General features: G+C 41.7%; 215 protein-coding genes and 1 tRNA gene (1 of these 216 only partly in view). 124 read left to right on the forward strand and 92 right to left on the reverse strand.

Features of this window, described 5'->3' with window-relative positions; all coding sequences use genetic code 11:
* Nucleotides 1-36: 36 nt before the first annotated feature.
* Together J1N09_RS00970 and J1N09_RS00975 are read right to left on the reverse strand one after the other, a co-directional pair.
* A complete protein-coding gene (locus J1N09_RS00970; RefSeq protein WP_265197510.1) occupies nucleotides 37-1581 on the reverse strand; it encodes a ribonuclease E/G in 1545 nt (514 codons plus the stop codon).
* A gap of 299 nt (nucleotides 1582-1880) precedes the next feature.
* Nucleotides 1881-2171 carry an HU family DNA-binding protein gene (locus J1N09_RS00975; protein ID WP_265197511.1) on the reverse strand — a complete coding sequence of 97 codons (291 nt, stop codon included), beginning with the start codon at nucleotides 2169-2171 and terminating at the stop codon, nucleotides 1881-1883.
* Nucleotides 2172-2301: 130 nt separating this feature from the next.
* Here J1N09_RS00975 and mutY point away from each other — a divergent pair, with 130 nt between their 5' ends.
* The 7 genes from mutY (at nucleotide 2302) to rpmA (ending at nucleotide 7921) form a co-directional block, all read left to right on the forward strand.
* Nucleotides 2302-3372, forward strand: coding sequence for an A/G-specific adenine glycosylase (gene mutY / locus J1N09_RS00980; protein ID WP_265197512.1), 1071 nt, complete (start codon nucleotides 2302-2304; stop codon nucleotides 3370-3372).
* Nucleotides 3373-3423: 51 nt separating this feature from the next.
* A complete protein-coding gene (locus tag J1N09_RS00985) occupies nucleotides 3424-3879 on the forward strand; it encodes a single-stranded DNA-binding protein (protein ID WP_265197513.1) in 456 nt (151 codons plus the stop codon).
* A gap of 20 nt (nucleotides 3880-3899) precedes the next feature.
* Nucleotides 3900-5231, forward strand: coding sequence for a gliding motility-associated protein GldE (locus tag J1N09_RS00990; protein WP_265197514.1), 1332 nt, complete (start codon nucleotides 3900-3902; stop codon nucleotides 5229-5231).
* Nucleotide 5232: 1 nt separating this feature from the next.
* Nucleotides 5233-5787, forward strand: a complete 555-nt coding sequence (gene gldD, locus J1N09_RS00995) for a gliding motility lipoprotein GldD (protein ID WP_265197515.1) — start codon at nucleotides 5233-5235, stop codon at nucleotides 5785-5787.
* 88 nt (nucleotides 5788-5875) lie between these two features.
* A complete protein-coding gene (locus J1N09_RS01000) occupies nucleotides 5876-6778 on the forward strand; it encodes a DMT family transporter (protein ID WP_265197516.1) in 903 nt (300 codons plus the stop codon).
* Nucleotides 6779-6900: 122 nt separating this feature from the next.
* Complete coding sequence (gene rplU / locus J1N09_RS01005; protein ID WP_265197517.1) at nucleotides 6901-7623, forward strand: 50S ribosomal protein L21; 723 nt, start codon at nucleotides 6901-6903, stop codon at nucleotides 7621-7623.
* 34 nt (nucleotides 7624-7657) lie between these two features.
* The gene (gene rpmA, locus J1N09_RS01010; RefSeq protein WP_265197518.1) at nucleotides 7658-7921 is read left to right on the forward strand and encodes a 50S ribosomal protein L27; all 264 of its coding nucleotides are present in this window, start codon (nucleotides 7658-7660) and stop codon (nucleotides 7919-7921) included.
* A gap of 69 nt (nucleotides 7922-7990) precedes the next feature.
* On the opposite strand, the gene J1N09_RS01015 is transcribed toward rpmA, so the two are convergent.
* Nucleotides 7991-8323 (reverse strand): TM2 domain-containing protein, encoded by a 333-nt coding sequence (locus tag J1N09_RS01015; RefSeq protein ID WP_265197519.1) that lies wholly within the window; start codon nucleotides 8321-8323, stop codon nucleotides 7991-7993.
* A gap of 14 nt (nucleotides 8324-8337) precedes the next feature.
* On the opposite strand from J1N09_RS01015, the gene J1N09_RS01020 reads away from it, so the two are divergent.
* Nucleotides 8338-9252 (forward strand): hypothetical protein, encoded by a 915-nt coding sequence (locus J1N09_RS01020; RefSeq protein ID WP_265197520.1) that lies wholly within the window; start codon nucleotides 8338-8340, stop codon nucleotides 9250-9252.
* A gap of 137 nt (nucleotides 9253-9389) precedes the next feature.
* Here the strand turns inward: J1N09_RS01020 and ahcY are convergent, their stop codons facing one another.
* A complete protein-coding gene (gene ahcY / locus J1N09_RS01025; RefSeq protein ID WP_265197521.1) occupies nucleotides 9390-10700 on the reverse strand; it encodes an adenosylhomocysteinase in 1311 nt (436 codons plus the stop codon).
* A 77-nt stretch (nucleotides 10701-10777) separates the two neighbouring features.
* Between ahcY and J1N09_RS01030 the strand changes: the two genes are divergently transcribed.
* From J1N09_RS01030 to J1N09_RS01065, 8 genes are all read left to right on the forward strand, one after another.
* On the forward strand, nucleotides 10778-11416 hold the full coding sequence (locus J1N09_RS01030; protein ID WP_265197522.1) for a 4'-phosphopantetheinyl transferase family protein: 639 nt from the start codon (nucleotides 10778-10780) through the stop codon (nucleotides 11414-11416).
* Nucleotides 11416-12117, forward strand: a complete 702-nt coding sequence (locus tag J1N09_RS01035) for a geranylgeranylglyceryl/heptaprenylglyceryl phosphate synthase (RefSeq protein WP_265197523.1) — start codon at nucleotides 11416-11418, stop codon at nucleotides 12115-12117. Before J1N09_RS01030 ends, J1N09_RS01035 begins: the two co-directional genes overlap by 1 nt.
* An 11-nt stretch (nucleotides 12118-12128) precedes the next feature.
* Complete coding sequence (locus J1N09_RS01040) at nucleotides 12129-12389, forward strand: hypothetical protein (RefSeq protein ID WP_265197524.1); 261 nt, start codon at nucleotides 12129-12131, stop codon at nucleotides 12387-12389.
* On the forward strand, nucleotides 12373-13005 hold the full coding sequence (gene pnuC, locus J1N09_RS01045; RefSeq protein WP_265197525.1) for a nicotinamide riboside transporter PnuC: 633 nt from the start codon (nucleotides 12373-12375) through the stop codon (nucleotides 13003-13005). Before J1N09_RS01040 ends, pnuC begins: the two co-directional genes overlap by 17 nt.
* Entirely contained in the window at nucleotides 12966-13529 is a 564-nt protein-coding gene (locus tag J1N09_RS01050) for an ATP-binding protein (RefSeq protein WP_265197526.1), read from the forward strand. Before pnuC ends, J1N09_RS01050 begins: the two co-directional genes overlap by 40 nt.
* Nucleotides 13529-15058, forward strand: a complete 1530-nt coding sequence (locus J1N09_RS01055) for a DUF4301 family protein (protein WP_265197527.1) — start codon at nucleotides 13529-13531, stop codon at nucleotides 15056-15058. Before J1N09_RS01050 ends, J1N09_RS01055 begins: the two co-directional genes overlap by 1 nt.
* Entirely contained in the window at nucleotides 15058-15462 is a 405-nt protein-coding gene (gene arfB / locus J1N09_RS01060) for an alternative ribosome rescue aminoacyl-tRNA hydrolase ArfB (protein ID WP_265197528.1), read from the forward strand. Before J1N09_RS01055 ends, arfB begins: the two co-directional genes overlap by 1 nt.
* 287 nt (nucleotides 15463-15749) lie before the next feature.
* Complete coding sequence (locus tag J1N09_RS01065) at nucleotides 15750-17927, forward strand: TonB-dependent receptor (protein ID WP_265197529.1); 2178 nt, start codon at nucleotides 15750-15752, stop codon at nucleotides 17925-17927.
* On the opposite strand, the gene J1N09_RS01070 is transcribed toward J1N09_RS01065, so the two are convergent.
* Complete coding sequence (locus J1N09_RS01070; RefSeq protein ID WP_265197530.1) at nucleotides 17924-18361, reverse strand: hypothetical protein; 438 nt, start codon at nucleotides 18359-18361, stop codon at nucleotides 17924-17926. The genes J1N09_RS01065 and J1N09_RS01070 overlap by 4 nt on opposite strands.
* A 122-nt stretch (nucleotides 18362-18483) precedes the next feature.
* Here J1N09_RS01070 and greA point away from each other — a divergent pair, with 122 nt between their 5' ends.
* Nucleotides 18484-18960 (forward strand): transcription elongation factor GreA, encoded by a 477-nt coding sequence (gene greA / locus J1N09_RS01075; protein WP_265197531.1) that lies wholly within the window; start codon nucleotides 18484-18486, stop codon nucleotides 18958-18960.
* Nucleotides 18960-19349, forward strand: coding sequence for an HIT family protein (locus J1N09_RS01080; RefSeq protein WP_265197532.1), 390 nt, complete (start codon nucleotides 18960-18962; stop codon nucleotides 19347-19349). The genes greA and J1N09_RS01080 overlap by 1 nt, the downstream gene beginning before the upstream one ends.
* Nucleotides 19350-19370: 21 nt before the next feature.
* Here the strand turns inward: J1N09_RS01080 and J1N09_RS01085 are convergent, their stop codons facing one another.
* Nucleotides 19371-20534 (reverse strand): sensor histidine kinase, encoded by a 1164-nt coding sequence (locus J1N09_RS01085; RefSeq protein ID WP_265197533.1) that lies wholly within the window; start codon nucleotides 20532-20534, stop codon nucleotides 19371-19373.
* Between the two features lie 124 nt (nucleotides 20535-20658).
* On the opposite strand from J1N09_RS01085, the gene J1N09_RS01090 reads away from it, so the two are divergent.
* The 6 genes from J1N09_RS01090 to J1N09_RS01115 all read left to right on the forward strand — a co-directional run bounded on the left by J1N09_RS01090 (nucleotide 20659) and on the right by J1N09_RS01115 (nucleotide 26301).
* Nucleotides 20659-21486, forward strand: a complete 828-nt coding sequence (locus J1N09_RS01090) for a flavin reductase family protein (RefSeq protein ID WP_265197534.1) — start codon at nucleotides 20659-20661, stop codon at nucleotides 21484-21486.
* 14 nt (nucleotides 21487-21500) lie between these two features.
* Nucleotides 21501-21875: a DUF3127 domain-containing protein gene (locus tag J1N09_RS01095; RefSeq protein WP_265197535.1), complete on the forward strand. Its 375-nt coding sequence runs from the start codon at nucleotides 21501-21503 to the stop codon at nucleotides 21873-21875.
* A gap of 77 nt (nucleotides 21876-21952) precedes the next feature.
* Complete coding sequence (locus J1N09_RS01100) at nucleotides 21953-23329, forward strand: short-chain fatty acid transporter (protein ID WP_265197536.1); 1377 nt, start codon at nucleotides 21953-21955, stop codon at nucleotides 23327-23329.
* Nucleotide 23330: 1 nt separating this feature from the next.
* Nucleotides 23331-23984 (forward strand): leucyl/phenylalanyl-tRNA--protein transferase, encoded by a 654-nt coding sequence (gene aat / locus J1N09_RS01105; RefSeq protein ID WP_265197537.1) that lies wholly within the window; start codon nucleotides 23331-23333, stop codon nucleotides 23982-23984.
* 53 nt (nucleotides 23985-24037) lie between these two features.
* Complete coding sequence (locus J1N09_RS01110) at nucleotides 24038-25780, forward strand: agmatine deiminase family protein (protein ID WP_265197538.1); 1743 nt, start codon at nucleotides 24038-24040, stop codon at nucleotides 25778-25780.
* 176 nt (nucleotides 25781-25956) lie between these two features.
* The gene (locus tag J1N09_RS01115; RefSeq protein WP_265197539.1) at nucleotides 25957-26301 is read left to right on the forward strand and encodes a hypothetical protein; all 345 of its coding nucleotides are present in this window, start codon (nucleotides 25957-25959) and stop codon (nucleotides 26299-26301) included.
* 1 nt (nucleotide 26302) lies between these two features.
* Here J1N09_RS01115 and J1N09_RS01120 read toward each other — a convergent pair whose 3' ends face one another.
* The 3 genes from J1N09_RS01120 to J1N09_RS01130 are packed head-to-tail and all read right to left on the reverse strand — an operon-like array spanning nucleotide 26303 to nucleotide 28127.
* Nucleotides 26303-26998, reverse strand: a complete 696-nt coding sequence (locus J1N09_RS01120; RefSeq protein ID WP_265197540.1) for a DUF2490 domain-containing protein — start codon at nucleotides 26996-26998, stop codon at nucleotides 26303-26305.
* The gene (locus J1N09_RS01125; RefSeq protein ID WP_265197541.1) at nucleotides 26979-27551 is read right to left on the reverse strand and encodes a hypothetical protein; all 573 of its coding nucleotides are present in this window, start codon (nucleotides 27549-27551) and stop codon (nucleotides 26979-26981) included. The genes J1N09_RS01120 and J1N09_RS01125 overlap by 20 nt, the downstream gene beginning before the upstream one ends.
* Nucleotides 27552-27557: 6 nt before the next feature.
* On the reverse strand, nucleotides 27558-28127 hold the full coding sequence (locus J1N09_RS01130) for a DNA-3-methyladenine glycosylase I (protein ID WP_265197542.1): 570 nt from the start codon (nucleotides 28125-28127) through the stop codon (nucleotides 27558-27560).
* Between the two features lie 62 nt (nucleotides 28128-28189).
* Here J1N09_RS01130 and J1N09_RS01135 point away from each other — a divergent pair, with 62 nt between their 5' ends.
* Nucleotides 28190-28813 (forward strand): thioredoxin family protein, encoded by a 624-nt coding sequence (locus J1N09_RS01135; protein WP_265197543.1) that lies wholly within the window; start codon nucleotides 28190-28192, stop codon nucleotides 28811-28813.
* Here J1N09_RS01135 and J1N09_RS01140 read toward each other — a convergent pair whose 3' ends face one another.
* The 6 genes from J1N09_RS01140 to J1N09_RS01165 form a co-directional block, all read right to left on the reverse strand.
* The gene (locus J1N09_RS01140) at nucleotides 28814-29512 is read right to left on the reverse strand and encodes a hypothetical protein (RefSeq protein ID WP_265197544.1); all 699 of its coding nucleotides are present in this window, start codon (nucleotides 29510-29512) and stop codon (nucleotides 28814-28816) included. It lies immediately after the preceding gene.
* A gap of 69 nt (nucleotides 29513-29581) precedes the next feature.
* Nucleotides 29582-30271: a tRNA pseudouridine(55) synthase TruB gene (gene truB, locus J1N09_RS01145; protein ID WP_265197545.1), complete on the reverse strand. Its 690-nt coding sequence runs from the start codon at nucleotides 30269-30271 to the stop codon at nucleotides 29582-29584.
* Nucleotides 30271-31065 (reverse strand): undecaprenyl-diphosphate phosphatase, encoded by a 795-nt coding sequence (locus tag J1N09_RS01150; protein WP_265197546.1) that lies wholly within the window; start codon nucleotides 31063-31065, stop codon nucleotides 30271-30273. The genes truB and J1N09_RS01150 overlap by 1 nt, the downstream gene beginning before the upstream one ends.
* 3 nt (nucleotides 31066-31068) lie before the next feature.
* Nucleotides 31069-31329, reverse strand: coding sequence for a DUF3098 domain-containing protein (locus J1N09_RS01155; RefSeq protein ID WP_265197547.1), 261 nt, complete (start codon nucleotides 31327-31329; stop codon nucleotides 31069-31071).
* Between the two features lie 2 nt (nucleotides 31330-31331).
* Complete coding sequence (locus J1N09_RS01160) at nucleotides 31332-31673, reverse strand: hypothetical protein (protein ID WP_265197549.1); 342 nt, start codon at nucleotides 31671-31673, stop codon at nucleotides 31332-31334.
* Entirely contained in the window at nucleotides 31657-32535 is an 879-nt protein-coding gene (locus J1N09_RS01165) for a cell division protein FtsX (protein ID WP_265197550.1), read from the reverse strand. The genes J1N09_RS01160 and J1N09_RS01165 overlap by 17 nt, the downstream gene beginning before the upstream one ends.
* Before the next feature lie 162 nt (nucleotides 32536-32697).
* On the opposite strand from J1N09_RS01165, the gene J1N09_RS01170 reads away from it, so the two are divergent.
* The 3 genes from J1N09_RS01170 to J1N09_RS01180 all read left to right on the forward strand — a co-directional run bounded on the left by J1N09_RS01170 (nucleotide 32698) and on the right by J1N09_RS01180 (nucleotide 37493).
* Nucleotides 32698-33525: a UbiA family prenyltransferase gene (locus tag J1N09_RS01170; protein ID WP_265197551.1), complete on the forward strand. Its 828-nt coding sequence runs from the start codon at nucleotides 32698-32700 to the stop codon at nucleotides 33523-33525.
* Nucleotides 33526-33587: 62 nt separating this feature from the next.
* Complete coding sequence (locus tag J1N09_RS01175; RefSeq protein WP_265197552.1) at nucleotides 33588-36737, forward strand: leucine--tRNA ligase; 3150 nt, start codon at nucleotides 33588-33590, stop codon at nucleotides 36735-36737.
* A gap of 63 nt (nucleotides 36738-36800) precedes the next feature.
* Nucleotides 36801-37493 carry a zinc metallopeptidase gene (locus J1N09_RS01180; protein ID WP_265197553.1) on the forward strand — a complete coding sequence of 231 codons (693 nt, stop codon included), beginning with the start codon at nucleotides 36801-36803 and terminating at the stop codon, nucleotides 37491-37493.
* Between the two features lie 176 nt (nucleotides 37494-37669).
* Here J1N09_RS01180 and J1N09_RS01185 read toward each other — a convergent pair whose 3' ends face one another.
* Nucleotides 37670-39040 carry a saccharopine dehydrogenase family protein gene (locus tag J1N09_RS01185; RefSeq protein ID WP_265197555.1) on the reverse strand — a complete coding sequence of 457 codons (1371 nt, stop codon included), beginning with the start codon at nucleotides 39038-39040 and terminating at the stop codon, nucleotides 37670-37672.
* A 69-nt stretch (nucleotides 39041-39109) separates the two neighbouring features.
* On the opposite strand from J1N09_RS01185, the gene J1N09_RS01190 reads away from it, so the two are divergent.
* Together J1N09_RS01190 and pckA are read left to right on the forward strand one after the other, a co-directional pair.
* Nucleotides 39110-39508, forward strand: a complete 399-nt coding sequence (locus tag J1N09_RS01190) for a DUF423 domain-containing protein (RefSeq protein ID WP_265197557.1) — start codon at nucleotides 39110-39112, stop codon at nucleotides 39506-39508.
* 68 nt (nucleotides 39509-39576) lie between these two features.
* Entirely contained in the window at nucleotides 39577-41181 is a 1605-nt protein-coding gene (pckA, locus tag J1N09_RS01195; protein ID WP_265197558.1) for a phosphoenolpyruvate carboxykinase (ATP), read from the forward strand.
* 66 nt (nucleotides 41182-41247) lie between these two features.
* Here pckA and J1N09_RS01200 read toward each other — a convergent pair whose 3' ends face one another.
* Nucleotides 41248-41994, reverse strand: a complete 747-nt coding sequence (locus J1N09_RS01200; RefSeq protein ID WP_265197559.1) for a uroporphyrinogen-III synthase — start codon at nucleotides 41992-41994, stop codon at nucleotides 41248-41250.
* 10 nt (nucleotides 41995-42004) lie between these two features.
* The gene (locus J1N09_RS01205) at nucleotides 42005-42673 is read right to left on the reverse strand and encodes a DUF4271 domain-containing protein (RefSeq protein ID WP_265197560.1); all 669 of its coding nucleotides are present in this window, start codon (nucleotides 42671-42673) and stop codon (nucleotides 42005-42007) included.
* 116 nt (nucleotides 42674-42789) lie between these two features.
* Between J1N09_RS01205 and J1N09_RS01210 the strand changes: the two genes are divergently transcribed.
* Genes J1N09_RS01210 through J1N09_RS01220 form a run of 3 tightly spaced genes read left to right on the forward strand, consistent with a single transcriptional unit; the run spans nucleotide 42790 to nucleotide 45289 of the window.
* Nucleotides 42790-43530 carry a polyprenol monophosphomannose synthase gene (locus J1N09_RS01210; RefSeq protein ID WP_265197561.1) on the forward strand — a complete coding sequence of 247 codons (741 nt, stop codon included), beginning with the start codon at nucleotides 42790-42792 and terminating at the stop codon, nucleotides 43528-43530.
* A complete protein-coding gene (locus tag J1N09_RS01215; RefSeq protein ID WP_265197562.1) occupies nucleotides 43530-44870 on the forward strand; it encodes a dihydroorotase in 1341 nt (446 codons plus the stop codon). Before J1N09_RS01210 ends, J1N09_RS01215 begins: the two co-directional genes overlap by 1 nt.
* Nucleotides 44870-45289, forward strand: a complete 420-nt coding sequence (locus tag J1N09_RS01220) for a DUF4296 domain-containing protein (protein WP_265197563.1) — start codon at nucleotides 44870-44872, stop codon at nucleotides 45287-45289. The genes J1N09_RS01215 and J1N09_RS01220 overlap by 1 nt, the downstream gene beginning before the upstream one ends.
* On the opposite strand, the gene J1N09_RS01225 is transcribed toward J1N09_RS01220, so the two are convergent.
* Complete coding sequence (locus J1N09_RS01225) at nucleotides 45290-46294, reverse strand: NAD-dependent epimerase/dehydratase family protein (RefSeq protein ID WP_265197564.1); 1005 nt, start codon at nucleotides 46292-46294, stop codon at nucleotides 45290-45292.
* Nucleotides 46295-46371: 77 nt separating this feature from the next.
* Here J1N09_RS01225 and tyrS point away from each other — a divergent pair, with 77 nt between their 5' ends.
* A complete protein-coding gene (gene tyrS / locus J1N09_RS01230) occupies nucleotides 46372-47670 on the forward strand; it encodes a tyrosine--tRNA ligase (RefSeq protein ID WP_265197565.1) in 1299 nt (432 codons plus the stop codon).
* A 129-nt stretch (nucleotides 47671-47799) separates the two neighbouring features.
* Here tyrS and J1N09_RS01235 read toward each other — a convergent pair whose 3' ends face one another.
* From J1N09_RS01235 to J1N09_RS01245, 3 genes are read right to left on the reverse strand one after another with little or no spacing between them, the layout of a single operon-like run.
* A complete protein-coding gene (locus J1N09_RS01235; RefSeq protein ID WP_265197566.1) occupies nucleotides 47800-48318 on the reverse strand; it encodes a DUF350 domain-containing protein in 519 nt (172 codons plus the stop codon).
* Nucleotides 48319-48325: 7 nt separating this feature from the next.
* Nucleotides 48326-49360 (reverse strand): hypothetical protein, encoded by a 1035-nt coding sequence (locus tag J1N09_RS01240; protein ID WP_265197567.1) that lies wholly within the window; start codon nucleotides 49358-49360, stop codon nucleotides 48326-48328.
* On the reverse strand, nucleotides 49360-50334 hold the full coding sequence (locus tag J1N09_RS01245) for an acyl transferase (RefSeq protein ID WP_265197568.1): 975 nt from the start codon (nucleotides 50332-50334) through the stop codon (nucleotides 49360-49362). The genes J1N09_RS01240 and J1N09_RS01245 overlap by 1 nt, the downstream gene beginning before the upstream one ends.
* A gap of 177 nt (nucleotides 50335-50511) precedes the next feature.
* Between J1N09_RS01245 and J1N09_RS01250 the strand changes: the two genes are divergently transcribed.
* A complete protein-coding gene (locus J1N09_RS01250; RefSeq protein ID WP_265197569.1) occupies nucleotides 50512-51195 on the forward strand; it encodes a response regulator transcription factor in 684 nt (227 codons plus the stop codon).
* Nucleotides 51195-52238: a sensor histidine kinase gene (locus tag J1N09_RS01255; protein ID WP_265197570.1), complete on the forward strand. Its 1044-nt coding sequence runs from the start codon at nucleotides 51195-51197 to the stop codon at nucleotides 52236-52238. Before J1N09_RS01250 ends, J1N09_RS01255 begins: the two co-directional genes overlap by 1 nt.
* On the opposite strand, the gene J1N09_RS01260 is transcribed toward J1N09_RS01255, so the two are convergent.
* Complete coding sequence (locus tag J1N09_RS01260) at nucleotides 52203-53303, reverse strand: glycosyltransferase (RefSeq protein ID WP_265197571.1); 1101 nt, start codon at nucleotides 53301-53303, stop codon at nucleotides 52203-52205. The genes J1N09_RS01255 and J1N09_RS01260 overlap by 36 nt on opposite strands.
* Nucleotides 53304-53382: 79 nt before the next feature.
* On the opposite strand from J1N09_RS01260, the gene trmB reads away from it, so the two are divergent.
* The 5 genes from trmB to J1N09_RS01285 all read left to right on the forward strand — a co-directional run bounded on the left by trmB (nucleotide 53383) and on the right by J1N09_RS01285 (nucleotide 56559).
* Nucleotides 53383-54057 carry a tRNA (guanosine(46)-N7)-methyltransferase TrmB gene (gene trmB / locus J1N09_RS01265; protein ID WP_265197572.1) on the forward strand — a complete coding sequence of 225 codons (675 nt, stop codon included), beginning with the start codon at nucleotides 53383-53385 and terminating at the stop codon, nucleotides 54055-54057.
* 33 nt (nucleotides 54058-54090) lie between these two features.
* Nucleotides 54091-54717 carry a lysine transporter LysE gene (locus J1N09_RS01270; protein WP_265197573.1) on the forward strand — a complete coding sequence of 209 codons (627 nt, stop codon included), beginning with the start codon at nucleotides 54091-54093 and terminating at the stop codon, nucleotides 54715-54717.
* The gene (locus J1N09_RS01275; protein WP_265197574.1) at nucleotides 54717-55043 is read left to right on the forward strand and encodes an MGMT family protein; all 327 of its coding nucleotides are present in this window, start codon (nucleotides 54717-54719) and stop codon (nucleotides 55041-55043) included. Before J1N09_RS01270 ends, J1N09_RS01275 begins: the two co-directional genes overlap by 1 nt.
* A gap of 137 nt (nucleotides 55044-55180) precedes the next feature.
* Nucleotides 55181-56317, forward strand: coding sequence for an Mrp/NBP35 family ATP-binding protein (locus J1N09_RS01280; protein WP_265197575.1), 1137 nt, complete (start codon nucleotides 55181-55183; stop codon nucleotides 56315-56317).
* Between the two features lie 2 nt (nucleotides 56318-56319).
* Complete coding sequence (locus J1N09_RS01285) at nucleotides 56320-56559, forward strand: NifU family protein (protein WP_265197576.1); 240 nt, start codon at nucleotides 56320-56322, stop codon at nucleotides 56557-56559.
* 98 nt (nucleotides 56560-56657) lie between these two features.
* On the opposite strand, the gene J1N09_RS01290 is transcribed toward J1N09_RS01285, so the two are convergent.
* The 3 genes from J1N09_RS01290 to J1N09_RS01300 form a co-directional block, all read right to left on the reverse strand.
* Nucleotides 56658-57035, reverse strand: coding sequence for a HEPN domain-containing protein (locus tag J1N09_RS01290; protein ID WP_265197577.1), 378 nt, complete (start codon nucleotides 57033-57035; stop codon nucleotides 56658-56660).
* Between the two features lie 22 nt (nucleotides 57036-57057).
* Nucleotides 57058-60588, reverse strand: coding sequence for a pyruvate:ferredoxin (flavodoxin) oxidoreductase (gene nifJ, locus J1N09_RS01295; protein ID WP_265197578.1), 3531 nt, complete (start codon nucleotides 60586-60588; stop codon nucleotides 57058-57060).
* Between the two features lie 209 nt (nucleotides 60589-60797).
* Nucleotides 60798-61148: a 4Fe-4S dicluster domain-containing protein gene (locus J1N09_RS01300; RefSeq protein ID WP_265197579.1), complete on the reverse strand. Its 351-nt coding sequence runs from the start codon at nucleotides 61146-61148 to the stop codon at nucleotides 60798-60800.
* A 160-nt stretch (nucleotides 61149-61308) separates the two neighbouring features.
* On the opposite strand from J1N09_RS01300, the gene J1N09_RS01305 reads away from it, so the two are divergent.
* Both J1N09_RS01305 and J1N09_RS01310 read left to right on the forward strand, forming a co-directional pair.
* On the forward strand, nucleotides 61309-63165 hold the full coding sequence (locus J1N09_RS01305) for a 2-oxoacid:acceptor oxidoreductase subunit alpha (protein ID WP_265197580.1): 1857 nt from the start codon (nucleotides 61309-61311) through the stop codon (nucleotides 63163-63165).
* Nucleotide 63166: 1 nt separating this feature from the next.
* The gene (locus J1N09_RS01310) at nucleotides 63167-64180 is read left to right on the forward strand and encodes a 2-oxoacid:ferredoxin oxidoreductase subunit beta (RefSeq protein WP_265197581.1); all 1014 of its coding nucleotides are present in this window, start codon (nucleotides 63167-63169) and stop codon (nucleotides 64178-64180) included.
* Between the two features lie 4 nt (nucleotides 64181-64184).
* Here the strand turns inward: J1N09_RS01310 and J1N09_RS01315 are convergent, their stop codons facing one another.
* Genes J1N09_RS01315 through J1N09_RS01345 form a run of 7 tightly spaced genes read right to left on the reverse strand, consistent with a single transcriptional unit; the run spans nucleotide 64185 to nucleotide 69626 of the window.
* On the reverse strand, nucleotides 64185-64760 hold the full coding sequence (locus tag J1N09_RS01315; RefSeq protein WP_265197582.1) for an electron transport complex protein RnfA: 576 nt from the start codon (nucleotides 64758-64760) through the stop codon (nucleotides 64185-64187).
* A gap of 3 nt (nucleotides 64761-64763) precedes the next feature.
* The gene (locus J1N09_RS01320; protein ID WP_265197583.1) at nucleotides 64764-65366 is read right to left on the reverse strand and encodes an RnfABCDGE type electron transport complex subunit E; all 603 of its coding nucleotides are present in this window, start codon (nucleotides 65364-65366) and stop codon (nucleotides 64764-64766) included.
* A 4-nt stretch (nucleotides 65367-65370) separates the two neighbouring features.
* Nucleotides 65371-65958 (reverse strand): RnfABCDGE type electron transport complex subunit G, encoded by a 588-nt coding sequence (locus tag J1N09_RS01325; protein WP_265197584.1) that lies wholly within the window; start codon nucleotides 65956-65958, stop codon nucleotides 65371-65373.
* A gap of 2 nt (nucleotides 65959-65960) precedes the next feature.
* Nucleotides 65961-66971: an RnfABCDGE type electron transport complex subunit D gene (locus J1N09_RS01330; protein WP_265197585.1), complete on the reverse strand. Its 1011-nt coding sequence runs from the start codon at nucleotides 66969-66971 to the stop codon at nucleotides 65961-65963.
* A 1-nt stretch (nucleotide 66972) separates the two neighbouring features.
* A complete protein-coding gene (gene rsxC, locus J1N09_RS01335; RefSeq protein WP_265197586.1) occupies nucleotides 66973-68301 on the reverse strand; it encodes an electron transport complex subunit RsxC in 1329 nt (442 codons plus the stop codon).
* Nucleotides 68302-68323: 22 nt separating this feature from the next.
* Entirely contained in the window at nucleotides 68324-69193 is an 870-nt protein-coding gene (locus J1N09_RS01340; protein WP_265197587.1) for a Fe-S cluster domain-containing protein, read from the reverse strand.
* Between the two features lies 1 nt (nucleotide 69194).
* Complete coding sequence (locus J1N09_RS01345; protein WP_265197588.1) at nucleotides 69195-69626, reverse strand: SoxR reducing system RseC family protein; 432 nt, start codon at nucleotides 69624-69626, stop codon at nucleotides 69195-69197.
* Nucleotides 69627-70007: 381 nt separating this feature from the next.
* Here J1N09_RS01345 and J1N09_RS01350 point away from each other — a divergent pair, with 381 nt between their 5' ends.
* From J1N09_RS01350 to J1N09_RS01360, 3 genes are all read left to right on the forward strand, one after another.
* Complete coding sequence (locus J1N09_RS01350) at nucleotides 70008-70988, forward strand: helix-turn-helix domain-containing protein (protein ID WP_265197589.1); 981 nt, start codon at nucleotides 70008-70010, stop codon at nucleotides 70986-70988.
* Between the two features lie 121 nt (nucleotides 70989-71109).
* Nucleotides 71110-71607: a DoxX family protein gene (locus J1N09_RS01355; protein WP_265197590.1), complete on the forward strand. Its 498-nt coding sequence runs from the start codon at nucleotides 71110-71112 to the stop codon at nucleotides 71605-71607.
* 7 nt (nucleotides 71608-71614) lie between these two features.
* Nucleotides 71615-72496: a DUF2807 domain-containing protein gene (locus J1N09_RS01360; RefSeq protein ID WP_265197591.1), complete on the forward strand. Its 882-nt coding sequence runs from the start codon at nucleotides 71615-71617 to the stop codon at nucleotides 72494-72496.
* On the opposite strand, the gene leuB is transcribed toward J1N09_RS01360, so the two are convergent.
* The 6 genes from leuB to J1N09_RS01390 form a co-directional block, all read right to left on the reverse strand.
* Complete coding sequence (gene leuB / locus J1N09_RS01365; protein ID WP_265197592.1) at nucleotides 72489-73604, reverse strand: 3-isopropylmalate dehydrogenase; 1116 nt, start codon at nucleotides 73602-73604, stop codon at nucleotides 72489-72491. The two genes, J1N09_RS01360 and leuB, sit on opposite strands and share 8 nt — an antisense overlap.
* 163 nt (nucleotides 73605-73767) lie before the next feature.
* Nucleotides 73768-74670 carry a serine/threonine protein phosphatase gene (locus J1N09_RS01370; RefSeq protein ID WP_265197593.1) on the reverse strand — a complete coding sequence of 301 codons (903 nt, stop codon included), beginning with the start codon at nucleotides 74668-74670 and terminating at the stop codon, nucleotides 73768-73770.
* A 173-nt stretch (nucleotides 74671-74843) separates the two neighbouring features.
* On the reverse strand, nucleotides 74844-76022 hold the full coding sequence (locus J1N09_RS01375; RefSeq protein WP_265197594.1) for an acyl-CoA dehydrogenase family protein: 1179 nt from the start codon (nucleotides 76020-76022) through the stop codon (nucleotides 74844-74846).
* A gap of 47 nt (nucleotides 76023-76069) precedes the next feature.
* Nucleotides 76070-76786 (reverse strand): tRNA1(Val) (adenine(37)-N6)-methyltransferase, encoded by a 717-nt coding sequence (locus tag J1N09_RS01380; RefSeq protein ID WP_265197595.1) that lies wholly within the window; start codon nucleotides 76784-76786, stop codon nucleotides 76070-76072.
* Nucleotides 76786-77310: a ribosome maturation factor RimM gene (rimM, locus tag J1N09_RS01385; RefSeq protein WP_265197596.1), complete on the reverse strand. Its 525-nt coding sequence runs from the start codon at nucleotides 77308-77310 to the stop codon at nucleotides 76786-76788. The genes J1N09_RS01380 and rimM overlap by 1 nt, the downstream gene beginning before the upstream one ends.
* A gap of 10 nt (nucleotides 77311-77320) precedes the next feature.
* Nucleotides 77321-77863: a 30S ribosomal protein S16 gene (locus tag J1N09_RS01390; protein ID WP_265197597.1), complete on the reverse strand. Its 543-nt coding sequence runs from the start codon at nucleotides 77861-77863 to the stop codon at nucleotides 77321-77323.
* A gap of 130 nt (nucleotides 77864-77993) precedes the next feature.
* Between J1N09_RS01390 and J1N09_RS01395 the strand changes: the two genes are divergently transcribed.
* From J1N09_RS01395 to J1N09_RS01420, 6 genes are all read left to right on the forward strand, one after another.
* Entirely contained in the window at nucleotides 77994-78791 is a 798-nt protein-coding gene (locus J1N09_RS01395) for a DUF6252 family protein (protein ID WP_265197598.1), read from the forward strand.
* Nucleotides 78792-78951: 160 nt separating this feature from the next.
* Nucleotides 78952-83301 (forward strand): DNA polymerase III subunit alpha, encoded by a 4350-nt coding sequence (dnaE, locus tag J1N09_RS01400; protein ID WP_265197599.1) that lies wholly within the window; start codon nucleotides 78952-78954, stop codon nucleotides 83299-83301.
* 290 nt (nucleotides 83302-83591) lie between these two features.
* Nucleotides 83592-83912 carry a thioredoxin gene (trxA, locus tag J1N09_RS01405; RefSeq protein WP_265197600.1) on the forward strand — a complete coding sequence of 107 codons (321 nt, stop codon included), beginning with the start codon at nucleotides 83592-83594 and terminating at the stop codon, nucleotides 83910-83912.
* 141 nt (nucleotides 83913-84053) lie between these two features.
* The gene (locus tag J1N09_RS01410) at nucleotides 84054-84602 is read left to right on the forward strand and encodes a ClpP family protease (RefSeq protein ID WP_265197601.1); all 549 of its coding nucleotides are present in this window, start codon (nucleotides 84054-84056) and stop codon (nucleotides 84600-84602) included.
* Between the two features lie 178 nt (nucleotides 84603-84780).
* On the forward strand, nucleotides 84781-85710 hold the full coding sequence (locus J1N09_RS01415; protein WP_265197602.1) for a DUF58 domain-containing protein: 930 nt from the start codon (nucleotides 84781-84783) through the stop codon (nucleotides 85708-85710).
* A gap of 287 nt (nucleotides 85711-85997) precedes the next feature.
* Nucleotides 85998-86071: transfer RNA gene (locus J1N09_RS01420), tRNA-Asp, on the forward strand.
* Nucleotides 86072-86291: 220 nt separating this feature from the next.
* Here J1N09_RS01420 and J1N09_RS01425 read toward each other — a convergent pair.
* Entirely contained in the window at nucleotides 86292-86699 is a 408-nt protein-coding gene (locus tag J1N09_RS01425) for a hypothetical protein (protein WP_265197603.1), read from the reverse strand.
* A gap of 111 nt (nucleotides 86700-86810) precedes the next feature.
* Here J1N09_RS01425 and J1N09_RS01430 point away from each other — a divergent pair, with 111 nt between their 5' ends.
* The 29 genes from J1N09_RS01430 (at nucleotide 86811) to J1N09_RS01570 (ending at nucleotide 120848) form a co-directional block, all read left to right on the forward strand.
* Nucleotides 86811-88010 carry a site-specific integrase gene (locus J1N09_RS01430; protein WP_265197604.1) on the forward strand — a complete coding sequence of 400 codons (1200 nt, stop codon included), beginning with the start codon at nucleotides 86811-86813 and terminating at the stop codon, nucleotides 88008-88010.
* Nucleotides 88007-88444 (forward strand): JAB domain-containing protein, encoded by a 438-nt coding sequence (locus tag J1N09_RS01435; protein WP_265197605.1) that lies wholly within the window; start codon nucleotides 88007-88009, stop codon nucleotides 88442-88444. Before J1N09_RS01430 ends, J1N09_RS01435 begins: the two co-directional genes overlap by 4 nt.
* 160 nt (nucleotides 88445-88604) lie before the next feature.
* The gene (locus J1N09_RS01440; protein ID WP_265197606.1) at nucleotides 88605-89237 is read left to right on the forward strand and encodes a hypothetical protein; all 633 of its coding nucleotides are present in this window, start codon (nucleotides 88605-88607) and stop codon (nucleotides 89235-89237) included.
* A 265-nt stretch (nucleotides 89238-89502) separates the two neighbouring features.
* Nucleotides 89503-90465 (forward strand): hypothetical protein, encoded by a 963-nt coding sequence (locus J1N09_RS01445; RefSeq protein ID WP_265197607.1) that lies wholly within the window; start codon nucleotides 89503-89505, stop codon nucleotides 90463-90465.
* Nucleotides 90466-90616: 151 nt separating this feature from the next.
* Nucleotides 90617-91399 (forward strand): hypothetical protein, encoded by a 783-nt coding sequence (locus tag J1N09_RS01450; RefSeq protein ID WP_265197608.1) that lies wholly within the window; start codon nucleotides 90617-90619, stop codon nucleotides 91397-91399.
* A gap of 72 nt (nucleotides 91400-91471) precedes the next feature.
* The gene (locus J1N09_RS01455; protein WP_265197609.1) at nucleotides 91472-92167 is read left to right on the forward strand and encodes a hypothetical protein; all 696 of its coding nucleotides are present in this window, start codon (nucleotides 91472-91474) and stop codon (nucleotides 92165-92167) included.
* A gap of 445 nt (nucleotides 92168-92612) precedes the next feature.
* On the forward strand, nucleotides 92613-92981 hold the full coding sequence (locus J1N09_RS01460; protein WP_265197610.1) for a hypothetical protein: 369 nt from the start codon (nucleotides 92613-92615) through the stop codon (nucleotides 92979-92981).
* A gap of 84 nt (nucleotides 92982-93065) precedes the next feature.
* Complete coding sequence (locus J1N09_RS01465; protein WP_265197611.1) at nucleotides 93066-93950, forward strand: ATP-binding protein; 885 nt, start codon at nucleotides 93066-93068, stop codon at nucleotides 93948-93950.
* On the forward strand, nucleotides 93928-94905 hold the full coding sequence (locus J1N09_RS01470; RefSeq protein WP_265197612.1) for a DUF3871 family protein: 978 nt from the start codon (nucleotides 93928-93930) through the stop codon (nucleotides 94903-94905). The genes J1N09_RS01465 and J1N09_RS01470 overlap by 23 nt, the downstream gene beginning before the upstream one ends.
* A 30-nt stretch (nucleotides 94906-94935) precedes the next feature.
* Nucleotides 94936-95187, forward strand: coding sequence for a hypothetical protein (locus tag J1N09_RS01475; protein ID WP_265197613.1), 252 nt, complete (start codon nucleotides 94936-94938; stop codon nucleotides 95185-95187).
* 180 nt (nucleotides 95188-95367) lie between these two features.
* The gene (locus J1N09_RS01480) at nucleotides 95368-96171 is read left to right on the forward strand and encodes a hypothetical protein (protein ID WP_265197614.1); all 804 of its coding nucleotides are present in this window, start codon (nucleotides 95368-95370) and stop codon (nucleotides 96169-96171) included.
* A gap of 156 nt (nucleotides 96172-96327) precedes the next feature.
* The gene (locus J1N09_RS01485; protein WP_265197615.1) at nucleotides 96328-97764 is read left to right on the forward strand and encodes a DUF5906 domain-containing protein; all 1437 of its coding nucleotides are present in this window, start codon (nucleotides 96328-96330) and stop codon (nucleotides 97762-97764) included.
* On the forward strand, nucleotides 97754-98410 hold the full coding sequence (locus J1N09_RS01490) for a GIY-YIG nuclease family protein (RefSeq protein ID WP_265197616.1): 657 nt from the start codon (nucleotides 97754-97756) through the stop codon (nucleotides 98408-98410). The genes J1N09_RS01485 and J1N09_RS01490 overlap by 11 nt, the downstream gene beginning before the upstream one ends.
* Before the next feature lie 236 nt (nucleotides 98411-98646).
* The gene (locus J1N09_RS01495; protein WP_265197617.1) at nucleotides 98647-100380 is read left to right on the forward strand and encodes a type I restriction-modification system subunit M; all 1734 of its coding nucleotides are present in this window, start codon (nucleotides 98647-98649) and stop codon (nucleotides 100378-100380) included.
* A 2-nt stretch (nucleotides 100381-100382) separates the two neighbouring features.
* Nucleotides 100383-102107: a DUF262 domain-containing protein gene (locus J1N09_RS01500; RefSeq protein ID WP_265197618.1), complete on the forward strand. Its 1725-nt coding sequence runs from the start codon at nucleotides 100383-100385 to the stop codon at nucleotides 102105-102107.
* Nucleotides 102108-102110: 3 nt separating this feature from the next.
* Nucleotides 102111-103451, forward strand: coding sequence for a restriction endonuclease subunit S (locus J1N09_RS01505; protein WP_265197619.1), 1341 nt, complete (start codon nucleotides 102111-102113; stop codon nucleotides 103449-103451).
* Nucleotides 103452-103466: 15 nt separating this feature from the next.
* On the forward strand, nucleotides 103467-104294 hold the full coding sequence (locus J1N09_RS01510; RefSeq protein ID WP_265197621.1) for an RES domain-containing protein: 828 nt from the start codon (nucleotides 103467-103469) through the stop codon (nucleotides 104292-104294).
* A gap of 128 nt (nucleotides 104295-104422) precedes the next feature.
* Entirely contained in the window at nucleotides 104423-105334 is a 912-nt protein-coding gene (locus J1N09_RS01515; RefSeq protein WP_265197622.1) for a hypothetical protein, read from the forward strand.
* On the forward strand, nucleotides 105334-108294 hold the full coding sequence (locus J1N09_RS01520) for a type I restriction endonuclease subunit R (RefSeq protein ID WP_265197623.1): 2961 nt from the start codon (nucleotides 105334-105336) through the stop codon (nucleotides 108292-108294). Before J1N09_RS01515 ends, J1N09_RS01520 begins: the two co-directional genes overlap by 1 nt.
* A 12-nt stretch (nucleotides 108295-108306) precedes the next feature.
* Nucleotides 108307-108795, forward strand: a complete 489-nt coding sequence (locus J1N09_RS01525; protein WP_265197625.1) for a hypothetical protein — start codon at nucleotides 108307-108309, stop codon at nucleotides 108793-108795.
* A gap of 391 nt (nucleotides 108796-109186) precedes the next feature.
* Nucleotides 109187-109702, forward strand: a complete 516-nt coding sequence (locus J1N09_RS01530) for a hypothetical protein (protein WP_265197626.1) — start codon at nucleotides 109187-109189, stop codon at nucleotides 109700-109702.
* A gap of 193 nt (nucleotides 109703-109895) precedes the next feature.
* Nucleotides 109896-110672, forward strand: coding sequence for a hypothetical protein (locus tag J1N09_RS01535; RefSeq protein ID WP_265197627.1), 777 nt, complete (start codon nucleotides 109896-109898; stop codon nucleotides 110670-110672).
* A gap of 295 nt (nucleotides 110673-110967) precedes the next feature.
* On the forward strand, nucleotides 110968-111345 hold the full coding sequence (locus J1N09_RS01540; protein ID WP_265197628.1) for a hypothetical protein: 378 nt from the start codon (nucleotides 110968-110970) through the stop codon (nucleotides 111343-111345).
* Nucleotides 111346-111612: 267 nt separating this feature from the next.
* Nucleotides 111613-112374 carry a hypothetical protein gene (locus tag J1N09_RS01545; protein ID WP_265197629.1) on the forward strand — a complete coding sequence of 254 codons (762 nt, stop codon included), beginning with the start codon at nucleotides 111613-111615 and terminating at the stop codon, nucleotides 112372-112374.
* A gap of 320 nt (nucleotides 112375-112694) precedes the next feature.
* Nucleotides 112695-113075, forward strand: a complete 381-nt coding sequence (locus tag J1N09_RS01550) for a hypothetical protein (protein WP_265197630.1) — start codon at nucleotides 112695-112697, stop codon at nucleotides 113073-113075.
* Nucleotides 113076-113493: 418 nt separating this feature from the next.
* A complete protein-coding gene (locus tag J1N09_RS01555; RefSeq protein WP_265197631.1) occupies nucleotides 113494-114108 on the forward strand; it encodes a YceI family protein in 615 nt (204 codons plus the stop codon).
* Nucleotides 114105-115469, forward strand: a complete 1365-nt coding sequence (locus J1N09_RS01560) for an outer membrane protein (RefSeq protein ID WP_265197632.1) — start codon at nucleotides 114105-114107, stop codon at nucleotides 115467-115469. The genes J1N09_RS01555 and J1N09_RS01560 overlap by 4 nt, the downstream gene beginning before the upstream one ends.
* Before the next feature lie 182 nt (nucleotides 115470-115651).
* Complete coding sequence (locus J1N09_RS01565) at nucleotides 115652-117739, forward strand: S46 family peptidase (protein WP_265197633.1); 2088 nt, start codon at nucleotides 115652-115654, stop codon at nucleotides 117737-117739.
* 316 nt (nucleotides 117740-118055) lie between these two features.
* On the forward strand, nucleotides 118056-120848 hold the full coding sequence (locus tag J1N09_RS01570; protein WP_265197634.1) for a triple tyrosine motif-containing protein: 2793 nt from the start codon (nucleotides 118056-118058) through the stop codon (nucleotides 120846-120848).
* A gap of 10 nt (nucleotides 120849-120858) precedes the next feature.
* Here the strand turns inward: J1N09_RS01570 and J1N09_RS01575 are convergent, their stop codons facing one another.
* The 10 genes from J1N09_RS01575 to J1N09_RS01620 form a co-directional block, all read right to left on the reverse strand.
* Nucleotides 120859-121767: a glycosyl hydrolase family 17 protein gene (locus J1N09_RS01575; RefSeq protein ID WP_265197635.1), complete on the reverse strand. Its 909-nt coding sequence runs from the start codon at nucleotides 121765-121767 to the stop codon at nucleotides 120859-120861.
* Nucleotides 121768-121790: 23 nt separating this feature from the next.
* Nucleotides 121791-123224: an MFS transporter gene (locus J1N09_RS01580; protein ID WP_265197636.1), complete on the reverse strand. Its 1434-nt coding sequence runs from the start codon at nucleotides 123222-123224 to the stop codon at nucleotides 121791-121793.
* A gap of 43 nt (nucleotides 123225-123267) precedes the next feature.
* Nucleotides 123268-123906, reverse strand: coding sequence for a hypothetical protein (locus J1N09_RS01585; protein WP_265197637.1), 639 nt, complete (start codon nucleotides 123904-123906; stop codon nucleotides 123268-123270).
* A 25-nt stretch (nucleotides 123907-123931) separates the two neighbouring features.
* Nucleotides 123932-125362, reverse strand: a complete 1431-nt coding sequence (locus tag J1N09_RS01590; RefSeq protein WP_265197638.1) for an MFS transporter — start codon at nucleotides 125360-125362, stop codon at nucleotides 123932-123934.
* 30 nt (nucleotides 125363-125392) lie between these two features.
* Complete coding sequence (locus J1N09_RS01595; protein WP_265197639.1) at nucleotides 125393-126904, reverse strand: glycoside hydrolase family 30 protein; 1512 nt, start codon at nucleotides 126902-126904, stop codon at nucleotides 125393-125395.
* Between the two features lie 2 nt (nucleotides 126905-126906).
* Nucleotides 126907-128193, reverse strand: coding sequence for a glycosyl hydrolase family 17 protein (locus tag J1N09_RS01600; protein WP_265197640.1), 1287 nt, complete (start codon nucleotides 128191-128193; stop codon nucleotides 126907-126909).
* A gap of 82 nt (nucleotides 128194-128275) precedes the next feature.
* Nucleotides 128276-131746: a hypothetical protein gene (locus tag J1N09_RS01605; protein WP_265197641.1), complete on the reverse strand. Its 3471-nt coding sequence runs from the start codon at nucleotides 131744-131746 to the stop codon at nucleotides 128276-128278.
* Between the two features lie 204 nt (nucleotides 131747-131950).
* The gene (locus J1N09_RS01610) at nucleotides 131951-132820 is read right to left on the reverse strand and encodes a glycoside hydrolase family 16 protein (RefSeq protein ID WP_265197642.1); all 870 of its coding nucleotides are present in this window, start codon (nucleotides 132818-132820) and stop codon (nucleotides 131951-131953) included.
* A gap of 26 nt (nucleotides 132821-132846) precedes the next feature.
* The gene (locus J1N09_RS01615; protein WP_265197643.1) at nucleotides 132847-134703 is read right to left on the reverse strand and encodes a carbohydrate binding domain-containing protein; all 1857 of its coding nucleotides are present in this window, start codon (nucleotides 134701-134703) and stop codon (nucleotides 132847-132849) included.
* 6 nt (nucleotides 134704-134709) lie between these two features.
* Entirely contained in the window at nucleotides 134710-137838 is a 3129-nt protein-coding gene (locus tag J1N09_RS01620; protein ID WP_265197644.1) for a glycoside hydrolase family 5 protein, read from the reverse strand.
* Nucleotides 137839-138370: 532 nt separating this feature from the next.
* On the opposite strand from J1N09_RS01620, the gene J1N09_RS01625 reads away from it, so the two are divergent.
* Nucleotides 138371-139648 (forward strand): T9SS type A sorting domain-containing protein, encoded by a 1278-nt coding sequence (locus J1N09_RS01625; RefSeq protein WP_265197645.1) that lies wholly within the window; start codon nucleotides 138371-138373, stop codon nucleotides 139646-139648.
* Nucleotides 139649-139733: 85 nt separating this feature from the next.
* Here J1N09_RS01625 and J1N09_RS01630 read toward each other — a convergent pair whose 3' ends face one another.
* Both J1N09_RS01630 and J1N09_RS01635 read right to left on the reverse strand, forming a co-directional pair.
* Complete coding sequence (locus J1N09_RS01630) at nucleotides 139734-140615, reverse strand: RluA family pseudouridine synthase (RefSeq protein ID WP_265197646.1); 882 nt, start codon at nucleotides 140613-140615, stop codon at nucleotides 139734-139736.
* Nucleotides 140616-140790: 175 nt separating this feature from the next.
* Nucleotides 140791-141246: a DUF4199 domain-containing protein gene (locus tag J1N09_RS01635; protein ID WP_265197647.1), complete on the reverse strand. Its 456-nt coding sequence runs from the start codon at nucleotides 141244-141246 to the stop codon at nucleotides 140791-140793.
* A 166-nt stretch (nucleotides 141247-141412) separates the two neighbouring features.
* Here J1N09_RS01635 and J1N09_RS01640 point away from each other — a divergent pair, with 166 nt between their 5' ends.
* The 3 genes from J1N09_RS01640 to J1N09_RS01650 all read left to right on the forward strand — a co-directional run bounded on the left by J1N09_RS01640 (nucleotide 141413) and on the right by J1N09_RS01650 (nucleotide 143474).
* Complete coding sequence (locus tag J1N09_RS01640; protein ID WP_265197648.1) at nucleotides 141413-141781, forward strand: DoxX family protein; 369 nt, start codon at nucleotides 141413-141415, stop codon at nucleotides 141779-141781.
* A gap of 360 nt (nucleotides 141782-142141) precedes the next feature.
* Entirely contained in the window at nucleotides 142142-142807 is a 666-nt protein-coding gene (locus J1N09_RS01645) for a hypothetical protein (protein ID WP_265197649.1), read from the forward strand.
* A gap of 472 nt (nucleotides 142808-143279) precedes the next feature.
* On the forward strand, nucleotides 143280-143474 hold the full coding sequence (locus tag J1N09_RS01650) for a cold-shock protein (RefSeq protein ID WP_265197650.1): 195 nt from the start codon (nucleotides 143280-143282) through the stop codon (nucleotides 143472-143474).
* A 112-nt stretch (nucleotides 143475-143586) separates the two neighbouring features.
* On the opposite strand, the gene J1N09_RS01655 is transcribed toward J1N09_RS01650, so the two are convergent.
* From J1N09_RS01655 to J1N09_RS01665, 3 genes are read right to left on the reverse strand one after another with little or no spacing between them, the layout of a single operon-like run.
* A complete protein-coding gene (locus J1N09_RS01655; protein WP_265197651.1) occupies nucleotides 143587-145047 on the reverse strand; it encodes a cellulose synthase family protein in 1461 nt (486 codons plus the stop codon).
* A complete protein-coding gene (locus tag J1N09_RS01660; RefSeq protein ID WP_265197652.1) occupies nucleotides 145044-147263 on the reverse strand; it encodes an efflux RND transporter permease subunit in 2220 nt (739 codons plus the stop codon). The genes J1N09_RS01655 and J1N09_RS01660 overlap by 4 nt, the downstream gene beginning before the upstream one ends.
* Nucleotides 147256-148305, reverse strand: coding sequence for an SGNH/GDSL hydrolase family protein (locus tag J1N09_RS01665; RefSeq protein ID WP_265197653.1), 1050 nt, complete (start codon nucleotides 148303-148305; stop codon nucleotides 147256-147258). The genes J1N09_RS01660 and J1N09_RS01665 overlap by 8 nt, the downstream gene beginning before the upstream one ends.
* A 58-nt stretch (nucleotides 148306-148363) precedes the next feature.
* Here J1N09_RS01665 and J1N09_RS01670 point away from each other — a divergent pair, with 58 nt between their 5' ends.
* The 7 genes from J1N09_RS01670 (at nucleotide 148364) to J1N09_RS01700 (ending at nucleotide 158942) form a co-directional block, all read left to right on the forward strand.
* Nucleotides 148364-150229, forward strand: coding sequence for a carbamoyltransferase (locus J1N09_RS01670; RefSeq protein ID WP_265197654.1), 1866 nt, complete (start codon nucleotides 148364-148366; stop codon nucleotides 150227-150229).
* 11 nt (nucleotides 150230-150240) lie between these two features.
* Nucleotides 150241-150390 (forward strand): DUF5989 family protein, encoded by a 150-nt coding sequence (locus J1N09_RS01675; RefSeq protein WP_265197655.1) that lies wholly within the window; start codon nucleotides 150241-150243, stop codon nucleotides 150388-150390.
* A 3-nt stretch (nucleotides 150391-150393) separates the two neighbouring features.
* Nucleotides 150394-150756, forward strand: a complete 363-nt coding sequence (locus J1N09_RS01680) for a hypothetical protein (RefSeq protein WP_265197656.1) — start codon at nucleotides 150394-150396, stop codon at nucleotides 150754-150756.
* Nucleotides 150757-150838: 82 nt separating this feature from the next.
* Entirely contained in the window at nucleotides 150839-151525 is a 687-nt protein-coding gene (locus J1N09_RS01685) for a DUF5995 family protein (RefSeq protein WP_265197657.1), read from the forward strand.
* A gap of 123 nt (nucleotides 151526-151648) precedes the next feature.
* Complete coding sequence (locus J1N09_RS01690; protein ID WP_265197658.1) at nucleotides 151649-154603, forward strand: response regulator; 2955 nt, start codon at nucleotides 151649-151651, stop codon at nucleotides 154601-154603.
* Nucleotides 154604-154748: 145 nt separating this feature from the next.
* Nucleotides 154749-154898 (forward strand): hypothetical protein, encoded by a 150-nt coding sequence (locus J1N09_RS01695; protein WP_265197659.1) that lies wholly within the window; start codon nucleotides 154749-154751, stop codon nucleotides 154896-154898.
* Between the two features lie 15 nt (nucleotides 154899-154913).
* The gene (locus J1N09_RS01700) at nucleotides 154914-158942 is read left to right on the forward strand and encodes a tail fiber domain-containing protein (RefSeq protein ID WP_265197660.1); all 4029 of its coding nucleotides are present in this window, start codon (nucleotides 154914-154916) and stop codon (nucleotides 158940-158942) included.
* Between the two features lie 89 nt (nucleotides 158943-159031).
* Here J1N09_RS01700 and J1N09_RS01705 read toward each other — a convergent pair whose 3' ends face one another.
* The 7 genes from J1N09_RS01705 to J1N09_RS01735 all read right to left on the reverse strand — a co-directional run bounded on the left by J1N09_RS01705 (nucleotide 159032) and on the right by J1N09_RS01735 (nucleotide 167292).
* On the reverse strand, nucleotides 159032-160528 hold the full coding sequence (locus tag J1N09_RS01705; RefSeq protein ID WP_265197661.1) for a hypothetical protein: 1497 nt from the start codon (nucleotides 160526-160528) through the stop codon (nucleotides 159032-159034).
* Nucleotides 160529-160636: 108 nt separating this feature from the next.
* A complete protein-coding gene (locus J1N09_RS01710; RefSeq protein WP_265197662.1) occupies nucleotides 160637-162004 on the reverse strand; it encodes a TlpA family protein disulfide reductase in 1368 nt (455 codons plus the stop codon).
* Nucleotides 162005-162205: 201 nt separating this feature from the next.
* Nucleotides 162206-162709, reverse strand: coding sequence for a type VI secretion system transmembrane protein TssO (locus tag J1N09_RS01715; protein WP_265197663.1), 504 nt, complete (start codon nucleotides 162707-162709; stop codon nucleotides 162206-162208).
* Between the two features lie 50 nt (nucleotides 162710-162759).
* On the reverse strand, nucleotides 162760-163920 hold the full coding sequence (locus tag J1N09_RS01720) for a hypothetical protein (RefSeq protein ID WP_265197664.1): 1161 nt from the start codon (nucleotides 163918-163920) through the stop codon (nucleotides 162760-162762).
* A 13-nt stretch (nucleotides 163921-163933) separates the two neighbouring features.
* Nucleotides 163934-164956, reverse strand: coding sequence for a PKD domain-containing protein (locus tag J1N09_RS01725; RefSeq protein ID WP_265197665.1), 1023 nt, complete (start codon nucleotides 164954-164956; stop codon nucleotides 163934-163936).
* Between the two features lie 64 nt (nucleotides 164957-165020).
* The gene (locus J1N09_RS01730; protein WP_265197666.1) at nucleotides 165021-166859 is read right to left on the reverse strand and encodes a type VI secretion system baseplate subunit TssF; all 1839 of its coding nucleotides are present in this window, start codon (nucleotides 166857-166859) and stop codon (nucleotides 165021-165023) included.
* Between the two features lies 1 nt (nucleotide 166860).
* The gene (locus J1N09_RS01735; RefSeq protein ID WP_265197667.1) at nucleotides 166861-167292 is read right to left on the reverse strand and encodes a GPW/gp25 family protein; all 432 of its coding nucleotides are present in this window, start codon (nucleotides 167290-167292) and stop codon (nucleotides 166861-166863) included.
* 255 nt (nucleotides 167293-167547) lie between these two features.
* Here J1N09_RS01735 and J1N09_RS01740 point away from each other — a divergent pair, with 255 nt between their 5' ends.
* The 8 genes from J1N09_RS01740 (at nucleotide 167548) to J1N09_RS01775 (ending at nucleotide 178891) form a co-directional block, all read left to right on the forward strand.
* Nucleotides 167548-168606 carry an NlpC/P60 family protein gene (locus J1N09_RS01740; RefSeq protein WP_265197668.1) on the forward strand — a complete coding sequence of 353 codons (1059 nt, stop codon included), beginning with the start codon at nucleotides 167548-167550 and terminating at the stop codon, nucleotides 168604-168606.
* Nucleotides 168607-168626: 20 nt separating this feature from the next.
* Nucleotides 168627-169547: a hypothetical protein gene (locus J1N09_RS01745; protein WP_265197669.1), complete on the forward strand. Its 921-nt coding sequence runs from the start codon at nucleotides 168627-168629 to the stop codon at nucleotides 169545-169547.
* Nucleotides 169548-169560: 13 nt separating this feature from the next.
* Entirely contained in the window at nucleotides 169561-170424 is an 864-nt protein-coding gene (locus J1N09_RS01750; RefSeq protein ID WP_265197670.1) for a TssN family type VI secretion system protein, read from the forward strand.
* 388 nt (nucleotides 170425-170812) lie between these two features.
* Complete coding sequence (tssD, locus tag J1N09_RS01755) at nucleotides 170813-171199, forward strand: type VI secretion system tube protein TssD (protein WP_265197671.1); 387 nt, start codon at nucleotides 170813-170815, stop codon at nucleotides 171197-171199.
* A gap of 87 nt (nucleotides 171200-171286) precedes the next feature.
* Nucleotides 171287-171688, forward strand: coding sequence for a type VI secretion system tube protein TssD (gene tssD / locus J1N09_RS01760; RefSeq protein WP_265197672.1), 402 nt, complete (start codon nucleotides 171287-171289; stop codon nucleotides 171686-171688).
* Nucleotides 171689-171694: 6 nt separating this feature from the next.
* Nucleotides 171695-173452 (forward strand): type VI secretion system Vgr family protein, encoded by a 1758-nt coding sequence (locus J1N09_RS01765; RefSeq protein WP_265197673.1) that lies wholly within the window; start codon nucleotides 171695-171697, stop codon nucleotides 173450-173452.
* A gap of 24 nt (nucleotides 173453-173476) precedes the next feature.
* Entirely contained in the window at nucleotides 173477-174838 is a 1362-nt protein-coding gene (locus tag J1N09_RS01770) for a hypothetical protein (RefSeq protein ID WP_265197674.1), read from the forward strand.
* Between the two features lie 24 nt (nucleotides 174839-174862).
* Nucleotides 174863-178891 (forward strand): DUF6531 domain-containing protein, encoded by a 4029-nt coding sequence (locus J1N09_RS01775; protein ID WP_265197675.1) that lies wholly within the window; start codon nucleotides 174863-174865, stop codon nucleotides 178889-178891.
* 550 nt (nucleotides 178892-179441) lie between these two features.
* Here J1N09_RS01775 and J1N09_RS01780 read toward each other — a convergent pair.
* The 6 genes from J1N09_RS01780 to J1N09_RS01805 all read right to left on the reverse strand — a co-directional run bounded on the left by J1N09_RS01780 (nucleotide 179442) and on the right by J1N09_RS01805 (nucleotide 186486).
* On the reverse strand, nucleotides 179442-180260 hold the full coding sequence (locus tag J1N09_RS01780; RefSeq protein WP_265197676.1) for a hypothetical protein: 819 nt from the start codon (nucleotides 180258-180260) through the stop codon (nucleotides 179442-179444).
* Between the two features lie 30 nt (nucleotides 180261-180290).
* Nucleotides 180291-181019, reverse strand: coding sequence for a hypothetical protein (locus J1N09_RS01785; RefSeq protein ID WP_265197677.1), 729 nt, complete (start codon nucleotides 181017-181019; stop codon nucleotides 180291-180293).
* Between the two features lie 54 nt (nucleotides 181020-181073).
* Complete coding sequence (locus J1N09_RS01790; protein ID WP_265197678.1) at nucleotides 181074-182426, reverse strand: DUF5458 family protein; 1353 nt, start codon at nucleotides 182424-182426, stop codon at nucleotides 181074-181076.
* Between the two features lie 2 nt (nucleotides 182427-182428).
* Nucleotides 182429-182878: a hypothetical protein gene (locus J1N09_RS01795; protein ID WP_265197679.1), complete on the reverse strand. Its 450-nt coding sequence runs from the start codon at nucleotides 182876-182878 to the stop codon at nucleotides 182429-182431.
* 47 nt (nucleotides 182879-182925) lie between these two features.
* Nucleotides 182926-185400, reverse strand: coding sequence for an ATP-dependent Clp protease ATP-binding subunit (locus tag J1N09_RS01800; protein WP_265197680.1), 2475 nt, complete (start codon nucleotides 185398-185400; stop codon nucleotides 182926-182928).
* A 315-nt stretch (nucleotides 185401-185715) separates the two neighbouring features.
* The gene (locus J1N09_RS01805; RefSeq protein WP_265197681.1) at nucleotides 185716-186486 is read right to left on the reverse strand and encodes a hypothetical protein; all 771 of its coding nucleotides are present in this window, start codon (nucleotides 186484-186486) and stop codon (nucleotides 185716-185718) included.
* Between the two features lie 316 nt (nucleotides 186487-186802).
* On the opposite strand from J1N09_RS01805, the gene J1N09_RS01810 reads away from it, so the two are divergent.
* The 3 genes from J1N09_RS01810 (at nucleotide 186803) to J1N09_RS01820 (ending at nucleotide 190426) form a co-directional block, all read left to right on the forward strand.
* Complete coding sequence (locus J1N09_RS01810) at nucleotides 186803-189220, forward strand: TonB-dependent receptor (RefSeq protein ID WP_265197682.1); 2418 nt, start codon at nucleotides 186803-186805, stop codon at nucleotides 189218-189220.
* Nucleotides 189221-189275: 55 nt separating this feature from the next.
* Nucleotides 189276-189800 (forward strand): thioredoxin family protein, encoded by a 525-nt coding sequence (locus tag J1N09_RS01815; protein WP_265197683.1) that lies wholly within the window; start codon nucleotides 189276-189278, stop codon nucleotides 189798-189800.
* 125 nt (nucleotides 189801-189925) lie between these two features.
* Complete coding sequence (locus tag J1N09_RS01820; RefSeq protein ID WP_265197684.1) at nucleotides 189926-190426, forward strand: nicotinate-nucleotide adenylyltransferase; 501 nt, start codon at nucleotides 189926-189928, stop codon at nucleotides 190424-190426.
* Nucleotides 190427-190474: 48 nt separating this feature from the next.
* On the opposite strand, the gene J1N09_RS01825 is transcribed toward J1N09_RS01820, so the two are convergent.
* From J1N09_RS01825 to J1N09_RS01845, 5 genes are all read right to left on the reverse strand, one after another.
* Nucleotides 190475-190924 (reverse strand): hypothetical protein, encoded by a 450-nt coding sequence (locus J1N09_RS01825; RefSeq protein ID WP_265197685.1) that lies wholly within the window; start codon nucleotides 190922-190924, stop codon nucleotides 190475-190477.
* A gap of 78 nt (nucleotides 190925-191002) precedes the next feature.
* Nucleotides 191003-192367: a TolC family protein gene (locus J1N09_RS01830; protein ID WP_265197686.1), complete on the reverse strand. Its 1365-nt coding sequence runs from the start codon at nucleotides 192365-192367 to the stop codon at nucleotides 191003-191005.
* 35 nt (nucleotides 192368-192402) lie between these two features.
* Nucleotides 192403-193758, reverse strand: a complete 1356-nt coding sequence (locus J1N09_RS01835; RefSeq protein ID WP_265197687.1) for an HlyD family secretion protein — start codon at nucleotides 193756-193758, stop codon at nucleotides 192403-192405.
* Nucleotides 193759-193768: 10 nt separating this feature from the next.
* Nucleotides 193769-195427 carry a peptidase domain-containing ABC transporter gene (locus J1N09_RS01840; protein ID WP_265197688.1) on the reverse strand — a complete coding sequence of 553 codons (1659 nt, stop codon included), beginning with the start codon at nucleotides 195425-195427 and terminating at the stop codon, nucleotides 193769-193771.
* A 6-nt stretch (nucleotides 195428-195433) separates the two neighbouring features.
* Nucleotides 195434-196108 (reverse strand): TetR/AcrR family transcriptional regulator, encoded by a 675-nt coding sequence (locus tag J1N09_RS01845; protein WP_265197689.1) that lies wholly within the window; start codon nucleotides 196106-196108, stop codon nucleotides 195434-195436.
* 138 nt (nucleotides 196109-196246) lie between these two features.
* Between J1N09_RS01845 and J1N09_RS01850 the strand changes: the two genes are divergently transcribed.
* Nucleotides 196247-196798 carry a nitroreductase gene (locus J1N09_RS01850; protein ID WP_265197690.1) on the forward strand — a complete coding sequence of 184 codons (552 nt, stop codon included), beginning with the start codon at nucleotides 196247-196249 and terminating at the stop codon, nucleotides 196796-196798.
* Nucleotides 196799-196823: 25 nt separating this feature from the next.
* Here the strand turns inward: J1N09_RS01850 and J1N09_RS01855 are convergent, their stop codons facing one another.
* Nucleotides 196824-197993 (reverse strand): hypothetical protein, encoded by a 1170-nt coding sequence (locus tag J1N09_RS01855; RefSeq protein WP_265197691.1) that lies wholly within the window; start codon nucleotides 197991-197993, stop codon nucleotides 196824-196826.
* 138 nt (nucleotides 197994-198131) lie between these two features.
* On the opposite strand from J1N09_RS01855, the gene J1N09_RS01860 reads away from it, so the two are divergent.
* Nucleotides 198132-198755 carry a lipoprotein signal peptidase gene (locus J1N09_RS01860; protein WP_265197692.1) on the forward strand — a complete coding sequence of 208 codons (624 nt, stop codon included), beginning with the start codon at nucleotides 198132-198134 and terminating at the stop codon, nucleotides 198753-198755.
* A 5-nt stretch (nucleotides 198756-198760) separates the two neighbouring features.
* Here the strand turns inward: J1N09_RS01860 and J1N09_RS01865 are convergent, their stop codons facing one another.
* On the reverse strand, nucleotides 198761-199273 hold the full coding sequence (locus J1N09_RS01865) for a DUF456 domain-containing protein (RefSeq protein WP_265197693.1): 513 nt from the start codon (nucleotides 199271-199273) through the stop codon (nucleotides 198761-198763).
* Between the two features lie 105 nt (nucleotides 199274-199378).
* Between J1N09_RS01865 and J1N09_RS01870 the strand changes: the two genes are divergently transcribed.
* From J1N09_RS01870 to J1N09_RS01880, 3 genes are all read left to right on the forward strand, one after another.
* Nucleotides 199379-199744: a BlaI/MecI/CopY family transcriptional regulator gene (locus J1N09_RS01870; RefSeq protein WP_265197694.1), complete on the forward strand. Its 366-nt coding sequence runs from the start codon at nucleotides 199379-199381 to the stop codon at nucleotides 199742-199744.
* Complete coding sequence (locus J1N09_RS01875) at nucleotides 199741-201162, forward strand: M56 family metallopeptidase (protein ID WP_265197695.1); 1422 nt, start codon at nucleotides 199741-199743, stop codon at nucleotides 201160-201162. The genes J1N09_RS01870 and J1N09_RS01875 overlap by 4 nt, the downstream gene beginning before the upstream one ends.
* Nucleotides 201163-201265: 103 nt before the next feature.
* Nucleotides 201266-201745, forward strand: a complete 480-nt coding sequence (locus J1N09_RS01880; protein ID WP_265197696.1) for a hypothetical protein — start codon at nucleotides 201266-201268, stop codon at nucleotides 201743-201745.
* Here J1N09_RS01880 and J1N09_RS01885 read toward each other — a convergent pair whose 3' ends face one another.
* From J1N09_RS01885 to J1N09_RS01895, 3 genes are read right to left on the reverse strand one after another with little or no spacing between them, the layout of a single operon-like run.
* Nucleotides 201746-202630, reverse strand: coding sequence for a hypothetical protein (locus J1N09_RS01885; RefSeq protein ID WP_265197697.1), 885 nt, complete (start codon nucleotides 202628-202630; stop codon nucleotides 201746-201748).
* Between the two features lie 43 nt (nucleotides 202631-202673).
* The gene (locus tag J1N09_RS01890; RefSeq protein WP_265197698.1) at nucleotides 202674-203801 is read right to left on the reverse strand and encodes a glycosyltransferase family 2 protein; all 1128 of its coding nucleotides are present in this window, start codon (nucleotides 203799-203801) and stop codon (nucleotides 202674-202676) included.
* Nucleotides 203798-204709: a flippase-like domain-containing protein gene (locus J1N09_RS01895; RefSeq protein ID WP_265197699.1), complete on the reverse strand. Its 912-nt coding sequence runs from the start codon at nucleotides 204707-204709 to the stop codon at nucleotides 203798-203800. The genes J1N09_RS01890 and J1N09_RS01895 overlap by 4 nt, the downstream gene beginning before the upstream one ends.
* Nucleotides 204710-204759: 50 nt before the next feature.
* Here J1N09_RS01895 and ruvC point away from each other — a divergent pair, with 50 nt between their 5' ends.
* Genes ruvC through J1N09_RS01925 form a run of 6 tightly spaced genes read left to right on the forward strand, consistent with a single transcriptional unit; the run spans nucleotide 204760 to nucleotide 209146 of the window.
* Nucleotides 204760-205311, forward strand: coding sequence for a crossover junction endodeoxyribonuclease RuvC (gene ruvC / locus J1N09_RS01900; RefSeq protein WP_265198105.1), 552 nt, complete (start codon nucleotides 204760-204762; stop codon nucleotides 205309-205311).
* Nucleotides 205312-205320: 9 nt separating this feature from the next.
* Complete coding sequence (hemW, locus tag J1N09_RS01905) at nucleotides 205321-206451, forward strand: radical SAM family heme chaperone HemW (RefSeq protein WP_265197700.1); 1131 nt, start codon at nucleotides 205321-205323, stop codon at nucleotides 206449-206451.
* Between the two features lie 25 nt (nucleotides 206452-206476).
* On the forward strand, nucleotides 206477-207229 hold the full coding sequence (locus J1N09_RS01910; RefSeq protein WP_265197703.1) for a cyclase family protein: 753 nt from the start codon (nucleotides 206477-206479) through the stop codon (nucleotides 207227-207229).
* Between the two features lie 11 nt (nucleotides 207230-207240).
* Nucleotides 207241-207870, forward strand: a complete 630-nt coding sequence (locus J1N09_RS01915) for a DUF4230 domain-containing protein (RefSeq protein WP_265197704.1) — start codon at nucleotides 207241-207243, stop codon at nucleotides 207868-207870.
* Entirely contained in the window at nucleotides 207857-208786 is a 930-nt protein-coding gene (locus J1N09_RS01920) for a transglutaminase domain-containing protein (RefSeq protein WP_265197705.1), read from the forward strand. Before J1N09_RS01915 ends, J1N09_RS01920 begins: the two co-directional genes overlap by 14 nt.
* Nucleotides 208787-209146, forward strand: coding sequence for an MmcQ/YjbR family DNA-binding protein (locus J1N09_RS01925; RefSeq protein WP_265197706.1), 360 nt, complete (start codon nucleotides 208787-208789; stop codon nucleotides 209144-209146). It abuts the gene before it with no gap.
* 154 nt (nucleotides 209147-209300) lie between these two features.
* Here J1N09_RS01925 and J1N09_RS01930 read toward each other — a convergent pair whose 3' ends face one another.
* From J1N09_RS01930 to J1N09_RS01975, 10 genes are all read right to left on the reverse strand, one after another.
* Nucleotides 209301-209726 (reverse strand): YybH family protein, encoded by a 426-nt coding sequence (locus J1N09_RS01930; RefSeq protein WP_265197708.1) that lies wholly within the window; start codon nucleotides 209724-209726, stop codon nucleotides 209301-209303.
* Between the two features lie 46 nt (nucleotides 209727-209772).
* Nucleotides 209773-210555 carry an ABC transporter permease gene (locus tag J1N09_RS01935; protein WP_265197710.1) on the reverse strand — a complete coding sequence of 261 codons (783 nt, stop codon included), beginning with the start codon at nucleotides 210553-210555 and terminating at the stop codon, nucleotides 209773-209775.
* A complete protein-coding gene (locus J1N09_RS01940) occupies nucleotides 210548-211258 on the reverse strand; it encodes an ABC transporter ATP-binding protein (protein ID WP_265197712.1) in 711 nt (236 codons plus the stop codon). The genes J1N09_RS01935 and J1N09_RS01940 overlap by 8 nt, the downstream gene beginning before the upstream one ends.
* A complete protein-coding gene (locus J1N09_RS01945; RefSeq protein ID WP_265197714.1) occupies nucleotides 211245-212444 on the reverse strand; it encodes a nitrous oxide reductase family maturation protein NosD in 1200 nt (399 codons plus the stop codon). Before J1N09_RS01945 ends, J1N09_RS01940 begins: the two co-directional genes overlap by 14 nt.
* Nucleotides 212445-212570: 126 nt before the next feature.
* A complete protein-coding gene (locus J1N09_RS01950; RefSeq protein WP_265197715.1) occupies nucleotides 212571-212864 on the reverse strand; it encodes a cupin domain-containing protein in 294 nt (97 codons plus the stop codon).
* Between the two features lies 1 nt (nucleotide 212865).
* The gene (locus tag J1N09_RS01955; RefSeq protein WP_265197716.1) at nucleotides 212866-213297 is read right to left on the reverse strand and encodes a nitrous oxide reductase accessory protein NosL; all 432 of its coding nucleotides are present in this window, start codon (nucleotides 213295-213297) and stop codon (nucleotides 212866-212868) included.
* Nucleotides 213294-213935 (reverse strand): hypothetical protein, encoded by a 642-nt coding sequence (locus J1N09_RS01960; RefSeq protein WP_265197718.1) that lies wholly within the window; start codon nucleotides 213933-213935, stop codon nucleotides 213294-213296. Before J1N09_RS01960 ends, J1N09_RS01955 begins: the two co-directional genes overlap by 4 nt.
* A 143-nt stretch (nucleotides 213936-214078) precedes the next feature.
* Nucleotides 214079-216037, reverse strand: coding sequence for a Sec-dependent nitrous-oxide reductase (gene nosZ, locus J1N09_RS01965; RefSeq protein ID WP_265197719.1), 1959 nt, complete (start codon nucleotides 216035-216037; stop codon nucleotides 214079-214081).
* Between the two features lie 21 nt (nucleotides 216038-216058).
* A complete protein-coding gene (locus J1N09_RS01970) occupies nucleotides 216059-216634 on the reverse strand; it encodes a fasciclin domain-containing protein (protein WP_265197720.1) in 576 nt (191 codons plus the stop codon).
* An 11-nt stretch (nucleotides 216635-216645) separates the two neighbouring features.
* Nucleotides 216646-217158 carry a cytochrome c gene (locus J1N09_RS01975; protein ID WP_265197722.1) on the reverse strand — a complete coding sequence of 171 codons (513 nt, stop codon included), beginning with the start codon at nucleotides 217156-217158 and terminating at the stop codon, nucleotides 216646-216648.
* Between the two features lie 135 nt (nucleotides 217159-217293).
* Here J1N09_RS01975 and J1N09_RS01980 point away from each other — a divergent pair, with 135 nt between their 5' ends.
* Nucleotides 217294-217692, forward strand: a complete 399-nt coding sequence (locus J1N09_RS01980) for an RrF2 family transcriptional regulator (RefSeq protein WP_265197724.1) — start codon at nucleotides 217294-217296, stop codon at nucleotides 217690-217692.
* Nucleotides 217693-217750: 58 nt separating this feature from the next.
* Nucleotides 217751-218647, forward strand: a complete 897-nt coding sequence (locus tag J1N09_RS01985) for an ATP-grasp domain-containing protein (RefSeq protein ID WP_265197726.1) — start codon at nucleotides 217751-217753, stop codon at nucleotides 218645-218647.
* On the opposite strand, the gene J1N09_RS01990 is transcribed toward J1N09_RS01985, so the two are convergent.
* Nucleotides 218642-219337, reverse strand: coding sequence for a peptidoglycan DD-metalloendopeptidase family protein (locus J1N09_RS01990; RefSeq protein ID WP_265197728.1), 696 nt, complete (start codon nucleotides 219335-219337; stop codon nucleotides 218642-218644). The two genes, J1N09_RS01985 and J1N09_RS01990, sit on opposite strands and share 6 nt — an antisense overlap.
* Before the next feature lie 173 nt (nucleotides 219338-219510).
* Here J1N09_RS01990 and J1N09_RS01995 point away from each other — a divergent pair, with 173 nt between their 5' ends.
* The 5 genes from J1N09_RS01995 to J1N09_RS02015 are packed head-to-tail and all read left to right on the forward strand — an operon-like array spanning nucleotide 219511 to nucleotide 223483.
* Nucleotides 219511-219927: a response regulator gene (locus J1N09_RS01995; protein ID WP_265197729.1), complete on the forward strand. Its 417-nt coding sequence runs from the start codon at nucleotides 219511-219513 to the stop codon at nucleotides 219925-219927.
* Nucleotides 219928-220476: a heme NO-binding domain-containing protein gene (locus J1N09_RS02000; RefSeq protein ID WP_265197731.1), complete on the forward strand. Its 549-nt coding sequence runs from the start codon at nucleotides 219928-219930 to the stop codon at nucleotides 220474-220476.
* The gene (locus tag J1N09_RS02005; protein ID WP_265197733.1) at nucleotides 220463-222445 is read left to right on the forward strand and encodes a PAS domain-containing sensor histidine kinase; all 1983 of its coding nucleotides are present in this window, start codon (nucleotides 220463-220465) and stop codon (nucleotides 222443-222445) included. The genes J1N09_RS02000 and J1N09_RS02005 overlap by 14 nt, the downstream gene beginning before the upstream one ends.
* Nucleotide 222446: 1 nt before the next feature.
* A complete protein-coding gene (locus J1N09_RS02010; protein ID WP_265197734.1) occupies nucleotides 222447-222770 on the forward strand; it encodes an Hpt domain-containing protein in 324 nt (107 codons plus the stop codon).
* Complete coding sequence (locus J1N09_RS02015; RefSeq protein WP_265197735.1) at nucleotides 222767-223483, forward strand: LytR/AlgR family response regulator transcription factor; 717 nt, start codon at nucleotides 222767-222769, stop codon at nucleotides 223481-223483. Before J1N09_RS02010 ends, J1N09_RS02015 begins: the two co-directional genes overlap by 4 nt.
* Here the strand turns inward: J1N09_RS02015 and J1N09_RS02020 are convergent.
* Nucleotides 223470-225509 (reverse strand): tetratricopeptide repeat protein, encoded by a 2040-nt coding sequence (locus J1N09_RS02020; RefSeq protein ID WP_265197737.1) that lies wholly within the window; start codon nucleotides 225507-225509, stop codon nucleotides 223470-223472. The two genes, J1N09_RS02015 and J1N09_RS02020, sit on opposite strands and share 14 nt — an antisense overlap.
* A 448-nt stretch (nucleotides 225510-225957) precedes the next feature.
* Between J1N09_RS02020 and J1N09_RS02025 the strand changes: the two genes are divergently transcribed.
* From J1N09_RS02025 to J1N09_RS02035, 3 genes are all read left to right on the forward strand, one after another.
* Entirely contained in the window at nucleotides 225958-226251 is a 294-nt protein-coding gene (locus tag J1N09_RS02025) for a hypothetical protein (protein ID WP_265197738.1), read from the forward strand.
* Nucleotides 226252-226261: 10 nt separating this feature from the next.
* A complete protein-coding gene (locus J1N09_RS02030) occupies nucleotides 226262-227506 on the forward strand; it encodes a sugar isomerase (protein WP_265197740.1) in 1245 nt (414 codons plus the stop codon).
* Nucleotides 227507-227627: 121 nt separating this feature from the next.
* Nucleotides 227628-228830 (forward strand): glycosyltransferase, encoded by a 1203-nt coding sequence (locus J1N09_RS02035; RefSeq protein ID WP_265197741.1) that lies wholly within the window; start codon nucleotides 227628-227630, stop codon nucleotides 228828-228830.
* Here J1N09_RS02035 and J1N09_RS02040 read toward each other — a convergent pair.
* Both J1N09_RS02040 and J1N09_RS02045 read right to left on the reverse strand, forming a co-directional pair.
* Nucleotides 228827-230350, reverse strand: a complete 1524-nt coding sequence (locus J1N09_RS02040) for a cellulase family glycosylhydrolase (RefSeq protein ID WP_265197744.1) — start codon at nucleotides 230348-230350, stop codon at nucleotides 228827-228829. The two genes, J1N09_RS02035 and J1N09_RS02040, sit on opposite strands and share 4 nt — an antisense overlap.
* Nucleotides 230347-230686, reverse strand: the 3' portion of a protein-coding gene (locus tag J1N09_RS02045; RefSeq protein WP_265197746.1) for a hypothetical protein. 929 nt of this gene lie beyond the right edge of the window; the window shows 340 of its 1269 coding nt (coding positions 930-1269); its start codon lies beyond the right edge, outside the window; it ends in the stop codon at nucleotides 230347-230349. Before J1N09_RS02045 ends, J1N09_RS02040 begins: the two co-directional genes overlap by 4 nt.

The raw sequence follows: 230686 nt of genomic DNA on the forward strand, positions 1-230686 counted from the left end.
TTTATATAGTCCGAATCCGCCACGGGCGGAGAAGGACTATTTAATCTGATTACCATCTTTATCTAAAAAGTGGTATTCGAGGTACGTGTAAGCATCTCTAGGTTGAATATTTACCCATTTTTTGTGCTTCATGAACCATTTGGTTCGCACAGATGGAAAACCTTTTGATAAAAAGGCTGCTATAAAAGGATGCGTGTTTAACGTTAACTTTTTATAGTCTTTTTTGAAAAGCCGTTCAAGGTCTTCGGTAATTTTATCCACTATGAGGATAGGCGCTTCAATCTCACCGGTGTCACCCATATTTGGGTTTTCTTCGGCGGTCTTGATGTTCATTTCCGGCCTTACTCGTTGGCGGGTAATTTGAATTAACCCGAATTTACTTGGTGGAAGGATCTTGTGTTTGGCTCTGTCATCTTTCATTTCATCACGAAGATGATTATAGAGTTTTTTACGGTTCGCGGCATGCCCCATATCAATGAAGTCTATCACGATTATTCCTCCCATATCCCTTAAACGCAATTGTCTCGCAACTTCGGAGGCAGCAATTAAATTAACTTCCAGCGCCGTTTCTTCCTGGTTTTTCGATTTACTACTACGGTTTCCACTATTCACGTCTATGACGTGCATGGCTTCCGTATGTTCGATCACAAGGTAGGCGCCTCTGCTACCGGATACTGTTTTTCCGAAGGAGGTCTTTATTTGTCTTTCAATCCCGAATTTTTCAAATATCGGAACTTTGGAGTCATAAAGCTTAACAATGTTTTCTTTCTTAGGTGCGATTTCCTGCACATAATCTTTTATTTGTAAGTAAAGCGTTTCGTCGTCAATATGTATAGCCGAGAATGAATCATTAAATATATCTCGTAATATTGAGGCTCCGCGATCTAGCTCACTAAGCACCTTACTTGGGTGGTGCGCCCCTCGTAGCTTTTTACACATCGCCATCCAGCGATCAGTAAGATTTTGTAAATCTCTGTCCAGTTCTGCTACTTTTTTGCCTTCCGCTACAGTTCGGATAATAACACCAAATCCTTTTGGCCTGATACTCTTTATGAGTCGGATCAAACGATCTTTTTCTTCTTTCGATTCTATTTTTTGAGAAACAGAAACTCTTTCAGAAAAAGGAACGAGAACAATGTATCGTCCGGCTATTGATAGCTCGGAACTAATACGAGGTCCTTTTGTGGATATGGGTTCTTTTACGATCTGTACCAGAATAGATTGATTCGACTTGAGGGCGTTGTTTATCCCTCCATTCTTATCAATCTCTTTGTCAAATGGGAAATCTTTTAAAGAATACTCTTTAAGTTTACCTGTGCTTACACGTTTTACGAATTTCAGTAAGGAGAGTACTTTTGGTCCCAGGTCATGATAATGCAAAAATGCATCTTTTTCATACCCCACATTAACAAATGCGGCGTTTAGTCCGGGAACAGTTTTACGAATCTTTGCAAGGAAAATATCTCCAACAGCAAATTTCGTGTCCTCCTCTTCTTTGTGAAATTCGATTAGTTTTCCATCTTTCAAAAGGGCAAAATCAACTTCTTGTGAACTGGATCTAATAAATAATTCGTAGCTCACGTTTTATTAATTTTTATCCATCCGCAATGCGCGGACAAATGGATTAAACAATAATTTATCACAGGTGTTAACCCGTAGAAGATGAATGAACTCTCGCGAATTCAAAACAACTTCATTTTCAAAGAACGTTTTCAATACTTCTAAACGAAAAAAGTAGTGCGAAACTACTTTTTCTTGTGGCGGTTGGCGCGTCTGCGCTTTTTACGCTTGTGCGTCGCTACCTTATGTCTTTTTCTTTTTTTACCGCTCGGCATATTAATGTCTTTAGTTCCTGTCCGTTGCGGACATGCTGATTATTATTATTTTACTTCAACATTCGACTTAACACCTTCTACGAAAATTTTCGCAGGCTTAAAGGCCGGAATGTTGTGCGCGGGGATCTTGATCGTAGTGTTCTTAGAAATGTTTCTACCAGTTTTTTCAGCTCTCTTTTTGATGATAAAACTTCCAAATCCTCTAAGGTAAACATTGTCACCACCTTCCAGTGAATTTTTTACTTCTTCCATAAAGGTCTCAACTGTAGCTTGCACATCACCTTTTTCCATTCCTAACTTTTCTGAAATTTTAGCTACGATATCTGCTTTCGTCATTCTCTTGATTTTTTAATTATACTATGTTCGGGGTTCCAAATTTTCAAGGTGGCAAATATAACAATTTTATAATCAATAAATCAAATGGTAATCGTTTAAAAAATAAATAGATAACCGCTATTTTTGTGAAATGCCTGAAATTTCATCGAAATTTTCCAAAACCCTCATAGTCTGGTACTTACAAAATAAAAGGGATTTACCCTGGCGAAATGAAACCGAGCCTTACTTCATTTGGCTTTCGGAAATCATGCTGCAGCAAACTAGGGTAGCACAAGGGCTTCCTTATTATGAGCGTTTTGTTCAAACATTCCCTACGGTCTCGGATCTGGCTAATGCTTCGGAGGAAAGTGTATTAAAACTCTGGCAGGGGCTAGGGTATTATTCAAGAGCGAGAAATTTACACCACACAGCAAAGGTTGTTGCTCACGAATTGGATGGCAGCTTTCCCAATTCCTACAAGGAGCTTCTCAAACTAAAGGGGATAGGAGATTATACCGCCAGCGCTATTGCTTCTATATGTTTTGGTGAGTCTTCAGCGGTAGTTGATGGTAATGTCTACAGGGTACTTAGCCGTGTCTTCGGAATCGATACGCCAATAAACAGCACCGCAGGGCAAAAGGAATTCAAGGCACTGGCCCAGGAATTGATCGATGCGGAGCAGCCGGGTACATTCAACCAGGCGATCATGGAATTTGGAGCGCGCCATTGTGTTCCGCAAAACCCTGATTGCGATAATTGTATTTTTGCTCATCGATGTGAGGCCAAACGCAAGGACCGTGTAAAAGAGTTGCCTGTAAAGACGAAGAAACAGAAGATAAAGCAGCGACATTTCAATTATATCGTATTGCTTTCGGAAAACAACGAAACTACCCTGCTGGAAAAACGAAACGGAAAGGGCATATGGCAAAACCTTTATCAATTTCCCCTAATAGAATCAGAAACCGAGATTACTTCAGAAGGAATCACAGCGAATGCAACCTTTAGAAAACTAATTGAAGAAATTGGTGTAAGGGAACCGATTTTGTACAATGATAACCCTGTCATTCACAAGCTATCACACCAGCATTTACATACTAAATTTTGGGTGGTAAGTGATGCAGAAAATATCAACGGAGCTGTTCCGGTTTCAGAAATAAAAACATATCCTGTACCTGTTTTGATAGAAAATTTTATTTCAGAGTTCCCGCCGTTTCAAAACTGAAAATTTAGCTATCTTTAACTTAAGAATACCTATACTAATAAATCTAATAATATGAGTGGAACATTGAATAAAGTAATGCTGATCGGGCATACGGGTGATGAGATAAAAATGCATTATTTCGAAGGAGGCGGGTGTATCGGAAGATTCCCACTTGCAACAAACGAGACTTATACGAATAGGACAACGGGTGAACGCGTTTCCAACACGGAGTGGCACAATATAGTAATGCGAAACAAAGCGGCCGAGATCTGTGAAAAATATTTAAAAAAAGGGGATAAGATCTATATTGAAGGCCGTCTTAAAACCCGTAAATGGCAGGATGACCAGGGAAGAGACCGTTACAGCACAGAAGTACAGTGCACAGATTTTACATTCCTGACCCCTAAAACTGAAAGCGGTGGAATGCCGGAGCAGACGGCCGCAAATCAGCCGGTACAGCAGTCTGCACCATCACAACCCCAAGTGGAAGAACCTATTGGGAAAGAGGATGACGATCTTCCATTTTAAGTTGAATTAATACCCATGTCTTGGATATAGAGCCTCCTAGTTTATTGCTCGCAGCCTTAGTGAATGTTACTCACATAGTTGGCATCGTATTTTTGGTGCTTTTACTGGTCTGTTCTGCAGTTATTTCCGGAGCTGAAGTGGCTTTCTTTTCCCTATCTACAACCGATTTTGAAACGAATGAGGATAAATCGCCTTCCAAAAGATTGGCAATTGTTAAGCGATTGCTCATGCGTCCAAAGAAATTGCTGGCGACCATATTGATCGCCAACAATTCCATAAACATTGCGATCGTTCTTTTATTCGAATCTTTGAGCACTGTTTGGTTCGCTGGTTGGGAATACACCATTAATCTGTATTTCTTCGATGTAAGTGCAGTGTTCCTTTTAAAAATTGGCCTGGCAACCTTCCTTATTCTTTTATTCGGTGAGATATTACCCAAAGTATACGCCAGCAGGAACAATTTGAATTTCTCTCTGTTTATGGCCTATCCGCTAAATGTCCTGGACAGATTGTTTTCTCCTTTGAGCTTGCCAATGCGTTCGGCTACCATTTATATTGAAAATCGTTTTGGCAGACAAAAATCCGGAATTAGTGTGGACCAGCTTTCCCAGGCTCTCGAGCTTACCGATGACCGGGACACCACCAAGGAGGAGCAAAAGATCCTGCAGGGAATTGTGACCTTCGGAAATACAGATACTAAGCAAGTTATGAAGCCCCGGATGGAAATTTTTGCATTAAATGAGGAATCGAGTTATGAGGAAATCATGCCGGAGATAGTGGAAAACGGCTACTCTCGTATACCCGTGTACAAAGAAAATATAGACAATATCACGGGCATTCTTTATGTAAAAGATCTCATGCCCCATATCGAAAAGAAGACATTCAAGTGGAACAAATTAATACGGGAGGCATATTTTGTGCCGGAAAACAAAAAGCTGGACGATTTACTGAACGAGTTCAAGGACATGAAAATGCACCTGGCGATCGTAGTGGACGAATACGGGGGCACCAGTGGTCTTATCTCCCTGGAAGATATAATTGAAGAGATCGTAGGTGAGATCAGTGATGAATTTGATGATGAGGACCTGGTGTTCTCTAAACTCGACGACAATAATTTTGTGTTTGAAGGAAAAACCCCAATGAAGGATTTTTACCGCGTGATACAGCTGGAAGACAGTTCAATATTTGATGACGTAAAAGGTGAGGCGGAAACCCTGGCAGGTTTCCTGCTTGAAATAACCAAGGGATTCCCGAAAAAAGACGAAGTAATAAACTTTCACAATTATGCGTTCATTATTGAAGCGTTCGAACAACGTCGTATAAAACAAATTAAATTGTCCATTAATCAATAGTATGCGCATAATCCTGGCCCTCTCTGTTTTACTTATACTTGCCTCCTGTAATGATGATGTTGTGGTGAAGCCTGCTGCTATGCTCAGGTTGGAATATCCTGCTTCCGAATACAATAGGGTAGACCCCGATTGTCCCTACGGATTTGAGAAGAACAAACAGGCAGAACTCGTTTTAAAAGATAAATGCTGGATGAACCTAACTTACCCCAAAATGAAGGCTACCATCTATCTTACCTACCAGCAGGTGAAGGACAACAATCTCGATTCCCTCCTCTATGACGCTCAAAAACTTACCTACGATCATACTGTTAAAGCAGAAACCATACTCGAACAACCGCGTGTGGATTCTGTGAACAAGGTTTACGGAATGTTCTACATGATCAACGGAAATGCTGCCACCCAATCGCAATTCTATGTAACGGACAGCCTGAACCATTTCATCACCGGATCCCTCTATTTTGAAAGTAAACCGAAATTCGACTCCCTCTATCCGGCGGTTGTATACCTCAGAGAGGATATTAGGAGGATCATGGAGACAGTCTACTGGCGAAATTGATTTAACGGATACGACTATTTGAAAACTATATTCTGAAAAGATTCGGGATTCTACTTTATTGCCGACTTTTGTTACTTCTTTAGGCGCTATGGGTAACATCAGGCTGAAATGGATCTATCTGATTCTACTTTCCATTATCTGGGGAAGTTCCTTCATACTCATAAAGAAGGGTTTGGTAGGGCTTACGGATTATCAGCTCGGATCCCTCCGCATTGTGCTCACCTCCATTGTACTTTTCTCTGTAGGCTTCCGAAGTATTCGTGAAATCAAAAAGAAACACTGGGTGTGGGTGGCGATCTCAGGATTTGTGAGCTCCTTCTTTCCTCCGTTTCTATTCGCAATGGCGCAGAATCATATCGACAGTGGCGTTACTTCAATCCTGAATTCAATTACCCCGCTAAATACTGTACTCGTTGGTGCTTTACTATTCGCCATTGGGGTAACAAAAAGACAGTTATTGGGTGTAATTATTGGTTTCTTCGGAACCCTGCTGCTTATCTACGGCGGACTCAACCTGGAAAACATGGGAAAGGCCGGAGAATCACTAAGTGGCGAGTTTAATTATTGGTACAGCGGCCTGGTGCTACTCGCAACTATTGGGTATGCCCTGAACGTAAATATTATTAAAAAGTACCTGAACGATATAAGTGCACTTGCTGTTACGACGGGCAATTTTATATTCGTTTTTATTCCGGGTCTGGTAATTCTGTACTTTTCAGGCTTCTTCGAATCCATTCTCTCGTCTATAGAGATGCAGATATCCGCTGGATATGTCCTGATATTATCAGTTATCGGGACAGCCCTGGCCAAGGTTGTATTCAACAGAATGGTACAAATATCAAGTCCGGTGTTTGCCTCCTCCGTCACTTACACTATGCCTATAGTGGCTGTAGCCTGGGGGGTGTTCGATGGGGAAACTTTCAGTTTCCTTCAAGTTATTGCTGCCGGGATAATTTTAGCAGGGGTTTACATGTCTAATAAACGCCAGTAAAACCAAGGGTTTATTTTTAGTAAACAATTTGTAGATTAATTATTTAGAATTATATTTGCACCCCTCTAAAGCAATAGAAAGCTATAGAGAAATTTAAAAACAAATTAATTAATCGATACGCTATGTATGCAATTGTAGAGATAGCAGGGCAGCAATTTAAAGTTGCGAAAGATCAAAAGGTCTTTGTCAATCGATTGTCAACTGAAGAAGGAAAGAAAGTATCTTTCGACAATGTTCTTCTTATTGGCGATGGTGACAAGGTAACCGTTGGCGCCCCGGCTATAAACGGCGCTCAGGTTGGAGCAAAAGTCGTTCGTCACTTTAAAGGTGACAAAGTAATCGTTTTCAAAAAGAAACGTAGAAAAGGATACCGTGTAAAGAACGGACACCGTCAACCACTTTCTGAAATCGTGATTGAAAACATATTAGCTTCGGGTGCAAAGCCAGCAAAAAAGGCTGAACCAAAGAAAGAAGCTCCGAAAGCAAAAGCTGCTACCAAAAAGGCAGAGCCTAAAAAGCCAGCTGTAAAAGCTGCTGCTCCTAAGGCGGAACCTAAGGCAAAAGCACCTGCTAAAGCAGCCCCGAAGAAAGCTGCTTCTAAGAAGGATGACCTCAAAAAGATTGAAGGTATAGGCCCAAAGATCGCTGAGACCCTTACTGCTGCCGGAGTTGGAACTTTTGCGGAGCTAGCAAAGACCAAACCTGCCAAGATTTCAGAGATCATTTCTGGTGTGCGTGGAAACCACGTACCTGATACCTGGCCAGAGCAGGCGAAACTCGCTGCTGATGGTAAGTGGGATGAACTTAAAGAATTACAAGACAAATTAGACGGAGGTAAAAAGTAAGCCTTCAGGAATAACAAAATAAACCCTTTCAATTATGGCACATAAAAAAGGAGTAGGTAGTTCGAAGAACGGACGTGAGTCCGAATCGAAACGACTGGGCGTTAAGATCTTTGGTGGTCAGGCAGCTATTGCCGGTAACATCATCGTGCGCCAACGTGGAATGCAACATCACCCTGCGGAAAATGTCTACGCCGGGAAAGACTTTACCCTTCACGCAAAAGTGGATGGTGTAGTACAGTTCGCTAAGAAAAAGAACAACAAATCTTACGTAAGTGTGGTCCCTCACGCTGAAGCGTAATGATAAATGTATAATTGAAAAACCCCGACCAATTGGTCGGGGTTTTTTGTTTTACACGGGAATAATACATCAATAAGTTCCTGTGATAATCTGGATTCCATCCACAAGCCACCATACTCCAAGACCACCTAGGGTGACTATAAAGAGTATGTTCCAGCCAACAGGGCTTCCCAGGTACCATCGGTGACCTGCTGCCCATCCTAAAAAGAACCACAACAACAAGGATACTAAAAGTTCATCACCCAACGCCGAGGCAGCCGGAGATTCGAGTACCACTTCTGAAGTATCATGCTCTGATACCTGAGCCGAAGATTGTACTGTTCTTTCCACAGGGAACGATGCAAACATCGGACTTGAGCAAAGCACAAAAATGAGGGCCGACAGGACAATTTTTAATTTCATAAATGAACAGATTTATGGTTATACTTGTATACCTTAAAGATAGCTTTTTAATGCGTTTAAATACAAAACTTTTAATTTTAGCGCTGCTTGCATTTATAACTACCTCTGCTCAAGAGGATTATGAGTATATCGGAGCAATTAAGTTAAATGACACTTCGTTTATTTCGTACAAAATTAACTTCAATGAAAACGACGGTTTAATACAAGGATACTCCATTACCGACCTTGGAGGCTCTCATGAAACCATGTCCTATCTTTCGGGATCTTTCGATTCAGAGAAGGATGAAATAGAGTTTTATGAAAGTGGTATTATTTATACCAAGTCATACATCACCCAGAATGATTTCTGTTATGTTCATTTTGCGGGGAGGTTAAAAAGACTGGATGATCGACAGGGTATTCAAGGCTCTTTCAAAGGTTTATATGACAATGGGGAATCCTGTATTAACGGTTCCATTGAAATGCTAAATTTCAGGAAGGTCCTGAGACGAGCGAAACGCCTGGATAAGAAAATCGATCGCACTATTCTGATCAGTAAAGAAAAGCGCGATAAGGTAAACCTCGTAAATGAACTTGAGCGTACAAAAATAAATATGCTCAAGAAGGACGAGGTGTTGAATGTATTTACGAATGATACTGAAATCAAACTTCGCCTTTACGATGCCGGACAGGAAGATGGCGATCGTATATCACTATATATCAATGACAGCTTGTTATTGGATAATTATACTGTGAGCAATACACCTAAGGAGATTAGTGTCACAGTAGAAGAACCGCAAACGACCTTACTCATCCAGGCTTTGAATGCCGGTACCGTTGGTGGAAATACTGTAAAACTGGAGCTCGTACTTGATGAATCTACGGTAGTCGATGCTTTAACCAATCTAAAAGAAGGAGAGAAGGCTACCCTGGTGTTGAGGAAACGATAAGGAAACAAGAAACCCCCATCTTCCCTTCGATAAGCTCAGGGACCAAATGAGGGTCTAATATTTTATGTTCATTTATCAAGTAGATGCTGAATCATGCTTCGACAAGGCTCAGCACATGAGTTCAGCATGACAAGATTCTAGTATCTGTAATACTCCGGCTTGTAGGGCCCTTCAACCTTTACACCAATGTACTCAGCTTGCTCGTCACGAAGTTCGGTAAGCTCAACACCAATTTTCTCGAGGTGTAGCTTAGCCACTTTTTCGTCCAGGTGCTTCGGAAGCATATATACTTTGTTTTCGTATTTATCGCTGTTGTTCCAAAGCTCGAGCTGAGCAAGAGTTTGGTTGGTGAAAGAGTTACTCATTACAAAACTCGGGTGACCTGTGGCGCATCCAAGATTTACCAGTCGTCCTTCAGCAAGAAGAATGATGTCCTTACCATTTACATCGTACTTGTCCACCTGAGGTTTGATCTCCACTTTTGGGTGGTTATTGTTCAACCATGCCACGTCGATCTCGTTGTCGAAGTGCCCGATATTACATACTATAGCTTTGTCCTTCATCGCCTCGAAATGACGACCCTGGATAATGTCCTTATTTCCTGTGGTAGTAATGAAGATGTCGGCTTTTTCAACAACCGATTCCAGTCGCTTCACCTCAAATCCGTCCATGGCTGCCTGAAGCGCACAGATCGGATCGATCTCCGTAACAGTTACAATAGAACCTGCTCCACGGAAAGAGGCAGCTGTTCCTTTTCCAACATCACCGTAACCACACACAACCACTCGTTTACCGGCGAGCATTACGTCTGTAGCGCGACGAATAGCATCTACGGCACTTTCTTTACATCCGTATTTGTTGTCGAATTTCGACTTGGTCACACTGTCGTTAACATTGATAGCAGGCATAACCAGTGTACCATTCTTCATTCTGTCGTACAGTCTGTGTACCCCGGTTGTGGTTTCTTCTGAAAGTCCTTTAATACCTGAAGCAAGTTCAGGGTATTTGTCGAAAACCATATTGGTTAGATCACCACCATCGTCCAGGATCATGTTCAGTGGTTCACGCTCTTCACCAAAGAAAAGTGTTTGCTCGATACACCAGTCGAATTCCTCTTCTGTCATCCCTTTCCAGGCATACACAGGAATACCGGCAGCGGCGATAGCAGCAGCGGCGTGGTCCTGGGTTGAGAAGATATTACAGGAACTCCAGGTAACATCGGCACCGAGTTCAATAAGGGTTTCGATAAGAACCGCGGTCTGGATGGTCATGTGCAGGCATCCGGCGATTCGCGCTCCTTTCAATGGTTTTTGATCCTTGTATTCTTCACGTAGCGACATGAGGCCGGGCATTTCAGCTTCGGCCAATTCGATCTCTTTACGTCCCCAGTCGGCCAGGGAAATATCTTTTACTTTGTAGGCTACGTAAGGCACAGTATTCGTTGACATATTACTATCTTTGATTTATCAATTTTACTTCCGAAATATTTCGGTCTGCAAAAATACGTAATATCCCTTACATATTAATGCCGCTTTACAAAACTATAACAGTGAACGAAGGGACTAAGGTCCTCATTTGGAAGATAGAAGAATCCTTTGAAGCCCTTTCAGAAGGAATTGTTTTAACTGAAAACTGTCGGCAACGGGTTGATGGGATGAAAAGTGACCTGCACCGAAGGGGTTTTATGAGTATTCGTCATTTATTAGCTGCTGAAGGCTATACGGACCATGACCTCTACTACGATGAGAATGGTAAACCTCACCTAACCGATAATAAATTCATTTCCATTACCCATTCATTTATCTTTTCAGCAATAATCATCGGATCCGAGGAAGTAGGTATCGATATTGAAAAGCAACGTCCGAAGATCTTAAGAATAGCCCATAAATTCACACCTATCGAAGAATACCGCCATCTCGAAAATGATGAGCTGATCATGCGTAAACTCACCATGGTATGGGGCGCTAAAGAAAGCCTGTATAAAAGTTTTGCAGCTCCTGGTCTGAGTTTTTTGCAACATATCTACGTAGAGGAATTCGATATGGAAGACCTGTTTACCTCGGCCTTTGTGTCGTTTAATGGAAAAGAACAGGCGTATGATGTAAATATGCTCGAATTCGAAGGATTCACCTGCGCCTACGCCTTACTTTCTGAAGCTAGCTAATGAAGATTCAAAAAACCTACAAAGCCATATTGGATGCCTCTGAGAAAAACCAGAAGTTACTGGCAGTATTGCTGGATCCTGAGAAGTTCGACCTGGAAAAAACTGCAGAATTCTTAAGAAGATTGCCTTCAGAAACCACCCACATCTTCGTTGGAGGAAGCACGGTGCCGGAAGGGCAGACACAGGAACTGGTGAATGCAATTAAACTGCATACATCCCGTCCTGTGGTGCTGTTTCCAGGGGATGTGAGTCAGATATCAAAAAATGCAGATGCCTTGTTGTTTTTGTCACTTTTTTCGGGTGCTAATCCTGAATACCTGGTACATCAGCAAATTAAAGCGGTTCCTTTGCTTCGTTCCATCGACCTTGAAGTGATTCCTACGGGCTATATCCTTGTGGATGGTGGAAATGATTCGGCTGTTTCGGTAGTGACGAAAACCCATCCGATTTCACAAAGTGAACCGGGACGTATTGTAGATACCGCTGTGGCGGCAGAACTTACGGGCAAGAAACTCATCTATCTCGAAGCAGGAAGTGGTGCCTTAACTCCTGTACGGGCAGAGATCATTTCAGCAGTAAAAAAAGAATTGCAAATCCCTTTAATCGTTGGTGGGGGAATCCGGACCAAAGAGCAATTGAAAGCCGCTTATGAAGCAGGAGCCGATATGGTTGTAATGGGAACAGCGTTTGAAACAAATTAATTTATTAATCGATGAAGATATCTGTTGAACTTACCCTTTCACCCTTGCAGGACGACTTCGAACCTGCGATCATTAACTTTATTAAAGCAATGCGATCGAGCGGTTTTAGAGTGCTGGAGAATCCGTTGAGCACCCAGGTATATGGAGACTACGACGAACTTATGGGGTTTCTAACTTCGGAAATGAAAACAGCTTTGAACGCCATCGACAATGGGCTTATCCACATGAAAATCGTTAAAACAGATCGAAGCGATTATGAACCACATTTTTGAGTTTTTCCTTGAACCCTATTACCAGCGTGAGAGCTACTTAATTGTGCTGGAAGCCATTGCGTTTGTTTTTGGTATTGCCAGTGTGGTGTATGCCAAAAGACGAAACATCCAGGTATACCCAACCGGGTTGATCGCTACCACAATTACCGTATACCTGTTTCTGCATGACGAACTCATGGGGGATATGATGATGAATTTTTACTATTCTGTCATGAGTATCTATGGCTGGTGGAATTGGGCGAGAAAGAAAGACGGAAAACTCGTGGTGCCCGTCTCCCGAACCAATCTGAGGGAAAAAATCATTGGTTTTGGACTCTTTTTACTTACTATGGCGGTGACCTACGGGGTGTATACAGCCTACGGAACCGAGATCGGGCCCGGTAATTATATCGACATCTTCACTTCCGGAGTGTTTTTTACCGCCATGTGGTATATGGCGAATAAGAAACTGGAAAACTGGACGCTTTGGATATTCGCAGATATAATTACCGTGCCTTTATATGCATACCGTGGATGGGGAATGTTGTCCCTACAATACCTTATTTTTACAGTCCTGGCTATCCAGGGATATTTAGCATGGAAGAAACACTTAGACAAGCACCCGCAAACTGCCTGAAAATAGTTTTTTTCGGTCCGGAATCTACTGGAAAGACTACCCTGGCAACTGAACTGGCGAGGTATTTCAATACCGAATGGGTCCCTGAGTTTATGCGTGACTACCTTCAGGAAAAGTGGGATGAAAAAGGGGAGAAAATAGGCTGGGAAGATCTCATACCTATCGCCCGGGGCCAGATAGCTTCAGAAAATAACAAAGCTCAAAAAGCGAATAAAGTACTCTTCTGCGATACCGATCTCAGGGAACTACAGGTGTACTCAGAATATTACAATAACGGTAAGTGCCCTTCCGAAATAAGAAAGGCGGTTGAAGCCAATCATTACGACTTGTATTTTCTTACCTTCGTGGATACACCTTGGGTGGCGGACGACTTACGCGATAATCCTGAAGACCGATTGGGCATATTTCGTAATTTTGAGAACGAATTGAAATCGAAAGGACTTCCTTATCACTTACTGCGGGGAAGCAAAGAAGAGCGCATAAAAAGCGCTATTGAATTAACTGAAAAATTAGTAGGGAGATAATGTTAACTGAAAAAGATCTGCAACAATTAAAGGATCACGGAATATCACTTCAAACCATCTATAGACAATTAGAAACCTTCTCCCTGGGTATCCCTCCTGCTGATATTGTGACCGCCGCCTCCGTAGGCAATGGAATTGAGGTTATTCCTGAAGACAAACATCAAAAACTCATTGACCTTTACGAGGAAAGTAGAAACACGCTGGATATCGTAAAATTTGTCCCTGCCTCAGGTGCAGCTACCAGAATGTTCCAGTTCCTTCATAATTTCCTGGAGGAATACGATCCTGCAACTGAAACTCTTAAAGAGTATTTAAATCGTTGTCCTTCTTCAGCGCTGGAAAAATTCATAAAGCACTCGAAAGAATTCGCCTTTATAAACGAAGTGCGAAAAATGATTCGTAAAAACTATCCGGAATACAAGAAGAACAGTAAAGGACAGCGAATGTATTGGTTCGTGAAGATGATGCTCGAGCCCGAGGGTTTGAACTTTTCCAATATGCCTAAGGGTCTTATTCCGTTTCACAAGTATTCGAAATATTATACCACAGCTTTCGAGGAACAATTGTTTGAAGCAGCCCATTATGCATCAGTACATGACGATGCTTATTTGCATTTCACGTTTTCAGAAAAACATGTGCCCTATTTCAAGCAGGCTTTTGAAACGATTCGCAAGCGTGTTGGTAAGAAAACGAAAACCGATTTCCATATTTCTTATTCCTTTCAGAAAAAAGAAACGGATACCCTGGCTGTAACTGAGGACAATATGCCTTTTCGCGATTCGGAAGGGAAATTGGTGTTACGACCCTCAGGTCATGGTGCACTACTGGAAAACCTGAACGATGTTGATACCGACATCATCTTCGTCAAGAATATAGACAATGTCGTAGCTGAAGATTATTTAGAAGACACCATTTATTACAAAAAACTACTGGCTGGTAAGCTGATCTGGATTCAGAAAAAAGTATTTGCTTATCTCAACATCCTGGAGCAGGATGAAGTTGAACATGAAGTTGTAAAGGAGATTCGGTCCTTCCTTTGGAATGAATTGAGCATTAAAGACATTCCTGAAGACCAGGATCGCCTTATGGGTATACTCAATAGACCTATTCGAATCTGCGGCGTTGTGAAAAATACCGGTGCACCCGGCGGAGGACCATTCTGGGTGAAGAGCGAAGATGGAAGGGTGAGCCTTCAAATCGTGGAAAAGTCTCAAATAAATATGGACGATCCCCATATGGAAGCCACAGTGAACGATGCCACACATTTCAACCCGGTAGATATTGTTTGTGGAGTCCGGGACTATAAAGGCGTGAAATTCGATCTTAAATTATTTAGCGACCCCCGAAGCGGTATTATTTCCATGAAATCTGATGGAGGTACACCGGTGAAGGCGCTCGAACTTCCCGGCTTGTGGAATGGTGGAATGGCTAACTGGAATACAGCTTTCGTGGAAGTTCCACTCGAGACCTTCAATCCTGTTAAGACAGTTAACGACCTGCTCCACAGGGAACATCGTCCTAACGCCTGATGAATCGTGAACAACTTCTGAAAGAACTTTCGTTTTCGGCGGCGCGTAGCAGTGGGCCCGGAGGGCAACATGTCAATAAAACATCGAGCAAAATTACCGTTCAGTTTCACGTGGATAATTCCCTCGCCCTTTCAGAAGTAGAGAAAACGCGTATCAATGAACGACTTGCAAATAGAATAAACACCGAAGGAAACCTGGTTTTGCACTGTGGAGAAACCCGCAGCCAGCATCGAAATAAAGCGCTTGTAATACAACGACTCATAAATCTCATCGTTGAAAACCTTCGGGTTCGTAAACCTAGAAAACGATCTAAACCCAGCAGACGCGCAATAGAAAAACGACTGGATAGTAAAAAACGACATGCGCTCAAAAAATCGCGTCGCAAACCTCCCAACATCGATTAATTATTTACCTTTGCGTCACATCTCTAAGGGGTGCTTTTCCAAGTGTTAAGTGAAAAGTGTTAAGTGTTAAATAGGATTGATTAATTTAAAACTTAGAACTTAAAATTTAATACTGGCTTTGGCTGAGATCATACCCGTTGAACCTGAGCAGGTAATGCTGTTTAGGGAACGAACCGAAATGGTTCATCAATGCAACCCCTATTGGACATCGTGCTTCGATAGGTTTTTTTATTTCTGAAATTAACACTGAATAAAAACCCCTTTTATTCGTATAAATATTATTACGAATGAAACTGTTATCATTTTTCTCATTGTTTCTAGCCGGGACCTGCTTACTTTTTGCCCAGGAAACTCCGAAGGATACAACCGAAGTTGAAAACCTGGATGCTGTACTTATCCAGGCCATCCGTGTAAAAGAGGATGCGCCCATAACACATTCGAACGTGGATAAAGAAGAAATCCAGAAACGCAACCTGGGCCAGGATATTCCTATTCTTCTTAACTATCTACCCTCGGTTGTCACTGCCAGTGATGCCGGAGCGGGAGTGGGGTACACTTACATCCGTGTAAGAGGAAGCGATGCATCCCGTGTAAACGTAACCCTCAACGGAATTCCTTTCAACGATGCGGAAAGCCAGGGGACCTTCTGGGTAAATCTTCCGGATTTTGCATCCTCGGTTCAAAGTCTACAGCTCCAAAGGGGAGTAGGTACATCCACTAATGGATCAGGAGCTTTCGGAGCAAGTTTAAATATTCTAACCGATGCTATTTCTGAAGAAGCATTCGCCGAACTGGCTAATTCTGTTGGGTCTTTCAATACCCGGAAACACACACTGCGGTTCAGTACGGGAATACTTAACGATCACTTTGAAGTTTCAGGACGTTTGTCCAACATAGCTTCCGATGGGTACATAGACCGTGCTTCTTCCGATCTGAAGTCGTATTTTCTCCAGGCCGCGTATCGCGATTCCAATACCCAGTTGAAACTCCTTGCGTTCGGCGGAAGGGAAGAGACCTACCAGGCGTATTTCGGGATCGATGCAGAAACCCTGGAAAATGACAGGACCTTTAATCCCGCAGGGTTGTATACCGATGAGAATGGGAATATTCAATTTTACGACAATGAAGTAGATAATTACGCCCAGGATCACTATCAACTGATCTGGAACCAGCGATATAATAACCGCTGGAGTTCTAATGTTTCCCTAAACTATACCTACGGAAGAGGTTACTTTGAGCAATTCAAAGAAGACGGTGATCTGGAATTCCATGGCATCGGCCCAATCGAGATAGGAGGAGAAACCATTACCAATGCCGATCTTATTCGAAGAAGGTGGCTTGATAACGATTTTTATGCCATCAATGCGGATGTGCAGTATAAGGAACAAGGGTTTGATATTACAAGTGGTGCTTTCTACAGCTACTACGATGGGGATCACTTCGGAGAGGTGATCTGGTCACAATTTGCAGGAAATACAAGAATTCGCGACAGGTACTATTTTGGAGTGGGTGAAAAAAGCGAGTTCACCATCTTTTCAAAGGCGAATATAGAAATCGATGATCAGTGGTCGGTGTTCGCAGACTTGCAAGGGAGATTCATCAACTACGATACCTCGGGGAATACAGCGGACCTGATAGATCTGAATTTTTCTGAGAACTACAATTTCTTTAACCCCAAAGGAGGGATCTCTTTTGAATTGAATCAGGCCAATCAATTCTATGCTTCCTACGGAAGAGCCAACCGGGAACCACGCCGTAGCGATTTTGAACAGGGGATTTTTACGCCGGAAAGTCTGAACGATTATGAATTGGGTTGGAGGTATAATTCGGAAAAGGTACAGGTGAATACCAATGCCTATTTCATGGATTACAGGGATCAACTCGTGCTAACCGGGGAGATAGACGATGTTGGAGCTGCATTAAGAGCTACGAGCGGAAAGAGTTACCGACTAGGCCTGGAGGTGGATGCTACTGTAACTCTTTCAGAAAAATTCACACTACGGCCAAACATTGCATTGAGCTCGAATAAGAATGTTGATTTTGTAACGTCAAGGGATGGCCAGTTCGTAAACCTGGGGAATACCAATATTTCATTCTCACCTGAGATCGTGGGAGGAAGTAGTATTGAATACCGTCCTCTGAAAAACCTGCAAATTGCCTGGCTCTCTAAATATGTGGGCGAGCAATATATGGGTAATATAGATAGTGATGTTTCAAAGCTTGATGCCTATTTTATCAACGATCTTAACGTAGTGTATGAGTTGGAGAATGTACGGGTGGCCAAGTCGGTAGTGCTTACGGCTCTGGTAAACAACATTTTCAATGTGGAATATGTAGCAAATGGCTACTTCTTTACTTTTGATGATGATTTCAGCAATCCGGGAACAGTAACCACGGTTGAAGGAGCGGGATTTTATCCACAGGCGACGATTAATTTCCTGTTGGGAGCTTCGATATTGTTCTAGTTTGTAACCCGAATTACATCACCTGTTCGAACAACTCGGTATTGTTGTATGGGATAGACGTTGTTCTTGGTCCTGTGTTGGCCGGTAACAACATCATACTCATTATCGTCACTCTCACAAGGGCAACTTAGTATGATACCGTTTATCTCCATTCTTGAGCAACTATTAGGGATGTGGTTGGGGTCACTCAATTCCGAAGCGGTGTACAGATCATTGTTGACATTATGAATCAAGATACCTTTTATTCCCTGTTGGCTTATAACAATGTTATTGCCGGGAAATTTCAAGGGATCGTATTGTGGAAGGTTTAGATTTAGGGTTAAATTAACGATCGGGTTGGTTAAATATGGGTTGTTATCCTGAACGCCACCATCGTCACTTTTACAGGAAGCCAGTAAAACAAGGCTAACAAGAGTTAATATCTTCAATTTCATAGTTGCAAATTTTGAGAGCGGAAAAGTACGAAAAATCGCAAAAAAGTATTTTTTCGTATCTTTGACGAACAAAATCCCGTCACGTATGGGATTTTTTGTGTTTTAGTTAAAACGATGAAGTTATGAGTAAAGTATCTTATTATACTGCAGAAGGACTAAAAAAATTAAGAGACGAATTAAATCAGCTCAAAGACATAGAACGTCCCAAGGCTTCCCAGGCTATTGCTGAAGCAAGAGACAAAGGTGATTTGAGTGAAAATGCCGAATACGACGCTGCGAAAGAAGCGCAGGGTCTTCTTGAAATGCGAATTTCCAAAATGGAGGAAGTGCTTGCAAATGCACGCCTCATTGATGAATCGGCACTGGATACATCCAAAGTATTAGTGCATTCAACAGTGAAGATCAAGAACCAAAGTAACGGCATGGAGATGAGTTACAAACTCGTGGCCCAGAGTGAAGCCGATCTGAAATCCGGGAAGATTTCCGTAGATTCACCTATCGGTAAGGGATTACTGGGGAAAAAAGTAGGTGATTTTGCCGAAATCCAGGTTCCCAACGGAACGATGAAGTTTGAAATTCTTGAAATAAGCAGAGACTAATGGCAACGATATTCACAAAAATAGTCAATGGAGAAATTCCATGCTACAAAGTGGCAGAGGACGATAATTTCCTGGCTTTTCTGGATATCAGCCCCAATACCAAAGGACATACTTTATGCATTCCTAAGGTTGAGGTGAACAAACTTTTCGATCTGGACGAATCTACCTATGAGGGCCTGATGGGCTTTTGCAGAAAAGTAGCTAAAGCACTCGAAAAAACTGTACCCTGCGATAGGGTAGGGATGGCCGTGATCGGACTCGAAGTTCCACATGTTCATGTACATCTCATCCCAATAAATACAATGAAGGACATGACCTTTCAGCACAAAACTTCTCTCTCGGCAGAAGAAATGAGTGAATTAGCGGAGCAAATTCAGCAGAATCTTTAGTAAGCCTTTGACTTAAAAGAGTTACCTCACGATCCGAAGAAGGATCTCCATGGTAGTTCCTTCACCAATAGAACTTTTCATTACACGAATCTTACCCTTGTGGTATTCCTCGATAATTCTTCGTACCAGTGATAATCCCAGCCCCCAACCCCTGGTTTTGGTTGTGAATCCGGGTGTGAATACTTTTTTAAAGTTTCTCTTCTGAATACCACGCCCCGTGTCACTTATCAGGAAGCGCGCATTCTTTGAAGTAGCCTCGATACTAATAGTAATCTTTCCTTTTCCTTTCATGGCGTCGATAGCATTTTTTACTAGGTTTTCCACGGTCCAGCTGTAAAGTTGAGAGTTAAGATCCACATACACCGGGTGAACAGGCAAATGCAGTTCGAATTCGATGAGCTTGGAAGTCCTGCTCTTAAGATAATCGAAAGTTTTTCGAGTTTCGGCCACGATATCTGACTTCGAAAGCGTAGGCACCGATCCTATTTTGGAAAACCGTTCAGTGATGGTCTTCAGGCGGTCTACGTCCTTCTCAATCTCTTCTATATAGCTCGGATTCACATGTTCCTGTTTCAGGATCTCCGTCCAGCCAACCAATGAAGAAAGTGGAGTGCCGATCTGGTGTGCTGTTTCTTTGGCCATTCCGGCCCACAGTTTATTTTGTTCCGAAGATTTCGAAGTCTGAAAGAAAAAATACAAGGCCGTAAAGAATAGAAAAATGATCAGAATTAGCGCAATTGGGTAGTACTTCAGTTTATTGATGATGGGGGAATTACCGTAGTAGATAGTTTGAAGTAATTCGTCGTTGTAGCGAATAGGGATCGGCTTGTATTCTGTGCTGAATTGCTCTGCCAGCTGCTTTCTGCTCTCCCTGAGTTTTACCGAATCAATTTCCTTCTCCTCGATATTACGCACATCATAACTGTCTTCCTTGTGACTGTAAACTACCATAGGTGTAGATACATTGCTCTGAAGTACTTGCAAAACAATGTTGCTGATATCCTCATCGGATTCCAGGTCGGTTTGAGAGAATTCGTTCTGAGCTGCCGCCCAAACTTGCATTTTGCTACGCTCGTTATCCTTCAACTGGTTGAAGAACGCATAAGTGTTCCACAAGATCAGTGAGATGATAAAGATGGATAAGAAAACGAAGAACCAACGAAGGAGCGCCTTTTTATTCTGCATACATATTCATTTCTTCCCAACCCTCGGTACGGGCTTGAAGTTGGATAAATATAAAGCAAATATGTTAATATTATTCCCACTCCAAATTTTTAGAAGCCTTTGGGTTTGGGTACCTTTGTGGGCGATGATAACGATAGACCCGAAAGAAATACCTACCCCAAAATTGCACGGGTACCTGTTAGGCTCGGTTTCACCCAGACCGATATGCTTTGCCAGTACGGTAGATAAAGACGGAAACGTAAACCTTTCGCCCTATAGTTTTTTCAATGTGTTCAGTGCCAATCCACCGGTAATGATCTTCTCTCCGGCGAGGAGAGTTCGTGACAATACCACTAAACACACGCTGGAAAACGTATTGGAAACCAAAGAGGTAGTTATCAACATCGTTAGCTACGAAATGGTACAACAGATGTCATTGTCTTCCACCGAATATCCAAAAGGTGTGAACGAATTTGTGAAGGCAGGTTTTACCGAAATTCCTTCGGAAGTGGTAAAACCACCTCGAGTGAAAGAAGCACCGGTACAGTTCGAGTGTAAGGTAAACGACGTTATTTCGCTAGGAGAGCACGGTGGAGCCGGTAACCTGGTGATCTGTGAAGTGGTGAAACTGCACCTGGATGAAACTATCCTTGATGAAAATGGTAGAGTTGATCCATTAAAAATTGACACCGTAGCCCGTATGGGTGGAAACTGGTACAGCAGGGCAAAGGCGGGTTTGTTCGAGGTTGAAAAACCATTACGTACCCTAGGTGTAGGTGTAGATGCTTTACCAGAAGCCATACGTTTCAGTAAAGTGCTCACCGGAAACGATCTTGGAATGTTGGCAAACGTGGAAGAATTACCGGAAGGGATCGGACCTGATGTAAACCCTTCAGAAGAAAAACAAAAAAATGCACAACAACTGCTGCTGCAAGGTGATGTAGAGGGTGCATGGAATATATTAACACAATAACTACTTAAACTACAATGGAAGTACAGGGAAAAATCAAATTGATAGATGAAACCAAGACCTATGGGAGCAACGGTTTCAGAAAAAGAGAAATGGTGGTCACTACTGAAGAGCAGTACCCACAACATATCATGATCGAGTTCGTACAGGACAAAACGGAATTGCTTAACAATTTCCAGGTTGGACAAGATGTGAAAGTAAGTATTAACCTTAGAGGGCGCGAATGGGTGAACCCTCAGGGAGAAACAAAATATTTCAATTCGATACAGGGCTGGAGAATCGAGAACATAGACCAGGCTGTTTCTGGGGATATGCCACCATTACCGCCGGAAGATGCTTTTGAGCCGGCAAACGACCTTAACGAGGAAGATCACGACGATCTGCCTTTTTAAGTTTATAATTCGCGATAGGAATCCCACTATTTGCCTTTACAAAAGTTGAGTAGTGGGATTCTTTATATTTTAGCCCTATGAACATCACACGGACGATCGAGACTATCTTCAAAAGGTTTCTGCCTTCTCCTTTTGCCATCGCCGTTATTCTTTCTGTTCTAACAATTATTCTGGCTCTTTTATTTACTGAGGCACCCGAAGAGGAAAACCATTTCCTGGCAATCCTTTCCTGGTGGGAGAACGGAATATGGAACAATGCCCTACTGGTTTTCGCCTACCAAATGATGCTGATCCTTGTTTTGGGTCATATCCTTGTCCTGAGTAAACCGGTGAACTGGCTTATCAAACAACTTACCAACCTCGTGAGTTCCACACAGAGTGCTGTACTTCTGGTTAGTAGTACAACCATGCTGGTCTCATTTTTCAACTGGGGACTCGGACTCATATTCGGAGCGATCATGGCACGAAAGGTAGCCGAAGCAGCCCAGTCTCGCGGTTTCGGTATCAATTATCCCTTGGTTGGCGCTTCCGGTTATGTGGGTTTGATGATCTGGCACGGTGGAATGAGTGGTTCTGCCCCATTAAAAGTGGCGGAAAGCGGTCACCTGGCAAGCCTGATGACAGGAATTGGAGATGCGAGCCTAGTGAGTCAGTTGCCTGATGTTGTATCTTACAGCGAAACCATTTTTAGCGGTTTTAATCTTACACTCTTCGGAATATTGCTCGTGGCGGTACCATTATTCCTTTATATTCTTGGGAAAAAAGCCACCATTACAACTACCAACCTGCCTATTTACACCGGGATTGCTTCTGATGATTCCGACGGTAAAGGAGCCGAGCGCATAGACCGCTCACCAATTTTCGGAATTGCCTTTGGTATCATAATATTAGTGGCATTCTTCTACCAGTATTTCGATGCCCTGACACAGAATATCATTACCCCGAATATGCTCAACTTTTTCATGTTCGGACTGGCGTTGCTGCTTCACGGTAGTTTCAGAAGTTTTTTAAGTGCATTGGAAGAGGCCATCAGGGGAGCAGCCGGAATATTGATTCAGTTTCCGCTTTACTTCGGGATCATGGGAATAATGCGCGATAGCGGGATGATAGTGCAGATATCCGACTTCTTCGTTTCCATAGCCAATGAAACCACCCTGCCTTTGTATACCTTCTTCAGTGCAGGCCTGGTGAACATTTTTGTTCCAAGTGGTGGCGGACAATGGGCTGTTCAGGGTCCGGTGGTGATCGAATCGGCGCTTAAATTGGGTATCCCCTTACCAAAAGCCATTATGGCCTTAGCGTACGGAGACCAGGTGACCAATATGCTTCAACCTTTCTGGGCGCTACCATTATTGGGCATTACGAAATTGAAAGCCAAGGAGATATTGCCTTATACTCTATTGGTAATGATACTTGGTAGTGCTGTATTCCTGGCGGGATTGCTGATAATTTAATATGTATTTCCTAACGCAAGAAATATGGTTCCCGGATGTTTCCGAAGCCTCTGATGAAGGACTTCTCGCAGTGGGAGGTGATCTTTCTCCCGAGCGATTGCAACTTGCCTATAGATCCGGGATATTTCCATGGTACAGTGACGGACAACCTCTACTCTGGTGGAGCCCGGATCCACGAATGGTATTGTTTCCGGATAAGTTATACGTTTCTAAATCCCTTCGGAGGACCATTAAAAAAGGTGAGTTCAACGTTACATTTAACACCTATTTTGAGGATGTCATCCGGCACTGTGCGGCAGTAAAGCGAGAAGATCAGGCCGGCACATGGATCACGAATGAAATGATCGACTCCTATTTAAAGCTCCATGAACGAGGCTGGGCGAAATCGGTTGAGGTATGGAAAGATGAGCAGCTTGTTGGCGGTTTATACGGGATTGATTTGGAGGATCAGGCAATTTTCTGTGGGGAAAGCATGTTTAGCCTGGAGAGCGATGCGTCAAAGGTGGCGCTATACCACCTTGTTGAATATCTTAAGGCCAATAAATACAAACTAATTGATTGCCAGATGTATACGGAACATCTTGCCCGTATGGGTGCTGAAGAAATATCCAGGAAAAAATTTCTTTCCTATCTGCGTGGGACCCCTCCCCATTAACATAAATGTCTCAAAATAGCCGTATATTCGTGAACCAAAATAAAATTGTTGAAATGAAGCGTTATTACCCCCTCTTTTTACTTTCAGTCCTCTTTGGATTGTTTTCTTCACTTTCCTTTGCTCAGGAAACAAACGTGTTACCTGCGAATCTCACAGAAGGTGAGCGTTCCATAATTTCAGAATATAATTTTACTGGGAATAGATTTACACCCCCTCCAACGGGACCTGTGAGGGCAGCTGCTGAATGGGAAGAAGTTGAGTACTTACTCATTACCTGGCAGCCGAATTTTCCGAACATCCTTCGACAAATAGTCGAGGCTGCCATCGAGGAATGTAAAGTGATCATCACTACAGAGGATGAGACTTCAGTAGCCAATTACCTCCAGTCCAACGGGGTTGATCTTACCAATGTGATCTTTATGGATGAACCCTTCAACAGTATCTGGATTCGCGATTATGCCGGGAATACCATCTATTCGGATGATGTGGGTGAACGAGCGTTGACAGACTGGATCTATAACCGACCTCGGCCTTTGGACAATATAATGCCTTCTGCTCATGCGGCCTTGGTAGGAATGCCTATCTATATTACAGACACGGCACCGAACGACCTTGTGAATACAGGTGGTAATTATATGTCGGATGGGCACGGGAATGCATTTGCTTCAGAATTGGTTCTAAATGAGAACGCCGCAGGTAACCCTTACGGAGTTACCGCAAAAACTGAAGCGCAGATAGACGGCATCATGCAACAGTACATGGGTATCGACACCTATATCAAGATGACTCCACTGCCTTTCGATGTTATCAACCATATCGATATGCACATGAAGCTTCTCGATGAAGAAACACTATTAGTGAGTAAGTACCCCGAAGGTGTGGCTGACGGACCACAGATCGAACAGAACATTGATTATGTACTTGCTAATTTTCAATCGGCTTTCGGAACACCTTTTCGTGTGAAGCGAATCGATGCACCACCGAGTTCGGGAGGAGCCTATCCTGATACGGGAGGATACTACCGAAATTATACTAACGCAATATTTATTAATAAAACCATCTTGATCCCGTTGTACCGACCGGAAGTTGACGGTCCGGCTTTGGCTCAGTGGCAGGAAATGATGCCTGGATACAATATTGTTGGGATCGATGTAGATAATCCTGGTGAAAACCTTATCGCTCTTGTGGGTGCCATCCACTGTATTACTCATACCATTGGTGTGGCAGATCCGCTTTGGATAGTGCATCAACCGGTATACCAGGCAAACATCAATACCAATGTAACCCTGGATGCCACGGTGAAGCATATTTCCGGAGTGAGTGATGTGGATGTATTCTGGCGCGAGGTGGGCAGTGCCAACTGGATTGAAACAGCCATGACCAATGTTTCAGGCGACAACTGGACCACAGATTTGTCAATTGGAAACGATGATGTTGAATATTATATCGAGGCAGAGGCAAATTCCGGTAAAGTGCTTGCACGTCCAATTGTTGCTCCCGATGGTTACTGGACGATCAATACTGAGATCCTGGCCACCACTGATCTCGCTGCTAACAATATTTCAGCACCGTTTCCTAATCCAACCGACGGTTCAGTTTCTTTCACTTTGAATAATTTAACAGGACTTATCAATGTCACGGTTCACAATATCATGGGTCAGGAATTGATGCGTGAAGAACTTCAGAATGGCAACGGAACCTTTACCTTAGGTCTTAATCCTCAATGGAAGGGAACGCTATTTGTAACTTTTGAAGGGGACTTTGGTCGAGCTACGAAAAAAGTGATAAAAATATAAGCAGGTGTCATTCTGAATTTAATTCAGAATCTGAATCAAGTTCAGATTGACAAAAAGATGCTTTAGAAACCACATTCTGCATCATCTGAGGATTAGAAAAGGCCCTTAGTCGAAAATATTTGGTTTTTAAGCAGATTATCAGCATCTTAGCTAGCGAATTTTCTTACGCCCCGCAAATGAACCAAATTTTCATCTGTACTTTCATCTTCCTTCTTGGAGCATCCCTAAATGGGTATGCCCAATCATCTACAAACGTCAACAAGGATGTAGACCGAACTGCCGTCTACGAGCAAGTGGTTAAAGAAGGGTATGGTACTCCTACTATATACAAGGAGTTGGGCAACGGGCATTATTTCGAAGGGAATTATGCTGAAGCCAAGAAGTGGTTTGAGAAGCTTTTTGAAACTGAAGGCCTGGACGATCCAATGCTGAAATTCAGGTATAAGCAAACACTTAAAGCGCTGAAACTGGACCCTGAAGGAAATATTTATCTCAACCCCACCCTAGCAGAATCCAACTAGTCTACCACTTGTAGATCAATCCAGTAACTACGAATATTCGCTTATTGTCCGCAGCATAATAATCCTCAATTCTATATTCAGCATCCAACTGTATTTTTACCTTATCCGTGAGCTGGTTCCCTAAGGCAACTGTGAATCTCTGGTCCCATTCCGGTGCCGATTCCGAAGAAAGGCTTAACAAACTTTCTGTGGAAATTACCAGGTACAATTCTCCCTTATCCAATTTGAGTCCGTTCAATGGTAGATCTCCTGAGAAGCGATATCTGGCTCGCCAAATTGTGGAGCTCGCACGAATGCGCTCATCCAATTGCAGCCTGTGAACCACTCGGACCGCGTTAAACCTCTTTCCATAACTGTATTGTTGGGATAAACGCAATTCATTCTCAATTTCGCTACTTTCAATAGTATTAAACCGATACATGACTCCACCGCTTATCTTGCCATAAAATCCAACAATTGTACCGACGTTTGTAGAAAATTGGAGATGTTTGGATTGATAATCGTATGAAGTATTGGTAAGGCCTTCGGAAATCTCATTTCGATATGCGGTGCCGAGGTTTAAGGATATCGTTTCGGATAGCTGAGCGTTGACGTCAATTTCATTTTCCCAAAGTAGTGCTGTATTATCCTGGGCTTTCAGCAATAGACAATAGAACAAAGCACAAAAAAGGAGGAGTTTAGAAAAGGACAAAGTCATAGGATCTTCTAATTACTCTGCGTTCTCCTCTGAATGTGCCTTTTGCATCATACTGCAATTCGAAATAGGATATCTTAGCGCCATTTTTGGTTGCAACAATAATCTCATACCCCGTTTGGGAATCCGGTTTCATTGCGAGGGCGTTTAGCTTGGTCTCCTCAGAATTACCTTTGGAGGTGAATTGTATTTGTGTTTTTTCAATACGCCACTTATTGTAGCGTTTATCCAGGTCATTTTGAATGCTTTCTTTTATACCTTGCTGAAGTTTTCTGAATTTCATTGTTACTTCTACGTCTTCCAACAAACCATCTTTCGAAAACTCTACGCTGTATCTTCTGTTTTCATGTTTGAATTTTACCTCAAAGCTAACATGTTCTCCATCGCGCTCTTTGTAGAACTGAAGCTTTGTCGCTTCCGAAGGAATAAGCTGAAGGATCTGTTCCGCAGCATGGGGGAAGTCAGTCCTCTTAGCACTTTTCTCATATTCATTTTTCTCCTGTGCGTATAGGCAGGAACCAACGAAAAGACAAAAAATGTAGATTGTGATTTTCATAGATAACTATTGTCCTACTTCATGATAACGAAAGCAATCAACTATGTGGTCATTCACCATACCGGTGGCCTGCATGTGGGCATAAACCACCGTGGTTCCAACAAACTTAAAACCACGTTTCTTTAGGTCCTTGCTAATGGTATCGCTAAGTAATGTATTTGCCGGAAGGTCCGTCATTTTCTCAAATGTATTAATAATGGGCTTTCCATCCACAAAATCCCAGATATACTTGCTGAAACTTCCGAATTCATTCTGAATTTTCATAAAAGCTATAGCATTGGTCACAGTTGCTTTCACCTTTAATTTATTCCGAATAATACCGGTATCCTGAAGTAAGGTGTCGATTTTCTCCTGGTCGTAGTTTGCGATTTTCCTGTAGTCGAAATTATCGAATGCTCTTCTGAAATTTTCACGCTTACGCAACACAGTGATCCAGCTAAGTCCGGCCTGGAAGGTCTCAAGTATAAGAAATTCGAACAGTGTTGCATCGTCCATTACAGGCACACCCCACTCCTTGTCGTGATAGTCGATATACAGGGGATCACTACCACACCATGCACATCGAACTTTTGTCATAACCACTGATTTTTGTCATAGGAAAGGTAGTAAGTTTTTCGAATTTTACCGACTCATTACTCATGGAAAAATTAATGGAATTAACAGATCGAAAAAAGCTAGACCTGGTTAAGGAAAAACTAGAGGAAGCTATAGATTACAACACGTATATATCAGAAGTTGCACGTTTGGCTGAAGAAGGATTGAGTACTAGTCCGGAGCAAACGGAATCCAATTCGCAATACACCAAACTGAACAACGCCAGGATGCATCGTTGGGATAAGAAACTAAATATCCCGCAAGATGTAGCGCAAAAATTCAGGAGCTATAAGGGTAAAGTTACCTGGCTCGTAATTACCGAGAGCTGGTGTGGCGATGCCGCTCATGCCTTACCGGTAATGAATAAGCTTGCTGAACTTTCAGAAGGCATTGATCTAAAGATCGTCTACAGGGATACCCACCCAGATCTAATGGATGAATTCCTTACCAATGGAGCGCGTTCTATCCCTAAATTAATTGCGCTGGATGAACAAAAAGATGAGATCATTGGGGAATGGGGATCGAGACCCACTGAAGCTACCAAGATGGTTGCCGATTACAAATCGGAACACGGTATGCTCACAGAACAGTTTAAAAAAGATCTCCAGGTTTGGTACAACAAAGACAAGGGTCAGAATATCATTAAAGATTTAACAGCACTGGTGTAATCACTGCTGTCCCGGGAAGTTATAGGTAATTGTCCCCTTTTGGTTAGACATCTTGGGGGCTGTGGTAAATCTAGCTTGCTTCGCGTAAGTTTCGGCACTTTCAATAAGGCAGCCGTTTTGCGTGGAGGAAGCTTTTTTATTGAAACCTGTCTTGGTTACTTTCCCGAGTGCGTTCACCTGAATATTGATAACAATGACCCCGCCAACATCGCAGGTATAAACGGGATTCGGAATGATCAATGAGCGCCGGTCTTCCAGTTCATAGCTGATGGTTGTGTTCCTATTCCCGGAACCGCCGGTTTGTTCAGTGGCTCTTTTCCGGCGCAGGGCTTTTTCTCGAGCCTCCTTTAATTTTTCTTTGGCTGCTTTTATCTCTTCTTTTGAAGTGAATTCAGTATCGCTTATGGCTGCATCTAATTCGGCGATCTTCTCGTCTATGGTATTTTCTGAAGCTTCCAGTTCGGAAATGAATTTTTCAGCTTCATTATACGCCCTGTTTGTTTCAATATTCAGTTCTTCTGAATTCAATTTGGCAAGTTCGTCTTCCGGAAGAGGGAATTCATCGTTGTATTCTATGTCGTATGAAGATTCGTCAACAGGAAATCCGTCGCCAAGTTTGGCTGAATACAGGATCAGGAACAGGTTTGCAAAGAGCAAACAGGTGATAATGAATGCGCGATATGAATAATCGAATTTCATGGGGCGTTACTATAACAATGATACAAAAATATTGGAAAACTACTTAGTTACCAGAAGATTATGACCTTTTTAACTCGGCAGGCCAGCTTCAAATTCCTCAAGACCCAATGCATCTTCTACCTTGAACGAGCCAATCCGGGTGCGCCTTAGGCTGGATAAGTGGCCACCGGCATTAACTGCCTTACCAAAATCGTGGGCGAGTGAACGAATATAGGTTCCTTTGCTACACACCACCCGAAAATGTACTTCCGGTGTGGCAAAATTGCTTATATCAAATTCTGTGATGTGTACCGTTCGGGTAGGGATATCAACTTCTTTCCCTTCACGAGCATAGTCGTATAGCCTCTTGCCATCCTTCTTCAAAGCTGAAAACACGGGAGGTTGTTGCTGGATTTCTCCTATAAACTTATTCCTGGCCTCTTCCAGGATATCATCGGTTACATGAGAAATGTCGAATTCCTTGTCGATCTCAGTTTCAAGGTCGAAACTGGGAGTAGTACCCCCAAGTGTTATGGTTCCGGTGTATTCCTTTTCCTGTCCTTGATATTCTTCGATCTTCTTGGTGAATCTACCCGTGCAGATGACCAGCAATCCCGTGGCAAGAGGATCCAGGGTTCCGGCATGACCTACCTTTATTTTTTTTATCCCATATCGGTGCTTCAGCAACCATCGAACTTTATTAACCACCTGGAAAGAGGTCCATTTCAGGGGTTTGTCGATAAGGATCACCTGTCCGTTTAAATAATCTTCAGCAGTCATTAATTTAGAAAACTAACAATGATGGCAGTAAGTCCAACCAGCACACAATAGATCGCAAAATAGGATAATTTGCTGTTCCGAACCAATTTGATCATCCAGGTACAGGCGATCAGGCCACAGATAAATGCAGCGATGAAGCCCACACCCAACACACCGAAGTTGGTGCTTTCTGCAGACAGCTCACCACTAAAAATGTCTTTAGCGATCTTGCCAAGGATCAGTGGCACCACCATAAGGAATGAAAACCGGGCGGCTTTGCTTTTGTCATTTCCCAGTAGCACCGAAGTTGAAATAGTAGCTCCACTACGTGAAATACCGGGAAGCATGGCGATGGCTTGTGCGATCCCGATCACAAAAGCGTTGGAATTAGTCACTTTTTTACCGGTATGTTTTGAGCGATCAGCCAGCCAGAGAAGGATGGCAGTTACGATGAGCATGGCTCCTACAAATGCGATGTTCCCTCCAAAGAAAGCCTCCAGTTCTTCTTCAAAAAAGAGTCCAACGAAGGTAGCAGGTAGCATGGAAATAATGATCTTAAGGGAGTATTTTGTTTCCTCGTTCCATTTGAATTGTAAGAGACCCGAAATGATCTCCCAAACATCTTTTCTAAACACAACCAGGGTGCTCAAAGCCGTAGCAAAATGGAGTACAACAGTAAATAGTAGACTTTCTTCGGGAATGGAGGTGTCGCCCAGGATGGCTTTACCTAACTCAAGGTGACCACTGCTGGAAACGGGTAGAAATTCAGTAAAACCCTGAACGATGCCAAGGATCACAGCATCCCAGATGTCCATGGATTATTTGTCTTTGTGCGGATTCAACAGTATGGCGTACACCTCAAAACCAAAGCCAATTAGGACAAGGGCAGGGGCCAGACGAATACGACGCCAGTTATAGATCTCCGGATTGAACACGTTTGGATCGTCACTACCACCACCGGCCATTAGAATAAAGCCAAGTGCGATGAACGCCAAACCAATAAGCATGAATGTGTAGTTCTTCTTTTCGAAAACAAAGCTGTTAACCTTTGCTGCTTCTTTGCGTTTCTTTTCTCCCATGATCAGTCGAATTCAGTAAATAGGACGTTTCCGTCCACCGTTAATTGTGATATATGCTCGGAAGTTCCGAACCAAAACTTATACAAGTGCAAGGTAACTTTTTTATTCAACACTTTCTTCTCCAGGTCGGCCATGGTCAATCCCTGCTCTAATCCGCGATTGATATAGTATCGATCGTCATTATTTTCTTTAAATACAATATCATAGCTGCTTCCCTCCTTTATCTCAGTGACAAGAATTTCTTTGGTTTCACATTCCTCCGGTTGTGCATCCTGAATGATACAACTTGAAAGCAGCAACGGCACAGTGAGGGTAATTAGGATTTTTTTAATAGTACAATTCATCAGTTCGCAGGTTTAAGAAACGTTGAGTCGCGAAATACGTGCTGATCCAGGTGATGATAAGTCCCATCAGGAAAATAAACACAAATAAGCCTGCGATCAATATCGTATCATCCGCCAATCCCAATTCCGGGAAGGTCTTGTTAAGATAATACAGAATCGCGGCCATACCACCCATTGCCAGGACGGAACCTATGATCCCTAGTCGGACGCTTTTCCATATAAAAGGACGCCTGATGAAGCGTTTGGTTGCGCCAACCATTTGCATGGTTTTGATCGTGAATCGTTTAGCGTATACCGATAAGCGTATCGAACTATTAATAAGCAGGATGGCAATTATGAGAAAAATGGCAGCCACCACCAGCACCCAAAAACTGATACGCTGAACGTTTTTGGTGAGCTGTTCGATTAGGGGTTTGTCGTAACCTATGTCGTCCACAAAGGGTTTGCTCTTTAATTCGGTGATGATCTCCTCCACTTTTTCCGGGGTGACATAATCGGCACGCAAACGAACATCAATATTATCCTGGAGAGGATTCTCCCCAAGGTATTCTACATAGTTTTCCCCAATTTCTGCCATATGGGCCTCCGCGGCTTCCTCTTTGGAAACAAAGTTGGCGTAACGGGTATAATCGGCCATTTCCAAACTCTGTTTTAGCTGGTTGATCTCTACCTCCTTGGCGTTTTCCTTAAGGAATATTACAATGGGAACCTGCTCCTTGAAGTGATCGGCCACCCGCTTTGAGTTCAGAACAAGTAAACCAAGAAGCCCTAATAAGAACAGTACCAATCCGATACTGATCACTACCGAGAAGTAAGAAGAAATGAGACGTCGTTTCTGATATTTTTCGAAAGAAGTTGCCATATAGCTGTTAATTCCAGGGTAAAAATACAATGATTTTTACTTCCTCTTCACTCTAACGAAGAAAGTTTCAACAATCTTATAAATAGCTTTATTTTTGATATCAAATTCAAGGAAATCGCTGCTTTCAATTTAGTTAAAGAATTAAAGATTTCACGTCCGGGTTTGTGGTTCCCCACGGTCTGGATCTACCTAGTTCCTTTTAGTTTCGCCATCGAATTCTGGAAACAACCAGTCTTTTGGCTTGGTCTCGTTTTTGTCACCTTCCCTCTCAATTACCTGGTTTACGGGTTGAACGATTATAACGACACCCAGGCAGATGCATTAAACAAGCGAAAAGGTAATTTCCTGTTTGGAGCTAGTTATTCCGGAGAGGAATTGAGAGGTATTCCACTTAAGACCGCCCTTGTAATTTTACCCTTCGTAATCGTTTTCTCCATACTGTCCGGTTACAAAATGGTCTTATTGCTGGCTTTTATGGTAGGGGTGAACATACTGTATAATTTCAGGCCTTTCCGACTCAAAGAGCGTCCGCCCTTCGAGATCATTATACAGGTTGGATATGTGTTTACAGCCTTCTTCAGTGTGCTGCTGAACGGTCTGGACATGATCCCATGGCAGACCGTAGTATACCTTTGCCTCTTTGCTTTCCAGGCACACATGGCCGGGGAGATCATGGATATAGAGCCCGACCTTAAGGCGGGAAAACGAACTACAGCAACCTTGATCGGCAGAATACCTTCCAAGCTTATAATGCTGGGTCTTTTACTTGTTGAGGTCTATATACTGTATTTTTGGTTCGACGACCTTGTTCTGTCAGGATTCCTGGCAATCTTCGTACTATGGCTTCTAATCGACCTGCTGTTTTTGTTCAGAGGGAAACCCTACACCGTCTTCCAAATGAAACTCTTTGGGATCGCCATGAATGTTTCGGCTATTCTGTCCATGCTCTGGATACTGTATTCGGGCTGTCTGCTTCATCCCAATTTTTAAGCAGAAACAAAGCTACATCCGCCTAGAAATCTTAAATTTGCTCCTTCGCAGCAAAACGAATTATGAGTCAGTATCATTTCAACGATATAGAAGCCAAATGGCAAAAATACTGGGCCGAGAACCAAACCTTCAAGGCCAGCAACCAAAGTGATAAACCCAAGTACTATGTGCTGGACATGTTTCCCTATCCCTCCGGAGCCGGACTGCATGTGGGCCACCCACTGGGGTATATTGCCAGTGATGTGTACTCACGATACAAGCGCCACAAAGGTTTTAACGTGTTGCACCCCATGGGTTACGATAGTTTCGGATTGCCGGCAGAGCAGTATGCTATACAGACCGGGCAGCATCCGGCTGAAACCACTAAGGTAAATATTGAAGGTGGAATTGATAAGAGCGGAACGAAGATTAAGGGTTACAGGAAACAACTGGACAAGATCGGGTTTTCGTTTGACTGGAGCCGCGAGGTGCGAACTTCCGATCCGAAATACTACAAATGGACGCAATGGATCTTTATCCAGTTGTTCGAAAGTTGGTACGATCAGGATGCGGATAAGGCAAAGGGGATAGAAGATTTGATCAATATTTTTTCTTCGGAAGGGAATACTAAGGTAAATGCGGCCTGCGACGATGATGTTGAATTGTTTTCTGCTGAAGACTGGAACGCGTTTACTTCCGAAGAACAACAAAGAATATTACTGAAATACAGACTCACCTATCTTGCCGAAACAGAAGTGAACTGGTGCCCTGAGCTTGGGACTGTTCTGGCAAATGATGAGGTAGTTAATGGCGTTTCCGAAAGAGGAGGCTATCCTGTGATACGAAAGAAGATGATGCAGTGGAGCATGCGTATTACGGCATACTCCCAACGGTTATTGGACGGTCTGGATAAGATCGACTGGCCGCAGCCGCTGAAAGATTCCCAAACCAACTGGATAGGCCGCTCCGAAGGAGCTATGGTGGCTTTCGATGTAAAAGCTGATGTCTCTTCGAGCGCAGCGTCGCACAGAGCCGGTCGAAGTGTCGAGAAGTCACACAAAATAGAGGTCTTTACCACTCGTCCCGATACTATCTTCGGGGTAAGTTTTATGACCCTCGCACCCGAACACGACCTGGTAGCAAAGATCACCACCGAAGCTCAGAAAGCGGAGATCCAAGCGTATGTAGAAGCGACCTCAAGACGAAGCGAGCGCGAGCGTATGGCCGATGTGAAAACGATTTCCGGTGTATTCACCGGGGCCTATGCGGTTCATCCTTTTACCGGTGAAGATATACCGATCTGGATAGGAGATTATGTGTTGGCAGGTTACGGTACGGGGGCCGTAATGGCGGTGCCATGTGGTGACCAGCGTGACTACGATTTTGCGAAATTCTACAACCTACCTATCCCCAACATCTTTGACGGCGCAGATATTTCCGAGGAAGCTTTTACCGATAAGGAAAATACGGTTATCGCGAATAGTGATTTTATGAACGGCATGAACCATAAGGATGCCACGCGAAAGGTCATTGAGGAGTTGGAAAAGAAAGGAGCCGGGACCGGAAAAATCAATTATCGATTGCGTGATGCGGTGTTCTCCAGGCAACGATACTGGGGCGAACCTTTCCCGGTCTATTACAGGAACGGACTCCCACAGATGATAGCAGCCGAGCACTTGCCGCTGGTACTTCCGGAAGTGGAGAAATACTTACCTACCGAAGATGGTGACCCACCTTTAGGCCGAGCCGATGTATGGGCCTGGGATGTTGAGAAGAACGAGGTTGTGAGTAACGAGCTTATCGATAATAGAACCGTATTCCCTCTCGAGCTAAATACTATGCCGGGCTGGGCCGGAAGTAGTTGTTATATGTTCCGCTATATGGATCCGGGCAATGATGATGAGTTTGCGGATAAAGCTGCCCTGGACTATTGGGAGAACGTCGACCTCTATATTGGTGGAAGTGAACATGCCACCGGACATTTGCTGTACAGCCGATTCTGGACCAAGTTCATGTACGATCGCGGTTACTTTTCGGTAGATGAGCCAGCCAAAAAACTGATCAACCAGGGGATGATACTAGGGGAGAGTGCGTATTTAAATGTATTGAACCCAATTATTAAGTACAATTATTTAGGGAATAATTGTATTTCGTTATTCAAAAGGGTTGACTTAAAACGAATTACCTCGAATGATTTGGTTAATGATGAAGAAATTATTGATTTACCAGAGGAACGTGACGAATTCATTTCTTGGCTGTGGAATTACTTAGAGGATTCTGAAGAAATTGACTATGAAGATATTTTATTGGATTTTAAATTTAGAAATCATGATGAGTTCAATTCAAAAAATAAGTTTTTCAATTTTCTAAAAGATAAGCTCTATTTCGAAAGTAATTCGGAAAAGATGCGAACCAATGTGGAATATGTTCGGTCGAACTATGAACTCGACTTGGATAAATTTGAAAATTCCTCATTAATATTCAAGGCCTTAAAAAGGAAGAAACTTGTCTATAATAATAAGTTTTTTGTTCGCCCGGAGATTGAAAAAATGTCCAAGTCCAAGTACAATGTGGTTAACCCGGATGATATTTGTTATAGATATGGTGCCGATACCCTCCGTATGTACGAAATGTTTCTCGGGCCATTAGAGCAGGCTAAGCCATGGAGCACGGCCGGGATCACAGGGGTGCATAGCTTCCTTAAAAAGATGTGGAAACTCTACCACACAGGTGCCGAAGGTTCCTTTAAGGTAACCGATGAGGCGGCTTCCAAAGAGAACATGAAAACGCTACACAAGACCATTAAAAAGGTAGAAGAAGACATCGAGAACTTTAGTTTTAATACTTCGGTGTCCACTTTTATGATCGCGGTGAATGAGTTAACAGCTCAGAAGTGCTCTGCACGTGACGTGCTGGAGCCACTATTGATCCTTATTTCGCCGTATGCACCGCATATTGCAGAGGAATTGTGGAGTAAGCTGGGACATTCAGAAAGCATTTCGGAAGCGGCTTTCCCGGTATTTGATGAAAGCTACCTGGTAGAAAGTACCAAAGAGTACCCAATCTCATTTAACGGGAAGATGCGTTTTAAGCTGGAATTGCCCTTGGATATGAGCAAAGATGACATTGAGGCTGCCGTAATGGCACATGAGAAGACCGCCCATTATCTGGAGGGTCGAACGCCGAAAAAGGTGATCGTGGTACCAGGAAAGATCATAAATATAGTTGGCTAAATTTTAGCATACTTTTTGCAACCTAGGTTGTATATTTAATTCAAATTAAAAACAGAAAAAGCTATGATGGGATATTATTTGCTCGCCGGTGTGATCTTTTTGGTGAGCATGCTCGTGAGCGGACAATTAAAAAGTAAATTCAGGAAGTATTCTAAGGTATCGTTGCAAAACGGTATGAGCGGAAAGGAGATCGCGGAGAAGATGTTGAGCGACAATGGCATCTATGATGTGCAGGTGGTTTCCACCCCGGGAATGCTTACCGACCACTATAATCCACAAACCAAGACCGTTAACCTAAGTGAAGGTGTGTATATGCAGCGTAATGCAGCTGCTGCTGCCGTGGCTGCTCATGAATGTGGTCATGCTGTACAGCATGCCACAGCCTACAACTGGTTGCAGATGCGTTCGGCTATCGTACCTATGGTAGGAGTAGCCAGTAAGCTGTCTAACTTCGTGATCATGGCCGGACTTATCCTTACATTTTCGGGATTGGCTTTCGGAAACTGGGTCTTTCTTATTGGTATTGGGCTATTTGCTATGACTACAGTATTTTCGTTTATCACCTTACCCGTGGAATACGATGCCAGTAATCGCGCATTGGCCTGGCTTCAGAACAATAACATGGTAAATCAGCAAGAATACGCAGGCGCAAAAGACGCCTTGAAATGGGCCGCTCGAACCTATGTGGTAGCTGCGCTAGGTTCCCTGGCAACCTTGCTGTACTTTATCAGTTTGTTCCTGGGAGGAAGGGATTAGGTAAAACGTAAATCAATAGAATATTAAAACCCTTGTCATCCTGAACTTGATTCAGGAACACAAGGGTTTTTTGCTGTTTATGGATTCTGAATCAAGTTCAGAATGACAAAATGAGTTCTGATTTACAAATTGAGGCTAGGTTTTTCATTGGATCTAAGGAAGTTGAACAACTAAATTTACCCTCCAACACCCTCGGGGTTGTACCCCAGGTAATCGGCAAAATGCTCGTCAAAGGCAATTCCATAATCTTTTAGTTCTTCGAGTATGGGCTCGTAGATCTCTTTGGCGATAGGGCGTAACACGCCCGGAGTTGTGATTTCTCCATTCAATATCTTGAGTGCCGCAATGGCTACAGGTAATCCTACGGTCTTCGCCATGGCCGTGTAGGTTTGGTCTTCTCCTTTGATCACCATATGACTGTCGATCTGCTTTTTCTTGCCTTCCAGTTCGTAGCCGAATTTGTGGTACATCACTATCATGTCCTTATCGTCCTCCTTTAAGGTCCATTTGTCCATGAGTATCTTCTGAAGGGCCTGGGCAGGAGTCGCATCTTTGATGCCAATGGTCTTTTCACCGTTGAAGATATCTAATTCCAACAATTTATCCCACATAAGGTCGTCCTGGTCGATCTTCAGGTTGTGGCGAAGCTTTAATTCTACGGAATCGGTTGGCGAATAGGGAAGGAACAAGTTTACGAACTGTCGGTATGAAAGATTCTCCGAATGTGGTATGATATAGCTGTCGTCTGTCATTCCTAACTGAACGAAAATGTTCCAGGCCTTGCTGAAACCAACACGCCGAATGGTACCGCGGTAGAGAGTAAGGATGTCCTCCAGGCCATAGATCTTTCGGTATTTGAGGGAGTTCCTGTTAGCGTAGGCCTCAAAACGTCCGTATCCTTCTACCTCGAGGAATTCAGTACGTCTGAACAACCTGTGATAAGGAATATATTTATAGGTGCCTTCCTGGATAAATTCTGCGGCCCCACCCTGTCCGGCGAGTACAACATTTCGCGGATTCCATGTGAATTTATAGTTCCAGAGATTGTCATCGCTTTCAGGAGCCACGAGCCCTCCTGTAAAGGATTCGAACATCAGCATTTTACCACCGCCATCGCGAATTCTATCGATCACCTGCATGGCACTCATGTGGTCGATACCGGGATCCACTCCAATTTCATTCATAAAGGTGAGGCCTTTGGATTCCACTTTATGATGAAGCGATTGCATTTCGTCACTTACATAGGAGGCAGTAACCAGGTTTTTACCAAATTCCAGGCAGTCTCTGGCAACTTCGATATGATATCGTGCAGGGAGCATCGAGATCACAATGTCACTATCCTGGATAGCTTCCCTTCGATCGTGCACGTTGTGAATATCAAGAAGATAAGCTTCTGCGTTGGGATGTCCTCCGGCTAATCGTCTTGCATTCTGGACAGAAATATCACCAATAGTCACAAGCAGGTCTTCTTCTTGGGATTTTTCTAAGATATACTGTATCAGGCTCGTAGCCGAGCGTCCTGCACCTATGATTAATATGTTTCGCATCTCCTTGTTTTTCGTAAATTTATGTCCCCGTTATCCTAACACGAAATTACCAAAAATGTAGCTTCTAATATGCCAGAATTCGATAAAAAAATAACGGTTACAGCTGCTTTTTTAGCGGCCCTCACAATAGGTCTTGGAGCCTTTGGAGCTCACGGACTGGAAAAGCTTGTGGATAGCGATGCTATCGCTACTTTTGAGACAGGTGTTCGATACCAGATGTACCACTCAATTGCATTATTGATCCTTGGGTTTGCCACGGTAATTCCCGCCGGAACCCGAAAGTGGGTATTTTGGTTTTTTATCTTCGGAATTATTTTCTTTTCGGGATCTATCTATTTCCTGGCATTAAAAAGTATACTACCCTTCGGTGTCTCCTTCCTGGGGCCCGTGACTCCGATCGGCGGAACATTGTTAATAGTCGGGTGGCTCAGGCTGGCCTATGGATTGTTAACAATTCGCAGGGGATAAAAATGATAAATATCACATCATAATGCAGCCTTTTTGTTATTTTTGTTACCCACAACAACAACAGAAAAATGGTCGGTAATAACCAAACTTCGAAGTCGATTTCGCTTGATAAATACGGAATCACCAATGCAAATGTAAAGTACCAATTAACTCCTGAAGAGCTCCACAACGAAACCATTGCCAAAGGCATGGGGCGTGAGGCCGATACTGGAGCCCTCGCGATAGACACCGGGGAATTTACAGGGAGATCACCTCAGGATAGATTTCTAGTGGAAGACGATATCACTAAAGACCGTGTTTGGTGGGGTGATATCAACAAACCCTTCGATCCGGATAAGTTCGATAAGCTCTATAAGAAAATAACAGCTTATTTGTCTGGCAAAGATGTCTACGTGCGTGACAGTTATGCCTGTGCAGATCCGAACTACAGAACGAATATCCGGGTGATGAACGAATATCCATGGAGTAATATGTTCGTGAACAGTATGTTCCTTCGTCCGGAGGAAAGCGAACTCGACGGTTTCGAGCCGGAATGGATCGTGGTAAATGCTCCTGGTTTTATGGCGGATCCTGAAGTAGACGGCACAAGACAACACAATTTTGCCATTCTGAATTTCACAAAAAAGATGGCCATCGTTGGTGGTACCGGTTATACAGGTGAGATCAAGAAAGGAATCTTTTCAGCATTGAATTTTGTCCTGCCAGTATTCAAGAATACCCTTCCGATGCACTGTTCCGCAAACGTAGGAGAAAATGGTGAGACAGCGCTATTCTTTGGTTTGTCCGGAACGGGAAAAACAACACTTTCAGCAGTGCCTAATAGAAAATTAATTGGGGACGATGAACACGGTTGGACCGCAGAAAATACCGTCTTCAATTTTGAAGGAGGCTGTTATGCCAAAGTGATCGATCTAACCGAAGACAAGGAGCCGGATATTTACAGGGCGATCAAGCACGGAGCCATATTGGAAAACGTGATCATGGACGATAATGGCCATGTTGATTATACAGATGCAAGTATCACGCAGAATACCCGGGTAAGTTACCCGATCCATTTTATTGATAATATTCAGATACCTTCCATAGGGCACAACCCGAAGAATATTTTCTTCCTTACCGCGGATGCTTTTGGAGTACTTCCTCCTATCTCAAAATTAACACCGGGACAGGCGGCTTATCACTTTATTAGTGGTTACACGGCCAAAGTTGCTGGTACAGAAGAAGGAATAGACGAACCCCTACCGAGCTTTTCAGCATGTTTCGGGGCGCCGTTCATGCCGCTTCACCCAACAAAATATGCTGAGATGCTGAGCGAGAAGATGCAACAGGCTGGCGTAAATGTGTGGCTGGTGAATACGGGTTGGACCGGTGGGCCTTACGGAACCGGGTCCAGAATGAAGTTGAAGTATACCAGGGCGATGATTGATGCAGCACTGGATGGTGAATTGGAAAACGTTGCGTATAAAATACACCCGATCTTCGGTTTGAATGTACCACAGGAATGTCCGAATGTACCATCCGAAGTATTAAATCCGAAAGATACATGGGCAGATCAGGCAGCTTACGATAAACAGGCTCACCAACTAGCCAGGTCCTTTAAGGAGAATTTCGATCAGTTCGCTGAATATGCGAACGAAGAGATTATGGCAGGAGCGCCGCTTACGGATCAGTAAGGAAACCATTAAGTATAAAAAAAGCGCTGAGATCTCAGCGCTTTTTTTATGTTCTTTTCGATTTGCTTATCGCTTGTTCGCTTCCTTGATGTACTTCTCCAATGCCATTGTCATAGAAGGAGTTTCCGGAGTTGGTGCTTTGATGTCTACCCTAAGGCCATTATCTGTAGCTGCCTGTATGGTAGTATTCCCAAACACCGCAATACGTGTATCGTTTTGTTCAAAATCGGGAAAATTCTGTAGTAGGGACTGAATTCCGCTCGGACTAAAGAACACGAGAATATCGTAATACACATCTCTCAAATCAGAAAGGTCGCTTACCACTGTTTTGTAGAACGTAGCCTGTTTCCAATTTACAGCCAATTCGTCCAGTATATCAGGAACTGAAGATTTCAGCTTATCTGAAGAAGGTAGCAGGAACTTTTCCGTTTTGTATTTTTTAATGAGCGGACATAATTCATGGAAGGTCCTTTTTCCAACGTAGATCTTTCGCTTACGGTACACAACATATTTCTGAAGGTAATAGGCAACTGCTTCACTCTGGCAGAAATACTTCATGGAGTCAGGTACTTTGAAGCGCATTTCTTCAGCAATTCTAAAGAAATGATCCACTGCATTTCGGCTGGTTAAGATTATTGCGGTGTAATCGTCCAGATCAACTTTTTGAGAACGAACATCTTTGCTGGAGACACCTTCAACATGAATAAAAGGCCTGAAATCAATTTTCACTTTCTGTTTTTCGATAAGATCGAAATACGGAGAATTTTCAACTTTCGGTTCCGGCTGAGACACCAAAATAGTCTTCACTTTCATACGCTGCTTTTTAAAAAACACCCTCGCTTATAAACACTTTGTAAAGAATAAAGTAGGGCGAAATTTCAAGTGCGCAAAGATACAAAATAAAATAGAAGAAATTTCTAAAAATCAGTTTTCCATTCGTTTTGTAACTATAAAACAAACTTATTCCATTCAACAAAACTAAAATTCCGAAGAAGATAAGAAGGGAGTTAACTGTGGGCTCGAAGGTGTAGAAGAAGATGATATTGCCTATGAACACTCCCATCGCCAGTAGATTACGATAGGTCAATTTTTCATACAGATACTGGTTGAATAACGGTTCGATCGCGAAGACCACGCTGATAATTTTATCCAGGTAGTATTTGCATAGAACAAAGGCTCCATATACCGTGCAAATCTGGATGAATAGCCAGTTATTAGACAAAGTCGCTTCTGTATGGACAGTTCGGAATAACAAATAGAAAAATAAAGAGAATGAGAGCACCTGGCCTGCAAATAGTAGGATATTGAAAGGATGTCCTATTTCGTTATTCTTCCCTTGTACCAGATAATATTTGTTCGAAATGGGTAATAAAATGAATTCAAGGAAACGCTGGGGGTAGAGATAGCGTGATAGGGAAAACAGTATGAAGCAAAGGACCATAAGGTAGGTAACCCAGTCGTTGGAAATGATCTCTCTGCCTATATAATCCAAGCTTGAAATTTTTATGTAAAGGTAGCTGTTTTTCCATTGCATAAAAAGTGTTGCAATGGTTATAAAACCACATATTATTTACGCAAAAAGAGGTACATTTGCGCAAAATACGACCTATGTCAAACGCATTGGTGGTAATACCAACTTACAAGGAAAAGGAGAATATTGAGAGGCTGATTCGGAATGTATTTTCGTTGCAACGTGCGTTTCATATTTTGGTGGTTGACGATAACTCTCCGGATGGAACGGCGGACGCTGTTAAAGCTTTGCAGGATGAATTCTCCAGCAGCCTATTTTTGCTCGAGAGATCAGGTAAACTTGGGTTGGGAACCGCTTATATCACAGGATTCAAATGGGCCCTTGAGAAGGACTACGAGTTCATTTTCGAAATGGATGCTGATTTTTCTCATAACCCAAACGATCTTATCCGCTTGTACAACGCTTGCAACAGGGGTGGATACGATGTGTCGATCGGCTCCCGTTATGTGAAAGGCGTCAATGTTGTGAACTGGCCAATGAGTCGGGTACTACTATCGTGGCTGGCCTCGAAATATGTAAGACTGATTACGGGTATGCGAATCTACGATACAACGGCGGGGTTTGTCTGCTACCGGAGAAAAGTCCTCGAAAAGATTAACCTGGACAAAATAAGATTCGTTGGCTATGCGTTCCAGATTGAGATGAAGTTCAAAGCGTATCTTGCCAAATTTAAAATTACTGAAGTACCAGTGGTCTTTACCGATCGCACAAGGGGGGAATCGAAGATGAGTGGAGGCATTATTTCTGAAGCCGTCTTCGGAGTGATAACAATGAAATTCCGAAGTATATTCGGGAGTTCCGATTTTAATGAGATCTGATGAGTACAATACTGATAAAAAATACGAACATCGTCAACGAAGGAACCATTACTCAGGGCGATGTACTGATAGAAAAAGATATCATCGCAGAAGTTGGGGGTAGTATTAGTGTAAAATCTGCAGACACTAAAGTAATTGAAGCCGATGGTCAATATCTGTTGCCCGGTATGATCGATGACCAGGTGCATTTCAGGGAACCCGGACTTACCCATAAAGCTACTATTGAAACTGAATCCAAAGCTGCGGTAGCGGGTGGGATCACCACCTTTATTGAAATGCCCAATACCGTACCCCAGGCTACTACCATAGAGCTACTGGAAGAAAAATTTAGCAGGGCGGCAGAAACTTCCTGGGCCAACTATTCGTTTATGTTTGGCGGCACTAACGACAACCTCGAAGAGATCCTCAAAGTGGATAAGACCAAGGTTGCCGGATTGAAACTCTTTCTTGGATCATCTACTGGAAATATGCTGGTTGACGACCCGCAAGTGCTGGAAAAGATCTTTAGCAATACGGACCTCCTGATCTCCGTTCACTGTGAAGATGAAGCCACTATACGCAAGAACATGGCCGAATACAAAGAGAAATACGGGGATGATATTCCTATGGAGATGCACCCTAAAATAAGGAGCGAGGAAGCCTGCTATCTTTCTTCTTCCAACGCGATCAAACTCGCCAAGAAAACAGGAGCCAGGTTGCACGTTTTCCATCTTTCAACTAAAAAGGAAACGGCCCTGTTCGACAAGAAAAAACCTCTAAAGGATAAAAAGATCACTGCTGAAGTATGTATCCATCACTTGTGGTTTTCTGAAGAAGACTATCTGACCAAAGGTTCACATATTAAGTGGAACCCGTCGGTGAAAACAGCTGCAGACCGAAAAGGTCTGTTGAAGGCTTTGAAAGACGGTCGGATTGATGTTATCGCCACAGATCACGCACCGCATACAATGGAAGAGAAGGCCCAGGTGTATACAAAAGCACCTTCCGGTGGACCCCTTGTTCAACATGCACTGGTAGCTCTGTTTGAAATGTATCACAACGGCCTCCTGGATATTGAAACCATTGTTCAGAAAACAGCCCACAACCCGGCCATTCTATTCGAGATAAAGGATCGGGGTTATATCAGGGAGGGATACAAGGCAGATCTTGTACTTGTAGATACCAACGCACCATGGACCGTGTCTAAAAGTAATATACTGTACAAATGTGGCTGGTCTCCTTTTGAAGGCAGATCGTTCCGTTCACGAGTGACACATACTTTTATAAATGGAACCCTGGCTTATGAGAATCTGAAGTTCCCAAATCGAACAAGAGGAGAACGAATTACCTTTAACCGTTGATGCGAAGATTACTAGTTGTCATATTGTTGCTAGCCCTTGGATGCCAGAGCGTAGAGAAGCCGGAAATGCCGGAAGATCTCATTGCCCGCGATGTGATGATCGATATTCTTACTGATGCCTACCTCAGTAATGCCGCGAAAAGTGTAAACAACAAGATCATCCGACAGCGAGGAATCAAACTGGATTCCTTCATCTACAGGAAATATCAAATAGACAGTGTGCAGTTTGTCCGAAGCCATGCCTGGTATAATTCTGATCTGAGTACGTACGAGGGAATGTTTGTCGAGATCGAAACGCGATTGGCAAATATGGCAAAAGAGCTTGATAGTGTTAATTTTCCGAAGAAAAATCCTATTCAGAGAAAACAAGACAGTATTCGTAAGGCGAAAGGACTTATTGAACCCGCCGAATCAAACTAATTATTTCTTCCTGAAATTAACTCCAACACGTTCAATGGTTTCTGAAGCAGGAGTGTATTGAAAGTTGAGGTGTTCTGTGACCTTTGATCCATCGTAGAACGAAACATTATACATCGAATTCACCGTAGCTTTCAGGAGCTTTCGGCGTGCCCCTGTTAGTTTCGAATTCAGCCAGTCCAGTTTACGAAGTAAATTGAGCTTCCATTTTGCAACCAATTTGGTTGGAGCTGGAGCACCCACTGCATTAGCGATGGAGGACATCATTTCTTTGTAATGTAAATTTTCACTGGCAAGGATATATTGCTCATTACATATGTCACTTTCCATCAACTGCATCATCACGTGAACAACATCCTGTACATCCACTATGGCAACACCTCCTGAAGTATAGTATTTGTTCCCTCGGGCCGCCATTTTTACAATGGCACCACTTCCAGAATTCCAGTATCCGGAGCCGAGTATTACAGCCGGATTTACGATCACGGCTTCCAGCCCTTCCTGGGTGCCACGCCATACTTCCATTTCGGCCCCGTATTTTGTAATTGCATAGACATTATTGTCTTCTTCCGGGTTCCAGGCAGTCTTTTCCGAGATAAGTGAACCATCCAGGGTTGAACCTAAGGTAGCTATCGAACTTACATGGCAAAGCTTCTGTATATCGTGTTTAAGGCACATGTTTACCACGTTTGCGGTTCCTTCAACATTGGCTTTTTTTAATTTCTGAAAATGCCTGGGATGAAAACTGATGTAAGCAGCCGAGTGATAGACTTGGGTCACTCCCTGGAATGCATCTTCCAGTGCAGGGATGTCTGTAATATTGGCTTCCACCCATTCGATCTTATTGTAGAGAGCGTCGGAATCCTCGGTGTAATAACCGAAAACGTTACGAACGGCATCCAGGTTGCTGTTCCTGCGATGCGTTGCACGAACAGAAAAGCCTTTCTTCAGAAGAAAATAAAGCAAATGGGATCCTACTAAGCCAGTGCCACCGGTAACTAAAACCATCGTATAAAAATAGTCTTTTTTAAAGTATTCTTTTCTCCTTTTAGGGGTTCAGGTTATATTTGCTGAAATTGTAGAAAATGGCGCTGAAAAACTTTGTTGAAGAACTCACCTGGAGGGGCATGATCCACGATGCCATGCCGGATACGGAGGAACACCTGATGGAACAAATGCGAGCTGCTTATATTGGTTTCGACCCAACAGCCGATTCGTTACACATCGGTAACCTTGTACCGATAATGATGCTCGCCTTTTTTCAGCGATGTGGGCATAAACCTGTGGCCCTGGTTGGAGGTGCAACCGGAATGATAGGTGATCCGTCGGGGAAGTCTTCAGAAAGAAACCTGCTTAACGAAGAGACGCTTCAGCATAATCAGGAATGTGTTAGGAAACAGCTATCCCAGTTTCTCGATTTTAGTTCGGGAGAGGCCAACGAGGCAGTGATGGTGAACAACTACGACTGGATGAAGGAATTCAGCTTCCTGGATTTCATCAGGGATGTTGGAAAGCACATTACGGTGAATTATATGATGGCCAAAGACTCGGTGAAGAACCGAATTACCGGTGAGGAAACCGAAGGTATGTCGTTCACTGAATTCACCTACCAATTGGTGCAGGGCTATGACTTTCTTCACTTGTTCAAGCATCAGGGTTGTACGTTGCAAATGGGAGGAAGCGACCAGTGGGGAAATATCACCACCGGAACAGAATTGATCCGCAGGATCGGGGGTGGAAAGGGATATGCACTTACCTGTCCACTCATCACCAAAAGTGACGGCAGCAAATTCGGAAAAAGTGAAGGAGGCAATGTATGGCTGGACGCCAAACGAACATCGCCCTATAAATTCTACCAGTACTGGTTAAATACCAGTGATGAAGATGCGGAGAAATACATCAGGATCTTTACTTTCCTGGACAAGGATACTATCGAAACGCTTGTTGCAGAACACAGAGAAGCACCTCATGCCCGTTCACTTCAGAAGCGACTTGCGAAAGAAGTGACAATAACCGTTCACAATGAGGTTGAATACGAGAATGCTGTAAAGGCTTCGGAGATCCTTTTTGGGCGATCCACGTCTGATGACCTCAAGTCTCTGGATGAAGCTACTTTTCTGGATGTATTCGACGGAGTACCACAGGCAGAGATTTCAGAAGGGGAAATTCAGGAAGGACTTCATATCATAGCCGCCTTGGCCGAAAAAAGCGGATTCCTGAAATCAAACGGAGAAGCCAGGCGAGCATTGAAAGAAAACTCTATTTCGGTAAATAAGGAAAAAGTTTCGGATGCTTATACCATTGGGAAAAGCGATCTCATCAACAACAAATTCGTACTGCTGCAGCGAGGTAAAAAGAATTACTTCATCCTCAAATTGGTCTGAAAATATAGAAGCCCTGCAGTAAGTCACTACAGGGCTTCAAAATTAACTAACCAACCAATTATGAATCTATCTTTAACATAGCTTCATCATCGTATCTATAAGTCGGATATTATTCCAATTCATTACACCTTATTGCAAATAATTTGTTAATTCAGGGTAAGGGATCAAAGCGCTTATAAGAAGTGCGATGCTGTCCTTTACAATAATGGTGATACTTAAAAGTATGGCCACCACAAGGATTGATATGGAAACATTGTTTTCCCTGATCTCGTTGAACTCGTCAATTCGTCTTGTAAGTATTGAAAACAGCAGGAAAACGGAGGCATTGATAAAGATCGCCATCACAAATCCTATACCCAGATACAGGCCTGAATAGGAGACGATGGTCATGGTGTCTATCGCTTCTGTTTGCGTGGTGCTAAGGCGTATTACGTTGGTTATTGAAGGCAGTATTTCACTAAGTATAAGCCCTATGGAAAGCACTATTCCTGAAGTGAAAATGGTGAAGGCCATATTGTCCCCGCGCAAGGTGGTGCTTCTAAAGAAGAGCAACTTCAGGATCTTAAAGGAAACGAAGATGATCGCCACCGAAACTCCGATTGATATAAGGATCTCAATAATTGCGAGTGTTAGTAATTTGCTGTTCATAGTTCTGTTATTTGCTGGTTAGGACAACGTCCCAATAGGAGATATCGTTGTAGGTGGCAGGAAGATTCCCAGCCGAATAGTATTTTGCCGTGGTTTCCCACAGTATGTATTCTTTTCCGTTATAGATCTTAGAATAGCCAGATCCTGGTAGGTTGATCCCAAGGATGGAATGCCTGTAGAATTCGCTATTCAGTATGGCAACGTCGTAGTTAAATGCTTTCAGTACAGAATAGATCATCACCGTTCGTGTGTCGCAATCTCCTTTGAGGTTTCGCATAAACGACACCGGGTTTTGAATTCCATACGAAACATTCCCAATACAGCACTCCGGGCAGTCTTCCAGGAGGTTTCTGATGTCGTACTCATAGTTGTTAGGATCTTCACATTCACTTTGAAATACAAACGAATACGGTATATCCTGGATGCAGGTCACCACCATCTCGGCAAACTCCATTTTGTTCAATCGTTCTTCCTTTTGAATGGTTTTAAAATTTTCTATGATGATATCGAGGGCCGGGCGGTCTGTACGTTCAATATAGTCGTAGAGGTCTCCCCAGAAATTCCTACTGGATGCAGGACTATACCTGTCTATATGATCTCTTAATCTCCGATAATCATCCACGCGGACGGCTAGGGTAGCTCTGAAATCATTTCCGAAGTTATCTCTCCATACCCTGTTTGCCGCGAATACCTCAATGGAATCTCCCTCTTCTTGTCGGTAGGTTTTATAAACTGCTTCCTCTTCCTTAAAAGTCGAACTCGTGGGATCGTATTCTATGGTGTCGAATAAGAAATTGATGAGGGCACTGAATACACCAATGACAAAGAGGGCTACCACAATACTGCCGATCACACTGCTCAGTTTCGGCTTGCCAACAAGTTTGAAAGCTATAAAAATTGAACCGGCTACCGAGATGAATAGGGTAATTAGCACTGGCAGATCCAGGGATATGGTTATTACACCGAAGGACACCACCAACACAATGAACATAACCACCACCCAAAGGCAGCCATTCGCGTTTTTTTTTGGTGATAAATTCATTAAAGTGCCATTAAATTACAACCTCGAATGTCGCTGGTATCAAATCTACCTAAAATTTCAAAATTTCCATCTGTATTCATTTTGCCAAGATCCTGGGTTGCAATGAATGAACAGGAATACTGATTTGCCAGGTCGATCACGTTAATTCCTCCCGTCTTTCCTTCAATATAGGTGAAGGGGTCTTCAGGATCACGGGTGAGTACCTTCATCCAGGGTGGGCAGGAAAACACACCATCGCCTTTGCTGTAGGCCTGGGAAAGTAATTCGGTCATGCCGTATTCACTGTGGATAGTATCGAGTCCGAAGCCTTTTTTTAGTATGCTGTGTAGTTCTTCACGTATTATTTCTTTTCGCCTGCCTTTCATACCCCCGGTTTCCATAACAACAGTGTTTCGAAGGTTGAACTTGTGTTTTTCAACCAGGTTTAGTAGTGCAAATGACACACCTATTAGCAGTGTCTTTGTTTCTGAAGCTTCCAGTTCAGAGAGGGTAGCGGCCAGTTTGACGAGATCATCGAGATAGAACCCGCTTTGGGCATGTTCACTGGCTTCGATGAGGTGATCTACCATGTATACCAGGGAGGATCCCTTTCGTTCGAGGTAGGAGGGAAGTAGTGCAAGGATGGCATATTCTGAAGGTTGGCCGTAATTTCTTCGGAAGCCCGACATGAAGCTTTGTCGGTAGAGTTCGGTATGGGCGACAAAATGTTTAGCCGGTGTGCTGCCGGTTGTTCCGCTGCTGCTAAAGGTGATTTGTGGTTCAAGTTCCCTTGCCAGCACCCTTTCCGAAGTAAAGAATTGTATAGGCAGAAAAGGAATGTCTTTAACTTCTTTTATTGCTGAAACATCTGTTTTTATCGCATCACAGAAGTTTCGGTAGATAGCAACATTATCGTACTGGTACCGAAAAGTTTCGAGTGCCTTTCTTTCGAAAGCTTCAGGTGAGGTTATAGAAAAAATTGCATCGTAATCCATTGCGGCTTTCAGGAAACATCAATCAAAAATACACAATTAAAACACTAACTTGCACCCGATTCTGTGTTCGATAGGAGACAATAAATTCATGTTACCGAATTGTTATCAATTCTCGACATTATCTTAAAAAATTGAATTAATAGTATCTTTAGCTTTTAATAAAGTTTCATTCATAAAATGAAAAAAAGAGACACACGAATTTTACTTGTAGATGATGAGCCGGATATCCTCGAGATCATTGGTTATAATCTTTCTTCGGAAGGGTACCAGATCATTACTGCGGAAAATGGTGTAGAAGCAATAGCAAAGGCAAAAAAGCAAAAGCCACATCTTATTATCCTGGATGTAATGATGCCAGAAATGGATGGCATTGAGGCCTGCGAAAAGATCAGGGGGATCCCGGAACTCTCCGAAACCGTAATCACTTTTTTAACTGCAAGAGGAGAAGATTACTCACAGGTGGCAGGCTTTGAGGCTGGCGCCGACGATTACATTACCAAACCTATAAAGCCGAAAGTCCTTATCAGTAAGGTGAAGGCCTTGTTACGCCGATTTAAACAAACTTCCGAAGAGGATAGTTTGATGAAAATTGGTAACTTGACCATCAACAGGGAAGAGTACAAGATCCTGAAAGGAAAACAGGAGATCATCTTACCTAGAAAGGAATTCGAATTACTGGCCCTTTTGGCCTCCAAACCCGGAAAAGTATTTAAACGAGAAGATATTCTTGACCGTGTATGGGGAAATGAAGTTGTAGTAGGCGGAAGAACCATCGATGTGCACATTAGAAAGCTGCGTGAGAAGATAGGTGACGAACGTTTTAAAACCGTAAAAGGGGTTGGTTACAAGTTTGTGTCGTAATGTCCACCAGTTTTAAGAAGACGTATAAGTTCGCCGGATATACTTCCGCGGCGATTACAATTATACTAACACTCGCTCTGGCTGTTTTTTTTTATCTGACAGGGTCACTTAACTATTTGTTCCTGGCGGGAATGGCAGTGGGACTCTATGTCCTTTGCTTCTTCATTATTCAATACAGGGTAGAGCGCTATATCTACAAGCGTGTTAAGAGGATATACGACGATGTGGCCTTGCTGGATGCATCTACTTTCAGTAAACAGCAGATCACTACCGATATGGAAACTCTTACCAAAGAGGTGGAAAGATTTGCACAGGACAAAAAACTGGAGATCGAAGCTTTGAAGATCCGGGAGAACTACCGAAAGGAATTTATAGGAAATATATCACATGAATTAAAAACACCTTTATTTACGGTGCAGGGCTATATTCTAACCCTGCTTGATGGTGCGATGAAGGACAAGAATGTTAGAAGGAAATACCTGGCAAACGCAAATAAGGGAGTAGAGCGGCTTATCTATATTGTGAAGGACCTGGATATGATCACTAAACTCGAAGTGGGTGATCTCAATCTTTACATGGAGGACTTCAACATCATCGAGTTGGTTCAGAATGTATTCGATCTGCTGGAGATGAAAGCCGCCAAAAAAGAGATCGAACTTACCTTCGACAAGGAGTACAACAATAGTATACTTGTTAAAGCAGACAGGGAGCGCATTCAGCAGGTGTTATCCAATCTTATCGTGAATTCGATCAAGTACGGGAGAAAAGGTGGAACTACTGAGGTAAGTATAGAAGACCTTATTCAGAATAAAGTAATTGTTCGGGTAACCGATAATGGGGAAGGAATTGAAGAAGAGAATATCCCGCGTTTGTTCGAACGTTTTTTCCGGGTTGACAAAAGCGGTTCTCGTAAAGAAGGGGGGAGCGGTCTTGGCCTCGCTATCGTAAAACACATCATCGAAGCCCACAAGGAAAAGATCTATGTTGAAAGTCAGCTGGGCGTAGGTTCAGAGTTCTCTTTCACGCTCGAAAAGGTAAAATAGGTTCCGCAACTTCTGGTTGGTCTTATATCCCGATAATCCTTTGAAATCTGAAATTTCTTCCAGTTTTTCTATTCTGAAATCGTCCTGCTTACAACTAGGCACAAGACGCTGCATTTTTAATCGATGTGCAAGGTATTCCTGCTCATACTGGCCGGGAGTTGGAATGAAGTAGGCTTTTTTGTTCAGAGCTGCCAAATCCATTATGGTGGTATATCCTGAACGCGCAATAATAATTTTACTTTGGGCGATCGCTTTTTCCAAAGCTTCCGTAGTAAGGAAGTTTACGATGGTAAGACTATCCCTGGTCTCCGAACGACTTTCATCTTCTACCACACCACGGACCAGCAGGACCTTTCTACCCGAAGTGCTTAGCTCCTGTATAAGTTTTTCTTCAAGCATGGAGCGTTGAGGTTCAGGACCGGATAAAAGGCACAGGATGTCATATTTTATGGGCAGCCCTTTTGGTTCCATCCTGCTCAAAATTCCCATGTACCTTATCGAAAAAGAGGGTTTCTTCAAATGGCCCAGTTTACCGCTGAGGTTGCCTGGCCCGTCAATATCTGGCACCCAGCACTCGTCGAATTTTTTAATTACTTTTTGATGTGCTTTACTGCTAAGCCAGGAGGTGTTACCCGACAACACATTTAACTGGTGGGTGATGAAGACGGATGGCACTTTCTTAGAATAGACTCCCAAACGGTTATCGCTGATAATACCATCTATTTTCCCTTCTTTGACCAATGCGTTCACAACCTTACTTTCCTGTTTCATGATTTTCCGAATGTGGGGAAGGTTGATGAAGAGTTTGAGTTTAAAGTGGCTTCCTTTCTTTGAATATTCTATATCATAAGATGGAAGTTCGATGGATTCAAGTTTGGGGAATTCCTTTTGTAAGAGATGAAGCGCTCCACCGTCTGAAGCTAGTATAACTTCGTGACCTACCTTTACTAATTCATGAATAATGGGTATGCATCGCGTTGCGTGGCCCAGGCCCCAGTGAAGAGGAGCTACAAGGATTGTCTTGGGATGTTTAACACGCTTAAATTTGTAGTTAAATTCTTTCACGGCTAAAAACAAAAATACTCATAATAATTGCAGCATATTATTTCCTTAATTTTACCGAAATCTTAAGAAATAAAATCATTTGGGCAGCAAGAACAAGTTAAAACGATTTAAGGAGAACGAAACCTTTTCCAATGTAATTCAACCTATACGGGAGGAAGTACTTTCCAATGCTTTCCCACTGAAAGGAAAATGGAGTGGTGAATTCTTCGGAAATGATCATCCAATCGTGCTCGAGTTGGGCTGTGGCAAGGGAGAATACACTGTGAACCTGGCCCGAAAGTATCCGGAGAAGAATTTCATAGGTGTAGATATAAAGGGAGCTCGCCTGTGGCGTGGCGCAAAAACGGCATTAGAAGAGAATTTGAATAATGTTGGTTTCCTTAGGACACAGATAGAACTTCTCAATAAGTTGTTTTTCGAAAATGAGGTTAGTGAGATCTGGATCACATTCCCGGATCCACAGATAAAGTACAAGAGAACCAAGCACAGGTTAACAAATCCTGATTTTCTAGATCTTTATAAACAGATTCTTGTTCCGGATGGGATTATTCATTTAAAAACGGATAGCGAGTTCATGCATGGCTACACCCTTGGACTTCTACAGGGTTTGGGACATGACATTCAGTACTCTCATCACGACGTCTACGGCAACGAATTTTCACCGGAGGAGGTGATATCCATACAAACCTATTACGAAGGTCAGTTCCTCAAGGAAGGAAAAAAAATCACATACATCCGGTTCAAATTAAAATAGCTTTTATATTTTAACCCTACCAACCAGACCTTCATGTCTTTACTAATCAATTTTGCCATAGGATTTTTGGCTGCTTTTGTGGGTGTAATACCACCTGGACTGCTAAATATGTCCGCAGCTAAGATCAGCATGAAAGAGGGGAGGAAGAAGGGCGTGCTCTTTTCGATAGGTGTTTGCGTTACCGTGATGATCCAAACCTATGTAGCACTTATTTTTGCCAGGTTCCTGGACATGCACCCCGAGTATGTAGACTTACTTCAGAAGGTAGCCCTTGGGATCTTTATTTGTATCACCATCTTCTTTTTCTTTATAGCGAAGGACACAAGACGGCCAATCCCTGAAGACATGAACAGGTCCAAAACGAATCGCTTTTTGTCCGGGATGTTTTTGGCTGTTTTAAATTTACTTCCTCTTCCATACTGGGTGTATATCAGTATTACATTTGCAGGTTTTGGGTGGTTTACGTTCGAACAGCCCGGGATTTGGGCGGCAGTACTGGCTTCAGGGATGGGTACTTTTGTTATGCTTTTGGTCTACGTTCAATTCTTCAGAAAAAAAGAAAAGTCTTCCCGCCATACTCTAAATATGAACTACATAATCGGGTTTATTACCGCAGTAATTTCTGTAATAACTTTCTTTAAGATAATGGGCGATTTTTAATGGGCAACGATGGTTTTTTCAAGCGCGTACACGAAGTGGCTAAATTGGTTCCCTACGGAAGGGTTACTTCCTATGGTGCTATCGCGAAGTACCTGGGAGCCGCAGGCAGCGCCCGCATGGTTGGTTGGGCAATGAATGCTTCACATAATGATCGTGATGTTCCTGCCCATAGAGTGGTTAATCGAAAAGGCCTATTAACCGGTAAACATCATTTTGAAGGGACCAATCTGATGCAGCAGTTACTGGAAAGCGAAGGTGTGGAAGTAGTCGATAACCAAGTGCAAAACTTCGATAAGCTGTTTTGGGATCCGATGAAGGAATTATAGAGTCATATTCCGATTTCCGAAACTATAATTGTTGCTTATTTGTCTTTCAACCAAATCAATTCCAATCCTTCTGTATACAAACTTTAAGGCGTATATTTGTACTTTAGAATATGTCTAAATTGGAAGCCTGAACAGATATGGGATTAAACAAAGATGATATACTCAAAGCACTAGGAACTGTTACCGTTGCTGGTGAGGGTAAGAATATGGTTGAAAGCGGTGCTGTGCGCAACGTTATGACGTTTGCAGACGAGGTTGTGGTTGATATTACGATAGCATCTCCAGCTATGCATATTAAGAAAAGAGCCGAGGAAGATATTATTAAAACGATCCGTGAAAAGGTTGATGAAAATGCAAAAGTTCAGGTGAACATAAAGGTTGAAGCACCTGCTCAGCAGAATCCAAATCTCATTAAGGGAAAACCAATTCCCGGAATCCAAAACATAGTTGCCGTAGCTTCTGGTAAAGGTGGTGTTGGTAAATCTACCGTTACTGCTAACCTTGGGGTAACCCTTGCTAAAATGGGCTTCAAAGTTGGAATCCTGGATGCGGATATTTACGGACCTTCCATCCCCATTATGTTTGATGTGGTAAACGAGAGGCCACTTTCTATAGAAGTTGATGGCAAAAGCAAAATGAAGCCCATCGAGAATTACGGTGTAAAAGTACTTTCCATAGGGTTTTTCACTCAACCGGATCAGGCTGTGATCTGGCGTGGCCCGATGGCTGCCAAAGCACTCAATCAGCTTATATTTGATGCTGCCTGGGGAGAGTTAGACTTCATGCTTATCGATCTGCCACCGGGAACCGGTGATATACACCTTAGCATAATGCAATCGCTACCAATTACAGGGGCGGTTGTGGTAAGTACACCACAAAATGTTGCCTTGGCCGATGCCAGGAAGGGTGTAGCCATGTTCCAGCAGGAGAGTATACAGGTTCCGGTATTGGGAATCATAGAAAATATGGCCTATTTCACTCCGGCCGAACTCCCGGAGAATAAATATTATATTTTCGGACAGGAAGGAGCTAAGAATCTCGCAGAGGATCTGAATGTTCCGTTCTTAGGTGAAATTCCTTTGGAACAGAGTATACGCGAAGCTGGGGATGTTGGGCATCCGGCGGCCTTGCAGACGGGTACAGCTACCGAATCAGCATTTGTTGAGGTGACCAAAAAAGTGGTGGAAGAAACCGTGAGAAGAAATGAAATGCTCCCGCCTACCGAAGCGATTAAGATCACTACCATGGCCGGGTGTAGTGCTGTAAAGAAGTAAGTATGACCGACAAGGAACTACAATCGAAAGTTGAATTAGCCCTGGATGAGATTCGTCCGTTTCTTCAAAGTGACGGGGGAGACATCTCCTTAGTGTCCATAGACGGAGGAAAGATCGTTAAAGTTCAATTGGAAGGTGCTTGCGTAGGCTGCACCGTGAACCAAATGACACTGAAGAGCGGGGTGGAGATGACCATAAAAAAACACGCCCCCCAAATAGAGAGCGTGATCAATATAGAATAATTCAATTCTATTATTGCGATAGCGCCTTGCTCACAACCTTATTTTAGTTGCAATCAATATATACTTCAAAAAGGAAAACGATAAACCTTTAAAAAGTTTTAAGCAATAATCTTTTCCTTTCGTAAGAGCGTATCCAAACCATCTGCAAGCTCGAAGCAATGACTTACCTTAGTGAAATCATTACAAAAGGCCATGTCCTCACGAGCGTAAGTACAGGTGAAATCGTTTAGATCTACCTTTTCAAATTCCTTATTCAGTTTGATACATTCGAGGTACATGCTTTCAATTGAATCGAACCCCGAAGGATCGATATTATTCTTAAGCAAATACCCTTTAAGGTAATTTTCAATAGCATGCTGCGCGTTCTGGCATACCAGCCATGATACAACGTCCTCTTCCGGACGGTTGAGTTCCTGATTCGCCTGTTTTAATTTGGCCGTAGCGTCGTCGAAAAATTTTCTTACATCGTTTTCCATTATACTCAAATTTGATTCTAATTTACATATTTCTGAATAGTTCCAATCGTTCCCACCTGTTCTCAACTTCTTCCTGGGCTTGTTTCAACAGTTCAGCACCCAGCTCTTTATTTTCCTTAGCGACCCTCGAGAATCGTGTCTCACCATACATGAAGTCGCGTACCGGGATGGTTGGTTGTTTGGAATCCAACCTGAACTTTTTACCCTTAGGTTGTGCGGGATCGAACCTGAATAATGGCCAGTAACCGGAACTTACAGCTTTCGCTTGCTGCAAGGCACCATCTTTCAAATCATAACCATGTTCACCACAATGAGAGTAAGCGATTATGATAGATGGTCCCGGATAAGCCGCAGCTTCCCTGATAGCTTTTAAGGTCTGCATATCCTTTGCTCCCATAGCTACCTGGGCTACGTAAACGTTCTCGTAGGAAACGGCCTGAAGTGCAAGGCTTTTTTTACTGGTTCGTTTACCTGAAACCGAAAACTTCGCACTGGCACCTAACGGAGTTGCTTTGGAAGTTTGTCCTCCGGTGTTGGAATACACTTCGGTATCCAATACCATGATATTGATATCCTCGCCAGAGGCCAATACGTGGTCTACACCACCATAACCGATGTCATACGCCCAACCGTCACCACCAACGATCCAAACGTCCTTCTTCCTCAGGTAATCACTGAGCTCCATAAGTTTGGTAGCGTCTGGGCTATCGATGGATTTCAAGACCTCCTGAAGTGTATCTATATCTTCAAGTTTTTTGGCCTTTTCTGCTTCAGTACTCTCCAGATTTTCCAGAATCGAGTTCACCAATTCCTCATCGAGTATCGGCTTGAGAGTTTCCAGAAGTTGCACAGCAATTTCCTGCTTTTTGCTCAAGGCAAGTTTCATTCCGAGTCCGAATTCAGCATTATCTTCGAACAGTGAATTTGCCCATGCAGGGCCTCTTCCTGCCGCATTGGTCTTATATGGTGTGGTTGGGAGGTTACCTCCGTAAATCGAAGAACAACCAGTGGCGTTGGCGATCATGATACTATCACCGAACAATTGGGTTAGCAATTTTATGTAGGGCGTTTCACCACATCCTGAACAAGCACCAGAGAACTCGAACAACGGTTCGAGGAATTGAGATCCTTTTACGTTGGTGATCTGTAGTGCAGACCTGTCGTAGTTACTCAATTGTGTGAAATAATCCCAGTTTACATTCTCTTCGGTATCTACATCAAGTTTGCGATGCATATTGATCGCTTTGAAATCTTCCACTTCCTTGCTTTCAGCGGGACAAACGGCAACGCAAAGATCACAACCGGTACAGTCTTCAGGAGAAACCTGCAGAACGTATGATTCTTCCGCGCTGTTAAAGGGTCTACCTTTAGCCGGCACCGCTTTAAGAGATGTCGGTGCATTGGCAAGTTCTGTATTAGGAACTACTTTTGCTCTTATTGCCGCATGCGGACAAATAGCCACACACTTATTACATTGCGTACAAAGGTTGATATCATCCCATACCGGGATATAATCTGCAATTCCTCGCTTTTCAAATTCGGTAGTTCCCATCGGGAAAGTACCATCTACCGGGAATGAACTCACAGGGAGTTCATCTCCTCTACCTGCCAGGATCTTACCGAGTACTTCTTTTACAAACGGATCAGGATCACCACTCATTATTGATTTGAATGGTTTGTCGCTGGTAACCTCATTCGGATACTCTACTTTTTCAAGGTTCGCCAGTGAAGCATCCACCGCATTGAAGTTCATCTGTACAATATTCTCACCTTTGTGAGAATACGTTTTCTCAATGGCGGTCTTAATTTTTTGGATCGCTTCTTCCTTCGGAAGTATTCCTGAAATAGCAAAGAAACAGGTCTGGAGTACGGTATTGGTCCTTTTACCCAGGTTCTGTTCGTGCGCCACTTTGGATGCATCGATCACGTAGAATTCCAGTTCGTTTTCAATAATGGATTCCTGAACTCTCTTCGGAAGTTGATCCCATATCTCGTCTTTGGAATAAGGCGAATTCAGTAAGAAAGTTCCTCCTTTCTTGGCCGACTTCAGAATATCATACTTCTCGATAAAGTTATATTGATGACAAGCGATGAAATTTGCTTTGTGAATCAGGTAGGTAGAATAAATTGGTTCGGGCCCAAATCTCAGGTGGGACACGGTCTGTGCTCCGGCCTTCTTCGAATCGTAAACAAAGTAGCCCTGAACATAATTATCTGTGGTTTCTCCGATGATCTTGATCGAATTTTTATTTGCCCCTACAGTACCATCCGATCCTAAGCCGTAGAACATACAATTAAAGGTAGTTTTGGCAGTTCTCATGCGATCGCCTATATCGAGGCTCATGTGAGAGACATCATCGTTAATACCAACTGTAAAGTGATTTTTTGGATCTTCTTTATCCAACTCATCCAATACGGCTTTCACCATTGCAGGATCGAATTCTTTAGACGACAAACCGTAGCGGCCACCGATAATCGTATCGATCTTTCTTCCGCTTTCCATGAGGGCAGTTGCGACGTCGAGATAAAGAGGTTCCCCGGTACTTCCGGGTTCTTTGGTACGGTCCAAAACAGCAATCTTCCTCGCTGTCTTCGGTAATTTATCTATGAAATGTTCTACGGAGAACGGACGGTAAAGTCGGACGATTAAAGCCCCAACTTTTTCACCATTCTTCACCAAAGTATCAATGGTTTCCATCACTGGGCCTTGTCCTGAGCCCATAATAACCATCACTTTTTCGGCTTCCGGATGTCCTACATAGTAGAACAGGCTATATCGGCGACCGGTATGCTCGTAGAATTCCTTCATGGCTTGATCAACGATCTCAGGTGTGTTGCTGTAGTAATTGTTTGCGGCTTCCCTCGCCTGGAAGAATACATCAGGGTTTTGGGAAGTTCCTTTTATTGTTGGATGATCGGGATCAAGCGATCTGGCCTTGTGTTCCATGATCTTTTGTTCCGGCATCATTGCCTTAATGGTTTCGTCACTTATAGCATCGATCTTGGAGATCTCGTGTGATGTTCTGAATCCGTCGAAAATATTTAGGAAAGGCACTCGAGAGCGGAGGGTTGCCACCTGCGAGATCAGTGCGAAGTCGTGTGCTTCCTGAACAGAACCTCCGAAAAGCATCGCAAATCCTGTTTGCCTTGCCGCCATTACATCGGAATGGTCAGCAAATATGGATAAGGCGTGGGTAGCAACCGTTCGTGACGCTACATGAATAACCGTTGGGAGTAATTCCCCTGCTATCTTATACATGTTCGGTATCATGAGTAGCAGTCCCTGGGAGGCTGTGAATGTTGTGGTTAAGGCACCAGCTAATAGTGATCCATGAACGGCTCCTGCCGCCCCTCCTTCACTCTGCATTTCAACTATCCTGGGAACATTATCCCAAATATTTTTTTCTCCTTTTGCGCTGAATACATCCACGTGTTCACCCATAGGTGATGCGGGTGTAATAGGATAAATTGCGCATACTTCATTCGTTTTGTGAGCTACTCTGGCGACAGCTTCGTTACCGTCGCAGATAAGCTTCAGAGATGCCTTTTCCATAATTTAATGGTTTAATTCTTAGGTGAATTTTCTAATGGATGTGAAAAGTAAAAAGCATGGGCCATAAAATCTATGACCCATGTCAGTTCTTAAGTTGCTGTTCTTGAATTCTGTAAGTGGTTTCCAGTAAGAATACACATATCCTGTCCGGATTCCTGAAATCCCAGGAATCTTAGTTAAATCATAAGGATTTATATGTCAGGACAACCTTATTCTCCGTGTAACCAGGCTTTCTTATTGAGAAGTTCTTCTTCGGTTTCAACATGATCTTCATCCGGAACACAACAGTCAACCGGGCAAACGGCGGCACATTGAGGTTCATCGTGGAACCCTTTACACTCCGTGCACTTGTCGGTAACTATGAAGTAAAACTCGTCGGAAATAGGATCATTTTCTGCGTCAGCGTCTATCTCTTCTCCGTTGAGACCGGTAACCATTCCAGACAAAGCCGTCTCGTCCGAATACGACCAATTATCATCTGGTTCATAGATCGCGTTGTTCGGGCATTCTGCTACACAAGCGTCACAGTTAATGCACTCATCTGTTATTTTTATAGCCATAATTTAACTAAATTTGTAAAGCTAAATTAAGTCTCCTTTTACGCATTTAAAGTGACGAAAATCAGCTTTCAGAAATATTTCTGAAATTATTTTTGAGTCTTTGTTTGAAGTGAAATAAAAAGAGGTAGAATTTAGTTAACTTTTTCAAATATAGTAGTTTATGGATCTCATTGAAACAAAACGTCCTTCTCAATCCTTAGAAGCTGTTGTTATTAGATTTGTGGGTGATTCAGGAGATGGAATGCAATTAACCGGAACCCAGTTTTCGGATACTTCAGCAATGTTTGGGAACGATATTGCTACTTTCCCGAATTATCCTGCCGAAATTCGTGCTCCGCAGGGAAGCCTTTATGGTGTTTCTGGTTACCAGGTACACATAGGAAGTGTTGAGATCAGCACACCGGGAGATGAGGTAGACCTTTTGGTCGCGATGAACCCCGCAGGGTTGAAGACTAATCTACACTCGGTGAAACCCGGTCACACAATTATTGTAGATACAGATTCTTTCACCAAGAAGAACCTGGAGAAAGCACAATATGAGACAAATCCACTGGAAGACGGAAGCCTTGCGAATTACAGGGTGATCGAAGTGGAAATGACTACGCTCACACGTGAAGCATTGAAAGATATCGATGGGCTGGATAATAAGTCCATGACACGTACCAAGAATATGTTTGCCCTTGGTATGGTGTACTGGATGTACAACAGGTCTCCGGAACATACCATAGAATTCTTCAAGAATAAATTCAAAGCGAGACCTGAGATCGTAGAGGCGAACACCAAAGTACTCAACACAGGTTTCTATTTCGCCGAAACCCTCGAACTTATTCCTAATGCGTACACGGTTTCACCGGCCAAAATGCAACCGGGAACCTATCGTATCATCATGGGAAACAGGGCTACGGCCTGGGGATTCCTGGCAGCCGCTGAGAAATCGGGGATGGAACTCTTCCTTGGATCCTATCCAATAACTCCTGCTTCGGATATACTGCACGAGCTTGTGAAACACGGCCACTTCGGTGTTAAATCACTGCAGGCCGAAGATGAGATCGCGGGGATTTCCTCAGCTATCGGTGCATCTTTTGCAGGTGACCTGGCCATTACAACAACATCCGGTCCTGGGTTAGCACTTAAAGGAGAGGCGCTAGGACTCGCGATGATGATTGAACTACCTCTGGTAGTGGTAAACGTACAAAGAGGAGGGCCTTCTACAGGACTTCCAACGAAAACAGAGCAATCGGACCTGTTACAGGCCATGTACGGGCGAAACGGTGAGAGTCCAGTGATCGTGATTGCCGCAAGTACTCCTGCGAATTGCTTCGATTATGCCTATCATGCTGCCAAACTCACACTAGAACATATGACCCCTGTGTTACTGCTAACAGACGGATATATTGCTAATGGATCGGCACCATGGAAGATCCGTACAGTGGATGAGATGCCGGATATAAAGAATCACGTCTTCAAAAGCAATGGTGAAGAGTGGCATCCTTACGACAGAGATCCGGATACCCTGGCCAGGCGTTGGCCTATTCCGGGAACTCCTGGTATGGAACACAGGGTAGGAGGACTCGAGAAGGACAAGGTAACCGGTAACGTTTCCTATGTACCGGAAAACCATGAGTATATGACGAAAGTCCGTGCCGAAAAGATCAAACGAGTACAGAATTTCATTCCTGAAATAACACCCGAGTTTGCGGAAGAAGGAGATTTGCTGGTTGTAGGATGGGGAGGAACTTACGGTTCGCTGCATTCCGCAGTAAAGCATATGTACGAAGAAGGATATGAAGGAATCGGGTATACGCATTTCAATTACCTAAACCCACTTCCGAAGAACACTGAAGAAGTTCTAAAACGATTTAAAAAGATCGTTGTTTGTGAATTGAATAACGGCCAGTTCGCAAAAGTGCTGCGAATGCACTTTGACGGGCATGATTTAGTTCAGTTCAATAAGATACAAGGATTGCCATTCGGTAACGGAGAATTGATGGAGAAGTTTAAACAATTATTGAAGTAGTATGGAAGCAACAGTAGATAAAAAGTATACTTTTAGGGACTTTGAAAGTGATCAGGAAGTGCGTTGGTGCCCTGGTTGTGATGACTATGTAATATTGCGTTCCATGCAAAAGGCATTGCCTGAAATGGGCGTTAATAAAGAGGATGTCGTTTTCATTTCGGGGATCGGTTGTTCTTCACGCTTTCCGTACTACATGGACACCTTTGGAATGCATGGGATTCACGGTAGAGCCCCGGCCATCGCCACAGGAGTGAAGTTGGCGAACAACGATTTGAGCGTATGGGTGATCACAGGTGACGGAGATTCAATGGCGATAGGAGGTAATCACTTCATCCACGTGCTCAGAAGGAATGTCGATCTGAACATTGTTCTTTTTAACAATGAGATCTATGGTCTAACCAAAGGACAGTTTTCACCAACATCGCTGGTAGGACAGAAAACCAAGTCCTCTCCTTACGGAAACACACAGCCGCCTTTTTCTCCGGGTGAACTGGCTATAGGGGCTCAGGCGAGGTTCTTTGCCAGAATTGGCGGAAACACTCCTAAGGAGATGTCACAGATATTTATTGAATGTAATAAGTTCAAAGGAACATCGCTCGTTGAGGTTCTTCAGAATTGCCCCATCTTCAACAATGGTGCTTTCGATGAGTTTACCGATAGAAAAGTGAGAGCAGACAGGCAATTGTTTGTGGAGCACGGGAAGCCGATGATCTTTGGAAAGGAACGTGACAAAGGATTGGTTCTGAATGGACTAAAACTGGAAGTTGTGACCATAGGTGAAAATGGAATCACCGAAGGGGATATCCTGGTTCATGATGCTGAAGAAAAAGACCCAACATTACACCAGATGTTGGTTAGGTTAAGTTATCCTATGGTGACCGGAATTATTCGTCGCGTTTCAGATAAGCCCTTCGAGGAAAGGGAAAATGAGCAAAGGGAAAAAGTAAAAGCAAACTCTAAGTTCAAGAAAACTAAGGACCTTTTCTTTGCCGGAGATGTGTATGAAGTAACTTAATTTGTTAAGCTAGTCCCGTAAATCCAAGGAAAGCGAGCGATAGAAGACCGGCTACCAATAAATTGATCGGTACGCCTTTCATACCTTCGGGTAAGTCGGCCAGTTCCAAATGCTCCCTGATACTCGCGAAAAGTATTAGAGCCAAAGCGAATCCGAACGCATTGGCGATCGCGAAGAATACAGCTTTCAACAAACTTGCGTTTTCAAGTCCCAGGGCAAGTATAGCTACACCCAAAATGGCACAGTTGGTTGTAATAAGTGGTAAGAATACGCCCAATGCCTGGTAAAGCGCCGGGCTTACCTTCTTCAGAATAATCTCTACCATTTGAACCAAAGAAGCGATCACGAGTATAAAAGTGATGGTGCGTAAATAGTCCAGCCCCATAGGAACTAGGACAAACTGGTACAACAGGTAGGTAACGAGGGTAGCAATCGTCATTACAAATAGTACTGCTCCGGACATGCCTACTGAAGTGGATACCTTATTGGATACTCCAAGGAAGGGGCAAATTCCCAGGAACTGAGACAACACTATGTTGTTTACGAAAACAGCTGCTATAAGGATCAGTACATATTCCATATCCTAGGTTGTTTTTGTTATTTTATTAAATGCCAGACTCAGGTAAGCAAGTGCAATAAATGCCCCTGGTGGTAATATGAAAAGAATGAGGGTGCTGGCATCTTCAGAAACAAGTCTGATATCGAACAAGCTTCCATTTCCTAATAGTTCTCGTGCAATTCCTAACACTGTAAGCGCGATGGTGAAACCGATACCCATGCCTAAGGCGTCCACGATCGAGGACAGCAAATTGTTCTTAGAAGCAAAGGCCTCTGCACGTCCTAAGATGAGGCAGTTCACAACGATGAGCGGAATGAAAATACCCAGTTGCTCATAGAGGAATGGAATGAATGCTTCCAGAACCATTTCAACTATGGTCACAAAGGAGGCGATAATGATAATAAAGGCTGGAATTCGAACCTTAGCCGGGATCTGAGATTTTACAAGGGAAACCACAATGTTAGACATCAACAGCACGAATAATGTGGCCAGTCCCATACCTAACCCATTGAAGCCGGACGATGTCACACCCAGTGTTGGACACATTCCCAATAGCATCACGAATACGGGATTATCCGTGATAATTCCCTTTAGAAAATTTTGTTTCTGACTAAGTCTTTCTGCCATCTTCTTAATTTTCAGGATTCTTTTGTTGTTCTATCATGACATCGTAGGCCATCTGAGTAGCTTCGTTAAACGCCCGGGTCGTGATCGTAGCCCCTGTGAGAGCATCTACGTCACCTTTGTCTTTCTTTACTTCCAGGGAAAAGGTAGACGGATGTTTTCCCCGAAATTGCCGGATGAATTTATCTTCCTTCATCTTAGTTCCCAATCCCGGGGTTTCCTTCTGTTCCAGAACTTCAATATTGTTTATGCTTCCATCCGGGTTGAAGCCCACCATGATCTTGATGAGTCCACTGTATCCTTTTTCTGAAGAACCCACTACCGCTGTCCCAACACGGGTACTATCCTTAAAAGCGGGATAGAGCTCCACGCTGTCTCGGGCCACTTTGGTTTTGACAAGCAGTACTTCATCTACAGGGTTATTGTTGAACTCAGGTAGGACGGATCTCAGGGCATTTATCTTTTGCTCCAGCTTAGCTTTGGCTTTAGGGCCTTTAGTGATATCGTTGATGAACCCAAGGGATACTCCTGCAACCACCGTCGTGATGAGGAGCGTGAGCGTCATATTCAGGAATGTAGATTTCTTCTTGCCCATAACTACACAATTTTTGCCTTTATCTTACTTCCGAAACGCCTTGGTTTGAAATAAGAGTTTATCAACGGTACAAAGGCGTTCATGATGAGTATCGCGAATGAAATACCTTCGGGATAAGCACCAAACAGTCGAATAACTACCGTGATCACTGCGATACCTATGGCAAAGATCACCATGCCTTTCTTGGTCATCGGGCTGGTTACCAGGTCGGTTGCCATATAGAACGCACCCAGGACGGCTCCACCTGAAAGTAAGTGGATCATTGGGTTGGCATACTGTTCCGGATCAGCCAACCAGAAGATGCCTGTCATTACACCCATTGTCACTAAAATTGTTATTGGGATATGCCAGGTGATCACTTTTCTTGCTAGCATATACACACCACCTAGCATCAATGCCAGGGCTGACATCTCTCCGGCCGAACCACTTGTAAAGCCGAATAGAAGGTCTGTTACTGAAGGAATCTGCGAGGCAAGTGTGGTCATGGTTTCACCGTAGAGTAATCCTTCTTTTATTATACCAAGAGTTGTTTCTCCCGCTACAGCATCCACCATGTTCATATTATTCTCGAAGGGTGTTGGCCAGTAGGTCATTTGTGCCGGGAAGGAAACAAGAAGAAATACCCGGCCAACCAGTGCAGGATTGAAAATATTATTTCCCAGTCCGCCAAAGGAGAGTTTTGCAATTCCTATAGCGACAAAGCTGCCTACGATAATCATCCAAATTGGAAGTGATGAGGGTAGGTTGAAAGCCAGCAAAACCCCAGTGATCAAGGCAGATCCATCGCTTACCGTGACTTCCGTTTTTAATAAGTATTTCTGAATTGCCGCTTCAAAAACAATACATGAGATAACCGCTACAGAGGTAAGTACCAGTGCCGGTAATCCGAATACATAAAGTGAAATAACAAAGGCCGGGACAAGGGCGATAAGTACGTCGTACATCACTCGTTTCGAAGTTCTGTCCGAATGAACATGAGGTGATGCTGATATGATGATTCTTCCGTCTGCCATCTTAGTTCTTAGCTGTTTCCAGTTTTTTAACTATGCTTTTGCCAAACCTGATATAATCCAGCAAGGGTCGGTGTGACGGACATACATAACTGCATGATCCGCATTCGATACAGGTTAGTATGTCTTCGGCTCTGGCTTTTTCGTAGAAACCTTTTTCAGATAAATTCATCAGCAGTTGAGGCTCGAGTCCCATTGGACACACAAATACACAATTGCTACATCTGATGCAGGGTTTCGACTCCTGCCTGCTGGCTTCTTCTTCAGAAATAACCAGTATACCGGACGTTCCTTTGGTTACCGGTACATCGGTACTCTTTAATGCTTTTCCCATCATGGGTCCGCCATTTACGACTTTACGTGTGCCTTCGGGTATACCTCCAACCGCTTCAACAAGATCTTTGATCGGGGTTCCGATCTTCACCCAGAAGTTTGATGGTTTTTCCAGCCTTTTACCCGTTACAGTCACTACCCGCTCGATAAGCGGGCGATCGTGCTGTACGGCCTGATAAATGGCAAAAACAGTCCCAACATTATGCACAATAACGCCAACATCCATGGGTAAGCCGCCTTTTGGAACTTCCCGTTTCAGGATGGACTTTATAAGTTGTTTTTCACTACCCTGTGGATATTTCACACGCAAGGCGGCAACTTTGATCCTCTTGTCGATAGCAGCTGCTTTCTTCAATACTTTTATGGCATCCTTCTTATTATTTTCTATTCCGATGACGGCCTCGTGGATATGCAGAGCGTGCATGAGGATCTGGATCCCAACAACGATCTCGTCGGCTCTTTCCAGCATCAGCCTGTGATCTGCCGTAAGGTAGGGTTCACATTCCACCCCATTGATAATCAGGCAATCCACTTTGTTGTCGTTTTTGAGGTCGAGCTTAACATGCGAAGGGAAGGTAGCACCACCCAGACCTACAATACCAGAATCGGTGATATGTTGAAGAATTTCCTTCTGACCCATGGTAATTTCCCTCTTCAACGGAAACTCCGGTTCCTGGAAGTTCGCTTCGTTCTTCTGATCTGTTCTGATCACAATACATTGTGTTTTGTAACCACTGCTATCCACCATCATATCCAACTTGGTTACTGTACCTGCCACCGGTGAGTGGATATTCGAAGAAACATATCCCCCCGACTTGGCGATCACCTGCCCGATCTCCACACTGTCTTTCCTGTCTACAATTATTTCCGAAGGAATACCTATGTGCTGGGCAATGGGCACATACACCACTTTAGGGACGGGCAATCTGTTTATCGCCTTGGTCGCAGTGATCTTATTTTCTGTGGGATGGATACCTCCTTTTGGGAATGTCTTGAGCATTATAGCCTTGTTTTCAGTTTCTTTATGCCTGTGCTTGCGGTGGATTCTCTTGTTTTTTCACTCTCACCTTTTTTGGCGGGAAATTGGTTTCTATGATCGAGTGCGTTGGACATACTTCAACACATTTTCTGCAAAGCGTACAAACCAACGGATCGATATAAGCCAGGTTATCTTTCATGATCACGGCATCTTTCGGACAAATGTCTTCACATTTCGCGCATCCGATACACGCAACCGAACAAGCCTTTTTAGCAATACCGGCCTTGTCCTGGTTCAAACAACCTACAAATACCTTAAGGTCACGTTTGTTTTTTGGACGCAATTCGATAATTTCTCGCGGACATGCCTTTACACAGGCACCACAGGAAGTACATTTATCTGAATCGATAACCGGTAAACCGGTTTCTTCGTCCATGTGCATGGCGTCGAAATCGCAAACATCAACACAATCTCCAAATCCCAGGCAGCCATATTGACAATCGGTTTCACCACCGAAGACCAGTGCTGAAATTGCGCAGGATTGAGGTCCCTGGAATAATGAGGTCTTTGGTCGAACCTCACAGGCTCCCTGGCACAATACAACGGCAACAGTGGGATCTTTTTCTGCGACTTCCTTGCCAAGGAGAACGGAAACTTCCTTCATTACATCATTTCCGCCAACAGGGCAGAACAGATCCGAAATATCATCCGACTTCACCAGACTTTCGGCAAATGCTTTACATCCGGGAAATCCACAACCACCACAATTTGCAGCAGGGAGTACTTCCTCAACTTCGGCGATCATGGGATCTTCGTATACATAAAACCGTTTTGAGACAAGGAACAGGACACCCGCTGCTACGGTTCCAATGGATCCTAATAATAAGGTGCTATCTACTATTGAGAGTATCATTTCATGCCAGTTTTAAAACTGAAATTCTAAATTTCTTTCTGAAATAAGAATTCATATAATAAAGTATACTATAATATGGTATCAAGATAATCAGGGCCAATAAACCCGCAATCCATTCGGTGACGAACTGAGAAGCAATCATCAATACGACGATCATTAAAATAAAAGGCAGGACATAGGCCCAGATAACCGCTTTAAGTCCCAGGTCCTTTTTAATAAGCACCTGCACATTTTCGTTGATGGAAAAAGTTTCCTCCGGACTGATCATTTCAACTTCTTTGTCACTTGAATCTGAAATCCCGCATGCCGATTTTATGCGACATCCATCACAGTGGACGTTTTTGTCCAAAGAAACAAATACGGAATCGCCGGAAACACGGGAAACAGTGCCGGAATGAATTATGGTGTTATTGTTAGAAGTAAGGGAACTCATAAACCCTAATGCTTGTTTAACTTACATATAGCGGTCTAAATTAGTGTTTCACCCCAACAGAAATTATGAGCTATGTCAGTTTCAAGTCAATTTTGATGAAAATCATGTCATGGCCTTAGTTTTAGGCTATTTTACGTCCTCAAGTGAATAAAAATTAAATTGAATTTTTAGTACATTTAGTCCATGCCGGAGTATTTCTTCCTTTCTTTCCCCGATTTTAACATTCGAAGTTCTCCATTGCTTATTCTTGTGTTGCAAGGTTTGGTACTGGTTGTATTGTTATTAACTCGGTATAATAAACGAAGAAATATATCCGATCTTTTTCTTGGCCTCACTTTGCTTGTAGTATGTTACGAACAGATTTGCTATACTGTTGGTTTTATGGGGTGGTATCATGCCTTTAAAAACACTAAGATCAATTATTGGTTGATACCTATGGTATTAGCGTTGGCTCCATTGCTGTTCTTTTACGTGAAATCAATTACCCAGTCGGCGTTTAAATTCAGGCAACGAGACCTGCTTCATTTTGTTCCTGCTACATTGGTCATTTTATATCGGGTGACCATATATGCATACGATGCTTCACAGTCTGGATTTGCAGATACACAGAACGGCTATTTGAAAATTCATGTGGATGAACCTATCTTCCAGCCGTTGCTCATCTTTACCGAATTTGCAGTGATGTTGTTGTACCTCGCTTTTACCTTCCAGTTGTACTACAATTATCGAAAAAAGATAAAATATTACTTCTCTAACACCTATAAATACGAGCTTAACTGGATTCTTACTTTTCTGCTCATTTTCACCTCCTTATTTCTTTATGAATCATTTCAGGATATCATAGGTGCACTTATAGTTGAATTAAGTTATACCCAGCGCTGGTGGTTGAACCTATTTATGGCGATTGCTACAATTTATATAGGCGTGATGGGCTATTTTACGGATACGTCCAAACTCAATACGCTGAATTTCGATTTTACTCCTCAACCTATTCAGAAACCGGAAACCGAAAACGAAAAGCTGGTTTCATCCTCTGAAATTGCGAAATTACAAGAACTCATGTCAACTGAGAAACCCTTCCTGAATCCGGAACTCAACCTGGTCGATTTGGCTAAACTATCGGAGATGAGCCGAGCACAATTATCACAAGTGATAAATGCGGGATTCAATAAGAACTTCAATGATTTTGTGAATTCATATCGAATTGAGGCAGTAAAAGACCAACTTGCCCTTGGAAAGCACAAAGAACTTTCCCTTCTCGGTATCGCCTTCGATTGTGGTTTCAACAGCAAAGCCACATTTAACCGGGTATTCAAAAAGCTAACAAACACATCTCCTTCAGAATATCTAAAATCCCTCTGAATCAACCTTTTTCGGTATAATAAGGTGTCTCAAATCGTATTTGAGACCTGTCCGTACGTTTTGAAGCGCCTGGCGATATCTACTTTTCCATCTTTGAACCATCAAATCAAAGAATTGAAAAATGAAATCGCTATTCAAAAAACTAATTACACCAGTTACTCAAACCAAATGGTACGCAGACCTCGCCTTTGCTATTCCGAGAATTATATGCGGACTTTTACTAACCATCGATTTTGGCTCTAGTAAGTTCGGTATGCCCTGGTCGCCTTCGGAAAAGAATCTCGCACTCTTCGAAGTGATCGATTGGTTCCCTGAAGATGTTGCAGCCTATGGTGGTCTATTTGCCGCATTCCCTCTGTTCTTTGCCTGGATGGGGGCTTTTAGTGAAGCAGTAGGAGGTCTCTTCCTGGTGTTGGGGTTGAAAACAAGAGTGTTTTCCTTCCTGATCATCTGCACCATGCTAGTTGCCATCTTTTTCCAGAAATGGGGAGAAGGCACCTGGGGAATGCTTCCCGCTTTGGGATTCCTTTGGGTAGGGATATATAACCTGTTTTTGGGATCAGGGAGGTTCGGATTCGATTATGTACTAAGTAACTATTTAAACAGAACTAAAAAATAATATACTAATGAAAAGAATCACGCTATTGCTGCTACTTGTTGGGATAACAAGTATGGCTCAGATTAAGGGAAACAAGAACATCATTTCTAAGAATGTAAATGCCTCGAATATAAAATCTGTCGAACTTCAGCTCTATGCCGATGTAATTGTGGACCAAAGTTTAGAAGAAGGTATAACCATTACCGGGGATGAAAATTTGATTTCCCTTATAAATACCGAGGTTGTTTCTGGACAGCTCGTACTTGATCAGAAGGAATGGATCCAAGCTTCCCAAAACATTCAGATTCTTATTGGGGCTCCTACTATTGAAAAAGTCACTGTAGATGTTCACAAGACCTTGTTGATGCGGAATATTATTGCCAGTAAACTTACCTTGGACGCATCTATAGGAAAGATCGTCGCAAGCGGAAATGCTGAGGAGGTTTTCCTAAGCCTAAAGAACGGCCAAATAGATGCTTCGAAATTAAAAACCCAGGATGCCAACCTTAAGATTAGTGGTTCGGGCAAAGCCATTTTAAACGTATTTAACACCCTGAACACCGATTTGAGTGAAGACTCGAGATTAGTGCTAATTCAGACCCCAAAAATAGTAAATAGGAATGCCGGAATAGCGCTAAAAAAGGGACCTCCTGAGATTGACAGTAATTTGAAGCACGTAAAGTTCAGAATTAAGAATAATTCATGGAATCGCACAAATTTCCTGGTGATAGGTCCAAACAAGGACGGAAGTACTTTTAGCTATGGATTTCCACTCATGCCTGGGGCTACCCGTGACGAAAATTGGACAGTTGGAACCAAGGTCTTCAAAACCAATACAATCGGTAAGCGAACCTTGTTAATTACTGTGAAGGAGGAGGATCAGGGTAAAACGGTTAAATTATTTAAATGATAGTACTCTGGCCCGCCTGAACATTATCAATATTAACATTTACATCGTCCTCATCATAGATGCAATCAACGATGAAATCACCTACTTTGGATGTTGAGAACGGCTTGGTAGGATTGATGTCGGCAGTACTGATACCTAACTCCAACGATTTTTCCACCGCTCGATACAGGGAGTGTGCTTCTGCATGAAGTTTAAGATATTCAAGGAGTAACACAGCGGATAAGATGGAGGCTAATGGATTAGCCATATCTTTTCCGGCTCCCTGAGGGAAAGATCCATGTACGGGTTCGAAGACGGCATTCTTTTCACCAACGGATGCCGAGGCCAGTAATCCTATAGAACCGGCAATGACGGCAGCTTCATCACTAAGCATATCCCCGAAGAGGTTATCGGTAAGTATTACATCAAATTGTTTCGGATTGAGAACCAGCTGCATGGCGGCTTTGTCTGCGTAAAGGAACTCCAATTGTACTTCCGGATATGTATCGGCCATTGCCTGAACGGTACTTCGCCATAGCCGGGAGGTTTCCAATACATTGGCCTTGTCAACCAGGGTGAGTTTTTTACGCCTGGTCATTGCCCTTTTGAAGGCAAGGTGCGCAATTCGTTCGATTTCCTCCACAGAATACTCACATCCGTCAAATGCGGTCGTTCCGTCTTCGCTCAATTCTTTTTTTCCGAAGTAAATACCCCCGGTCAATTCGCGATAAATTATAAAGTCAGAACCATCAACTATCTCCTTCTTGAGCGGGGAACTATCGATCAACTGTTTAAAGGTTTTGGCCGGCCTGATATTACAGAACAGACCAAGGACCTCTCTTAGTCGGAATAATCCTTGCTCCGGTCGTATTTTAGCGGTAAGGTCGCTATCGTATTTCGGATCACCGATTGCCCCGAACAAAACAGCGTCTGCGGCTTCACAAATATTCAATGTCTCTTCGGGTAGGGGGTCACCTGTTTTGCTCATGGCCGCGGCTCCAACTAAGCCTTCGGTGAACTCAAAAGTGTGATTGTACTGGTCTCCAATAGCCTTCAAAGCTTTCCTGGATTGTTCGGTTACTTCCGGGCCTATCCCGTCACCTGCTAATACGGCTATTTTGTAATTCATGATCTTGTGTTTTACTTTTTACAACCAGAATGGAAACTAAAATGCAGAATTCCATTGTCGGCTGCGTCCTTGCATCTTAAAGGAGGCTGTATCAAAGTTCTGCAATCCTGACGTACTTTCCAAGGTTTCTGCGTTGAAATCTCAGGCCCTGAAATTCATTTACTTAAATCTTTTCTGTCCTGTAATCGACGATCCGTTTTGGCCCTTCCAGGGGCACCCGGATCACTTTCAGAATTCCGTCTTCAGTAGTTGCAATTTGCCATTTTATGAGTGTAATGGCACCATTCTCGATCTCAAGGCCGGTGATACTCCTTGGATGTACACAACTACCATCGTTGAAGTAGGCAATTTCGCCCGGTTCCGGGAATCTTGGCCGGTGGGTGTGACCCGTAATTGTGAAGATATTGTCGTTTTCTATGATCCATTTCTTGGTCCGCCGTTCCACTTTCTTCAGTTCACGGTAATTCTTTGCCGGGCTTGTAGGGTCGCCTATCCCGAAGATCTGCAGTTGTCGCCACAGCGCCCGAACCATAAAACGGTTAAGTTTCCAGCCCGAATAATTCATAAAATCTGCCTGGTGCCCATGTAGCATAAAGATCTCCTGCCCCGTTTCTTCATATTCCAGGATCAATCCTTCTGAAAACTCTATTCCAGGGAAGAGGGGGACGTCCTCATTTGTCACTTTGTTAAAATAACTGTGCAAGTGTTTTTCAACATATCGCTGGTTCTTGTATACCATATCGTGATTGCCCAGCAGCCGGTATAGCCTGCATTCCTCATAGAATTTCATCATCAGTTTGTACACATTCTTGTGTGCTTCCAGGATTGCCTTGAATTCAAGGTTTTCCCATAGTTCATCCCCGTCGCCAAGTTCACAATAAGTGAAACCATGGTCGTAATAATGCTGAAGCGCGTGGAAGTAGGTATTACGATTATTGGCGAAATCATCGGCAAAACTGTTGTCGCCGCGGTGGCAATCACTAAATATGATGAATTTAGAAGAGTTGTCGAAGGGAACTCGCCTGGCGTTCTTATAAGCACGAGAAAATCTTCTCCTGGAGGTCATGCATTTCGTTTTCCTAAAGATACAATTTGAAACTACTTCAGGAAATTAAGAATTGAATTCTGTCTGGCAATATTCAATTGTCAATCTGAATTTACTTCAGATTCTATACCTGGGAGAGATTCTGAATCATGCCCGTCAACATGACGGGCAGGTTCAGAATGAAATAATAGGAGTTATTTGAAGGCGTTGTGACCGGTAATATCGAGTCCTGTGATCAACAGGTGGATATCGTGGGTTCCTTCATAGGTGATCACACTTTCGAGGTTCATCATGTGTCTCATGATGGAATACTCCCCGGTAATTCCCATTCCTCCGAGAATTTGTCGTGCTTCCCTGGCGATCTTGATGGCCATTTCCACGTTATTTCGTTTGGCCATCGAGATTTGTGCCGAGCTGGCGCGATCTTCATTCTTCAATTGACCGAGTCGGAAGGCAAGTAGCTGTGCTTTGGTGATCTCTGTGATCATTTCGGCTAATTTTTTCTGCTGAAGTTGGAAGGCGGCGATCGGTTTCCCGAATTGAATACGCTCTTTGGCGTATCTCAAAGCTGTATCGTAGCAGTCCATAGCGGCACCGATAGCACCCCATGCGATTCCATAACGGGCAGAATCCAGGCATCCAAGTGGCGCACCCAAACCAGATTTATTTGGTAGTAGGTTTTCCTTAGGAACTTTTACATCCTGGAAGATCAGTTCACCGGTAGCCGATGCCCGAAGCGACCATTTATTATGTGTTTCAGGAGTACTGAATCCCTCCATGCCACGTTCCACGATCAATCCGTGGATACGTCCTTCTTCGTTCTTCGCCCAGACAACGGCAACATCACAGAAAGGTGAGTTTGAGATCCACAATTTAGCCCCATTCAGTAGGTAGTGGTCACCTTTGTCTTTGAAATTTGTCACCATACCAGCCGGGTTACTCCCATGATCGGGTTCCGTTAGCCCGAAAGAACCCATCCATTCTCCTGTTGCTAGTTTTGGCAGGTATTTTTTGCGCTGTTCCTCAGTACCATATTTGTAGATAGGGTACATCACCAGGGAAGATTGTACTGATGCCGTAGAACGAACACCACTGTCACCTCGTTCGATCTCCTGCATTATAATTCCGTAGGAGATCTGGTCCAGTCCGGCCCCGCCGTATTCCATAGGAATGTAGGGTCCGAAAGCTCCAATTTCTGCTAAGCCCGGAATAATGGATTTAGGAAATTCTGCTTTTTGAGCAGCTTCTTCTATAATTGGTGAAACATCACGTTTTACCCAGTCCCTGGCGGCACTTCGGATAAGTTTGTGTTCTTCAGTTAAAAGATCGTCTAAATTATAGTAATCGGGAGATTCGAAAAGATCGGGTTTCATAGAAGCTAATTTTGGATTACAAAGGTAAAAACCGCAGAGGGATTGTCCTACATTTTCAAGTAAAAATCCTTCACCAGGTTTAGGTAGGAATCGGTGTAGTTATGTCGGTCATTTTCAATGATAAGCTTCTCAAGGATCGGAGACCTGAATTTTTCCCTGCTGAATTCCATAAGGACTCGTTTTACTTCGGAATCTGGCGTGCCGCGAACTTCGCATACTCTATTTGGATGGAGTGAATGTTTACTTGCGATAGTTACAATGTTTTCCTGTTCTTTCTTCGGAACAACAACAGCGAATTTTCCACCCCAGGCAAGTAGTTGAATGGCACAAAGGAAAAGATGATCGAATGGCAGTGTGTCTGTGAACCTTGCCAGATCCCGTGCCGGGTTGTTCGACTTATACTCGTCGTTGTAGAAGGGAGGGTTTGAAACGATGAGGTCGTACTTCATGTCCATTTCAGCAGTGAATTCCTGCACGGAGGCATGGTAGCAGAACAGGCGGTCTTTCCAGGGAGATGCTTCGAAGTTTTCGGTGCACTGCTCGAATGCGTCCGGGTCAAGTTCGATTGCATCTATTGAATTGGCAGTACTCCGCTGCGCCATTTGCAGGGCGATCACTCCTGTTCCGCTTCCGATATCCAGGATACTTCCGGGATTGTGATCGAGAGTGGTCCACGCGCCCAATAAAACCCCGTCTGTACCAATTTTCATAGCACAGCGATCCTGTTCGACAGTAAATTGTTTAAAACGGAAAGGTTCGTTCATTACAAATAAATATCGATGAGTCCTTCAGGTGCCTGAATGGTAATGGTTTTGGCTTCTCGGTCTACATTTTGGATAATTGCGTCGGAGATCGGGATCAATATCTCCGTGCCATCACGATCGATCTCGAACAGAGCCTGGGGGGTGCTGTCATTAATGCTTTTAACTCTCCCTACTGTACCAAAAACAGTATCGACTATCGTAAAGCCAATGATTTCGTGATAGTAGAACTTGTTGCCGGTAAGTTTCGGTAGCAGGTTCAAAGGCAGATAAAGTTCAGATCCCATTAGGGAATCAGCATCTGCTTCGGAGGAAACGTCCTCAAATTTAATGCGCATCAAGGCGCTTTTGTGCATTGAAATGGATTCAATAAAAAATGGAATCAAATTTTTGTGTTTTTCAACAAAAACCGATTCCATTTCTAAGAATTGTTCTGGCTCGTCAGTATCTAGTTTAACCAGTAACTCGCCTTTAAAGCTATATTTTTTAACGATTTTGCCAACGAAGAAGCAATCCTTCTTTTGCATCGTTATAAGCTTATTCCTCTTCTTTGGCAGTTTCTTCAGTCGCTTCTGCCGTAGCCTCAGCTCCTTCTTCAGTCGCTTCTGCTTCTGCCGTTGCTTCAGCTTCTTCTGCGGTAGCTTCTGCGATACGTGCCTCGTTCACTGCTTTTTCAGCGGCCAGAGCCTCTGCTTTAGCCTGCGCTTTCACATCGGCTAATTTAGAGCGTTTTGAATCTATGGCTTTCGCTTTTTCTTCAACCCATGCATTGTACTTCGCTTCCGCTTGCTCTTCAGTTATCGCACCCTTACGAACACCCTCAGCAAGGTGCTTTTTCATCATAGCTCCTTTGTATGAAAGGATAGCTCTTGCGGTGTCTGTGGGTTGCGCTCCGTTTTGAAGCCATTGTACCGCCCCATCAATGTTTAAGTTGATCTCGGCCGGATTTACATTAGGATTATATGTCCCTAGTTTTTCGAGATATTTTCCATCTCTTTTGGAGCGGCTGTCTGCCGCTACGATCCAGTAAAAAGGCTTTCCTTTTTTACCGTGTCTCTGTAATCTGATTTTAACAGGCATAAATAATTAAGTTATGAGGTACGCGACCCCGGTTATAATTAAGGACGGCAAAGATACCATATTTATTAGCTGAAATACAAAAGATTAAACTTTTCTTTTATATTTGTCACGAACCTATACCCAAATTACTATGAAACGAGTACTTCTTTCACTATTCGTGCTATCTCTGCTCTTTACTTCCAGTTGTTCTGAAGATATAGAGAATAACAGTCCGGCTATCCAGGGACAAATAGACAGCTTATTTTTCAGGGCGATCGATATCAGAGGCCAGGTGAACGATAACGGGTCTATTTCGCTTAAGGGATCGGATCAGGATCGTGAACTTACCTTAAATGTACGTGGAGCGGACCCGGGCACCTATCTATTAGGTGCAGAGCAGCCCAATTTCGCTTATTTTATCGATGCTGATGGAAGCGAATATAGAACTTCCCCATCCGGTGAAGGGAAAATAACTATTACAAACCACTGTTCGAGTTGCGAGAGTATTACTGGAACATTCAATTTTGTTGCCATAAACCCTGGTGTTGATACAATCTACATGCAAAAAGGAGTCTTTTTTGAAGTGAACTATCTTCTTGGTGGAATCGATGATGATACATCTGCAGGATATATGAATGCTTTTGTGGATGGAGAAGCATTTAATACGGAACTGGTGGCCGCGGAGAATGTAAGTGGAGTTCTTACGATCAATGGATTTGTAGACAATACGAATATTACAATTAAGGCACCCGCGGATTCGCCTTCTGGGAATTATCCTATCGACACACCAGGATTCGACGCGGCTATTACAATTGACGGTGTGGTAGAGGTCGCACAGTCGGGATTCATTTCTGTAAATTATATCAATGCCAACAGGGCTTTGTTATTCTTCCGTTTCGATACTGAAAATCACATTATTACCGACGGCGAATCCAGGGTTGATTACTAAATATTCTTTAAACAATATACTCCGGGCCATGCGCCCGGTTTTTTGTTTATAAGTACCCCAATCTGTTGGTAACTTTGCTTTAGGTTAATCACTTAAAATCCTATTTTTACTTCTGTGGATTCTTTTACTGGAATTCGACCTAATTACCTAAGCCTTTCGCATGTTTTTAATCTTCGACACGGAAACCACCGGACTTCCCAAAAGATACGACGCTCCTTTAAGTGACAGCGATAATTGGCCACGCTGTGTTCAGATAGCCTGGCAATTGCATGACGAAATGGGCGTGCTTATAGAAAACGAGGATTACCTCGTGATCCCTGATGGTTATAACATCCCTTACGATTCTGAAAAGATACACGGAATCTCCACCGAATTGGCCACGGAACAAGGGTCGCCACTCCAAGAAGTGATGGGTCGTTTTCTAAAAGTACTGGAGAAGGCGAAATTTGTGGTAGGTCAGAATGTGGATTTCGATCTCAATATAATGGGTGCTGAATTCTATCGATTAGAGATCGAAAATCCATTCGAATCCATGCCGGTACTGGATACCTGTACCGAAACTACGGCAGAATTGTGTAAGCTTCCGGGTGGTAGAGGAGGTAAATTCAAACTACCTACCCTTACAGAACTGCATCAGTTCCTATTCCATCAACCTTTTACCGAAGCCCACAACGCCACCGCCGATGTGGAGGCTACTACGCGCTGTTTCCTGGAATTGATTCGACGTGAAATCTTTACTTCGGAAGAACTGGATGTGCAGCCTGATTATTTTACCCGATATTCAGAAGTCAATCCGCAGCCCATTGAGCTTATCGGTTTAAAACATTTGAATCTGAAAAAGGCTTCGGAAAAGATCCGGCAAGAACTTGAAAAGGCCACCGAGACACAAACAGTTTCAGCTGAAGAGATTGACGAGAATATCGCTGTACTGAAGGAAACCGCATTTGCTCATTTACATAATCACTCGCAGTATTCCATACTTCAGTCCACATCCTCTACCAAAGACCTGGTGCAAGCCGCGATCGAAGATAATATGCCTGCCGTGGCTCTAACGGACAGCGGGAATATGATGGGAGCCTTTCATTTCGTAAAGGCTGTAAACGATTATAACAAATCCCTTTCCGAAGAAGAACAAGACAAATCCCTAAAGGCTATCCTTGGCTGTGAGTTCTTTGTGTGCGAGGATCACACTAACAAGTCGCATAAAGACAATGGCTACCAGATCGTGTTACTGGCTAAGAATAAGAACGGTTATCACAACCTGGCTAAAATGGCGTCCATAGCCTATACCGATGGATTTTATTACGTACCCCGAATCGACAGGAATGTTGTTGAGCAGTATAAAGAAGATATAATTGTACTTACCGGCAGCTTATATGGTGAAGTACCATCCAAATTACTCAATATAGGTGAAAAGCAAGCTGAAGAAGCGTTGCTATGGTGGAAGGAGCAGTTTGGTAATGATCTCTATGTGGAGATCATGCGACACGGACAAGAGGACGAACGCCGAGTTAATGAGTCGTTGATGGCACTTGCACGCAAGCACCATGTGAAGATCGTAGCCTGCAACAATACCTACTACATCAATAAAGAGGACGCAAATGCCCATGATATCCTTCTATGTGTGAAAGATGGTGAAAAGCAAGCCACGCCTATCGGTCGTGGCAGGGGGTATCGATATGGTTTGCCGAACCAGGAGTACTACTTCAAGAGCCAGGATGAAATGAAGGCGTTGTTTAAAGATTTACCAGACGCCATAGGCACAATTTCTGAAGTAATAGATAAAGTTGAATCCTATACACTTGCGCGTGACGTACTCTTGCCTAATTTTGACATACCCGAAGAATTTTATGACAGTCAGGATTCGGATGGTGGCAAACGAGGCGAGAATGCCTACCTGAAACACCTCACCTATGTAGGGGCCGAAAAAAGATACGGTGAAGTTACCGAGGACATTAAACAGCGACTTGATTTTGAGCTTGAGGTAATTGCCAATACTGGTTACCCCGGATACTTCCTGATCGTCCAGGATTTCATAGCTGAAGCCAGGAAGATGGGAGTTTCCGTTGGGCCCGGCCGTGGTTCCGCAGCGGGTAGTGCTGTTGCCTATTGCTTAGGGATAACGAATATAGACCCCATCAAATACGACTTACTTTTTGAGCGTTTCCTGAACCCGGATCGAATCAGTATGCCGGATATTGATATCGACTTCGATGATGAGGGCAGGAGTAAGGTTATGGATTATGTGATCAATAAGTACGGTGCAAACCAGGTAGCTCAGATCATTACTTATGGAACCATGGCCGCAAAATCATCCATTCGGGATACGGCACGTGTACTTGATCTACCGTTGAATGATGCCGATAGGATCGCGAAGCTCATACCAAATATGACCAAGCTGAACAAGATCTTTGGCCTGAGTGATCAGGAGTTGCGTGCGAAATTCAGAAATGATGAATTACCGAAGGTCAATGAATTGCTGAACCTGGCCGAAGGCGAGGATCTTGAGGCAGAAACCATAAAGCAGGCCCGGGTACTCGAAGGATCGGTGAGGAATACAGGAATACATGCCTGCGGGGTGATCATTACCCCTGATAATATTACGAATTACGTTCCGATAGCAACGGCCAAGGATTCCGATCTGTATGTGACACAATTCGACAATGCCGTGGTGGAAAGTGCCGGCTTGCTTAAGATGGATTTCCTGGGTTTGAAAACATTGACACTGATCAAGGATACCGTGAAGATCGTTAAGCACAAGCACGGAGTGGAACTGGATCCGGATAGCTTCCCACTGGATGATGAAAAAACCTACGAATTGTTCCAAAGGGGAGAGACGGTAGGTATCTTCCAGTATGAATCGGCAGGGATGCAAAAGCATATGAAAGACCTGAAACCAACGGTCTTTGCGGATCTGATTGCAATGAACGCATTGTACAGACCGGGTCCGATGGAATACATCCCTAGTTTTATCCGAAGAAAACACGGTGAAGAGGAGATTACTTACGATCTCCCGGCCATGGAAGAATATCTGAAGGAAACCTATGGAATTACTGTCTACCAGGAGCAGGTGATGCTGTTATCACAGAAACTGGCAAACTTCACCAAAGGTGAAGCCGATGTGCTTCGGAAAGCCATGGGTAAGAAACAGAAAGCGGTATTGGACAAGATGAAGCCTAAGTTTATCGACCAGGCTGCCAATAACGGACATGATGCGGAAATCCTCGAGAAGATATGGAAGGACTGGGAGGCTTTCGCGAGTTACGCTTTTAACAAATCGCATTCTACCTGCTATGCCTGGATCGCCTACCAGACGGCATATCTCAAGGCGCATTATCCCGCAGAGTATATGGCGGCGGTGCTGTCCAATAACATGAACGATATCAAGCAGGTTACCTTCTTTATGGAAGAATGCAAGCGCATGGGGCTGGAGGTGTTAGGGCCTGATGTGAATGAATCTTTCTATAAGTTCACGGTGAATGATCGTGGTGCCGTTCGCTTCGGAATGGGAGCGATCAAAGGAGTTGGTGGGAATGCTGTTGCCACCATAGTTGAGCATAGGAAGGACGGTAAATACAAGAGTATTTTTGACCTGGCAAAGCGTATTGACCTACGTGCAGCGAATAAGAAGGCCTTTGAAAATCTTGTATTGGCTGGAGGGTTTGACAGTTTTGATACACACAGGGCGCAGTATATGCATGCGGACGGTGATGGAGTAATGTTTTTCGAAAAAGTACTTCGTTATGCGGCTAAATACCAGGAATCGCAGAACTCGTCCCAGGTAAGTTTGTTTGGGGATGCCAGCGAAGTACAGATTCCAGAACCCGAGGTGCCTCCATGTGAGGAGTGGGGAACCATGAAGAAACTAAAGCAGGAGAAAGAGGTAGTGGGAATTTATATATCTGGCCACCCGTTGGACGATTTTAAAACAGAGATCGAAAGCTTTTGTAATTGTAAGGTAAGTGATTTCAATAACCTGGAACGCTTTGTGAATAGGGAGCTAATCTTCGGAGGAGTGGTTTCCGATGTACAACATAGGGAGAGCAAGGCAGGAAAAGGTTGGGCGATCTTTACTGTTGAGGATTACGATGACAGCTTTGAGTTTAAGATCTTCGGGGAAGAATATCTTAAATACCGACATCTTTTAATTCCGAATTCGTTCATCTACGCCCGCGTATTTGTTAGAGAAGGTTGGGTGAATCGGGAAACCGGCAAGAAGGGTGATCCTAGATTGCAATATAGCAATATACAATTGTTACATGATGTGATGGGGCTTCAGGCAAAAAAACTAACGCTTCAGATACCTATTGGAGACGTTGAGAAAGAGAAAGTAAGGCAATTGAAAGACTTGCTAAAGATGCATAAAGGGGATAAACAATTGCACATCACTTTGTACGATGTAGAAGATGAGCTAAAACTGAACATGCCTAGCCGGAAACAGAAAGTCGCCATTAGCAAGGAGTTACTGGAAGAGTTGAAGGAACTCGAATTTGCCTATAAGTTGAATTAGCCCTCCTTCGCAGCCAATGGCTGCTTCGGTGGATTAAGGATCTCAGGATTAGATAATACTCGGGCAGGGATTGAAGCAGGCTACCCCGCCTTCGCACGCTTCGGCGGGCAGGCGTGTAGCGCGGAAAGCCCGGTCGTGAAGTGCCGTGAAGTAGAGCGAAGCACACTTCACGACTACTTCACGGGCCCGCATAATTAAAAATGATACAGCCATTGTCTATTCTAATGTTATGGCTGTAAGGTTTGCTGTAAAAATTGACTATTTTTGCATAACATAAATAAATTAGAAAAATGGCTTTAGAAATAACCGATGCAACATTTGATGAAACTGTACTAAAAAGTGACAAGCCGGTAATGGTAGACTTTTGGGCAGCGTGGTGCGGACCATGTAGAATGGTTGGCCCAATCATCGACCAGATAAGCGAAGAATATGAAGGAAAAGCAGTAGTAGGAAAGGTAGACGTTGATGCGAACCAGGAATTTGCTGCCAAGTACGGTGTGAGAAACATACCAACCGTATTGGTCTTCAATAACGGTGAATTGGTAGGACGCCAGGTAGGTGTAGCTCCCAAGAATGTGTACACAGAAGCGATAGATTCACTATTGAACTAAGCTTTGACGTAAATTATTGATAAAGGCTTGGCGTAATGCCAGGCCTTTTTTTATCTTAGTGACATTGAAAATCATTGATTTTCAATATTGAACTAACCCCGCTGGAAAGTGGGGTCTCTTACTCCTAATAGAACAAAAAACATGGAAAAAATAAACAAGGTTCAGGACCAGATAGATAACCAGTTGTTAAACGATCGAAAGGTATTCCTGTGGGGAATGGTTGATGATGAATCGGCCAAACACGTGGTAGACCGCCTGATGTATCTGGATTCTTTGAATCACGATGAGATAAAACTGTACATCAATAGTCCGGGTGGCTATGTAACTTCTGGTTTCTCTATGTACGATACGATACGGGGAATTAAGAGTCCGGTTTCGACCATTTGTACAGGCTTGTGTGCATCAATGGGAAGTATTTTACTTTCAGCAGGAGAGAAAGGAAAACGTTTTATCCAACCACACGCCAGGGTGATGATCCACCAGCCTAGTGGAGGTGCAAGAGGACCTGCCAGTGATATCGAGATCACAGCACAGGAGATCCTGAAAACCAAAGAACTCAGCGCCCAGATATTAGCGAATAATTGCGGACAAACCTTCGAAAAAGTCATGAAGGATTTCAATCGAGATCACTGGATGGGAGCAGAAGAGAGTGTGGAATACGGAATAGTGGATGGGGTAGTTGAGTCTTGAGATTAATTATCAATTAACAACTTTCAATAAACAAATAAATTCCAAATCCCAAGTTCCAATTATTGAAGATTGAAAATTGAGATTTATTTGAGATTTGTGTTTTGGTGATTTGAGATTTCAATTTAATAAATGACTTCTCGATACGATCCGCCGAAGGCGGATCACTCGAAGTGACAAAATGAAGATAGAAAAGGAAATAAACGAAATTACCGGGTTTAAGAACCTGGAGTTGCTAGCCACCCAGGTGGTGGAAGGCTTTATTTCCGGGTTGCATAAGAGTCCGTTTCATGGTTTTTCTGCTGAATTTGCTGAACACAAGATCTACAACACCGGAGAGAGCACCAAGCATATCGACTGGAAGCTCTTCGCTAAGACGGATAAACTATATACGAAACGCTACGAAGAGGAAACCAATTTGCGCTGTCACCTGGTGATGGACAACAGTAGTTCCATGCACTATCCGAAGATCAGGGAGTTTAATATTACTTCTTTGAATAAGATCGGGTTTTCAGCGCTTGCGGCTGCAGCCGTTATGAACTTATTGAAACGGCAGCGCGATGCTGTGGGGATGAGTATTTACAGCGATGAGTACGAATTCTATGCTTCGGAAAAGGGTAGTGAGCGGCATCACCAGATGTTGTTAGGTAAATTGAATGAGGCAATTGTTCGACCGTCAAAATCCAAGCAAACCAGGACCTATTCGCATCTGCACCTCATAGCTGAAAAACTAAAAAGACGTTCCCTCGTTTTTCTTTTTACGGATATGTTTCAAAGCGATATGGAGGAGCAGAAGATGTTTGAAGCGTTGCAGCATTTAAAATACAATAAACATGAAGTGGTGCTGTTCCACACATATGACAAGGAAAAGGAGCTGAAATTCGATTTCAGTAACCGTCCGAAACGATTTGTGGATGTTGAAACGGGGGAGTATGTGAATTTATATGCCGACAATATCAAGCATTCTTACGAGGAGGCAGTTTCCCGATATTTCAACGAGCTACAGTTGAAGTGTGGTCAGTACGGCATCAAATACGTTCGGGCAGATATCAATGAAGGGTTTAATAAGATCTTGACTACTTACCTGGTGGAAAGATCGAAGTTTGGTTAATTGTGATCAAAAGATCAAACGACAACCTTCAAATCCCAAATAAATTCCAAAGTTTCAAACTTTCCGAAGTTACGGACCAATTCAATGGTTCTAGACTTAAGTGAATTGTATTTTGTGAATTGAGTATTATTTGAATTTTGGTGGTTGAGTTTTGCTATTTATTTAATTTTTTTATTTGCTACAACTAAAAATCGTCTTATATTTGCCCTCGCTGAAAAGCAATTTTCTCTAGGATTAACTGTTGTTAGTGTCCTTCTCCGCTGAAGCTTCGAAGGATGAGAAAAATTGGTCTGGTAGTTCAGTTGGTTAGAATACCTGCCTGTCACGCAGGGGGTCGCGAGTTCGAGTCTCGTCCAGACCGCAACCTAAGATGTTGTGTTGTCCTCCTTAAATGGAGGAAGTGGTTTAGATTCCGCATCAAGTGCGGAATGACAAAACCAATGAGAAGCTTGTCCGTTTTGGATGGGCTTTTTTTGTTTCCAATCAATTCATTTCCCAAAGTCAACTTTGACAAGTTTTTGCAACAGAAAAGGTGTACCTATAGGTGTGCTTTTTTGAAAAGGTGTGCACATTAGGGTTTTTTAACTACTAATATCTCTCCAATCAAGGTTTTTATTCCAACGCTCGTAATTTTCTTCAGTAGCATTTCGCATTAACTTACTAGAGGAATAAAACATTAAACCTAACCTTAGATATAGTTTGTTCAACATCTCTTTTTGATAATTTAAGTCATAGATTTCCTTTTTCAACCCATTGACTTTACCTTTTGCATCGAGATAAGACTGCTCATAGTTTGAAAAAAAGTTTGGCTTGCCTCTTTTGATTTTATCGGCATTTGATGCCATTTTCTTTTTGTATTTGTCCATTTTAAATTTTTTCATTGGTATGGTAGCCCAAATGTGATGGACAGTTTTTTCCAAATATAAAACTAGTTGTTGTGCTTCCAGCCACTCCATTTCAAGAGTGTATGTTTCTTCCAATCTTTCCAAATTATAAAGAGTTTAAATTCAAGTTGGCAAGCTCAAAAAATGATTACATCCAATTATTTTAAGGAGCAATAAATTAAAGCTTTAAAACAGTATTAATATAACCCATTTATTATGAATAAAATAAAATTACTATTTCTGATTGTGTCCAGCAGAAGAAATAAATTACATAGAAGCTCTGTTAAATGTAGAATAACATTAAATAGCAAACGCAAGGAATTCTCCACAGGACTCTTCATCAATCCTGATTGCTGGAATGCCAAGAAACAAAAGGTGGAACCCTCTGAGGATAGCACCTACGTCAACCAACAGCTGAGCCTGGTCAAGAACAACTTGTATCAGGCTTTTTTGTTTTTACAGGTCAGTGGTGAATCTTTTACAGTTGAAGATGTATACAGCCGGTACAAGGGTGAGACTACAACTAATGAAAAACAGGTACTTGAAACTTACCGTGAATATTTAGCCAGAATAGAACGATTGATAGGTAAAGATTTACAGTTGGTTACCTATAAGAAGTACCAAGAATCCTATAAGCATTTGGCTGATTTCATTAAGTGGAAACACAAGCGTCAGGACATTCAAATAAAGTCCTTAAAAGAGGCTTTTTTAGACGATTACAGCTACTTTCTTAAGACAGAGAAGAACATGGCTCAAAGCACGCTGAATAAGGCTATACAGCGCTTTAGGAAGGTTGTGAATTATGCTATTTCAGCAGACTATTTAAGTAAGGATCCATTCCTACTATTTAAGTACAAAACAGTGCGGAAAGAAGTGATATTCCTAACTGTAGATGAACTACAAAAGTTGGAAAATCATCACTTCCAAATTGCGAGAATAGAGAAGGTAAAAGACCTCTTTATTTTCTGTTGCTACACTGGGCTTGCATATAAAGAAATGGCACTACTAAAAAAAGAAGATGTAGTAATTGAATTTGATGATAATTTATGGCTTAAGATACATCGTAGCAAGACTAAGAAAGCCTATAAGATTCCTTTACTACCAAAAGCATTAGAGATTATTGACAACTACAAAGATGAGGATGAGGTGTTGGTGTTTAAGAATATTTCTAACCAAAGATTTAATGGGTATCTAAAGGAGATAGCTGATGTGGTAGGAATCACGAAGAAGCTTACCCATCATATGGCTAGAAAGACCTTTGCGAGTACTGTGCTCCTTTATAATAATGTGCCAATGGAGATAGTCTCTGCATTATTAGGACATAGCAGCATAAGGACTACTGAGGCGAGTTATGGAAAGATAGTACAGAGAAGTATTAGTAAAGAAATTAACAGAATTAAAAACATAAATCAATGAACACAATAAGAGAAATAAAATTAAGCTATTCCAACAACGGAATGGAATGCATAACAATTACGGACAGTCAGGGTGCCTACAAAGCACTACTGGATAACTGGAATAAAGATACCATAGAATTGCAGGAGGAATTCAAGGTGTTGTTACTCAATCGATCTAATCATGTATTAGGCATTTATAATCTGTCTAAGGGAGGAGTATCAGGCACTGTGGTAGATGCTAAACTATTGTTAGCATCTGCACTTAAGGCCAATGCCTCTTCTATTATAATAGCTCATAATCACCCTTCTGGTAATTTAAAGCCTAGTGCAAATGATAATAGTCTGACTAAAAAAATAAAACAAGCAACAAAGCTTTGTGACATTACTTTACTGGATCATTTGATTATGACGAAGGAAGGGTTTTATAGTTACTCGGATGAAAGTGATTTATAGGTGACCGCAACAAGTTTAAGAATTAGTGTAAATTTATGTGGCGATTACTCATGCAGGATAATGACGGTAGAAGATTGTTATTATCCTGCATGTTTTAATGAGTAAGGGCAAAAAAATTGAATATTTAACAAGTTGTGTGCAAGACTGAAAGAACATTCTTATGACAAAGGAACAATATAATAAAGTATGCCTTTTGTATCAGGCTTTAACACGAAGATTTGATTTATCTCAAAACTTCTATTATGACGGATTTTATAAATGTTTCAATCCAAAACACTACGCAGTTCGTGGGGAAAATCTTGAAACTCTAAAACATTTTGAAAATTTGACTTTCAGAGATATTTACACAGATGAACATTTGGCTGAACATCATTTTGGAGATAACTACCTCGATTCAAAACTTGTTGTAGTAGAAGAAGAAAGAATATGTGTAATAGCTGAATTAGGACAGGTTTTTCTTTATTTATTAGTTTCCAAGCTCAAAAACGGAATAGAACAGTTCTTGGAATTAGTGGATAAATTACAAAAGGAACATAAGTACTTAATTCGACTCGAAGAAGATGGTCGTATTATGAAAATGAAAACTTATCTTTTTGATGAATTCAATGGACTTTTTGAACAGTTAGAAAATTATGGTTTTGTTTTTCATCTTTTAGGAAAAACCAACTCAAGTTTTTTAATGCAAGATTGGAATAACAATATTGAAATTCATTTAAATAGAATACGCGGGCTTCTAAAAAATGTTAACTCATTTGACTTCTCTAATGTGGAATTATTGAACGAAAATGAATAAAAAAGTCCAGCACACAACAGTGGCTATAAATCAACGCCAGGGGTTTGCGCTAAAATCACTAACTTTTCACTTAAATTAATTTCACGGCGCATCCGACACTCCCGCAGCAGCACTTTTGGGTGCAAAAAGCTACCCAAAACTGCTGTCCAAGCGCGTCGAATTCATAGCCGTGGACGTTAGGCAATATTAGCAATTGAAAAATTTAATTCCTGTTTTAGATTATTTAGATGTCCATTATCAAAGAATTAAATTAAAACTAAAATAAGTGCGATCTCAACTGCATAATTTAGAATTAGTATATCCACCAATTTCAAATCAAGAAGCTGAATGGCTAAAATCTGATCTTGAAGTTATCGAGCGTTTAAAGCAAAGTAATTTATATTTCATCGCACAGAAACCGGAATCAAAATTCGACTTCGCGAATGATGTTGTACAAAAAATAGAGGATGATAAGATTATTGAATTCTCCTATTCCTCAGGTGATTCAACGACTTTTGGATCGATTAATATAATAGAATTACTAAACTATCAAAATATTGATATTTCAGATATTGATGATTTTGAAATTGAAATTGGTGATAAACTAATCAGAATATGGAAAATAAGAAAGGAATCGAAAGAAATCTTAGATTGGTTTACTACGGAAAAAATATTACACGATTTAGGTAGATCAAAACCTTTTATTCATGGCATGAATGACTTTAGAAAATTCACGAAATATAATCTTCATTATATTGGAATTTCAAAAAAAGATGACAGTTTTAAAAGACTTATAATTAAACCCCATGATAAAAGGCTAAGAATTTTATCTAACGAACATCCTCTTTCCACGGGCAGTAGAGTAACGGACGAAATGATAATGTTTTTTTTCAAAATATACACACTCGAATTTAAACAGATTTTGGTGTCGTCGGATTTTGATGAAATAGGTAAGACAGAACTAGAGGATGAAATAAGAATAATTGCCGATGCAGAAAAGGCGTTTGTCAATGTGTTAAACGCCAATTACAATGAAATAAAATTTAAGGATTATCCTTATTCAAAAGATGGACTATTTAAAACTTCAGTGGATCGATACGCGTTTTCGATAAATGATGATTTAGAGTTTTTGACTGATGATAATACGATATATGGAGAAAGGCAAGATAAACTAGGACAATCCGAGTCAGATTTTATTTCAATTAATAAAGAAGCGAATTTAGTTGAGCTAGTAAAAATCAGGAAATAACATTGCCTAACAGTGGCTATAGCTAAGCGCTTCATTTGGTTAAATACCGCAAGTACCATAACTCTAAGAACACAATCATTAACGCGGACAGGTACGCTAGTAATACACTCGCCAAGTCATAGCCCTAGACGTTCTTGCAATTACAATAACAATGAAAAAACCTCAAAAGAAATACGCTGTAGTAGTTGATGTATCTCCATCTGAACAGCTTAACGCAAATGATGCTGAAATAAAAGTAATGGGATTTGTATTCGCATTGAAAAGCCGAAAATCTTTTGAAGAAGTAGGTAGTCTTTATCCTGACCCTAAAAACAGATTAACACTTAAGAAATGGACTCCTGCTGGAAAAAAATATAGAAAAAAATTTGTAGAGCATGCTAAAATGTTATCTGAAAACTTTCAGATAATTTTTGGGTCGAATATCTCTAGCAATAAGGAAATTAGGGTTGTTGGTAAAATGTATTGGGAATTAATAATGAAAGACATGTCATTAACTCCAACAGGTAAAACTAAAGACGGTAGGCCAACTGTTACACTCGGCGGCTATAAGGTTGATGGTGAGACACTTCCGAAATACGAAGTTCTTGTTGATGACTTACTTGTATTAGGATGGTATGGCGAAGCATTAGCTTCTTGTATCAAGTCGTTAATAGACTTAAATAAAGAGCCTGTAATATTAGATGTACTGATTGACAGGCTCCCTAATGAAAAAGGAGGAGATGAACATTACAAGGCAACATTGTTAAAAGAAATGTGTAGAAGAGCATCCAATGGACTATTAAGAATTGTTGGTGTTCCTGAAAGGACTGATTATCTCCAGAGAGATTTATTAGTTGATAATGTTTCTGGGTTATTACGACATATCGTCGAAAACGAAAATTCTCAGTATAAAGAGGCACTAGATTTTTTTAAATTTAATAGAGTTAACAAATAAATGCACCTAACACCGTATATAAAAAATGCTCAAATTTTGGCTATCTTTTAGTTCTCCCCTATTTTTAAAGGAATGAATAGAACTCTTTTGAATATCATTTCATCCCGAGAAGATTTATCTGAATATCTCTTTCATTTTACCAGTGGAAAAGAAGCAAAAGATACTCTTAAAAAGATTACTTCTGAAAAAGAGATTAGAGATGTAAATGGCAAAGGAGTTATTTGTTTTACTGAAGCACCATTACTTTCATTAGTTCAAATGTTCGACATTTTTGCCAACTATGAAAATCCAATGTATGCGCCATACGGTATAGCACTAAAAAAAGACGGGCTTTTTGAAATAGGCGCAAGACCTGTAATTTATGGACTTCCTGGTGAAAAAGATTTTTTAAACACTGAAATTCAATGGCGTTTTGAACCTTATGAACCGAATGTAAAAGATTTTACTTGGCTTCGTGAATGGCGAATAGCTGAAAAAAGTGTTTCTATCAATGTAAATAACTGCTTTGTTATTACTAAAAGTAAATCTGACCTTGAAACATTGATGTTTAACAAAGATAATATCTTTGATGTAGAATTCGATGGGTGTATTGCAGACGGTCAATTTTGGGGACATGCAACTGGAATAACTGAAAGGGCGTTTAAAGGTATATCCATAGAGGATTTGTCTGAACTAACTAACTTATCAAAAAAAGAAATTGATAAAAAAATAGCAGAGCAAAAGGATAGTGACAGAGGAGAATTTGGATTAGGGAGCTTCTTGCATTAAAAACTACTTTCTATACCTCAAATAGGCGATTAAATGGGCTCATTCTAGATTAATTCTTTAGTTTTAATTGAAGTTAATCTAAGTCGTACATTTCCATATGATTAGTTGTTATAATCGTGATGTCAGTGAACTTGTGAAACAGACTGAAACAGAATTAAAAACACCTGGGCACAACAAATACAATACCTAGTAAATCTCTATTCTCAGTAACTCCTAAAATAGTTAGTTTTGAAAAATACAAGCTGATTCTTTTAATTTTTGAGCCGAGGAATAAATATTAACCATTGCGGCAAGAGCTAAATAAGCAACTCACTTTCCCCTTACTCTGAAATAAAAATTTTTTAAAATTTTTTCACGCGCAAGTTAAATTCAACTTCATCCCCCTACCCTTTTTAGATTTGGGGAGATAGGGGCGTCTTATCTCATAACTAAAATCTTAATTATTATGACTGAGTATCGTGAAATTACAAATGAAATTACTGGCGGGCCGGAGTTTCTATTTAATGCAACTTTATTGAAAATTGGAGAAAACACTTTGACCAATAGTAATGACAAAGAGTACAAAATTGTGACTCTCGAATTTAACTTGCCAGATGGTGAAGAGGTCGAGCGCACAGCTATGTGCTATGCATCCAATTACGAACAAGGAGTTGAAATTGGTAAAGCTTACCTGTGTAACCTAAGCTTTGATGAAGAGGGGAAGCCTCAGATCAGAATGTCTCATTTAAGCAATGCTGATAGAGCAAGTGCAGAAGACTTCGCGGGTTTGTTTCAAGGAGCAAAACTACTTATTAACGATGATTTGGTGATGTAGCAATCACTTTTCACAGAGGAACTAACAGGACTTGTACAATGGTGTATAAGTCCTTTTTTATTTATTAATACTTAAACAACTCTTATGGAAATACGAATATCCGAAAGGAAAAAAGCTAAGATAAAATTAGCATTGCAGGGTTCTGCAGGTAGTGGGAAAACGTACTCAGCTCTGCTGATCGCAAAAGGCCTTATTGATGGTGAGTTCACCAAAACAGCCATAATAGACACTGAGAATGGTTCAGCAGACCTCTATGCCCACTTGGGGAATTATAATGTTGTGACATTGCAACCACCTTATTCGCCCGAAAGATTCATTGAGGCTATCAGTCTATGTGAAAAAGCTGGAATGGAAGTGATAATTATAGATAGTATCTCACATTGTTGGGATTATTTGTTGGATGTACATAGTAATATGCCTGGTAACAGTTTTACCAATTGGGGTAAGATAACACCAAGACAGAATGCTTTTGTGAATAAAATACTGCAATCCAACACCCACATTATTTCTACAATGCGTGTGAAGCAAGATTATGTTTTGAATCAGAAGAATGGAAAAATGGTGCCTGAAAAAGTTGGCTTAAAGGCTATTCAGCGAAATGATCTTGACTATGAATTTACAATGGTTTTTGATGTGGATATTGCCCATCAAGTAAAAGCTTCAAAGGACAGGACAGGGCTATTCATTGACAAGCCAGAGTTTATCATAAATGCCGCAACCGGTAAAAAGATTAAGCAATGGTGTGATGAAGGGCACGGGTCGGGAGGAAAGGAAATTAGTATGGAGATAGCCGCCTGTGAAACTTTAGAAGGCTTGAGACATATCTACACAAAGTACCCGGAACAACAAGAAAGTATTAAATCTTTAATTCTTAAAAGAAAGGAAATATTGGAGAGAATACAGTCACAAGTTATTCCAAATAATCAAATAATTAAAAACCAAGAAAATGGAATTGACAGCAGTAAATAGTATAGTAGATCAGATAATCCCAGAAGCACAGATAACTACTTCATCAGGAGGAAGTTTCATAGAGGCGAATACGAAGGAGGTAACGTTGGCTCATCTCAAAAGAGATTGCATCATACCCGTGTATAGTGATAATGAAAGTACTATAGCGCATTCACAATTTATCGATGCTACAAGGGAGGTGGTTCAGGCCAATTTTTTACATACTCAAATTCTGGAGCCAAGTATTAGGATTTCCCATGTTATCAAAGGGAGAGTCCCATCGGCAATAGGAAAGACAGTAAAGGAACTAAGGCCAGAAGAAAAAACAATTTATTATCAACGCTGTGCATTTCTGATAGAAGTGCCAGGTTTGACAGAAAATGTGAACAACAATTCATTATCACTAACAATTGGAGGAGTAAGGGCATTAAATCAGGAAAATCTCTATTCAAAAAGGAATATGGAAAAATTCAAAGTGTTTATTGGTTTCAAAAATCTTGTTTGCACCAATCTGTGTATTAATACTGATGGATTAAAAGCAGATATTAGGGTTAGCAGTACTGCAGAGTTAAAAGATCGCATAAATGAGCTGATTGAATCATTTGATAGAGAAAGATTCCTTGGCAATATGGAACGCATGAGTAAATATTCTTTGGATGAAGAACAGTTTGCCCATGTTATTGGGAAAATGAAGATGTACCAGCACCTTTCTTCTGAAGAAAAAGTTGGCAAGTTGACACTTGGTATGAATGACAATCAGATAGGATCACTGGTTCGTGACTATTATTCCGACCCGAATTTTAGTGGGGATGAAGAAAGGAACCTTAACCTATGGAAGTTCTATAACCTCATGACAGCAGCCAATAAGTCGTCGTATATAGACTCTAATTTGGAAAGGAATGTCAAAGCGTTCGAATTTGTAAATGGCCTTGGTAAATCCTTGCAAAATCAAGTTGAGAGCTGGTTTCTTAATTAACATCGCTATTTCGCATAGTTTTCGAATTTTATGGATAATAGAGACTTGGCAGAACAACTCAAATACAGCTCATCTAAGTGGCTTTATATTGTTGCCTGGAACAATCTATTAAAACAACTTTTTTGCCCTTTCCCAGCCGCTGTATTAAGTGATATAGGCCCACTTCATAAGGGTCAAATAGTTTTGGTTGAAGAAGTAAAGGTTACGGCGAAGCTTCTGACAGTTTTTATTGTTCAAGGCAGCGCCTATTACTACTACCACTTTGATATTTTAATAGATTGAGTGTTTAAAAGTATAGTGAGAAAAACCTATAATGGGTTTTTCTTACATACGCACTCATGCTTGGCATATGGTTTATATGCAAAATACAACTAGATAATAATAATGATCATTATTATACATCGCTATTTTGCGTTATCCTCTTTAATGAATAACACATATATTTACGTTTAAAGAGAAAGCATGGCAGTATTAACTTTTGAGCATTTTTTAAATGCGGATTTATTTGCAAACGTGAAAAAAGATTTCCTCAAACAAGATATTCAATATGAATATTTAGGGTCTTCAGGTGAAGATTTTCAGGTTAACATTGAAAGGGATCAGATAACTGTAATTAAGGAAAAAGTTATATCAATTACAGAGATTGAAAATGGTGATGGTAAAGATGAAATTTACGAGACTGAGGTTATTGAACAAGAATTGAATTTTTATTCTGATTACCTGTTGCCAAAGATTCACGAAGTTGAAATTGCCTATAAGAAGGATTTTGTTCAGGATATTAGGAGAAGAAGCCTGTTTTCAAAAGATGCAATAAAAGGGTACGGTCAAGTACATTTGAATAAATTGAATAAGATACTGGACAAAATAAAAAGTGCCTCTCATCTGAATGAAGAAATTCAAAATGCATTGTTGCAAGCCGTTGCTTCAACTTATGAATTTATAAGTGATGGCTATTATCAAAAAAACATTGATATTCCAAAGAAAATACCATTTGCCTTTTCGAAGAATCAAGTGATCGCTTTATATTATTTATTATATGTAAATGAGTATATCTCAAATAATGATCTCAAGAAAACGGATCTATATAGGCTGATCGAAGAGACAGCTATGTATTATGATTCTAAAGAAAACTCATTTAAAGATATCAGGAAAGCCAATAAATTGTGTAATGAATTATTTGGTTCAATTCCTTCAAAATCTCCTGGCAATACCATTGATGAATTGAAGGAAATCTTCACTGATTCGGATTTTTACGCATCTTCATAACAGTAAATTTCATTCCTCTTGGGGTTATTTTTTTAACCCCAATTTAGTTAAACCAGCACTCTACTTTTGACTCGTCGCTTAAAACAAGTGACCCTGAACACATTGTGTGGAATGGAAATAGCTTGATGTGAATCAGGCATTAATTAATAAATCAATATGAATAATATTGAAATACTTACAACGCCTGAAAAGGAAAAAGAAACACAAAGTACTTTCTGGACGTTGGATGCAAATAGAAAAGTAAAAATCAATCAAATAGCCTTGATCAAATTTTTACAGAATGGAGGTTTCTTTAAAATGACCTCAAAATACGGGACATCGATTATAAGAATCCGGGATAACAAAGTTAGAGAAGTGGCAGATTATAAAATTGTAGATTTTATAAAGGAGTTCCTGCTGGATAATAAACATAATGATGTCCTTGACGTATTTTCAACAGGCATGCCGAATTACTTGAATAGCAAAAAACTTGATTTGTTAGACACAGTAGTAATATCTGATGATCGGGACTCGAGGGATAGCTCATGGTTTTATTACAAGAATTCTGCGGTATTAGTTTCAAAGGATGGAATACAAACAGTTAAATATGAAGATCTCCCAATTAAAATATGGGAATCACGAATTATTAATAGAGCGTACGTTTCATCCCACCAAGGAAAGTCAGATTTTGAAGAATTCATTTACAATATAGCTGGTAAAAATGACGATAGGTTTCTGTCCTTGAAGTCTATTATAGGTTATTTACTGCATAGATATCAAGACCCTTCGGTAACGAGAGCTGTTATTCTGGTGGATGAAAATATTTCTTTAGATGGGACTGCTAATGGTGGTACAGGAAAGACACTAATCACCGAAGCTATTGGAAAAATGCGTGAACTCGTTGGCATGGATGGTAAGAATATCAAAGGGAAGAGCTGGTTTAAAAACCAGAGAATAACCAGAACAACCGATATAGTAAGATATGATGATGTACAAAGAGATTTTAATCTAGAAACCTTGTATTCCATGATAACTTCGGGAATCACAGTTGAGAAAAAGTATCAGGATGAATTCTATATCCGTCCTGAACATGCACCCAAAATTGTTCTGAGTAGTAACTATCCTGTTAAAGGGACTGGCGGTTCTACTGATGAAAGAAGAAGGTGTGAGTTTGAAGTTTCTAATCATTACAATCTGCATTATCAACCAATAGATGATTTCGGATATCACTTTTTTGACGATTGGGGCGAGAAGCAGTGGAATCAGTTTTATAATTTCATGATGTCTTGTGTACAAACATATTTAGCAAACGGATTAACCATAGCAGAACCAATAAATCTCACAAAAAATAAGCTTGTATTTAGTACGTCAAAAGAATTTGTGGAGTTTATAGAAAAGGAGCTGCAAGAGGATGTCTGGATTGATAAGAGAGCATTTTTGTCCTTTTTTACAAAGAATATTTCAGGAAAGAATGAAATAACGCCACATCTGTTTACCAAATGGCTTAAAAAATATGCGAGCCTGAAAGGGCTCATATATGAGGACAAATCCTCTGGTGGTAACTATACATTTATTCTGAAAAGTAACCCTAATAAAGATCAGAATGGAGAATAGTAGAATAATTTACAGAGTGACTCACAAAGAAAGTGGAAAAATGTACTTTGGGGCTACTGGGAGCGCCTTAGAGACACGTAAACGAGATCACATACAAAAGGGAGCTAAATCGACCGGGCATCAATTTCAAGACGCTATTGGGACTTATGGCCCCGAAGCGTTCTTATGGGAGCAAATTGATACCGCCAACTCAATAGGCGAACTAGCGGCAAAGGAAAAGCACTATATAGTAAAATACAATACTAAAGAGAATGGATATAACTCCGATATTGGAGGGGGGTTTAAAAAACCCATATATCAATACTCCGCAGATAATTGCTCTTTCACAGGTCAATATGACTGCCTCGAAGCTGCTGCCGTCAGTGTTGATGGTACTAGAAAGGGTATAAGTGCTGCATGTTTGGGTAAAACCAAAATATATAAAGGATATCGCTGGAGTTATTCCCTTTCCAATCCGTTAGTTTCTGGATATGATATCAGAAAGAAAAGTATAATACAATATGATGAACGAAGGTGCTTTATATCGTCATTTTCATCTATTTCTGAAGCAGCGTCTCAGACTGGAATTGGAAAATCCTGTATTGCAAAATGCTGCAGGCGAGTAAGAAAAACCGCTGGAGGCTTTATTTGGGAATTTGAGAATTAACTAAAATGGGGCATCTATAAGGTGCCCTATTTCTTTTGCCTAGGTTGGTCTTACTTATAGTTAGGATTCACAGCGTTGGGTTCGAGTCTTGGTAGGACTTAAACATATGAAACCAATGCATTCTGATTTATAACAAGAATAATTTTAATCTAGGTTTCAAATTTGTACATTTACTAATAGTATAAAGGCATTCCCCATGCGGATGCCTTTTCGTGCTTAAAAATATCAACCAATCAATGACAAACTTTCAGGATAAAGCGAATTTTATTTGGTCTATTGCCGACCTATTACGGGGTGATTACAAACAGGCGGAATACGGGAAGGTTATTCTTCCGTTTACAGTTTTAAAGCGTTTAGATGACGTGCTTAAGCCCAATAAGGCTGCTGTGCTCTCTATGCACCAGAAGATCAGCGGTAAGCCGGAAGAGGCGATAGACACTATTCTAAACGGAACCTCCGGATATAAATATTTTCACAACCACAGTAAGTACGATTTTGAATCCCTACTGGCAGAACCGGATAAAATAGCTGCGAACCTTCGCAACTATGTAGCGGGATTTTCAAAAACGGTTCGAGATATCTTTGAGAGTTTCAGCTTCGAAACGCAGATTCAGCGTTTAGATAAGGCTAACCTGCTCTATCAGATGGTTAAGGAGTTTAAGAGCATCAATCTTGGCTCCCTCTCTGGTCTGGAAATGGGCTACATCTTTGAACATCTTATCTATAAGTTTGCAGAGGCATCTAACGAGACGGCGGGAGAGCACTTTACCCCCAGAGAGGTGATCGAGCTCATGGTGCACGTTCTTTTCCAGAACGACAAGCAATTCCATAAGTCAGGAACAATTTTAAATGCATACGACCCTGCTTGCGGTACAGGAGGGATGCTAACTATCGCCGAGGACTATTTTAAAGCACATAACGAAGACCCTGATGCGAGTATTTTAAACCTTTACGGGCAAGACATCAACGAGGAGATATACGCTATTTGCAAATCTGACCTCATGATAAAGGGGCAAAATCCAGAAAATATTCAGTTTGGGAACAGCTTCACGGATGATAAATTTCCGCACGAAACCTTTGACTACATGCTCTGTAATCCGCCTTTTGGGGTGAACTGGGGTAAGAAGGCTGATGTAAAGAAGTTTATCAAGGATGAATACGATAAACAAGGCTTTGGAGGCAGATTTGGCGCAGGGTTACCCCCCGTAAGTGATGGTTCTTTGCTCTTCTTACAGCATCTAATCAGTAAAATGAAAGATCCGAAGACAACTGATGGTAGTCGTATTGGAATAGTTTTTAGTGGCTCTCCGCTTTTTACAGGCTCTGCAGGCAGCGGCCCTTCTGAGATACGCAAATGGATAATCGAAAATGATATGCTTGAAGGTGTTATCGCTTTACCCAGTCAACTCTTTTACAACACTGGGATAGGCACATATATCTGGATAGTCACCAATAAAAAAGAATCCCTCCGCAAAGGCAAAATTCAGCTAGTTAATGCAGTTAACATATATGAGAAGATGAAGCGTAGCTTGAACAACAAGCGACACTTTATATCAGACGACAACATCAAGGAAATTGCTCGTATTTATGGTGAATTTCAAGCTACTGAGGTCTGTAAGATCTACGAAAACGAGGACTTTGGTTACGAGAAGATTTGTGTGGAACGTCCTAAACGAGAGAATGGGCAGGTAGTCTTGGACAAGAAGGGAAATGCCAAACCTGATTCCAGCCTTCGGGATTATGAGAGTGTTCCTTTGAAAGAAGATATAGCGGAGTATTTTCAGCGTGAGGTACTTCCGCACGTACCGGATGCGTGGATTGATCACAGTAAGACCAAGCGAGGTTATGAGATAAATTTTAACAGTGAGTTTTATGAATATAAACCCTTACGACCCCTAAGCGAAATACGAAAGGATATTTTAGACCTAGAAAAAAGGACCGAAAAAGCAATTAAGAACATAATATCGTAATTATGCAAAGTGCAAATAAAGAAATCTTACTATCATTTTTTCAGAATAACTATCAATTCGAAATCCCATTTTTCCAGCGAAGCTACGTCTGGGAGGAAGAAAACTGGGAGTTATTGCTAGAGCACCTTAAGGATGAAGTAGAAGCGCATATTAATGAGGCCAAAAGCGAACACTTCATCGGAACGATTATTACGAAACCATTGTCTCATCAGAATTACAGTGTCCAAGCGCAACAGCTCATTGATGGGCAGCAACGATTAACTACGATAGCCATAATGATTAAGGCACTAGCTGATACTGCTAAAGGTGAATATCAAAAGCTTAAATCTAACCTGCTTGATTATATCTGTTTCACAGACAATCAGGATAACGCATACTTTCGAATTAAGCACAGTAAAAACGATGAGCCATACTTTAATACTGTAATGAAAATTCTGGATGATGGAGAGGCAGTACCAGAACAAAAAAGCAATATTAATGCCGCATATCATTTCTTTTTTGAAGCTTTTAACCCTTTGGAGGATAAGCTAAGAGACATTTATTCACATGTATTATTAAGAAAAATGCCTGTAATTGCTATGTTCTTGGATGATGATGATGACGAACAGGAAATTTTCGATACCATTAATTCCCTCGGAGTTCGACTCACTATTTCTGAGCTTTTGAAAAACTACATCTTTAGGGATACCGAACTACAACCGCATTATGAAAGAACCTGGTATGCTGTATTTGAGGAAGAAGAAGAAGATATCGACTTTTGGAACGAAAAGAAAACGTCGGGACGGGTACCACGAACCAATCTAGAATTACTGCTCTATTCGTTTTTAATAATTGAGACAGGTAAAGAAGTCCGTCTGGAGAAGTTGTTTTACGAGTACAAACAATACTTAAAAAACAAAACTTCGGGCGAGAAGCTTGATTTCTTGAAGAGACTTACCAAAACTGCTTCTACCTACCGCAATTTTCCATCAAAAAAGCAACTGAATGAAATCACATACGAGGATATAGAAAATCGCTGTTTTCATGTTATCGAATACCTGGAAATTACGACAGTGTATCCACTTCTACTATACATATACGGAAATGTAGAAGATGACGAGGAACGACTCGATATTCTGAAAATACTGGAAAGCTATCTTGTAAGACGCCTGGTATGTAAGCTGTCTACTAAAAACTACAATCGCTTTTTTATCCAGCTAGTCAATGATTTGGAGAAAATGGAAGAGCTTAATGGTGATTCTTTTGAAGAAAAGCTCTGTTCTTTCGAAGAGGACACCAATCGCTTTCCAAATGATTCAGATTTTAAGGATGCTTTTTATAACTCTTATCTATATAACAAATACGCGCAAGAAGTCCTTTTTATTATCTCACTTTACAAACTAAACAACAACTATAGTGATGTTAAAAAACTCAGTTCCGACAGCTACTCTGTGGAACATATGATGCCAAAAAAGTGGGAAACGCATTGGAAAGTAGCTGGCATGAATGATGACCAGAAAGCAGTTCGTAATCGTAAGCTTAAAACACTGGGAAATTTAACCTTGGTTACCCAACAACTCAATAGCAAAATGCGGAATTCCTCCTGGAAGAAAAAGAAAGATCTGCTTAAGAAGTACGGGATGCTTACGATTACAACGGATTACCTGGGCCTAAGCGACTGGGATGAAGCTGAAATTGACCAACGAGCTGAGGATTTAGCAGAAACTGCAGTTAAAATCTGGGAATAGTATATGCAACCTTACCTTTCATATAAAGACAGCGGAGTAATATGGATTGGTAAAATTCCTAATCATTGGTACAGAGTTAAATTTAAGTATTTAACTGATCTCCTAACATGTGGACATGCAGCTACTCCGGAATATGTTGATGAAGAATTTGGAATGCCATTCTTGTCTGCGCAAAACATCAAAAATGAAAAAGTAAGTCTTCATAAGTTCAAGTATATACCCTTTGATTTATACTCTAAATTGACAAAAAATCACAAGGTAGAAGACGGCGACTTAATTCAGGTTAGGGTGGGAGGAGAAGATACTATTGGACAAACTGCCATTGTAGATATATCGATGGATTTTGCTATTTACGTGTCACTATCGCATATTAAACCATCATCCCGAGCATTTAATCATTATATCAAGCACTTGTGCAATTCAACAGAGTTCAAATCTTTTTGCGGGGTAATTATGAAACGTGGAGCCGGTGTAGCAAATCTAAATGTTTCGGATTTAGAAATGATAAAGGTTCCTCTACCCCCTTTATCGGAGCAAAAATCTATAGCTGAGTACTTAAATTACAAAACAACTCAAATTGACCAGACCATTACCGATAAGGAGCGATTACTGAAGCTCTACGAAGAGGAGAAGAAGGCTATAATCAACCATGCGGTCACCAAAGGGCTTGATCCTTCGGTGCAATTGAAGGACAGTGGAGTAGAGTGGTTAGGAGAGATTCCGGAGTATTGGGGAGCTAAGAAGTTGAAATTCGTCGCCAACTGTTCTCCCAGTAGCATCGACAAAAAAAGTAAAGAAGACGAAACCGAAGTTTACCTCTGTAACTATATGGATGTTTACAACAACGACTTTATCGATGATAATTACAACTTTATGTTGGCTACGGCGTCCTCAGAGCAGATTAAAAAGTTTCGACTCAAAGAAGGAGATGTTATTGTTACAAAAGACTCAGAAGCTGTAGATGACATTGCCGTTCCGGTTCTTGTTCGACGAGATTTTGATGACGTAGTCTGCGGATATCATCTTACTCACATCACTCCAGATAAACAGGAGATTACAGGGGAATACCTATTCAATTTATTTCGAGCTAAAAGCTTCAACATGTATTTTGAAACTTCTGCCCGCGGAATAACCAGATATGGGTTAAGTGTTCCTGCTTTTAACGATGCATATGTCCCATTACCTGAAATCGAGGAGCAAGAGAAGATTAATGAGTACATTTCGGAAAAGTTAAACAAAATCAATTCCGAATCCACTCTGATTTTAAAGGAGATCGAATTGTTGAAGGAGTTCAAACAATCGCTAATCTTTGAAGCAGTTACTGGGAAGATTGATGTGAGATAAAAAAGAACTTAGAACATGGACAGAGCATTAGAAATTATCGATCGTCTAAGAATTCTTAAAGATAAAAACACCGCGGAGTCCTACGCTCACATCAAGAATATCCTGAAAAATCAGCGGATCCCGCTACCCCTATTTGATATTCAAGAATTTGAGCGGGTGAAGTTGGTTCGCTATAGGCGTCACAATAATGGCGAAGACTACTTTAGAAATATTGAAGACTTGACGTATCGAAAAGATATACTGCTCATATCTCATTTTGGGCGATGTAATGAGCCTGGTCAAGGGATATTTTATTGTAATGATCATAATAATCAAGAAACTGGGATAGTTGAAAGTGTATCCGTTTTCAGAGGAAATGCTGATAGTCAAGAAGAAGTCTTTACGATTGGAGCTTGGAGTTTGACGAAGCCTTTGAGATTAGGAATGATCCTGCCTTTGGAACTAAATCGAGGAAAAAATCCACAGTTTGATCAAATGAGAGAGTCTTTTATGCAGTTTGAGAACTCGGAATACTTTGAAGAATTAATGGAGCTTGTCGACTATTTGGCTCTTGAGTTTTCTCTAGACTTGGAAAAGCAAGATTCTAATTACCTGATTACAAGTGCATTTACAAATTATTTTCGTGAGGTTTTCGATGTGGATGGGCTTTTATATGCTAGTGTCAAGGCAGATCTTGAAGGGACGAATATTGTACTCTGGCCGGAGTCGGTTGATAATAAACTTGAATTCTATGCAGCTAGAAAACAATCCTTTCAACGTGACCCTGGTACTAACAGCTTTTGGCAAATTGGGAGTGAAGAAACCGAGTCTTTTGATTTAAACACAGGAATTATTAACTGGTAGAACAAGCAATGAGAAATCCTCATAAACTAAAAGGAAGCCTATTAGAATATATCGTCCGAAGATTACTGAGGAACTGCGGATTTATTCCCGTACGGCCTGATGGGAACTATGTATATAAGCAAAGGGGATTGACTTTCATTAATGGTAAGGGAGCAGCCCACGATGCTGATGTATTAGTAAGCCCCCCGATACAAATGCCCTTCTCATACCCATACCGCCTTAACTTTGAATGCAAGGCATTCAACAAACGTACAGGTTTGACAATCATTCGTAATGCCCTAGGGTTGAGATATGATATCAATGAGTTCGAAATAGTTACAAAAAAGGCTATTAAGAAACGCAAGAATAATCGACGAGCAAAATTTGCAATTGAAAACCGTCAGCGTTATAATTATCAGGTTGGAGTAGCTTCAGTCGAGGATTTCACGAAACCAGCTTTCGAATTTGCGGCTAATAATAAAATCCCCCTGATATCGCTACGCTGGTTTTTACCACCAGGTGTCTGTGACCTTTTTCACCAGATTAACACGGCATATTTAGCTCAATTTACTGACCAGCAACTTCAATCCTTTTATAATTACATTAAAGGGAATGACGATGAAAACGGAAGGTATTTTGGGCACAATGTTGAATCACATTTCAGAACCATTATCGATTCGTTACAACGATTCCAGTCGAGAGTATTGGTTGGCTTACTTGATAGTGGAGACCTGATTTTTTTGGTTGCGGAAGAAGGTGTTAATGCATATAACCTTATTATGAACCATCAGGGAGGTCTGATTGCAAGATATCATTTCGCTGAGAGGGGAAATACGAACTGGGTTCTTGATGTGAACCAGGGCTTTTTAACTCTCAACTTTTATATACCAGAAAGTATTCAAGATATATGGAGGGAACAAAATTATGACTTGGCAGTAGCCCGACAATTAAAGGAGCGTTTCTTTCAGCGACTTTTCATTTTCGTTAGCGATGATTTGCGTCCCTTCAGAATTATTGATATTGATGCTCTGTGGCTTGAAGAAATAAATAATAGGAACTAATGGGCACTAAACCAATCCATACGGAAGAGGCATTTGAAAATGCCATTGAGCAGGTACTTCTCCATTCTGGGTACCAGAAAGGTAATCCTTTGGACTTCAACCGAGAATTTGCCATTGACACAGTAAAACTTTTGGAGTTCCTTAGAAGCTCCCAGCCTGAAAAGTGGGAGCGATTACAGACCATTCACAAGGACGAGATCGAGACGAAGCTTCTGTTGCGACTTAACAAGGAGTTAGACACCAAAAGCGCCCTTGAGATCATTCGTCACGGTTTCACCGATATGGGAGTGCATTTTGATCTGGCATATTTCAAGCCAGAAACTTCCTTCAACCCAGATACCCAGAGGCTGTACGAACAAAATATCCTTTCGGTTACCAGACAAGTAAAGTACAGCAGTAAGAATGAAAACTCCATTGACATGGTTCTCTTCCTGAACGGTATGCCAATAGCCACGGTAGAATTAAAGAACCAGTTCACAAGCCAGAATACAGAGAATGCTAAGAAACAGTATATGTATTACAGGAGTCCGAAGGAAACCCTGTTAAAATTCAAAAGAGGAGCTCTTGTACATTTTGCGGTAGACACAGATGAAGTCTACCTAACTACGGAATTAAAAGGGAATAAAACCTTCTTCTTACCTTTTAACAAGGGCGTGGACAACGGTGCAGGAAACCCTAAGAATGAAGATGGGTATAAGACTGCTTACCTCTGGGAGTCTATCTGGCAGCCTGACAGCATTCTTGATATTGTTGGCAAATTCATCCACCTGGAGAAAGAAGAATATGAACAAAAGGGTAAAAAGTACTTTAAAGAAAAGCTCATTTTTCCAAGGTATCACCAGCTTGATGTTGTAAGGAAACTTACCAGAGATACGAAGGACAACGGGGCAGGGCATAACTACCTGGTTCAACACTCTGCAGGTTCTGGAAAGAGTAACTCCATTGCCTGGTTGACCTATCGCCTTTTTAGCCTCCACAACACAAACGACCAGAAAGTATTCGACTCCATTATTGTGATCACAGACAGGCGTGTGCTGGATAAACAACTTCAGGACACCATCTACCAATTCGAACACAAGCAAGGAGTGGTACAACGTATTGATAAATCGAGTTCTCAACTTGCAGAGGCAATAAAGAAAGGTTCGAGCATAATTATCACCACACTTCAAAAATTCCCATTTGCGGCAGTGTTGGATGAAGTAAAGAACCTACCTGACAGGAATTACGCTGTAGTGGTTGATGAAGCACACAGTTCTCAGGGAGGGCGTGCTACAAAGAAGTTGAAGGAAGTCTTGACAATTCAGGACGAAGAGGAAGATACAGTAGAAGACAACATCAGGAAGTCCATGCAGGCCAGAGGTGAACAAGAGAATTTAAGTTTCTATGGATTTACAGCTACGCCAAAGCCAAAGACAGTGGAGGTTTTCGGTACTCCAGATGCATCTGGAATTCCAAAACCTTTTCACCTGTATTCCATGCGTCAGGCCATTCAGGAAGGCTTTATTCTCGATGTGCTTAAAAACTATATGACCTACAAGACTTTTTTCAGGGTTTCAAAGAGGATTGAGGAGAATCCTAATGTGAATAAGAAGAAAGCTGCGCGAGCCATAGCGCGATTCTTATCATTACATCCTTACAATCTGACTCAAAAAACAGAAGTAATAATTGAACATTTTAGGCAAGTAGTGGCTCACAAAATTGGAGGTAAGGCTAAAGCCATGGTAGTTACCAGTTCTCGTTTACATGCTGTCCGGTACTACTTCGAGTTTAAACGTTACATCAAGGATAACAACTACCGTCATATTAAACCTCTTGTTGCCTTTTCTGGAAAGGTAAAAGACCCTGAACGTCCTGGAGAAGAGTTAACCGAAGTTAAGCTGAATGGCTTCTCGGAGAAAGAACTACCGAATAGGTTTAACACAGATGAATATCAAATATTGTTGGTAGCAGATAAGTACCAGACAGGCTTTGACCAACCGTTGCTTCATACCATGTACGTAGACAAAAAGTTATCCGGAGTAAAGGCGGTTCAAACACTGTCCCGTTTGAATAGAAAAACCGCAGGTAAGGAAGATACCTTCGTGCTCGACTTCGCTAATGATGAACAGGATATTGTAGATTCATTCCAGCCTTTTTACGAATTAACTACGGTTGAGGATACTTCAGACCCGAACAGGCTTTACGATTTGAAAAATCGTATTGAAGAAAAGCGTATCATTTGGCAGTCTGAAGTAGACGCCTTCTCGAAGGAATATTTTACTAGAAAGAACCTACCGGATAAGAAAGCACATAGTCTGTTGAATGCATACATTGACCCTGCGGTTGACAGGTTTAAAGCTATGGAGTCCGAAGAGGAACAGGATGACTTTAAACATACCCTGAATAGTTTTATCAAAGGGTACTCTTTTTTAAGTCAGATCATGCCATTTTCCGATGCCGAGTTGGAAAAATTGTATGCTTACGGAAGGCTACTTTTAAAGAAGTTCCCCAAGAACTCGAGTGAACGCTTTAAACTCACCGACGAAGTTGCCCTGCAGTACTATAGGCTTCAAAAGATGAAGGAAAATGATTTAGCGTTGGAGCATCAAGAAGAATTTGGGCTTAAACCAGCCGATGAGGCAGGCCTCCGGAAGGATAAGGACGAAGAAGCTACCTTAATGGAGGTCATCGAAAACATTAATGATCGCCTGGGAACAGAATTTACCGAGGCGGATAAGCTCTTTTTCGACCAGATAGGCATTGACCTGGCTCAGAATGAGACCATTATAAAACAAGCAAAAAACAACTCCTTCGAGAAATTTAAAAAGGGAAGCCTGAGAGATTTGTCCATTCAGCAATTCATTGACCGTATGGACTCAAACAACGATACTACCGAGAAGATGCTGACCGATGAGAAGCTAGCGGACGCAGTAATTTTTAAGTATCTCGCGAAGATCGTCTATGATCGGATTAATAGTTAATAATCGACATGTATGCCGAACAACTTTTACAGATTACCTGAACTACCAGAAAAGTCAAATTTGGATAGCCTTGTTGACAATTTGCAGTACAAAAGACTATCAATATCTGAATTACCAGTAGAGATCAGAAGTAACGGATTGACCGATAAGTTCAACAGTGTTATTCTTGCTAAATCTGCTAGTACAGAGGTCGAAGTATATACATTTGTCGGAATACGACCTGATAAAAACCAAATTGACGAACATCCGTTCCTTTATTGTTACGACAAGGATCATGGAGAAAATGGATTCGGAGGAATTATACATCATGGACATTGGGACGGTAGAACCACGGAGCTTTCGCCAGAACAGGAACATGCATTATCATCTTCGGGGTTAACGGCTAACTTTACTTACAAAGGAATCCCTTCTAATTCATCTGGTTCTTTGTCAGATTTGGAAGAGAAAGGTATGTTGGAAGGTATAACAGAGCAGTTCAGAATTCTTTTGAGGAATAGATAGATGTTGTGCCTTGAAATAGAATTTGAGAGTAGTAGTACATCAAGTTAGTCAAGGCAAGGCTTACAATTCGGTGCACTTATAAAGTTAAAATACTTTAACTAAATAAAAATCAATAACTTAAAGTCGCGAGTTCGAGTCTCGTCCAGACCGCAAAATGCCTTCGAAGGAAGGCATCTCATCGAAGAGAGTTCATACTCCGGGTGAGATTCCTGCCTCCGCAGGAATAAAGATGTTGTGTTGTCCGCCAAAGGCGGATGTGGTTCCAAGAAATTGGAAACCAATGAGAAGCTTATTAGCCTGTGGCTAATGGGCTTTTTTTGTTCGTGTCAATGACCTATATCATTGCCTGTTTTTACAATTATCTCTAATATAATAGATTAATCCTGAGGTTATGAAAAGATTATGGATACTTAGTTTAATTGTACTTTTTATTTCTTCGGAATTGTATACACAGGAGAGAGAACTGAAAGTGAAAGTCTACAAGACGTGGGTCACTACAATTGATGGCGCGAAGATCAAAGGTTATTTGCATTCTGCAGATGCAGAGGGAATAATGGTAAATCCCGGTAAAGATTTATTATCACAAGATTTGATAGCGATAGAATCCCAAGAGATAAGCAAAATTAAGGTGCGCCGGAAAGGGCAGGTGCTAATAGGTGCGGTTGCTGGATTTGCGGTAGGTGCTACAGTTGGTATTTTGCTGAACGAATCGGATGATTCGAGTTCCGGATGGGATCTTACTCCTGACTACTGGGATGCAATAGCTGTAGGTAGTACGGCCGCTATTGGCACAGGTCTTGGGGCTTTGGCCGCAACAGGGAGAAGATCATTCGACATCAATGGAAGCCTGGAAACTTATGCAGCACAACTACCTCTGCTTCAAAAATATTCTTACCTCGTTGAGTAAAGAAGTATAAGACCAATGAGAAGCTTTTCCTTAGATGGAGAGGCTTTTTTTGTTGGAACTGATTTGGATGACTTGTCCTCCAAAACTTTAGTGTAGATGGACGCTTTTTTTATTTGAACCCTTCACTGTCAATGACTTAGATCATTGCATATTTTGACAAACTTTTCTATCTATATCGATTAATCTCAATGTTATGAAAAACTTAATTTACCTTTTAATAGTTTCTGGCTTAATGTTTACATTTCAAGCCTGCAGTTCGGAAAACGATCCCGCTCCGTTGGACACAGATAATAGCGAAACGTCCTTAGTTTTAAAAGTTATAAATGTTTTAGATTCAGATGGAAATGAATTTCAGATTAAATTCAACTGTCAAGAGAATAAATTAATCCGAATTGAATTCCCCGAGAAGCGTTGTGACTTTTTCTATGATGGGGAATTACTATCAAGACAAGAAGAGTATCGAGGAGATTCTTCCTCTATAACTGAGTACGAGTATGATTCAAATTCAAGGCTTATGCGTTCCTATTGGACAAATTCAAATAATTGGTACGTGGATGAAACCATTGAATATAGCGGAAACAAGGCTACTGTTCGGCGAATAACTGGGAGTCCGGATGGAACAACCTCAGAACGGGTGATTAATGTTTGGTTTGGCAATGGAAATGTAGTAGCACTTAAATCATATGACGACGAAGGAAATTATGAGTTTGAATTTAGTTATGATAATAATCCAAATATTTTTTCCAATATCAAGGGACTTGAGAAGATATCTGTCGTACAGTTGAGTTTTCAGTTTTACATAATAGGAGTGAACAACGCTCAGTCAATGATTGGTTTGAATAATACAAACTATAGAAGGAATTATACGTATCAATATAATTCAATGGGATATCCAACCAATGCTACCGTCAGAGTAACAACTGAAGATGGATCGGAATATGTAGAATCCTATACCCTTGAATATTATTAGAGGCCGCAACCTAAGAAGTTGTGTTGCGATGCAGAAATGCATCGAGTGGTTTAGAAATAGACCAATGAGAAGCTTTTCCTTAGATGGAGAGGCTTTTTTTGTTTGGAGATGTTTCATCCTCTGATGTGATGCTTTGTAATTCATTAACAAGCAAAATCCGATCACTACTCTGATTCTACACTTTTCTGTCAATTAACACCTTAATGTTTCATTTTCAATTTGTTACAATAATTTATTATCTTTCAGCAGACAGAATACTGTTTTTATTCAATATGGATTTTAAAATAATATAATTATGAGAAGAACATATTTCATTAGCTTTTTAATCATACTCTTTATATCCTGTTCGAGCGGTGGTGATAAAAAACTCTCATTTGGAAGTCTGGATTTATATTATACCAGCGATATCACAACCTATGAAGCGGAAGATGTGGGTGACTATTTTTCGGGTATAGGATTTGGTATTGGAGATACTAAAGAGGTGGTAAAATTGAGCAAATCCAACGACCGATATATGGTCCAGTTCGTCATGCCCGATGGACAAGTCAAACTAGAAAACATATGGAAGCGTTACGGTAAGGGAATTTCTCAGAATGTATTGAACGGAGCTCCGGTGGATGTTGATCTCTGCGATGAAAAATTTAATTCGTTGAAATTTCTGGGATCTGATTAAACAAAATATATCGAGGCTTGGCTCTTAGCCTGTAAAAACTAACCAATAAGAAGCTTATTAGCCTAAGACTAATGGGCTTTTTTTTTACCCATAACAGCTGCTGTGAATAAGGGTTCGGGGATGTATCATCGAGGGAACTCTGTAATTTTTTTATTTATTAGGCCAACTTATGTGCAGTTCAGCCCTGTTAAAGGGCTATTGTCGAAAAAGTTAATAAGCTGAAAATATAACAGCTACCTTCCTTACCTAACTATAACCATTTTAATTATGAAAAATTTATTGATTGGGCTAGCCCTACTCGTATGTGCCAGTTCTTTTGCGCAGCGCAATGCGGAAAACGACTATTGGAATTCCTGGAGATATACCGTAAAACAAGGAATGAGTGCGGACTTTGAAGCGGCAGTTGCTAAAAAGATGCAAATGTTTAATAATACTGCGGAGACAGGGATTATAACGTACAGGGTAGTTACAGGAAAGAACAGTGGAACCTACGAACGCGTAGAATCCATGAAGTACCCTAAAGATTACGATATGGATCGGTCTGCCGAAGGGCAATACTGGCAGAAAAATGTATCCAAATTTGTGGAATCATCCAGTGGACAGATGCGATGGGACCGCATGAACAATGCGACCTTGAACTGGGATCCTGAAAATCCGGGGACTCCTTCGAAATATTTAGAGCGAACCACTTTCGATGTGAAGCCGAGTGGAACCTTGCACTTCAGAAGGTTTGTTGCTCGCATCACAAAAACGATGGAAAAAAGAGGAAACAAGAATGTACAATTGATGTTTAGATGCATCAGTGGTGGCAGTGATAATATGTATGTTGTCGTAAGAGGTTGGAACTCATATCAGGACAGACCATGGACTGATCACGATTCAACTTTTGAAGAAGACTATAATGAGCAATTTGGATGGGGAACCTTCAGAGAAGACCGGATAAATTTTGATGCTGCTCTTGAAAGTTGGGGAGAAAGGACAGAGACTATGGAGTTGGTACCTGCCTTGTCAACGGGCATGATGAACTAAAATACATCAAATGATTTAATAAAGCCTATCCGTTTCGGATGGGCTTTATTTGTTGGAACTGATTTGGATGACTTGTCCTCCGTAGCTTTAGCGAAAGAGGGGGCATTGTCCACCGTAGCTTTAGCATAGGAGGAGAGCTTTATTGTTTAGGGTGAACAACCTCTTATGACATAAATCATATTGGAATCAAAAGGCAAAGCTTAATTTAACGTCCTGATAAACAGGCTGTAGCTTTAATTTTTAATCTGTAAACTTCATTAAACATCCATATTTTTAAGTAGCGACGAGCATTTATAGTACAAATACCTAACATTCTAATTATGAAAAAAAACGACACACTATTCATGGTTTTAAGAACCGCCCTAGGACTCTTTTTAATTTTGTATGCACTTAATAGGTTCTTTCATTTTCTGCCCTCCAGTTACGGTGAAATGCCTGAGGTAACGCAAGACTTTTTAGACTCTGTAGCCGCCTATTTACCTGCCTTGTATATTTTTGAGATAATTATTGGGTTGTTCCTGATCTTTAACAAGTGGACCGCCTTTATCCTTATAGTTCTGGCTCCACTGTCTGTTGCTTTTCTCATCTTCAGTATTTCAAATGGAGAATTCTCTAAAGCATGGCCTGCTTTCGTTGTAGGGCTTTTAAACGTGTTACTTATTGTTAGAAGATGGGATGCCTATAAACCACTTTTTAAGTAAAAATTCGTAGAGGTTAATAATATACATTGGATTTGCTTTCCATGTACCTTTATATGGGTTCTTCGGAACCTGACGCCGGATATTTTGACAGCACTTTGGTGTTTGCCATATAATATTTCATGTAAAAATCGGCTAACATACTCACTCCTCCTGAGTTATTAGAATTAAACAATGCATTTGTAATGGATGAATTGCAGAATACAGAGATCATTCACCTTTCAGCTATTATACACCATCTTTGTTGAAGATCATGGTGAATGATATGCTAGAGTCAAAGGAGATCGATCGGACTATATTAGAAATCTTCAAAATAACAATGATAATTATCATATAAAAAGCTGAGAAAGCATGACATAAGTCATACGTCATTTCTAAATCCGAAACTAGTTTTGTATCAAATGTTACAAACAAAAAATCAATGAGGACTTTGAAATACCTATTGGCGTTCCTGGTGATCCAAATCCAGGGAAATAATCTTCAAGCCCAATCCGTAGCAGAAATAGAACCGGAACCAGTATTAAAATCACTTTCATGCGATCCTTTGACATCCAGTTTTGTGATTGAGGGAACTTCCTCACTTCACGATTGGGAAATGATCTCAAATTCCTGCAAGGGAAAACTCGAATACAACGATGGTGATAATTCTATAAACCTTGAACATATAAATATCAAGGTTGGTGTAACCACTTTGAAAAGTGGAAAAAGGATAATGGACAAAAAGTGCTACAATGCTTTAAAGCATGAGAACCATCCAAATATTATTTATCGATTCAAAGAAATTAATTCCATTTCGGAAATCGGAAATTCTAAATATAAAGCAAGCTTAAATGGTTCCTTGGATATCGCCGGGGTGGTAAAGCCGGTGAATATTGATGTTGATATTGAACTGAAGGATGGAATTATGAATATCAAAGGACGCAAGCCAATGAAAATGACCGATTATGACATTGAACCTCCTACTGCCTTGCTCGGAACATTAAAAACTGGAAATGATATAACAATAGTCTTTAATTTAAACTTTATAGTGTTATGAAACGCCTAATAAAACAATTACTAGTATTATTTATTATGTTCAGCGTTGTTTCTGTATATGGACAGAATAAACGTAGTCTGAACAACTACAGAGAGCCTTCAAAAGAGGGTATTAATGTCTTTGAATCCCCTAAAGATACGGCCGTGATAAAAGCTTTCGACGGCGTTCGTGTTAGAATTGGTGGTTCCTCTACCCTTCAATTCCAGGCGTTGGATCATGAAAATGGCCGACCTGCTGAAAGCACAATTATGCCTGGCAGTCCCTGGTTCATGGATGATGGTAGTGGTGGAAATGCAAATCTTCCTTTAAAGGAAATCGGATCGAACTTTAACCTGGCTACCGCTAACCTTGATCTGGACGTGGAACTTCACGATGGATTGCGTATGCACTTGCGTACCTACCTATCTTCTCGTCACCACCCGGAAGCATGGGTAAAAGGAGGTTATATCCAAATAGATAATCTTAACTGGATTCAGGAAGGATTACTCAGTGATGTAATGGATAAAGTGACCGTTAAGGTCGGACACATGGAAATTAACTACGGGGACCAGCATTTCAGAAGAACTGACAATGCCCAAGCTATTTACAATCCATTTGTAGGAAATTCACTTCTGGACGGTTTTGCCCAGGAAGTAGGTGGAGAGTTCTATTATCGTAATAATGGATGGCTGGCAATGGTTGGATTGTATAACGGAAAATTAAATCAGGCCGTAGATAATCCTGAAACTACTTCTCCTACAGTAGTTGGAAAACTTGGATGGGACAAGCAGCTTAGTGAAGATCTCAGGTTGAGATTAACAGGATCTGTTTACAACACTGCTCATAGTGCAAGAGTATATCTCTATGGTGCAGACCGGGGAGGTTCTCGATACTATTTCGTTATGGAAGATGCCAATGCCTCTTCAGGTGGTCGAGGTTACTTTACTTCAGGTAGGGTTGATCCGGGCTTCAATAACGAAGTTACCGCTATTATGATAAACCCATTTGTAAAGTACCAGGGTTTTGAATTCTTTGGTTTGTATGAAACTTCTACAGGTCGGGCCAACTCAGAATTTGATGCTTCCGGTAATAATACAGACAGAACCTGGACACATATTATGGCCGAAGTTCTTTATAGATTCGGAAATAACGAAAATTTCTATGTAGGTGGTCGTTACAATACCGCTTCTGGAGAAATGCAGGGAATGACGAGTGACGTAACTATTAACCGCTTCAATTTAGGCGCTGGTGTATTCTTTACTAAAAATGTTCTTGCTAAGATAGAATATGTAAATCAGGAATATAATGATTTCCCAGTTGGAAGTCAGTTTAACGAAGGGAAATTTAACGGAGTCGTGATAGAATCCGTAATAAGTTTCTAGTTTAATTTTTTGTTAGATGAAGGGGCCGTTATTCGGCCCCTTTTTATTTAGGATTAATTTATAAACACCGGCGTTATTGAAAACGAAGTGGTACTGAGAGATCAGTAACCAATGGAAAGCGTCCAACCAAAATCATAAGAAGAGCTTTTATTATCTTTAAGCCTTCACTTAAATTCTTCACAATGCGATTCATTAAACTAATTATTTTTCTGGTTGTTTTTCAGCTGAATGCTCAGCAAGGCGGAATGTGGATTCCTTCTCTTTTAGAGGGTATGAACGAAACAGAAATGCGGAGTTTAGGTAGTAAACTCAGTGCAAGTGACATTTACGACGTCAATAATTCCAGTCTTAAGGATGCTATTGGGCATTTTAACGGTGGCTGTACCAGTGAGGTCATTTCCGAGAAAGGACTGTTGCTTACCAATCACCATTGCGGCTACAGCCAAATTCAGTCGCATTCCTCTTTGGAAAAGGATTACATAAAAAATGGTTTTTGGGCCAAAAGCTTCGAAGAAGAAATTCCTAACGAAGGTCTATTTGTAGAATTCATTGTTCGCATTGAAGATGTAACGGAAGTCATGTTAAAAAGGGTTACAGATGATATGAGCCCAAGGGAAAAACAATCTCAGATCGACAAGAACAGAAATGCTTTTGAGAAAACCATAGAGAAAGAAGACTGGCAGGGGTTTAAGATAAGCCCTTTTTACAAAGGGAATCAGTACTTCCTGTTTATTACAGAACGTTTTGAAGACATCAGGTTAGTAGGTGCTCCACCAGTGAGTATCGGAAAGTTTGGTAGCGATACAGATAATTGGGTATGGCCGAGACATACAGGTGATTTTTCACTCTTTAGGATCTATGCCGATAAAAATAATCGACCGGCTAAGTATAGCGAAGACAACAGGCCGTATACACCAAAACACTACCTGCCAATTTCCTTAGATGGAATTGAGGAAGGCGATTTTACCATGGTATTTGGATTCCCGGGACGAACCAACGAGTATCTGCCAGCGGTAGCAATAGAGCAGATCACCCAAAAAGTAAATCCTTTGAACATTACTATACGGGAAGCTGCTTTAAAGGTGATAGATGCCAATATGAAGGAGGATGATCTTGTTAGAATTCAATATGCCTCTAAACAAGCCAGGATAGCCAACTCCTGGAAGAAGTGGATTGGTGAAAATTTGGGGATTGAAAAAAGTGGAGCTGTCACTATTAAAAAGGACTTTGAAGCTGAATTTTTAAAGGCATTGCACAACCAGGGCAAAACTGCGGAATATGGAAATATCCTTCCTCAATTGGAAAATCTTTATTCGGAAATTGAAGATATCAACTTAAAGCGAAACAGCTTTTCTCAAGTCTTTTTAGTGACGAATGAACTTATGCGGATGATGGTAAGATTAACCCAAATGGAAATGGCTTCTGAAAAAGGAGAGACAGCTTTTGAAAAGGCCAGAGACAGAACAATCAATCAAATAAGATCCATACATAAGAACTACAGTGTTAAAGTGGATAAAGGGGTTTATAAAAATGTGATGCCCTTGTTTACAGATAATATAGATGCTTCTATCTATGAAACCACCGCTTTTGTCGATCTGGAAAGATCCCTTGCCGTTTTAAATGGTGAAATGAGAGAGGTAGTTACAAAGCTCAATAATGATCCGGCGTACATTTATGCGAAGCCATTTGTTCTCGATTTTTATCAAAATGTAGATCCGGAATTTAAAAGACTTAATACTGAAATAAATGCCCTCCAAACTCAATACATGAAGGCGCTAATGGAGGTGATGCCTAACCAGCGCTATTTCCCGGATGCTAACAGGACCCTTAGGGTTACCTATGGTAAAGTAAATGGCTATTCCCCAAGAGATGCTGTTTATTATAAGCCCGTGACCTATTTGGATGGGGTAATTGAGAAGTATGTTCCCGGTGATTACGAATTTGATGTTCCCGAAAAATTACGTCAATTGTACGAAAACAAAGATTACGGAGATTATGCCGATAAGAACGGTAAGTTGCCTATTTGCTTTTTAGGCACCAATCATACCACCGGAGGAAATTCCGGAAGTCCTGCCATTGATGCTGAAGGCAATTTAGTTGGGTTAAATTTCGACCGGGTTTGGGAAGGCACCATGAGTGATATTTACTACGATCCGGAGATTTGCAGAAACATTATGGTTGATTTGCGTTATGTCTTGTTCATCATCGACAAATACGCGGGAGCAGATCACTTGATCAAGGAAATGAAACTAGTTCATCCGAAGAAGTAGTTACGCATAAGTATAAGCAGAAATTCTTCTTAATGTAAATAAACACATTGTGTTTGTTGAATTTATATGGTGGCTGAGTGTTCCGAAGAAACGTATCAAAGTCAAGATTAAAACAACGTGAGTCCAGGAAATTAGAAACCAATGAAAGGCTTGTCTGAGACGACTGTCTTCATTACTTGGTATGGTTTCCTTTACAATACACCTGTTTTAATACTTTTAAAGGAATGCCCGATTGCTTTTGCTTGAATATGTATCCCTGGAGTACTTTTTCAGAGAATATACTTAACTTACCTTCCTAAAACCAATCTATCCAACATTGAAAAGACTGTTTACGGTTATACTAATCGTGTCTTATACTTTCTGTATTGCACAGGAGCTTCCTCCAATTGCCAACTATCCTCCCAACGTTTATGGTGCAGACAATCAGAATTGGATGATCTCACAATCTGATGATAATTATATCTATGTAGCGAATAACAAGGGGTTGTTGGAATATAATGGGGCAAGATGGACGCTTTATCCTACCCCAAATGAAACCATCCTGAGATCTGTAAAATCGATCGGTAAGCGGATCTATACGGGTTGTTACATGGATTTCGGGTATTGGGAGTACGACAATAAAGGTAACCTCAATTATACATCGCTGGTAAAGAAAGAGGAGCTTGATATGATCGTAGATGAACAGATTTGGAATATCATTAATCATGATGAATGGATCTTGTTTCAATCTTTAAACAGAATATATCTTTATCACGTGATCAACGAAAGCATTTCATTCCTCGAGGTAGAAAATACGATCACCAAATTGTTTGAAATTGAGAACGATTTCTACTTTCAGGTTTTAAATGAAGGCCTTTTCGCTATCGAAAACAAGAGGAGCAAACTGATCTCAGACGACCCTGTGCTCAAGGAAAATGTCCTGGTTAATATGTTCATGCGAAACGATGACGTAGTTTTTTTAACGGCATCTAAAGGATTTTATACAATAGCCGATAAGAATGTAAAACCCTGGTCTGTTCCTGCAGATCCTGTGCTTGAAGGATTAAGTATCTACAGTAGCATCCGACTATCTAACGGGGATATGATTTTAGGAACCATCGCCAACGGAATAGTAGTGCTTTCTGAAAATGGCGAACTCAGATACCAGATCGATCAATCCAGCGGATTGAGTGATAACACGGCTCTGTCCTTGTTTGAAGATGTCCAGGAAAACATCTGGGTGGGCCTCGATAATGGGATCGATTGTGTGAATACCAAAGCCCCATTTAGGAACTACTTCAACCGAAACGGGCGACTTGGAACCACTTATGCTTCGATCATCCATAATGGTTTTCTGTATATTGGGACCAACCAAGGTTTATTTTACAAAACCTATAATTCAAGCGAAGCGTTTACCCTTGTTCAGGGAACTGAAGGACAGGTATGGAATTTACGTGTAGCTAAAGGTGAACTTTTTTGCGGTCATAATTTTGGGACGTATTTGATTTCTGATGGAAAAGCTGTGCGAATATCTAATATCCAAGGTACATGGGACATAAGGGAAATACCCGGTGAAGATGATTTACTGCTACAAGGAGGATATGTAGGTCTGTATGTATTGGAGCGGCAAAATGGTTCGTGGGGTCTTCGGAATAAAATTTCGGGCTTTGATATTTCATCAAAGCACTTTGAGATCTCAGACAGTGGTGAAATACTGGTTAGTCATGAATACAAAGGTGTTTATAGACTCATCCCTAACAAAGACTTAACCGAGATCGAAGAGTTTAGCGAAATATCATCGGTTCAAAAGGGATCTCACTCGAGTTTAGCCACTTTTAATGGAACCATTTATTATGCATATCGCAATGGTTTTTTCAAGTACGACGATACTTCAAAAGAATTCATAAAAGATGAATCCCTGAGCGGAATCTTTGGTGATGACCAATATATTACCGGGAAATTGATTGCTGATGAAACCGGTAAGCTGTGGGCGTTTACCAAAGACGCCCTGGTCTATATTTTTGCCGAGAGACTTAACAATACACTGAAGACCAACAAAATTTCCATCCCGGTTGCCCAACGCACGGCTCTTGACGGATACGAGAACATTACGCATTTAGATCATCAGAAGTATCTCATAGGAACCTCTAGTGGTTATCTGCTCATGGATCTTGATAGTCGACCACAGCACTTCAATCAGATCACCATAAATCGCGTTATCTCAGGTTCACGGTCAGGCGAAACCGAATTGATCGATTTAAGAACAGAGGGAGAGTTTCCTGCTGCCCGAAACTACTTTACTTTCCAATACAGTTCTCCGGATTATAACAAGCTTCATACAACGCAATACCAATACAAACTCGCAGGGATCTATGACCAATGGAGCAGCTGGAGTACAAGTTCTAGTATATCCTTCGACAACCTTCCTCATGGCTCGTACGAGTTTATGGTTAGAGCCAAGGACAATGGCGAATCCTACAATATAGCTTCTTATTCTTTTGTGATCAACAAACCATGGTATGTCTCCAATATTGCCATGGCTATTTACACCATTGCATTCATCCTTTTATTTATCGGTATAAATTCTTTTTACAGGCGATATTATAGAAAACAGCGCCAACGACTACTGGAAGAAAAGACACGTGAATTGAAGCTTAAGGAACTGGCTACTCAAAAGGAGATCATCGAGTTGAAGAATCAAAGTCTTAACTCGGACATTGAATCACGCAATCGGGAATTAGCGGTTTCCACAATGAATCTCATCAAAAAGAACAGCATTCTCAATGATATCAAAGCCGAACTTGAGAACATTTCGGACCCGACTAAGATCAGAAATGTTATCAAGGTTATCAATAAAAACCTCAACAATGAAGACGACTGGAAATTTTTTGAAGAGGCCTTTAATCATGCGGATAAAGACTTCTTTAAGAAGGTGAAAGAACTCCACCCGGATCTTACTCCTAATGACTTACGGTTTTGTGTTTATCTAAGACTGAATCTCTCATCCAAAGAAATATCCCCACTGCTCAATATCTCACCCAGGAGTGTTGAAATCAAGCGTTACAGGTTACGCAAGAAGATCGAGCTTCCCCGTAATGCGAATCTGAATGATTATTTTATCAGTTTGTAATAAGCCGGGATCAGAACTTCAATTCTTCATGCTTGTCCCAAAGGCCCCAATAAGCTCCTACATCTCCTTCCGGTCCAACCTTCCAGGACTCATCGAAGGATGAGAAATAGAACATATCTATATTGTCTTTAGCCGACCAAAGCTGTGAATTGATAAAATACTTCATCGCATTGTCCGCAGAAGGATACGCACCTTTTAGATTGGTCCCCTGGCTGGGCCACCCTGTTTCGGTGATGATCACTCGCTTTCCTTTAGCAGCTTGCACTGCTTGCCCGTACATTTGCTGCATATGATTTAACGAATGATCAATATCAGTACCTTCCCAGTAGGGGTAGCAATTGGATAAGATCACGTCACAGGCATCCACAATCCGGGGGTGTAGGGTGAATTCATAATATGCATCAACATAGCCTACAGGTATTCCTGGAATGGCTTCTTTAACACGTAGAATATAATCGAGCAACTGCTCCTCGTTCAGATCGTTGCGATATAGAACTTCGTTCCCTACAGCTGCAATATCAACAACACCTTCACGAGCTAATGCTATAAGAGCTTCTATCTCTTGTTCATTTTTATCCATTTCATCCCCTAACCAGGCGCCAACCATAGTGTTTAAGCCATGTTTGTGGGCGATCCTGGGGACATATTCATTCCCTTCTATACAAGAGAAAGATCGCACCCATTTTGTAAAAGGCTTGATGATCTTAATCCTTCGCTCAACTTGTTCTTCGGAAATGATATCTCCGGGGTTCTGTCCGTCTTCATACATGCTAAAACACAAACCATGCATTCCGTTTTCCAGGGTTTCCCGCCAAAGTTTCTTTAATTCCTCCAACGAGTACTTGCTGAATTTAACACCTTCGTAGGTGGTAAAATCAGTATTCTTTAATAAGAAGTTATGCTCTCCTCTATATGACATTTTAAATATATTTATGTTGTTCTTTAATTTTCTTGATTCGGAAAATTCTTTTTGCTTTCAATTTTAGCTCGAATTTCATTGGCGCGTTGTTCTGTAACATCGTAGCTCTTCATAACCCACATCGCTACTAAAGTCCCGGCCATTGGGAAAAAACAGAAGAAGGCGTGTAATCCGTCCACGGCCCCTTGTTGATCAATTGTTGGAAGTTCTGGGTTGAATCCGACTATAGCTATAATAACGCCGCTCAAGCCTCCGGCTATGGCGAAACCAACCTTCACCATCCACCAATAGATGGCTCCAAATATTCCTTCTCGACGTAAGCCGGAATTTAATTCATCTATATCAATAACATCTGCGGTCATAGACATCATGATAGTAAATAAGCTACCTATACCAAATGAAAAAAGAGGAAGGGCTAAAATATACATCCAGGGTTTACCAGGCACAAACAGGAACCATAACATAATATAACCTATTACCGAAATGCCTTGTGATACCAAAAATGTATTCTTCTTTCCAATTTTTTTAGACATCCAGGTAACTGTTGGAATTACTATGAATGTGGTGCCCAATGCACCCAAACAACCAAATAAAGAGACCCATAGACCGCTTGCTCCAGCATCACCATTGAATAACTTAAAAACAATGACAAAAAAAGTAAGAGCAGCAACCGTATTGAATGAGTTAAAGATTAAGAATGTGGCAATGCATAATTTTCTAAACTCTTTTATTTTAAAAGCCTCTACAAAGCTGGTGAGGATCTTTTTAAGACTATTGCCGATTTTGGAAAGATTCAGAGGTTCATAATCTTTACCTAGGGTTGACTCACTTTTAATAAAGATTGCAGGGACCATGGCGCATAATGCACAAGGAATCGCGACCCATATTGCAAGTTCCCTTGCGGCTACCTCGGCGGATGGAAACCAATCCGGGTCATACATAATAACCCAGAACCAAGGAGCTATTACCCATGCCCATTGTCCTATCCATTGCGCAACGGCCATGATATTAGTGCGTTCGTGAAAGTCATCACTCATTTCATAGCCCATCGCTACGTAGGGTACACTAAAAATAGTTAGTCCCAGATAGAAAACTAAAGACCATGAAAAGAAATACCAAAAATTATATTCAAGGGAATTTTCCTTATAAAGTTGCCACATGAAAATATATGCTATCCCCATGATCAGGCCCCCAATAAATACATATTGCCTGCGTCTTCCCCATTTTGATTTCGTATTATCAGAAATATAACCCATTATAGGGTCGGTGATTGCGTCAAATATTCTTGGGGCAAAAAATATTAAACCCCACATCCAGCCAGGGAATCCAAGGTCCTGAACAAGAACTACCATAAATATAACAAGTATAGCAGGAAACATTTGATTGGCAAGCATGCCTAATCCAAAAGCAATTTTTTGTCCTAATGGTACTTTCTTGCGAGATATAGTCTTATTCATTCCAGAGTGTTTTGTGTATTTAGTTTTAATCTAATTGCATGAATCAGAAGACTCCTCTACAATTTTTTCGTAAATACACGCTGATTCTGTCAACTTCCATTGCTCCTGCAGGGATATCAGCTTCTTCAAGTCCGGGATAAGATTCCTTATTCTTCCATTCGAGTATCGTGTTACTAAAAAACATTGAAGCAGACGCATCGGTCTCATAGACAATAAGCTCATATTTTTCTTCTTTATCTCCGCCAAAACGGGTAACTACCTGCCATTCTCCATCTCTTTTATACGATGTATTGGTATGGTCTGATTGGGGATAATACTTATTATCCGAAGGTTTTAAAACAACCCAGATATCTTTCTCATGACCTTCGGGATATACACCCATGGACAGAATTCTGCAATCCACAGAATCTGCTTCGATTGGTGAAATCACTTTTACTGAATTAACCGGCCCTTCCAACTCTAATTTATTTCCTGTGGAAATCTGTTCCATCTGACTACTGACAAATCCAACATCTGAAGTATAACTTCCGAAAATGACCATCAGCACTCCCAGCACTCCCATCGGTATACCAATTTTTGGGTTTATTAAAGTTACTTTAGAATCCTTTTTACTGAGACTACTGAGAACTGCCACGCCAATGAGAACAATCCCTACTAATATGATTACTACTTTTGCTGACATTTTTTATCTATTTAGTTTGACATAATTACAACTTGCCTCGCCTAGCTTCAAGTTCCTCCTTTATTTTTCTTGCTTTTTCTTCTGATAAGCTGTAATTCCACATGACTATAATTGCTAAAGCCGCCGTAATAGCCGGAATTACGATATCTGCAATTCTCAATTGTACCATGGTTTCTGCCGTTTGGGTAGCGGCATTTCCATCAAAACCTACCCATTTAAGAACGGCCCCACCAACTATCAAGGCCAAAGCCTGCCCAAGTTTTACTGTCCACCAATAGATCGCCCCAAAGGTACCTTCCTTACGCGGCATTCCATTGTCCAATTCGTCTTTATCGCATATGTCGGCTGTCATACTCATCATCAGGGTAAACAAACAACCTAATCCAAAAGCCATCATTGGAAGTGGTAAAAACATAAGATAAGGATTATCCGGATCGAAACCCCACCATTTCAATCCATAGCCGATTATTGATATGAAGGTAGAAATGATAAAAGCGTTCTTTTTACCCCATTTATTTGCCATCCATGCCACAATTGGAATAACCACGAATGCAGTAATAACAGCAAGAATAGTGGAAAACCATGCAGGCCAGGATCCTGCTGCGGCATAATCACCATTGAACAAATAAAACAAAATGATGAAAAAACTAAAAGATGCCACGATTTGAAATCCATTAAAAACCAAAAAAGTAGCACCACATAATCTTAAGAATGGTTTATGCTTGAATACCTGTATAATCCCTTTGAACAGACTCTTAAATATCCCAAGCATATTTTTCAACGAAATTTCCTCGCGATTCTCGATCTTACTGGAATCAATTCCTTTGCAAAAAATAGCTGGTAAAACACCAAAGATAATTGCAATCACACCAACTATGATAGAGAGTTTTCGTACTCCTTCGGCCTGTGTCGCAAACAGATCTTCATCAGCTATCAGAACCCAGAACCACGGCACAACCATCCATGCTATCTGGCCCACAATATTGGCCAATCCCATAAGTCTTGTTCGTTCGTTATAATCTGAAGTCATTTCATAACCCAATCCGATAAGCGGTGTGGAAAAAGTTGTATTGGCAAGAATAAACACTGCAGATAAGGTAAGAAAATACCAAAAATTATAGTCCTGTGAATTATTCTCATCCATCTGCCAGAGTAAAATAAACAAGAGACCGGTAAGGATGGCACCAATAAAAATATAAGGTCTACGTCTTCCCCATCGAGTATTTGTATTGTCTGAAATATAACCCATTATGGGATCTGATATAGCATCAACTAATCTGGGCAAACCTCCAAGGAGTCCAGCTAAAAAAGGATCCATACCAAAGGCCGTAAGGAGGAAGAACATAAAAATTGCCAAAGCCCCGGGCATTAAATTGTTCACCAGGTGACCCGATCCGAAAGCCGCCTTTTGTAAGAAGGGAACTTTGTCCTTTGCGGCAGTTTTGTATTGTGACATAATTAGATTGTTTTTTTAGTTAGTTCACTGCTATTCACTTGATGAGGGAATAACAATCGATTGTATGGCCTGGCCATCAATATGAAGGTTGACTGACTTCCCATTTAGAACGAGTGTATAGTCCCTGGCCACAGGCTCTTCATTAAAAATAACTACGGCAATAGAGTTGTCGGGATTGGTGGCGGCTGTAACCATGAATTTCTCTATATCCGGAGTATCTACTTCCATCACTTTGGCCCCAGGGCGCATGTATTTGCTGAAATGGGCCATGGTATAATAGAGTGGAGTGAAATACACTTCATCGCTGTCGGGATCTACGATGACGGGCGCAATACACCAGTTCTTGAACCAGTTTGGACCTCCTTGCTTATCGAGGACCATATTCCAGTCTACCCATCCGTCTACCCAGTTGTTCAAACAACCGATTATATCTCGGGCATATCGGTTTACAGGTGAATATTTTGGATGTAGGTGTTTATCTTCTTCAGGAGCCCAATCATAGCCCCAGTCTGTGGCTTCCTTTTTCCAGTACCATGCATCATCCTGCCATACGGGAACTTGTGCATCAATACAGCCCTCAGCTTCAATAAGGTACTTATCCGGAGCCTTGTTGTGCGCATACTGAAGGGCGTCGGGAAATACTTCATAGGTACTCGCGTACCAGTGAATCGCCGTACCATCAAAGTATTTTGAGGAGTTGTCATCCCTGAACATTTCATCAACCCATTCATTTAGGTGCTCTCTGTTCTGGTCGTATCCCAGGATCACGAGTTCTCCTTTGCCATCCTCTTCCAGTTTTGGACCTAGGTGAAACTCAACAAAATCTGTCATTTCTTTTGGTGTAAAATGCATGCTCTCCCAGTTGTTTCCATTACCAAGCGGTTCATTTTCAACCGTAAAGCCCCACAAATCGATCCCTTCCTCTCTGTAAGCATCCGCGTATTTGGAGAAGAAGAGCGCCCAGGTATCATAATATTCGGGTAAAAGCTTTCCGCCTACCCATTCCTTGTTGTCTTTCATCCAGGGTGGGGCTGTCCATGGTGAAGCAAATATTTTAAAGCCATCCTCAGAGAATGCCATGGCATCCTTGATCATTGGGATCAGGTCATCACGATCTTCATCGATGTTGAAATGTTCCAATTTCATATCATCCTCAACCGAAGCATAAGAATAATTCGACAATGAAAAATCACAAGAATTCATATGTGTTCGGGTGAGCGAATAATTCGCTCCATCTTTACTGAAATACGCCTTAAGTATTGTATCTCGCTGTTTCTTACTGAGTTTGTTCAAAAGGTAGGCCGAGGATTCTGTAAATGCACCTCCAAACCCGCTGATGGTTTGTAGTTCTTTCTCAGGTTTAAGCTGAATCACCAAAGAATCTTTGGATTCAGGAAAATCTGAGATGCGTGTGAGCTTGTTCCCTTTTTGTGAAGTTTCATATACCTCGACTTCCAGGGATTGTTCAGAATTCTTTTCAGATTTACAAGCCATTATTGTCGTGAGTAAAATTATTAACCCATACTTTTCTAGTCCTTTCATAATTAATAATTAACTGGAATAAGTGCCCGGGACGGAGGAGGAAGAACTTCTTGTTGTAAGAGGTCTTCACTGCCGTCAAATGTCTTTGTAATCGGATTTCCACCACGGGTTAAACCTTTAAATAAACCGCGGTCTACCTTATCCCAAAGAGGGTATTTTGCCTGACCGTCTACAGTAAATAAACCAAAATGATTCTCCGATCCCAATTTGTTATGAGCATCCTTCCAAGGTTCATCGAAAGCTTCAAAATAAAAACATGAAATGTTATTAGTATTTGTCCATTCCCGCATATGCTTATAGAACAAAGCCTGTTTGTATTCGTCTGTAGCCCGGGATCCATCAGGGCCATAGTGGCCATTGGAGGTTGTAGCCCAGCCCGTCTCGCCTATATGAATAGGCTTATCTATCCCTAGGCTCTTCATATGATCTGAAACTGCATTATACTGATTGATGACAAATTTCTTCGCCCTTGTCATCGCACTATCGATCTTCTGAAGTTTGGTTAGCGAATCCTGATATTCAGGAACCAGCCAAAAGTCCGGGTTATAATGAGAGTTGTGATAGGGGTAGGTATGCATGGAAATGTAATCCACAGCATGCATGATTTTTTCAAGGTCTTCGGTATGATAAGAAACGTCGCCACCACCCCAGGATGCAAAATCATCCGAACATGTGATCCATAATTCCTTCCGTAATTTCCCTTGTTGCTTTAGGTCCTGGAGATAGGTCACCCATTTCAGAATAACCTCCGGTTGAACGTAGTAACTTGTTGCCCATCTAACCATGGCTTCATTCCCCACAGCAAGAACTTTTACCACATCCGGATACTCGTTGGCGAGGGCTACAGCTCTATCGATTTCAGCAGCATTGTCCGGGCTTTCCACGTTATGATCCGGTTCCAGATCGGTCCACGCGTTCAGACAATCTATCCAGGCACCGAGCATAACATACATCTCAAATCCAGGGTCTTCCTTCCGCAACTCGCGGATCGCTTTCAACACATTAGATGCGTGAGGCAATTGAACATTATAGGTTCGCAAGACTTTTATATCCATAGCCTGAAGGATTCTTAGATCTTCCTTGAGTTCCTTCAGCGTAGGTTGACTATCTCTCGATTTCATACGATAACCTCCGTATGAAATCGCTAAGTATTCAGGGTTGCCTAGAATGTCTTTGGCATTTATTGATTTCTGCATTTTTTGATCCTCTTTTTCAGACGTTGCATTCCCACAAGATACTACAAGAATAATTAGTCCTGCTAAAACTAAGATGTTCCCGATTGTTCTCATGTTCTTTAATATTTGATTGATTTTTCTTTCTAAATTAATTTCAGTTATGCATTTTTTCGCCTGTAATGTTCTTTGCAATTTTTTATTTTAAATACCCTTTGGGAATATAGACATCGATTCGAATGACTTCACCCGATCGATTGAACACATGTTCACTCGCCTCGGTATTAAGGGTCAAAGTGTCAAACTTTTGAATACTTCCGTTCCGTTTGTGAACTTCAATGCCTTCCTTCTCTGATATTTGATATATTACTGGTACCTGGCCATAGGTGAAACACAGTGCATCCTCAGGTATCCGGATCTGTTGTTTTTGTCGGAAAACATCCACATATTCGAAATCCTCCGGCTCATCGAGAAATTCCATCTTCCGAAGTAAACAAGGGTTAAAATAGATTTTGCCTTCATCTACAAATACACCCAGCTCACCAAAGCGGCTTAGAATGTCTTCCTTGACCTGTCCGGTCATACCCGGTTGCTGAGCTCCTTTACCAGAAGGTGTATGTGAATATGGATCTGTTGGGAATGCGCCGTAAAGTTCCGGTGGTTTATTAACTCCTATCCCTTCATTTATTTCGTAATAGTGTTCGAGGAGTTTTCCAACAACAGTGTCACTTGCTCCTTTTTCAATAGCTATTAAACAACATTCCTGAACTGCCAGAAGCAGCTTGGAGACCATATGCCAGTAGATCGATCCCAGTCCCTCGTAGCCAAAGAATGTTCCTGACCTTCCAGTAAAAGCTTTATGGTTAAATACTTCCTCGAACAAATCCAATAGCAGTTGTCGCTCTTTGTCTACAAGCTTCCCGTAAGTCAACTCGTCAAGGGTATCTAGCGCCTCATCCAGGCGGTTGGCATTGTTGAAGTTCCCGTTAAAATGGTATTTGCCGGTGACATCTCTGTTAATTATTTGTTCGTTTCCATCCGCAAGCAATAGCGTAAGCAACTGAGAACTTTTAACAGACGATTCGGGGATGATGTTTTTCTCCAGGAACCGGGGCAGTTCTTTATTGGGATAAAGCAAATAACTGTATTGATCATCTCTGAAAAGAGCACTGTTTTTAAGTCCGTCGAGCAGTGCAAGACATTCATCGGGGTTCAAATGACCTGAACTCAGTGCCGCAACCTGGCCTTCCAGCATTTCTTCCAGGTAACTGATGGATACACCGTCACCCTTAACGGTCATCAGGTTATAGGCATGATACATATTATCCTCCCGCTTATTAGCGTCTATGGTATGTTCCAGATATCGCAGAGTAACATTGATAAAATCGTTTATATGCTGTATCTGAATTTTCTTTTTGTTACTTGTGAAAGCTTGTTCATATACCTGCAACCTAAACTTGCTAGCGGCTATTCCCAGCCCATCGAGGATACTCTTTCTGTCTTTGTCTCCAATACTTCCGGATAACAGAGATTCATGCGCCTTAAGCGTATCCGTAACACGGTTGAAGAATTCCAGTAGTTCTTCGGATATCTCGGCCTCCTTCAGGGAAGCAGCATCGACGATTTTACCAAAGAACTTAAGGAACCTTCTGAGGTAACAAAGGGTTACCATAGAGACACCATTTCCAACTAAGGCATTATTGGCATCATTCCATTCCGGCCGCTGCGTATTCATCCAGATTCCGGCTTCAGGAATAAAATTGGAAACTTTTGCCAGTACAGTCGCCAAAATCTTCTCGATGAAATTGACCTTATAAATAAAAAAGTTTTCATCTCTTAGAAGGGCTCCGTCGGCACCTAACTGGGATCGTTTGACGTTGATTTTCTCATCCGCTTCGAAATCAAAATCGATGGTATCTTTCGGGTTTTTTAGAAGATCCTTATAGCCTTTGATCTTATAAGGTACATTGGCATATACGAAAAGATCCTCACCGAAATAACTCCCCAGTTTTCCAGGGTCGTGATCTTCGAGGATTTCCAGTAGTTTCAGGAGATAGATGATCTGGTGGTCTCCCCAATATCCTATATACGACCATGGGTCATCTTCTTCGATCGCCTCCCAGTCGAATCCACCTTTGGTAACCCGATAGGGGTTGTAACCGTCAAAGGTTGTTGCATTCAGAAACTTATGGATCATACTCTCCAGGAACTCCGGAAAAGAAAGCGACAGCGCTTCCCAGTTCTGAAAGATATCTCTCCAATTCCCTTCATAATCGAGTATCTTGGAGCCATCAACCTCGCTACGAGTGTTGATGGAGAATTTATTCCATGGCCTACTTGGATCCCCGTGCCTTCGGCTGAACTTCAGGGGCATATATTCCAGGCTTAGTCTTCTGAAGTTCTTATCATCAGATTCATAGGCCAGTGTCTTCAAATATGAAACCGAGAATGTATCGGGCATTTCGGCCAGAACGGCCTGCGCTTTCTTTGTTACTTTCTTATTCGCGTTGGACAGATATCTAACAAAATCCCACTTCTCGATCTCGTAATTATTATCAAAGATACCCCCTCGCATAATATTGAAAAGAGTGTTTGAGAAGTGTCTTAAATTCCTGAGTTTGTCCGTGCTTAATTGCATTGCATCTGAAGAGCCTGCAAGTTGGAGTAGGCGCGCTGTACCAAGGTCAATATCGTCCTGTACTTCCTGCATCAATCCCGATTCAGAATTTATTTTTTCTGAGAGCTCGGTGATGGCACTGACGTTCTGATTTACATTCGCCAACATCATCCAGTGTGTTTCTGCTCCCGCACGCAGACTGATCTCTGATTCGACGAAATAGGCCCCTTTTTCTGCTTTTATGTCTTCTTCCTGATGCAGAGTCTCACCATTTCTGAAATTATCCAGTTGAAGAGAAGACAGCAGGTATTTCGGATTTTGGATCCCTAGTGACCATACTATATTGCATTTTAGGGCTTCGCTTGGCTCTGCCTTGTCGACAATAATGGCACTAAGCGCATAGATGCCGAGACCGGAATCAGGAATCAATTCACTGCGTTTATATGCATCAACCAGGTTGCTGGTTCCGTTTTGAGTGGCTTCACCAACTCCAAAGGGAACAATATTCTGTAGACCATCGAGCACTTTAACTTCGACTGTTTCATCCTCTTTGTTGATCAGGGTCGATTTCCTAACGAATCCATAAATATTGCTGGAATTCCACTGATATTGGTATGTAAGTCCTAAATCCTTGTTGTGTTCTTCAAAGATAACTTTGTTCCCATACGAGTTCTTGTAAAGATTCCGGGTAATTTCATACACCCCTTCATAGCGTTCGGAGAAGGGTTCCCATAAAAATACCTTGCCCTCTTTGCGCACTTGTACTATCGTTTTACTTCCGGTAATCTCGACGGATTCGGTGATCTTGTCGTCCGTGTAATAGGGGAAAAGAGCGTAATCTGAATTTTTTCTCCCTGCTGATAGTGCGCCATTACTGGAAATGAACATCCAGTGATTGGAATCACTTACGAGACTCATAAAGAAAGGTCTCATTAAATGGGAGTTGGAAATTTTGTAATAAGTTTCATTATCGATGGTCGTGAGTTCGCCTTTGATCTCACTCTTATCGTTGGAAGCCGGAGTACTTCCGATATAAATTGGTTCTTTAGTCATTCTTTTTTTTATAAGTACCTCGCTTAGTTAAGGCCGAATCGCTTAATTTAACTCGGCTCATAAAGAGGTTGAACAGCCACAATCACGTAGTCAAATATGTAATTGAGAATGGCATTTGATTATTTTATGTCTGAATTGATCAGACCTATTTTCAAAAAAAGGCCGAGTATAAATAATCGGCCTTTCTATTTCATAGTATTTAATTTAGTCTACAATGTCATATACTCTTACATAGTCTACGACCATTTGTTGTGGAAAAGGAGTTCCTTCTACAGGGAATCCTACGAAAGATCCTCCCACAGCGATGTTCATTAACATGAAGAATGGATTCTCATTAAATGGCCATTCTTCAACACCTTGAGGCAGGTCGTCAATCGTTATCTGGTTGAAGCGGATATCGTCTATAAAGAAATCTATGTAATCCGGGTGCCATTCGATGGCAAACACGTAGAAATCTTTATCAAATCGCTCACCTTCAAGTTCATACTCTCCGCTGATTGCACCACCACCGGAATAACCAGGTCCATGTATACTTCCTATGGTTGTAGAAGGTTCCTGACCTCTCAATTCAGTGATATCTATTTCACCTACAAATGGCCACGGGACCGTATTTGGATCATTGTCCGGTTCGGTTTCGATATTCGCACCCAACATCCAGAAAGCCGGCCAGATACCACGTCCGCCTGGCATTTTAATACGTGCCTCCCAGCGACCGTATTTCTGCTCAAACTTATCCTTGGTGGTTATTCTTGCAGAGGTAAATTCAAAACCTGCAAAGCTTTCTCTTCGGGCCGTAATGACCATATTTCCCTCCCCGTCCAAAGAGACATTCTCGGGTCTGTCAGTATAATATTGCAACTCCTGGTTACCCCAGCCATTCTCGCCATTTCCGATCTCAAAATTCCAGTTGTCTGTATTGATGGATGCTCCTTCAGCTCCGTCAAAGTTATCTTCGAATACAAGCCTTAGTTCAGAAGCTTCAAATCCAATCTCATCATCTTTTTCACAACTCCAAAAAGCCGTAAGCAAAACCCCGCAAAGCAAGGCCATAGCAATTCTTAATTTCAGTTTCATTTTTTATTTATTTAATTATTTCAATTCTAGTTTTGAATGAGTGATACATTATCTATGACAACAACTCCTGTTTCTGCTCCCATATCGAATAATACACGACTATTTGCAAGTCCGAAACTGGCTGTGAAGGTGTATTCGAATGTTTGTAAAGTTTCGGTAAGAGTAACTACCTCTGTGTCTGCTGTAAATGGGGCTTCATTAAGACCGATTCCAGCGATTATGGTACGAGTTCCTGTACCTGGGTCTGTTGCGGCTTCAAATGTAAAGGTATACGATTCACCTTGAACGATCTCCACAATCTGGCTGAGGTTCACGTCAAATGGTTGACCAGCTACAGCAATGTCGGCAAAGTTAAAGCAGTTACCTCCGTCACACTGAATATTAAAGGCATTTCCAAACCAGGCGGTTGCTCCTCCTTCGAAATCTCCGTTGGCGAGAAGGTTTCCGCCTCCGCCACCACCTCCGCCACCGTTGACGGGATCGGAACCTGCGATATAAAGATCATCATAATAATATGTTGAACCATCACCAGGTAAATCAGGAATAAACTCGAAAAATACGATCACACGATCATAAGCAATAGCGCCATCGATCTGGCCGGTAAAATTAAATACCAGTTCTTCCCATTGATTAGTCATAGAGGTGTTTACGTCGATAAAGACCTGAGAGTCTCCGCCAATTGCTTGATTCTCCAGAGCAAGACGCACCGGAATATTCGCTTTTGGAGACCAGGTTTTCATTGTAAATATTTCCGAAGTGGAAAAATCGATCGGTACTTCAAGGTTCAGTAATGTTCCTGCAAAGAAGGCAGATCCATTAGTTTTGGTAGTGCTCACCACGCGGTTTGTAGGATTTATACCAGTAGGGTCAGGATTTGTTATTATAGAAGAAGCAGCTCCTTCAAATCCTTCAATATCGTAAGTCAAGGTCGTAGATTCAAAACCAACCGGCATAGATACTGCCGCAGCATTTGAATCGTCAACGTTCGGAGAAGGAGGAAGTGGCTCCATTCCAATCTGAAGTGATCCTTCAACTTCTGCACCGCCTAAAGTCGCTGTGATGAATGCAACTCCTTCACCTACAACGGTAACAAGACCGGTCTCGTCCACAGTAGCAATACTTTCGTTAGAAGAGACGTAATCGAAATATGCAGGTGCAGCACTAACAGATTGCAGCAAACCATTGGGAAGATTATAAGTAACCGAAGCTCCTGAAATAGAGAAGGTATCACCAACGTTATCGGGAATGACCTGATCCTGTCCTTCCAGGATCGCGGCGCTTTCTTGAATGATGGTATTTAAGTTGTCAAATTTTACTTCATCGATCCATAATTGATAGGATGAACCATCGTCCGCAGCTTCAGCTAACCAAAGCATTCCGCCTTCTTGCTCTAGTTTTGCACCATTCGGAATTGGTATATAGTACTGTTGCCAGTCTGTTCCAACCTGAAGGCCCAGCGCATCAGTTCTGTAGGTTTCTCCCTGGAAGGTCAAACCGAAACCAATTATATCAATATTTTCACCTTTGGATGCCCTGGCATAAAAAGTGAGTACATTATAATTGGTTAAATTTCTTCCGCCTTCTACTGTGAATACCCCTCCGGCAAATCCACCGTTGGGATCACTAGTGTTGGGAACATCAAAACGAAGCGAGGCACTGCTTTCGAATGCAACTTCGTTGTCTACATCAAACGCAGTAACGTTAGAGGTTCCAAATGCATCATACTGTAATCCCGGGGAAAATACATCCAGGAAGACCTCAGCTATATCCGGGAATGAAGCCTCAGGCAAATTGTTATCGTCCGGTTGACAACCCAAAATTAATGCCAACAGCACGGCCGGCAGTAAATAAACAACTGTCCTTTTTCTAAATATCTTTCTCATTACTCTTTATTTTCCGATGTTAATGTGTACATAAGTTCTGATTTCCCACTCGTTTCCATTAGCGAATCCTTGATCTATCGGATTCTGGAATTCAAATCTCGGAGAGAAATTATCCATTGTACGATATATATATCGTATACCAAGACGAGTGTTTGGCAAGATAAACCAATCGGGTTTTCCAACCGTTGTAGAGAGGTCTGCCATAAACTGGAACGGGTACGTAAGGTTGAAGTCACGGTGGTAGTCAAAAGGCCCCCAATCGTCTATTTTAACCTCGGTTGTGAATTTTATTTTCTTGTAGATTGCTCGAATATCTCCACCATAGCGATAGATCACACGATCATCTGGTCCGTTTGCTTGTCCGTTTCCGCCATAGAAATTAGCAACTAGGCCGAATTCCGGAGACAACTTGGATACAACCCTACCGTAGAATTCCCATAGGTCCTCTGCAGGAGGTGCCCCGCTAAATGCAATTGGGTCCCTGATTCCCTCAAAGAAACCGATTGACGCATCCTGAGTGGTTGATAAGCTTCTGTAATTGAAACCAAGGCTGGCCGCAAAAGGTGCATCTTCAGCGCGATCATTGTCCCATTCATAGAACCATGATCCCGGGGTTGGATCCCACGTAAGTAAGATCTCACCCGCCGTTGTTTTACGATTGGCTCGCACCACAAATGGATCATCCAGGATGTTTCTTGACCTTGCCGGAGCCGGAGCTCCGATCGGGATTGGATCAACTATTGGCTCCTGCCATAAGAAGTTAGGTGCAATCTGAAGATTTCCAATTGTATATGTTAATCCGGTTAAGAAGTTATATTGATTTCCACTTCCGCTGTCCTTCAATCTCCATCCGGTAAAAGTCTTTGTGTAATCTGCACCCCCGTTAGCAACAAGTCCCTGGGCTGCTCCCTGAGCATACCAGTTGAATTTACCACCGGTATAGGTAACCTTGGCTTTACCACCCCAGTTGTCGTTACCGTCGATAGTATTTACAAGCACTTGCTGATTTCCGTCTGCATCTGATTGAACTATCTGATATTCTCGGTCATTTAGTGGTTGACCGGCCCAGATACCTCCGACTCCTACTTCCCATTTACCGAATTTACGGCTGGTGAATAAGGTTGCTCTTCGCGTTCTTGGCATAGGAATCGCGATAGAGGTTACAGCTTGTCTCGGTTCCGAAATATCTTCATGAAATATACCGGTTACTGCATATTTACCAATATTCGTGCTGTACTTGGCCAGTATCGCCGGGTTAGCCCCCCACCAAAGTTCGGGTCCGAAGGCTACTTTTAAACCTTTTAACTCCTTTTTACCTTCAAACTCGAATCCGAATGGTGTAAGACCATTATAAATATCGAGGTTTGGTCCATAGTTCGCTTCCGGATACAGTCCGAAGAAGTCACCTTCATAACCCCAGTGGTAGTGTCCCGTTCGGTAGAAACCCGTCATGTTCACATACTTGCTGTTCCAGCTGAAATCAGCCTGATAGATTGCTACCCTGTTATTATCTGTAATTAGCTGATTTTCTCCGGTACTTGACTGAACAACAATAGGTCTTCCACGATTCTCATAAAAGATCTCATTGATCGGATTCGATGCAACATTACCCAGAACGTTGGCAACAACGTTGGCACGAAGTCCGGGCATAGGATTTCCTTCAACTCCGATAAAATAAGATTCCATATTATCAAAACCAAGTTGGTTAGGGTATCTATTAGGATCATTTGGGTCTGGATCTTCCGGTGTTGTAATCCGTTTACCTCCTGTATTGAAGGTGGTTATTTCTGCGCGTAGCGTACTTAATCTGATCTTACCGCCTCCTCCGGAACCACCTCCGCCAGCCAATGCCTTATCTCCACGTGCGCGAAGAACAGCGTCGATGATCTGGATTTTTCCGAAATGCTCTTCAAGAGATCCCAATGTAGCACCCATGGCATAAGGATTGTATTGATGAGCCTCTTTTAGTGCATAATATGCAGCTCTTGGATAAAGGGTGTATAATCCGCGTTCGTTGGTAGGACCTTTGGCACAAATACCGAACCATTCCTCGTTCATGTTGTTCTCCCCCTCAACATGGTCGAACTTGTAGCCTCCGTTTTCCCAGGAAGCATTATTATCGTGGGCATCCAAATTCTTGGTTTGACCAAATTTCCACCAGCCATCGCTAAACTGGAAGGTAAATCCACCTAGTGAGTTCCCGGCTTTACCAAGGCCTGCGGCATTGGCGTAGATATCTTTCCAGTTCTCTACCATATAATAGGCCTGAGACTGCTGATCTTCTTGGTTCTGAACTGCATTAAAGGCGTCAGACCCAAATTCGGCAAGCAGGAATGGCTTGCCGTATTCATTCTTAACACGCTCGAAGGCATCTCCAAAAGAAGTTCCTCGATACATATTCGTACCAAAGATGTCGATGTCCGGACATTCTTCGGCTATGATGTCAAGAAATAGTAAGTCACCATTACAAATGGCGACTGGTCTGTCGTTAACGACCTCCTTTATCCATAGAGAACCTTCGTTAAAAAGCTTATACATTGGTCTGGCACGTTGGGTAGACCTCCTGTCCTCCATGGGAATATCCTCGGTTTCTGCACCATCCCAGAACAGACCGTAGTTGTTCTCGTTACCAAGCATAAACAATAAGATACCAGGAGTGTCTTTAAAATCGTTGGCCATTTGCGTGACCTCTTTCTTCAATATCTCCTTAACTCTGGGGTCGGAATAATCGGTGTTGGGCTGCCAGGCCCCGTCGATCGTAAGACCATAGCGCCCGAAAGAATGGTTGATCATGGTATAGATACCATAGTTCTCGTAAATATATTGAACCCACTTTGGTGGAACTCCAACATACTGTCGGATGACATTTACTCCCATATTTTTCAAGAGGGCCATTTCGGCGTCAAGTGCATCCTTAATAATATCGTCTGGTTGGTTCCAAAATTGATAGGCAGTTGTCGCTATTGTTTCCCCTATGGGAATGTAATCCCAATTCATACCGTTTACCATTATCTCTTTTCCATCTACAATGAGCCGCTGACCATCTGTAGAATTGGAAACAGAAACTTTGTTGGCCTGGGCTAATAATGATGTCGTGAAGATGAGAAAGAAGAGTCTTAACAATTTTTGTTTCATAGATATACTTTTTTATGAGTGTCGATACATCCTTGCAACACAAATGTTGCATTGCTGTTTTTTCAGCGGAACGATAAATATATAATTTAAAACTTATTAATCAATCAGGTTACTAGGCAAAAAAACTATACATAGGCTGTTTTTTTCGCTCTCTATTGAGAATATGACATTTTTGCCTTGTTATTTGTATCATATTCGTAATGGAGCAAATGTTCAGCAAGAAATCCATAACGCCAATAGTTGTTATGTTAATATTATGTTAATGATGTATAAATGTTGTAGTGATTTTATTTTCTAATTCGTTAAAATGTGCTTTTTTGCACTGCTTTGTTTTTCCATGGTGACATATCAGTCTAATTTGCATAGATCCACGTTGAACCTTTGATTGGTTTTTCATCATTATCGAAACTGGCTTTTACGATTTTATAATTCAAGAGTACTTATAGAATCATTGTGATATCAGATTACAGTTTGAATCACGTCAAGAAAATTTATCAACATAATTTAATTTTAAAATCAAAACGAATTCACTATGAAAAAATTTACTCTATTAGTATTATCGGTTTTCGTTGGAGTCTCAGTAAACGCTCAAAATTTACTGACCAATGGAGATTTTGAAGGAGGAAATGTCGCATGGTCAGGTAACGCCTTTAACATTCAATGTGACGGAGGTAACTGCTTTAACTTTGCGGACATTGCCGTAGCCGGAAACCCATTTGACGTTAATCTAAGCCAAGCTGGTCTGGATCTTACCCAAGGCGAAACTTACACTTTGACTTTTGACGCTTCTACAGATCCAACTACTTCAACCCGTACAATGATCGTTGGTATTGGTTTATCCGGAGCTCCCTTTACAGCGAATACTGCAACTGCAAATCTTACGGACACCACTCAAAATTTCGAATTTGTATTTACCGCTTCATTCGGTGATCCTAACAGTCGTGTACTTTTTGACATGGGAGCTGAAACGGGTGTAGTTGTTATCGATAACGTTTCCCTTGTTGTTGGGGGTTCAGTAGGTGGAGAGCCAACTGAAGCTGCTCCAACCCCTCCGGGTAGAGATCCTAACTCTGTAATTTCAGTATACAGTGATGCATACACAGACCTGCCTAATGTTGAATTCGGAGCGTTTGCTGTAGGTACTCAGGCTATCACAGACCGAGAAATTGGTGGTGATAACTTCAAAGAAATCGATTTTGCACAGCCTACCGCTGGCTTCCTTTTAGTAGACTGGGGAGATATTGTTGATGCTACTGCTATGACCCACTTCCATATGGATTACTGGACAGATACGCCTTTACAAACCGGTATGATCGCCAACCCGAAATGGTCAAATCACGTTGGGAATAATGGAGAAACATCTGCTTTTGAACTTACCAATCCAGTGACTACGTTCGGTGAGTGGGTGTCCGTTGACGTCCCATTGGCAGATTTTGACCAAGGTGACCCAACTCAACAGAGAGATGCGCTAAGACAATTTATTCTTACAGTTGTTGGTGCCGACCCGGGAACAAGAAAAGTATTTCTTGATAATATATATCTGCATGACAATACTACTCTGAATACAAATGATTTCTCAGCCGCTGAGATCTCTGCATATCCTAACCCGGTTGTAAATGATCTTAATATCAGTTCAGTTGAAAACATATCTCAGATTACTATTTATAACATATTGGGACAGATAGTACTGCAGGAAGCTCCGAATAGAAGTGATGTGACTCTTAATGTTTCTCAACTTCAATCTGGGACTTATATTGCACGAGTTACAACTGATTCTGGTAGCCAGACCGTAAAAGTAATTAAGCGATAACAATAGGAATTTATTCTTTTTTATCAGATATCTGATAAGATTCAATGAGCCCGGCTAGCCGGGCTCATTTATTTTTGCAAATTACTTACGGCCTGTCAAGATCTTGACGACCGTTAAAGAGTTTTGCGAAGCGCTTAGGCAGGGGAGCGGTGATTGTAAGTCTTTCGTTTGTAAATGGATGGTGAAATTCCAAAGATGAAGCATGCAGATACATCCCTTTACCTCTTAGTATATAATGTTCAGGAGTGTAATCCTTGTCACCTAAAATCGGGTTTCCCTGAGTAGCCATATGAATTCTAAGCTGATGTCTTCTGCCTGTTTTTGGGTGGAGTTTTACAAGATTCAGGTAATCGAACCTGGGTGAAACCATAGTAGCTTCTTTTTCAAAATGGGTGATTGCTTCTTTGTCACCAATAGGCTCCTTTATTGTTCCCTGAGCTTCCATGGCGCCGATAGTCACGGCATAATAGGTTTTGTCGATCTCTTTATTCTCAAACATCCTATTTAATCTTCGGATGCTTTCAGCAGTCTTACCCACTAACAAAATCCCGGTGGTGGCAAAATCAAGCCTGTGAACTGGTTGAGGAGTAACAGCGTCGATCTGTTCACTATTTTGAAGGTTTTGTGGCAACGAATTGGCAATAGTCCTAAAACTGTTACCACTTACTAAAATCCCCGCAGGTTTAAGAATCGCTGCCAGGTAATCGTCCTCGAACAGGACCTTTAGATCTAGATTCAAAGTTTTACCAGGATCATGAACTTCTAGTGGCGTAAAAAGAATGCTTTCACCTCCTTTGATCATGGTTGCCGTAGTGGCTATTTCGCCATTGATTTGGATCAACTCTTTTTTCAACGCTTTTTTTAATGCCGATTTGGTGCGAATCTCCGAAAACAATCCAACCCCGTATTCCTGCAGTCGCTGTGGAGTTGCCAGTACGGGAACAATGTGTGAGTAGGATTTACCCATTTAAGCATTAGTTGAATCATCTAAAGTTAATCATTCAAAATACACCAATGTGCTTTCGTCTGTGCTGGCATAGCAAATTCTGCCCCTTGATGAGCATCGTACAGAGATCACCCTGGAGCTTCAAGAGTGAGAAACACCCTTAATTCGCTCCAATGGATTCAGTATAAAGTTAGCTCTAGTTCCTGTTTATCACAGTACTCTGCGGATTCCACGACTTTTTAAATCGTTGCATGAATGTGAGTACACACACTATTGATGTGGAAAAGCCCATAAGAACCATGGAAAACAGCATGATAAGTACTCCGGTATTGTAACTAATGTGCCAGGTTTCCAGCATTTGAGTTGCGAATACCGAGTTGATCTGGTACATGTAAATTGCCATGAACGCTGTAAAGATTATCGTGGCTATCGCTCCACTCATGAAACCCGCCTGCCATAAGTCCTGATATTTGGAATCAGGGTTATCTCTTAGATGGGTTTTAATAGCCCTATAAATACCACCACCAAATAGTATAGCATTAAAAATACTAAATACCGGGTATTCGTGTAATCCCAATAATTTCATCATTAGAAAATATGCGATCAAAGAAATCGCAATGATAATTCCGTATTTGTAGTAAGTCTTTAGCATAGCTTTTTTGGTTTTACCTAAATATGCGTAAAATTTGGATGCTCGAGGTGTTACTTAACAAAGATTAGCGTTATATTATTAAAAATTAAGAGTTTATTAGAGAAAGAATCTGATATAATCTTTACTTTTCATCCTATTCAAACTGAACTCTATAACTTACTTTCAAATGGAATATTTAATTATCATCCTGAAGTGTGTTGTTTCATTAAGTATATTGAACGTATGGTTACTTCGGTTTAATAAGTCCACTCCGTGGCGTGGAGGTGAAGCTAACAGCTTATTGGAAGAATTTCACGCATACGGCTTGCCCACATCTTTTGCTTATACCGTAGGAGTGATTAAAGTAGGACTTGCACTTCTTTTAATAGTGTCGATATTTTGGGACCCCGCGACCCTTTACGCTGCTGGTGGGATCATCCTAACCATGACCGGTGCCATTGTTATGCATCTGAAAGTAATGGATCCGCTCAAAAAATCCTTGCCCGCATTTATCTTCCTACTTATCTCGGCTTTCATCTTTTTCTCTAGTTTTTAGAACTTAAAACAACTAGCTCAACTAACCGGTTAGTTATGACTAAAATCTTCCTGTCAATGACCGGAATCATAGGAATTCTTGTAAGGATTTCTTAACTGTTCTACTTCAGAAAGAAAGACTGGAAATTTAATTATTGTCCAGTGTTATTCTTTCCGAACCTTCCTTTTTCCGGAAACATTCAAAGTATCGAAGAAATGGGAAGCGTAGTTAAGAATGAGTTTATACTTTGTATAAGTTGAGAGTACAATGTGTTGTCGCCAGGCAGGAAAAAGGCGGTACTATTATCTCGGGAATTCCCTCATTAGCACCTCTTGACGCACTTCACGCCAGCGACTTTCAGCTTAGTTTAAAACTTGAGATATGAAAAATCTAATAATGAAAGCATGTTTCCTATTTGTACTTGTACTCTTAGGATGTAGCAAAGATGAATTTCATGATCCGGTTGGTGAAGTAGCAGATAACACCTATTATATAATGGATCAGGAAGACGGAACCTACAGTGGGATTAAGATTAGTTCTACATCAGATAACAATGCCTTTACAATTCCCGAGCCTACGATTGACAGATTGTCTTTTAAAGGAGCTTATCTGTACGATGGACGTTTGTTAATTAATCTCAACTGGAACGCCTTGTGCGATGAAACCGGAATGTGTGGAGGAGCAGAGATCAAGCAGACCACGGCTACCTATGGGTATCACTTTGTGATGTGTCCGGCAGCCATGGTTGCCGAAGATAACAATGCCATATTTGAGGGAACAATTGTAGAGGTTATTTCCAAATGGGGTGATGTGCCTAATTTCGATGTGAACTGGAGGTTCTGTTTCAATGTTATTGACAACGCGAACGGAACAGGTTTCGAACATGACAAGATTTCAAAAACTATGATGTTTGGATCACCCATGTCTCCATTGATGAGTAGCATGTATCCCCCTGGTCATAATATTTGGTCCAGTAAGGGATATAATGACGTGATGCCACCCGGATTCGTTGAGGTAAGTCATAATCCCGAAATTCCGGTAGATTGATGACTAAAATAAGCCCGCAATACCAGGCGGGTTTTTCTTTTATAGATCTTCCAGCCACTTTTTTGTGCTGAATTCCAGGCCAGTGTGTAACTTTTACTATGCCGCTGAAGTGCCTGTTTACCTGTGAAATGCACAGATTTCCTAATATAAATAGTGAAATAGGCTATTTCTAAATTAATTAGCACTACCTTCGCACCATTATTGGCGATGAAGCATTTTTGTATCGCACCTTATTCAGGACTGTAGTAATATGTTCGATAGGATTATTTGACAAGATTTATTTTTCTTCTAGTAGTATTTTTACTTCCCTAGTTTTTAGTATCCTTTCTCTTTTCCTTTTTCACTTATCTCGTCTTTTTAATGGTAACAAATATTTGCATACATCATGTGGATTGCCAATGAATAAATTAAATGTATCAATATGAATTTGATTCAGAAATTTCAACAATTATTAAATATTAAAGTAAACAAAATGCAAAAAGGAACAGTAAAGTTTTTTAATAATGCCAAAGGATTTGGTTTTATTACACCTGAAGATTCAAGCGAAGACATCTTCGTACACATGAGCGGACTAATCGACGAGATCCGTGAAAACGACGAAGTACAGTTTGAAACTGCACAAGGAAAAAAAGGCTTGAACGCCGTACGTGTTGAGTTGGTAAACTAAATACCAGAACATCACGAACTCATAGGCCTCTCCATACGGAGGGGCTTTTTTTATTTTAAAGATTTCAGTGTAATGAGAATTCAATTTCAAAACATAACTACACACTAATTAATTACAACCTAAAGATCCTCTTCGGGAAAAATACATTCAGAACATACCCAATGCAAATTATCAAACCGTAATTGATCATAAAGAAATTCCTGTCGTACAGGCCCGTAGCAAGGATCAGTGCACCAAACCCCAGGATGATCAATTCAACAAGTAATATACTTTGTTCTTTTTTGAAAGAGTATTCCAGCTTTAGTGATCGGTTGTCATTGATCCGTATGTTGTATTTAGGGGTCCGGTTGAAGTCGGAACGCATTCCGAAGTAACCCTGCAGTATCCCCATCACCATATACGCCGAAATACTCACACTCAGTGCGAGGAATAAGTAGAAATTAGGCAGGAAAAATAGGGCTTCTTTCCATTTCGAGCGTGCTGTCATAAGATGTCCTAAAAAGAAAAGTAAGGCGATAGACGCAGTCATTCCCAGGCTGAGGTTCGAGATGAAAGCCGCAGAAGCAACATCCACCATTCCTTCATTGGCCATCCAGTAAATTGCGGGGCTCACCAATATCAATAGCAACACTATGATAAAAACAGACGAATTAAGCATGTGAGCCGTTCCCACTATTTTGGGCCAGATACCGCTTTTGGAAGTCCACAATTTACCAATATTCTTTCTGAAGCATTCCGCGGCACCTTTGGACCAGCGAAACTGCTGAGTTTTGTACGCGTCCAGGGTGACAGGTAACTCCGAGGGTGACTCAACGTTAAATAGGTATTTAAATTTCCACCCTTTCATCTGAGCCCTGAAGCTCAGATCCAGGTCTTCCGTAAGGGTATCGTCATGCCAGCCGCCTGCATTTTCAATACAGCTTTTACGCCATACGCCCGCCGTTCCATTAAAATTGATAAAAGCACCGCTGTGCGATCGCCCCAGGTGCTCCACGGAGAAGTGGGTGTTCAGCATGATGGCCTGTGCCCGGGTGATAAAGGAGAACTTTTCATTGATATGCGACCAGCGCGTTTGCACAAAGCCAATTTTCTCATTCTGAAAATAGGGGATTGCATTCAGAAGAAAATCGGGGTCCGGTATGAAGTCGGCATCGAAGATCGCGATAAACTCACCCTCGCAAAATTCCATGGCGTGGTCCAGGGCTCCAGCCTTGAATCCTTTCCTGTCCTTCCTTTGGACATGCTTGATTGAAATTCCTTTTATCTGAAGAGATGCTATCTGCTTTGCAATAATTTCCGAAGTCTCATCCGTGGAATCATCCAGCACCTGGATCTCCAATAAGTCCTTTGGGTATTTCAGTGCGCAAACCGCCTCTATGAGTCGCTCCACAACATACTTTTCATTAAACACGGGTAACTGAACTGTTACCTTGGGCCATTCCTTGAGATCCTTCTTCGGATTCTTCTTGGGTGCTAGTAAGGCGAATAACAATAATAGTAGTTCGAGGAGTATATAGATCGCCAGAAGTAAATTCAGCAGTACCCATAAATAGAAGACGATCTTAGCAATCATTTACGGCTTCTTTTTAAGGCCCAAAATATCATGGAGGGTATGAATAACATATCTGTCATGTATGCAAAAATAAGTGAGGAAGATATAATTATTCCGAAACTCATGGTGAAATGATAATTCGAAATAGTAAGCGCAAGAAAGGAGATACTAAGCACTACCGAGGTTGCCAAAAGAGGTAAACTGTTCGATTTCAAACTCTTGACCAGTATTTCCGTCTTTCTTCCGCTCTGTTTAGCGGACGAATAATAATGTCCTAAAATATATATAGAGTCGTCCAGCGCTATTCCCAGTATGATGGTAAGGATAAAAATGGAGCCTGGATTGAGTTGAATTCCGAAGAACAACATGACCAGCACCCCAAAAAACAGGGGTAAGGCGTTTGCCAGGAGAGTGACCAGTCCGATGAATACCGATCTGAACAATAGCGCCACCACAATCGCGACTAGTAGTAGCCCGATCCCTAACGCCCACAAAACAAATTTGCTCAGGTGAAAGACATTGTAGTCGAATATATATGCCTTACCGCTGATATAGGCGGTTGTATTTTCGTCGTTAAAACTTAGCAGGAATTCTTCCAGCGCTTTGTTTCTCTGTCGGGCCTGATGGGTTCCTATATCTGGCAGGCTACCAATGATGCGCGCGGTTTTTCCATCCTTTGACAAAACGGAGTTTAGTCCCAATTCCGACTGGTTTTCGTAAAGTGCTTCTTTATAGTTAGCGGTCATTTTCGATGGCAGTCTGAAAGCATCGGGATCACCTCCGGTAGAGTATCGCTGATGCCTTTTTACCGCAGTGTTTAAACTGAAAGTGGTCCTGCACCCGTACTCATTCAACAGATATTTTTCAATTGAATCGATCCTTTGAAGGACCTCCGGACGCAGCAAATCTTCCTCTGAATCAAGTACCACCTCAATATCCCGTATCCCCTGGAATTTCGTATCGTAAAAAGCACTGGACCTGCTTAATCCGAGGTCGAGATCGGCCTGGTTATAATAACGCATGTCTATAGTTTGGTAGTGGATGGCTCCTGCCACCATCAGGGGGATGATAACCAAAGAGACCAGTATGATCTTCTTGTAATTCCGTTGTGTAAAATCTACTTTTTGGGATACCAGTTTTTCAATTTGAGATTGCCTTCTTCGCATAGCGTTGCTTTCATCGTAGGTAAGGAAGAAAGGAAGCAGTACCCGTGAAGAAAAATAAGCAAACACAATTCCGAAGGAAGCCGCCAGAGCAAGCCCAGTGATCATCTCGATCCCACCGTTGAAAAAGAAGACGACAAACCCGGCCAGGTTAGACGCAGAGGTAAGAATGAGCGGTAGTCCGATCTTTTTAAAGAGCTGCTTTTTTATCACCGCATCGGCTAGATTTTCCTCCTTTAGCTTGTTGTAATGATACTGAATATGAGTGATGTCTGTGAAGGAGAGAATAGCAATGATGCTCGGCACCGCAGAGCTCAATGAAGTCACTTCTATCTTGCAAACGTACATGAACAAAAGTGTTGTGGATACATTAAAAACGGTAAAAAGCAATGTGAGCGCTATCCGGTGGAAATTGGGCAGTAACCACAGCATGCAAAACAGGATCAGGAGACAGCCTATAACCGATATCCAAAGAGTTTCCCGGGCAAGTAATCGCTCCCCTTCTTCTTTGGCAGCGGGTGTTCCGGCCACATAGTAGGAATTGGAAAACTCACTTGTATCCAGGCGTTGGTAGAGTTCCTGTATTACTTGGGAATCTTCGAACTCCTCGTCTATGAATATGTAGAAGCAGAGGGCAGTTCTGTCATCCGACAGAAACTTCTCGGTGATATCGGAGAATTTGTTCAGCTGGTCGAATTTGGCCTGAAAGGATGATGCATCCTCAATGGGTAGAAACGGTTCATAAACAGTAATTAAACCATTGAAAGCGGGAAGCCCGAAATTCTCAATACTGTTCACTTCTGAAACGCCTTGAATCTGCTTTATAGATTCTGTAAGTTCGTTTACGGTTCTATAATCCTGAATGTTTGTAAACCCATCTTCTTTTTCGAGTCCGATGGCTATTGTCTCCCGGTCTTCTTCGAAAGCTTGTCGGTATTCGGTATACTGTTTTATTTGTTCCGAAGTACCAAAGGCCAGGGGATCCGTTTCGAAGGTGTAGGTGAGTTTGTTCAAGCTCCAGATTCCAGCTCCGATCACAACAAGTATCCCTATGAATAATAGTTTTCTACTCATCTGGGATCAATGTTTTTATTCGATCTTCTATCTTTGAAGCGATAAGTTTATGCCCTTTTTGGTTAGGATGGATATCGAAAGGAACGTTAGTATATTCAGGGCTGTTAAAGTTAAAACCTACTTTCAGCGCTTCGATTTTTTGGTTGGTTAAACCTTTTTCCAGCCTGCGGATCCTATCATCCTCATCAAGAAGGACCACTACAAATTGAATATCGTTTTCCAGGCATAGTTTGTTCATTTGCTCTATGATTACAGCACTGATGTCCACAAGGTCTCTGCTGCTATCTGCGAGCTTGTCGGATTGTGTCTGGATGTAGTTCACAGAGGCTAATTTATCCCTCCATCTCCAGTCGGAATACAGATCTTCCCAACGCTCATAGTTGATGGAGTCTTCGGGATTTTGCAGATAAGGAAAATTGGAGGTTCGCATCATTTCGCGTGCTGTTTCCATGGAGCGGTCGAAACCTATTTTCATGGCCCTTCGGAACTTCCTGGTTAATGCATTACGTTCGAAATGATCCGAAGCAAAATTCAGAATAACTACTTCAGGAGGTGTACCATTTTTTAATAATGACTCCAACTGAAAATACGATTGTAAAGTACCATAACCGATAACACCATAATTATGAAAATCCAGCTTCGGATATTTCTTCTGAAGGATAGAAGCAAAAGTTTGCTCATCATTCACCCCATAGCCATACGTAAAGGAACAGCCCAAAAAGGCCAGCTGCGGTCGTCCTTTTGCACTATTGGTATCCGGAACAAGACGCTGTCCCGCCGAAGTATGAGTGGTGTGGAATTTCACTTTCCGGTTCAGGATAATATCATAGTTGCCGGGATTGAGGACTATGCCCAGGGAGTCGTGCCCGGTGAATGCCTTGGGAGGAGAAACTTCAATATGGTAGTCCGTTTGAATATAAGGCTTCGCACTGATAACACGCAGTGCCAGTTCCAGGCAGATAGGGATAAGTACAATGATGTACAGTATCCACAATACAGTCTTTTTTTTGACGATAAAGGATCTTCCTGAATCTCGATTCATGGGGTGATTAACACTAGTCGGAATACAATTGTTAATATACATATTATCTTTACATCTGATGAGTAAGATCCTGGGTATTTCCGCTTTCTATCATGATTCGGCCGCAGCCATACTAGTTGATGGTGAGATAGTAGCGGCAGTCCAGGAGGAACGCTTCACGCGTGAAAAGCATTATGCCGACTTTCCTTCCCAATCGATAGAGTATTGTTTACAGGAGGCCAATTTGGGTTTTGATGAACTGGATGCCATTGTCTTTTACGACAAACCTTTCTTGAAATTCGAGCGTTTGCTGGAGACCTATTTCCAAAGGGCTCCCAGCGGATTTGTTTCATTTCTGAATGCCATGCCGGTTTGGTTGAACAAAAAACTCTTTTTAAAGGGATTGATACGAAAGGAATTGCGGAAACTTGGGATGAATAAGAAGTCAAAAGTTAAACTCTTGTTCTCAGAACACCACCTTTCTCATGCCGCCAGTGCTTATTACCCATCCCCTTTTGAGGATGCTGCCATTATAACCATCGATGGGGTAGGCGAGTGGGCTACAGCAACCATTGGCCGGGGAAGGGGATCCAAGGTTGAAATCCTGAAAGAAATGCACTTCCCGCATTCGGTGGGGTTGCTCTACAGCGCGTTTACCTATTTTCTCGGTTTTAGGGTGAACTCGGGTGAATATAAATTGATGGGACTTGCTCCCTACGGAAATGAACAAGCGGAGCAAACAGAAATTTTTAAGAAGACCATTCTGGACAAACTGGTCCAGGTATTTGACGATGGGTCAATTTGGCTGAACCAGGAGTACTTCTCCTATACCACTAAAATGCGAATGATCCCCGATAACAAATGGGAGGCCTTATTTGGTTTTCCGAAACGAAAGGAGGGAGATCCCATTGATAATAATCATTGCAACCTCGCCCTTGCCATACAGGAAATTACTGAAATGATCGTGATTCGGATGGCGAAGGGAGCCAGGCGAATGACAGGCTGTGAGAATTTATGCCTGGCAGGAGGGGTGGCGCTTAATTGTGTGGCTAACGGGAAATTGGAAAGAGCGGGGATATTTGATAATATCTGGATACAGCCTGCGGCAGGTGACGCCGGAGGTTCTTTAGGCGCTGCATTGGCGGTGTATCACATGTATTTTAATCTGGATAGAGAACTTAATTCTGAATCCGACGGAATGAAGTCGGCATATCTGGGTCCGGGTTATTCAGATCATGAAGTAGAAGCGATGAACGAAAAGCATAAGGCGAGTTGTGAAAAGTTCGAAAATGAAGAGGAACTAATCGCGGAATTGGCTACTTATCTTGAAAAGGGATCCGTAGTTGGTTGGTTTCAGGGGCGAATGGAATTTGGCCCCAGGTCCCTGGGAAACCGAAGCATACTTGCCAATCCATCCTCTCCTGGCATGCAGGAGATTCTCAACGAAAAGATCAAGAATAGGGAAACCTTTAGGCCGTTTGCACCGATGATTCTAGAAGAAGATGCTGCTGCTGTTTTTGAGGGTGTAAAGAGCGCTCCCTATATGCTGAAGGTTTATCAACTCAATGAAGATTTCAGAAAAGATATCCCGGAAGGTTATAAAGAGCTATCAGCTCTCGACAAACTATACACTGAAAGAAGTTCTTTTCAGGCAATAACCCATGTGGATTTTTCAGCCAGGGTACAGACTCTTTCTGAAGAGCAGAATCCGAAATTGCACAAATTGCTTTCAGAAATAAAACTAAGAACAGGAATTGGGATGCTCGTAAATACCAGCTTCAATGTGAGGGGAGAACCTATTGTATGCACTCCGGAAGATGCCTATAGCTGTTTTATTAATACAGGAATGGATTATTTAGTAATACATAATTATCTTTATAACAAAAGTGACCAGGTTCATTTGGTAAATACGTCGAGTGAACGAAAAGAGTTTCCAAAGGACTAAAAACAAAATTGATGGAGTTTCTCAGTGATATGTGGCAGTTTCTTTCCGAGCGAAAAAAGTATTGGTTGGCTCCCATCATTATATTCCTGGTCATACTTTCAATTCTGTTCCTTATTGGAAGCTCGTCTGCGGTAAGCTCCTTGATCTACACCCTTTTCTAAGCCATGAAACTCAAGACCTCTCATAAAACCTTTCTTGGATTACTCCTCGGTGCGGCTGTGTTGTTTTTTCTGAAGGAGTACACCATCATACCCGCTGTGATGCTGATGATAGGATTAGTTTCACTCCTGTTTCCTATTGTGGCCAATATCATAGACGGCCTGGTGTCAGGATTGATAGGATTAATCGGCCGAGGTCTTTCCACTGTACTTCTGTTTTTAACGTACTACCTGGTGTTGTCTCCGGTTGCATTGATCGCAAGTCTATTTGGAAAAAACGACAGCCTGGGATTGAAGAAACCAGAGGGGACGAATTTTAAGTCGGTTGAAAAGAAGTTTGAACCTGAGGGTTTTGAGAAGATGTGGTGAATATTTTCCTGATAGCTCGAACAGGTAAGGAGTTCGGAAAATACTTAAATTAGAGGTGTTTAATTGAAAATAAACTGGCGGTATGAGCAATTCTCAATTGATTCTTAACAAGATGGATCGGCGCATTCAGGAATGGAAAACCTGCCAGGATTCTCGTTATGTATTCCTGAGTTGTTATAAAATGATGAGTGCGAATATGCTTGTCGCCTTATCTAATGATGAGTTTCACGACTCCGAATGGGTCGGTAAATTACTAAACAGGTTCGCCGATTACTATTTTGACGGGCTGAGTTGCTTTGATTGTGGTGATCAAACTCCTGAAGTTTGGCTGGCAGCTCACAACGCTACCCTGGAAAAAGAGCTCAGTGAACTCCAAATGCTGGTTTTGGGTGTAAATGCCCATATCAACTACGATCTGGTACTTGCCCTATATGATATGCTCGCTCCGGAATGGAAATCCTTGACCGAAGAAGAAAGAAAGCTACGCTATGAAGACCACTGTCATGTGAATAACATCATTGCCCGAACCATTGATGCGGTGCAGGATCGTATCCTTGAGCCCGAAAATCGGTTCCTCGCCTTCATAGATATAGTTTTCGGGAGGGTAGACGAATATTTGATATCCCGGCTCATTTCAAGTTGGCGTGAGGACGTCTGGAAGAATACCCAGGTTATGTTGCAGGTAAGTAATGATATTGAAATGGAAAACTTCAGAAAAAAGATCGAGACTGAAGTTCTTGAACTAGGAGATACGATTTGCTCTGTCTAGTGTAAAGAAAAAGGTTAATGGGCCAATTTATTAGAAATCATATAATTATTGTGCCAATCAATCTTTGTATAAGCGAGCTCATTAAAATGGAAATCCCTATTTTTATCTAAATACAACTCCGCATTGAAGCATCTACTTCTGTTATTTCTTTGTTTTACACTGGGAACTTATGCCCAGGAAGAATCGGGTATCGATTCTTTAAAACAGATGGCCTTCGGAGAGGCTCCTGACAGTACACGGGTGAATAGCTATTTGGCTCTTATTCGTCATTTCAAAAGAAATAATGAGGATAGTTGTCGGGCTTATTTAGAAAAGCTGAAGAACTACGGCGAGGGCAAAAATTCCAATCGAGCACTTTTTCATCACTATAGGCAAAAGGCGGGATATTTCGGTTTGTATATTAAAAAGGACGAGTCGGCCGAAACTTTTATATATGCGAATTTAGAAGAGGCATTGAATTACGCCAAACAGTCTGAAGACCCTACCCTGCTGGCCATGGCGTACACTAAGTTATCCGTTGAGAAATCAAGATTCGGGGCAACTGAGGAGGCGCTTGATTATGCCAATCAATGCCTGGTAATTTCCATTGAAAACAACCTGTGGGAGGAGACGGCCTATATGTATAGCATGATGGGAGAGGCCTATCTGTATAGCTATAAAATGATGGAAAGGGCACTTCAGTACACACTTAAATCGGATAGTATCTACATGCTTATGGACCCGGACCATGAGGAAAGGGGATTTGCGCTTTCAGCGATTGGAACTATCTATAAGGATCTTGGTAATGTTGAGGAAGCCGAGGAATACAATAAGAGAGCCCTGGATCTCTACAAGCGAACGGGAAATGTGTATCAGCAGATGTCTGCGCTTGCATCATTGGCCTCCATCGAAAGGATTAAGAAGAATTATCCCTTAGCTGTCGAGTACATACAGCAAAGCATAAAATATTATAGTGAAAATAAATATCTGGTGAAAGAAGCCATGTATCACATCGGTCTAAGTGAAATATATTTTGAAGCCGGGCAGATGGAGGATGCCTTATGGGCCTCAACGCGTGCGATTGATTTGAACAGGCGAAACGAGGACTCCTTTGGAATAATGCTTTCTTTGATCATGAAGGCAGAAATTCTTAATGAAATCGGAAGGTACTCGGAAAGCTATGAATTGGCACTTGAAGCCAACGGCCTGGCGAATGAGATGGATAGTTACATAGACAAAGAGGAATCGCTGAAATTGCTTTACCTGGCTTCCGAAGAAATGGGTAATTATAAACAGGCGTACGAATTTTCTAAAGAGCACAAGAGAGTAAATGATTCTCTTACAGCATGGGCGAATATTGATAATGCGAAGGAACTTGAAGCCCGATACAAGAGAACCCAGCAGGAGCAGGAAATTGAAATGTTGGAAACACAAAATGAGCTGTCAGGGGCAAAACAACGCAATCAACGAAACCTGTTTTTCGGCCTAGGTGGTGTTGGTGCACTTGGTCTAATCGTATTATTTGTGCTGTATCGGAATCGACGAAAGACTCTGGATAAAATGGTGGAACTGGATGCCGCTAAAACTACCTTTTTTGAGAATATTTCTCACGAATTTCGCACACCACTTAGTCTTATTTCCGGGCCCTTGGAAAAGCGCCTGGACAATTCAAGCATTGATGAAACAGATCGAAAGGAATTCGAAATGATGCAGCGGAATTCAAATCGTTTGATGGGGTTAATTGAGCAGTTACTGGACATTTCAAAACTTGAATCTAAGCATTACAAATTAAATGTTACGGAGGGAGATCTCACAGGATTACTGAAATCACTGTCAGCTTCGTTCGTTTATGCTGCCCAGGAAAAAAGACTGAATTACCGTGTGAAAGTTGATGAATTTGAAAAGGGGTGGTTCGATAGAGATGCAATAGAAAAGATCGTTGTTAACCTGCTTTCAAATGCAGTAAAGTATTCGCCTGAAGGAGGAGAAGTGAACTTCGAATGCCTCCGACAGAATGGAAATCTCCAATTAACGATTGAGAATAGTGGTAAGACTTTTTCTGAAAAGGAAGTTGATACTATTTTCGAGCGATTCAGCAGAAGGAATTCGGATGAACAGGGAGCTTCACATGGAAGCGGAGTTGGATTGGCTCTGGTAAAGGAATTGATAGTGCTATCTCATGGCAGGATCAAGGCGGAGAATAGTTCGGATTCAAGTGTTAAGTTCACTGCCGTAATTCCGATCAACAAGGAGGCGTATGCCCCTGGTCAGTTATCGGTTACGGTTAAAGAGGATCATATCATTGACCGGAACGAAGTTGACACCCACCATTTAGAGACCTCCGATATCCCGGTATTGCTTGTTGTGGATGACAATGACGATATCCGAAGTTTTGTGAAAGATATGTTCAGCAAGGAGTACAAGGTCCTGGAAGCTGCGGATGGTGAGGCAGGGATCATTTCTGCAATTGAAAATATTCCGGACATTATTATCTCCGATATCATGATGCCAAATATTAATGGTGTTGAATTGTGCGGCAAGCTGAAACAGGATGAACGCACCAGCCACATCCCAATTATCTTACTTACTGCCAAAGCCGATGATTCAAGTGAATTTGAAGGGCTCGAAACAGGTGCCGATGATTATGTCCTGAAACCTTTCAGCACAAGGATGCTTTCGACCAGGGTCAAGAATCTTGTTAAGTCAAGGGCGAAATTGCGCCAGCGATACAGTAAGGAAGTCGTGCTCAAACCAGCGGATATTTCGATTAATGATGCAGATGCGCGTTTTATCGTACGGCTTAAGAAAGTCCTGGATGAAAAGATCACGGAAGAATCGTTCTCGGTGGAAGAATTCAGTAAGGATCTTCATATGAGCAGGATGCAATTACACAGGAAGTTGAAAGCACTTACTGGCTTGTCGGCTTCGGAATTCTTGCGAACCGAACGATTAAAACTCGCATATGAACTTCTTCAGAATAAAGAATTAAACATAAACGAGGTCTGCTACAAAGTTGGTTTCAACAACCCTTCTTACTTCAGTAAGTGTTTTAAAGAAGCCTTCGGAATCCTTCCCACAGAGTACCGGGATAGACTGTAAATCCCTTTTCTAACAAGCAAATACTTCAATTGTTACACCCGTGTTACATTCTGTTACATGGTTGTTATTCCCGTTTTTAAATCCAATATAGTTTTGAATCAGTGCTCCTCAAATCCCGAATCGGGGGTGGCATTAGTAAAAGTAAATGAAAAGAAAACCCTACTCAGGTTCCTTGGAAAAACTGGACACTCAGGAGATATACCTAAATGTGTCTTACCTCAATAAAGGAGTGTATCAATTGAAAATAGTACACAACAACAAGATCCTGAAGAGTACACTTTTTATAAAACACTAGTAAAAACACATTGTCATGAAGAAATTAATTCTGTTTGCCGTTTTTTTATTCGCTGGTTACACCTCTATTATTTCCCAGGTGGGGATCGGTACCGTTACTCCGAATTCCACTTTGGAGATTCAATCTTCTAACCAGGCCACCCCGGCCAGCAACGATGGAATATTAATTCCGAAGATCGACAACTTCCCGGTCAGTAATCCGGGTGCAAATCAGGATGGTATGCTGGTATTTGTAACCGGTAGTGGAACCCCGGCCAAAGGATTCTATTATTGGGATAGTAACACCACCGCTTGGATCAATTTTGATGGAACCGGCGCAGAGAAGATCAATGAACTGCAAGATGGTCGTTCAGACGACGATGGCACAAATGATGGCTCGTCTATCTTTCTGGGGGTTAATGCTGGTTTGAACGATGATAGCAGTAATAATGGAAATATAGGCATAGGTTTTGAATCCCTCACTGCCAACACAACGGGTAATTCCAACGTAGGTATAGGTTTTGAGTCCTTACGCGCGAATACGACAGGTGAACTCAATGTCGCGGTGGGTTATGCTAGTATGAGTGATAATACCACAGGATATCAAAATGTGGGAATAGGATTCAGGGCTTTTGATAATAATACCACAGGATTCCAAAATATTGGAATTGGGGCCGTCAGTTTAGAAAATAACACAACTGGTTATAGCAATATTGGCGTAGGAACCGGTACACTTAATTCTAATACGGATGGAAACAACAATATTGCCATAGGGAATAATGCCATGCTTATTAATTCGACTGCAGATAGCAATGTGGCTATTGGAACATCTGCACTTGCTAACACAATAGTCGATGAAAATACGGCAGTTGGACATTATGCTTTATCAAACAATTCACTTGGACTGCGAAATACTGCATTGGGATACAATGCGTTGTTGGCAAATAACAGTACGAATAACAATACGGCTATTGGTTATGAAGCATTAAAAGAGAACGTCGCATTAGGTAACACTGCCGTTGGTGCATTTAGCTTGGGGGCTAGTACAACAGGAACTAGTGTAACCGGGGTAGGGAATTTTGCGCTTGGATCGAATACTACAGGAAATCAAAATTCGGCAATGGGTAGTAATGCTTTAGGAGGTAATACCACAGGTTCTAACAATACAGGAGTTGGTTTTGGTGCAGGCTCAAACAACAATACGGGCTCTAACAACACTGCTGTGGGTAATCGCGCCTTAGAAAATAATACAGGAGATAATTTAACCGCCGTTGGTTATGAAGCTTTGCGATATAACACTACAGGTGGGAGTAATACAGCGCTTGGATACGTTAGTCTTCGATCAAATACCGAAGGGAATTGGAATACCGCTTTAGGGTACGCGGCCCTTACCGGTAATACCACCGGAAATTCTAACACCGCAATTGGTTATACTGTATTGCAGAATAATACCACTGGCTCAGGAAATATTGCTGTGGGTAATAGATCATTAATAGCAAACACTACGGGTGAACAAAATGTCGCCATTGGAAGCGCTAGTATGTTCTCCAATATTGATGGAGTTAATAATTCGGCCTTTGGGAATGGTTCATTATTGAATAATACTTCTGGGAATAATAATAATGCACATGGGTACCAAGCCATGTACAACAATACCACTGGGATAAACAACGTAGCGATGGGCTCGTACTCCTTGTTTTATAATACTACAGCTAGTAATAATGTTGCTATTGGAAACCAGGCGCTACAAAATAATTTATCTGAAAGACTTACGGCAATTGGTTCATATTCTCTGTTTAATAATACTACCGGGCTTCGGAACACGGCAGTTGGATACACCGCTCTATATCTGAATGATACAGGAAGTAATAACACCGCTATGGGTTATGAAGCACTACGTCAAAATACAGGTTTTAACAACACTGCCATGGGATATAATGCCCTTCGAAACAACACAACGGCAAATGCAAATACAGCTTTTGGGACGCTGGCATTGGAAGCAAATACAACGGGAGAATTAAACACCGGAGTTGGAGTGCAAGCTTTGGCCGATAATACCATTGGCGTGTCCAACGTTGCTATGGGATGGGGATCTCTAAGTGCAAATACCCAAGGGAACCGGAATACTGCCATTGGAACGGCTGCCATGCAGCTAAATACTTTGGGGATCAACAATGTTGCCGTGGGTACTAATTCGTTACGAAATAACACTACAGGAAATTACAATACGGCCTTGGGCTACTACGCTATGTTTAATAACGACGATGGTGTTGAGAATGCCGCTATTGGATCGGGTGCAATGTATGAGAATACTTCTGGAAGTTATAACCTAGCTTTAGGGAACAATTCCTTGCGTCTAAATACCTCAGGAAATTACAATACGGCGGTTGGGAACTTTGCTTTGTACGAAAATATTACGGGGGTCAATAATACGGCCGTTGGGTATCAATCGTTACGTTATAATCTGGCAAACAACAACACTGCATTAGGAATAATCGCATTGGTTAACAATACAACTGGATCTGAGAATACGGCAGTAGGTGTGGCAGCTTTGTCTTCAAATACTAGCAGTTCCGATAACACGGCCATTGGTTATAATTCGTTGTTGTCGAATACTGATGGCGTACACAATACAGCAGTAGGAGCATGGTCTATGAATAGTACGACCACCGGTTTTAGTAACACCGCAATTGGGAGCTATGCAATGAGCGCTAACGAAAGCGGGATTGGAAATATCGCTATTGGAAATGATGCACTTTATTCAAACACTGTTGGCAACTCAAATGTAGCCATTGGACAAGGTGCCTTGCGAAGTAATTCATTAAGTTCTAGTAATGTGGCCATAGGTTTTGAGGCCTTGCATGTAAGTCTTAACGACCAAAATGTTGCAGTTGGAAGTAGTGCTTTACGAAATAATTCGGGTACCAGAAATACAGTGGTAGGTAATGGAGCAGGGTTCAACAGCACAGCCGCGGCTTCTGACAACATATTTGTAGGGTATCAGGCGGGATATAATGAAACAGGTTCCTCTAAACTGTACATCGAAAGTTCGAATGCAAATGCCAATAATGCGCTTATCTATGGTGAATTTGACAGCGATTTATTACGCTTTAACGGGAGAACAGAAATAACAGATAATACTGACGCGAACGGGACGGTGGGCTCTGGAGCCCTGGAAATTGGGAACGGTCTGCGTTTGGACGCGAATGAAATCATAACCAACACCGACGCTACTCTGTTTGTACAAAGTGATAACAATGGCGATCTCGAAGTAGATGGGGGCACTCTTCGCGTTGATGCCAGTGCAAATAGGGTGGGTGTTGGTACCACTACTCCTGACTATAGATTTTCTGTGAATGGAGTGGCAAATTTAAACGAAGGAATAGCTTCGGGTATTGCTCTTCGTGTTAACGGATCTGAGGCGATTTGGTACAATGGCACGTATTTTAGTTGGGGATTTGGAGGATCCGCTAATTTCTTTAACGATGATGTGGGAATAGGTACTACAACTCCGGATACGAACCTGCAGATAGAAGGAGGCCCGGACACATCTTTGTCATCTCATGGATATTTTCTGATGGGAGCAGTTTCAGGAACAAATATTTCGATGGACAATAATGAGATACAAGCGAGGAATAATGGCGCCGCCTCCAGCTTATACCTGCAAGATGGTGGTGGAAATGTAGTAGTAGGAGGAGCCGTGGTCCACACTAGTGACAGAAGACTAAAGAAGGATATTGATGATTTGGTATATGGATTGGAAGAAGTGATGAGACTTTCTCCTAAACAATACAATTGGAAGGATAAACCAGATAATGAGTACAAAAGCCTTGGATTAATCGCACAAGAAGTTGAGCAAATTATCCCAAATGTTGTGCTTGAAAGAGATGATGATGCTAAGACGCTTTCAGTGAATTATACCGAACTCATTCCTGTACTCATCAATGCGATGAAGGAACAACAGGCTACGATAGAAGAACTTAAAAGAGAACGAGATTCAGAAAAACAAAACAGGATGAGTCTGGAAAGCAGGATCGAACGTTTGGAGGCCTTGATTTCGAACTAATACCAACAACAACTCCCCTTACTTTTTTTGCCCAAATTCTATTGATAAAAAAGCCCGTACGTCTAGTACGGGCTTTATGTTATTCGACTTTAGTTGTTTCCCAGGAATCCCTGCCAGATTTCTTTTTCTTTTTCTGAATTTTCTTCGGAAGCTCGGATGGTGAGTTGATCGTTATCAAAAGAGACTTCCTTACCAGCGTACGGCATATATCGTTCCAGGGGTACTAATTCTGAACCAAGGATATGCTTCTGGAAGAAAGGTTCAAAATCTGTTTTACTGAACTCACTAATGATATCGATGAGCCTTTGCTGGTCGATGGTCTTTTCACTTCCTCCGTACTCATTGTATAATTGCCGCATGACATCATCCATGCTCTTTAGGTTATTTGTATTGTGGCGAATCTCCAAATCCATGCCTATTCCCGCGAAGAGGCCGCCACCGTAGATAAGTCCCCAATGATTATCCTTGTCGAATCCGGATGCAGCGTTTGCTGGAGCCATGGTTCCGTAACCAGCATCATTTCTGTAGCGTTGATAAAATAAGTTGTTGAGTACCATTTTTGTAATTTCTTCATTAACTATACCGGTCTGGTTGAGTGCTTTCAGGGTATAATAATTTGAAATTCCTTCCTTGAACCAGTCGGTCGTGGTATCATTATATCGCAAGGTCTTTCCATTCCAAAGATGGAAAAATTCATGGGCGAACATAAACCAACCGATCAATTGGTTTTGCATATCCGCTTCAGGATTCAGGAACATGCTGAGGTGATTGCCTATTACTTCGCCATCCACCTGTTCAGACTGGTTGATCAAAACCATGGCTGTGGAAAGTTCGCTTCCCGGCCTTGGGACAGGATTTCCTCCCATGAGCTCAATATAGTACTTCAATACCTTCTCTGCTCGCTCTACATATAGCTCTTCCTGTTCTAGAATACCTTCGCCACCAAGGATGAACTTAAGGCTAAAATCACCACTTGGTATGTTCACTTCTTTATGTGTACCGGCAAAGAGAAGGGTTTCCTGTAATTCGATCAGATTAGGGACTTCATAGCTGTCGTCTGAAGCATTGGTCTTCTTCCATGGGATTGAAAGTTTCCATTCATTCGGCACCTTGAACTGAACGCTGATGTTTTCCTTGTTGGACCCATTCATCACGAATAGCGACCGGCCGGATAGCATAACACCCCATGGTCTTACGAAAGCTACACCATCTATTCCTCCTGGCCATTTCTCCTTTTCGTGGTCCACATTGAGGGTGTAACTCAGCAACACTTCAGTATTCACAAGAAATGCTGGTAATTTCCACCGAGCAGAGTCCTGCATTTCAACCTTCACCGACTTACCTTCAGGAGTTGTCACTTTCAGATTGGAAACGTATTTCGGCCAGTTTTCCGGTATTGGCCCAAAATTGCTCATTCTGAGTAAAGAATCCTGAAGCCGAATTGTTGCTACCACTTCAACCAATTCAGGCTCGTCGGGCTTAAATGAAACCGAGTAACTATCCTGGGCAGTAAGGGATGTATTCAGAAATATAAAACAGAGCCCGATTAAGACAGCTGTTTTAAGGGAACTAGATAACTGTTGCATAATTTGAAAGATGAATTTCTATTAAGACTTATTCAGCTTTCAAATGGTTACATATTTCAGAGTTAAATTCTTAGAGGAACCTATTTAGATCAACGAAGTATTGGGTAATTACTGCTCCAGCTGATCTATAATCCCCAACACCTGCTCAACAGAAATTTGTTTCGCTACGATCTCTTTTTTTGAATCCAGAAGGTAGATCATTGGATATGTCTTAATATTATAGGCCTTCCTTAGATCATTTTGCAGATCCAGAGATGGAACGACACAATGCCAGAAATAATTGCGTTCCCCTTTTATCCTTTTCATTTCCTCCATGCTTGCATTGAAAACAACACCTAATACCCTAAGTTCGGACGGCAGTTGATCCTTCAGTTCGATAATTTTATTTGAAGCATCTTTACAATGGCCGCAAAACGGGTCCATGAGAAATAACAAAGTGTATTTTGATTCTATCCCATGAAGGCTAAGCTTTTGACCGGTAGTGCTTTCCGCCGTGAAATTAAAAGCGGAGTCCCCAATGAGTGTACCCTCCATTGCTTTTGCATTATCCAGGATCTTATTGAGTTGCTCCTGTTCTGTCCAGGGCGCCTTTCCTTTAGCATAATAGTTCATGGCCATGTGGTGATAGATCTTATCATGCCCCATGATCTTAGACTTGGCGTAAGTATTTAATCTGTCAATTATGAAATATTTGTAGAGTTCTTCGTTTGGTTCGATCATGGATGCAATCCGGTCTACAGCAACGATGATGGAATCAGGAACCTTGGAGGTTAACTTTTCGAAGTACTCATTGATCTTTTGGTTAAATATCGGAGTTCTAACTAACCAGTCGGCCGTCATATCGATTTTGTCAAAATAGTTCTTTCGATAGGCATAGAAGCGTTTGTTTTTATCCTCTATTTCCGGAACATCCGCATTTTCTGCAGCTTTAAGTAGACCTAGATAAATATTGCTTGGGTAGGCTGTTCGTTTTTCTTCCAGGAAGCTGTAATATTCATTCGTTAAGGCTTCCATTTTTTGCTCCAGGTCTGCCGGTTTTTCCTGCTGAAGTTGGTAACGCCGTTTTTGAAAAGCATCGTTTTGTGCCTTAATGCGGTTCGATACCGAATTTCCGGGATGGTCTAATATATAATTCCCTTTAGTATAGACGTCGAGGTCACTGCCTTCGAAAACAAATTCGATAAAGTTGTTCGCGGGAGGAAACACCATAAGGTACATACCTGGCTTCATACCCTCGTGGGTGAAGCTGCCTTTGCCGTTTTCATCTATTAGAACCAACTGATTACCGTTTTCATCTCTCGGAGCCGTAGGAGATGATCCCTCTTTTCCTAAAATGTATTGCTTGTCTCCATAGTAGTATACTACCAGTACTTCCTTGCCTGGTGGATCTTCGAGATGAAATCTAATGGTATTGGTTTGAGAAAATCCTGTTAACGTTACAAGCAGAAAACAGAGTGACATAAAGTGCGTTCTCATAGGGAGTAAATTTTTGCGTTTAAAGATAGTATTCTATTTCTAAAAATGGACCAAAGGCATTAAACGGGGTTTCAAATAGAGAAAAGAAATAAAGGATTCCTGAGGTAATAATGGGTCATTACCTCAAGGCCTAAATTTTGATAATTGAACCTTTTTTTTGAATATCTAAAACGAGAGTACGGAACTTATGCTCTGAATTACTTAGTTATTTCGTAAGATGGCTATTGTTTGGTTAGCAGAGCTAAGGGAGGACTCACAATTCTGTAGTGATTCTTTTAAGGTTTCAATTTCTGAAGAAGCATTTCTTACTTCGTGTAACTTTACTTTATCATTTTTAAGATCAAGAAGAAGCTCGATAATTTTCATGTTCATATCCGATAAATTAGTAGAATCATTTGGTGGGATCTTATCTGAAAGCACCGCGAGACGACTACTAATTTGTTTTGATTCAAAATCGACTATAGTGCCAGGAATTTCTAACGAATCGATTAACTCCTTTATTTCTTTCATTTCAGAATAGAAACCCTGTTGAAATTTCAAATCGGCATTTACTAATTTCGCGTCTTCTCGCAATATTTCATTTTCCTGGTTTGGGATTTTAAAATTAAAGTAAACAGCTGCAACAACGGTACTTGTGGTTACCAGAAATAATACTAGAAATTTTAGGAAGGCTGACCTTCTCTCCTTACTGTTTTTGGGTCTCATGCTACTATTTTTACGATACTCTTATTAAAATGTTTACAGAATAAAACTCCTTAATCCAACAAGAAACTTCGTCTGCCTTTAACTTCCGTATTTTCAACAACTTCTTCTTTTACGAAAATTCCGGAATCCTGTTTTTTGCCGATATAATCCAATTCGTTTAATTTCTTAAACAGTGAAAGCATCAATCGGGTGAATTCAGAAATAGTTCCAAGAGCTGCGTTTATATCGGTGTGAGCATATTCCATTTCTATAGTTTGAATCAGGACATTCTCAAAGGCACCCTGATTGAGGTCGCACCAATCCGTTAGGTAGTTTAAGAAATCTTCTTTCCCAGTGCCCACGTGGATATCCAGAGAACTTTTAATTACACGAGCCATGTTTACGATTCGGCTCATCATGAAGATAGGAGGTGCATACCTGTCTTTGTATCTGAACTCAGGAATGGTGCTATTCAAATAGCGCATGACGGATTGGGTTAAAACCAGTGCCATTTGCGCCAGGTCATTAGCCTGTTTTTTCTGGTGGATTTTCTGAACTATATGAAGGGAGAACGATTCCATTTGATTAAGGAATGATCCTATTTCAGTATAGGTAAATTTCAAATCGGCATGACTTTGAATGGATCTGCACGGCGGTATGAAATCTGCATCTATCGCGGGCCTGCCATCCTGGAGAATGACTTTCCCAATTGTAATATGATATAAACCTAATTCCTGACCTGAAGTCTCACTTTTCGGCAAGATGTCCAATTTGTATTCCGGCAGCACGAAAGGATGTCGCGGAGGCTCCTCCTCGGGATCCGCCGGACCCACCGGTACGCGGGCAAAAGGATTAACTGAAAGGACAACATACCATTCAGATTCATCTTTTGAGATAGCGTACTCGTTTTTCAGAATATATCCCGATTGCTCCAATAGCTCCTTAGTTTCAGATGTGATATGGATCTGGTGCCCACCCAATGTGACTGCAGAGCATGTGTTGAGGACGACCTCTATTGTAGATTGGCCGTCAATGCTAATTGTAACATCAATTGAACTTTCCTGCTCATTATATGTGGGGAGCAGCCCGAAATTAAATGGATTGATATCCTTTTTTTCGGCATTGCTCATTTGCGATAACATGGCGTCTTCCAGTTCGATGAAATGATTCTTATTGATTTTCATTCCATCGATCCAGTTTACCCTGAAATTATTCTTCTCTTTTGATTTCATAGATATACTTTAACTAGAACAATCCAAGTTTTTTGTGTTCAATGACAACATTCGTGATGCAATTCGAATTATCATCCGCACGTACGATATTGACTTCTTTTACCTTTAATCTTTTCTTGCCCTTGATTTTAGCACAAAATTCCAGGAATGTTGTGCTTTTCCCATTTACCACAACTCCTTTTTCAAGATCGCCGCAGAAATAATCTTTGAATGCCTGCGGTTGAATTTGTTCTTTTGCAATTTGAACCAATTTCTTTCCAAAGGCCGAATTACTAATAAATGGAACTTCACGCTCTTTTTCCTCAGGGGTTTTTTTGATGGACGACTTCAAACCTTCTTTTATGGACGATTCTTTGGGTTTGTCTTTAATTGAAGACTCATATTGTTTTGGTTTGTCCTTGATAAATGAAGAACCTGTTTGATTGAATGGTGGTTTTACCTCGATCAAGGCGGTACCCACATAATCTATATTTCCATTAACCACCAATCGAACGGTGCGCAAACCAGGTTCGCTGTATACATATTCTGCAGTTTGTGTCTTCGCATCAACTGATGCATTGTCTCCAAATCTCCATTCCCAGGTAGACGCATTTTCGGTTTCGTCTATCACTCTTAGAGTTTGGCCTACCCTTATTGATTTTGGAATTGAAAACACCGGATACTTACTGGGATCCTTTATGATTTCCTTTGGAAGGACGGTTATTGTTTCAACTCGTTCACAGAATTCGTTTATCGTTAACTTCACTTTGTATTCACCCGCTTCATCAAAGCTGTGTATGGCTGTCTTCCGGTTGTCATTCTCCGAACCATCACCAAAGTCCCATGCCCATATTTCGGCCCCTTCGGTATGATCTCTGAACTGTACCAATTCTCCCACTCGTAATTCGGAAGCATCAAAGGCAAAAGTCACCAAATTGCACCTAACAAAGTTTTTGTACTTATATGCCATGGTAGAAACTGAAGTCAGGAAAACTACCCCAAATAGGTAGAGAACCATTTTGTCCAGGTGTTTCGACCTGTGTTTTTTTCTAGACATAACTAAAATTTTTTAGCAAATAGTAGGCGAGGGATGGTTCTTAAAGGGGCTGTGAAATAGAGTTTTAAATTAATATTTTTATTTTAAACGGAAACACATTAATCGAATTTTTTTCGAGATAGTGCATTAAGTTCGAATTAATGGAATCCCATTCTTTATCGTTGGTATCTATTTGATTATTAGGATATAATAAAATATCTATACACCTTACCATTCCTTTTTTAAGATTCACATCCTTAGTGAAACCATTTTGAACCACTACATCTTTTATCTTGTTGCCATAGAGTTCAAAACACAGCGCGCGGACATCCTCTTTAGTAACCACCCGATCTCTGGATAGCAGAGATCGCCGGTAAGAATTCAATCGATCTTCCATACTGAGATCGTTCTTTCCACCTAAACTTGTAGTAAGCATCATTCCTCCGGACTGTTTTAGACCCACACCCTTACTTATATTCAGGCGGCTACCAGACTTGATATCATTGCCCAACTCCCCATTGGTAGACCAAAATTCAACCAAAAGCGTCTCCTCATTTTCATATGGTTCCATGACCGCATATACCGTTTCCGATAAACTCGTTTGAGATTCGGATACTTTGGCTTCAAGCATGGATATCATTTGATTCAGACTTTTTAAATTATTATTGAGAAAGTCGTTATTCAAAAATGAGAATGCAGCACTTTCATCTTTTAATAATTCTATTAGATAAATCAGATATTCTTTGGCACGTCTGTGATCAAGTTTGCCGATGTTTTCAGAACGAAGCACATAGGTTCCCTTGTCTTCATTCATATTATCTCGACTCCGGGCGCGATATTTTTGTCCGCTCGTATTTTCTATACTATGGATATCAAAAAAAAGATCTTCAGTTTTAATAGGCAGAATATGAACGAACTCCTTCAGCCTGTAAGAGAATGAATTTAAACTGCGATTCAACACTGGAAACGCATTTAATGAACAGTATACTGATTGAAGAATGGTATTAGTAATAATTCGAGGGAATTGTATTTTGATCCAACGAATGTTTGCATCCACTTTTAATTTAGCCGATTCAATAAAGGAATTGATTTCAGGGAAATTGGATTCTGTGATGGGCTCGTTATCGGGGTTCTCTACAACAGTTACATAATTCTTCTTGTAAGCATTGCTGGTCTGCTTGCCTATGTTTACCGTTTTGTTTGAGACATCTTCAAAAATGTGATCTAAATCGATCTTCTGCTTATTCAAACTAGATGCAAAGCCGCTATGTGTTGGTAAATGGGAATCATCTACATGCCAACTGGCATTTCTGAGGTGATGATAAAACAATGATCTGTGAATAGGATCAGGCAGTTCAAAATAGAAAGATACTTCGCTCAAATCTAATTTCCGTTCGTCACTCAATATACCAAGATAGAGTGTTGAGTTATCCAAATGCCCTGAATTCCTCAAATCTGAAAGGATATTTACATTTCTGCCTTCTTCCACTTCCGTAAATTTCCCTCCACTAACCAGGTACTTTACCTTTGCATTCACAAGGTTGAAATTCCCAATAGGAGAAAAAGAAATGTCCCGATATCTTAAGGATGTATGATTGTGTACGGTTTCCTGTTTGAAACTGAATTCGTATTCGGGTTTGATTTCATGTTTCGAATCAATCGGTTCTGAATATAAAATGGCATGTGCAGGTTTTGGTCCGTACACTGCTTCAGGCGTCATCAATTGAATTAGTTTTTCGGTAATCCTTGTTTGAGACGCATCCATTTCGGCTGTTAGCTTTTCCATCTCGGAAGCACATGCCGATAATAACATGGACACTATGGGGTCGAAGGACATTTCGATCTCATTGGCAGGAATTCCCCAGAGCGTGGCCGCTCTCTTTACCATCCTGTTCTTTATCGCCTCTTTAGTTTTTTCTTTCATATTAGTAGGATAGCGGACCTATGTAAAAGTATTCAAAATATGAAAAACTCTCATTTGTCTTTTTTACAGTGCCTTTAACCTGAATATCAATTCTTTTCTTTATTCTATTTGCAGAAACGCCAGAATTTAGTTCTTCCTGTTTGATTTTGACATCAATCTTAATATTTGCAAGTCTTTTTTCGTGGCGCTGCAGTGAATTATGGAGGGATTCTACTATTTGACTTTTTAATTTGTTGCTGCTTTTTAGATTGTCGAAATCGATTAACCAGATTGAGCATCCAAAAGTCTCATCGAACGAACATTCTCCAAAGGAAGAAGTATTTATCAAATGAATGTGGTGTGCAATAGATTGATTTAAGTTGCACATATCGTGACCTTTACGCGACGTTAGGTTTTTGGCCCTCAGGGGCAAAGTGTAAAATTTCTGCTTCATATCTATACAAGCTTCATCAACAATAATGTAGGAATAAATGGAGTAAAAAAAGGGGGAGAAAACTATTTTCCCAGTAAATATAGCATTATTAAACGATTTAGCGCCACATAAAAAAGTAGGAAAAATCACAATTTTTTAATTATCAACTGTTTTCGTTTCACCATTTTTATTACCTTTAGCTCCCCCCTTTCGCGTTTGAACTTAAATATTGCTATGTATTTTTTAGTAGAACGAATAAATTCATTCCAAATAGTTATGAAAAGATTACTGTTTACAGTATTACTGATTTCCACTTTTTTAGGGGCTCATGCACAAAGCACCGGCTTAGAAGGCATAGTTTCTGAAGTTGACAGCAGTAACAACTTGAGCAATGCAATTATATCCATATATGGTACCACGCTCATTACCGAATCTGATGATAATGGCTTTTTCTCTTTCGACAGGAACGTGCCTGTAGGAGATCAGATATTGAATATCAGCAAGGATGGCTATGAAGAACAATTTATTCCAATTGATTTAGGTTTCGGTCAAAGGGTGAAGCTAAATGTTGCTTTAGAACTCACCAAAAAAGAGAAGAAACGTCGGGCTCGTTTGGTCAAGGATTTAAAGAAATCTGAAAAAAAGAAAGCCAAGGAACGAGAAAATGCTATAGAGAAGGCTAGAAAAGCAAAGAAAAAAGAAGATAAACGAATTGCTAAGGAGCAGAGAAGAGCTTTAAAAAAAGGTAACAAAGTAGTAGTGGTTTACGAACCCATGACTGAAAATCCGCCTTCCAATGAATCCGTTTCTCTAACAGAAAAGAAGGTGGCAGTAGAAGAACCTTATTTGATTAACAATAAGGACGAGCAATTAAAACGGAAATACGCTCAAATGATGGGTGTTTCTATGGATGATATTCGCAATATCCGACTCTATGAATTTGTTGATGAATGGATAGGAACTCCTTACAGAATGGGAGGTCACGGAAAAGAAGGTATCGATTGTTCGGCTTTTACACAAAAGCTATTATCCGGTGTATTTAATTACGTTCCTGAAAGAACCGCACAGACCATGTTCAACGGTGGAAGAGATGAAGAAGAATTATACGCCGATGTAAGTGCAATACGCACCGGCGATCTTATCTTTTTCAACGATACGGCTTCCGAGTTTGATGAGATTACTCATGTAGGTGTATATTTGGAGCACGGTTTTTTCGTGCATTCAACATCTAACAGAGGGAGTGACGGTAGAAATGGTGTACAGATTAGTGAATTGGAAAGCCCAACATGGAAACGAAAGAGAGTGGCCTGGAGGCGAATGAAAATGAAAAACTAAAAAATTGATTAATAGATCCAATGAAAGCTGCTGATATAGAGAAACTATTTACAGAGCTCATTGCGATTTATGAGAATCTCAAGGCAGAGGTTATCGTTGCAGAGATACAAGAGAATGCGGATGTCACTGCCAAGGACTTTGTAATTACAAATAAAAGTACGTTTAGCCGGCCATACCGAAGGGATATCATAGATGTAGATAATTTAACCTATGACGATGCCCTTAATTTAAATCTGTCACGGAACGGAATTTACGATCAACTCCCCGAAGGTCTTTTTCATCAGAATACCAGCGCTCAGTCTGAAAAGAGTTTTAGCGAAAAAAGAAAGCAGTTTAGAAAAGAAGAGGAAGAGGCGCGATCTTTTTTTGCACCAATCGAAAACGAAATTTTTTATCAACGATTGAGTATTGAAGTCAATGAGCGTGGTATGCTCGATGATTTCTATAACCTGAATGATGATTTTTTGATACAGTTTTGGAATATTCAGGAGAATATACCCGAACAGTATCGCTTGAAACTGGTAAAAATACTTCCCCATTCATATAAAATAGTTGGTGACCTCGAACTCACTCGATTGAGTCTTGAAGAGATCATTGACGACAAAGTTGGATTTAAAATAAAATATGAGAATCGAACTGGTGAGAATGGAAACAAAGAACCACAAAAGCATGATAATCAATTAGGTGTGGACATGGTTTTAGTTAGTGAAGAAACGGAGGTATTACAACCAATATTAGAGGTTACTATCGGTCCGGTTTCAGAAAGTAAAATAAATAACTACTTGAAAAAGGATGGAATATTAAATTTTATTAATACTTTTTACGACTATTTTGTCCCCATGGAATTTGAAGTGGAAACAAAATTTATCGTGGATAATGAAAATGGGTTCTCGTTAGATACCGCCAGCAGCCCGATTGTGGGGATATCAACAAGGATATAGATCAACCAGTAAAATGAACAATATAGCAAACGGTCAGATATTCAAAATCAGTATAGGACTACTTATAGTAAGTGCTATTATCATGACTATCATGACGAAATTGCGCAAATTGTTCAGTAAGAACAAAAAACGGGCAATTATTTATCTGTTGTTCGTGTTTGTGACCTTCGGCCTTACGGCATTACTCAGTTCAAGCAAGGTGCTCAATGATACCCCGCTAAATAGTTTCTTCGGATTCCAATTCATATTTCTAGGCTTAGGGATATTGCATATCTATATCCTAAGGCGATATTTTCCCGACCTCTCCCAGGAGGAGACCAATTTTTGGCCTGAATTCTTATTTACTGTAGCATATTTATGCGTTGGGTTGATCGCTTTTGTTCATGTGACAAATAAGTTTAAATCACCGTTTAGTTTGGTGTTTATGGGTTCGAGCCTGTTGTTTATTGTTCCGCTCATGGTGTATAAGCTCTATGAGTTCGCATTTAATATTCCTGTGGCTATCTATGACAGTTGGGCATATCCTTTAGGCAAGGAAATTAAAGATCCAACCAAAGAAGAATTAGCCAATCCGCTGGTTATTAGTTTCGAATTCAAGAAGCATCCAACAAAGGGAGATGTTACGAATTTCAGAGTAAAAGCTCCACAGGCAATGGAGTTTGGTAAATTATTCTATTTCTTTTTATTGGATTATAACGATCGTCATCCCGAAAGTGAGATAGCAATCCTAGATGATCAAACCCAAAAACCATTTGATTGGGTTTTTCACTATAAGCCCAATTGGTATAGCGGCATTCGACATATAAATTTCAATCATACTGTTGCAGCGAATAAGATAAAAGAAAACACAGTTATTATATGCAACCGTACCGATTAATAACGAGTTAAAACACACATTTTAACTCCTACTTTTAACTCCCCATTTTAATAAGAATTATCAAGGTTTGTTCCTTGTTTATTAACTGTTTCTCATTTGAGAATTCAGTGTAAAGTGCCCTAATCTCCCCTCAATAACCACTAGATGGTCTAATAGGTTGTAAATAAGCCTGTTAATTAATTGAATATTTGAAGGAAATCACGTGTTAATGTAGATAAATATTCGCTGAAATAGTGCAGTTTAACAGCAAAAGAAAACGGTTAATCTATTCATTATAAGAATTTTACACATTCACTTGGTGCTTAAAATATCCTTGGGTATTTTTAAGATATACTTTTATATATATCTAATTAAATAACTTTTTATTACTAATTAAAACTCAATCATTATGTCTTTTAAAGCTAAACTGAACGTAGGCGGAAATGAGTACAACGTACTGAATTGCTCCTATGAATTACATCAGGAAACAGATGCCACGGGTAGACCATCTTCTATCACTCGTGGAGGAAAAATTAAAATTGTTGTTGAATCGACTGCCGACACCAGTCTTTCCGATTGGATGTTCAATAACTTCGAGCGTAGAGATGGCTCTATTGTCTTTCTAAAGCGCGATACCGAAGCCACTTCTAAAGAATTGAAATTCACGGAGGGCTATATGGTAAAATATAACGAACACTTTGACTCTACCGGTAATAACCCTATGTCTGAATCCTTTGTGATTTCAGCCAAAACCATTGGTATAGGTAATGGTGAGCATGTGAACGACTGGGTATAAGTTCACATATTTACAAGTTTAATACAATTAAGGGAGTGAAGTTCTTCACTCCCTTGATTGGCTGTAAGTAACCTAAAACACTATACTATGTCATTTTTAGCTACCTTAAAATTCGAGGAAGAAGATGCGAGTATGAATGTACTTGATTGTTCTTTCGAATTCTATCGAGATATTGACATCAACGGACGCCCTACCAGCTTGGCCAGGGGTGGACGTGTTCATGTCACTATCGAATCTTCCAATAACGCCGACTTTTTCGCCTGGATCACAAGTGCGGATATCTACAAGAGTGGTGAAATAATTTTTTACAAAAGGGATATGGCGTCCAGCTATAAAACGCTGAGATTTATCGATGCTATTTGTGCCCAATACCGTGAGATCTTTTCAAATACCGGAGAGATCCCCATGAAAACCGAATTGGTAATTTCTGCTCAGGAGATTGATATCAATGACGTCGCTTATGCAAATCCCTGGTACAATCAAACCTAATCTATTATGGCACTATTATCCAAAACCAAAATTAGTATCAGCGGTAAAGAAATTAAGTCGTATTCCTCGTTCTTCTTGCAACAGGAAATAGATGCCCATCATGTATTGCAAATTACCATACCGGTTGAGAAAGCTAATGCCAGTGAAACCGTTTTAATTGATTTGACTAGAAATTATTTGAGCGAATCGATCGCTGTTAGCATTGAACCTATAGATCACCTGGATTCTAACAAATATGGTAAACTTGAATTCAAAGGGATAATCACCCAGGTAAAAATGGTACACGGCGCGAGAGGACAAGGGGATGAGATTGTTATCCTTGCCGAAAGTCCTACCATCTTTGCCGACGATGGCCCGCATTACCTTTCATTTACTGATAAGACCTTAGCTAACATAGTTAAAGATGCTATGAATGTAAGTCCGGATTTAAAGCTCAAGAACAGTCCCAGATATAAAGAGACCATGCATTATTGTGTTCAACAGAACGAGAGTGCGTTTCAGTTTGTAAGCAGGCTTGCAGCTCAATACGGGGAATGGTTTTATTACGATGGTGAGTCGGTAGTATTTGGTGCTCCGGGAACGAACCAAATTGACCTGGAGACCAACTTGTATGAGTACGATATCAGCCTGGTACCACACCCACAGATGTTCAAATATTATGCGCCACATTATCAAAAAACTGAAGTCATTTCAGAAAGAACTTCAGCTAAAAATACTGGCTCAAGCAGCCTCGTGAGTTATGCTAATGACAGTGCGAAGAAAATGTTTCCAAATGAGACGGAGGTTTGGAAATTCGATTATAGTGATGATAGGATAAAAAGCCGTCTCAAACACAAAACAAAGGCTCAAAAAGAATCTCAGGAACTGAACCAGGTAGTCGTTCGAGCAGTGAGTGATAATCCGGGAGTCAACCTGGGAGATAAAGTTAAAATTGGGGGTGAATCATTTAGGGTTGTCAAAATTTCACATCAGACCTCGATCAATGGAAATTACAAGAACTCTTTCGAGGCGGTAACTGCCTCTCATGACGCCTATCCGAAAACCAACATCAATGCTTTCCCATTAAGCCAAAGCCAGGTAGGGACTGTGACAGACAACGCGGATCCTCAGGCACTGGGCCGTGTGAAAGTACAGTTACCCTGGATGAAACAGGCCGGATTGGAAACCCCCTGGATACGGGTGGTTGCTCCGATGGGCGGTAAAGAACAGGGGATGTATTTTATTCCCGAAGTGGGAGATGAAGTAATGGTGGATTTTGAGGGTGGAAATGCAGAAGCACCTTATGTTATTGGTGCATTGTACAATTCAGAATCTGCACCATCAGGTGACTGGCAGGATAGCAAAAAGAATGATTTCAAAGTGATTAAGACCCGGGGAGGTCATATTCTTACCTTCGACGATACCGATGGCAAAGAAAGTATTACCCTTGAGGATAAAAAAGGAAACAAGATCTTTATGGATACAGCGGATGGTTCTATTACTATTACCGCAATAAAGGATCTGAACATAAATGCGGAGAATATAAATCTCAAAGCGAGCAAGGATATCAACATTGATTCCACGGCCAAGACCATCCTTAAATCTATGGAGCATCTCAATGATGCCAAAACGAAGATCACTTTAAAGAGTAAGGCCAGCCTGGACGTTTCCAGCGCACAGGTCGGTATCAAGGGACAGGCAACGGCTAAACTTGAAGCTCCGATGGTGGATGTGAGTGGCCAGGCTATGACAAACATCAAAGGAGGAATGGTAAATCTTAACTAGGTACATGTTGATGCCCTACTAAATATGAGCACAGAACACAATCCCATAGCACAACTGGTTACCGAACTTCAGCAGAAGTGGAACACCGATATCAGTCCTAATCCCGATATTCAAATTGCCCGCTGGCTGATCATTCCACAACAGGCGAGGTTGTACGAAGGCTTCCTGAAACTGGAATCTACTGCTTACGGTGGCGTCCCGGATATGGTGATTGTGCTGTTAACTCCCTTTACTTCAGCTTCACAACACAGTCGCGCCCTGGCCGAACATTGGATAGAGGCCTATAGAAAGGATTCGAAGATCATAAATGAATACATAGAGAGCAACCCCGATTTTTCCTGGCAGGCAGATGAATACGAGAAACGACTTTCCGAAGATCAGGATGCGAACAATGCCCTCTTGATCGAGATGCTCTCCCAATTCCAAATGGCCTTGTCTGAAAAAGAGAGAGCACTTACCCTGGCTCTATTTCCATATAGCGTATCGGATACCAAAGACTACGAGAAATGGATGGACACAATGTTGGAGCTTGGTTTGCCGGAAAACGTAAGATTCATGATATTCGACTATTCAGATGAACGATACTTCGACCGATTGATGAAAAATCATGAGGATATCGGCAAATCCTTGTCGGTACCACTGGATCTCGACGGAGCCATCAATAAGATCGCCACTGCCGGAGACCCGAATAACCCCGAGGTGCAATTTAGAAAGTGCATGATGATGATGTCCAAAGGCGTGTCGAATAAGAACCGTGAGTCGGTGCACAAATGGGGCGAACGCGCCCTTGAAGTTACCCAACCAAGCGGTATTCGAAGTCTGTTCATCACGGCACATATCGTATACGCAGGAATGCTCTTCAATTTCAAGGATTTCGAAACCATCGATGACCTGCTGATGAAGGCTACAGCGATGGCTAAGCAATCGGTCAAGGCGGGCGACGACCAATGCAAACCACTGTTGGTGCAGAGCTATGGCTTTCAGGCCAGTTCGAAACAACTTCAGAAGAAAAAAGAAGACGCCAGCACTTTATTCTGCAAACAGGCAGACACGGCGATCGAATTTGGATTCCCCCAACAACCCCTCACTTCCTGGTGGATGGCCTATAGCGCTATTCGGAAAAAGGATAAGGAACAATACAAAGAATTGGTCATTAAAGCCTATAACTACGGATCGGAACAGGAGAAGGAAACGCTAAAATCTACCTGTATGACCTTCATCGCCAACGACTATTACAACATCCTGGATAAGGAAAGCCAGTACGACGACTGCAAGGAGATTGATGAGTTTATGACTGAAGTAGAAGGTGAGAACTGGCGAGAAGAAGTAGAGGAGAGAAGGAAAGAAATGGAGAAACGAAAATTATCATTAAAGAATTGGTTTTAGCCCATGATGCCCGCCAATAAACATATGGATCCTATTGTTGGAGTTGACATTCACATAGTCATGATCCCAACTCCAGCAGGCCCGGTGCCCACACCGCTGCCGCACCCGTTTGTGGGAATGGTTATGGATCCTATGGATTACATTCCGGTTGTCGGCGCGACCATTATGATCAATAAGATGCCCCGCGGGAATGCCACAACGGCGGGAATGCTTGGTTCCAAGGTTCATATTCCTATGGGTGGACCATTTCAGATGGCTCCCACTATTGGGCATGATTCAGTAAATTTTTTCGGAAGTCCACGCGTAGTTGCGGATGGCTCTTATATGAGCGCATCGGGCTTTATGGTGATGTCATGTAATGATGTAGGAATGCCTTTGACGGCCGCTCCAGGTAAGAAAATGAAACCGAAACCCGGCTTCTATTTGCCATCTTCAGCAACAATACCTATCCCGAAAGGCCCACCGATCATGGTGGGAGGGCCCTATGTTCCGGATCTTATGGCCATTGTAATGAGCCTGGCCATGTCCTACGGAATGGGGAGTGCCATGAAGGCGGCGGGCAAAGGACTTAAGAAACTCAATCACGCAGTACTAAAGAAGTTTCCTGCCACCAAGGGCCTTAGCAAAAAGCTATGTAAAATGGGCTTTGAACCAGTAGATCTTATTACCGGAAGGATGGTTTATGAAGGAGTCGATTTTGAGATCCCGGGAATAATTCCTGTTAGCTGGGAGCGCAACTGGTATTCCGATTCCGAATACGAAGGATGGCTGGGCCACGGGGTGAGTTGCAATTACGATACTGCCCTGCATCTCATGCCCGATGACGATGCCATCGTTATGCGATTGCCGGACGGACGGGTAACCACATTCCCATTACTCATCGCTGAAGGCGACAGCTACTATGACCGCATGGAAAAAAAGACCATCACCTGCGTCGATAGCCATACCTACACGGTTCGTGATCATGAGAGCAATCTAATCAATACCTTCAAAAGGATAAACAATAACCTCTATCGTCCTGAATCTATTAGCAATACGGATGGATTTGCTATTCAGTTCTTCTACAATGCCGTGGGTAAGCTGGAACAAATGGTGGATACGGCCGGCCGCAGGATCGATTTTGAACTGGACCGGGAAGGCCGAATTACCAAAGTAACTGCTAAACACAACGGATCGAAACGAAAGCTAGTTGAATACAGCTATAACGAATCAGGAGATCTGATCGGGATCACCGATGCCCTGGACCAGACTACCAAGATGGAATACGAGAACCATTTAATGGTAAAGAAGACAGACAGAAATGGCCAGTCCTTCTATTGGGAATACGACGGCAAGAAGACAGGGGCCAAATGCATCAAGACCTGGGGTGATGGCGGCATCCTGGCCGGAACCATTGAGTATGGCAAAGGGAAGAATATAGTGACCAATTCCCTGGGGCATGAGACCATCTATTACTTTGATGAGAACAACCTCTGCACCCAGGTAACCGACCCGGAGGGCGGACATGTATTTCATCAGTACACCGATTATATGGAGCCCTACCGCGATATCGATGAGGTAGGGAATATAACGGGTTATAGCTATGATGATAGAGGAAATTTAACAGGGCTCCACGCACCAGATGGAACCGTTGCAACATTTATCTATGATGATGAAGATCGGGTTATTCTTATAAAACCACCTGATGGAGGTAGTTCTACCAAGGTTTATGACGAGGATAAACTTATTGCCACCATTGCGCCTTCCGGGGCAATGACATCCTACGCTTATAACGATAAAGGCTTATTGCATACTATTACGGATAACGCAGGTAATACTACGCATCTGTTATACGACGCAGATCTAAACCTGGAAAAAACCATTGTGAATGGTGAAAAGCGCGCGAGCTGGCGATATGATGCCTGGGGGCGGGTTTTGGAAACGAACAATTCTGAGAAATACAGGCAGCAATATTATTACGATGCGTTGGATCGTGTTACTCAGATCCAAAAGGCGGATAAAAGTGCAATTCGATTCAAATACAATGCTTATCAGGATATCATCGAGACACTCGATTCGAAGAAGCACAAGATAAAATTCGACTACACACCTATTGGCAGTTTAAAGAATAGGGAGGAGAATGGCGTGAAGGTTGAATTCAAACATAACACCGAGGATCAGCTTGTTGCAATTGTTAATGAGCATAAGGAATATTACCGTTTTGGAAGAAATGATAAGGGCGAAATAATTAACGAGACCGGGTTCGATGGATTGCGAAAAGACTTCATTCGCGACCAGGCGGGTAAAGTACTGAGAGTTAGTCGTCCCGGCGAACGATTTACCGAGTTCGAATACGACCTGAATGGAAAGATCACCCGAACCGAACATTACGATGGTAGTTGGGAAACTTTTAGCTATGATGGAAATGGTTCCCTGGTCGAAGCTGTTAACCAGAATAGCAAGGTACTTCTTACCTACGATGATGGGGGTAAAATTATTACTGAAAACCAGGACGGTTATATGGTGGAAAGCATCTATGATGAACTTGGAGATCGCATCCAGGTGAAAAGTAGTTTAGGAGCCAATATCGAAATTGAAAGGAATTCACTGGGGTATGTAAAAGGTATGAGTGGCGAGGTTGGCGAAAGTGGCAAACAATGGAAAACCACTGTTAAGACCAACAGCCTTGGAATGGAGGTGGAGCGCGTACTACCTGGCGGAATAAAAACAAAGTTCGAATACGATTCAGCGGGCCGGCCGATCGCTCAAACCGTTCATAGAGGCTCTGATTCCCTGCGGCACAGAACTTATTCCTGGAACGTCAACGACCAGTTGCGAAAAATGGTCAACGAGTTGAGCAGTGGAGTGGTCACCTATACGCATGACGATTTTGGCAACCTGGCAAGTGCGCGCTACGAAGACAATCAGTTCGATTATAAGTTGCCGGACGAAGTTGGGAATATCTTCCGCGATAAAGGGCAAAGTGACCGAAAGTACGGCCCGGGAGGAAAATTACGGGAAGCCAATGGCAATACCTATCGCTATGACCCGGAAGGGAATCTCATAACAAAGATCACGTCTAAGGGGAATTGGGAGTATAAATGGTATGGCAACGGTATGCTAAAATCCGTTAATAAACCGGATGGAAGCCATGTTGCTTTTGAATACGATGCCCTGGGCAGGCGAACAGCAAAGATAGTCTCTCCTCGTATGGGGAATAAGGAAAAGACGATCCACAGGTGGGTCTGGGACGGCAATGTACCCTTACATGAATGGCGCTATGGGTTACACAACAGGCCCAAGTGGGTAGTGGATGAATTCGGTGAACTGACAAGAGATAAGGAAGAGCCGGTAAGCGATCTTATCACCTGGATGTTTGAGGACAGATCATTTAGGCCTACTGCTAAAATTGTAGCAGGCGAACAGTACTCCATTGTGACGGATTATTTAGGAACTCCTGTGGAAATGTACGACTCCAAGGGAACAAAAACCTGGGAGGCAGAGTACGATATTTACGGAAAAATACGTAAACTTACCAAAGGTTCTTTGAGCGATTGCCCTTTTAGATACCAGGGACAGTATGAGGACGTAGAGACGGGGTTGTATTATAACAGGTTCCGTTATTATGCCGCGGAAGAAGGGTTGTATATTAGTCAGGATCCGATAGGATTAATGGGAGGTATGTCATTATACTCTTACAGCAAAGACACATCACTATTCGTTGACCCGTTTGGACTTGAACCTATTAGTTTACAGGAAGCACTGGACCAGGCTAATGATTTTTTAGAGCCAGGTGAAAAAGTAAGAGTAATTGACAATCCCAATTCATCAGGAGTGCAATGGATTCAGGTATATGAGAAGGACGGTGTGAAGGTTACAAAACGTGTTGGTTTTGACATTAACCCGGAATCTGGACATGTTAAAAAACTTGGTCCGCATTTGAATCTTCAAACACAATTCGATGGGAAAATTCAAGGTGGTGACTTGGCAGATCCACATACCAAGATTGATCCGGGTAGTATTGATGCAGTGGATCCGGATGATCTTCTCAATCCCAAACCTAAATGTGGTTAATATAAATTGTAAAAAATGATTCGTGTTAATGCCTCAGAACATCATGATTTCCGCGAAATTATGTTTTATGGGAATCGAGAAGATTATGATCAATTTCTAAATAAGGTTTTTGTAAAGGAATATTTAATTGAATTGGATACTAAAGAAGAAGAGTTTTTTCCGATTTGTTTTGATTTCCTCCACATAATGATCGATGAGACAAATCCAAATAGAAAATTAAACTTTAATATTTGTTTAAAAACTTTGGAAATCCAGTGTGGAATCAATATGATACGACTGTTCCTGGAATCCGTTAAAAATCTGACAACACTCACGAATACGCATTTCGTTATGGATATTTACGGGAATGATGAACTTATCGAACAAGAAAACTTGACGATATATTTACATATTGATTAAAGTTGAAAAGTTATTTTATGAATATTCAACAAATTCCTTATCCAGGCAACGAAGACAAACACGAAATGGGATCTGTTAAAGTTTTATAGATACAAATTCTCAAATCGTTCTAATTACGCATCCACGAGAGCTACTTGTCCTAAAGAATGTATCACTTACCCTCTTTGTATTTTATAAAAAAAGGTCTTTGATTGATTAATTTTGGCGGTGGAGGCACAAAGAATCCACCACTTCCAGGTGCATGCGAATTAAAGTGCCTGGAGTTTGGTTTAGGATATGTTTTATCTCCTCTTTTTACATTATCCAAAAAACGAATATCATTTGATACTGTAGGACGACTATTGCTTCCCCTGTCCGCATTGAACTTACGAGAACCTCCACTCAGGATCTGGCCTGCTGATGACGCCAGTTCGGCCCAGCCTATCGCGTTACTATGACTGCGACCCATAAGTCTGAGGACACCATAGACCGGAGCACCTATGACCACTCCTTCACTTTGCAGTGGTGGCCCGGCTTTAAAATAACCCCATTGAGCGCGCCTTGCCAAATCTTCCCTCGTTCCAACCAAACCAGTCTTATTGTCGGTATGAATTACTTCATTAGCATCGAATGTATTGAATTCTAGTCTTCCGATACCAAGAGAGCGGGTACCTTCTGATGGTCGTCTAAAAAACCGATGAGCAGATAATTGGCCAAATTGCCTCACATAGCCTGTCCATGCTAATTGATGTCTGTCGTCTATTGAAAGTTCCTGTCCAAACACTCTTTCAATTCGAGACCATTTAAGTAGTTTTCTCTTTTCGTCTTCGCTGAAATAAAATTCCCAGCCCGAAGCACCTAGATACGCCTTATTTGGATCTTTCCCCTCGGCTATAGCATTCCAAACTTCCTTTGCAAAAAGGGAATGACGTTTAGCTAATGGAATACTTGTTCCTTTTTCGTGTTCATATTTACTTAAATTATCCGGCATACAATCGTGTATATTTAATTCTAGAAATAGTTACCACTGATACTCCAACTTAAATGTCGTATTCATTTTCAGCTCATTGGGAACCGTTGTAACCATGGCGTTGCCAAAGGATTTTATATCACCCATATCAAGGTATCTGGGATTTGGATCGCCAAAACGAATACTCCTTAAATCCGTAAGTGAGCGAGTATACTCTAATCGGACGCTCAGGTTTTCTCCCTTCCATAGGTCCACTCTACCGCCAATTTTTTTATACTTATTACTGGAGTGTGGGAGTATAGGATGTAATCTGTCGAGTGTCCAGCCCAGTGAATACCACTTTTTATACGCCTTACCTACAACTTTATCTGTCCACAATAGGTCATCTCCTATGTGTTGTCCAAGATCCGGATTATAATATGGTATCCTATTAAAACCAATTGCCCGGAATGCGGTGTCATCCAGGTGAATATTGCATTTTAATTCTTTAGAAGCAATTTGACAATGAAGACTCTTATCCGGCCAAACTCCTTTTTCTCTGTACCCCCTGCCATTCGTTGCCGCTGAAGCAACTGCATCACAAAGATTCCGTTTGTCATCCAGTATAAATGCACCTGTAGCAAGAAGTGCATTTTCTAATTTTTTACTGTCTTTGGGGAAAAAGTCGAATCCTTGTCCTAGATTATCACCTATTCGTTTAAAACTGTCTACATGAGAGTAAATATCTATATCATATCTACTCTTAAATCTATCAGCAATGATTTTTTTAATTCCGGCCATCTAATTGTACTCAAAATTAGATGGAACGTTCGAGATCATTAAATTTCCATCTTCTTACTGCTGCTCGTACTCGGCGTCCCATTCGTTACCGTCGTCTCCTTTTTGCCCATCCATCTTAATCATGAAGTTCTTGGCAGGGAAATACGGTTTCATATGTACATCCAGGTAAACGCGATCCTTTTGGTTCGGGTCCTGTTCAAATCGCTTGATGCTGAAATCTTCGATCAGCTTGTCCGGACCGGTTATACCGTCCAGGAACTTCACGATCTGCCCCATAAGTTCCTTACGAGTCCTCGCATTAAAGTTCTCGAAAGCCCTTCGGTTAAGGAAGTCCATCAATACTTTGGTGATATAGTCGAACACACGTACAACCGAGTAGGTTTGTAATCCTAAGTTGTCCCCATTAAATAAGGTCTTGGCAGAGAATGCCATTACCTTACCGTATTCGTTCACCATAGGAACTAAACCAAGTTTTTCGATTTGCGCGATATCACTTTTCTTAAGGTCGAAGCGTACTCCGTCCACCTCGTTCATCCCACCAAATTTCTTACCGGCGGTTACCTGAGACATAAGCGTCTTGTAGATCTTTCCGGCAAGTGCTCCGGAAGGAGGTACGAACAGGTCTTCTTCTTCACCTACTTCATCGTGTTTACCGCGACCTACTAACCAGTTGCAGGACATGATCACATTAGAGCGGTATTTATCTCCTCCTGTTAGATTGGCGGCTTCAAACATTTCCATAACGTCATCCGGTTCGTCCAAGTGTTCAAAATCGGTTACCAACATTACCTTGTTCTCATGAGCGATCTTCGCCCATTTCTCGACTACCTTATTCGACCCCAGGTATCCCGGGATCACAAGCAGACCATAATTTTCTCTTAGGTCCAGGCGATCAAAAGTAGAAACGAGTTCCTCATTTACAGCATCGATGAATCGGGTATTATCCAAATCTTTCATCTGCTCAAGATCGGCGTTCATGATCGAAATATTCTTGAGTTTATCCGATTCAGAATTCTTATAGAATAAAGCGACAGATCTATAAGAACGTTCCAATTCGCGCGTGGCATCAATGGCCTTACCAAGATTCTTGGTAAGCGATTCGGCTGCTTGGGCAGATCGTTTTTCGGATTCCTCTATCATTTCAGTAAGGTCATCAGAACTCGACAACACATTCGACCAAATTTCCAATACTTGTTTCAAAGTCTCGCGATCTTCCTTTTTCGAGGATTCTGTAAGGAAAATTCTTTTCCTGGCTTTTCGCTCCGGGTTCATATTCTGAACTCCATCTACACAAGCCTCCAATAAATCAAAGCCTCCAAATTTTACAAGTTTATCACTACTCTCTTGTAAAAATTGAGCAGGGTTCTCAACAGGTGAGAACTGCTGTTGTTGTTTTGCTGCAGCCATATTTATTTGTTTTCTTCAATTTCGGTTAATAATGCTCGTATCGAGTCAAGTAAAGCCTGCTTTGCTTCCGGATCGGCCAGGGCAGTCTTCAATATTTTATTTGTTTTCAGTTGTTTTACAACCTTTACATACTGATCTTTTTCAGTATCCAACCCTTTGAGGTAGTCGCTTTGGCGGGTAATTCCCTTGGCGCCAAAGTCACCCAGATTATTAAATCTCAAAGTTTCTTTTGAACTTGTGCCTTCGCTGTCTTCAAAATCTACTTCCACCTCGGGCTGGTAATGTTCAAACACTTCTTCCACGGTTTGCAAACCACCCTGGATCACTGGTTTGATAGCGGGATCCTGTGTTAATTTTTCTACTAGTAAGGTTCTGTTCTGAGGTATTTCCTGAATCGCCTCATTGGCATCCGATTTAACTTCGGTACCACCAATTCCATATGTGTCGCTCATAATGTTGCTTATTTAAGTTAAATATATTGAAATTTTTGGCTTTATGGTTAGTTATTGCTAATGTTCCACATTAATTCTTTCTTCTTATCCAACTTCAATTTAATATTGGCCCCCTTCGTTAACTCACCGGAGATAAGCATTTTTGAAAGCGGTGATCTAAGATCACTTCGAATTACACCTCTTAGCGGACGCGCACCATATTTGGGTGTAAATCCTTTCAACGCGAGATAATCTACTACTTCATCAGTCATTTCCAGGGAAATATCCTGCTTGTCAAGTGCCTTGTAGAGGTCTTTAAGCTGTATTTTGAAAATCTTAGAAATATTCTCAACTGTGATTGGTGAGAATGGAATGATTTCGGTGAGTCTTCCCAGGAATTCCGGCCTGAAATGTTTCCCCATCATTTCCAAAAGATCACTCGATTTTGGAATTTCACCCTCTCCGAAAGTGTCCACAATAAATTGACTCCCGATATTAGAGGTGAACAGGATTAGTGCATTGGAAAAATCACCTTCCTTACCCAAACGGTCGTGTAATTTCCCTTCATCCAGAATCTGGAGGAAGATATCGAATACTGATGGGTGTGCTTTTTCGATCTCGTCGAAGAGGACTATAGAATAAGGTTTCTGCCGTATTTTGTTCACCAATAGACCGCCTTCTTCGTAGCCCACATATCCGGGAGGAGCACCATACAATAAGGCCGCAGAATGTTCTTCCTTGAACTCAGACATGTCGAAACGAATAATTGCCGTTTCCGTTTGAAAAAGGAATTCGGCCAGGGCTTTGGCTAATTCGGTCTTACCAGTTCCCGTTGGGCCTGAAAAGAAGAAAGATCCAATTGGAAGCCCCGGTTTACTCAATCCGGATCTTGATTCCAATACTGCTTCCGTAATTATCTTGCAGGCATGATCCTGGCCTATTACCCGTTTCTTTAATGTCTCCTCCATATTGAGGAGTCGCTCTTTTTCGTCCGATTGTAATTTTCCTGTAGGAATACCTGTCTTATTTGCAATTGTGGACGCAATATCATTTTTACTAATACTGTTCTTTTCCTTTTCGGCTATAACTTTCAAATTGTCTAGCACGCTGTGAAGGGCTTTAAATCCCTTTTTTGGATCTGATATATTCTCGAAATGATCTTCCTCTCCAAGCTCTGTGAACAACAGGTAACTCAGCTTATCCTTCATTTGAGAATACATCCAGTTTTGTTCCGCAAGTATGTACTCCGTCTCAAGCTTTTGTTTTTTGAGCTCATCCAGTCTACTCTTCAGTTCCATGATCTCCGATACAGAGGTTTCTTTCATAAAATTAGCAGCCGACATGGTCCTGTCTATAAGGTCAAGAGCCGAATCCGGTAACGCACGCTCCTTATTGTAACGTTTGGCCAGACGGATTGCCTCCGAAATGGTTTCTGGATCAATTTCCAGTTCGTGGTGATCCGTATAATAGTTCACGTTATTTTTGATCATCCGCAAGGCTTCTTCTTCGGAAGGTTCATTCAGTCGAACGATCTCAAACTGCCTCGATAATCCCTCATCACTTTCTATATGTTTTCTGTACGCATCATTGGTGGCCGTCCCAATAACAGTCAATTCACCTTTCACCAGTTCCGATTTCAGAATATTCGCCAACCCCTGGTTACCGGAATTTTTATCGGTAAGGTTCTTTAATTCATCTATGAGAAGAATCGGCTTGTTTAGTTTCTTTATCTGGGTAAATACTTTTTTAAACCGGTCTTCGATCTCACCCTTATATCCGGCACCTGATACCAGATCGATAAAATCCAGTTCGAACACACGAGCATCTTTCAGGTGTTGTGGAATGGTGTCACTGATCGCCGCATAGGCAAGGGCATTCATCATCACCGTTTTTCCTACTCCGGGATCTCCCAGTATCAATACATTTGGTTTGGATCTCCTGCCCAGGATCTCAGTGATCATTTTTATTTCTGAATCCCTTCCGGATATCTTTTCAAGCGTTTCGTTTTGAGCTTCTGCTGTTTTGTCAATACAATACTGTACTGTGGAAGCCAGCGTTGTGGAGGAGCCATTGGAACTGGTTGCTGTAACTCCATTCGACTGTGCCGCACCAGCTTCCCCACCGAAATGATTCATTAATTCTGAAGGGGTAAGAGGAAAAGTTTTTAATTGCTCAAAGGAAAATCCAACTCCAGGAGTACACAAAGCGGTTAGCAGGCATTCAGGACTCACTTCTTCAAGGCCCATTTTCAGCTTGATATTATCGGCTTCATAGAATGCGGCATCGACAAAAGAGTCACCACTGGGGTTTTCAGGAATTTTAGCCGTTTTTGGCATTGATTCGAGCCGTACCTCGCTCCATTCTTCTACATAATAACCATCCTGGCCGATATTGTTTATGAATTTCAGCATACCTACATCTTTGTGCAATAATGCTTTCAACATGTGCGCTGCAGAGTATTCTGAATGAGCATATTCCTTTGCAATTGCCTGCGCAATATGCACAGCTTGCTTTAGGGAATCGGATAGCGTATAGTCTGCCATATTCATCGGACTTGGTTAGTGTAAAACAAAATATTGAATTGGGGAGAAAATTAAAGTTACAATAAATCAACATTTCGTCAAAACTAATCGTTAAGCGGCTAAAAAATGGGATGAAGTGAGCATTCTCCTACAAAATCGCTCATTAAATCGCTGATTTAGTTCCATTTATCGTTGGTCATTGCAAATATCTCCTTCAGACCTTGTTGGCTGATTAACAAAAAAACCCTGCTTTTCGGCAGGGTTCTGTAATGCCAGGAGAAAAAATCTCCCAGAGCAGATTGTTACTTTAAAGATACAACAATTTGATTAACCAATTTAATTGCAATCTGCAAGGACCATGATTAGCTGATCTGCCATATCTCTCGCTTTTTGCGTATAATAGGCTTTAGTAGCATTAATGGACTCTACTTCCAATTCTTCGAGGGTTCGGCTGTAATTTTCAGATACAGGTTCTGAATTTCCACAATCCATAATACGGATAAACCTGTTGATCACATTTTCCAGTTCCAGCAGGTTGGTCTCAGCTTCAAATTTTATCTTTTTCTGTTCAGCCAGTTTGATCTCTTTTTCTCTGTTGATCTTGGCTTGTAGTTCCTTTTGCGCTTTTAATTGAGCCTCCAGGGCCTTTTGTTTCTTCAGAAGTGCCTGTTGCTGCGCCAAAAGCTCTTGCTCCTGTGTAATAAGATTGTTTTCATCCACTACAAGGTCGTAAGTGGGATCGGGTTCATTACACAAATCGAGTGAGATCAGTATAGCTTTTGTACTGGTAAGAGCGGATTTTACATAATACCGCGAAACTTCGAACTTCTCTTTTTCGAGTGACTTTTTCAGATATTCCAAAACATCATAACTTGAGTTGTTCGCTTCGGTGCATGCGCATTTCTCTGTGTCCATGTACACTTTTTCCATGGCTTCAATGGCCCGCCTACTGTATTGTTTCAGGTGTTCAATGTTGTTTGCCTGAAGCGCTTTTTCAGTATGCTCCAGGGCATAAGTAGCGTCCTGATAGGCCGTACCACATTGATCCGAGGCCCGAGCCGAAACCACCAGACTTAGGAGAAAAACGAGCATAGTAATTTTTTTCATATTCACGTAATTTAATTGGGAGTGAAAATGTCTTCATAAAATCGATAAAAAGCAAAATAAATCGATGAAATACACAATAATTAACATTTACACCACCTTCATTTCTTAAAACTATATCTGAAACAGTTGATAAAGAAGACAATAGGCCATGGCTGGAAATCATTGGAGTATCGGTAACGGTTCAACAGGGAGTATGAAACACGGTTCATTTTGGTGGGTAATACAGATAATGTGTAACATAAAACACTACCTTTCGTCTATAAAGCGCAGCTAGGTAAGATCTTAGATGCATCGAACAACTTCTAACTGATACCGTATGAAACCTCTTCAACTGCTAGTGGTACTATTTCTTTGTACCCCACTTTTCCTCTTTTCACAAAATTCTTACACCATAAACGGAAAGATAAACGATGGCAACGACCAGGGAATCGCTTTTGCCAATGTATTGCTCATGAAATCAGCCGATTCTACATTCGTTAAAGGTGCTGTGACCAGTGAGACCGGAACCTATTCTCTGGAGAATGTCCCTTCCGGAAGTTATTTTGTGGAAGGCTCTGTAGTAGGCTTCCAGTTGGCGAGGTCCGAAGCTTTTACTTTAAACTCGGATTATACCGTACCAAACCTGTTAATGCTGGAAGGGGAGGCCCTTGGAGAAGTTGTTGTTCAGGCTACAAAGCCCCTGTACACGCAAAAGGTTGATCGACTGGTGATCAATGTTGAGAATAGTATCGTTTCCTCGGGGGGAACGGCCTTAGAAGTTCTGGAACGCTCTCCGGGAGTAGTAGTTAACAGGCAGAACAATGGTATATCCGTAGTTGGAAAAGAGGGTGTTGTTGTAATGATCAATGGCAAGATTAGCTATGTACCAACTTCCTCTATTGTTCAACTTTTGGATGGAATGAGTGCGGACAATATCGAATCTATCGAGCTCATCACTACACCACCGGCCAATTTCGATGCTGAAGGAAATGCGGGCTATATTAATATCGTATTAAAAAAGAATGCCGACCTGGGCCTGAATGGTTCTTATTCGCTTTCTCTGGGTTATGGTAAGGGAATCGTTTCCAATGATAACATCAGCTTCAACTACAGAAAGAACAAGTTCAATCTCTTCGGGAGTTATTCATACCTGGCAGATCAGCGGGATCAGCTTTTCAAAACTAGCCGCGAGTTCAGGGATAGTGGTGATCTGCTGTCTACTTCCTCTCGAACAGATCGCGACCCGAATCAGCAAAACCACAACCTGCGCCTGGGTGCCGATGTTCAGCTTTCAGAAAAAACAATTACCGGTTTTATACTTACAGCCTTCAGTAATAAGTGGACCATGGATGCCTTCAATAGCAGTACGGACGCCATAAATGGAATGCCAACCGGTTTTGTGACACTCGAGAATACAGAGAAGAACCATTTGCGTCATTTTGGAGCGAACTACAACATTCGACACGATTTCACGGAGGATCAATTCATAAGTATGGACATTGATTATCTCTACTACGAATTCGACAATCCTACAGACTACGTGAATATGTTCTTCGACGGAAGCAATATGTTTTTGCGCACCGAACTTCTCCAAAGCAGGAAGGAAACACCACTCTCCACCCTGGTAGGTAAGATCGATTACAGCAATAAAATAGACGACGCCTTTAAATTTGAATTGGGAGCCAAGGGAATTAAGAATGATTTTGAGAACGATGTCTCAGTGGCTAACGATGTGAGTGGCACGTTTGTGTTTGATCCATCGCTTACCAATTTTAGTGTTTTGGATGAAAGCATCATGGCGGCCTACGCCTCCGCTGATTATACCATAGACGAAAAGACCTCTGCAAAGGCAGGTGTGCGTTATGAGTATACCGACTCAAAGTTGGACGTGGATACTCAGGGTACAGTTGTCGACAGGCAGTACGGAATTTGGTTTCCTTCGGTTTTTCTTAGCCGAAAATGGACGGACGATCTCAGTATGAACGTTTCCTATTCCAAACGAATTACCAGGCCAACATTCAATGATCTGGCACCTTTTGTGATCTTTTTCGAACCCAATACCTTTCTTTCCGGAAATGCAGGACTGCAACCGGCAATTTCTAACACCGTTAAATTCGACACAAATTTCAAAAACTATTTCCTGTCGTTTCAGTATACCAACGAAGATGCTACCATTGCAAATTTTCAGGAACGTATCGATCCGGACACAGGCAGATTGATCTTTGAAGCTGCAAACCTCGATTATACGCGAACATTTTCTATCATAACCGGTATACCGATCAAATTGGCCCCATGGTGGCGTACCCAGACCAATCTTACCTATGTTCGGCAAGAGGTACGTTCATTTTACCAGGGGGAGCCTATTGAACAGGAATTGGGGATATTCTCGGCAAATAGCACCCATTCTTTTAAGATCAGTGATAGTTTTACTGCTGAATTATCCGGGTTTTATAACGGCCCCGGATTCTTTGGAAATGCTAGATACGACGAGTTTTACGCTATTAACCTGGGTTTTCAGAAAAAATTCAGCGATAAATGGGGCACCCTTAAATTCTCCGTCAACGATATCTTTGATTCACTCGAATTCAATGGTGGTACCGATCTGCCTGAGCAGAATATCCTCACAAGGAACCTATTTGATTTCAGTAATCGAACGTTTACTTTAACCTATACAAGGAATTTTGGAAACAAGGAGTTGCGTTCAGCAAGGAATAGAGAGACAGGGTCTGAAGAAGAACGCCGCAGAGTAAATTAGAATTAGCTAAAGGCAACAGATTTCTCAAGAACCTCTTATTTTGTATATTTAGAACATGAAAAATTTAGCCCTGATTATCGTTTTGTTCCTGCTTATTACTCCGGCAGCAACCCTTGAAGCTCAGGATACCATTAACTGGATGGATATCACCGAATTGGAAACAGCCATGAGCAAAGACCCTAAACCGGCATTCTTTGATGTATATACAGATTGGTGTGGATGGTGCAAGCGCATGGATGCCACAACCTTCAAGGATCCAAAAGTAGTTGCACTGCTGAATGAAAAGTTTCACCCGGTGAAGTTCGATGGTGAAAGAAAGGAAACCTTTACTTTTCAGGGACACCAGTTTAAATTCGTTGCAAGCGGAAGGCGTGGATATAATGAATTGACCGGTGCTTTACTAAACGGCCAATTGAGTTACCCAAGTTATGTTGCTCTCAATGAAAAATTTGAGCGCATTACCATTATCAAAGGGTATCGGCAGACAAAAGAATTCGTTGTCATGTTAAATTACCTTGCAGACAAACACTACCTCGAACAAACCTGGGAAGACTACCGAAAATCCAGGACTGGCAAATAACTTTCCGCTAATCCAGACAGTTCCCCCTGTTTATATCTCTCCAATGACCAGTATCATTGGATGGCATTTATGTTATCCTTAGATTATTTGATTACAAAAGGAATTACTAACATTAAATGACTGTCATGAAAAGACTTGTTTTGATCGCATTACTCATCGGATTTATTCTTCCGATCACAGCACAGGATCCTGCACAGCTAGATGAAGTAGTTGTAAAGGCGATGAACTATAAGTACTTGAGTGCGGTAGAGAATTCCAAGGCTCCGGTTCCAATCTGGAATTTAGAAAAAGAAGCGGCGATGTTCGACGTAACTGCGAGCGATGTATACCTTGATAATTTTAATACCTATCAAGTAACTTTCCGTGTTCCGCGCGGAGTAATTGTTGCGGCATACGACCAGGATGGTGAAATTATAAAAACCATCGAAAGATTTAAAAACTTCCAAATGCCAGATGAGGTGCGACTTGCCATCAAGGAACAATATCCTGGATGGGAAGTAGTGAAAGACGTTTTCTTTGTGAGCTATTCAGAAAAGAAAGGTGCTAAAAAACTCTATAAGGTAAAACTCGAAAAAGGAGATGAAATAATGCGCGTTAAAATTGATGCCAAAGGTAATTTCCTTTAATTGAGGGTAGTTTTTAAAAAAAGGGAAGGCGAGTCGCCTTCCCTTTTTTTATTCGATTCGCTTATAGTTCTCGGAAGACTCAGGATCTCCGTTACTATCCATTACAATCTGGCTATATCGATCTTTTCCCAGGTCGAGGTCGAAGCGAAATACCTGAACTGTATCTAAAGCACGATTCATCGCATCGGAACCGTATTCCAGCCGTTCCTCAAGTTTGCCATCCTTTACCTCATAAGTTCCATACCCAAACCATTCATTGGAATCGGCAGGATTAAACCTGGTCCACATGACCTTACCTTTCGTATATATTTTTACTTGTCGGTAGCCATTTAGGTTCATGAGAGTATCCTTAACTATATTATTCTCATAAAGGAACTGATGCTGCAGCTCCCATACACCTTCGATGGTCATTTCACTATTCGAGGAAGTGTTCTTATCTGCTGAGATAAAGGCGATCGCCCCTAGAGCGCAGCAAATGATTAGCATTGCTTTTTTCATATCTGCGTGAATTTAATTGATGTTAAAGGATTTAACAGCTTTAAGGTACGAAAAAAACCACTACAACCCTTTGCTTGCCTATAGATTCTCTGCCGGTAGGACGAGGGTGTTGAACAATCGAGCTTTGGTGTCCAGAAATTTATTTTGAATTTCCAATTGCTTCAATCGGCTTTCTATTAATTTCTGCTCCCGGCTATTGACCAGGAAAATAGAACTCTCTCCAAATGAAAACTTTCGCTCTTCGGCGGTCAGCATCCGTTCGTAGTTTGTCACGATATCGGCAATAAGGCCATTTTGGATCTCGAAGGAATCCAACTCGTTGTAAAGGGCTGTGATTTTATTCTGAAGCGACAGCGCTGTGGTTGTTCTTTCATACTCCGTATCGATTACTTTTAGACGGGCCAGTTTGTATTCTCCTCGTTCTTTCCGAAGGAATAATGGCATAGCAAATCGCAATCCTCCCTTGTATTCGGCAGTATTAAAGCTGTTGCCTATTTCAGGAGTGGCGGTAATAAAGTTATAGTTAAGATCGATAATCGGTAATAGCCTGTTTCCCTTTAGTCGGCGATCAATTTTAAGACCGTCGATTTTTCGATCGAGTGACCTAAGCTTAGGATGTGTTTCCAGAGTAAACTCGCTAAGGGGCGTGCCGGTAACATTCAGGGTGGCATCGATTTCTGTTTCAATATTTTCAGAAGGGACTACCCCAGGCTGCAGCTCTAATGGAATATTGTCTTGCAACCATAAGAAATTCGATAACTCCAGGCTGCGTTTCATGAATTTCACTTTGGCTTGCTCCAGGCTCAGTGAACGATTCTGATAGCTGATCTTGGCCTCCACAGTGTCGATTATGGCCCTGTCGCCAGCTTCGGCACTGCGTTTAACACCATTGAATCGCTGAAGGGCATTCACCAGGATATCATCAAAGACCTTAACTTCATTATAAGCCCTAAGCCACTTAAAATAGGCCAATGACGCTTCGTAAAGCACTTCGTTCACCAGGATCTCCTGATCTGCGGCAGTTTGCTCCCTGAAGAACTTTGCTTTTTGAAGGGTAGCCATTCGTTTGTTCATAAGGAATCCCTGTCCGAGAGAAAATGAGACCCCTGCGCTGTACAATCCCTCATCGGGTACAAATCGCTCCGGATTTACAAATTCCCCTTCGTTCTGCTCAAAATTTGCCTTCAACTCGATACCGTACCAGGTAGGTATCTTGAAGGTTGCGTTTAGCAGATCGTAGTATTCACTTCCTTTGAATTGTTTCTGACTGTAATCTACTTCCACCTTAGGGTCGAAACCACCCCTGGCTCTCATAACATTAGCCTGGGCCATGTCGATGGTAAGATTTGCCTGCTTTACAACCGGGTGGTACTTTTTAACATAGCCGAGGTACTCCCGGAATCCCAGCATCAGGGAATCCTGAGACCACACTTGGAATGACATTGTGAAAAAAAAGAATACAAGCAATCGCTTTTTCATTATTTTTTAGCTTCAGTGGTTTTTGGATTCACTTCTGGTTGATAATAGTCTGGTGGGAAACCATTTAGTTTTCGCCAAAGCTCGAACCAAATTGGTACATCGTTGAGCAGGGCCATGGTATTTGCACCACTACCTACTCTTAGGTCGACAGGCCACTCGTTATCTGCCTCATCCGGAGCAATCAGGATGCGATACTTTCCATTGTCGGAAATATAATTCTCTATTGCTACAACCTTACCTCCGTAGGTACCGTAAGAAGCATTTGGCCATCCGCTAAAGACGATCGCAGGCCAACCATCGAACTGTATTCGAACTTCTTCTCCAACTATTATCAAAGGCATATCGATTGGATCGATGTAGGTTTCCACAGCCATCTCAAAGTCGGAAGGCATGATAGCTACCAGCCGCTCGCCCTCTTTAAACGTCTCACCAATACCAGCCTTCAGGGCCTTATTGATAAAACCGTTTTGAGGGGCTCGAATGTAGTACATCTCATTCCTGATCTCGTAATTCGACCTGGCATTCTCAAGTTTTGTTACCTGGCCTTCCGCATCAAACCGGTTGGATTGAGCCGTGAATTTATCACTATTGGCTTTCGAGATCTTCTCAGTGTATGAAGCCCCGATCCTCGATATTTCTACACTGGCATTGATGACTTCGTTCTTGCTAGCCAGCAATTTGTTTTCCTGTGAGATGAGTTTAGCCTGTGTTTCCTGGAGCTTGAGTCGCTTGCCTTCTACATCGGTCATTGCTTTCAGTCCTTCCTGCTGAAGGGTTAGCGTACGGTTGAACTGCGTCTCAGCAATGCTGAGATTGGTCTTCGCGGCTTCCAGGTCGATACTGTCGCTCTGTACCTTCAGCTTTGCTTGCAGCAATTTGTTTTGGGCCTGCTCCAATTTGAGTCTTCGCTCATTTGATAAAGCGGCTATCTGTCCGTCCAGTGCCTTTACTTTTTCCTTGTAAGAGCCCACAGATAATTCCTTAGCCTCAATTTGCATTCCTGTACGTTCAATTAGCCTGGGGTCGAAATACTCGTTCTTGACCTCAGAAATATGAAGGATGGTATCTCCTTTTTTTACAAAGTCTCCTTCTCGCACATACCATTTTTCAATCTTTCCGGGAATTGGAGACTGAATGGTTTGCGGCCTTTGGTCCGGCTTGAGGGTAGTGAGATATCCTTTACCAGTTATATTCTGAGTCCAGGGCAAGAACATTGTAATAATGGTAATGCCCGCAAAGATCTTTAGAAACCGATTGAAATACTTGAAATGCCTCGTGTGAAACACCTTCTTACCGGCTTTGTACGATGAGATATCTACCTTTTGGTTTAACCTGTTATGTGATATATTCAGCATATCTGTTTCGTTAAATCTTTATAGTTCCGTTTTCAAGATGTAAAATGCTACTGCACTGTGTCTCCCAACCAGGATTGTAACTTACCACCACTAATCCCCATGGCTGTTTCGGATCAGTAAGGAACGACATGATCCTTTGTTCTTCTGACTTGTCGAATTGATCCAGCGGATCTTTCATGATGAGCAGTTTCGGCTTGGTTACTATGCTACGAGCCAGAAGGATCTTTTTTGTTACCGTATAAGGAATTTGTTTTCCTTCGGGATAGATCACAGTGTCCAAACCTCTTGGCTGACTTTTTACAAACTCAGACAGTCCCACGTTTTCGATGGCCCACCAAATATCATCTTTAGAAACATCTTTATTTCCAAAAGTGATATTCTCAAGCAGTGTTCCTTCGAAAGGAGATTCCTCGGTGAGTGACTGTCCAATATTCGCCCTGAAATGATTCAATTGAATCGCGTTAAGGGAAATGTTGTTTACATAAATGTTTCCTTCGGAAGGCTCTATGATTCCCGAGATCAGTCTAAGAAGCGTCGACTTGCCCGAACCACTGTGACCTTCTACCAGGATTCGTGATTTGGAATTGATTACAAGCGAAATATTGGAAAGAATCTTCTTTCTTCCGCCTTCAACGTGATAGTTTACTTTATCAAGTTCCAGAGTGAAATCCTGATCCGAATCAAAGATCATTTCACCTTCCTGTGGCTCCAGGTCCTTGTCCACTACCTGCCCTATCTTTTCAAGCGAAGTAAGTATATCGTATAAGGACTCAAGGCCCAGGATCAGCTTCTCTACTGAACTTATCACAAGTAGGATAATAATCTCTGCCGCTACGAATTGCCCGATATTCATTTCCTGGTTCAGTACAAGTATTCCACCTATTAATAAAAGCCCGGCAGTGACAAGTACTTTAAATCCGATCATTTGGGTGAACTGCAGTAGAAGCACTCGGAAGTGAGACTCACGGCTCTCCAGGTATTCCGCAACCAGGTCGTCATTCTTGGACATCGCAAGTTTGGTCTTGCCTGAAAGCTTAAAGCTAACGATAGACCTGGCTACTTCCTGGATCCAGTGAGCCACTCGATATTTGTTTTTAGACTCGCTCAGGCTGGTCTCCATTCCTCTACGGGCCGTGTATTTGAATACCACATAAATGAGCAGAAGGAGTAGGATTCCGTAGATGATAAAGAAAGGGTGGTAGAATGAAAGCAGCAATAATCCGAAGATGATCTGCAACAAGGCTGCGGGAAAATCTACCAGGATCTTGGACAATCCTTTTTGAACTGTAAGCGTATCGAAAAATCGGTTGGCCAACTCTGGCGGATAGAAATTCCTAAGTTCACTCATCTTTATTTTTGGAAATCGATATGCAAATTCAAAAGAAGACCGGGTGAAGATCTTCTGCTGTACATTTTCAATGATACGTATTTGCATTAACTGGAGGACTCCTCCAAATGCAACACCTACAGTTACCAATATTACCAGTATGATCCAGGAAGTGCTGATCTGCGCCCCCTGGATAAGGTTGATGATGGCCTGTATTCCCAACGGTAATGAGAGATTCACAATACCTGCGAAAATTGCGTAATAGAACACCTGGAGGATATCTTTCTTATCCAGCTGAAGCATGTTTATCAATCGTTGCCAGGGAGTCATTCTTTCGTTCATAGCGATTTATTTTTTCAGGATCTTGGCAACGAAATTCAATAAGAAATCCGCTGTCGATATTTTATTGTTACAGTTTGTTATCGATTTGAAATGATCTTTTAAAAATTGCTGATGCAAAGAGGTCTCAATGATCGTGCTGGCTAGGCTCGTAGGATATTTATATTCCGCATTGATCGTCTGGATCATTTCCTCAAGGCGATGAACCAATCTCTTGTAAATGGAAAAATAGCCTTCCTTGTTTTCCTCATCTACTTCCTTAGTGAGATACGACTTAGAAAACTCATTGATCACCATCTTGTTTAACAGTACTTCATTGATATGAGCATAGGATGAATCCTCAACAATTGGCCTGCAAATGATCTCAATCGCTTTATCGAGCTTTTCGGAAGCATCTCCAATGCTATGGGTTTCAAATACCAGCTGATACTCGATCCAACCCCAATACCAGGACGTTAAGTACAGTAATAGCTTGTGCTTGTTTTCGAAGTATCGATACACAGAACTTTCGTTCGAACCAATGGCCGTCCCAAGTTTTTTGAACGTGAGTCCTTCAAATCCGATCTCATCGATGAGGAGTATGCTGTGCTCGATGATCTTCTTGCCTAAGAGCGATGACTCCGGGTCCTTGAGATACAGTTTGTCGTGTACCGCAATCTTCAAATTTCCTAACAACTGTTTCATATTAACTTATTTGATCGCGAATATAATAGTATTACTATCATATTTGAGAGCATTTAACTTATTTTAACATCTACTTCCAACTTACACAAGCTTCAAAAGTTATATTTTTACTTCCCGAATGAAAAGAAAGGTTGCTATATGATCGATATAATAAAATCAAGAAGGGCGGTATTTCCAGCTCAATACAATTCCGAAGAAATAACCGAAGTCGAACTCCGAGCTATACTTGAATCCGCTAACTGGGCACCTACACATCGAAGAACAGAACCTTGGCGTTTTAAGGTATTTAGAGAAGAGGCTAAACTTCGTTTGGGAGCGTTTCTTGCCGAGAAATACAAAGAGACGACTGCGAAGTATTCGGAGTTCAAGCAGAAAAAGATCATAGACAAATCGTATCAATCGGCTTGTATTATCGCCATTTGCATGCAAAGAGACCCGGAGGAGTCGGTACCGGAATGGGAAGAGATCGCGGCCACGGCCATGGCGGTTCAGAATATGTGGCTAACGGCCCACAGCTTGGGTATAGGGGCCTATTGGAGCTCGCCTTCCTATATGAAGTTCTTAGGGGAACACATTACCCTGAACGACGAAGAGCGCTGTCTTGGGTTTTTCTATATGGGAAAGTTCGACGGTAAACTACCTGATGGAGAAAGAAAAACCCAGATCGAGGAGAAGACGACCTGGGTATAATTCCGGCTAAATTCGGGACGAGCGGTTAATATCCTCCTCCACCGTCCGGATCCTCCATCTCCGTCCAGTCCTGGTTTTTATAATTGGAGTCGAGGTTTGGATTGTACAAAGCATCATCCGTACTTATGTATTCTCCGTTTGAATTCATCCAGTAGTTATTCGCATCATTATCTACGTAATATTGCTGCCCGGTATTTGGGTTGGACTTGGTTGTTTGGTCCCAGATACCCTCGTTGACATACTGACTTTGTGCGCGATCCGATGCTGCATTATTGTTCCTCCAGGTTTCCATCATAGATTTATTCACAGCATTACTCGAGTTTCTGAATGCGGCCTGCTGGGCATTGAAGTTCTGTTGGTTCTGGGCCATACGCCGATTGTGGGAACTCCAGCTGGCTTGTGACTTTTGCTGCTCTTCACGGTTGTAGGCCGCGATCTGAGCCGGATTGTGCTGGGTCTTCAGAAGTCCGTTGATTAGAGCATTTTTCGAATTTTCGAAATCATTGGTCGGCGATTGAAGTACCATGCCGTGGTAGCCCCAGATCATAAGTCCCTGGCTAAAACTGCTAAATCCACGGAGAATAATTAATAGGGACTGGTTATTAGGTCCGTTAAGTTCCACTGCCAGGGCATCGAACTCCTTTTGAGAAGGCATCGATTGATAAAGTTGATTGGAATATTCACCATCCTTACGCGCCAGTTCGGGGAGGTTGTATTGCTTAACCACCTTGAACCCGTTTTGTTGAAGCTGAGGTGTAAAGTCCTGTGGAAACAAATTTTTTAGTGTTGTTCTCCTGCGAAGTTGGGATCCGCTTTGGGCATAGATCTGCTGAAAATAAGGGTCATCTGTCCACATAAAGGTCTGATTCTTCAGATAGTCAACTCTAATACCATTTGGTCCTGTTAGGAAAATAGCCGGGTTGCTGTTATCTATCTGCCATGAAGCGGGCAGGGGTAATTGACTCATCGGTATATTTCGCTTACTGTCCATGACCGTTTTCATTTCGATCTTGTTTGAAGCCATCGGGTTGTTGCTATTAGTCATAGTTGAAGTTTCCTGCTTATTCATTTCATCGTATTCTTCGGAATATTCGTATCCGTAACCTTCGTCTTCTGTACCTTCCTGGGCAAAATTAAGGCAGCTGTTCAGGAGGATAGTGGAAAGGGCAATCAGTAGAAGTTTGATATGTTTCATGATCTGGATGTTTATTCTACCATCGAAGGAAATTTGAAATGTCATCATTAACTTCAGAAATATTAATGGTTTCAATAAAGGTTTTGTACCTCCCTATTCGTAAAATGATTCTATATTTGCAGCAGCAAAAAATTGTGGATGAATAACAAAAGAAAGACCCTTTCTATCGGCCTTTTAATTGCCTTGGTTCTTATCCTCGACCAGGCGATTAAATTTTATGTAAAGACCTCCTATCCTTTGGATGGAGGCTTCAATATGTTCGGGCTGGATTGGGCGCAGATCAAATTCACTGAGAATTATGGAATGGCTTTCGGACTCGAATTCGGAGGCCGGGCGGGAAAGATATTCCTTGGGGTATTTCGTATTCTCGCAGGTTCAGGACTGTTGTATTACACCTTTAAATCTCTGAAGGATGACAAGCGATTTTCGTTTGTTATCTCACTGGCGTTGATAACGGCAGGAGCGATAGGTAATATTATCGACGGTTTGATCTACGGAGTGATCTTTTCGAGATCTACAACCCAGACTGTAGCCGAGTTTCTACCCGAGGATGGGGGATACAGCTCGTTCTTCGACGGGCACGTTGTCGATATGTTTTATTTCCCGATAATCGATACTTACTGGCCGGATTGGGTGCCATGGGTTGGGGGAGAAGTGTTCCGTTTCAACAATTATATCTTCAACTTTGCTGATCTTTCCATTACTATTGGGGTAATCTGGATAATATTTCTCGGAGCTTTTTCTAAAAAGTTCTCCTTATAATTTATCTAACCGCTAAAGTCGAAAAGAACCCCTCGGTATTCCCAAACCTTCCAGCAAAACAATAGCAGGAATACAAGAGTTGCAAAGAGTTTCATGAATGTGGATGCCAGGAATCCAATGAAAGAACCGAAAGCTGCTTTTAACGCCTTGGGGCCGTCCGTTTGGTTAAATGCCATTTCCCCTACGAGTGCTCCCAGGAATGGCCCGATCAGGATACCAAAGGGAATAGGAGCAATGATCCCGACAATGAGTCCGATAATAGTTCCCCAGGCACCCGCCCTGCTGCCGCCAAACTTCTTTGTTCCAATGGCCGGGATGATGTAATCCAGTATGTAAATCCCTATAGCAACTATCCCTGTAATGATAATAAAGGTCCAGTCGAATTCGATGGAAGGGGCCAGGTAAAGTACTATAAGCCCAAGCCAGCTAATAGGTGTCCCTGGGATCACGGGTAATATGCTTCCCAATATCCCGATGAGCATTAACAGTAAACCAACAACAAGTAATATGATATCCATACGAATACATTAGATGTTAAAATTACACTTCTGTTACAACTTTTTAACTAATAAATTAGTTTAAACTAAATATTTAGTTATATTTGAGTCCGTAAATCGTTCAATATGAAACAGCTCACTAAAGCAGAAGAGGACATCATGCAGATACTATGGGATCTTGGCGAAGCCAATGTAGCCGCCATTATAGAGGAACTTCCGGAACCCAAACCGGCCTATAATACGGTTTCTACCATAGTTCGCATCCTGGAAAGCAAGAATTTTGTGGATTATCGCAAGGCAGGCAGGGGTCATATTTACTTTCCGTTAGTGAAGAAGTCGGAATACAGTAACCAATCTATCAATAAACTGGTTGATGGCTACTTCCAGGGATCGTTTAAGAGCATGGTTTCATTTTTTATGAAGAAGAATGATATCAGTATTAATGAACTGGAAGCAATAATGAAGGAGATCAATAAAGACGAGAAATCATGACACATTTCATCATTCAGACCATAGCGTTCCAACTTTTATTTTTAGTGCTGTACGATCTATTTCTTCGGAAAGAGACCTTTTTTAACTGGAATCGTGTCTATTTGCTTATCACGCCCATACTCAGCCTGGTACTACCATTTATCCGTATCGGAAGCCTTCGGGAAGCAATTCCCATGGAATACACTTTTCAGTTGCCTGCTGTTATTGTGGGTAATGCCCCGGCAACCGAACAGATTGTAGAAACCGCGTTTCAGTTTCCCTGGATGCTGGTTTGGATTACTGGTGCTGCGCTAAGCACTCTATGGTTCACCTATAAATGCTTCAGAATAGTAAGAATTCGAAGAAGTTCTTATACAGAGTTGAATGCTGTTTCCGGTGTAAGAATAATTCCCCGCAGCGATACGGCTTTTACATTCTTCAATACCATTTACCTAGGAGAGAACCTTTCAGAAAAACAAAAAACACATATACTTTTTCACGAACGCATCCATGTGGAGGAGCGCCATACCTTCGATTTAATTCTATTCGAACTCCTGCGCATTGTATTCTGGTTCAATCCCCTGGTCTACATCTTTCAGAAACGCATATCGGCCTTGCACGAGTTCACTGCCGACCGAAAAGTTGCGAGGGCAAACGAGCGTAAGGCTTATTACCAGGAAATACTGTCACAGGTCTTTCAAACCGAATCAATTTCATTCATCAATACATTCTTTAAACATTCATTAATCAAAAATCGAATCATCATGTTACAGAAATCAAACTCAAAACGAATCTTCCAACTAAAATACCTAATGATCCTTCCCATTATATGTGGAATGCTCATATACACCTCCTGTGCTCAGGAGACCGAACCAGTTTCCACCAATGAAACCAATGATTTTGTGGCGGGTACAAACACCGATATCATTAACGATATTCAGGCACTTAAAGCATCGATAGCGGCCAAAGGGGATCTTTCTGAAGAAGAGCAAAAAGCCTTGAAATCCCTTTATACAAAGGCTTATGGGGATGTGGATAACACTGGTAACTTGCATTTCGACAGTAAGAACAACGGGCAGCAGAAACTGGCATTCGCCACAATTGATCGTGTGCCTACCTTTCCAGGTTGTGAAGGGCTTTCAAATGATGCATCAAAGAAATGTTTTACCCAGAAAGTAGCGAATTTCGTAGTACAGAACTTTAATACCAAAGTTTCCAAAGATTCCGAAATTTCGGGGAAACAGCGCATCATTGTTCATTTCAACATCACAGATACGGGCAAGATAGACAAGGTAAAGGCGAAGGCCCAGCACAGTGAACTTATCGATGAGGCGATTCGAGTTATTGAGACATTACCGGAAATGATCCCGGGAGAGCACAAGGGTAAGAAAGTTACCGTTGAATTCGCCTTGCCTATTATCTTCGAAATGGACGAATAGTAGGTTTTAGTGGTTAATAGACAGGCGGGAATCCACAGGTTCCTGCCTTTTTTAATGCATCCTTTTGGGTTAAATTTGTACTTTCGGACCGTAGCCGAATCGAATGAAAGTAGGACTTCCCATATTGAGTTTACTGTTTCTCCTTACATCATGCCAGTTTTTTGAGACTGAAAAGATATCTTCTGAAACATTTTATGAACAGGACATAAAGACCATAGATTGGAACGATGTTGATCAATATCCGGCGTTCCCTAATTGTACTGATCTAATTGACAAAGAGGAGCAGAAAAGATGTTTTAGTGATGAAATAAGAAATGCTTTGTCTGGTATTAAGAATGAAACTGCTATAGGATTGGATGCTACGTTCATCGATACGATTTGGGTGCGTTTACACGTTTCCGAAACTTCTAAATTAAGTGTGACCGAAATTGAAATGGACAGTTTACTAACTCGCTATTTTCCGAATTTCAAATCTGAAGTAATACGTCGGATCGATTCCCTTCAACTTGTTGAACCGGCCAATAAAAAAGGGGTTCCGGTTAAAACAGAATTCAGCCTGCCTATAGTGATTCAGACGCAGTAATTAAAGTCCGAATTTATATCCCACCGAGAAGTCTATTGGAAATTCCCCATTGCTGTCCACACCAACACCAACAATATCGTTATAGGTGATGAACAATTGTCCGCTGCCTAACTGAATATCGGCACCTATCCCAAATGTTCCCGGTACGTTGAGATCACCACCCGAAGCAGATTGGATGAAGGTAGTGGTCATTCCATCGACTGTGGTTGTAACCTCAAAATCTCTTTCGGAATAGGTATAAGCAACAAACTTACCATTCACGAATACATCCACCGTTTCCGATTTGATGAACTTAAACCGGTAGTTCAGTGAGAATTGAGAGGCATTGTATGTGAAGTCGCTGTTTTCGAAGGTTTGCTTAAATCTAAGCACCACCGAATGCCTCCTGAGTTTCACCTCGTCTACCAGTTCCAGGTCGGCACCTGCGGTAAACAAGGTCGCGTTTTCGGTATTTTGGGTGAATATTGCATTCGATACACCTACAAAGGGCCCAAGTCTAAGTTTAAGGTCTATGTTTTCCGTGGAATCATCGTAGGAAGCATCCACTCGCTTATTATAACTTCGGAAATAATTGCGAAGGCTGGCGAGGGTCAATTTGGTTTTATCCACATCTCCCTGGGAATCCCTTGTGAACAAACGAAGCACATCCTTGTATTCCTCGCTATAACCCGAATCGGTTCGTGTGTTCTTCAATTCGGCTATGTCATTACCTTTTTTGATGAAATAGCGATATTCATCGTCGATCACATTCCAAAGGAGTTCGATAGTACCGTCCACTTCTGTCTGGAGTGAATAGGACTCACCGTCTACGGTATATTGCTGCTGACTAAATGTAAATGTGCAACTCGCCAGTACAAAGCTGAATATAAGGAGTAGGCGTTTCATATGGGCTAGATTTGATTCGGTTAAAGGTAAAAAAAATATTGAATTAGCGTTTGAAATCCCGCCCTTTCCAGCGGTAACCACCAAACAGGCTCCTAACTGCTATGTAACTGGAAATGAAAGGGTAAACCAGGCCAACTAAAAATACGCGCTTTCTGCTTATTCCCGGACGCAGACTTTCGGCACTATCCGTCGCAAACCAATCGTCAAAAACCAGTTTAATAAACCAAAATAAAAGGTATTCCAGTATAAATTCACGATTAAAGAGTGGGAAATATACCAGGCCGACGATTAACCATAAGTTCATTAAAAGAATGAACAAGCCCGTCCATTTAATTTGCTTGCCTTTCATCTTGGTAGTTTTGGCAGCCCATCGAATACGCTGGGCGAGCATATTTCCGAAACCCTTTACTGGAGTGGTAATAACCGTATGTTCGGGGTCTTTCAGAAAAAAGACCTGCCCATTAAAAGACTCCCGGAATTTTTGCATCAGGAAGACATCATCGCCACTGGCCATGTTATTGTTGCCTTCAAAACCGTTTACCTCTAAGAATGCATCCCTGGAATAGGCAAAGTTGGCACCGTTACAGAGCATAGGACGATTCCAACCAAAACTACCTTTGGTTATTCCCTGTAACGCCAGCATTTCGAATTTCTGGTATTCAGAGAAAAAATCCTTGCTTTCTTCAACAAATACCTGTCCGCAGATCATCAGCGGTTGTACTGTGCTTACTTTATGGCTGAACCCAACCAACCAGTTCACTGGGACCTTGCAATCGGCATCCGTAGTTACAATCCAGTCGAATTTAGCCTGTTTCACTCCGGTTGTGACTGCGTCCTTTTTAGGTGAATTACTTATTCGCTCAGGTGTAATTATTTGCCAGTTAATATCTTTCTTTTGAAGAGTTTGTTTAATTATCTGCCTGGAATTGTCTGTAGAATCATCGTCAACGAGCAACAATTCGAATCGGTCCGATGGATAATCAAGGTTCAAAAGTGACTGGAGTAAGATTGGTAAATTGTTTTCCTCGTTCCTAAAGGCTACTACAATTGAAAATTGTACGGTGTATTCCGCATTTCGGTAAAAGAGGGTTTTCACTTTATAATCCCCCAAACGATGCCATAAGAGAATTGCGGAATAAACCAATAACAAAAATATTCCTGCGACTATCATGTTGATGCCAGTTTGAATTGTCCAACATAGAAGCTGCCCAAAACCGCCGGGAACACAAAATTTAGCAGCCACATGGCAGTCACGGTGCAGAGCACCGGGATCTCGTTGTATCCGGCCATCGAAAACAACCAAAGTGCCACCCCGCCTTTAATAGCTACTTCAGTAAAGAAAAAAGATGGCAGGACCGAAGCTATAAGATACATCGCAGTGATTAGAGGAATCGATTGGCTCAATCCAATTTCTATTCCGAAGAAAACCAGTAGCAGGTAAAACAAACTTGCAAATACTATGTACCTAAATAAGGATAAAAGGACCACACGGGACCTTACCTCAAGAGAAATGCTTGTGATGAATTTCAATAGCTTTTGTATTGTAAGTCCCCGTATTAAAAGTTGTTTTTTTCTGAATGCATAACCGAAAACCAGCAGCAAAAGTACGATTGTGAGAATTAAAAGTGGTTTCCATGCAGGAATATCGATTTGGTAGCGAAAAACAAAATACAGTAAACCCGGTATCCCGAAGAGGAGGGTAGCGAACATCTGGGAAAGGTTGGAAAACAAATTCAGTACCATGACCTTCTTTCGTTCTTCCTTGTGAAAGTACAATGCTTTCACCCCGTATTCCCCTATGCGGTTTGGAGTCCAGAGGCTGGCACTTAAAGCGGATAAACAATGCCTGGCTGATTCCCTGAAATTGATTTTCCGAATTGGGCTTACTATCGTTCGCCATTTAGTGATTTCCAGTAACCAATTGCAACCGGCAACTAATATGAATAGTAGGATGTAGGTGAGATTCTGTCCCGAAAGAGCAGTGCTGAAAGTTTCCCATGCGGTTCTATCCAGGGACGAGAGCCTATTGAAAATAAACCAGAAGGTAGCTCCAAGTATCAAAACTTTTAGGGCAATCAACCCATAATGCTTAGATTTGTTGGAAAGCGGCCTCATCTATGGCTAAAGTAGTGAATTCGGAAAAGATTATACTCGGGATCGATCCCGGAACTACCATTATGGGTTTTGGTCTCATTAAAGTGGTAGGTAAGAAGATGCAGTTCCTGCAACTGAACGAACTTCAGCTGTCGAAATACGACAATCACTATGTACGACTTAAGCACATCTTCGAACGCACAGTAGAGCTAATCGATACCTTCCACCCGGATGAAATAGCCATTGAAGCGCCCTTTTTCGGAAAGAATGTGCAGTCTATGCTCAAACTGGGCAGGGCGCAGGGTGTTGCCATGGCGGCAGGGCTTTCCAGACAGGTGCCAATTACCGAATATTCCCCTAAGAAGATCAAAATGGCGATCACTGGCAATGGAAACGCCTCCAAGGAACAGGTAGCCAAAATGCTACAGAGCCTTTTAGAACTAAAGGAACTTCCGAAGAACCTCGATAGTACCGACGGACTCGCCGCTGCAGTTTGCCATTTTTACAATGCCGGAAAGATTCAAACGGGGAAAAGCTACACAGGATGGTCGGCCTTTGTTAAACAGAATGAAGACAGGGTGGATTAAGGCGAAACAATGGGTATTTACATTCACATTCCGTTTTGCAAACAGGCCTGTCATTACTGTGACTTTCATTTCTCGACATCACTGAAGAAGCGTGCCGATATGATAGAAGCCATTTGCAAAGAACTATTCCTTCGGAAGGACGAGCTTGAAGGCCCTATTGAAACCATCTATTTCGGGGGTGGTACTCCCAGTTTACTTACTTCTGAAGAGATTCAGCAGATCTTCGACTCTATCTATAAATATTTCAAGGTTATCGATTCTCCTGAAGTCACTTTGGAAGCCAACCCGGACGATCTGTCGATTGAGCGAATTCGTGAAATTGCAAGTTCACCCGTAAACCGACTGAGCATAGGAATACAGTCGTTCTTTGAACAGGATCTCAAACTCATGAATCGCGCACACAATGCGAAAGAAGCCACTGCATGTATTTCCGAAGTAAAAAAACATTTCGATAATTACAGTATCGATCTTATCTACGGTATCCCGGAGATGAGTGAAGAACGATGGAATGAGAATCTCGACAAAGCCCTGGAATTCGATGTGCCCCACCTCAGTTGCTATGCCCTTACCGTGGAACCCCGAACAGCCCTGAAGAAATTCATTGAGAAAGGTCTGGTTCCTCCGGTAAGCGATGAGCTTGCCCAGTCGCACCACCAACTTTTAGTGGAAACCCTGGAGACCCACGGATATGAGAACTATGAATTTTCCAATTTTGGGAAACCGGGTTACTTCTCCAGGAACAATATGGCCTATTGGCACGGAAAGCCCTACCTGGGAATTGGCCCTTCGGCTCATAGCTACGATGGAGATGTGCGAAAGTGGAATATTGCCAACAACACTAAATATATCAAGGCGATCACAGAAGGTTCATTGGCAGTAGAAACCGAGCGTTTGTCCAAAAGGGACAAGTACAACGAATATATAATGACACGCCTGCGAACCGCAACCGGAGTTGTATGGAAAGAGGTGGAAGCTTCCTTCGGTAAACCGTATTTTAAATATCTCGGGGAACAGGCACAGCCACATCTGGAAAGTCACCTCTTGTTTTCTGATGGGGAAATTTTAAAAGTCACCAAAAAAGGAAAATTCCTTACGGATGGAATTGCGGCTGATTTATTCTTAGTAAATTTAGAATCTTGATTATTCAGGAAAGTAGAAGCTGAGCATGATAGCGTCATTGGTACATAACAACATCACCTACAGAGTGGACCTGTCCAAACCGCTGGATATTTCTATTCCATTAAGCGGAACTTCGAAAAATCCTGTTGCCTGGTACCTGGAAAAACCAGTGATCGAGGCGGTAGAGCAGGAAGACTGGACGGGAAGCGTAGCCAAGGGAGCATCGGTGAATTTCAACAACATCAAATTCAATCCACATGCACATGGAACCCATACCGAATGCGTAGGACACATCACCGAAGAGTTCTATTCGGTTCAGAAAGCGCTGAAGCAATATTTTGCAATAGCGAGAGTGATCACCGTGGCCCCTGAACTGAAAGGAACGGATATGGTGATCTCACGTAAACAACTCTCGAGTATTCTAAGCGGTGATTCTCCGGATGCATTGGTGATCCGGACCCTGCCGAATACTTCTTCCAAACGTTCCCGGAAGTATTCTAATACCAACTGGCCTTATCTCGAAGAAGGCGCAGCAAACTTCATTCGAAAAATAGGAGTGGAACACTTATTGATTGATTTGCCCTCGGTGGACAAGGAGAAAGACGATGGAAAGTTAAAAGCACACAAAGCTTTTTGGAATTATCCGGAAGCGCCCAGGATGAATGCAACCATAACGGAATTCATCTATGTGTCCAATCGTATCAACGACGGCACCTATTTGTTAAATATTCAAACGGCCCCGTTCGTGAACGATGCCACACCCAGTAGGCCAGTATTGTACAAGATCATGTCCATCTAACGATAAAATTTATGGAATACCTTTTTTTAGGACTAGCCATAGGAGCCATTCTGGCCTACTTCGTGTTTGTTCGGTATAATGCCGGGAGACGCAAGAAACGCTCAAATGCACAATCGGTTGTTCTTATGGAACGGATCCGAACAGTTTTCAAACTGGTTACGGTTGAAGGTGATTTCTCCGAAATCTATCACTATGAGAACCTGAAGAGCAAATGGGTTAACCTGCTGCTTGGAAAGAAGAAAGCCCTGGTGGTAATAGAGGCGAAAGCCTATGTGGGTTTTGATCTGAGCCAGTTAAAGATGGAGTCGGATGTTCAAACAAAAACCATCAAACTGAGTAATTTCCCACAACCAAAACTGCTTACCGTAGAAACGGATTTCAAGTATTACGATAAAAAAGACGGTTGGGCTAATCCCTTTACGGCATCCGATCTTACCGAGATCAACAAAGAAGCAAAAAACCACATTATTGAGAAGGTTCCGGGGAGCGGATTACTCGAGGAAGCGTCCAAACAGGCTATGGAAACCATTCAGCTAATTGAGAAACTTGTAGAGACAATTAATTGGAAATTAGATTATTCTGACTTATTATTGGGTCAAAATGACCCAAATTTACTATCAGGTTCCAATGAAACGACTTAGCCTCTTCCTTTGCTTGCTGATCGGTTTAATTACCTATGCTCAGGATTATTCTCGTGTGGATGCCACCATCGAATTATACCCTGAGTCCTTCGAGGACATCGAAGATCTATCGGCCATGATCACACGTGATTTTGCAACCGACGATGAGAAGGTACGGGGGATCTACACCTGGATCATTAAGAATGTAGCTTACGATCCGGACGAGTACAAGAAATTCAACTACAATTTCAAGAATTACCGCGAGCGGAATTCCAAAGAGGAAAAAGTACGTGAGCAAACTATCAAACGCACCCTGAGTGAAGGAGTAGCCGTTTGCGAGGGGTATGCAATGCTGTTCGAAAAACTCTGTAGTATGCAGGGGATCAGTAATTATCTCGTACGAGGTGATATTAAGACCCATTTCAATGATATTGGACGCCCTTTCAAAAAGATTCACATGTGGAATGTGGCAGTGATAGATGGACAGGGGTATTTGTTCGATCCTACCTGGGGTGCCGGTAAATACCAGGGGAAATTCATAAAAGAACCCAGCTATTTCTATTTTAAAACAGCACCGGAATTATTCATAAATACCCACTATCCCGAATTGCAGGAAGATACCTTCCTGGGGTCCATGGTACCGAGGGAGGTCTATGCAAACTGGCCGCTCATTATTCAGAAAGGAATGTCACAGGACGATATCGAAATGCCACTTTCGGGTATTATCAGCACTGAAAATAGTCTTGGGCAGATCGACTTCGGGATTCGTTGGAATGAGCCAGTAGAAGTTGCTTATTCCTTCGGAAAGGAAAAAGTGAAGATAGATTCGGAGAACGACAACGGAATACTTCGTTTTACAGTTCCGTTCGAACTGGGACTGCGGAATTTATTAATATACTTCAATGATAAACCGGCTCTTGCTTATAAAGTGAAGTAGATGCATTTAGAAGAATTCCGAGATTATTGCCTTGCCAAAAAAGGAGTTACAGAGTCCTTTCCTTTTGATGAGCACACCCTTGTCTTTAAGGTCATGGGAAAGATGTTCGCACTCACAGGCCTGGAGCGTGTTCCGCCTCAAGTAAACCTCAAATGCGACCCGGAACGGTCTGCCAGTTTGCGTGAAGAATACGACGGCCTCATCTTCGGAGCGTTTCATATGAGTAAACTGCACTGGAATACTGTGGAGATAGCAAGTAATGTGCCGAGGAACCTGATCTACGAACTAATTGATCATTCCTATGAGCTGGTGGTTGCCGGGCTTACTAAAAAATTGAAGGAAGAATTAAAGAACCTATAATCTCAAACTTCAAAACTCAAAATACAAATCACAAATAAATCTCAACTTTCAATCTCCAAATATCAATAGACCTGTTGGTTCGTTTATTCATGGATTTGTTTATTTGGGACTTCTAACTTCTAACTTCTAACTTCTGACTTTAAACTTTCAACTCCTACCCACAAGAAGTGTCCGAAATAATTTTCCACTCCCCATCGATCTTTCGGAAGATGATCATAAAGATTCCCTCGGCATCGCCTGCGTCACGGGTAAGATAGTATCTTCCCATAACGTAGTAACTTTTCGTTTCGATTGGGGAGATCTCCTCGATCTTGAAATTGAGTGTTCCGGTATTACTTTTATCCGGGTATCCTTTTTTGTACCGTTCCAGGGTTTGCTCCCAGCCGTGGGTCACACCACTCTTTCCGAAGAATTTTAAAGAATCACTCTTCCAGTAACCTTCCATAAATGCTTCCAGGTCGAAATTGTTCCAGGCTTCTTCCTGCTGTTTCATCACCTCGAGGATGGCCGCTTCGTCCGGTGACTGGGCATGGATAGTAATTGTGAAAAGTGCGAATAGTACGAATAGATATTTTTTCATGAAGTGATATTTTCAGAATAAATATACTATTTCAAATACCAACCTCCTAGAAGTCCTTTCTACGTGCAACTCTTCTTATGAACCAAACCGGGATAAGCACCCATAAGGCAAGGACACCGATAGACAGGAACATTCCGAAGTTGGTTCCGAAGAATTTTTGAAATATGGCGCCTGTGTATCCCATCAAGGCTGAAATGTCTAGTTTTAGTAATATCAACACCCGGGACAGGTCGATAGGGTTGAACATGGTTGCCGAGAGAGAAAAAGTGTCCAAGGGATAGTCTTCGAAGATCATCAGTGACATCAGGAAGATCCCATCGTAGATCACAGCCATAAATAGCCAAAGCAAAATAGCATAACCAAATCCTTTGATCCTGTTCTCGTTACGTAAGGCGATATTGAAGGATAAGGCGGTAAATATGAAGGTGAGGAAAGCACCTGTTACTAACAGCAAACCGAAATCCCAGATGGCATCCGACATAAAAATTCCATACGCTATAAAAGGAATTCCAAGCCCTACAACAAGGCTCATAGACAACGAGAGGGCCACTCCAAAATACTGTCCTAAGAAAATAGTAGACCGCTTAATCGGCTGTGCCAGCAATAACCCGGTAAACTCTTTCGAATTGTAGTAATACATCACCCCGAAGATCGTACCTATGAGGGGGGTTAGAATGATGATTACGTTCATGAGGGTAATAACAGCTTTGGAGACGTTATTGTTCAGAAATAACAGCACGAACCCTAACAACAGATAGAAGACGAAGTATACATAGCTCCAGCGGCTACGCATGAGATCGTAAAAGCTGTATTTAAGTATCTTAAGCATAGGATTGTGTTAGGATGGACGCGATGGCGTGTTCGAAATCGGGTTGTTCCGTCTTCTTTTTTAATTCTGAAATAGTCCCATTGAAATAGATCTTTCCTTCCAGTAGAAACACGATCTCCTCCGCCACCTCCTCCACAAAACTCATAATGTGGGAGGTGATAACTATGGTTTTTCCTTTTTTCTTTTCTGAATTTATCAACTCCTTTAACCGCAGAAGCGAAATAGGATCGAGACCGGAAGTAGGCTCATCCAGGATGATCAACGGACTGTTGAACATAAAGGTTAAAAGGATGTTTACTTTCTGCTTTGTTCCACCTGAAAGGGTTCCTAACTTCTTGTTTAAGAAGGGTTCCAGTTTAAAGAGTTTGATGAGCGGTGTATCTTCGGCCTTTTTTTGCTTCCGAAGGTCCTTGATCATACCTATCAGTTCCTTTACCGTAAGATTGTGAGGGAAGTTAGCGATCTGGGGCAGATAGTCGATGGAATCCCTGTATCTCCATTTTTTCAGTATCGATTCGCCGTTCAGTTTGATGTCCCCATTGTTAGGCACAACCATTCCAAGGATACTTTTAATGATTGTAGTTTTCCCGGATCCGTTTGGTCCGAGTACGGCCACGATCTTTCCCTCTTGAATTTCCAGATCTACACCTTTGAGCACCTCGTTCTTCCCGAACTTCTTATATAGCTGGCTAATTTCTATCATGTGCGAATGGTTTCATCTTAGGGAATTGGTCTACCAGGTTATCCGGTGTAAAAACAGGAGAAACTTTTTCAGAAAAATCAATGATATCCACAAACAAACTCCGTAATAGGATTATAGCCTCGGGAGTGTTGTTCACGACATAGGAAAACAATTTCACAGGCCGGTAGGGAATGTCGCCGATCCCATCCTTGTCCAGGTCATAGCCCGCGTAATTGCTCCAGTAATTGTTCTCGAATTTATTGTCGTTCAGCCTGCTGTTGTAGGAGAGGTCGAAGGAGTTGAAAAGAAAATTATTTTCCAGGAAAAGATTGGTATAGCAAGCACCACGTGATTTTATGGCCCATCCATTCCCTATGAAATCATTTCCTTTATAGGTAACCCGATTCGAACCTTCGATATTGATGCCTACCGTGTTATCTTTGAAGGTATTTCCAATGATCTCGGAATCGTTGATCTCTTTCAACAACATACCATAGGAAGCCGTACCCCAGTTGTCCTGGAACACGTTGTTGTGCATGGTGATCTCCTTCGAAAACATCACCGCCACCCCGGCGCCATTGTTCTCAAAAGTGTTATTAGAGTAAACATCGTTGTTTGAGAACATAAAATGGAGGCCGTACCTGATGTTGTTTACGCTTTTGTTATTCCGAATGGTACAGTTATTTGCAAATTCCAGGTATATGCCGTCCCGAACACGAGAGATAGTGTTGTGTTCTATCTCGATGTTGTTGCTATACCATAATTGGATGCCATTACCCGAATTGTATTCCTCTTCGGCGTCGCCTAAAATATTGTTGTGGTAGATTCTGCCATTGTTGGATTTCTCCAGGTATATTCCGAAGAATAACTTCTCAAGCACCAAATTCTGAAGCAGAAAGTTCTCACTCCTGGTCACTCGGACCGCTGCGTAATCTTTAGTATAGCTGGTGCCAACATTGATAATGAACAGCCCATCAATGGTAACGTCATCCGAAACGATGGTGATAATCTCACCCTTGAACTCACCATCGATCAAGGGATAATTCTCACCTTTTAGTACAAGCGGCTTGTCTATGCGGATATCTACTTCTTTATAGGTTCCTTTCTGAACCAGGACGGTGTCGTAGGGAGCTGCCTTGAGAATCCCTTCCTTGATCGTTGAAGCCTCACATTTCTTGCAAACACGAATAGTTTCGGCTTGAAGCATGCCTGTGTGTGGGACAATAAAAAATATGCAGATATATACGAAGATCCAATTCAAAACGAGGGTTCCTTAATCAATGTTACGACAAATAATTAATATTCACAGACTGTCCTGAGTTTCGAGAAATAACTAGCGAATAATTAGGAATTTAGATGGGCTATGAGCATGCACTTCATGAGGCTCTTCCGCGGGAAAAGTGAAGGCATCACCTGTTGTGAGTATGATATTTTTCTTCTGAATTTTAAACTCGAATGTGCCTTCTAGTACAATCAGAAGTGCATCACGAGGAGAAGTATGCTCAGGAAAGTCAACTCCCTCATCCATGGCGATCAACAAGGTCTCGGCAGTGTTGTTTGTCCATAGTTTTTGAACTTTGAGACCTTCAAAAGTGCTATCTTTTATTCTAGTATCTATTGAGTACATATTACATTTCTTTGAAGTATACTAATAATTCATCCCAGGTATATAACTCGCCGGTTTTATTCTGAAGTAGGCCATCTGCTTCCTCTTTGTTTGAAGTGGCCGACAAATTTGCTCCCATCGGACTGGGCATGTCTTCAGAAATTATAAAAGTGGCCGAAGTTGCATCGATCAGGCTTTCAGGTTCATTGTAGTCGGTAACCAGCAGCATCCCGATACTCTCTTCGTCTACACCATTGAGATAATTGACCAAGCATTCGGCAGCGTCGAAATTGTAGGTCTTGCCTTTATCGTTTACAAATTGAGCTGCATGCTGTTTGTCTACTATGGTCATTCTACAAAAATGACAGGACTGTTCACCATAGACGATTTTTGATGATCCTAACGTGCAGGAAAGGAGGAAAGCACATAGTGGTATAATCAATATTTTTTTCATGATGTTTGAACTTCTCTTGGTTTTCTGGCGACTGCTTTATGGTTTTTCCAACCAATTACATAAGCAACCACAGTTAGCATCATTCCAGTAAACATCATCCATCCGCCGGTAGAAGGTAAGGAGGTTACATCGAAATTCAACATTTTGGTATGTCCGAACAAAGGTGGTTTGTAAGTCATTGGGGTTCCGTCCGGATTTGCAAGTTTCATTATAGCATTTGGGTCCAAATTAGTACCGTAATCCACCATCCAGGCATTAAAATCGTACATACCTAAAACACCTAAAATGGACATCACAATGAACCAACCCAGGAACCATTTGTAATTAACTTTTTTAAGATACCCAAGCACTCCGATTAATACTCCCAGGCCTATCATTATGCCTATGACAATTGGAAAAGTGCTAAACTCCCACATTTCTTCCGGTTTCGGTAGGGTCTTCATCCCGATATAGTGGTTCAGACCATCGATATTCTGAATGTCGAATTCGTTGACTCCCCTTATACCATTGATATGAATGTTCATGCCCAGTGGATCAGGATACTGAGGTGCACCCAACATGATGGTCCATAATGGGAATACATACAAACCCAACAACATCAGCGGACCAGCTATCATAATAATACTAGCTTTTTTCATCGAAATTTAATTAAGGATATGAGCGATTTTGTGCTTAGCGATAGTAATTTTTTGAGAGAGAAGGCGGAAGTAATGTCACTTCCGCCTTCTTGGAAATATGGTATTAATCACTAATCAATAGATATTTCCATATCAAAAACAATCTAATCTTCACCTAGCGACCATGAAAGTTCGATATTGCTAGATGCTGGTGATACCCGCACATACCCTTGCATTTCCTGGTGTAGTGCGGAACAGAAATCGGTACAATAGAATGGCCAAACTCCAACTTTCTTTGGTTCCCAAAGTGATGTTTTAGTTTGCCCTGGCATAATAAGTATTTCTGATGTGTTCTGACCAATCATCGAGAATCCGTGAGGAACATCGAAATCCTGTTCGTGGTTAGTTATATGGAAGTACACTTTGTCACCGACTTTAATTCCTTCGATATTGTCTGGAGTAAAGTGGCTTCTGATGGTGCTCATATAAATATGTACCACGTTTCCGTCACGTTCTACTCTTGCTTCCGATGGATTTGTAACCGCATACGGGTGTTTGTTTTCATCCAGACGATAGATCTTCTGTGAATTGGAGGCCAACAACTCCGCCGGACATCCTGCTGCATAATGAGGTTCACCATGGGTTGGGAAATCATAGATCAATTGCATTTTATCGCCCGAGATGTCATATATCTGCGCTGAGTGTTCCATTTCCGGTCCAGTTGGCAGATAACGGTCCTTTGTGATCTTATTCATGGCAACAACATATTTACCAAATGGCTTACGAGAGTTACCTCCAGGAATCATCAAGTGTCCAACAGAGTAATACGTTGGTTTCCTATCGATGACTTCCCAGGTTCCCAATTCCCATTTTACAACTTCAGAAGAGATGAAGAATGTAGTGTAAGCGTTGCCCTTGCCGTCAAATTCGGTATGCAATGGGCCTAATCCGCCACTTTTAACTACACCCGCCATCACATCCTCGTATTGGAGAATAGGAATACCGTAGGCTTCACCGTCAAACTTCTTGTTTGCTATGGCGTCCAGCATTTTGGTAAAGGAGTGGATCGTAAGATCTGCTGAGAGTTTACCGGCTCCGATTATATATTCACCGGATGGGTCAACATCACATCCGTGAGGGGATTTCGGAGTTGGAAGGAAGAAAACGGCATCAGGAACTTTTGTAGGATCCACCGTTAAAACTTCATTTTTCATAGTGGAAGTTCCGGTATGAGTATGCTCATCATACACATTGTGAGCATAGTTTGTGGCCATCTTGGTGCCACCACCGTTATTCACATACTCTTCTATCTTTTTCCAGTTAATTGCCGCGATAAAATCCTTGTCGTTTTGCGACGAATTCACTTCCATAAGTGAATTAGCCTCCTCCGTATTATAAGTACTGAAAAAATGCCACCCGTGAGATTCTCCTCTTCCGGGGTGGGACAGGTCATAATTGAAACCTGGCATCATCACTTGAAATTTCAGGTCCATCCGACCATTTTCAGGATCTACGCTTATAAAGCTCAATGCACCTTTGAAGTTCCCTTTGTATTCTTTAATCGACATGTCCCTTTGTGGAACAGGAACAGAAAAACGCGTTCCCGCTATCACATATTCTGTATTCTCTGTAATAAAAGCAGAACTGTGATTACCGGCACTGTTAGGGATCTCAATGATCTCTTCGGTTTCGAATGTTTTCAGGCTTACGCGTGCGATCCTGGGAGTATTGTTCCCGTTTACGAAGATCCAACGACCATCAAGTTCACCGTTTGTTTGTGAAATGTCAGGGTGGTGAAGGTCATCCCAGGGGATAAATCCGTGAGAGGTATTCAACATTGGTTTGGTTTCTTCTGAATATCCGTACCCAGACGTAGGGAATTGTGAGAATACCGGAATTTCCTTGAACATTCTTCCGGATGGTAATCCGTAAACAGTAAGGTTTCCACTGTACCCTCCGGATAGGAAGGCGTAGAATTCATCTTGTTCTCCCGGAGCAACATATACTTTTTCTGCTGCACTGGAAGACAATGCTCCATTACCTGAATTAGTGCCCTGATTACACCCTGCCAGCATTACGGCAAGAGCCACTAGGCTGCCAAATAAATATTTAATTTTCTTCATTGTGATATTTTTTGATTAGTGTTAATTAGACGGTGGCAAGATCACTGCATCAACGACATGCACTATACCATTACCGGCAGGTACGCTTGCTACAATTTTTGCTCCTCCTACATATACGTCACCATCTTTAACTTCAACGGTGGTATTCAGGTCACTTGCCTGACCAAGTTTTTTGAACTTTTTGAGAAAATCCTTTGAATAATTACCGGGAGTTACGTGATGCTTTAGGATCTTAGCTAGTGTCTCTTTATTTTCAGGTTTCAAAAGGTTTTCAACTGTGCCCTCTGGAAGGGCATCGAAAGCTGCATTGGTAGGAGCAAAAACCATTAATGGTCCTGCATTCACCAAAGCATTCTCAAGGTCAGCAGCCTGTACAGCCGCAACCAGGGTGGTATGATCTGGCGAACCAATGGCAATTTGTAATACATTAGGCACCGACTCATCGTCCTCGATAAAGGCCTGTCCTTGCTCTTTAATTTCCGAAGTTGTGGTTGTATTTGTCTCAGTAGAATCTTTTTTGGTCTCGTTCTGACATCCGAAAAATAATAATAGAGCAAAACAAGCACCTAGTGCAATGTTAAGATTAGTTGTTTTCATAATATATTTTGCTATAAGGTTCTGAAATATTCTAGTATGTCTCTGGCCTGTTCAAATGTCATGCTCTGATTCGCCATAGCCGCCCCATTGAATTCTACAAGAAGGTCTTTGGCGCAGCGATCCTGTTCTACCATTAACTGTGGGTCTAGTATCATGTTCATGATCCATTCCGGACTTCTTCGTTCCATGATACCCTTGGGAGAAGGACCAATAAAGCGCTTGTCAGTTTTATGGCAGGCGGTACAGTTAGTTTTAAATATTTCTGCACCTCGTGCTGCCATTTCCTGGTTGATTTCCGGATCTAGAGGGAGGTCCTTAACCTCTCCTACACCTTTATTGTCCAGTGTGATTCGCTCCGAAGCCGGTACTTCGTCGGAGGCCGAACCGGACTTCTCGGGTTCTTTTTGCACCTCCTTCTTAGTGCTGCTTAACTTAATTTTATCGTCTTTTTTTTCTTCCTTGCCCCCACAACTAAGTAGTAAGGCTGCAAAAAAGAGTAACAGTAGTTTAATAGGTAGTTTCATATTAGATTGTGTTTGATTTTAAAGCTCAAAAGTATTCCCTGGGAGGCTGAGAAAAAATGACAATTATCATATAAAAAGATAATTTTATCTTTTTATAATTATCTATATTTGTTTCCTCTGAATATCATTTAAGGAATGTTAGCTAATTCGTCCAAATATGCCGTTAAAGCGGTGCGATACTTAGTCAATAATGCGTCCGGCTCATCCAAGCAGTCTGTAAAGGATATTGCAGGTGAAATTGACGTGCCAAAACCCTTTTTATCCAAGTTGCTTCAGCAGTTGTCTTCTAAGAACCTGATATCCTCTACCAAAGGTCCTGGAGGGGGGTTTTACATCACCGATGAACAGATGGAACATTCGATTTTGAATGTAATTGTTGAAGTGGAAGGTAAGGACAGGTTAAAACAATGTGCCCTGAACCTGGAAAATTGTGATGATATTAATCCCTGTTGCATTCATCACCTTATTGCTAAACAGAAAGAAGCATTGCACAGGGCATATTTTGAAATAAAGATCAAAGACCTGAAATCTTAGTTCCAATGTTTCCAAATTCGTAAAAGCGCATTACATTCGTGTTTAATTTTCCTTCACCATGACGGATGTAACCATTCTTACCGATAGGCGCTATTATCTTCCGAAGAAAATTACACCTTACATCCGGAATATCCTGGATGAGTCTAACCTCCTGAAAGACGCTCTTGAACAATGCGGTCTAACTGTAGAGCGAACCTATTGGGACAACCCCGATTACAACTGGTCGCAGACGAGGGCCGTGGTGTTCAGAACGGTGTGGGACTATTTTGAGCGTATCGATGAGTTCAGGGAGTGGCTTGTGAAAGTAAATTCAAAAACAAAGCTGATCAATTCCTTAAACCTTGTAGAATGGAATATAGACAAGCATTATTTAAGAGACTTGAAGGGTAATGGGATCGATATTGTACCCACTGTGTTTGTAGATTCAGGCTCCTATCGGTCGCTGGTAAACGTTTGTGCGGAAACCGGTTGGAAACACATCGTGATCAAACCGGCAGTCTCGGGAGCCGCCTTTCATACCTACAAGATCACCAAAGAAGAGATTCCTACCAGGGAAACACTGTTCAAAAAACTGGTTTCCGAAAGAGATATGCTTGTACAACCTTTTATCTCAACTATTCCAGACAGGGGAGAGGCTTCTTTGATGGTTTTCAACGGTGAGTATACACATGCCATTCTAAAGAAGGCCAAGCCAGGCGACTTCAGGGTGCAGGACGATTTTGGCGGTACAGTGCATCCCTATACCCCAACTAAGTCGGAAATAGAATTTGCCAATTCGGTCTTTGCCGCATGCGACGAATTACCTGCCTATGGGCGAGCAGATATCGTTTGGGATGAGGCGGGGAATCATTTGCTTTCGGAGCTAGAGATCATCGAACCCGAATTGTGGATCAGGAATCACCCGCCTGCCGCTGTTCCTTTTGCTGAAGGGATCAAACGAAGGCTGGAATCATAGTTCCTTAGCCGAGGGTAAGTATTCTTCGAAAATCAGGTCGGGATTCGGACATAATTTCGTCCATCTGTCCAATTCCGAAGGAAAAGCAACCCCATTAAAATTCTCGGTATTCCCCAGAAGGTCCGTGATCAACTGAAAATGCAGATGCGGCACCCAATGTCCGTTTTCATTTTCATCACCAATAAAGCCGATCTGCTCTCCTTTCTTCACTTCGCTATTTGCAGGTGAAAGTGACAGGGAGGAACCACTCAAATGCCCGTAAAGCGTATAGAACGCGCCCAAATCCAGCTCGTGTTTCAGTACCAGAGTCGGACCGTAGTCCTTGTGAATATCGTTGTTATGTGAAATAACCACTTTTCCATCGAAAGGTGCATGAACTGGTGTTCCTGCCGGGATCCAGAAGTCTGTACCCAGGTGAATGTTCCGGTATTCGGTGGTTCCATTGACCGTGCGTTCGAATGCAGGGGTGTTGTAGAAGGCACGTTGTTCCAGATAACCATTGGCTAGTAGTGCTCCGTGGTTTTCTTTCTGAAATAGTTCGAGACGTTTTGATGCTTTTTCAAGATCTTCATGGTCGGGGTCATCTTCGAAGAAACCTCCCGAAATACTCATGTTGGGCGCTACGACTCTGTCAAAAGATAAAGTTGGGAATACAATATCTAGTGATATCTTTTTAGGGGATACTATCATATTCATTTTTGTAGATTGCAATATGCGCTGTGGTATTCTTTACTATTTGCCGAACTAAAACTTCCATTCGTCTACACATAAGTGCTATTAATCGAAAGAAAAGCGTCGGGCAGCTCTTGGTAATCGTTATTCCGTAAAAATAATGGCATTTTTGTAAATAAAACAAGCCAATTTTGAAACTAAAATCGTTAACAGTATTATTGATCGAAGATGACCAGATCGAGGTTATGAAGTTGAAGCGAAGCATTAAGCAACTGGGACATACTCATAAAGTGGTTGAAGCCAAAAATGGGGAAGATGCGTTACAGCAACTAACCTCGGGGAATGTTCTGCCCGATATCATTTTACTCGATCTAAATATGCCAAAAATCAACGGGATTGAATTCCTCAAAATCTTAAAGGAAGACGCCAAATTACGTTATATTCCAACTGTAATTCTTACAACTTCAGAGAACCGGACCGATTTATTGGCTTGTTATGAGGTTGGGATAGCGGGCTATATTTTGAAACCTCTGAAATATGAAGATTATTTAAAAAAAATAGATTGTACCTTGCAGTACTGGAGCGTTAATGAATTAATAAGTAACTAAATGAAGGGTATAATATTTACAGAGTTCCTGGACCTGGTAGAGACCAAATTTGGGATCGAAATGGTAGATAAAATTATTTCGCAATCGGAGCTTGAATCCGGAGGAGTATACACATCGGTTGGCACTTACGATTTCGGTGAAATGCTTCAGTTAGTAACACATCTTAGCAACAATACGGATATCGCTCCGGACGACCTTCTTCTTGTGTACGGAGAACATTTATTTAGTGCACTCCGGAAAAGTTATCCAGAACTTATAGAAAGCTATAAGAACCCATTGGATCTCCTCGCCTCCATAGAGAATCATATTCATATCGAAGTTCGGAAGATCTACCCTGATGCGGAACTTCCTACATTCGAGGTTCTCGAACGCACGGAAGACAAACTTGTTTTACTGTATAAGTCCAGCAGAGCCTTGTATAGCCTTGGCCTCGGTCTTATGCAGGAAACATTTGCCCATTTCAACACAACCTACAATATCGAAATGCAGAAATTGAACGAAGAGGGAACTGAAGTTCGATATTCTATTCTAAGCCATGCAGTCCAATGAAATCGAAATACTCAAGCGATCGGTAGAACGGGAACGTGCTGCTAGGAAACAAGCTGAACGAATACTCGAGTCTAAATCGGCAGAACTATTTCAGCGCACTACCGAATTAAAGGTAGCAAACGACAAGCTTGAGCAGCTTGTTTCGCGCCAAACATCCGAACTACAGGGGGTATTCGAGAATATTGTAGATGCCTATGTAGTTATGGACCTCGAGGGTAATGTACTCAAGATGAACAACCCGGCTGAAGAATTGCTGGAACATTCACTTGTACAAGAACCTTTGAATCTTAATTCTATGGTGCATCCTGAGGATGCTGAAAAAGTATCACATTACTTCGCAGTCCTGGTCCAGGATGGATCGATCACTGACGCAGAGATTCGAATAAAAACTGTATCAGGGCACATCAAATTGGTGCATATAAACGCAAGTATGATCTTCGATAAGGCGGACAAACCCATAGGTGCCCAGGGAATTGTTCGCGATATTACCTTAGCTCGCCGGGAACATGAAAAATTGATGGAATCGGAGTCCCGACTATCTAAACTTATCGCCAACCTGGATAGTGGGGTTTTGCTTGAGGACGAAAATCGAAATATTGCCCTTACCAATCAACAGTTTTGCGATCTATTCAAAATACCGGCTCCTCCAGAAGCCCTTATTGGGCAGAACTGTGAAAACGCAGCAGAGCAGAGCAAACATTTATTCAAGGATCCAAAATCTTTTGTTCTTAGTATCGATGAGCTACTGGCAAATCGAAAAACCGTTCTGGGTGAAGAATTGGTAATGGATGAAGGTCGAATTCTGGAACGGGATTACATCCCAATTTTTATAGATGAAGTTTATAAGGGCCATCTCTGGACTTATCGTGATATTACATTAAAGCGAAAGTATCGGAAGAGCATAGATGCGCAACGTCAGAAATACTCCGGGATCATCGCAAATATGAATCTTGGACTTTTGGAGGTAGACAATGATGATGTTGTTCAGATGGTCAATCAGCGCTTCATTGAAATGAGTGGCTATTCGGAAGCCGATCTCTTGGGTAAAAAAGCCAGTGACCTTCTACTTGATAAAAATGAGAAAGAAAAGATCTGGAAAAAGAACAGCGAACGATCTAAAGGGACCGCTGATTCTTACGAGATCCAGGTGATCACAGGGAATGGTGAACAGCGATACTGGCTTATTAGTGGAGCCCCAAATTACAATATCAATGGTGAACTAATTGGATCCATCGGGATACATTTGGACATAACTGAACTCAAGGAACTCGAACTTCAAAAAGAGAGTCTCGTAAAGAAATTAGCCAAAAGTAATAAAGAACTTGAAGAATACGCTCATGTGGTGAGCCATGACCTGAAATCACCACTACGGAGTCTCTACGCCTTGACAAGTTGGCTGAGGGAGGAGAATGAAGGCGAATTCTCGAAAGAATCACTGTCCTACCTGGAGCTTATAGAGCAAACGCTGGAAAAAATGGAAAAATTGATTTCCAATGTACTCCTGTATTCCAGTGTTACTTCGGAGGATGATAAAGTGTCCCGAGTAAATTTGGATGAGATTGTCCGGCAACTTATCTCTTTGATCCATGTCCCCGATCATATCGAGGTCTCAATAAAAAAGAAGCTCCCAAAGGTGATAGCAGACGAGACTCGGATGCAGCAATTATTCCAGAATTTATTGAGTAATGCCATTCGGTATAATGATAAGGAGAAGGGAGTTGTTGAAATTGACTACCAAATCCAAAAAGGTATGTACCAGTTTTGTGTGAGGGACAACGGAATTGGGATTAAAGAAGCGTACCTGGATAAAATCTTTGGTATGTTCCAGCGACTCGATAATGATGAATCTTCAACCGGTATTGGACTTTCGATCGTGAAACGGATTATTGAGCTCTATGGTGGAACTATCTGGGTGGAAAGTGAGCCCACAAAAGGAACGACCTTCTATTTTACATTACCAAAACCTTAGTATGGAACATCCCAATTTGGATTACATCAAGGCCTTATCGGCTGGGGAAACCGCCTTTGAAAAGGAACTGATTCGGATTATTAAAACCGAACTTCCTAAGGAGATAGACACCTACGAGAGCCAATTGAAGGAGGGTGATTTCCTTTCTGCTGCTCAATCGGTCCATAAACTTAAGCACAAAATTAGTATTTTAGGCATGACGTGGGCATACGATCTGGCAGTCAAGTATGAAGAAGACCTAAAAAAAAGCCAGACCAGACTCGAACAATCTTTTAAAGACGTTCTGCAATTGATGTCGCGATTCGTAAATGAACTAAACCTATGAAGTGTATTATAATTGATGATGAAGCGGCTGCTCGGGCCATATTAGAGCATTTGTGTGAACAAGTGCCAGATCTTGAGATCCTTGAGTCTTTCCCTAACGCGATTGAAGGAATAAAATTTCTGAACAAGAACGACGTTGATTTGATATTCCTGGATATCCACATGCCGGATTTCACTGGATTCGACTTCATCGATACCATTAATAACCCGCCCAAGGTAGTACTCACAACATCCGATAAGAATTATGCCGTTGATGCCTTCGAATACGATTGCATTGTAGATTATATGGTAAAACCGTTAACCCTACCGCGATTTCTCAAAGCTGTGCAAAAGGCGGAAGCCGCTTTACGCTTGAACATTACCGGACAAAGTTCTAAAGCGGAGGATGCGTCTTCATCTCAGGAAAAGGAACTTTATGTGAACATCGACAGGCGATTAATAAAGATCGATTTCGAAAAGATTTATCTTATTGAAGCCAAAGGGGATTACATATTTATTAAAACCGAAGACAGTAATTATACAGTTCATTCAACCCTTAAGAAGATTCAGGAAAAATTACCGGATTCCTTGTTCCTGAAAGTACACAGGTCTTACATAATCAACTTTAAAAAGATCATTGATATCGAGGACAATAGTGTTCTTATCGCGAAAGACGTGATCCCGATTAGCAGGTCCAATCGCCCCGAATTAATGAGGCGACTTAATCTCCTGTAACTAATCGTTTAGATACATTCTTAATAGGATTCCAACGTAACCGTACTCCCATTTCAGTATATTCAAAACCAGTTGCAACCGCCGAAGCGATGTTGCTGTACTTCCCGAATGCACCGAGCGTAAAATCCTTCCCGAGTGAAAAGTTAACTGCGGCATCCAGCCTGTAGGTTGAAGTGGCTTCCTGGCTTTCAACGAACTGTAGGCCTGCGGCTCCCTTGAATGCAAAGGACCACTTATCAGACTGTCGACTCATTTCTGCGAAAATCTCAGTAGCCTGGTAGGAGTACGGACTGAAATACAGTTCGGGGCGTTGTTCTTTGAAACTGATGTACTGAAAGTTCAAGCCTGTCTTAATAAGTGGTCGATCAGTGACCTGGTAATATAGGGAGGTAAAAAGCAGGTTTCGGGTATTGGCATCGGTTTGAGCAGTATATGTATATGAGGTAAACCATCCTAAACCAAAATTTGTCGATAGGTTATAGTTGAGCATATAATGACTCATTAAGATCTTTTCGGCCACCAGTGCCGCATTGAAATTCTGAAGTTCCCTGGTGTAACCCAATCTTAAGAATTGTTTTGGTAGCGGTCTGGATTCCAGAAAGACAGAGCCGATCCAATTCGTGTAATCGGACGTAGATGTATTGGCATTTAACAAGCCAATGTTTCCTTTAACCCATGTATTATTGCGGATTCGGAATGCAGAACCAACCGAAAACTGATCATAGCCTGCTCTCATTCCGCTAAGTGAGTTTTCTGTCGATCGGTGGCTGTAGGCGAAGTTGAAATGTGTTTTGAATGATATCGGAAGCCTTATGGAGCTGTTTAAATTTGTCGCGATATTATTTCCGTTATCACTTGAATACGAGAAGGAACTATTGGCTGTAGGTTGAAGTTCTTGCTCAAGTTGTTGCAATAAGGCGATCGCGTCCTTCTGATTGACATATATATTCAGGGTATTGAGTAGTTGCCGTCGCGCGAGTTCAAGGTTACCATTGGCCCTGTATGCGTTCGCTAGTCCCAAATTCGCATCAAAGGAAAGGCTATCCTCTTTAAGGACCGACCTATAGATATCGATGCTTTTTCTGAAGTCTCCCGTGTACAGACCGATTGAGGCTTTAAGGTTCATGATAATTTTATCATCTGGGTAGGTTCTTTCCAGGGAATCCAATTCTGAAGTGGCTTTTCTAAATGATTTATTCCAAAGGAGTGCCTGAATAAATCGTTCCTGTGCTTTGAGCTTAGGTTCTTCATCCTGAATATCCTTGGTGTAATTCTTGGCTTTGGCAGCCCATTGAAGGGCCTTCTTATTATTGTTACGCCTATGCTCCACTAGCGATAACCCTGTGTAAGAAACCACCGAATCCGAAATTTGAGTATACACGATTTCGGCTTTGGAGAGATCGTTGGTCTGTAAATAAAGATCCGCCAGACCCAATTGAGTTTCCGGATCTAGGTTAAATTCTTCAAGGTTGCTTTGAAGCAAATTTTCTGCATCCGTGTAGCGTCCATTATTAGCATGTGAGCCAGCGAGGCCTAACCGAATAAATTTTCTGCTAATTCTTGCACTTGTATTTACGGAGTCGGACGCGATAAGCATGTTGATGTATTCAAGAGCTTCTTCGTACTTCTTCAGATTGGAGAGGGTGTTGGCATATCCGAGTAGTATTGTGGGATGCTCTGGATAATCTTTCATCAGTGTTTCGTAATATTTTAAAGCCCTGAAGAATTCCTTGTTCCATAGTAATGACTCTGCATAATTTAATTTTAGTTCTAGGTCATTGGGTTCCTTTAAGAGCAGTTTGTCGAATATGCGCTTAGCTTTTCCGGGTCTTCCATTCAATCCTACAGCACGTCCATAGCAAAGTCGCGCGGTTTTATTACCAGGATGTTGGGTAAGTACATCTTCAAAATACGATTCTGCATCGCTAAATCGCCCGGTTTCGAGAAGAACAAATCCACTGTTCATATCCTGGGCAATTGACGCACATTGAAATAGAAATGCAATAATTAGAAATCTTAGATTCATGACTTTTCTTTCTGGATGCAAGTTACAAGTGAACGGGTTCGAATCAATCGACAGTTTTCGACCATTCATCGAAGCAAAATGGTAGTTCGCAAGGAATCATGTAATTGCCCTAGCTTTTTTTGAAGTAGCAGGGATAGAAAATGATCGAGGTTAACTGCTTATTCCCGGGGATTGACTCTACCCACCTTCATTATGACGTTAGAATCACCTTTCATACCATTCGTCTACAGTAACTTCTTATTCGTCGATTTTCACTTAGATCTTCTGAAACGGAAATTGATATTTGCAGTGAAATTGAAAATTAAAACAGATGGAAATATTTATGCATTCAAACGAAAGCCTTTTGAGGATCGCTTATAAAGAGGGAAGAAATCCGACCAATACACATCTTAAAGTGGTACACAGGACCTCTTTAGAATCAAATTTAAAACTTGTATAGACTCTTTATATGGCACTTCAAATAACTCATACGAATAATGTCTATGTCCTGCACGGCAGGTTGTGTTCCGATCAGGTACATGAAGTTCGAAATTTCTTCAAAATTAAGTTGAAGCAATATGAATATTTAATGATCGATCTGGGTGGCTTGGACGACCTGGATCTATCAGCAGGGATCATGCTTCAGGATCTTAAAAAAGAAGCCTATCGCACTAACAGATCATTCCGCCTAACAACTAGCGGTAATAAAAAAATCATGGGTCCTTTCCAGGTATTGGATTCGCAATTACTAAACGCAGCTTAACCCCCTACTTATGTATTCAATTCTCCGCAGTATCCCCAGACAATTGGGCCCCGAGCAAATTTTTATGCTCGGAGGTCTGTTTGTCAATGTTGGAAACTATGCCTACAATCTTCTATTAGGGAGATATTTGGGTCCCACTCAATTTGCGGATGCTGCATTACTGGTCACCTTATTGCTTGTTCTATCATTTGTGGCAATGACTTTCCAGCTAACCACGGCAAAATTCGTAGTGGAGTTGTCAGGAGAATCCAGGGATCTTTTTCAAAAGTGGATGTATCGTTTGTCCCTTTCTATTGGTGTAATTATGGGTGTTGTGATCATGCTTTTCGCCGCAGAGCTACACCAATTATTCCGAACCGAATCCAAGGCCATGTTCCTTATATTTGGAGCCGCGGTACCCCTGTATTTTGCCATGAGTGTTAACCGGGGTGTTCACCAGGGAGATTGTAGTTTTATTCAACTGACGTTGACCTATCAATGGGAAATGATTTCCCGCCTCATTATTACATTCCTATTGCTATTCATCTTTGGTGTGAAATCCTCAACAGGAGTTGCTATTGGCATTGCTCTGTCCATGATCGCCGGGGTCTTTCCATTTAAGAAGTTAAAACGGGTAGTGAATCAGAATCTTCAGACTGCCGGTTTCCAAAAGAAATTGGTACTTCGGTTCTTATTAGTTTCGTCTCTATACGAAGGAACATTGATTATTTGTAATAATAGTGATATACTTCTTGTTAAACATTATTTCGAGAGTTATCAGGCTGGCCTATATGCTTCATTGGCCCTTATAGGACGTCTCGTCTATTACGTCACATGGATGTTTGTGATGCTATTGCTTCCGAAAGTGGTAAAAGCCAGAAAAGCAGGAGAAGCTACACGTCCGTTAATGCTTAAATATCTGAAGTACATCGTCTTGTTATGTTCATTGATTGTTGTGTTCACATTCCTGTTTCCAACCTTCTCGGTGAATGTGCTATTTGGTTCAGAGTATGTACAGATTGCCCCATTATTAGGATGGTACGCGGTTGCTACCGGGTTATTTGCCATATCTAATGTCTTCGCCTATTATTTTCTGTCTTTGGATCGTTACTTGCCCATAATCCTGGCAACTATAATGGGTATGATTCAAGTCGCTCTCATTGTGATATGGCATGAAACTCTCTTTGAAGTACTTCAGATGCAGGTGATTGCCATGTTTGTCCTTTTGGTCCTGCAATTTCTTCATTTTCGAATATTTTCTAAATCGAGCGATTAACAGTTTAACGGCACTAACTTTCCATTGGTCTACAATTGTGATCGGCCGAACGAAATTAAGCCGAAATCAGTCCGAAGAATTTCCATATTTGCCCTAGTTAAATAATTAATAAACAACTATCATGAGAATAGGTATCGTAACTTCATTTCCTCCTAGTAAAGTAACACTGAATGAGTATGCTTTTCACCTGGTTAAGCATATGAGACAACATGCAGACGTAAAAGAAATAATCCTCTTCACGGATGTTCCTGAAGACGAAGCAAAGATCCATCTTAAGGACAATGGTTGCACGGTACGCGTTGTGCAATGTTGGAAATTTAATAGTATGCGCAATATTCTTACTATCGGCAAAGCAATTCGCAGTATGAGACCGGATACAGTTTTATACAACCTCCAGTTTATGAAATTCGGAGACCGAAAAATTCCTGCTGCACTGGGATTGTTTCTGCCATGGCTTACAAAACTATCGGGTATACCTACCGTTGTTCTCATACACAATATACTGGAGGCTGTAGACCTAAACAGTGCTGGGTTTTCAAATAACCCTGTAAAAACGCGTATTCTGAACGCTATTGGAAGAGCCCTCACTAAAGTAGTGTTGAAAGCAGACAAGGTAGCTGTAACCATAAAGGATTACGTGACTATGCTTCAGTCAAACTACCTTGTCAATAATATAGAACTCATACCTCACGGGACCTTTGAGATCCCGGGATCTCCCGATTTCGAGATGCAAGATCGCCCGGTTAAACTAATGACCTTTGGAAAATTTGGGACCTATAAAAAAGTTGAAACTATGATTGAAGCAGGTATCATTGCCAGGAATCAAACCGGGATCCCAATGGAGATCGTCATTGCAGGAACCGATAATCCGAACACACCTGGTTACCTCGATTCAGTGAAAGAAAAATACAAAGACATTCCCATGCTAACCTTTACCGGTTATGTTGAGGAAGAAGATGTTCCTAAGATATTTGATGAAAGTACTGTTGTGATCTTCCCCTACACTTCAACTACGGGAAGTTCCGGAGTACTTCATCAGGCAGGGAGCTATGGTAAAGCGGTAGTTATGCCCGACCTCGGAGATCTTGCAAGACTGGTGGAAGATGAAGGGTATAGAGGAGAATTCTTTGAGCCGGATAATCCACTTAGCATGGCTAATGGTATTGTAAATTTAGTCACGGACACTTCCTACCGTTGTGAAATCGCCCGCGCGAACTTCCATGCTGCCACTGCCTATCCAATGAGCCGCATCGCCAGTATGTACATGGATACCTTTACTCAGATTATAGTTGAAAGAGGTTCTTCTGAAAGAATGGCAGCTTAATCACGATCCCGGATCACATCAAAGGCTTCCTTCTCATCACCATTTACATCAATAAGTCCAAAATTTGACTGCTTGCTATTTTTCCACGGTGATCCTCCCGTAATTGTTTTCGGACTTGAATGGAAATCATATAAGGTCCAGGTAAGAAAATGTATACCATCATATTGGTTGATGGATAAGAATTGGTCATAATATTCGGCCTGTTCACTTTGATTATGTCCAAAAATATTCCACAACCCAAAATCGGAAGACAACCCCAGTTCCTGTAGGACAAGGGGTTTGGTAGTTCTGCTTTTTAAAGTGTCGATTGCTTCCTGAAGACCGTCCAGATCCCGATAGAAATGAAATGATAAATAGTCAACCTCGTCTTCGAGTAACAGAGCATCTTCGGGGTTCGACCATCCAATTGTTACGCTGCTCCCGGGATCCAGTACCTTGATGTAATGGGACATGTGCTCAAGCCAGGCGACCACCTCTTTTTTACCTCGGCTGGAAAAATCCAGGTCCGGTTCGTTCTTTACATCCCAGCTAAGTACAGCCGGATGATCTTTAAATCGGCAAACCAACTGATTCGCATGCTTTAGAGTTGAGGTCCAGTCTCTTACTGAATAATCACCGTAGAAATCGAACAAAGTAACGATAACATGCAGCTCATTTGCGGTTGCAATGTCAAGAAGTTGTTGAAGTTTGTCTAATTTTTCGGTTAGCACATTGGCACTGCCGAAATCCTCGTAATTGACAAAGACCCTAATGGCGTTAAGTCGTAGCTCTTTGATCTTTCTGAAATCTTCCTGAATTATTGTAGGGTCAAATCCCTTTCCGAATGTGTTCCAAGGGGTTTGCTGTGGATAGTAATTAATACCGTTTAATTGTTCAGGAAGCTTTGCTTTAGGGTAGTTGTATATAGAAGTGATCGGTTTACCTGATTGGAAGCGTTCCATATGCCTTATGCGCCAGAAACCATCTTCCAGCAACATCACCAATTTATAACTAGCCAACTCATTTGTCTCGGCTTGGATATTTCCATCCTTCCAAAGGCGTGAATAGGAGCGCATTCCTAAATCCGTAAAGGCAACTAGCTTCCCGTCCGCACTGATGAGATCGAATTGTAGATTGTGAGAAAGCGTAGTTGATTCTATTGAAATTCCCATTTCCGAGTTGTACCGAATCAGTTCTTTTAATTTTTCTCTTGCATTCTCGGTATACATATCATCCAGACCATTCTGATCTCCCGTGAACAAGGCGTTGTTTCTTACGAACCACGCTATCTTGTAATCGTTGATAATATCATCGATGGTATTCAAGGAAAGCGTTCCGCCTTTTGCTTGCAGACTGTCCCAGGATATCTCGGGATGATAGTCTATCGCACCTTCAAGATCGCCGTGAAAAATGGAGCTTTTACTTGCACCGGAATTCAGAAATGAATATATCTCACCAATACCGAGCAGCAGCAGAGCGTTTAATAAAACAAACCCTGCGATTATGAGAATCCTGGATGTGATTTTTCGGGATATTCTCATCGTTCTACCTCTATTGTTTCAGTGATTCCAAGAGCTCTCACTTCAAAGGTTAACTTTTCTGAAGGAAGCCCCAGCTTAGAGAGACTGAAATTAACAATGCCTTCTTTACTGCCTTTTCTAAGTATTAAATTATCATTGAGGAACAAGGATATTTCGGTGCCATCCGACACCCATTGTCCCATATAACTTATAATAGGTCCCACTACGATGTTGTCCTCCAGCTTGTAATAATTAATGGGAATAGATTCAGTAATTTTTGTAAAGACGAGCTTCAAGCTATCGCTTTCAGCAATACCCGAAATCCTTGCCCTCACAGACCAGGTGTCTGGATGATCA

Origin of the sequence: Aureitalea sp. L0-47, assembly GCF_026126405.1 — a bacterium.
In the GTDB taxonomy this organism is placed as follows: Bacteria; Bacteroidota; Bacteroidia; order Flavobacteriales; family Flavobacteriaceae; genus Pukyongia.

Bases quoted from the DNA above. Each gene is read 5' to 3' on its own strand.
- J1N09_RS01110 (WP_265197538.1), top strand. From the start codon at position 24,038: ATGAAGCGTTATTACCCCCTCTTTTTACTTTCAGTCCTCTTTGGATTG.
- J1N09_RS01535 (WP_265197627.1), top strand. From the start codon at position 109,896: ATGAAAAACTTAATTTACCTTTTAATAGTTTCTGGCTTAATGTTTACA.
- J1N09_RS01825 (WP_265197685.1), bottom strand. From the start codon at position 190,924: ATGAAAAAAGCAATGCTAATCATTTGCTGCGCTCTAGGGGCGATCGCC.
- J1N09_RS01380 (WP_265197595.1), bottom strand. From the start codon at position 76,786: ATGAACGAACCTTTCCGTTTTAAACAATTTACTGTCGAACAGGATCGC.
- J1N09_RS01470 (WP_265197612.1), top strand. From the start codon at position 93,928: ATGGAATTGACAGCAGTAAATAGTATAGTAGATCAGATAATCCCAGAA.
- J1N09_RS01740 (WP_265197668.1), top strand. From the start codon at position 167,548: ATGAAAAGATTACTGTTTACAGTATTACTGATTTCCACTTTTTTAGGG.
- J1N09_RS01120 (WP_265197540.1), bottom strand. From the start codon at position 26,998: ATGACTTTGTCCTTTTCTAAACTCCTCCTTTTTTGTGCTTTGTTCTAT.
- J1N09_RS01440 (WP_265197606.1), top strand. From the start codon at position 88,605: ATGACAAAGGAACAATATAATAAAGTATGCCTTTTGTATCAGGCTTTA.
- J1N09_RS01275 (WP_265197574.1), top strand. From the start codon at position 54,717: ATGGGCAACGATGGTTTTTTCAAGCGCGTACACGAAGTGGCTAAATTG.
- J1N09_RS01855 (WP_265197691.1), bottom strand. From the start codon at position 197,993: ATGAAACATATCAAACTTCTACTGATTGCCCTTTCCACTATCCTCCTG.
- J1N09_RS01820 (WP_265197684.1), top strand. From the start codon at position 189,926: ATGAAAAGACTTGTTTTGATCGCATTACTCATCGGATTTATTCTTCCG.
- J1N09_RS01660 (WP_265197652.1), bottom strand. From the start codon at position 147,263: ATGAGTAGAAAACTATTATTCATAGGGATACTTGTTGTGATCGGAGCT.
- J1N09_RS01870 (WP_265197694.1), top strand. From the start codon at position 199,379: ATGAAACAGCTCACTAAAGCAGAAGAGGACATCATGCAGATACTATGG.
- J1N09_RS01125 (WP_265197541.1), bottom strand. From the start codon at position 27,551: ATGAAAATCACAATCTACATTTTTTGTCTTTTCGTTGGTTCCTGCCTA.
- J1N09_RS01565 (WP_265197633.1), top strand. From the start codon at position 115,652: ATGCGATTCATTAAACTAATTATTTTTCTGGTTGTTTTTCAGCTGAAT.
- J1N09_RS02040 (WP_265197744.1), bottom strand. From the start codon at position 230,350: ATGAGAATATCCCGAAAAATCACATCCAGGATTCTCATAATCGCAGGG.
- J1N09_RS01290 (WP_265197577.1), bottom strand. From the start codon at position 57,035: ATGGAAAACGATGTAAGAAAATTTTTCGACGACGCTACGGCCAAATTA.
- J1N09_RS01435 (WP_265197605.1), top strand. From the start codon at position 88,007: ATGAACACAATAAGAGAAATAAAATTAAGCTATTCCAACAACGGAATG.
- J1N09_RS01130 (WP_265197542.1), bottom strand. From the start codon at position 28,127: ATGACAAAAGTTCGATGTGCATGGTGTGGTAGTGATCCCCTGTATATC.
- J1N09_RS01090 (WP_265197534.1), top strand. From the start codon at position 20,659: ATGATAACGATAGACCCGAAAGAAATACCTACCCCAAAATTGCACGGG.
- J1N09_RS01315 (WP_265197582.1), bottom strand. From the start codon at position 64,760: ATGGAATATGTACTGATCCTTATAGCAGCTGTTTTCGTAAACAACATA.
- J1N09_RS01490 (WP_265197616.1), top strand. From the start codon at position 97,754: ATGGAGAATAGTAGAATAATTTACAGAGTGACTCACAAAGAAAGTGGA.
- J1N09_RS01595 (WP_265197639.1), bottom strand. From the start codon at position 126,904: ATGAAAGGACTAGAAAAGTATGGGTTAATAATTTTACTCACGACAATA.
- hemW (WP_265197700.1), top strand. From the start codon at position 205,321: ATGGGTATTTACATTCACATTCCGTTTTGCAAACAGGCCTGTCATTAC.
- J1N09_RS01455 (WP_265197609.1), top strand. From the start codon at position 91,472: ATGAATAGAACTCTTTTGAATATCATTTCATCCCGAGAAGATTTATCT.
- J1N09_RS02015 (WP_265197735.1), top strand. From the start codon at position 222,767: ATGAAGTGTATTATAATTGATGATGAAGCGGCTGCTCGGGCCATATTA.
- J1N09_RS01355 (WP_265197590.1), top strand. From the start codon at position 71,110: ATGAAATCGCTATTCAAAAAACTAATTACACCAGTTACTCAAACCAAA.
- J1N09_RS01510 (WP_265197621.1), top strand. From the start codon at position 103,467: ATGGACAGAGCATTAGAAATTATCGATCGTCTAAGAATTCTTAAAGAT.
- J1N09_RS01705 (WP_265197661.1), bottom strand. From the start codon at position 160,528: ATGCAACAGTTATCTAGTTCCCTTAAAACAGCTGTCTTAATCGGGCTC.
- J1N09_RS01880 (WP_265197696.1), top strand. From the start codon at position 201,266: ATGAAAGTAGGACTTCCCATATTGAGTTTACTGTTTCTCCTTACATCA.
- J1N09_RS01235 (WP_265197566.1), bottom strand. From the start codon at position 48,318: ATGAACAGCAAATTACTAACACTCGCAATTATTGAGATCCTTATATCA.
- J1N09_RS01650 (WP_265197650.1), top strand. From the start codon at position 143,280: ATGCAAAAAGGAACAGTAAAGTTTTTTAATAATGCCAAAGGATTTGGT.
- J1N09_RS01325 (WP_265197584.1), bottom strand. From the start codon at position 65,958: ATGGGCAAGAAGAAATCTACATTCCTGAATATGACGCTCACGCTCCTC.
- pckA (WP_265197558.1), top strand. From the start codon at position 39,577: ATGGTCGGTAATAACCAAACTTCGAAGTCGATTTCGCTTGATAAATAC.
- J1N09_RS01635 (WP_265197647.1), bottom strand. From the start codon at position 141,246: ATGCTAAAGACTTACTACAAATACGGAATTATCATTGCGATTTCTTTG.
- J1N09_RS01540 (WP_265197628.1), top strand. From the start codon at position 110,968: ATGAGAAGAACATATTTCATTAGCTTTTTAATCATACTCTTTATATCC.
- J1N09_RS01135 (WP_265197543.1), top strand. From the start codon at position 28,190: ATGGAAAAATTAATGGAATTAACAGATCGAAAAAAGCTAGACCTGGTT.
- J1N09_RS01340 (WP_265197587.1), bottom strand. From the start codon at position 69,193: ATGATACTCTCAATAGTAGATAGCACCTTATTATTAGGATCCATTGGA.
- J1N09_RS01465 (WP_265197611.1), top strand. From the start codon at position 93,066: ATGGAAATACGAATATCCGAAAGGAAAAAAGCTAAGATAAAATTAGCA.
- J1N09_RS01695 (WP_265197659.1), top strand. From the start codon at position 154,749: ATGAAAAGAAAACCCTACTCAGGTTCCTTGGAAAAACTGGACACTCAG.
- J1N09_RS01775 (WP_265197675.1), top strand. From the start codon at position 174,863: ATGGATCCTATTGTTGGAGTTGACATTCACATAGTCATGATCCCAACT.
- J1N09_RS01345 (WP_265197588.1), bottom strand. From the start codon at position 69,626: ATGAGTTCCCTTACTTCTAACAATAACACCATAATTCATTCCGGCACT.
- J1N09_RS01830 (WP_265197686.1), bottom strand. From the start codon at position 192,367: ATGTCATTCCAAGTGTGGTCTCAGGATTCCCTGATGCTGGGATTCCGG.
- J1N09_RS01780 (WP_265197676.1), bottom strand. From the start codon at position 180,260: ATGCCGGATAATTTAAGTAAATATGAACACGAAAAAGGAACAAGTATT.
- J1N09_RS02035 (WP_265197741.1), top strand. From the start codon at position 227,628: ATGAGAATAGGTATCGTAACTTCATTTCCTCCTAGTAAAGTAACACTG.
- J1N09_RS01710 (WP_265197662.1), bottom strand. From the start codon at position 162,004: ATGAGAACGCACTTTATGTCACTCTGTTTTCTGCTTGTAACGTTAACA.
- J1N09_RS01200 (WP_265197559.1), bottom strand. From the start codon at position 41,994: ATGAAAGTGAAGACTATTTTGGTGTCTCAGCCGGAACCGAAAGTTGAA.
- J1N09_RS01910 (WP_265197703.1), top strand. From the start codon at position 206,477: ATGATAGCGTCATTGGTACATAACAACATCACCTACAGAGTGGACCTG.
- J1N09_RS01625 (WP_265197645.1), top strand. From the start codon at position 138,371: ATGAAAAAATTTACTCTATTAGTATTATCGGTTTTCGTTGGAGTCTCA.
- J1N09_RS01980 (WP_265197724.1), top strand. From the start codon at position 217,294: ATGTTAGCTAATTCGTCCAAATATGCCGTTAAAGCGGTGCGATACTTA.
- J1N09_RS01970 (WP_265197720.1), bottom strand. From the start codon at position 216,634: ATGAAAACAACTAATCTTAACATTGCACTAGGTGCTTGTTTTGCTCTA.
- J1N09_RS01225 (WP_265197564.1), bottom strand. From the start codon at position 46,294: ATGGTTTTAGTTACCGGTGGCACTGGCTTAGTAGGATCCCATTTGCTT.
- ahcY (WP_265197521.1), bottom strand. From the start codon at position 10,700: ATGTCAACGAATACTGTGCCTTACGTAGCCTACAAAGTAAAAGATATT.
- J1N09_RS01700 (WP_265197660.1), top strand. From the start codon at position 154,914: ATGAAGAAATTAATTCTGTTTGCCGTTTTTTTATTCGCTGGTTACACC.
- J1N09_RS01860 (WP_265197692.1), top strand. From the start codon at position 198,132: ATGAATAACAAAAGAAAGACCCTTTCTATCGGCCTTTTAATTGCCTTG.
- J1N09_RS01885 (WP_265197697.1), bottom strand. From the start codon at position 202,630: ATGAAACGCCTACTCCTTATATTCAGCTTTGTACTGGCGAGTTGCACA.
- aat (WP_265197537.1), top strand. From the start codon at position 23,331: ATGTATTTCCTAACGCAAGAAATATGGTTCCCGGATGTTTCCGAAGCC.
- J1N09_RS01950 (WP_265197715.1), bottom strand. From the start codon at position 212,864: ATGTACTCAATAGATACTAGAATAAAAGATAGCACTTTTGAAGGTCTC.
- J1N09_RS01360 (WP_265197591.1), top strand. From the start codon at position 71,615: ATGAAAAGAATCACGCTATTGCTGCTACTTGTTGGGATAACAAGTATG.
- J1N09_RS01715 (WP_265197663.1), bottom strand. From the start codon at position 162,709: ATGAGACCCAAAAACAGTAAGGAGAGAAGGTCAGCCTTCCTAAAATTT.
- J1N09_RS01750 (WP_265197670.1), top strand. From the start codon at position 169,561: ATGAACAATATAGCAAACGGTCAGATATTCAAAATCAGTATAGGACTA.
- J1N09_RS01680 (WP_265197656.1), top strand. From the start codon at position 150,394: ATGAAACTCAAGACCTCTCATAAAACCTTTCTTGGATTACTCCTCGGT.
- J1N09_RS01150 (WP_265197546.1), bottom strand. From the start codon at position 31,065: ATGGACATCTGGGATGCTGTGATCCTTGGCATCGTTCAGGGTTTTACT.
- J1N09_RS01415 (WP_265197602.1), top strand. From the start codon at position 84,781: ATGAAGATAGAAAAGGAAATAAACGAAATTACCGGGTTTAAGAACCTG.
- J1N09_RS01210 (WP_265197561.1), top strand. From the start codon at position 42,790: ATGTCAAACGCATTGGTGGTAATACCAACTTACAAGGAAAAGGAGAAT.
- J1N09_RS01850 (WP_265197690.1), top strand. From the start codon at position 196,247: ATGATCGATATAATAAAATCAAGAAGGGCGGTATTTCCAGCTCAATAC.
- J1N09_RS01800 (WP_265197680.1), bottom strand. From the start codon at position 185,400: ATGGCAGACTATACGCTATCCGATTCCCTAAAGCAAGCTGTGCATATT.
- J1N09_RS01350 (WP_265197589.1), top strand. From the start codon at position 70,008: ATGGGGTGGTATCATGCCTTTAAAAACACTAAGATCAATTATTGGTTG.
- J1N09_RS01095 (WP_265197535.1), top strand. From the start codon at position 21,501: ATGGAAGTACAGGGAAAAATCAAATTGATAGATGAAACCAAGACCTAT.
- J1N09_RS01015 (WP_265197519.1), bottom strand. From the start codon at position 8,323: ATGAAATTAAAAATTGTCCTGTCGGCCCTCATTTTTGTGCTTTGCTCA.
- J1N09_RS01300 (WP_265197579.1), bottom strand. From the start codon at position 61,148: ATGGCTATAAAAATAACAGATGAGTGCATTAACTGTGACGCTTGTGTA.
- J1N09_RS01790 (WP_265197678.1), bottom strand. From the start codon at position 182,426: ATGGCTGCAGCAAAACAACAACAGCAGTTCTCACCTGTTGAGAACCCT.
- J1N09_RS00985 (WP_265197513.1), top strand. From the start codon at position 3,424: ATGAGTGGAACATTGAATAAAGTAATGCTGATCGGGCATACGGGTGAT.
- J1N09_RS01835 (WP_265197687.1), bottom strand. From the start codon at position 193,758: ATGCTGAATATATCACATAACAGGTTAAACCAAAAGGTAGATATCTCA.
- greA (WP_265197531.1), top strand. From the start codon at position 18,484: ATGAGTAAAGTATCTTATTATACTGCAGAAGGACTAAAAAAATTAAGA.
- rpmA (WP_265197518.1), top strand. From the start codon at position 7,658: ATGGCACATAAAAAAGGAGTAGGTAGTTCGAAGAACGGACGTGAGTCC.
- J1N09_RS01725 (WP_265197665.1), bottom strand. From the start codon at position 164,956: ATGTCTAGAAAAAAACACAGGTCGAAACACCTGGACAAAATGGTTCTC.
- J1N09_RS01320 (WP_265197583.1), bottom strand. From the start codon at position 65,366: ATGGCAGAAAGACTTAGTCAGAAACAAAATTTTCTAAAGGGAATTATC.
- J1N09_RS01975 (WP_265197722.1), bottom strand. From the start codon at position 217,158: ATGAAACTACCTATTAAACTACTGTTACTCTTTTTTGCAGCCTTACTA.
- J1N09_RS01430 (WP_265197604.1), top strand. From the start codon at position 86,811: ATGAATAAAATAAAATTACTATTTCTGATTGTGTCCAGCAGAAGAAAT.
- tssD (WP_265197671.1), top strand. From the start codon at position 170,813: ATGTCTTTTAAAGCTAAACTGAACGTAGGCGGAAATGAGTACAACGTA.
- J1N09_RS01930 (WP_265197708.1), bottom strand. From the start codon at position 209,726: ATGAAAAAATATCTATTCGTACTATTCGCACTTTTCACAATTACTATC.
- J1N09_RS01940 (WP_265197712.1), bottom strand. From the start codon at position 211,258: ATGATAGAAATTAGCCAGCTATATAAGAAGTTCGGGAAGAACGAGGTG.
- J1N09_RS01645 (WP_265197649.1), top strand. From the start codon at position 142,142: ATGAAAAATCTAATAATGAAAGCATGTTTCCTATTTGTACTTGTACTC.
- J1N09_RS01530 (WP_265197626.1), top strand. From the start codon at position 109,187: ATGAAAAGATTATGGATACTTAGTTTAATTGTACTTTTTATTTCTTCG.
- gldD (WP_265197515.1), top strand. From the start codon at position 5,233: ATGCGCATAATCCTGGCCCTCTCTGTTTTACTTATACTTGCCTCCTGT.
- J1N09_RS01605 (WP_265197641.1), bottom strand. From the start codon at position 131,746: ATGACTAAAGAACCAATTTATATCGGAAGTACTCCGGCTTCCAACGAT.
- nifJ (WP_265197578.1), bottom strand. From the start codon at position 60,588: ATGGAAAAGGCATCTCTGAAGCTTATCTGCGACGGTAACGAAGCTGTC.
- J1N09_RS01310 (WP_265197581.1), top strand. From the start codon at position 63,167: ATGGAAGCAACAGTAGATAAAAAGTATACTTTTAGGGACTTTGAAAGT.
- J1N09_RS01395 (WP_265197598.1), top strand. From the start codon at position 77,994: ATGAAACGAGTACTTCTTTCACTATTCGTGCTATCTCTGCTCTTTACT.
- J1N09_RS01670 (WP_265197654.1), top strand. From the start codon at position 148,364: ATGAGTAAGATCCTGGGTATTTCCGCTTTCTATCATGATTCGGCCGCA.
- rsxC (WP_265197586.1), bottom strand. From the start codon at position 68,301: ATGCTCAAGACATTCCCAAAAGGAGGTATCCATCCCACAGAAAATAAG.
- J1N09_RS01375 (WP_265197594.1), bottom strand. From the start codon at position 76,022: ATGAAACCCGATCTTTTCGAATCTCCCGATTACTATAATTTAGACGAT.
- J1N09_RS01175 (WP_265197552.1), top strand. From the start codon at position 33,588: ATGAGTCAGTATCATTTCAACGATATAGAAGCCAAATGGCAAAAATAC.
- J1N09_RS01480 (WP_265197614.1), top strand. From the start codon at position 95,368: ATGGCAGTATTAACTTTTGAGCATTTTTTAAATGCGGATTTATTTGCA.
- J1N09_RS01245 (WP_265197568.1), bottom strand. From the start codon at position 50,334: ATGGATTACGATGCAATTTTTTCTATAACCTCACCTGAAGCTTTCGAA.
- J1N09_RS01630 (WP_265197646.1), bottom strand. From the start codon at position 140,615: ATGGGTAAATCCTACTCACACATTGTTCCCGTACTGGCAACTCCACAG.
- J1N09_RS01545 (WP_265197629.1), top strand. From the start codon at position 111,613: ATGAAAAATTTATTGATTGGGCTAGCCCTACTCGTATGTGCCAGTTCT.
- J1N09_RS01865 (WP_265197693.1), bottom strand. From the start codon at position 199,273: ATGGATATCATATTACTTGTTGTTGGTTTACTGTTAATGCTCATCGGG.
- dnaE (WP_265197599.1), top strand. From the start codon at position 78,952: ATGTTTTTAATCTTCGACACGGAAACCACCGGACTTCCCAAAAGATAC.
- J1N09_RS01305 (WP_265197580.1), top strand. From the start codon at position 61,309: ATGGATCTCATTGAAACAAAACGTCCTTCTCAATCCTTAGAAGCTGTT.
- J1N09_RS01890 (WP_265197698.1), bottom strand. From the start codon at position 203,801: ATGATAGTCGCAGGAATATTTTTGTTATTGGTTTATTCCGCAATTCTC.
- J1N09_RS01155 (WP_265197547.1), bottom strand. From the start codon at position 31,329: ATGGGAGAAAAGAAACGCAAAGAAGCAGCAAAGGTTAACAGCTTTGTT.
- J1N09_RS01815 (WP_265197683.1), top strand. From the start codon at position 189,276: ATGAAAAATTTAGCCCTGATTATCGTTTTGTTCCTGCTTATTACTCCG.
- J1N09_RS01585 (WP_265197637.1), bottom strand. From the start codon at position 123,906: ATGTCAGCAAAAGTAGTAATCATATTAGTAGGGATTGTTCTCATTGGC.
- J1N09_RS01735 (WP_265197667.1), bottom strand. From the start codon at position 167,292: ATGAAGCAGAAATTTTACACTTTGCCCCTGAGGGCCAAAAACCTAACG.
- J1N09_RS01770 (WP_265197674.1), top strand. From the start codon at position 173,477: ATGAGCACAGAACACAATCCCATAGCACAACTGGTTACCGAACTTCAG.
- J1N09_RS02000 (WP_265197731.1), top strand. From the start codon at position 219,928: ATGAAGGGTATAATATTTACAGAGTTCCTGGACCTGGTAGAGACCAAA.
- truB (WP_265197545.1), bottom strand. From the start codon at position 30,271: ATGACTGCTGAAGATTATTTAAACGGACAGGTGATCCTTATCGACAAA.
- pnuC (WP_265197525.1), top strand. From the start codon at position 12,373: ATGAACCACATTTTTGAGTTTTTCCTTGAACCCTATTACCAGCGTGAG.
- J1N09_RS01030 (WP_265197522.1), top strand. From the start codon at position 10,778: ATGCCGCTTTACAAAACTATAACAGTGAACGAAGGGACTAAGGTCCTC.
- J1N09_RS01590 (WP_265197638.1), bottom strand. From the start codon at position 125,362: ATGTCACAATACAAAACTGCCGCAAAGGACAAAGTTCCCTTCTTACAA.
- J1N09_RS01550 (WP_265197630.1), top strand. From the start codon at position 112,695: ATGAAAAAAAACGACACACTATTCATGGTTTTAAGAACCGCCCTAGGA.
- J1N09_RS01085 (WP_265197533.1), bottom strand. From the start codon at position 20,534: ATGCAGAATAAAAAGGCGCTCCTTCGTTGGTTCTTCGTTTTCTTATCC.
- J1N09_RS01190 (WP_265197557.1), top strand. From the start codon at position 39,110: ATGCCAGAATTCGATAAAAAAATAACGGTTACAGCTGCTTTTTTAGCG.
- J1N09_RS01000 (WP_265197516.1), top strand. From the start codon at position 5,876: ATGGGTAACATCAGGCTGAAATGGATCTATCTGATTCTACTTTCCATT.
- J1N09_RS01055 (WP_265197527.1), top strand. From the start codon at position 13,529: ATGTTAACTGAAAAAGATCTGCAACAATTAAAGGATCACGGAATATCA.
- J1N09_RS01805 (WP_265197681.1), bottom strand. From the start codon at position 186,486: ATGAAAAAAATTACTATGCTCGTTTTTCTCCTAAGTCTGGTGGTTTCG.
- J1N09_RS01685 (WP_265197657.1), top strand. From the start codon at position 150,839: ATGAGCAATTCTCAATTGATTCTTAACAAGATGGATCGGCGCATTCAG.
- J1N09_RS01620 (WP_265197644.1), bottom strand. From the start codon at position 137,838: ATGAAACAAAAATTGTTAAGACTCTTCTTTCTCATCTTCACGACATCA.
- J1N09_RS01925 (WP_265197706.1), top strand. From the start codon at position 208,787: ATGCATTTAGAAGAATTCCGAGATTATTGCCTTGCCAAAAAAGGAGTT.
- J1N09_RS01410 (WP_265197601.1), top strand. From the start codon at position 84,054: ATGGAAAAAATAAACAAGGTTCAGGACCAGATAGATAACCAGTTGTTA.
- J1N09_RS02010 (WP_265197734.1), top strand. From the start codon at position 222,447: ATGGAACATCCCAATTTGGATTACATCAAGGCCTTATCGGCTGGGGAA.
- J1N09_RS01475 (WP_265197613.1), top strand. From the start codon at position 94,936: ATGGATAATAGAGACTTGGCAGAACAACTCAAATACAGCTCATCTAAG.
- J1N09_RS02020 (WP_265197737.1), bottom strand. From the start codon at position 225,509: ATGAATCTAAGATTTCTAATTATTGCATTTCTATTTCAATGTGCGTCA.
- J1N09_RS01460 (WP_265197610.1), top strand. From the start codon at position 92,613: ATGACTGAGTATCGTGAAATTACAAATGAAATTACTGGCGGGCCGGAG.
- J1N09_RS01610 (WP_265197642.1), bottom strand. From the start codon at position 132,820: ATGAAACTGAAATTAAGAATTGCTATGGCCTTGCTTTGCGGGGTTTTG.
- J1N09_RS01505 (WP_265197619.1), top strand. From the start codon at position 102,111: ATGCAACCTTACCTTTCATATAAAGACAGCGGAGTAATATGGATTGGT.
- J1N09_RS01600 (WP_265197640.1), bottom strand. From the start codon at position 128,193: ATGAGAACAATCGGGAACATCTTAGTTTTAGCAGGACTAATTATTCTT.
- J1N09_RS00975 (WP_265197511.1), bottom strand. From the start codon at position 2,171: ATGACGAAAGCAGATATCGTAGCTAAAATTTCAGAAAAGTTAGGAATG.
- rimM (WP_265197596.1), bottom strand. From the start codon at position 77,310: ATGCAAAAGAAGGATTGCTTCTTCGTTGGCAAAATCGTTAAAAAATAT.
- rplU (WP_265197517.1), top strand. From the start codon at position 6,901: ATGTATGCAATTGTAGAGATAGCAGGGCAGCAATTTAAAGTTGCGAAA.
- J1N09_RS01640 (WP_265197648.1), top strand. From the start codon at position 141,413: ATGGAATATTTAATTATCATCCTGAAGTGTGTTGTTTCATTAAGTATA.
- J1N09_RS01215 (WP_265197562.1), top strand. From the start codon at position 43,530: ATGAGTACAATACTGATAAAAAATACGAACATCGTCAACGAAGGAACC.
- J1N09_RS01520 (WP_265197623.1), top strand. From the start codon at position 105,334: ATGGGCACTAAACCAATCCATACGGAAGAGGCATTTGAAAATGCCATT.
- J1N09_RS02005 (WP_265197733.1), top strand. From the start codon at position 220,463: ATGCAGTCCAATGAAATCGAAATACTCAAGCGATCGGTAGAACGGGAA.
- J1N09_RS01935 (WP_265197710.1), bottom strand. From the start codon at position 210,555: ATGCTTAAGATACTTAAATACAGCTTTTACGATCTCATGCGTAGCCGC.
- J1N09_RS01495 (WP_265197617.1), top strand. From the start codon at position 98,647: ATGACAAACTTTCAGGATAAAGCGAATTTTATTTGGTCTATTGCCGAC.
- J1N09_RS01555 (WP_265197631.1), top strand. From the start codon at position 113,494: ATGAGGACTTTGAAATACCTATTGGCGTTCCTGGTGATCCAAATCCAG.
- J1N09_RS01255 (WP_265197570.1), top strand. From the start codon at position 51,195: ATGTCCACCAGTTTTAAGAAGACGTATAAGTTCGCCGGATATACTTCC.
- J1N09_RS01020 (WP_265197520.1), top strand. From the start codon at position 8,338: ATGGTTATACTTGTATACCTTAAAGATAGCTTTTTAATGCGTTTAAAT.
- J1N09_RS01745 (WP_265197669.1), top strand. From the start codon at position 168,627: ATGAAAGCTGCTGATATAGAGAAACTATTTACAGAGCTCATTGCGATT.
- J1N09_RS01810 (WP_265197682.1), top strand. From the start codon at position 186,803: ATGAAACCTCTTCAACTGCTAGTGGTACTATTTCTTTGTACCCCACTT.
- J1N09_RS01080 (WP_265197532.1), top strand. From the start codon at position 18,960: ATGGCAACGATATTCACAAAAATAGTCAATGGAGAAATTCCATGCTAC.
- J1N09_RS01165 (WP_265197550.1), bottom strand. From the start codon at position 32,535: ATGGCAACTTCTTTCGAAAAATATCAGAAACGACGTCTCATTTCTTCT.
- J1N09_RS01220 (WP_265197563.1), top strand. From the start codon at position 44,870: ATGCGAAGATTACTAGTTGTCATATTGTTGCTAGCCCTTGGATGCCAG.
- J1N09_RS01985 (WP_265197726.1), top strand. From the start codon at position 217,751: ATGACGGATGTAACCATTCTTACCGATAGGCGCTATTATCTTCCGAAG.
- J1N09_RS01160 (WP_265197549.1), bottom strand. From the start codon at position 31,673: ATGAATTGTACTATTAAAAAAATCCTAATTACCCTCACTGTGCCGTTG.
- J1N09_RS01580 (WP_265197636.1), bottom strand. From the start codon at position 123,224: ATGAATAAGACTATATCTCGCAAGAAAGTACCATTAGGACAAAAAATT.
- J1N09_RS01960 (WP_265197718.1), bottom strand. From the start codon at position 213,935: ATGAAAAAAGCTAGTATTATTATGATAGCTGGTCCGCTGATGTTGTTG.
- J1N09_RS01955 (WP_265197716.1), bottom strand. From the start codon at position 213,297: ATGAAAAAAATATTGATTATACCACTATGTGCTTTCCTCCTTTCCTGC.
- J1N09_RS01840 (WP_265197688.1), bottom strand. From the start codon at position 195,427: ATGAACGAAAGAATGACTCCCTGGCAACGATTGATAAACATGCTTCAG.
- J1N09_RS01270 (WP_265197573.1), top strand. From the start codon at position 54,091: ATGTCTTTACTAATCAATTTTGCCATAGGATTTTTGGCTGCTTTTGTG.
- tyrS (WP_265197565.1), top strand. From the start codon at position 46,372: ATGGCGCTGAAAAACTTTGTTGAAGAACTCACCTGGAGGGGCATGATC.
- J1N09_RS01920 (WP_265197705.1), top strand. From the start codon at position 207,857: ATGAAACGACTTAGCCTCTTCCTTTGCTTGCTGATCGGTTTAATTACC.
- J1N09_RS01845 (WP_265197689.1), bottom strand. From the start codon at position 196,108: ATGAAACAGTTGTTAGGAAATTTGAAGATTGCGGTACACGACAAACTG.
- J1N09_RS01140 (WP_265197544.1), bottom strand. From the start codon at position 29,512: ATGAAATTCGATTATTCATATCGCGCATTCATTATCACCTGTTTGCTC.
- J1N09_RS01040 (WP_265197524.1), top strand. From the start codon at position 12,129: ATGAAGATATCTGTTGAACTTACCCTTTCACCCTTGCAGGACGACTTC.
- J1N09_RS01720 (WP_265197664.1), bottom strand. From the start codon at position 163,920: ATGAAATCAAAAGAGAAGAATAATTTCAGGGTAAACTGGATCGATGGA.
- J1N09_RS01050 (WP_265197526.1), top strand. From the start codon at position 12,966: ATGGAAGAAACACTTAGACAAGCACCCGCAAACTGCCTGAAAATAGTT.
- J1N09_RS01525 (WP_265197625.1), top strand. From the start codon at position 108,307: ATGCCGAACAACTTTTACAGATTACCTGAACTACCAGAAAAGTCAAAT.
- J1N09_RS01785 (WP_265197677.1), bottom strand. From the start codon at position 181,019: ATGGCCGGAATTAAAAAAATCATTGCTGATAGATTTAAGAGTAGATAT.
- J1N09_RS01500 (WP_265197618.1), top strand. From the start codon at position 100,383: ATGCAAAGTGCAAATAAAGAAATCTTACTATCATTTTTTCAGAATAAC.
- J1N09_RS01070 (WP_265197530.1), bottom strand. From the start codon at position 18,361: ATGAAATTGAAGATATTAACTCTTGTTAGCCTTGTTTTACTGGCTTCC.
- J1N09_RS01655 (WP_265197651.1), bottom strand. From the start codon at position 145,047: ATGATTGCTAAGATCGTCTTCTATTTATGGGTACTGCTGAATTTACTT.
- J1N09_RS01280 (WP_265197575.1), top strand. From the start codon at position 55,181: ATGGGATTAAACAAAGATGATATACTCAAAGCACTAGGAACTGTTACC.
- J1N09_RS01330 (WP_265197585.1), bottom strand. From the start codon at position 66,971: ATGGCAGACGGAAGAATCATCATATCAGCATCACCTCATGTTCATTCG.
- J1N09_RS01990 (WP_265197728.1), bottom strand. From the start codon at position 219,337: ATGATAGTATCCCCTAAAAAGATATCACTAGATATTGTATTCCCAACT.
- J1N09_RS01250 (WP_265197569.1), top strand. From the start codon at position 50,512: ATGAAAAAAAGAGACACACGAATTTTACTTGTAGATGATGAGCCGGAT.
- J1N09_RS01180 (WP_265197553.1), top strand. From the start codon at position 36,801: ATGATGGGATATTATTTGCTCGCCGGTGTGATCTTTTTGGTGAGCATG.
- J1N09_RS01185 (WP_265197555.1), bottom strand. From the start codon at position 39,040: ATGCGAAACATATTAATCATAGGTGCAGGACGCTCGGCTACGAGCCTG.
- J1N09_RS01875 (WP_265197695.1), top strand. From the start codon at position 199,741: ATGACACATTTCATCATTCAGACCATAGCGTTCCAACTTTTATTTTTA.
- arfB (WP_265197528.1), top strand. From the start codon at position 15,058: ATGAATCGTGAACAACTTCTGAAAGAACTTTCGTTTTCGGCGGCGCGT.
- J1N09_RS01575 (WP_265197635.1), bottom strand. From the start codon at position 121,767: ATGTCATATAGAGGAGAGCATAACTTCTTATTAAAGAATACTGATTTT.
- J1N09_RS01795 (WP_265197679.1), bottom strand. From the start codon at position 182,878: ATGAGCGACACATATGGAATTGGTGGTACCGAAGTTAAATCGGATGCC.
- J1N09_RS01100 (WP_265197536.1), top strand. From the start codon at position 21,953: ATGAACATCACACGGACGATCGAGACTATCTTCAAAAGGTTTCTGCCT.
- J1N09_RS01485 (WP_265197615.1), top strand. From the start codon at position 96,328: ATGAATAATATTGAAATACTTACAACGCCTGAAAAGGAAAAAGAAACA.
- J1N09_RS01560 (WP_265197632.1), top strand. From the start codon at position 114,105: ATGAAACGCCTAATAAAACAATTACTAGTATTATTTATTATGTTCAGC.
- trxA (WP_265197600.1), top strand. From the start codon at position 83,592: ATGGCTTTAGAAATAACCGATGCAACATTTGATGAAACTGTACTAAAA.
- J1N09_RS01065 (WP_265197529.1), top strand. From the start codon at position 15,750: ATGAAACTGTTATCATTTTTCTCATTGTTTCTAGCCGGGACCTGCTTA.
- J1N09_RS01390 (WP_265197597.1), bottom strand. From the start codon at position 77,863: ATGCCTGTTAAAATCAGATTACAGAGACACGGTAAAAAAGGAAAGCCT.
- J1N09_RS01240 (WP_265197567.1), bottom strand. From the start codon at position 49,360: ATGAATTTATCACCAAAAAAAAACGCGAATGGCTGCCTTTGGGTGGTG.
- J1N09_RS01615 (WP_265197643.1), bottom strand. From the start codon at position 134,703: ATGAGAAAGATATTTAGAAAAAGGACAGTTGTTTATTTACTGCCGGCC.
- J1N09_RS02030 (WP_265197740.1), top strand. From the start codon at position 226,262: ATGTATTCAATTCTCCGCAGTATCCCCAGACAATTGGGCCCCGAGCAA.
- J1N09_RS01675 (WP_265197655.1), top strand. From the start codon at position 150,241: ATGGAGTTTCTCAGTGATATGTGGCAGTTTCTTTCCGAGCGAAAAAAG.
- J1N09_RS01665 (WP_265197653.1), bottom strand. From the start codon at position 148,305: ATGAATCGAGATTCAGGAAGATCCTTTATCGTCAAAAAAAAGACTGTA.
- J1N09_RS01945 (WP_265197714.1), bottom strand. From the start codon at position 212,444: ATGCTTCAAGCCGAAACTATTCGTGTTTGCAAGAAATGTGAGGCTTCA.
- leuB (WP_265197592.1), bottom strand. From the start codon at position 73,604: ATGAATTACAAAATAGCCGTATTAGCAGGTGACGGGATAGGCCCGGAA.
- mutY (WP_265197512.1), top strand. From the start codon at position 2,302: ATGCCTGAAATTTCATCGAAATTTTCCAAAACCCTCATAGTCTGGTAC.
- nosZ (WP_265197719.1), bottom strand. From the start codon at position 216,037: ATGAAGAAAATTAAATATTTATTTGGCAGCCTAGTGGCTCTTGCCGTA.
- J1N09_RS01915 (WP_265197704.1), top strand. From the start codon at position 207,241: ATGGAATACCTTTTTTTAGGACTAGCCATAGGAGCCATTCTGGCCTAC.
- J1N09_RS01370 (WP_265197593.1), bottom strand. From the start codon at position 74,670: ATGACCTCCAGGAGAAGATTTTCTCGTGCTTATAAGAACGCCAGGCGA.
- J1N09_RS01285 (WP_265197576.1), top strand. From the start codon at position 56,320: ATGACCGACAAGGAACTACAATCGAAAGTTGAATTAGCCCTGGATGAG.
- J1N09_RS01730 (WP_265197666.1), bottom strand. From the start codon at position 166,859: ATGAAAGAAAAAACTAAAGAGGCGATAAAGAACAGGATGGTAAAGAGA.
- J1N09_RS01765 (WP_265197673.1), top strand. From the start codon at position 171,695: ATGGCACTATTATCCAAAACCAAAATTAGTATCAGCGGTAAAGAAATT.
- tssD (WP_265197672.1), top strand. From the start codon at position 171,287: ATGTCATTTTTAGCTACCTTAAAATTCGAGGAAGAAGATGCGAGTATG.
- J1N09_RS01115 (WP_265197539.1), top strand. From the start codon at position 25,957: ATGAACCAAATTTTCATCTGTACTTTCATCTTCCTTCTTGGAGCATCC.
- J1N09_RS01035 (WP_265197523.1), top strand. From the start codon at position 11,416: ATGAAGATTCAAAAAACCTACAAAGCCATATTGGATGCCTCTGAGAAA.
- J1N09_RS02025 (WP_265197738.1), top strand. From the start codon at position 225,958: ATGGCACTTCAAATAACTCATACGAATAATGTCTATGTCCTGCACGGC.
- J1N09_RS01450 (WP_265197608.1), top strand. From the start codon at position 90,617: ATGAAAAAACCTCAAAAGAAATACGCTGTAGTAGTTGATGTATCTCCA.